This window comes from Mesorhizobium sp. BR1-1-4 (assembly GCF_020165375.1).
GTDB lineage: Bacteria > Pseudomonadota > Alphaproteobacteria > Rhizobiales > Rhizobiaceae > Mesorhizobium > Mesorhizobium australicum.
The window spans coordinates 1-228099 of the sequence record NZ_JAIUIB010000005.1 but is presented as its reverse complement, the minus strand read 5'-3'; the positions used below and the strand labels follow the sequence as shown (position 1 = coordinate 228099).

The following is a 228099-nucleotide window of genomic DNA, read 5'->3' as shown; positions in this document are numbered from 1 at the left end:
TCCATCAGCGCATCCTGCAGCGGCGTCACCGCATTGGTGGCGCCGGGACCCGATGTCACCAGCATGACGCCGGCCTTGCCGGTCGACCGCGCATATCCCTCTGCCGCATGGCCGGCGCCCTGCTCGTGCCGCACGAGGATGTGCTCGACCTCGTCCTGCTGGAAGATCTCGTCATAGATCGGGAGAACGGCGCCGCCGGGATAACCGAAGACATGCTTGACGCCATTGTCCTTCAGCGCCTGCACCACCATTTCGGCGCCGGTCATTTCCCTACCTGCCATCTCGCGCCGCTCGTTCTGTCCATTGCTCATCGGTCTGGTCCCGTACTGTCCGCCATTGGGCGTTGCTGGTCGTTTAGTCGTGTTTCAGGCAATAAAAAAGGCCCCCGAGGGAGCCTGTGTCTGCGCATGGGGGGTTTCGCCCGGCGGTTACACCGCCTTGCCCACGCGCCTTCCTACGAGAATGAGTGCCGTTTTCATGGTGGCGGACCATAAAGGCGAAGTCGCGGGGTCGTCAATGGGGTACCGCACGAATTCACTCAGCCGTGAGATCGGCTCCGCCGCGCGCTACCATAGTACAGTTGAGCCCATCCCATCGACGCACCACTATGCCGGGCTGACGACGTGCCTGGGAGGAGACGCGTTGCCGGCGAATGGGAGTCCCATCCCCAGGCAGGGAGGTCCTGGCCGGCCGCTTGCTGTTCCAGTGGAAGCCTGAACAGGCGTTCTTGGAAACCGACAACCGGAGGAGAAACCATGCTCGAGAGAACACCCACCACGAAGGCGCAGGCCCTGCTCGACAAGCTTGGCAAGGCGCTGGAGACCGGCGACATCGACGCGGCGGTCAACTGTTTCCAGGCGGATTGCTACTGGCGCGACCTCGTCACCTTCACCTGGAATCTCAGGACGATGGAGGGCCAGGAGCAGGTCCGCGACATGCTGAAAGCGACGCTGGCTGGAACCCGGCCGAGCGACTGGAGGGTGGCCGAAGGCGAGGAGGCGACCGAAGCGGACGGCGTCACCACCGCCTGGATCACCTTCGAGACCGAGGTGGCGCGCGGCTTCGGCCTGGTGCGGTTCAAGGGCGACCTGATCTGGACCTTGCTCACCACCATGGCCGAGCTCAAGGGCCATGAGGAGAAGGCCGGTTTCAATCGGCCGCTCGGCGCCAAGCACGGTCACGGCAAGGACAGGAAATCCTGGCGCGAGGAGCGTGATGACGAGATCGCCGAACTCGGCCGCGGCAAACAGCCTTATGTCGTGATCATCGGCGGTGGCCAGGGCGGCATTGCGCTCGGCGCGCGCCTGCGCCAGCTCGGCGTATCGGCCATCATCATTGAGAAGAACGAGCGTCCCGGCGATTCCTGGCGCAAGCGCTACAAGTCGCTCTGCCTGCACGATCCGGTCTGGTACGACCATCTGCCCTATATCGACTTCCCCAAGAACTGGCCGGTCTTCGCCCCGAAGGACAAGATCGGCGACTGGCTGGAGATGTACACGAAGGTGATGGAGCTGAACTACTGGTCCTCCACCTCGGCTAAATCCGCGAAATACGACGACAAGACCAAGGAATGGACCGTCGTGGTCGAACGCGACGGCGAAGAGATCGTCCTCAAGCCCAAGCAGTTGGTGCTGGCCACCGGCATGTCCGGCAAGGCGAACTGGCCGAAATACAAGGGCCAGGACATCTTCAAGGGCGAGCAGCAGCATTCCTCGACCCATCCCGGCCCCGACAAATATCGCGGCAAGAAGGTCGTGGTCATCGGCTCCAACAACTCCGCCCACGACATCTGCGCGGCTCTCTGGGAGGGTGGCGCGGACGTCACCATGGTGCAGCGCTCCTCCACCCATATTGTCAAGTCCGACACGTTGATGGATATCGGGCTCAGCGCACTCTATTCCGAGCAGGCGGTGGAGAACGGCATGACGACGCGCAAGGCCGACCTGATCTTCGCCTCCCTGCCCTATCGCATCCTGCACGAGTTCCAGATCCCGCTTTACCAGCAGATGAAGGAACGCGACGCGAAGTTCTACGCGGACCTTGAGAAGGCCGGCTTCCTGCTCGACTGGGGCGATGACGGCTCAGGCCTGTTCATGAAATATCTGCGCCGGGGTTCGGGCTACTACATCGATGTCGGCGCCTGCGACCTGGTCATCGACGGCTCGATCAAGCTCAAGAGCGGACCAGGTGCGGCGGTGCGGGAATTGACGCAAACCGGCGTCAAATTCGCCGATGGCACCGAATTGCCGGCCGATCTCGTGATCTACGCCACAGGCTACGGCTCGATGAACGGATGGGCGGCGGACCTCATCTCGCAGGAGGTGGCCGACAAGGTCGGCAAGGTCTGGGGCCTTGGCTCCAACACCGCCAAGGATCCCGGCCCCTGGGAAGGCGAGCAGCGCAACATGTGGAAGCCGACCCAGCAGGAGGCGCTGTGGTTCCATGGCGGCAACCTCCATCAGTCACGCCACTATTCGCAATATCTGGCGCTGCAGCTCAAAGCCCGGCAGGTTGGCTTGCCAACACCTGTCTATGGATTGCAGCAGGTCCATCACAAGGGATAGGTCGCTTCTCCCGCATCGACACGGTGAACCTGTCCCGCGTCGGCGACGTCGAACAAGGCGGCAGCGGCGAGTTCGCCGCTGGGGCTGGTCGGCGATGGCGTGAAAACGCCCTCGTCAGCCAAACGCTCGCGGCAGGGCCGGTATGCCGCCACCGCGCTTTCGCCGTCGAAGCAGAAGCACATGGCTGTCTCCTCCTGATCATTGGTCTCGTCAGGGCCGATTGGCGAAGTCGTGCACGACGCGCTGCAGCAACGGCACATAGTCGCGAAACGCCCGCGTCCGCATATTGGCGACCTTGCCGCCCTCGTCCCAGATGCGAACCCGCACCGCTTCCGCATGGAACGGGTTCTCGCGGAACGCAGCCACCTCGTCGGCACTCATCGGTCCGCCCTGCAGCGACAAGGTATGAACCGAAGCCGGCGACAGCCTGGAGAAATAGGTCGGGTCGGCGGCGCAGAGATAGCGCTTGGCGGCAACGTGCAGCCGGACGCACTCGACGATAACAGGCGGGAAGAACGGCGCCAGCACTTCGCCGCCGGCCTCGTCATGGTGCTTGTCCTCGACATCGTCGGGCGAATAGGTGCCGAACTCGCTGGTGTAATGGCCGATGTCGTGCAGCAGCGCGGCGGCGACCAGCACGTCTGGGGCTCCATCCTGTTCCGCCAGCCAAGCCCCTTGCAGCATATGCTCGGACATCGTCACCGGCTCGCCGAGATAGGATTCGGCGCCCCGGCGCTCAAAAATGTCGGCGATGAATTCGACGATGGTGTCCGCGTTCAGATCCTGGCCGATCATTCCGCGGCCTCCTTGAAGCCGTGTTCGATCGCCGCGAGCGTCGACAACAGGCCGTCCTTGTCGGCGTAGCATCCCTGCAGCCAGCGCTTGCCGGTGCCGGAAAACGCCTTGCGGGCATGCATGACGCGGGTGTTGTCGACGATGAAGGCCTGGCCGGGCTCGAGCTTGAAGGTGACTTCGAAGGATGGATCCTCGATCAGCTCGGCGAAGCGGCGGTAGGCGGCATAATAAGCACCCATCTCGGCGAACGGCACGTCGACGGTCGGCGCCAGCGAACGGTTGTTGAAGCGGATGCAGATCAGTTCGCCGTCGGGTCCAAGCTCGATCATCGGGCGCTTCGCCTGCAGCCGCACGCCGGACGACCCTGCATATTCGAACCGCGCCGCATGGGAGCTCAACAGCCGAAAACCCTCGGGATTTTCCGCTTGAAGGGCGGCCGCGACGGCAAAGCCGTCGACGACGCTGGATTCACCGCCCTCCACCGTGTTCTCGATGCAGGACAGGATCTGCAGCGTCGGCACCGGATCGCGATAGGGATTGTCGGTATGCGCCTGCAGGCCCAGATTGGTGTAGGCGAGATTGTTCGGGTTGACCTCGGCGCGCACTTCGAACCAGCGCCCGTAATTGGTCTCCCTGACATAGCCGAACAGGTCGGACACCTTGCACAGCGCCCCGGATTCGGCCGGCAGCCCGTCCATCACCGCAAAACCATAAGTCCTCACCGCCGAAAGCCATTCGCGCAGGACACCGCGGCCATGCAAGGCCGCCGGATAGCTGGCGCGCGGCACCGCGTTCTGCATCGTCGCCCTGGTCCAGCGCTGGATGACATCGCCTGTCCAACCAGGCTGGCGTGTCTCGTCGCGATCATAGGCGTTCGCACGCAGCCATTGGGCGGGAAAGCTGACCGTTTTTCCCTCCGGCTCGAAGCTGATCTCCAGCGCTCCGGCCTTGATGGCGGCAGCGCCAATTCTCGTCTTCGCCGGAATGTCGAGGATGGTGATCAGGCGTTGGCCATTGCCGGCGCTGCGCGTCTTGTCGTCAAGCGCGTTGTCACGCAGCCAGACGGCGTGGAAGCGGGTACGCTTGCCGTCTGTCCAACCAAGTTCGATTGTTCTGCCTTCATCGCCAACCAGCACGTGGGTGAGCATGGAAATCCGTCCTGTCGCCTTGTTGCCCACGGTTCGTACCGTGGTTTGGATTGCATGTTGACCTCCCGAAAGGCATAATTCCAATTATCATTTTTTGGCCAATGGCAGCGATTTGGTAATGGCTCGGCGAACCGCTCCTACCCTCCCTCCACTCGACTGGCTGCGCAGTTTCGAGGCTGCGGCACGGCTGTCGAACTTCACCGCGGCGGCAGCCGAACTCGGCCTGACCCAGGCGGCCGTCAGCCAGCACATCCGGCTGCTCGAGGAAAGGCTGAAGACGCGTCTGTTCTCGCGGCTGGCGCGTGGGGTCGCGCTGTCGCCGGAAGGTGCCGCCTACCTGCCCCACATCCAGTCGGCCTTCGCCACCATTGGCAGCAGCACCACGGAACTGTTCGAACCGCGCGCCGTCCAGACCGTCTCGCTCCGGGTGCCGATCTCGTTTGCGCTGCTGGCGCTGGTTCCGGCGCTGCCCGACCTCGCCGAGGCGCTGCCGCGCATCCAGCTTGATCTGGTGACGATCCATCGCCCGACCGACTACGATTTGCCAGGCTCGGCGCTCGACATCCGTTTCGGCAACGGATCCTTTCCCGGACGCGAGGCCGAGAGGCTGACCGCCGAGCGGCTTGTGCCGGTGGCAAGCCCGGCCTTGGCCAGTGCCGCCGACTGGACATCGCTGCCGCTGCTTCTGGTGGCCGGCGCGCGCGAGATGTGGGCGGAATGGTTCGCGGCGGCCGGATTGGCCGGCCATCCCCGGCGCTCGCATCGCTTCGACAGTTTCGTCGCCGCCATGCATGCGGCGAGCGCCGGTGCCGGCGTCCTCCTTGGGTCGCGGCCCCTAATCGACGCGGCGCTCGACGGCGGAGCGCTGGTCCGGCTTTCCGTTTTTGAGCTGCCCAGCACGTCAGGGCATTTCCTGACGAGGCCGTCGACCGCGCACCTGACCAGCGCGGAGCAGGATTTCCGCCATTGGCTGCTGAAGCGCCTCGCCGGGAAGGCATGAGTGACTGGCGTTACCGCGACGCTGTGCCGATGCGCTTCCAGTAGATCAGCGTGCCCGTCAGCCCGCCATGCGGCTTCAGCGCATAGTCCGGCACTTCGCCGGCCAAGGTGAAGCCGAGCTTCTCATAAAGTCCCGAAGCACCCTCTTCGCTCGCCGTATCCAGAACCAGCAGCGTGCGCCCCTTCTCCGCCGCGAGGCGTTCGGCGGCTCGCATCAGGCGCGTCCCGACACCCCTGCCCCGCTGCCCGACCGATGTCATCAGCTTGGCGATCTCGGCCCGATGCGGCTGATTGGGCGGACAGTCGAGCAGCAGGGTGACGGTGCCGACCAGAGCGCCGCCGTCCCATGCCCCAAGCACCATTCTTTGCCCTCGTGCCGCCGCGGCCAGCGACGTCTCCCAGAACGCGCTGGCAACATCCAACGCCAGCGGATGCATGAAGCTGACCGATCCGCCGGCGGCAGCCGTTTCGACCAGCAGATCGGTCAGCTGTGCGAGTGTTTCCCGGCTTGCGGTCAACGGCCCGATTTCTATGACGTTCATATCTGGTCCTCTGGAAACGATTGATGGGTCGACAGCGCCGCTTCAGTCGAGATGGCGCACACGCCGCTTGCGCGCGGCCTTGATGGCGCCGATGCGTTCGGTGTCTTCTTCCTTGAGATGCCGACCGCGCTCCAGGATCTCGAGCGTGTACTCCTCATAGGTCAGGCCCAGCCGTTCGGCCTTGTCCATCCGCATCAGCATGACTTCGCGGCTCGGCGCCTTCCATGCATTGGCGTGCGCGGCCTGCCAGGCCAGGAAGATGTATGGATCGCCCTTGCCCCATGGCGGCCCCTTGTAGTCGTCAAGAGGCGGCCCCCCATTGTGGGAGCGCTTTGGCCGTCGTGCCATGACGTCAGCTCCTGACCAGGGCGACGAGATAATCGGCGCCCGGCTCCAGCGCATGAAAGGTGCAATCCGACGGCGCTCCGAGCGCCAGGCAGTCGCCCGGTTCGAGCCTGTGCACCTGGTCACCCTCGGTGAATTCGAGTTTTCCCGAGATCAGCCAGATCTGCTGCTTGATGAAGGCGTAGGAAGCCGCCGGCAAGCTGACCTTCGCGCCCGCCGGCAGATGGACCTTGATCAGTTCGAGCGGCATGTCGCAGGCCGGCGACAAATGCCGCCTGACATAGCCTGTGTCGGGGTCGCGCCACACTGGCTGGCCGGCCGCGCGCAGCAGCCCGCCACCCTGCAATTCCGCCCGTGCGATGAGGGTCGAGAGCGTCATGCCGAAGGCAGCCGCTATGCGCACCAGAAGTGCCGCCGTCGGGCTGGTCATGCCACGCTCGATCGTGCTCAGCATTGCCTTGGAAACACCGGAGTGTTCGGCGAGCTCGGCCAGCGACCAGTCCCGCATGGTCCTTTCGGTGTGGATACGCCTGCCGATGGTCGAGGAAATGTCGTTCGCTATATTATCCATTCGTCCATTATAACGAAACCGACAAGTGCGTGAAGAGCCATTTCAAAGCAATTTTCACCAGGACCTTAATCCTCTCTACACCATCCGACCTCATCCGACCTTAACCCCGTTCCTGTAGGGTACGGCCTCAAGGGAAATGGGGATTGGCCTGTCCATGTATGTCGAACGCGAAGCTTCGGTCGGAGAACCGACATCGCAGGAGCGCCGCACAGCCGACCAGCACGACAAGCGCATCCTGGGCAATGTCGTGCAATGCGACGGTGCGCGCGCCACCATCAGCGCCTATGCCGATGACGCCGACGGCGCGATCACCGGCCTGTGGACGGTCGGCAAGATGATCTCGATCAATCTTGGCACGACGCGAACCGTCGGCCTGGTCTACGCGATCGGCAAGTCGGATCTGGCCTGGAACAGTGACGGCAAGAACGCCATCGAGGTCAGCATCGAGCTGATCGGCGAAGTCCGTGACGGCGCCGAACCCGGGGCCAGGCCGATCTTCGACCGCGGCATCACCATCTATCCGCATATCGGCGCCGTCGCGCACCGCATCCGCACCCGCGACCTGCAGGCGGTCTATGACCTGGCCGGCCGCCATTCCATCACCATCGGCTCGCTGGCGCAGGACGAGGCGATCGCCGCCAACATCGCCATCGATGACACGCTGGCGCGCCACTTCGCCATTGTCGGCACGACCGGCGTCGGCAAGTCGACAGCGGTGTCGCTGCTGCTGCGCAAGTCGATCGCGGCGCGACCGGACCTGCGCATCCTGATCCTCGATCCGCACAACGAGTTCGCGGCTTCGCTGCCAGAATATTGCGTCAGGGTCGATTCCAAGACGCTCGACCTGCCGTTCTGGATGTTCACGATGGAGGAATTCGCCGAAGTGCTGTTTCGCGGACGCGAGACGGTGCCGGAAGAGATCGATGCCCTTCGCGACCTCATTCCGCTCGCCAAGAACCTCTATCGCAACCCCGGTTCAGGCGCCTACCTGAGGCGCGGCAGCGATGCGCTGACCGCCGATACGCCGGTGCCCTACCGCATCGCCGACCTGCTCAAGCAGATCGACGAGCGCATGGGCATGCTCGAAAGCAAGACCGATCGTCCGACCCTCAAATCGCTGAAGACACGCATCGAATCGGCGGCGGCCGATCCGCGCTACCGCTTCATGTTCAATTCGCGCCTGATCGAGGACACCATCCACGAAACGATCGGCAACATCTTCCGCGTGCCGCATCATGGCCGTCCGGTGACCTGCTTCGAGATGGCCGGCATGCCGTCGGAAGTGGTCAATTCCGTCTGCTCGGTGCTGGCGCGTCTGGCCTTCGACCTTGCTCTGTGGAGCGAAGGCAAGCTGCAGCTGTTGTTCCTATGCGAGGAAGCGCACCGCTACATGCCCGCCGATGCGCGTCTCGGCTTCGCGCCGACCCGGCACGCGCTGTCGCGCATCGCCAAGGAAGGCCGCAAATATGGCTGCTATCTCGGCGTCGTCACCCAGCGCCCCGGCGAGCTGGACCCGACCATTCTCTCGCAGTGCTCGACCTTCTTCGCCATGCGGCTCGCCAACGAGCAGGACCAGGCGATCATCCGCTCGGCGATCGCCGACTCTTCGGCCTCCACGCTCGCGTTCCTGTCCTCCATGGGCCAGCGCGAAGCGATCGCCTTCGGCGAAGGCGTAGCGACGACCATGCGGCTGAAATTCGAAAGATTGCCCGCTCACCTGCTTCCGGGCACGGCCAAGCGCGAGGAAGACGTGACGTCCAAGGCCGGCGAGGTCGACCTTGTGGCGATCGTGGAGCGGCTGCGTAACGTGCCGAAACCGCAGAGCCAGGCGATGGCTTTCGCCGAGGTGGTCGATTCCGGCCGGCAGGCCGGCGACCCCGACTACCGCAAAGCGCCGGCGGCGCGCGTGCAGTCGGACGAAGATTTCGACACACGCTACGGCCTCAAACCCGCGACCTTCGGCCTGCGCCCGCAGAACGATTGAGCTGAGCGTCACGCCTCCACGAATAGTCCCGAGAATCCGCGCAAGCGGCCTATCCCGTCTTCATCGGAAAGCTTGGGTAAATCCCGTGAGGGAGGTGGTCAGGCTGAGCCGATTGGTGTTTTGATCCGCGAGCATCGGCCTTGGCCGGCAGCAGCCTTAAAGCGCAACGTCTCATAAGTGCTTCGGCCGGCGAAGGCCGGAAGCGCAGAAGCCGGCATCAAGCGGCCAGCATCACGAATTCAGGGATGGGATCTTAGGCGCAGACGCGGTTGCGGCCTTGCCTTTTGGCTTCGTAGAGCTGGCGGTCGGCGCGGCGGTAGAATTCCTCGGCCGTTTCCTTGCGATCCCAGACGGCAAGCCCGACGCTGGTGGTGATCTTGAGCCGGACATTGTTGCCGGAGAGGATCGACATGTTAGCGATCGCCTTGCGGATGCGCTCGGCGAATTTGGCCAGAAGGGCCGCCTCCATGTTGGGCGTGACCACAGCGAACTCCTCACCACCCAGGCGCGCCACCACATCGTGGAAACGTGTCATGTCCTTGAGGCATCTGGCGACAGCCTTGAGCACCTCGTCGCCGACATCGTGGCCGTGCGTGTCGTTGACCTGCTTGAAATGGTCGAGATCGAGGATCATCAGCCCGACCGGTTTTTCGATGCGCCGGAACTCCTCGAGATATTCCTTCAGCGCGTCGTCGAAATAGCGCCGGTTCTGCATGCCGGTCAGGCCGTCGGTCAGGGCGGCATGCTCGAGCGTTTCGGAGCGGGCGCTGAGCGACACCGTCATGGCGCGCAACTTGCCCTCTTCGGTCGCCTGCTTGCGGATCAGCGGATAGATGAAGAAGATGCCGAAAAACAGCGCGGTGGCGAGCAGTACGCCAGTCGCGAACAGGAGCTTGTTGAGGTAGATGACCTTGTCCAGGCCGGAGGCCGTATGGAGTTCCGTGGCGAAGGATTGCAGTTGCCCATAGGCGTGCAGGGTCACCAGGCCAGCAGCCAGGATCACGAAGATAAAGACGAAAAAAGCGGATTCCGCTTTGTGGAAACGCATCTGCTCCCCGATGGAAAAATACCCCATGACCTTATCGCAGGGACCGACTTACGGAGCGTTAATTCCGACAACTTCGGCGAGAACCCTTCCCTCAGGGGCAACTTTTTAAGTTGCATTAGCAACAAGTGTTTGGATCGTGGTTTCGAGATCGTCACCGGGGCGAAGTCTCTGCCATTCCGGCCCCAGCTGATGGCGAAACCAGGTGGCCTGCCGCTTGGCATATTGCCTTGTCGCGATCTTGGCGCGCTCGATCGCCTCGGGAAAGCTCGACTGCCCTGAGATCGCGGCCTGGAGCTCGCGGACCCCGATCGCCTTCATCGCCGGCAGGTCTGGATCCAGACGAAGGGCCGCAAGCTGCTTGACTTCCTCCAGCGCGCCCTTGTCCAGCATCTGGTCGAAACGCCTTTCGATGCGATCAACCAATGCTGCCCGATCCGGCTCGACAACCAGGAAATGCGCGCTCGGCCTGTCGATGAGCGGCAGGCCGCGCTCTGCCTGCCAGTCCAGGATCGACCGACCGGAGGCGTCGAGCACCTCGAGTGCCCGCACGATGCGCTGGCTGTCGGTTGGCTTCAACTGCATGGCGACGCTCGAATCCTCGCGCAGCAGCAAGGCATGCAGCTTGACCGCGCCTTGCTCCTTCAATTCGTAGCGCCAGCGGTCGCGTATCCGTTGTGGAATATCAGGCATTTCCGAAATCCCTTCCGCCAGCGCACGAAAGTACAGGCCAGTGCCACCGACGAAGATTGGCCGCCGCGAGAGCGTCCCGTCATCAATGAGTTTCATAACGTCGCGCAGCCAGGCGCCGGTCGAGTAGGCGGTGCCGGGATGGACATGCCCATAGAGAAAATGCGGCGCTCGTGCGAGTTCGGCCGCCTGCGGCCGGGCCGTCAGCACGTCGAGAACCGCATAGCCCTGCATGGAATCGGTGTTGACGATGACGCCGCCTGTGCGTTCGGCCAGTTCAAGCGCCAGCGCCGACTTGCCGCTGGCGGTCGGCCCGGCTATCAGGATCGCGTTCTTCACGCGGCCTTCGTCCGCATCCGTGCCGGAATTCTCGATGCCGCTCATTGCCACGCTTGTTTCCCGTCCCGCCGATCGCGCTCTGTCGCCATCGCTTGCGAATATGGCCTCACGGTCGGTGGGCGCAAGCGCTGTCGTATGGCTGGCCGAAGGCATTGCCTGTGACATTGCCCTGCCGCCAGCGGCGCAGGCTGATGAAACGACCGCGAGCCTTCGTACCGCACTGGCCGCTGAGCCCGTCGACGTGATCGTCCAGCAGGCTGAAACACGCCGCAAGAAAATCCTTCTCGCCGACATGGATTCGACCATGATTGACCAGGAGTGCATCGACGAGCTGGCCGACGAGATCGGCGTCAAGGATCATGTCGCGGCGATCACCGCACGATCGATGAACGGCGAGATCGCCTTCGAGCCGGCGCTGCGCGAGCGCGTGGCACTGCTCAAGGGGCTCGATGCCGCCGTCGTCGACCATATCGTCGCCAATCGGCTGACCTTGGCCTCGGGTGGCCGTGCGCTGGTCCAGACCATGCGCGCCAACGGCGCCTGGACGGCGCTCGTCTCGGGCGGTTTCGAGGTTTTCACCACGCGCATCGCTGCGATGCTTGGCTTTCAGGAAGACCGCGCCAACCGCCTTCTCGACCAGGACGGACGCTTCACCGGGCTGGTCGGCGAGCCGGTCCTCGGCCGCGCCGCCAAGGCCGAGGCGCTGCTCGAAATCTGTGCGCGTCTTGGCCTGACGCCGGCCGATGCCATCGCCGTCGGCGACGGCGCCAACGATCTCGACATGATCCGCCTGGCCGGAACCGGTGTCGCGCTGCATGCCAAGCCTTCCGTCGCGGCTCAGGCAAAAGTCCGGATCGACCATGCCGACCTCACCGCATTGCTCTATCTGCAGGGCTACCGGCAGGAAGAATTCGTCCAATGAAGCCAATCCGCACCGAACGCCTGATCCTGCGCAATTGGGAGGATCGCGACCGCGAATTGTTCCATCGCATCAATTCCGATGATCGCGTGATGGAGTTCTTCCCGTTTCGCCGCGACCGTGCCGCCGCCGACGCCAAGATGGATGAGTTCCGCGCCTGGGTCGATGAGGACGGCTACGGCTTCGCCGCGGCCGAGATTGCCGCGACCGGCGAATGCATCGGTTTCGTCGGCCTCCTCGCGACTGATGATGTACCATCGCTGCCGGCCGACACAATCGAGATCGGCTGGCGGTTGGCTCCCGAATTCTGGAGCAAGGGCTATGTCACCGAGGCCTCGGAGGCATGGCTGGCCTACGGCTTCGAGACATTGGCCGTCGACGAGATCGTTTCCTTCGCCGTGGCGGAAAACCACCGCTCGACCGCCGTTATGAAACGCCTCGGCATGACCGCCGACCCATCGAGCGATTTCGACCACCCCAGCATTCCGGACAGCCATCCCGCGCTCAAGCGGCATGTGCTCTACCGGCTGTCGCGCGAGGACTGGCAGGCAAGAAAAAGGGCGGCTCTCTAACCGCCCTTCCATCAAAATCAGATTTCTGCCGGCGTACTGGATCAATCCATCCGGATCGTAACGAAGCGCAACTCACCGGTCTTCGACGCCAGCATCAAGAGCGCGTTCTTGCGGCCCTGCTCCTTCAGCGCGCCGATCCGGTCCATGACGTCCTTGGGCGTGGCGACCGACTCCTGCGCGATCTCGGTGATCACCTCGCCAGGCTGGATACCGCGTTCCGCGGCGGCGGAGTCCTTGGCCACGTCGGTGATGACGACGCCGGAGACATCGCCGGCGATGCTGAACTTCTTGCGCGTCTCGTCGTTGAGTTCACCGACCGTCATGCCAAGCACCGAGGCGGTCGAGACGGCCGGAGCCTTGTCAGCGCCCTTGTCCTGGTCGGTATTGCCATTCTCGCCGCTGGCCAGCTTCTCGCCATCCTCGAGCCGGCCGAGCGTCACCTTCACCGTCTGCTCGACACCCTTGCGCACGATCAGCACGTCGACGGCCTTGCCCACCGGGCTTTCGGCGACGACGCGCGGCAGGTCGCGCATTTCATGGATGTCCTTGCCGTCGAACTTGATGATGACGTCGCCGGCCTGGATGGTGCCGTTGTCGACTGGTCCGCCCTTGATGACGCCGGCCACCAGCGCGCCCTTGGCGGTCGCCATGCCGAGGCTTTCCGCGATGTCGTCCGTCACCGGCTGGATGCGCACGCCGAGCCAGCCGCGCCGCGTCTCGCCATATTGGCGCAACTGCTCGACGACGCCAGAGGCGAGCTGCGAGGGAATGGAGAAGCCGATGCCGATCGAGCCGCCGGACGGCGAAATGATCGCCGTGTTCATGCCGATGACCTCGCCGGCGCTGTTGAACAGCGGTCCGCCGGAATTGCCGCGGTTGATCGCCGCGTCGGTCTGGATGAAGTCGTCATAGGGGCCTGAATTGATGTCGCGGTTGCGTGCCGAGACGATGCCGACCGTGACCGTGCCGCCGAGGCCGAACGGATTGCCGACCGCCATCACCCAGTCGCCGACGCGCATCTTGGTGGAATCGCCGAATTTCACCGCTGTCAGCTTGTGGCCTTTCGGATCGACCTTCAGCACCGCGACGTCGGTCTTGGTGTCAGTGCCGACCAGCGTCGCCTTCAAGGTCACGCCATCGGAGAAATTGACCTCGATGTCGTCGGCATCGGCGATCACGTGGTTGTTGGTGACGACGATGCCTTGTTCGGCGTCGATGACGAAACCCGAACCGAGCGACTGCACCTTCTGTGAGCCGCCATCCTTTTCGCCACCGCGGTTCTTGAAGAAATCGTCGAAGAAATCCTGGAACGGCGAGCCTTCGGGCAGTTGCGGCATCGGCACCGCGCCCGGCCCTTCCGTGCCCTTCACCGTCTGCGAGGTCGAGATGTTGACCACCGCGCCAAGTACGCCTTGCGCCAGGTCGGCGACCGAGGCCGGTCCGTCGGCGGCGAATGTCGGGGTCACGAAGGACGGAACGGCGACGGCGCCCAGGACCAGCGCTGCCGCGCCGGCGACCAACGTCCGTCGAGCGGCGTCCAAAAGGGTGTTGGATGTCATCGAGAAGCCTCCCGGCATTTCTAAAAGAGAAAAGCGCTTCGACGAAAACGCCGTGTCGCGCCATGATGGCAAGAAATACGGCACGTTTGCGGCTATGACTATCGGTGGAGTGTAAATCGAGCGTTATTCCGCAAACCGCCGCCTCTACACGCCCCGCACCAGCCAGACGACGCCAACACCAATGGCGATCGCCGCCAGCCCGCCGATCCGCAACGCATTCTCCGGCATCGACAGCACTTCGCCCGCGAGCTTCTTCGCAAGGCGGGGAAAGCCGCCATAGACCAGGCCCTCTATGACGAGGACCAGGCCTATCGCCGCGAAGAAATCCTGCACCGGCCGTTACTGGCCGGTGCTGGGTTGTGTCGTCGGCGCGGCAGGTGCCGCAGCCGGCGCCGTCGGTTTCGCCGGTCCTTCCTTGCCGTCGGGATCGCGGAAGTAGCGGAAGAACTCCGAACTCGGCGACAGCACCATGGTCGTCCCGGTGTTGTCCAGCGCGGTGCCATAGGCATTCATCGACCGGTAGAAGTCGAAGAAGGCGGGATCGCGCTTGTAGGCATCGGCGAAGGTGGCGCTGCGCTGCGCCTCGCCCTCACCGCGCAGGATCTCGGACTCCTTCTGCGCTTCGGCAACGATCTCGACCACTTCACGATCGGCGCGCGCCGTGATGCGCTGTGCCGCTTCGTTGCCGCGTGCCCGCAGCCGCGCAGCCTCCGCCAGGCGTTCCGCCTTCATGCGGTCGTAGGTCTGCTGTGAAACTTCGGCCGTCAGGTCGGTGCGGCGGATGCGAACATCCTCGATCTGCAAGCCGAGCGACGTGGCGTCGGGCCTGAGCTGATCGCGCACTTCGCGCATCATCACGGCACGCTCTTCGGAAAGCGCGGCCTCGAAATCGCGCAGACCGTAGACGCGGCGCAGGGCAGCGTCGAGACGCGTCCTGAGCCGCGCTTCGGCCAGTTCAATCTGACCGGACACGGCGGCCCGGAAGACGCGCGGATCCGAGATGCGATAGGCGATGAAGGCATCGACCTCATAGAATTTGCCGCCCGAGACCTGGACGCGGATGTTGTCGAGGTCGAAGCGCAGCACCCTGTTTTCGATCAGTTGCACCGTATCCGCGTCGAAGAACGAGAACGGCGCCTTGAAGTAGATGCCGGGCTCGCTCTTGACGTCGACGATCTCACCGAAGCGGAGCACCAGCGCCTGCTGGCGCGCATTGACCACGAAAACCGAGGAATAGATCAGGAACAGGACGACCGCCGCCACGGCGACGACGATGGGAAGACGGTTGGCCATCACTTGGTACCTCCCGTGTTCGCGGCGGGCGCGGCCGGTGCTGGCGGTTTCGGCTGCAATGCGGGCAGCGGCAGATAAGGCAAGACACCCTGTCCGTTGTTCTGCTCGACGATCACCTTGCTCGAGTCCTTCAGAACCCTCTCCATGGTTTCCAGATAAAGGCGTTTGCGCGTGACATCGGGGGCTTTGGCATATTCGTCGTAGACCGAGATGAAGCGCTGCGCCTCACCTTCGGCTTCCTGCACCACACGGTTTTTGTAGGCGGCCGCGTCTTCGCGGACCTGGGCCGCCTCGCCGCGTGCCTGGCCGAGCTTCTGGTTGGAATACTGATTGGCCTGCTCGACGAACTTGTCCTCGTCCTGCTCGGCGCGCTGCACCTCGTCGAACGCATCTGCCACCTCGCGTGGCGGTGCCGCATCCTCGATGGAGACGGCGTTGACGTTGAGACCGGCCTTGTAGCCGTCCAGCGTCGTCTGGATGATCTCGCGCACCGAGGCCGCGATGCCCTGGCGATCGTCGCGGAAAATGTCCTGCGCCGGCCGGCGGCCGACGGCTTCGCGCATGGCGCTCTCGGCAACTTGCCGCAGCATGCCGTCCGGGTCGGAGACGTCGAACAGGTAAGCGCGGGGATCGGAGACCTGGTAGGCCACCGAAAACTGCACATTGACGATATTCTGGTCGCCCGAGAGCATCAGCCCGTTGCCGCTGGTATTGCCGCCGCCAATGTCGACAAGCTGTTCTGAAATCTTCGCCGTCTCGACGGTCTCGAGAGGCCACCAGTGGAAATGCAGGCCTGGCTGGGAAAGCTCGGCCTTCGGCTTGCCGAAGCGCAGTTCGACCGCGACCTCGTCGGGCTGCACGGTATAGACCGCCTGGAAGGCCCACAGAACAACCAGCACCGCGGCGATCAGGCCGAACACCGCCGGACTGGCGCCACCGCCGCCGGGCAGCGCGCGCCGCAGCCGATCCTGGCCACGGCGAATGATGTCTTCGAGGTCGGGAGGCGACCCCTGCGGGCCGCTTGGCCCCTTCGGTCCCTGCCCCCAGGGTCCCTGATTGTTACCGCCGCCACCCCACGGGCCGCCGCCTCCGCCACCTTTGTCGTTCCAGGGCATGAATGTCCTTTCGCTTGGAATTCCCTCAAGCACCGCGGTTACGGCGCAAATCCAGTGTCGTTCTTCTATAGGGACGCCACGGCGCGCTTTCAACGCGATGCGACTTTCTTGGACAGTTAGAACAGCGACAATTGCTCCTCCTCAGCGGAATGCATCTCCGAATGAGCGATCATAGACGAATATTTATCCAAGAAAGAAGCCACCTCAGGATCCGCCCGCAACAAATTATCCGTCGTCTCGTATCGATGCTCTGGCTTTAGCCGAAGTAGAGTGGTAATCCTAAATGGATGATCGTCAGCATCGGATCGTGGGTATTCACGCTCTTTAAAATACCTCCAATGAGATCTATCAAACTCCCAATCGAACTTGGCATCTCCATTGATCCTTGCAAATACTTCTGTTAAGTAAACTTTATTTATATATTTGCGAAATTCTCCATATATTCGTTCGCCACCAATTACAAAAAACTGTTTTCTAAAATTGCAAATTGAATAAACATCTGCCAGCAGGAGAGCTGTCTCAATATCTTTAGCCCACTTTATACCGCGGGCATCCGGCAAGGATGTACGGGAAAGAACTATATTCTCGCGCTTAGGAAGTGGCCGGCCGATCGACTCGAACGTTCGCCTGCCCATGATTATTGCATGTCCTTCGGTTCTTTGCCTAAAGTACCGAAGGTCAGTGCTTAGGTGCCAAGGTAATTTGTTCTCGATCCCAATGACATGGTCGGGGTAACTCCTTGCAACGATTGACGTCGCGGAAGGCATTTGAACTCTTTTCGCTACCAATGACTGGTCCCCACACTCAATAGTCGTAGGCCAGGGAAAACGCCGTCAACTTCGATGAGATTGGACCTCTATGTCCTATCAATTCTGATCGCGCCAGTGACGAAGCGCCGCAACTGGATTCAGTGCGCCCGATCACGCCGTTCTCGGCAATGGCGACATAGATCGCGACATGCATCAGTTTGCATCCCCGCCATTGCTGTCCGACGGGACAAGCAGGAGGATGTCGATGTCGTGCTCGGGATAGAAATCGTTCGCCTTCATCTCGAAACGCGTCGGCCCGACCTTTTTGACGTTGTCGCCGCAGAACGAGACCAGGGCTTTCGGGTTGCCCTTGTCAATGGTCAGCTTGAACTTGCCGATGGTGCCCGCCGCCCAGTTGCCGCCGGTGGTCAGGATATAGGCGATGCGGCTTTCGTAGAATTTGGGATAGCCGTCCGGATTGTCCTTCGCCGCCTTGCGCACCGCATTCTCGAATGTGTCGTCCATGCAGTAGCGGCTCTTGTAGGCCGCGTATGAGTTCTGGAACTGGCCTTCATTGAAGAAACTGACCGAGGATGTGCCGCCCACGCTGGGCTTGTAGCGGTGCGAGACGTGAACGTCCTTGTTGGCCGGAAAGGCCGCGCGCCACCAATAGGTCGAGCGCAATTGCCAGAACGGCGAATAGACCGGTTTTTGGCCACTGTCGGCTGTGGAATCCCCGATGATGATGCCGCGGTCGACCCAGTCGTCAGCCACCCCTTGCGGCAGCTTCGCCAGCGCCGCCTTGGCCGCGTCGCCGAACGGGTTGAAGGGCACGTTTTGCGCCTTGAGGTCGGCGCCGATGTCGATGCCGAGCGCGAGCACCTTCTGCTCGAGTTGGGGCTTGGCCGCGACGCCGTCGATCGTCACCTCGAAGCCGAGGAAATTATCGCTCTGGTTTTCCGGGATCGCCGGCATCTCTTCGGGATCGCCCGAAATGTCGGGCATCGGGAAGGCGACTATCGCCTCGACATCCTTGTCGGTGTTGTTGTGGAAGACGTAGTCCACCGTCACCTTTTCGGGCGAGATGAAAAGATCCTCGCTTTGCATCGCCACGGCATCGCTGCGCGACAGGATCAGGCCGCCGGTGCCAAGCTCGGCAACCGAATCATTGGCCATTGCAGGCGCGACCGAAAGCGCCAACGCTAAAGCCAGAACAGATCGCAACATCGAAGCCCCCTCGGCTGGAATGCCTGGATGACCCTAGCCGTTTCGATGCGGCGTTTCAAAGCCCTTCCGCTTGCTGGACGTGCGTGGCCGGTCTGGACGCGCAGGCGGTCTGGACACGCAAGCGGTCTGGACACGCAGGCGGTCTGGACTAACAGGTTCCGATGGGGCAGGAGTTCGCGCCATGCGCAAGCTTCTCGTCATCGGCATCGGCGCCGGCAATCCCGACCACATGACCGTCCAGGCCATAGCGGGCCTGAACAGGGCGGACGTCCTGTTTATTCCCGACAAGGGCACCGACAAGACCGACCTTGCCAACCTGCGGCGCGGCATCTGCGACCGCTTCGTCACCAACCCGGCCTCACGCCGGGTCGAGTTCGACGTGCCGGTGCGTGCCGAACCGACCTCGTCCTATCGTTCGACCGTCGACGACTGGCATGAAGCCATCGCCGCCATCTACGAGGCACTGATCCGCGACGAGATCTCCGGTGATGGCTGCGGCGCCTTCCTGATCTGGGGCGATCCTTCGCTCTATGACAGCGCTCTGCGCATCCTCGAGCGCGTGCGCCTGAAGGGCAATGTTGCGTTCGACCTGGAAGTCATCCCCGGCATAACGGCCGTCCAAGCGCTGGCAGCCAGCCACAAAACGGCGCTGAACCGCATCGGCGATCCCGTGCTGATCACCACCGGCCGCCGCCTGACCGAGGAAGGCATGCCGGACAATGCCGGCAGCGCCGTCGTCATGCTCGACGGCAAATGCGCCTTCAACACGCTGGCCGACCAGGACCTTTTCATTCAATGGGGCGCCTATCTCGGCACGCCCGACGAGATCATCATCTCCGGCCGCCTTGGCGATGTCGGCGCCGAGATCGAAAGGCGCCGCGACGAAGCCCGCCGGAAGAAAGGCTGGATCATGGATACGTATTTGCTGCGAAAGCCGGAGTAGTGGAATAGTGAGTAGTAAATAGTGAGTAGTCAGTAGTCAGTGAGGACTAGGCTGTAACCCACTACTCCCTACTCCCTACTCCCTACTCCCTACTCCCCACTCCCTACTCACTACTCCCTACTCACTACTCCCCTATCCCGCCTCAATCTCCGACTGCAACGCGTCCATATGCGTTGCCGCGGCCGCACTCGCCGCGCGCTCGATGGCGCGAAAACGGCTGACCACGGCCAGGCCGACCGTCGTCAGTTGCGCGCCGCCGCCCTTGCGGCCGCCGGTCTGCGCCGCCACCAGCGGCTTGCCGAACACCCGGTTCATGTCCTCGACCAGGTCCCAGGCGTGCTTGTAGGACATCGCCATGCCGCGCGCGGCGGCCGAGATCGAACCGAAGGTGGCGATGTGCTCCAGAAGCTCGATCTTGCCAGGACCGATCCGTCCGTCCGGATCGAGATTTATCCGCAAGCTCAGCGACGGCATTTTTGCTCCTCCGCGACCGCTTCAGCTTCCGCGACCGTTATTCCAAAACAATATAGCGCCAATCACCGCCGCTGTCAGCCATCGACGTCGAACGGCAGACCGGCGCCGGTATTTCCCCGATCGAAGCTCACGGTCTTGACCACCGCGAAAACCTTGCCGCCGAGCCGCAGCTTCAGCGCCTGCCGCGACTGTTCCGTGATGCGGGCGAGCACCGTTGCCCCATTGCAGTCGATGCCGATTTCGACCGTCGGCCCCTCGCCGGGACTGATCGCGACGATCGTGCCGGGCAGGATGTTGAGGGCACTGAGGCCCGTCGGTTTCTCCGCGGCGATCATCACGTCGCGAGCGCGAATGCGGATACGCACGGGAGCCCCGGCCTTCATCCCAAGACGCGGCACGCGGATCTCGCCGGCGGCCGAGCCGAGCACGGTCATCCCAAAAGCCTCCTCGTGACGCAGCACCTTCGTGTCCAGCACGGCGCCGCCCTCGCCGCGCTCTTCCACCGGCAACAGGTCGAGCCTTTGCATGACAGCGTCGGTCGGGCCGCTAGCCGTGACCTTGCCCCGCGCCAGCATCACCACGTCGCTCGCCAGCCGCGCCACCTCGGCGACCGAATGGCTGACATAGACGATCGGGATCTTCGTTTCGTCGCGCAGCCGCTCGATATAGGGCAGGATCTCGGCCTTGCGCGCTTCGTCGAGCGAGGCCAGCGGCTCGTCCATGAGCAGCAGTCTGGGGCTGGCCAGCAGCGCCCTGCCGATCGCCACGCGCTGCTTCTCGCCGCCCGAGAGTTTTGCCGGTCGTCGCCCAAGCAGCGGGCCGATGCCCAGCAATTCTACAACGGCGTCCATGTCCGCATAGCGTTCCGCCGCCGGCGTGAACCAGCGGCCGTAGCACAGATTGCTCATCACGCTCATATGCGGAAACAGGCGCGCATCCTGGAACACCATGCCGATGCGGCGTTTGTGCCTTGGCACGAAAATGCCGGCACCCGCGTCGACCAGCACGCGGCCATCGACCTCGATGCGCCCCTTGTCCGGCCGGATCAGCCCGGCAATCATGTTGATCAGCGTCGTCTTGCCGGAACCGGACGGCCCGAACAGCGCCGTCAGCCGTCCGGCGCTCTCGAAGCGGGCATCGATGGCGAAATCGCCAAGCCGGTGGCCGATGTCGACAAGGACGCTCATTCGATGTCCATCCGCCGCCCGACCCGCCGCGCCAGCACTTCCGATGCGACCAATGCCGCCATCGAGATGACGATCGAAATCAGCGTCAGTCGCAGCGCCCCTTCGTCGCCGCCCGGCACCTGGGTAAAAGTGTAGATCGCCGACGGCAGCGTCTGCGTCTCGCCAGGAATGTTGGAGACGAAAGTGATCGTCGCGCCGAACTCGCCCATCGCCTTGGCGAAGGACAGGATGGCGCCGGCGATCAGCCCGGGCAGGATCAGCGGCAGCGTGATGGTGCCGAACACCCACAGCGGGTTGGCGCCGAGCGTTCCCGCCGCCGCCTCCATCTTGCGATCCACCGCCTCGATCGACAGCCGGATCGCCCGCACCATCAGGGGAAAGCCCATGACACCGCAGGCAAGGGCGGCACCCGTCCAGCGAAACGAGAAGACGATGCCGAAATGTTCGGCGAGGAAGGCCCCGGCCGGGCCGCGTTTGCCGAACGTCAAAAGCAAGAGATAACCGGTCACCACGGGCGGCAGGATCAGCGGCAGGTGCACCACCCCGTTGAGCAGCGTCTTGCCCCAGAATTGCCCCCGTGCAAGCAGCAGCGCGATCGCTATGCCCGGCGGCAGGCTGGCGAGCATCGCCACCGTCGCCACCTTGATGGACAGCCGGACCGCATTCCATTCGTCGGGAGTGAGGTCCAGCAGCCAGCTCATAGTGCGGTATCGGGCCTTTTCGAACTCAGTTGCTCGCCGACTCAGTTGCTGGGCGTGAGCACGGTAAAACCCTGTTCTCTAAAGAGCGCGCCAGCCTTGGCGGACTGCAGGCACTTCAGGAAGGCCAGCGTATCCTTGTCCTTCGAATCGGCGGTCTGGGCAACCGGATAGATGATCGGCGGATGTGAATCCTCGGGGAAGGTGCCGACCACCTTGACGCCCTTTTCGGCGTGCGCGTCGGTGGCATAGACGATGCCGAGGGCGGCCTCACCAGTTGAAACCAGCTTCAGCGCCGCACGGACATTCTCGGCCTGCGCCACCTTGCCCTCGACCGAGGACCAGACGCCGAGCGATTCAAGCGCCGCCTTGCCGTATTTGCCGGCCGGCACGGCCTTGAAGTCGCCCATGGCAAGCTTGCCGTCGCCGACCAGCTTGGCGAGGTCAAAGCCTTTCTCGATCTTGGTTTCGACCGTCGAATCCTTCGGCGCCACCAGCACGATCTCGTTGCCCAGCAGCTTCACTTCCGTGTCGGGCTTGGTCAGCTTCCTGTCGGAGAGATATTTCATCCAATCGAGATCGGCGGAGATGAAGACGTCGGCCGGCGCCCCACCCTCGATCTGCTTGGCCAATGCCGAACTCGCGGCATAGGAAAGGGTCGCGGCATCGCCGACATCGGCTTCGCAGGCCTTGTTCACCGCGTCGAGCGCATCCTTGAGACTGGCCGCCGCGAACACCACGACCTTGTCTTCCGCGTGCGCTGCCGGCATTGCCGCCATCAATGCCGCCGCAAAGCCGATCGCTCTCAACTCGAAACCTTTGCGTGTCATCGAAAACTCTCCCTGGGTTCAAATTCCGGTTGGCTCGAAGCCTGGAGACCGATATATCCGCATGGATATAACAAGGGAAGGCCCGGCCGGCTGAAACTCGATCCGGCGCTGCATGATTGTTCTGATAAGACCGCCGCCGCGAAAGGAACTGCAATGAAGATCAGCGCCCGCAACGTGCTCGAGGGAACGATCACCGAAATCGTCAAGGGAGCCACCACCTCGCATGTCCGCATCGACATCGGCGGCGGCATCATCGTCACCGCCTCGATCACCAATGAAGCTGTCGCCGACCTCAAGCTCGAAAAGGGCAAGCAGGCCTACGCCGTGGTCAAGGCCTCGGACGTGATGGTCGGCATCGACTGAAAAGCCGCGGCTCAGACCGCGATGGGCGCCTTGATCGACGCGTCGGCGACGTAGTTTTCCAGCCGGAAATCCTCGAAGCGGAAGGCGAAAAGGTCCTTCACCTCAGGATTGATCCACATCATCGGCAGGGTCCTCGGCGTGCGCCGCAACTGTTCGCGCGCCTGCTCGAAATGGTTCGAGTAGAGATGCGCGTCGCCAAGTGTGTGGACGAAATCGCCCGGCTTCAGCCCAGTCACCTGCGCCACCATCAGCGTCAGCAGCGCGTAGGACGCGATGTTGAACGGCACGCCGAGGAAGATGTCGGCGGAGCGCTGGTAGAGCTGGCAGGAAAGCCGGCCCTCGGACACGTAGAACTGGAAAAGGCAGTGGCAAGGCGGCAGCGCCATGGCTTCCACCTCGGCGGGATTCCAGGCCGAGACGATCAGCCGCCGCGATTGAGGATTGCGGCGGATCTCCTTGAGAAGATTGGCGATCTGGTCGATCGAGCCGCCATGGCCGTCTGGCCAGGATCGCCACTGCCTGCCGTAGACCGGGCCGAGATCGCCATTCTCGTCGGCCCATTCATCCCAGATTGAAACGCCGTGGTCGGTCAGGTACTTGATGTTGGTGTCGCCGGCCATGAACCAGAGGAGTTCATGGATGATCGACTTCAGATGCAGCTTCTTGGTGGTGGTGACCGGAAAGCCGCGCGCCAGATCGAAGCGCATCTGGTAGCCGAAGACGGAGCGCGTGCCGGTGCCGGTGCGGTCGCCGCGATCGGCGCCGTTGTCCAGCACATGCTGCAGGAGGTCGAGATACTGGCGCATCGGTTCCGGGCTCGATTCGGGAATTCGTCGATCATAGCGCATACAGGCGCCGACGCCACGCTTGTCTGAGATCGTCCCCATTCAGCAGGGAACGAAGCCTGCCAAGAATCCTCACCGGCGAACCGGAAGCGCGGAAATCGCCAACCGGCCGCCAGGATGAAGTAACCAAAGGTCTCAGAGAGAGCCGAGCTTGCCCAGGTCCTTGGCCACCAGATAGTAGAAGGTCACGCGATTCTTGGTGTTGTCGGCGTGCATCGCCTTGCAGGTCTTCTCGATCGCGGCGTCGGCTTTCGCCCCGTCGCTGACGCCGAGCTTCTTGGCCACCCAGCTCTCCTTGACCCGCGCCAATTCCTTCGGATCCGTGCAGGACACCAGCGAGGAATCGCGGTTCCTCAGCGCAATGCCCAGGTGCTTGACGATTTTTTCGACCGCATCGGCGCTTGCCGCGGCGTCATATTTCTTCACATCCGCAAGATAGTCGGCCATCAGAATTCCCCTCGTCGGCGCCACGGATCCGATCGATGAGGGCTGTGGCGCGCTTCGCAACTTGTGCGCTAGGTCGGTAACTCCTCACCGCCCGCAAAGCTTCGGTTGAGACCGCGCCCAAGTCAACCCTTCGCGTCGCGATTTGACACAGGGACAAAGCACCATTGCGGCCTTTCATTTCCGCGCAAGCCCCCCTATATTCGTTTTGTCGGCTTGACCGACTATGGCGATAAATGGGCGATGAAATAAGCCGTTCGGACCCGGGGGCGGTACCCGGCGCCTCCACCAAAAGCCGCTGTTGAGGACAGAGCGGTTTTTGCTGGGGGCGAAATAGGATCGACGAAGGTGTAAAGATCGTACTTTTGCCCGGCATTGTACCACCGTCATCGGGCTAAACTTATAGTTGCCAACGACAACTATGCGGAAGCACGTCTCGCTGCTTAATGCAGTGCGATAGCTTCAAATCAAGCCCTAGGGGTTCGCACTTCTAGGCGGGGTTCGGAGGTACCTGGCAACAGAAACCTCCACTTCTCCCTTTCATTTTTGCGTGACGCACGACAGCTCCTGCCGTCAGGACTTCGCACCGGCTGCGGGCTGCGAAGCCGCTGCGTCGCGTGCCCTTTCTCCATGGACAAAATGCAAAACGATTCCGATCGATTCTTAGTGCTGACCGGCGGCCCCGGCTCCGGCAAGACCACCTTGATCGAAGCCTTGCGGCAGGCGGGCTTTGCGACATCCGCCGAGGCCGGGCGCGGCATCATTCGCGACCAATCCACCATTGGTGGAACCGCCCTGCCCTGGAGCGATCGCGCATTGTTCGCCGAACTGATGCTGTCGTGGGAAATGCGCTCGTACCGTGCGGCCCGCGAGCTGGCCGGTCCGGTCTTCTTTGATCGCGGCGTGCCGGACACGATCGGCTATCTCAGGCTCTGCGGCCTGCCGGTGCCGGATCACCTCACCAGTGCCGCCACGGAATTCCGCTATGCGCGTCGCGTCTTCGTCGCCCCGCCCTGGCCGGAGATCTTCACCCAGGACGAAGAACGCAAGCAAACCCTCGACGAGGCCGAGCGCACTTGCCAGTCCGTGGCCGGCGTCTATGCCGAACTCGGCTACGAACTGGTGACCTTGCCGCCTGCGCCAGTCGAGGAGCGTGTACGCTTCCTCCTCGACGCTGCTGGATTGCCGCTGACATCGCGGACATGAAGAGGTCGGACGGGTCCGGCCTTTCCTGTGCGTTGTTGGACCAGGCGATACCCTGTAAACTGAAACGACACCCCCTGGAGATCGAAAACATGGCGCTCAAGCGGATGGACAATGTAGGAATCGTCGTCGAAGACCTCGGAGGGGCGATCGATTTCTTTCGCGAACTCGGCCTCGAGCTCGAAGGGCGGGCCACGGTCGAAGGAGAATGGGCCGGACGTGTCACCGGACTGGGCGACCAGCATGTCGAGATTGCCATGATGCGCACGCCGGACGGCCACAGCCGGCTGGAGCTCTCCCGCTTCCTCGCGCCGCCTGTCGTCGCGGATCACCGGACCGCCCCGGTCAACGCCCTGGGCTATCTCCGCGTCATGTTCACCGTGGACGACATCGACGACACGCTTGAAAGGCTCCGCACGCGTGGCGCGCAACTCGTAGGCGAAGTGGTCGAGTACAAGGACGTGTATCGGCTCTGCTACATCCGTGGGCCTGAAGGGCTTCTCATCGGCCTCGCCCAGGAACTCAGCTGAGCGTCAGCAGCCAGAGCGCGGTCGTCAACCCGGGGGCAAACGCCGGCTTCGACACAAAGAGGGCCGGGATCGACCCGGCCTCTCCTGGTTCATTGAGGATTTCTATTCCGCCGGCGCTTCGACCGCTTCGCGCGAACGGCCAAGAGTGACCTTCGCCAGTGCGAACGAGATCACCGCGCAGAGCGTGATGCCGGCGACCATGGGCAGCGGCGTGCCGTCGAAGAACGCACCGGCGACGCCCATGGCGAGCGCGCCGATGGCGAAGTGCAGCGTGCCCATCAGCGCCGACGCCGTGCCGGCGATCTCGCCATGCTCTTCCATGGCCAGCACCGATGTGGTCGGGATGACCAAGCCGAGGAAGCCGTAGCCGACGAACAGCAGGGCCGCCATCACGTCAAGCCGATCGACGCCCGTCACCATGATCGCGAACAGCACAACCATCGTCGTCGCGTAGCCGGTCACCGCTACCCACACCACGCGCTTCAGTCCGAACCGTCCGGAAAGCAGGCCCGTCAACTGCGACATGCCGATGAAGGCAACCGCGTTGATCGAGAAGAAGACGCTGTAGACCGAAGGCGACAGCCCGTAATGGTCGATCAGGATGAAGGACGAGCTCGACAGATAGACGAAGAAGCTCGCAATGCCGAAGCCGGCTATCGCCACCAGGCCGAGGAAATTACGGTCGCCCATCAGGAAGCGGTAGCCGGCAAGGGCGGTACCGAAGGAGGACCCGACGCGTTCTTCCGCCGGCCGCGTCTCCTTGAGGGAAGTCGCGAGCAGGATGGTGGCAAGCACCGCCGCGCCGGTCACGGTCCAGAACACGGCGCGCCAGCCGAAATTCTCGATGATCTGGCTGCCGGTCAGCGGCGCCAGGATCGGCGACACCGAAAACACCAGCATCAGCAGCGACATCAGCTTGGCGGCCTCGTTGCCGGTGTGCAGGTCGCGCACGATGGCGCGCGGAATGGCCATTCCGGCGCTGGCGCCAAGCCCCTGCAGGAAGCGGAAGGCGATCAGCCACTCGATGGTCGGCGCCATTGCCGAGCCGATGCCGCCGGCCATGAACAGCGCCAGGCCGCCATAGAGCGGCAGCTTGCGGCCTACCATGTCTGAGATCGGCCCGACGACGATCTGGCCGAAGCCCATCGACAGGAAGAAGATCAAAAGGCTCATCTGCACGGCGGCGGTGCCGGCATGCAGATCGGTGCCGATCGACGGCAAAGCGGGCAGATACATGTCGATGGCGAACGGGCCGATGGCGGACAACAGGCCGAGCACGACCGCGATGCGGAGGAATTTGGGGCTCATGATATTGGCTTCTTTCGAATCTGGTTGCCGCCGCCAGGCGACGTCTGACCCTAGGACGTTCCATCCCGTGGGTTTCCTACTCCTGGAGCAAATTTATTCGTCTCCGGAGCGAAATCCTCTTATATGGTGTCCACAAATTTAGACAGTCTTGTCTAAATCGTCAATCACCTCTATATAGATTTTCATGAGACCGGGCGTTTCTCCTGACACTTTCCCGCCACGCGGCCACGAGGCCAAGCGCCTGTCGATCGTCGACGCCGCTGCCGGCGTGTTCTGCCGCGAAGGCTTCTCCGGCGCCAATATAGACTTGATCGCGGTTGAGGCCGGCGTGTCGCGCCAGACGGTTTACAATCACCATGGCGACAAGGAAAAGCTGTTCATCGCGGTCGTGCGCGACCTGACCGAGCGCTGCAACGCCGGCATTTTCGCCACCATCGCCACCTTTCCCGATCAGCCTGGGGATCTCGAGGCCGACCTGATCGGTTTTGCCGTGCGCCTGAATCAGAACTGCATCTGCAACCGCGACGGAAAATTCCTGCGCAAGCTGATCCAGACCGAGGGCGAGCGCTATCCCGAGCTCTTTGCCGAATGGCGCGAACAGGGACCCGGCAGGACATGGCCGGCGATCGCCGCCCGCTTCGCCCGCCTCGCCTATGGCGGCTATCTCGCGATCGACGATCCCGACGTCGCGGCGCGCCAGTTCCTCGGCCTCGTCAATGCCGAATTGCAGACCACCTTCATGCTTGGCGGCACGCCAGGCGAGGACGAGGTGGTGCAATCGGCGACAAACGGTGTGCGCACCTTCCTGCGCGCTTTCGGCAAGCGCCCTTCCCCGACCAGCCTCAAAAGACACGCTGCGCTGGCTAACGCATAACATTTGGCGTTGCCGCCAAGCCGCCTTGCCGATCAAATCGTTTGCAATAGTCCTCGCTTCGGCGCGGCGGCGGTCTATATCAGGTTTACGCCGCGCCCAAGCTTGATTACAGCTATGCGGACGATTCAACGGAACCCGACCACCTCATGGCCGACGACCATATCCGCTACGACATTCTGGCCCAGGAGGCGTTGCGCGGCGTCATGCGCAAGGTCCTGGCAGAGGTCGCGCGCACCGGCCTCCCCGGCAACCATCATTTCTTCATCACCTTCCTGACCGGCGCGCCGGGCGTGCGCGTCTCGTCGCGGCTGCGCGAGCGCTATCCCGAGCAGATGACCATCGTCATCCAGTTCCAGTATTGGGACCTGAAGGTGACCGACACCGGTTTCGAGGTCGGTCTCTCCTTCTCCGACGTGCCGGAAAAACTGGAAATCCCGTTCTCGGCCGTGCGCGGCTTCTACGACCCCTCCGTCAATTTCGAGCTCGAATTCGACGTCAAGACCGATGCGCAGCCCGACGAGGAACCGGCAGCACCGGCGCCTGAGCCGCTGACCATCGTCTCAGAGAAGAAGCCGAAGGCCGAGAAGAAGGCCGCCGCCGAGGCGGAGAAGAAGGCAACTGCCGCGGATGCCGGCACCAAGGGCGCCGAAGTGGTCTCGCTCGACGCCTTCCGCAAGAAATAGGCTCGCGGTCCGTGGCCGACATCGTCAATCTCCGCCAGGCTCGCAAGCAGAGGGCGCGGGACGACAAGGCACAAACCGCTAGCCGGAATCGCGCCTTGCACGGTCGCACCAAGGCCGAAAAGGAACGCGACCGCCTGATCGCCGACAAGAGCGAAAGGTTTGTCGCGGGCCATCGTCGCGAAAAGCCCGCCCAGCCTGACGATCGATGAGCGCCGTCGAAAAACGCTCGGTGACCATTCGCGGCCATCGCACCAGCTATTCCCTCGAAAAGCCTTTCTATGACGATCTCGTCGCCATCGCGGCGACCAGGAAGCTGACGCTCGCCGCCCTTGTCGCCGAAATCGACGAGACCCGGCCCCGTGACACCAACCTGTCCTCGGCGCTAAGGCTGCATGTCCTGGAGTGGGCGAAGCGCTCGACGAGCGCCTGAACTTAGGCACCCTCGACCGGATCCGCCTTTTTCCCGCGCCCGAAGCCGAGCAAGGTGGAGCGCTCACGCTCCTCGGCCTGCTTGCGCGAGCGCACGCGCATCAGATCCTTCCAGCCGACATAGCCGACCAACCTTCCATCCTCACGCGCCACGACCGGCAGATGCGAGACATTGGCGGTCAGCAGCTTGTCCGACAAGCCTTCCAGATATTCGTCGGGATGGGCCAGCGTCACCTTGCTTCCGGCCAGCAGCTCGCCGAGCGTCGTCGTCCGATGCTTGCCGGCACGGCGCCAGCGCAGGATCGCCGGCGGATCGATGAGGCCAAGCACCTGCCTGTTTTCATCGACCACGGGAAAACTCGGATGCCGGGTTTCCGGCGCGGTCAGGAAGGCGGCCGCACCATGCAGCGTCATCGTTGCCGGCACGCTCTCGACCTGCGCCGTCATCACCTCGCGCACCCTGGTCAGCGCGAAGGGGTCGACGCGATATTCGCGAACCAGATGGTGCCCCCGCCTGGCGATCTTCTCGGTCAGGATCGAACGCTTCATCAGCAGCACGGTGACCGCGTGCGCCGCGGCACAAGCCGCGATCAGCGGCACCAGCACATGCGTGTTGCCGGTCAGCTCGACCGCGAAGAACGTGGCTGTCAGCGGCGCGCGCATCGTGCCGCCCATGGTGGCGGCCATCGCCAGCAGTGCCCAGAAGCCCGGGTCCGCCGCCGGCAGGATGCCGGCAAGCACCGCCCCCATCGCGCCACCCATGATCAACAGCGGCGCCAGCACGCCGCCCGAAGTTCCCGAGCCGAGCGCAACCGACCAGATGATGGCCTTGACCACCAGCAGCAGCAGCGCCGCGGTGGCGATCGTGCGGCCGTCCAGCATGTCGGCGATGTTGTCATAGCCGACGCCGAGCGCTCGTGGGTCGATCAAGCCGCCTATGCCGACCACCAGACCGCCGAGCATCGGCCACCACATCCAGTGGATCGGCAGCTTCTGGAAGCCGTCCTCGCAGGCATAGACCATCTGCGTCAGCAGCCCGGACAACAGGCCGGCGCAGATGCCGACCAGCACCCAGCCGCCAAGGCCGACGAAGGAAACCGCCATGTTGCCCGCGAACGGAAAGATCGGCCCTGGCATGTGCAGCATGGTGCGCTCCACCTCGGCCACGATGGCCGCAACCGCGACGGGGATGAAGCTGCGTGGCGTCCATTCGAACAGCAGCAATTCGACCGCCAGCATGATGGCAGCGATCGGCGTGCCGAACACGGTGGTCATGCCGGCCGCCGCTCCCGCCACCAGCAATGTCTTGCGCTCGTTGTCCGAGACCGGCAGCATCTGCGCGATCAACGAGCCGATGGCGCCGCCGGTCATGATGATCGGGCCCTCGGCGCCGAACGGCCCGCCGGAGCCGATCGAGATCGCCGACGACAGCGGTTTCAGGATCGCCACCTTGGCGTCGAGCTTGGAGCGCCCAAGCAGGATCGCCTCGATGGCCTCGGGAATGCCGTGGCCGCGGATCTTCTCGCTGCCGTAGCGCGCCATCAGGCCGATGATGAGCGCGCCGATGACCGGAACGATGACGGCGGCAAGCCCGAGCGGCGTATCATGCAGCTTCAGCTCGGCAAGCGAGAACTGGCCGAAATAGGCGATGTTGGTGGCGAGCCGGATCAGCTTCAGAAGCGCGATGCCGGCAAACAGCCCGGCGGTCGCCACCACCACCGCTATCGCGGCGACGAGCAGCACTCGGGCATCTGTGGTGAAGTCCCGAAGATGATCGGGATTGGAGTTATGGGTCTTCATGGTGGCTTTGCTTCCTGGCGGCGGCCGTGTCTGGGTTCTGCGGCACGGTCGAAGTGGCCAGCCGGTTGTCGGCCGGGTATGTATCGTAACACGATATATCTGTTCAAGCGGCTTTCGCTTGAAATTTCGTTTGAGCTTTCACCGGAAAACGAAGACATCTCCGACATGACGCAGCCCAAGACACCACGCCCCGCCATCAGGCAATCCGACTACCAGCGGTTGTCCGAGTTCCGCTACCTCATCCGCCGCTTCCTCGAATTCAGCCAGGTGCAGGCCGAGGACGCCGGCCTGACCCCGCGCCAGCACCAGGCGCTGCTGGCGATCAAGGGATATCCCGGCGGCGGGCCGGTGACGGTCGGCGACCTGGCGGAACGCCTGCGCATCCGTCACCACAGCGCCGTCGAACTGGTCAACCGTCTCGGCGAGGCAGGACTGGTCGCACGCGACCAGGACAAGGACGACCACCGCCGCGTGCTGCTGCGGCTGACCGAACGCGCCGACGATTGCCTGGCCGAACTGTCGGCCGCGCATCTCGACGAGCTCTCGCGCATCGAACCCATGCTGCGGCGCCTGCTCGACCGGAGCCAGGACTGACGTCCAGCATCCGTGCGGGCCGATAGCGAACTATTTTTTCCGGAATCCGAATCCTCTGGGCTGGCCGCGGCGTCTTGTACAGGCGACAGCCAAGGGAGCCAATGCGATGAAACGCCATTTGATACGCTACAAGACGAAGCCGGACCGGGCCGACGAGAACGAGCGCCTGGTCAAGGCAGTGTTCGAGGAACTGCGCGGCAAATCGCCGGAAGGCGTTCGCTACATGACCTGGCGCTCCGCCGATGGCACTTTCGTCCATCTCGTCGAGACCGAAACCGACGGGCATGCCGACCTCATCACAGGGCTTGCCGCCTTCCAGGCTTTTCAGAGTGGCATCAGGGATCGCTGCGTCGACCCTCCGCATCGTGACGTGATGACAGTGGTGGGCCATTATCGGATGCTGGACGAGTAGCCTGAATAGAACCATGTCAAGAACGGCCGGTGCATGAACAATCCAGGCGAGATCCCAGAGCCTTTCGACCGCTTGTTCGGCGAATTGCGCCCCAAACTGCATCGCTACTGCGCCCGGATGACCGGCTCGGTCGTCGATGGCGAGGACGTCGTGCAGGAGGCGCTGGCCAAGGCATTCGAGGCCTTGGCCGGCACCGTCCCGATCGCCAATCCCGAAGGCTGGCTGTTTCGCATCGCCCACAATGCGGCGCTCGACTTTTTGCGCCGCCGCGCCCGTGAGAAGACTTTCTCCGAGGAGGAGCCGGACATGATCGCCGACCCGGCAAATTCCATCGCCGACCGGCAGGCCGCGGCAGCCGGATTGCACAGTTTCATGCGCCTTCCCGTCGCGCAGCGAAGCAGCGTCATCATGATGGATGTGCTGGGCTATTCGCTGCGGGAAATCAGCAACATGCTCGACGTCAGTGTCCCCGCGATCAAGGCAGCGCTGCATCGTGGCCGTGGCCGGTTGCGTGAGCTCGCCGACGAACAGGACGATCGTCCTGTTCCCAGGCTGAGTGCATCGGAGCGCCTGTTGCTCGACGCCTATGTCGATCGCTTCAACGCCCGCGATTTCGATGCCGTGCGAGACATGCTGGCCGACGAAGTGCGGCTGGAACTGGTGGCCAGGGCAAGGCTCAACGGCCGCAAGGAGGTGGCCACCTATTTCGGCAATTATTCCCGGGTGCGGGACTGGCATTTCCAGTCCGGTTTTGTCGAGGACCGTCCGGCAATCCTCGTGCGCGATCCCAACGACCCTGCGGCAGCACCTGCATACTTCATCCTGCTGGGTTGGCAGGGCGGCAAGCTTGCCGCCATCCGCGATTTCCGCCACGCCAGATACGTGGCCGACGGCGCCGAAGCATTCGTTCTTGAGACGATTGCCTGGCGGGCGGGCAACCGGAAAGCCTAGCCCTGCTGCCTACTGCAGTGACTTGAGCAGATTGTCGACCGTGAACGGATTGGCTTTCGGCTTGGCTGGAGGCGGATTGTCGTTGGCGGGCACCTGCTCGGCCTTGGGTGCCTGTTGCGCCGCCTTGCGCTCGGCTTCGAGCCTGGCTTTTTCCTGGGAGGCAATGCGCATCGCCTCCTCCGCCTTCTGGCGCTCCTGCTCGGCCTGCGCCTTGGCCGCCTCGTCCGCTGCCTGCTGTTCCGCCGCCGCCTTGGCCTCGGCATCCGCCTTGGCTTTTGCTTCCGCGTCGGCCTTTGCCTTGGCATCCGCTTCGGCCTGGGCCTGAGCGTCGGCCTCCGCTTTCGCCTTGGCGTCGGCCCCGGCTTTCAGGCGCGCCGCTTCCTCTTGCTGGCGCAGCTCCTCGGCGGCCTTGTCGCGGGCATCCTGAAGGGCCGCGTAATAGCGCACTTCGCGTCGCAGCCGCTGTTTCTCCAGCAGCGCGGCCTGCATCGCCTCGACGCGCTGCTGTTCTTTTTCCAGCGCACGCTGGGTCAGGAATTGCGCCAGCGGCTCGCTGTCGAACTGCCGTTTCACGGCACCGAACGGCCCCTCGGCGGTGAAATTCACGGCCGGCTCGGAGCCGACCAGCGCTTCGTCGCCGGGCCGATAGGTGACCGCGCCCTTGGCGGAAACCGTGCCGGTGTTGAGATCCGCCGTGATGTCGGCCGACAAGGTCGCCGCCGGGTTTTCAAGACTGATCGGCGGCGCCCTGAGCGTGCCGCCGGCAATCGTGAAGGCGACCTCGGCATTCCCGGCGGCGAAGCTGCCGTCGGCGGCGATGTCAGGCGCGAAACCAGCCGTCTTGGCGGCGTCGATATCGCGTCCGATCGCATCCGCCTTGGCCAGGAAAGCCCCGAACGCGTCAGGATTGACGCCGGCGATCCGCAAGCCCTTCAGCGTCGCCGTGCCGGATCCCGATAGAGCGGCAATCATCGCGTCGACGGATTTGCCGCTGGTCGACAGCGTCGTCGAGAAATCGCCGATGCCGCCGATGCCCGCATCCGGCAAGACATCAGCCAGATCGGCACCCGCCAGTTTCATCTGACCGGTGAAAAGCCCGGTACCATCATTGTTCTTCAGCTCGAACAGGCCGGAGAGCGCCCCGCCGAGGAATTTGGCCTTGAGATCGGTGACCCGAATGCCTTCCGGGTCGAGCTTGAGCGAGAGTGCCGCGTCATAGGCGGTGGCGAGCGGGCCAACGGTCAGCGAAGCCGTGGTCAGGTCGAGTTCGGCCGTGAACGGCAGGCTGGACTTCTGGCTGAACGGCGCCGACGGCCACGCGCCGGATTTGTCATTCTTGTCGGCCCTGTCATTCTTGTCGGCCCTGTTATTCTTGTCGGCATTGTCGCTCTTGCCGGACCCGTTCTTGTCCACGAGAAAAGCGGAATCGCCAAACAGCGCCACCGCCATCGGATCGAGGTCGAGTTCGTCGAGCGCCAGCGCCCCAGCCAGATGCGGCACGCCGTCCTTGCCGTCGACCCCCTGCTTGACATCGAGGTTGATGTCGCCGGACACAGCCGCCTCGTTGATGGCGCCGCTGAGCCCGGAGAGCACCAGCAGGCCATTGCCGTAATCGGCCTGCGCGGCCAGCGATGTCGACATGCCGGCGCCCATGCCGGGCAGGCCGATGCCCGTCGTCATCAGCCACGGCTCGATGTCGGAGGCGTCGAGATTGATCTTGCCCTTGGCCGTCGAGCCTTGCGGCGTGTCGGCGACCATGCCCTCGAAGCCGGCCTTGAAGTCATTGCCGGCAAGGCTGAAGCTCGTCGCCAGGCCGCCGGAAAGCGTACCCTTGGCCTGGATGTCGGTGCTTGCTTCACCCAGCATGCCGAGCGGCAGCGCCGGCAGGCCGTAGAGCGCGAGCAAGGCGGTTGCGTCCGGGTTCCTGGCGTTGAAAGTCAGTGTCACTGGCGCGTCGGCAAGCCTGTCCACCGCGCCCTTTCCCGACAGCGACGCCGAAAAGGACGAGCCGCCGGCCTTACCTTGCCCGCTCACCGCCAGGCCCGTGGTGCCGTCGCCATTGTCGGCGGCACTGGCCACGAGGTCGACGCGCGCGTCCTGGAACAAGTCGGGGTAGGCCGCGGCGCGGTCTGCGAGCCCCTTCAGCACGGCATTGTCCGGATAGTGCCGTGCTGCGACATCGATCAGCGGTTTGAGGTCGACCGCGACCACCGAGGCGTCGAGCTTGCCGGTCGGGCTCGCCGGAAAATCCTTGATGCGGCCGGTGGCGCTGATCGAGGAACCGGCCAGCCCACCGACAGACAGTCGGTCGATTTCGAGCAGCCCGTCGCGCAGTCTGAGCGCGGTATCGACCGTGTCGGCCGTCAAGCCGCCGGCGCTGACAGGGCCGGCCTTGATCTGGAAATCGAGGTCGCTGTCGGCAAAACGGTTGGCACCCTTGTCACTGACGAAGATCGAGGCGAAGGCCGCCAGCCCATCGACATCGAGATCGCCGCCCTCGAGCCGCATCAGCACCGATGGCTTTGCGTCTTCGGGCTGGCTGGAATCGATGCGGCCGGAAAACTTCGCCTTGCCGAGGATCAGTTCGAGATCACTGAAGGATTGATGATTTTGCGAGAGATCGACCTTGGCCTTGAAACCGGCGGCAGGCAGACGGCGGATCGCCTCGTCGACATCCTTCGACAGCCAGGCGGCAAAACCCGAGGGTTGCGCCACGGCCAGCAGCAACGAGCCGGTGAAGCCGAAATGGCCCTGCACGTTGAGCATGACCTTGCCATCGGCTTCCAGCTTGGTGCGGCCGGGCAAGGTCGCGGCCAGCGATTTCACCGACCAGCCGTCACCGACCGGCTCGGCCGAAAGATGAACATCGCGCACCGTCGTGTCGCCGGCCACCACCGCCGGCAACTTGACCTCGACCGTGCCGGGAATGGTCGGCTTCGGCAGATCGAGCAGCGCCTGCTCCAGGCCGGCGATGCGCTGATCCAGTGTCAGGCCCGTACCCGCCTGGGCACCCACCGCCTCGTCGAACTGAACCTGCGCGCCATTCGCCTCGATGGCGAAACTCGGTTTCTGGCCGAGATCGACCGAGGCCTTGCCATCGGCGGTGTAGGGATTGTCGAGCGGACCGGTCTCGAAACGGAATTCGTCGACGCCAAGCTTCTGGTGATCGAGCGAGAACTTGCCGTTAAGCCGGAAGCCCGGATCGGACTTGCCGGTGCTGACTTTCACCGTCTCGCCGTCCGTGCCGCGCAACTCGGCTGAATTCTTGCCCGCGCTATCCTTGTCCGCGCCCGAAATCTTGAACTGGCCGGAATAGACGGCGGCACCGTTGACGATGCCGGCATTGCCGTCGGTCTCGATGACCAGCGGATAGGCGTCGGGATCCGCCTTCACCCGTAACCGCATCTGCCCGGAGGGTTCGGCCTTGCCGGTCGACGCCGCGACCGTGGTCCGCAACCCGTCCAGCCGCAACGTGCCATCCATGCGCCACGGACCGGCCAGCGACTTGGCCGAAATGGTCGAGTTGATCTCCGAAAAGATATGGCTGCGGCCGCCGGCGGCATGGCGCAGTTCAATCTGCCCCTCCGTCACAGTCAGTTTCTCGATCGAGACCTGGCCGGGGTCGAAGGGCGAGGACGGGCGCATGGCCCAATCGACGGCTCCGTCGGCGGCGATGTCGATGGTCGCCTTTGGCCGCACCAGCCGCATGTCGAAGATCAGCACCTCGCCGCGCAGGAAGGGTGCCAGTTCCGCGTCCATCGAAAACGTCTCGACGGTCATGGCCGGCTGGCCGTCGGGGCCACCGGCGACGGCGACGTTGGAAAAGGTCACCGAGGGAAACGGCAGCAGCCTTGCCGTGGCGTCGCCCTGCACGGTTACCTTGCGGCCGAGGATGGCGCTTGCCTCGCGCTCGAACTCGGCGCGGTAGCCGGTCCAGTCGATAAAATGCGGCACCACCAGCGCCGCAAGCAGCACCAGCACGAACAGGCCACCGAAGATCACGAACAGGCGTGCGAGCATCAGCTCCGAACAGGTTGATTGCAATTCCGCCGCACTCTACCCGCATCCGCGTGTCGATAAAGAGGCAATTCATCCCGTGTTGCGTCATGTCGGACGATCTGAAACAAATCCGGGGAAAGCGGAGATTCTCGGATGTCGGGCAAGAACTGGGATCGCGTGCCGATCGATGCGCAGAGTGTCGATGCCCCGCTATCGCAGTCGGCGATTTTCCTTGTCGGCACCGTCGCCGGCGATCAGCCGGCTCTGGCCAGGGTTTGTTCCGTGCTCGGCGAACTCGACGATCTGGTCAAGACTGTCGGATTCCGCGATCTCGGCGGGCGCCTGTCCTGCATCGCCGGCATCGGCCGCGATCTCTGGGACCGGCTCAGCCCCGGCCGGCGGCCGCTGGAACTGAAGCCGTTCGCGCCGATCAAGGGCGCGGTCCATTCGGCGCCAACGACACCGGGCGACCTGCTCTTTCACATCCGCGCCGAGCGGCCCGACATGTGCTTCGAATTCGAGCGTATCCTGCTCGACAGGCTTGGTCCCGGCGTCAGCGTCGCCGACGAAGTGATCGGCTTTCGCTATTTCGACGCCCGCGACCTGCTCGGCTTCGTCGACGGCACCGCCAACCCGGCCGGCCTCGATTTGCCCGCCTCGGCGCTGGTCGGTGACGAGGATGCCGATTTCGCCGGCGGCAGCTATGTCGTGGTCCAGAAATACCTGCACGACATGCAGGCCTGGGCGCGCATTCCCACGCCCGAGCAGGAGGCGATCATCGGCCGCACCAAGATCGACAACATCGAAATCGACGATGACGACGCGCTGCGCAAATCGCACAAGGCGCTGGCCACCGTGGTCGATGCCGACGGCAACGAACACGACATATTGCGCGACAACATGCCGTTCGGCAGGCCCGGGCAGAACGAATTCGGCACCTACTTCATCGGCTACAGCAGATATCTTTGGGTCACCGAGAAAATGCTGCAGCGCATGTATGTCGGCGACCCGCCCGGCGCCTACGACCGGCTGCTCGATGTCTCCACGCCGCACACCGGCACGACCTTCTTCGCCCCGACCCGCCCCATGCTGCAGACGCTTGCGCAGGACGCCCGGGAGCAGCTTTCCGCTGCAGGGTAGAGCGGCGGTTGACGGCCCCTTAGCGTGCGTCGCGTTTCGCCTGCGCCACATTGGCCGCCTTGCGCTGGCGGCCGAGTTCGGCCGGCCGAACAAGATTTGGAACCTTCTGGTTGGCCACGGCCCGCATGCCCTCGTGGGCGGTGCGCGAATTGTGCGTGGGACCCTCCGGAGCTTTCTGCTTCAAGGCCAGCGCCTTGCGCGCATTGTCGACCAGCGAAGTGCGGGCCGCCAGTTGGCGGCGCCGTTCGGCCTCGCCGTTCAGCCGCCGCATCGCCATGGCCAGCACCGCCTCGACCCGAATGGCGGCGCGGTCAAGACGCGCTGTTCGCGATGCCCTTAGCCCGCGTCAGGCAGGATCTTGCCCGGATTCATGATGTTTTGCGGATCGAGCGCCTGCTTGATCGTGCGCATGATGTCGACGCCATGGCCGAGTTCGTGGCGCAGGAACCCGATCTTGCCTTGCCCGATGCCGTGCTCGCCGGTGCAGGTACCCTCCATGGCGATCGCCCGCATGTTGAGCCGTGCCACGAATTTTTCCGACAGCGCGATTTCCTTGGGATCGTTGACATCCATCAGCACCAGCACGTGGAAATTGCCGTCTCCGGCATGGCCGACGATGGGCGCGATAAGTCCCATCTCGGCAATGTCGGCCTCGGTTTCCATGACGCATTCGGCAAAGCGCGAGATCGGTACGCAGACATCGGTCGACAGGCCCTTGGCGCCCGGGCGCAAGGTCAGCGACGCCCAGTAGGCGTCGTGCCTGGCCTTCCACAATTTGGTGCGTTCCTCGGCAACGCTGGTCCACAGGAACGGCCCGCCGCCATTGTCTTCCGCGATCGCCCCGAAGGTCTCGGCCTGTTCGGCAACGCCGGCGTCGCTGCCATGAAACTCGACGAACAGGCACGGGCCCTCGGGATAATCGAGCTTGGAATAGGTCTTCATCGCCCGCATCTGCAGCGCGTTGACCAGTTCGATGCGCGCCACCGGAATGCCCATCTGGATCGTCGCGATGACGGCGTTGCAGGCAGCTTCGACGCTCGGGAACGGGCAGACGCCGCCCGAGATCGCCTGCGGAATGCCTTGCAGCTTCAAGGTCAGCGCGGTGATGATGCCGAGCGTGCCCTCGGAGCCGACCAGCAGCCGGGTCAGGTCGTAGCCGGCCGAACTCTTCTTCGCCCGCTTGCCGGTCGTCACCGTCTCGCCGTCGGCCATGACGGCGGTCAGCGACAGCACGTTCTCGCGCATCGTGCCGTAGCGCACCGCATTGGTGCCGGACGCCCGCGTCGCAGCCATGCCGCCGAGCGAGGCATTGGCGCCCGGATCGATCGGAAAGAACAGGCCGGTGTCGCGCAGATGCCGGTTCAAATCCTCGCGCGTGACGCCGGGCTCCACCGTGCAGTCGAGATCCTGCGGATTGACCGAAAGAATGCGGTTCATCCGCGACGTATCGACCGAAATGCCTCCACCCGGCGCATTGGTGTGGCCTTCGAGCGACGAGCCGACGCCGAACGCGATCACCGGCACACGGTGTGCGGCACAGGCACGCACGATTTCCTGCACCTCGGCCGTCGTCTCCGGGAAAGCGACGCCGTCGGGCGCCTGCGTCGGAATATAGGTGGTCGTATGCGCGTGCTGCGAGCGGATGGCCTGTCCGGTCTGGAAGCGCTCGCCCAGCCGCTGCTTGAGGATGCCGAGCACCGCCGCGATGCCTTCCTCGTTGCGTTCGACCGGATTGAGGTCGCTCAGAGCCATGAATTCCTCCGCGAATGGACCAGCGCCCACGCTTGTTATGCGAGTATGGATGCCTAAAGCAATTTCAGGAAAAGTGTGAAGCGGTTTCCATCCGAAATTGCGTCAGAATGTAAAGACACTCACCGGCTACTCTGTCCAGCACCAGAACAAGGAAGTTTCGATGTCCATTCCCGCCCCCTTCGTCTCCAGGCCCATGGGCATCGAGAAGGACTGGATCGACTATAACGGCCATCTCAACATGGCCTATTACAACGTGCTGTTCGACCGCTGCTCGGACGAGGCCTTCGAGGCGATGGGCATGGGGCTGGACTATGTGAAAGAGCGGCGGCTCACCATCTACACCGCCGAAGTCCATGTCTGCTACGTCAGGGAACTGCATCTCGACCACAAGGTCACGGTCTCCTTCCAGCTCATCGACCATGACGAGAAGCGGCTGCGGGCCTATCAGGAAATCCGCCATGTCGACGGCTGGCTCGCCGCCACGTCCGAGACCCTGTCGCTGCATGTCGACATGTCGGGGCCGAAGGTGGCGCCCTTTCCGGCCGATGTACTGGCCAGGATCGAAGCCATGCGCGCCGCCCACTCCGTGCTCCCGATGCCCGAGCGCGCCGGCCGTTCGATCGGCATCAAGCGCAAATAGGGCGAAGCCCAGGCGACCGGGTCTGGCCTCAAAGCCACACCCGCGATCCAAAATCGCCGGGTTCCTCAAATCGGCTGGCACGCGTGCTTGAAGCCACCTCGCACCCGCATTAACCTTACCGAGGATTTAACGGGAACAAGCCATCTGAGCCGTTGAACGACTCAGCGGAGCGGTCGAAAACGTCCGCACAGGGTTGTTTTAGCGGGCGGCGCGGCGAAGCCGGTTCGAGGAACGTGCATGAAAACCGACATCAAGGTCGAGGTGGACAGGCTGGCGGCCGATCCGCGCATATCGGACTACGATTTCTGGCGTTCGCTCAAGAATGTCGACAACGAGATCTTTCACATCGCCAACAACAACGAACCGATCCCGTTCGACATGATCCGCTGGCGCAGCATCCTGAAGCGCGCCCGCCTGAAGCGCGGCCACGCTTAGCGCCGTTGCCTGATCGCCGCCAGCGGCGAGCGCGCGATCACCGGCGACGACTGGATGATCGCCGTGTTGGTCATCGCATAGGGGATGATGCGGTCGATCACCCGTTCGAGTTCGGCGACCGAGCCGACATGCGCCAGCGCGATGAAACAGTCCTCTCCGGTCACCCGGTCGCATTGTGCGATCTCCGGCAACTCACGGATGATCTCGGCCACGACTGACAATTGCCCAGGCACCGGCCGGATGCGCAGCCACGCCGACAGTTTCAGGCCAAGCGCCGCCGGGTTGATCCTGACGCAATAGGCCTCGATCACGCCGTTCTCCTGCAGCCGCTTGATGCGCTCCGCCACGCTCGGCGCAGACAGGCCGACGGAACGGGCCAGCTCCGCGGTGCTGATGCGCGCGTCCTCTTCCAGCAGGCGCAGGATCTTCATGTCGGCCGCGTCGATGTCGGCATTTTCGTTTCGAAGGCGTTTCATGGAAAACTCCTTGCCTCCGAGAAAGGAATGATTGGTCAAGCTGGTCATCATCCATATGAATAGGGAGGATTGGCTACGATACTGATCCCATGGATGACCAGAGGCAAGCCCCGCATACCAGCCCTGCCGCTGCCACCCCGGCCTTTGCCGGCCCCGCGCTCGCCGGGCTCGCGACAAGATTGCCGCCTCATATCTGGTTCGCTGTCAGCGCTGTCTTTCATTATCTCGGCCCGGCCTTCGCCGTGCTGCTTTTTGCGCAAGTCGGCGTGCTCGGCATGGCCTGGCTGCGCATAGCCACCGCGGCGCTGGTCTTCGCGCCATTGACCCGCCCATGGCGAACCTTCGCCAGCGCCGATCCTCCGACGCGGCTCCTGCTCGTTGCCTTCGGTGCTTGCCTGGCGGTGATGAACTGTTCGTTCTACCTGGCGCTCGACCGCCTGCCGATCTCGCTGGTGGCGGCGATCGAATTCGCCGGCACCATCGGCGTCGCGCTCGCCGGCCTCAGAAGCGCCCGCAATCTGGCCGCTCTTGCCGTCGCCGTCACCGGCACCTTGCTGCTGATCCACGTCAAATGGTCAACCGACCCGGTCGGGCTGGTCTGGGCTTTCCTCAACGGCGCGCTCTTTGTCGGCTACATCGTGCTTGGCCACCGTGTCGCCCGCGCGGGCGCCGGCGACGGCATCGCCGGCCTGGGTGCGGCCATGGCGGTCGCTTTCGTCGTCGTGCTGCCCGTTGGCTTCGCCGACGCCCTGCCCGCCTTTTTGTCGCCGCCGCTGCTCGTCGCCGCCATCGGCGTCGGCATCTGCTCGTCGGTCATTCCATACGTATGCGACCAGCTCGCCATGGCGCGGTTGCCGCGCGCGAGTTTCGCGCTGATGCTGTCGCTGCTGCCGGTCACCGCAACGCTGATCGGCGTCGTCGTGCTGCGCCAGGTACCCGGTCCGTCCGATTGCCTCGGCATCGCGCTGGTCGTGGCCGGCGTCGCGCTTCACAGGCCGGCCTCGGCTGGCTAGCCGGGAAGCCCCTTCCTCGCGGTCGGTTGCGGAAAGCCTCCATCGGTTCCCGCCTGCGACGAACTGCGACAGGCCAGCCGAGATTGAAACCAAATTCTACTTTGAGCCGTTGTCTCCCGCGAAAAATGGCTTGGAGCGACGCTATGGAACGGAAACGGACCAGGGAGCCGGCGGACGCATGGCACATGACCGACGACCTTCATGTCGAGCACGGCAAGGGCGACCCCTTCGCGGCGGCCATCCGCGCCACGCGCATGTCGATGATCATTACCGATCCGCGCCGGCAGGACAATCCGATCGTCTTTGCAAACGACGCCTTCCTGCGCCTGACGGGTTATGAGCGCGACGAGGTTCTCGGCAGGAACTGCCGCTTCCTGCAGGGGCCGGAGAGCGACAAGGAAGCGATCGCTCAGATACGCGCCGCGATCGCCGATGAAACCGACATCAGTGTCGATATCCTGAATTACCGCAAGGACGGGTCGACCTTCTGGAACGCGCTCTACATAAGCCCCGTCTCCAACGACAAAGGCGAAATGCAGTTCTTCTTCGCCTCGCAACTCGATGTTTCCGACCGGAAGCTCTGGGAAAATCGCATCACCGCGGACAAGGAGCGTTTCGAAAAGGCCGTCAAGGAACGCACGGCTGAGCTCGAAGCGGCGCTTGAGGCGCAGACCACGCTGCTGCATGAGGTCGATCATCGGGTGAAGAACAATCTGCAGATGATCTCCTCGCTTATCCTCATGCAGAGCCGCACCGTCTCCGACGCGAACCTCAAGCGCTCGCTTGGCACGATGTTGGAGCGCATAGAGGCGCTCAGCACCGTGCACCGCCGGCTCTACCAGTCCAAGGATGTCAGCAAGTTCGATGTTTCCGACTTCGCCAAGGATCTCATCTCCGACCTGCTCACGGCTTCGGGACGTTCGGAAATCAATCCGACACTCGATCTCGAGCCCGTCGTCGTCCCGGCCGAGAAGGCGACGCCGGTGGCGCTGATGGTCAACGAACTCGTCACCAACGCGCTCAAGCATGCCTTCAAGGAGAGGCCCGACGGCACGAGATCGGGCAGCATCGGCATCAAGATGAGCCAGCCGGACGGCCATTTGAACATCGAGGTCTCGGATGACGGCGTCGGCATGGCGGGCGCCAATGGCGACGCCTCCTTCGGCATGCGGCTGATCAAGTCGCTTGCCCGCCAATTGCGTGCCGACATCGAGTGGCGCGATGCCGGTCCCGGCACTCGCGTTGTCATCTCGATGCCCAATGGACCACAGCACAAAGGGAACCTGTCATGATTGAACCGCTCAAGGTCCTGATCGTCGAGGACGAGGCGCTGCTGGCCATGGAGTTGGAGAGCCTGGTCGAGGACGCCGGGCACAGCGTCGTCGGCTGGGCAACATCGCTCGCCGAAGCAAAGGACATGGTCGATACCACCCAGGCCGATATCGCCTTTGTCGACATCCATCTCACCGACGGCCCGACCGGCATCGACGTTGCCGAATATATTGGCGACAGAAAGAACTCGATGGTCATTTTCATGACCGCCAACCCGAAGCGCATCCCCGACCACTTCGCCGGTGCGATCGGCGTCATCGCCAAGCCCTACACGATGAACGGGCTGACCTCTGCCCTGCGCTATTTGCAGGAAGGCGTGCGGCGCCCGCCGCCGAAATCGGAGCGCCCGGCGGGCTTCACCCTGTCGCCGGCCTTCAAGACGATCTGGGCGCCGGCGGCCTGAAGGCGATGGTCATGCCAGCTTCTGCCTGAGGAAGGCGATCGTCCTGCCCCAGGCGAGGTCGGCCGCCTTCTTGTCGTAGCGCGCCGCCGAGGTGTCGTTGTTGAAGGCATGGTTGGCGCCTTCATAGACATAGACCGTGTATTCGACATGCGCGGCATCGAGTTCCTTCTTGAAGGCATCGATGCCGGCATTGGTGCGCTCGTCGAGGCCGGCATAGTGCAGCAGCAACGCGGCCTTGATCTTCGAGACGTCGGCGGCCTTCGGCTGCATGCCGTAATAGGCGACGCTCGCGGCAAGGTCGGGCGCATTGACGGCCAGCATGTTGGCCGTACCGCCGCCCCAGCAGAAGCCGATGGCGCCGACCTTGCCATTGCCGTCCCCGTCGGCCTTGAGGAAGGCGACCGTCGCCACGCCATTGGCCACGGTCTGCGCCGGGTCGAGTTTCCCGAACATGTCGCGCGCCTTGTCCTCGTCAGTGGGCGTGCCGCCGAGCGGCGACAGGAAATCCGGCGCGAGCGCCACGAACCCTTCCAGCGCCACGCGCCGGGCGACGTCGCGGATATGCGGGTTGAGCCCCCTGTTTTCATGGATGACGATGACCGTGCCGAGCTTACCGGCCTGGTTTGCGGGTTTGACCAGATAGCCCTTCATCTCGCCGCCGCTGCCGGGATAGGTGATATCCTCGCCCTTTACGCGGGCATCGTTGTCGGCGACGATCGCCGCTTGGGCCGAGTTCGCCGCCAGCATCGGCGCGATCGCGGCCGCCGCCGCGCCCGATCCGGCAAGCCTTGTCAGCTGCTCCATGAAGCGGCGGCGATCCAGCGTCAGATGCGTGTATTCGTCATAGGCATCGATCATTGCCTGGGTAATGACGGGTTTGGTGGTGACGTCGGCCATGGGCTTCCTCGATCTCGTCTCGACTGCGGTGTCCTTGTCGGTCGCAAGATAGGGGCGAGCCTCTCATCGTCCAGTCACCGATCCGTGACATCTCACTGCCTAGCGGCCGTCGGTCGGTCGGCCGAGGATCATCACGTTTTTGTCATCGGCGACAAATCTTGATGGCGCTGCCACAATAGTGGGGGAAACTGGCTGGCCGGCCGCCCTTGGCGGTCACGGTCCTATAGGCCCGATCTGAAAGGAACAATGCCGATGACCATGCCCTCGCCGATCCTGGCAACCGCCTTCGTGGCAGCAGTGGCGGCCGTTCTGGCGATGCGCGCGGCCGTTGTCGCGGCAAGCCGCAAGTCCATGGTCAGGGTCCGCAGCCGCAAGCGCCAGCCCGCGAACTTGAAAACCCAAAGTTGAGGTGAAGTCATGGACGTTCAGGACATCGTGAACACCGTCTCGCAGAAGGCCGGTCTCGACCAGGCCACGACCGAAAAGGTCGTCGGCACCATTTTCTCGGTGCTCGAGCACGAGGCCGAAGGCACCAGCGCCTCCTCCTTCTTCGCCAAGATTCCGGGCGCCGATGCGCTGGCGCAGAAATATGACGTCATGGCCGCCCCGGCCGGCGGCGGTGGCGGCTTCCTGTCGTCGCTGCAGGGCGCGCTTGGCGGCGTTCTCGGCGAAAAGGCCGGCGCGCTGGTCAACGGCCTCGCCGCGCTCAAGGCCTCCGGCCTCGACTTGGCGCAGATCCAGAAGGCTGGCGAGACGCTTGTCCAGCAGGCCGAGGCGGCCGCAGGCCCCGATCTGACCAACCAAGTGCTTGGCTCGGTGCCGAGCCTAAAGAGCCATCTGGGGCTCGGCTGATCGTCGGCTCGCCGGACCCGGTAACCCCGCCTGCCTACTTCGGCAGCGCGTAGGCCATCACATAATCGCCCGGCTTGGTGCCCACCGAGCCGTGGCCGCCGGCGACGATGACCACGAACTGGCGTCCGTCCGCGACGGTGTAGGTCATCGGCGTCGATTGCCCTCCGGCCGGCAGCCGCGCCTGCCAGAGCTGCTTGCCTGACGTCAGCTCGTAGGCGCGCAGATAGTCGTCGACCGCGGCACCCAGGAAGGCGACACCGCCGGCGGTGATCATCGGGCCGCCAATGCCGGGCACCCCGACCTTGAACGGCAACGGCAGCGGCGTCATGTCGTAGACGGTGCCGTTGCGGTGCTTGTAGGCAATCGCGCCGGTGCGAAGATCGACGCCCGCGACGTAGCCCCAGGGCGGCGCCTGGCAGGGAATGCCGAGTGGCGACAGGAACGGTCCCATCACCACCGCATAGGGCGCGCCGTCATTGCGGTTCAGCCCCTGCTCGCTGCCCTTGGTGTCGCCCGGCGGCGGCACGTCGGCGCGCGGCACCAGCCGCGACGTGAAGGCGAGATAGGTCGGCATCCCGAACATCACTTGCCGCACCGGATCGACCGCCACGCCACCCCAGTTGAACGTGCCGAAATTGCCGGGATAAACCAGCGATCCCTGCAGCGAAGGCGGCGTGTAGCGGCCTTCATAGCGCAATTTGTGAAGCGCGATGCGGCACGCCAGCTGGTCGAACATGGTGATGCCCCACATATCGTGCTCGGTCAGCGGCGGCGGGTTGAAGGAAAGGTCGGACGCGGGCTGCGTCGGCGATGTGTGGTCGCCCTCGATGGCGCCGCCGGGCGCCGCCACTTCCTTGACGGGGATGACCGGCTCGCCGGTGCGCCGGTCGAGCACATAGAGGTCGCCCTGCTTGGTCGGCCCGACCAGCGCGGGCACCACGGAGCCGTCCGCCTTGGTGATGTCGATCAGGCTCGGCTGCGCCGGCACGTCCATGTCCCAGAGGTCATGGTGCACGGTCTGGCGCACCCATTTCAGCTGCCCGGTGTTGAGGTCCAGGGCGGTGATCGAGGAGGAGAACTTCTCGACATTGGCGCTGCGGCCCATGCCGAGCTGGTCCGGCGTCTGGTTGCCGAGCGGCACGTAGAGCAGGCCGAGCTTCTCGTCGGCGCTCGGCGTCGACCACATGTTGGGCGAGTTGGCGGTGTAGGTCTGGCCGGCCGGCAGCGGCGTCGTCTGGTCCGGATTGCCGGAATCCCAGTTCCACAGCAATTTGCCGCTGCTCGCATCATAGGCGCGGATGACGCCGGACGGCTCCTGCGTCGAATAATTGTCATTGACCGCCCCGCCGACGATGATCTTGCCGCCGGCAATCAGCGGCGCCGAGGTCGAGTAGTAATAGCCCGACTTCGGATACGGCATGCCGGTCAACAGATTGAGCGTGCCGCCCTCGGCGAAGGCCGGGCAAACCTGCCCGTTGGCGGCGTCGAGCGCGATCAGCCGCGCATCCGAGGTCGGCAAGTAGACGCGCGCCGCGCAGGGCTGGCCGGCGGCGCCCGCTGCGTCGGCATAATAGGAGACGCCCCGGCAGGTCTGGTGCTGGCGGTCCTTGTCGAGCTTGATCTTGGGATCGTAGCGCCACTTCTCCTTGCCGGTCGCCGCATCGACGGCGATGGCGAAGTTGTGCGGCGTGCAGATATAGAGCGTGTCGCCCACTTTGAGCGGTGTCACCTGATAGGTGGTCTCGCCGACATCGTCGGGGCCCTTGACGTCGCCGGTGCGATAGGTCCAGGCCGGCTTCAGGTTGGCGACGTTTTCCGGCGTGATCTGGTCGAGCGGCGAATAGCGCTGGCCGAACTGCGTGCGCCCGTAATAGTGCCATTCGCCCGCAGGCACATCGCCGCCGAGATTGGCGTTGGGGATCACCTTGTCGGTGTCGAGCGCGCCGCCGATGTCCTTCGGGTCCGTGGTCATCGAATAGCCGGCCACCGCCAGCGATGCCAGCACGGCAAGGATCAAAGGGGCTCGCCCGTCCGGACCGGCAAGGCCGCGCCGCGCCCACGGCGTCAGCAGCCACAACGCCACCAGCACGATGATGCCGCCGCGCGGGCCGAGCTCCCACCAGTCGAAACCGGTTTCCCAGACCGCCCAGGCCAGCGTGCCGAGCACGATCGCCGCGTAGAGCCAGAGCGCCGTGGAACGGCGCCGGTAGAGCAGCCAGGCGGCGACCAGGAAGGCGAGACCGACGATGATGTAGTACCAACTGCCGCCCAGCGAAGCCAACCAGATGCCGCCGGCGCCAAGCGCCAGGCCTATGAGGAAGAGAATGAGGGAGGTGATGGTGACAGCCAAGATGATACTCCTTCGACTGTTGCGCGCGTGGGGCGGGCTAGGGCAACCCGGCATTGCGCGTTTCCCGTGCAACTTTCTCCCGACGGCGGCGCCTGTCAAGCGTAGGTCGCGGACCCGCGGGCAGCAACCTCGTTCCGCCTGGGATTGTTCCACAACGGCGGTTCCCATATCGGTGAAGCCGCCGTATCGGGCACTTTGCCGGAACAAAACGTAGACAGTTCTGGTCTTTCCCTCCCGAATCACTACATTCGGGGGAGATGTCCGGCTTTTCCGAAGACATGCCCTTTTTCGACGAACCCAATGCGCGGCCCACGGCCCCGTCGGGCATTGCTGCGCGCGCCATGGCTGCCCGCGGCGGCCAAAACAATGCGCCCGACTATCTCAGGGGCTTGAATCCCGAGCAGCGGCTGGCGGTGGAGACCACCGAAGGCCCTGTTCTGGTGCTGGCCGGCGCCGGCACCGGCAAGACCCGTGTGCTGACCACCCGCATCGCCCACATCCTTGCCACCGGCAGGGCCTTCCCCTCGCAGATCCTGGCCGTCACTTTCACCAACAAGGCCGCGCGCGAGATGAAGCAGCGCATCGGCATCCTGATCGGCGAAGGCAATGTCGAGGGCATGCCGTGGCTCGGCACCTTCCACTCGATCGGGGTGAAGCTGCTGCGCCGCCACGCCGAGCTTGCCGGGCTGAGGTCCGACTTCACCATCCTCGACACCGACGACGTCGTGCGCTTGATCAAGCAGCTGATCCAGGCCGAGGGCCTGGACGACAAGCGCTGGCCCGCGAAACAGTTCGCCCAGATGATCGACGGCTGGAAGAACAAGGGCCAGGGTCCGGCCGATATCGCCGAGGGCGATGCGCGCAGCTTCGCCAACGGCAAGGGCCGCGAGCTCTACAAGGCCTATCAGGAGCGGCTGCAGACGCTGAACGCCTGCGATTTCGGCGATTTGCTCTGCCACCCGATCCGCATCCTCCGCGCCAATCCCGATGTGCTGAAGGACTATCACCGGCGGTTCAAATACATCCTCGTCGACGAGTACCAGGACACCAACACTGCCCAATACATGTGGCTGCGGCTTCTGGCGCAGAGGCCGAGCGGACCACAACCAGCGCGAAGTGGTTCTCCGGGTGGGCGCGTTCCAAGTTTTTCCGGTGTTTCGGATAGAACGGAAGCGGCTAGCTATAGACCCGCAACTCCAGAGGACGAATCAACAGTTTCGGCCGAAGGCCGCAAGCCCGACCGGGCGTCCGAGCCGTTGCGAGGCCCGCGCGGAGGGCCCGCGCCGGCAGGCGCGGAACAGCCCGTGAGCGAAAACAAAGTCAATATCTGCTGCGTCGGCGATGACGACCAGTCGATCTATGGCTGGCGCGGTGCCGAGGTCGACAACATCCTGCGCTTCGACAAGGATTTTCCGGGCGCCACCATCATCCGGCTGGAGCGCAATTACCGCTCGACCGCGCACATACTGGGCGCCGCCTCCCATCTCATCGCCTACAATGAGGGCCGTTTCGGCAAGACGCTGTTCACCGACCGCAACGATCCCGAGGACGGCAAGGTCAACGTCCACGCCGCCTGGGATTCGGAGGAGGAAGCCCGCGCCATCGGCGAGACCATCGAGGCCTACCAGCGCCAGAAGCACAATTTGAACGATATGGCGATCCTGGTCCGCGCGTCCTTTCAGATGCGCGCCTTCGAGGACCGCTTCATCACGCTCGGCCTTAACTACCGCGTCATCGGCGGTCCGCGTTTTTACGAGCGCATGGAAATCCGCGACGCGCTGGCCTTCTTCCGCGTCGTCGCCAACAGCACCGACGACCTCGCCTTCGAGCGCATCGTCAATGTGCCCAAGCGCGGCTTGGGCGAAGCGACCATCCGCCAGATCCACGACACCGCGCGCGCCTTGCGCATCCCGATGCTGGAGGCGGCGGGTACACTGGCGGAAAGCGACGAGCTGAAGCCGAAACCGCGCGCCGCGCTGCGCGAGGTCGCGGCCAATTTCGAACGCTGGCAAAAGGCGCTGGAAACCACGCCGCACACCGAACTCGCCGAGACCATTCTCGAGGAGAGCGGCTACACCGACATGTGGAAGAACGACCGCTCGGCGGAAGCCCCCGGGCGGCTTGAGAACCTGAAGGAACTGATCCGTTCGATGGAGGAGTACGAATCGCTGCGCTCCTTCCTCGAACATGTCGCGCTGGTCATGGATGCCGAGCAGAATGCCGGGCTCGATGCCGTTTCCATCATGACGCTGCACTCGGCCAAGGGCCTCGAATTCGAGACCGTCTTCCTGCCCGGTTGGGAGGAAGGTCTCTTTCCCCATCAGCGCGCGCTCGACGAAGGCGGCCGCTCGGGGCTCGAGGAGGAGCGGCGGCTCGCCTATGTCGGGCTGACGCGGGCCAAGAAGAACCTGCATATCTGGTTCGTCTCCAACCGCCTCATCCACGGGCTCTGGCAATCGACCATCCCGTCGCGCTTCCTCGAGGAACTGCCGGAAGCCCATGTCGAGGTCGCCGAAGCCGGCAACTCCTATGGCGGCTACGGCAATCCCTATGGCGGCGGCTCGTTCGCGTCCGGCCGTGGCGGCGGCCAGGGGGCAGGAAGACAGAACCCCTATGGCGCCTCGCGCTTCGACAATATCGGCGGCAATTCGGGCGGGGAAAAATCCGGCGCCTTCTCCAACACCTATTCGACGCCGGGCTGGCAGCGCGCGCAGGCCAACCGCACCGAGGCGACCGACCGCAACTGGGGCACGCGCTCGGGCCATCAGGTCGAACGCATCGGCTATGGGGAAACAGACTCCGGCTACGGCGCCGGCCGCACCAGCGTCAAGGGCCGCACCATCGATGGCGAGCTGGTCGCCAAATCCGTCTCCGACACGCCGTCCGCCTTCAGCGTCGGCGACCGCGTCTTCCACCAGAAATTCGGCAACGGCAACATTTCAGCCATCGAGGGCAACAAGCTGACCATCGACTTCGACAAGGCCGGCCAGAAGCGCGTGCTGGACGGGTTTGTGGCGGCGGTGTGAGATGCAGCTTACAACGATCTCAATCTACCTTAGACCAGCTTTACCAGCTCGGCGTGATCTCTAAGCGGCGCACTAGCGAATTCATCGAGGGTTAAAAGTGTGAAATCGACAGGGCAGTCGATTGAAAGGGAAAGTTCGCTGAGGTGCCGACAAAGAGCTCGGTGCAAATCCGGAAGCCTCTCATCTGAAATTTCGGTCGTAAAAAGAATATCTACATCGCGAAACAATTCGCCACGGAAAAACGATCCGAAACCATAGGCAGAGTTGATATCAAGATTTGATACTATAGTATCGATTACCGTCTTTATCTTTTTTCGCATAATCCCAATATTTTGTGGCCCAAACTCCGCCGGCCAACTCGGTTGAATTGTAGAGCCCGATATGATTTGTCTCGCAATAATTTTTGGCTTGCGCCGAATAGCCATTCCACGAGCCTCCTACGCAGATATATTGAAGCGGTCCAAAATCTTGCAATGCTCGCATGACAAGCGCAAGACTAAATGCATAGTCGTCACCGCCAAGAAGCCGCATGTGGTCTCCTTGTTGCTTTCTTTCAAATAAAAAAAGTATATCTTTTTCTCTCCGCAAATTCTCTACATTATCGTGATTTAATAGAATTTTATGCAAAAAAGAGGTCCTTGAGAAGGGGATGCTCCAAGGATTTACAGAATCACTCATAGCCAAATCTTTCAGAAAAATCGGTGGGAAACTTGGGGTAAAATTCTGTTCGGCCGAACTGCTGCTGCTCATAGGCCAGAGCGTGTCTCTTGAAGGCAAGGAACACAATAACGTCCTCCTTAGATAGCAATGAAATATTGCTTCCGATAGAATTTACAATCTTTCTATTATTTGGTAAAATTGTATCCAGCTTACGAGCACTCCAAATATCTACAGCATCAGAGCCGGGATCCTCGTTCGCTATCAACGAATGCGGGCCAACGTCCGAGAAGATCCCGTGATTCTCCGCTAGAAGAAGACCGACATAATTTCTTAGTTCATCAAAATTCTCAAATTGAACATCGCACCCCGCTTGCTCGACTTCTTTCTCTCGCCCACTTTTCCACTCCCGCAGCAAATCTTCCGAATATGCGGCTGGAGCTTTGTCAATTGCGGTGTGGCAGTTAGGGCACAGCAGAACTAGATTTTCATACGTGTCGAGGCCACCGTCCGCCTGACCGCGAGGACCGTCCTCACTATGCGCAATAACGTGAGCCATTTCGCCTATATGAAATGTCTGCACGCCATCTATGACCTTGGTCAGATCAGCACGGCACTGCGGATTGGAACATCTTCCACCTGCTCGTCCCCAAAGAATTTTTGTATCTGATAATCCAATCGCCATGATGGATAGAGTGGCGCACTAAGGTACCTTATACCAGTCTATATATCAGCCAAAGGTCGATTATTTGCATAAATATGCCGAGCCTTAGCGGCTGCAAGAGATAACCGACGCTGGCGATCGGCCACTAAATGAGTCTATCAAAGTGCGGGCGACGCCATTCAATCCACCTTCTTCTCGCCCCGCTCCCCGGCCTTCACGATATCCTCTGTCGTAAACAGGATTTCCTTCAGTTCCACGCGCCAGTCCGTCTTCTGGCGCAGCAGGAATTCGAGGTCCATGCCGAAATGCTTGAACTCCTCGCTCTGCGCGTTCTTCATGATCGCCTTGGCCTGCGGGTTCTTCTCGACCGACATGCGCTGTTCGTACCAGCTGATCGCTTCCGCCTCCTCGATCAGCGAGGTGATCATGCGGGCAAAGGTCCGCACTTCCTGCGACAGTTCTTCCGGCGGTTCGTGGTACTGGTCGAAACCCATGTCGTCCTCCCTCAACGGCTCACGGATGGAGCCAGGCATTGGCCCGCATCCATGAATGCGCGTGACGCGCCCCGGGTTCCGGGATCACGGCCACAATTCGGGATGATGGATCCGCGAACTATCTCACGACACCGGCGCCGCGCCCCCCTCTTCCGTGCGCCGCGCGATGAACGCGTCGAGCACGCCTGACGTGGCGGCCGCCGCGGCCGGCGGCTCAAAATCGGCAAGGGTGCGCTTCCAGATGCCGGTGGCGCGTTCGGTGGCGGTCTTCGAGCCGCTTTGCGTCCAGTTGCCGAAATTCGACCAGTCGGCCACCAGCGGCTCGTAGAAGGCGGTGCGGTAGCGCGCCATGGTGTGGCCGGCCGAGAAGAAGTGGCCGCCCGGCTGCACTTCGGCGATCGCCTCGAAGCCTATTGCGTCGTCGTCGCCGGGGGTCGCCGCACAAAGTTCCGCGAGCGTCTGCAGCGCCTCGATGTCGGTGACCAGCTTTTCCAGGGAAACGCTCAAGCCCCCTTCCAGCCAGCCGGCCGCGTGGATGCAGACGGTGGCGCCCGACAGCACCGAGCCCCACAGCGCGAACTGCGTCTCGTGCGCGGCCTGCGCGTCCGAAATGTTGGCCGCGCTGCCGCCGCCCGAGCGCCAGGGCAGACCGGTGAAGCGCGCCAGCTGGCCTGCGCCCAGCGTGGCTTTGACGTGCTCCGGCGTGCCGAAGGCCGGTGCGCCCGATTTCATGTCGACATTGGAGGAGAAGGAACCGTAGACCACCGGCGCGCCCGGCCGCACGATCTGCGCCAGCGTCAGCCCGGCCAGCGCTTCGGCATGCTGCAAGGTCAGCGCGCCGGCCACGGTGATCGGCGCCATCGCACCCGCCAGGCAGAACGGCGTGATGATAAGGACCTGGCCCGCCTTGGCGAAATCGATGATGCCTTGCGCCATCGGAATGTCGAGCTGGCGCGGCGAGTTGGTGTTGATGACGGTGTAGCAATGCGCGCCCGAGCGGAATTCGTCCTCGGACAGCCCGCGCGCCAGCCTGATCATCTCGAAACTGTCATCGACCTGCGGCGTGCCGCGCGCGAACACGAACGGAAATTTGTCCGACAGGGTCAGCTGCGCCCGGTTGACGGCATAGTGGCGGAAACGATTGTCGATGTCCTGCGGTTCGATGCATGGCCCCAGCATGTGCAAGACGTCGAAATGCTGCACCAACTTGATCAACTCCTCGAAGGCGACCAGCGTCCCGGGCCGCCGGCCGCGCTCGAGATCGGTGACATTGGGCGCGCCGGAGCCGGCCAGGAACGTCATCGAGCCCAGTTCGAGCGACAGGTCCCGAGAGCGCGCGCCGGCATAAGCGTGGATCGATCGCGGCGCCGAGGCTAAGGCTGCCGCCACCATGTCGCGACCGATGCGCACCATGTCGGTGTCGGGGTCGACCAGGGCGCCGGCGCGGGCGAGCACCTCGCGCGCCTCGGGCAGCAGCACCTTGATGCCCAATTCTTCCAGCACGCGCAGCGCCGTGCCGTGGATCGACGCCACCTGGTCGTCGGAAAAGATCGGCTGCGGCAGGAATGGGTTCTTCAGCGACCGGTAATTGGGCTTACGGCTTGATTCGCTGCCTGCCTCGCCCATGCGTCCCCGCCGGCGTTCGCGCCTCGTATCCCGTGCAGCGTCATCGACCATCAGAAACTCCTCCTCATTGCCGCATCGCCCTGCCCTGGGGACCGTAGGGCGAAGCCGTGATGACCCGCGCCGTCCGTTCGACGCCGACAATGTGCACGCAAAGCGCCATCCCCTCCCCGGCGAAATCGTCGTCCACCAACGCCAGCGCGACGCTCTTGCCGATCGTGTAGCCAAATCCGCCCGAGGCGCCGACAACGCCACCCCCGATGACCACTGCGCGATAGTGCGGCTTCGAAGCTTCCCCTCCCGGTCAGTTCGAAGCCGGCATCATATCCGTACTAGACATAAGTGTCTAGTACGCCAAGCACGCTCCATGGGAGGTCACCAATTCCCGCTCTCCAGCGTTTTTTATCAGCACATGGAGATACCGGCTGACCCGTGTCGCCCACTGTCACGCAAGCATCATGTTGACGCCTTAGATCGCTTTCGGGGAGGCACGCGCGGCATCATCGATGCGGCACCTCTTTTTCATTTTTCCTTCGGCCGCTCCGGCGTGCTTCGTCACAAAGAGGATTGTCCATGAAACACCTGCACCGAACCGCCTCGCTCGGCGTCGCGCTGGCCTTGTTCACCGCCCTCACCCCGGCGCTTGCCGATGGCGTGGCCTACATCAACAAGGGCCTCGTCGGCGTCGGCCGCATCCCGGCCGACCAGCGCGACAAGTTCGGCGAGACCTTCGGCTCGGGCTCGGGCATGGCGATCGACATTTCGGGCTGGACGCATGATGCCGGCACCTACAAGGGATCGCTCTGGCTCTTGCCCGACCGTGGCTACAATGTCGCCGGCACCACCGACTACCGGCCGCGCCTCAACACCATCGCCATCGAGTTCACGCCTGTCGCGCCGGGCGCTGCTCCCGCCGCCGGCCAGGAGCAGACGGGCGTCAAGGCGACGCTTGCCGACACCATGCTTCTCACAGACGACAAGGGCGCCGATGCCACCGGCCTCGATCCGCTGTCGGACGTACGCGCCGCGGCCGGCGACATGCCCATGCTGCCCGTCGCCACCAATGGCAAGCTCGCGCTCGACAATGAAGCCATCGTGCGGCTGCCGGACGGCTCGATGTTCATCTCCGACGAGTACGGCCCCAACATCTACAGGTTCTCCGCGCAAGGCCGCCTGATGTCGGCGACCCAGCCGCCTGCGGCTCTCGTGCCGATGCGCAAGGGAGCGCCGAACTTCTCCTCCGACAATCCCGGCCCGGGCGCCGCCGACCCTGATCCGAAGGATCCCGAAACCGGGCGCCAGAACAACCAGGGCCTCGAAGGCATGGCGATGACGCCGGACGGCAAGTTCCTGATCGCCGTGCTGCAGTCGGCGCCCCGGCAGGATGGCGGCGATTCACCCTCGACACGGCAGAACACGCGGGCGCTGGTCTATGATGCCTCCGACCTCGCCCATCTGAAGCTCGCGCATGAATATGTCGTGCCGCTGCCGGTGTTCAAGGATGCCAAGGGCAAGACCAAAATCGCCGCGCAGAGCGAGATCGTGGCGCTTTCGGACACATCCTTCCTGATGCTGGCGCGCGACAGCGGCAACGGCCAGGGCCTGAAGAAGGGTGACGCTTCGCTCTACCGCGAGATCAACATCGTCGACGTCTCCGACGCGACCGACATCGCGGGCGGCGCCTTCGATGCGGCCGACAAGCCGGTCGCGCCCAAGGGCGTGCTTGATCCCTCGGTGACGCCGGCCAAGCTGACGCCGTTCATCGACATCAACGACGCCACCGCGCTTGGCCACTTCGGCCTGCACAATGGCGGCGCGAAGGACCACAACGAGCTTTCGGAGAAGTGGGAAGCGATGTCGTTGGCCAGCGTCCTCGATCCCAAGCTGCCCGACGACTATTTCCTGTTCGTCGGCAACGACAATGACTTCCTCGCCCAGGACGGCTTCCAGGTCGGCGCGCCTTACAAGGCCGACGACGGCGCCGACGTCGACACCATGTTCCTGGTCTATCAGGTCACGCTGCCAGGTCTCGGCAAGAAGTAACGATCACTGCTCAAGCGGGCGCGCCTGGCGCGTCCGCCTGTGCAGGTCGTGAAGGCCTACTTCAGGAATTCCGCGTCCTTCGGCACGCCGGCATCGATCGGCTCGGCCGTCCTGCTCGACACGGCGATGATCTTGCCGGCTGCCGACAGGTTGGGCCGCACGAAGACCTGAGCGGGAGGTCGATGATGTCCTGGTTCATAAGCGCACGCAGCCGGACGACGCGTTCTTGCCGATCGAATTCCGTTCCGGCGAGCCTGACCGATCGACGGTCACTGCGCCTCGGCGCAGGGTGCATCTCGGTCCGGCCTGCGGTATCGTCGCGGGCCAGAGTCACATTTGCCAGGTTGGCCGCCATGGACGAAAAAATGCCCGCACGCCGGCGTACCGGCGACCTGACCAGCGGCCCGATCCCGCGCACGCTGCTGCTCTTCGCCTTGCCGGTGCTCGGCTCCAACGTGCTGCAATCGCTGAACGGCTCGGTCAACGCCGTCTGGGTGGGCCGCTTCCTCGGCGAGTCGGCGCTGACCGCGACGTCCAACGCCAACCTCGTCCTGTTCCTGATCCTCGGCACGGTGTTCGGCATCGGCATGGCGGCCACAATCCTGGTGGCGCAGTCGGTCGGCGCCCGCGACCTGCCCGAGGCGCGCCGCATCGTCGGCACCAGCGCCACCTTCTTCTTCCTCGTTTCGGTGGTGTTCGCGGTCTGCGGCTGGATCTGGGTCGATGCCATCCTGGGCGCGCTCGGCACGCCGGCCGACGCCTTGCCGCTCGCACGCTCCTACCTGCGCATCATCTTCGTCGCCGTGCCGATGATGAACCTTCTGTCCTTCGTCATGACCGTGCTGCGCGGTGCGGGCGATTCACGCACCCCCTTCATCTTCATGGCGCTGGCGGTCGTGCTCGACATCGTGCTCAATCCCCTGCTCATCCGCGGCATCGGCCCGTTTCCTGAACTCGGCATCGCCGGTTCCGCCACCTCGACGCTGATCGGCCAGACCGTGAGCGTCGTCGCCATCCTCGTCGTGCTCTACGCGCGCAAGCATCCGTTGCGGCTGGCCGGCGCCAATCTCGTCCTGCTGCGCCCGGATCCGGCGCTGCTGCGCATCGTCGTCTTCAAGGGCGTGCCGATGGGCCTGCAGATGATCGTCATCTCGGCGGCCGCCCTGACGGTGATGGGCATCGTCAACTCCTATGGGTCGCAGGTCGCCGCCGCCTACGGCATCGCCGCGCAGCTCTGGACCTACATCCAGATGCCAGCGCTCGCCATTGGCGCCGCGGTCTCTTCCATGGCGGCGCAGAATGTCGGCGCCGGCCACTGGGACCGGATCGGCCGCATCGCCGCCTCCGGAGTCGGTTTCAACCTTGTCCTGACCGGCGCCCTCGTCGCGCTGCTATGGGTCTTCGACCGTTCGATCCTGAGCCTGTTCCTGAGCAGCGACAGCGCGGCGATCGATATCGCCGCCCATATCAACACGGTCGCGTCCTGGTCGTTCATCCTGTTCGGCATCACCATCGTGCTGTTCGCCACGGTGCGCGCCACGGGTGCCGTGATGCCGCCCCTGATCATCCTGGTCATCTCGGTGCTCGTCGTGCGCACCGGCTTTGCCTATTACATGCGCGGCGTGATCGGCGAGGAAGCGCTGTGGTGGAGTTTTCCGGCCGGTTCGATCACCTCTCTGATCCTGGCCGCGATCTATTACCGCTTCGGCGGCTGGCGCAGCTTGCACATGATCGAGAACAGGCCGGCTGCCGGCGAACCGCCCGACACCGGGCTTGGCGTGCCGCGCCAGCGCGCGAACATGGCGCCTGAAACGCCGAACGGCTGATGCCGGGCCGCCTTGCCGAGGTGCCTTGCCGGCGTGTTTTGCCGGGCTGGAGCGGCGGTCTCAGCGCCTCTGTCCGAGCCCGAAGGCGAGCGCCACCAGCGCGAACGCGATGATCATGGCCGCGAAGGCCAGGCTCGCGACGACAGCACTGGCATAAGTCGACACGACGCCGATGCCGATGACAGGCAAGGCGTTGCCGACAAAGCAGCAGACGAAGAAACTGGACACGACCTCGGCGCGGCGATCCCGCGGCGCGATCTCGTTCACCACTTGCAGGCCGCCGCGATAGCCGAGCGCTGCCGCCACGCCGCAGCAGGCCGTCGCCGCGATCATCATCGCCATCGAGGCCAGCATCTGCGCCGCCACCACAAGCATGGTGCTTGGGATCATCAAGGCCAGCGCGGCCAGCATCGCCTTGCTGCTCCCCATCCGCGCCAGCGCCACGATGCTGATTGCCGCGACCATCGCCAGTTCGAAAAACAGCGCACCGGCCACGGCGTGGTTGGCCTCATGCAGTTGCTGCGCCAGGATGCTCGGCGCCACCGCCGCATAGAAGCCGACCAGCGCCATCGCGCCAAACCCGGTCACCGCCGGCGCCACGAAGCGCGAGCGGATCTGCGCCGGCACGGAAAGCCGCGGCCGCATGGAGACCTTGCCAAGGCCGCTTGGCTTCGTCACCGTTTCGCGCGTGCGCCAGACCATGATCGTCACCACCGCGAGCGTCGCCAGGTAGACAATGAAGACCAGACGCAATGGCCACGGCTCGTATTGGGCCAGCAGCCCCGAAACAAGCGCCCCGAAACCGAGGCCGAGAAAGTTGGTGCTGGTGGCGATGACGCTGGCGCGCGACCTGCCGGCCTCTGGAAGAAGCTCGGCGATCCACGCGGTTCCCGTCCCAGCGCCCACGCCGATGCCAAGTCCGCTCAGGATCCGCGCAACCTCGAGCGACGCGACATTGCCGGCAAACAGGAACACAACCGCGCTGATGAAGGCGACGATCATGGCTGCAAGCGCCGCCGGCCGGCGCCCGACGACATCCGAAACGCTGCCGAACACCAGCAGGGCGCCGAGATTGCCGACGACATAGACCGCGTAGATCAGCGTCAAGGTGATCTGCGAAAAGCCGAATTGCTGCTTGTAGACGATATAGAGAGGCGTCAGCACCGTGCTGCCGGCAAACAGCACCGCGATCATCGCCGCGACGGTCGGAATCGCGAGGACGTCGCTGCCGGCTTCGTTGTGAGTTTGCGCCAGATCGCGAAAGGCCATGGCCAACCTCCTCACCAGGTTCAGGGGTCGCGACGTTAACGCGTCCTCACCGCCGACGTTCCGGTGGACGGCCAGGCTCCTGACACCACGGTGGGCATTGCCCGGCCAGGCAAGCCGATGATCGTAAAAACGTGGATCGGGGCCAGCGGCCCCGATCCATCACGGCACCCTTTACCGTTAGACGTAATCAGTCCTGTTTGCAGAAAAAGCCGGGCCTACTTGCAGGAGAAACCAGGTGCGATCTTGCACTTGCCGGGACGCGGCTTGTGCGGCGGGCGGTGGTGGGGAGGACGGTGATGGGGCCGATGATGCCAGTGCGGCGGCCGATGCGGCGGGCGCACGATGATAACCGGCGGATGCACGACTTGGGCCCGCGAGAGATAGCCGGAACTGGCCCAGCCGCTGACACCGCCGCCATGGATCCTGCACCAGCCCGGCTGACAGCCGGTCACGTCGACCCTGAGACCGGCCGGCAACGTCCCGACCTTGGCGTATCCCGCGCCAGGTCCGGTACGCACGTTGAGGCTCGTCGTGGTGTGGGCGCCGTAGGCGAAGGCCGCGGCGGACGTCCCGAAGACGGCGGCCAGAATGGTCGCTATCGCAAGCAGAAATCGAAATCTCATCAGTCCCTCCATCGAGCGCCGGCCGTTCGACTGCTTCGGCCGGGACTGCATCGCAAGGGGAGAGGCTGGGCAGGGAAAAGTCAACAAGTTACCAAGGCCAATCACCACGATCACCGATCCGGGTGGAAGTTTCCCCTGATATAGTTGAGGAATTTTGCGTACGCCGTTTATCGGCATGCCAACATCCGCTAACGATTTACTATCTTTCGGCAATTCGTCGCGGACCGAGGTGGTGATCATGGGCAAGGGCAGGGTCGAGGCATTCACCGACGGCGTGGTGGCGATCATCATCACCATCATGGTGCTGGACTTGAAGGTACCGGAAGGCGAGGATTTTTCGGCGCTGCTGCCGCAGTGGCCGGTCTTCCTGTGCTACGTGCTTTCGTTCATCAATGTCGGCATCTACTGGAACAATCTGCACAACATGTTCCATACCGTGCAGCGTGTCGACGGCCGCGTGCTGTGGGCGAACCTGCATCTGCTGTTCTGGTTGTCCCTGATGCCGGTGACGACCGCCTTCATGGGCGAGAACCATTTCGCCGCGGTTCCGGTCGCGGTCTATGGTTTTGACCTTGTAATGTGTGCGACCGCCTACAGCATCCTGGTCATTGCGCTGCATCGGCTGCATGGGCCGGACACCGCATTCGCCAAGGCAATCGGCCGCGATCGCAAGGGAAGGATTTCGCTCGCCGTCTACATAGCGGCCGTTGGGCTGACCTTCCTCGACCGGTGGATCGGCGTGGCGCTCTATGTCGCCGTCGCCCTGATCTGGCTGGTGCCGGACACGCGCTTTGCGCGGGTGATCGAAAAACAGCCATCTGCCTGACGCAATCCGGCAGGGCAAACCGCTTCACACGTTTCGTGGAATTGCCTAACCGCGCATCGCCTTCAGCTTTTCCGCCACGGAAGCGGCCAGATCGGCATAGCGCTCTTCCAGCCGCTCCGCCGCCTTGATGATCGAGAAATCATGGCCGAACTTTTCCAGCGCCATGCGCAGTTTCTCGACGAACTCGGCCTGTTGCTCGAGCGCCGAAAACAGAGTCTTCACCTGGGCTTCGCTGATATCGGGGTTGGCCAGCATCTGCGGCACCTCGCGCCCCATCCGGTCGCCGGTGGCGGTCTGTTCCTTCAGAATTGCAACCCAATCCGTCAATCGGAAATCTCCTTTTTGGCGTCGCAGCATGCGCAGCCACGACCGGACTGGTCAACCGACAAGTCCCGACGGAGGCTTGCGCAAGCCCGTTCTGGCGCTAAGTTCGGCGCCATCAAAAAGGAAGCATCGCCGATGATCGCCGACACTGAGATCCAGACCGCCCTGCCAGCACTTGGCCAGGGCAACACCGCCGTCATCACCGGCGCCGCCAGCGGCATCGGCCTTGCCGCGGCCAAACGGCTGGCGCTGATGGGCATGAAGGTCGTGCTGGCCGACATTGGCGGGCCGCGCCTCGACGATGCCGCGCGGGCCGTCTCCGCGATTGCCGGGGACGACGCCGTGCTTGCCGTCGCATCGGACGTTTCGAAGACCGGTGAGGTCGACCGTCTCGCCGACCGGGCATTCGGCGCCTTCGGCGAGGTCTCGCTGCTGATGAACAATGCCGGCGTCGGCGACAACCCCGGAAAGCCCTGGGAAAACCGCGATGGCTGGAAGCGGCTGCTCGACATCAATTTCTGGGGCGTCGTGCACGGCGTCGAAGCTTTCGCGCCACGCATGCTGGCGTCGGCCAAGCCGGGCCTGATCGTCAACACCGGCTCCAAACAAGGCATCACCACACCGCCCGGCAACCTCGCCTACAACGTTTCCAAGGCTGGCCTGAAGACCTTTACCGAGGGCCTGGCGCATGCGCTGCGCAATGAGCCCGGCGCCCGCCTGTCGGCGCATCTGCTCATCCCCGGCTTCACCTATACCGGCCTGACCGAGGGCGCGACCGAAAAGCCGGCTGGAGCGTGGACGGGCGAACAGGTGATCGATTTCATGCTGGAATCGCTGGTCGGGGGCGACTTCTATATCCTGTGTCCCGACAATGAGACGGCGCGACCCATGGACGAAAAGCGCATGGCCTGGGCGATCGGCGACATCATCGAAAACCGCCCTGCCCTGTCGCGCTGGCACCCCGACCACAAGGATGCATTCGCGGCGTTCACGAAGCGATGAGCATGTCCCGAACATGGCCGCTGTGCGGATCACATAACTCGAACACCGGCGGAACTCTCGAAAATTGACCGCGGGTTCAGCCGCCGGCGCTTCGTGCCACCTCTTTTTTCGGTTTGCGTTTTGCCGCCACGACTTTCTTTGCGGCCATGGTCGCGACTTTGTCGTCATGCCGCTTCGCCGCGACCTCGCATTTGGCGCGGATCTCCTGGACCTCGGCTTCAGTCAGGTGCTCGATGCCGATGAAGGTGTTTTTGGCCTCGCTGACCCGTATCAACTCGTCGAGCTTGGCCTGGATCGCGGCGCCGTCCCGATTCTGGGTGTTTTGGATGAGAAACACCATCAGGAAGGTGATGATCGTGGTTCCGGTGTTGATCACCAACTGCCAGGTGTCGGAAAAATTGAAGAACGGCCCGCTCACCGCCCAGACGATAACGATCAGGCAACACACCGCAAATGTCAGCGGCAGTCCGGTGAGATGGGCGATCTGGTTGGCGAATTTGGTGAAAAGCTTCTCGATCATGTGGTCCCTCAAAACAGCGCCGCGTCATGCGGTCCGCCGGAAGAAACAACCAGCAGCCATTTCGGGTTCCCGCCGATAAAAAATACGACCCACGCAATCGAATGCACGCAAAGCGCGCATCTGGAACAAAACACACCTTATCGGTTTAAGGTCATTGTAGCCGTGCAGGCAAAGAGCCTGTTCCTTCCGCTTCACAGCGGTTTACCTCCAGCCCCTTCCGCTGCGCCACCCCCGCATGGCGGAAGGGGTCTCATTCCGTCAGACGGCGTCGTTTTCCCAGCGATCGAGGAAAGCCTCGATCGGCATTGCCTGCATGTCGGGAACCGCCCTGGCGAGTTTCTCGACGGGCCAGTCCCACCAGGCGAGAGCTTCGATGCGTGCCGCTATTTCAGGGGCAAAGCGCTGCTTGAGCGGCTTCGCCGGCACGCCGGCAACGATCGTGTAGGACGGCACGTCCCGCGTCACCACCGCATTGGCGCCGACGACGGCGCCATTGCCGATGGCGATCCCAGGCAAGATGACCGCGCCATGGCCGATCCACACATCATGGCCGATGGTCACGGCCTTCGACCGCCGCCGCTCGCGGAACGCGGCATCGACGCCCAGCCAGCGGAAATACTCGTTCGGCCGATAGCTGACCTTGTGCTGGGTCAGCCGCTCGATCGGATGCTCCAGCGCATTGATGCGGCTGTTGGCGGCGATCGAGCAGAATTTGCCGATCGTCGTGTAGATCGCCTCGGCATGGCGTTCGAAATAGGAGAAATCGCCGACGATGACCTCGCGCAGCACGACGCGTTCGCCGATCGCGGCGTAGCGGCCAAGCTTGCAGCCCTTCATCTCAGCGGTTGGATGAATACGCGGCTCGGGATCTTTCGCAACGAGATCTTCAGAACGGTCCATGCCGGCGGCTTTACGTCAGACCGATTGGTCCCGCAAGCGAGGCCAATCGTCAGTCGGAACGGGCAGGGTAGAGTTCGACCCGCCTATTTCGGCTTGCCGTTGCTCCAAACCACGTTCTGGCCATAGAGCGGCACTGTCGTAACCGACATCTTGGCCGAGCCGTTCTGGACTTGGCGCGAATGCGACAGATAGATCAAGGTCTCGTTGGCCTTGTCGTAGATGCGGTTCACCACCTGCTTCTTCCAGATCAGGCTGATGCCTTGCTTGAAAACCTCCTCGCCGCCTTCGCTCGTATCAATATCCCCGATGGTGATCGGACCGGTCTGACGGCAGGAGATCGAGGAATCACTGGGATCCTCGAACCAGTTGCCCTTGTGCAAGCGGTCGATGACACTGCGATCGAAATAGGAAACGTGGCAGGTCACGCCCTCCACTTTCGGATCCTTGATCGCCTCGACGATGATGTCGTTGCCGATCCAGTCGACGCCGACCTTGCCAACTTCCTCGGCAATGGCGCTACCGGCGGCAAGCACGACACACGCGGCCAAGGCACCGCCGATCAGTTTTTGCCCAATCAAGCCTCGTCCGATAAATTCTGGCCCAGTCAATCCCGGCAAAGAATCCTCCTGCGGTTCGGGTTGCCGGGGTCTCAGGTGGGGCCAAGGCTGACACATTGCAAGCCGGAAGGTCGGATCAAACCGCAGGCATCCGCCATAGCCGGTTGCGTCAACGCGGCATCTTTGCGTGTACCCCGTCGAACCGCTAAGACTGTGGCCTACAACGGGTGCATGGTTCTGGCCGGCGCGCCGTGACATTACGGACGGACTTTTTTGATGATGCGTTCTATCCTGGTCGGCATTCTCATTCTGATGGCGGCCGGCATCGGCTGGCTGACTTTCGACTGGTATCGCGGTCACTATGGCGGCGAACCGTTCGGCGCGCCCTTTACCCTGGTCGACCAGAAAGGCGCACCGATCACCGAAGCCGCTTTCCGGGGCCAGCCCAGCGTCGTCTTTTTCGGCTTCACCCACTGCCCCGAAGTTTGCCCGACCACGCTGTTCGAACTCTCCGGCTGGCTGAAGACGCTCGGCGACGACGGCAAGAACCTGCATGCCTATTTCGTCTCGGTCGATCCGGAGCGCGATACGCCGCCGGTGATGAACGCCTATGTCAGCAATTTCTCCGACCGCATCACCGGCATTACCGGCGATCCGGACAACGTCCATGCCATGGCCAAGGCGTTCGGCATCTATTGGAAGAAGGTCGATACCGGCGACGGCGACTACACCATGGACCACACCGCCTCGGTCCTGCTGCTCAACGCCAAGGGCGACTTCGCGGGCACGATCGCCTATGGCGAGAATGCCAGCACCGCCGTGGAGAAGCTGAAGCGCCTCGCCGCGAAGGGCTGACAAGAATTCACATGACCCAGACGCGGCTCCATTTCACCACCGGAAAGATCGAGGCCGAGCGCATCTTCGCGGCGCTCGAAACGGCCTTCGAGGATGAGGGCCTGCCGATCGCCGTGCTGGAGGTCGATGAAGAGGCCGACATCCACGAGGTCTCGCTCTACGCCGATGGCGACGTCGAAGCGGTCGAGGCGCGGCTGAAGGATGTTCTCGCCGGCCTCGCTTTGTCGAGACCGGTCCAGCGCGAAGCGCTGCCCGACATCGACTGGGTGGCACGGTCCCTGGAAGGGTTGAAGCCGGTGCGCGCCGGCCGTTTCTTCGTCCACGGCGCGCATGACAGCAGGAAGCACCACAGCGGCGAACTCGCCATTGAGATCGAAGCGGGCCTTGCCTTCGGCACCGGCCACCACGGCACCACCGCGGGCTGCCTCGAAATGCTGGAGAAAGTCGTGCGGCGCGAGCACCCGCGCAACGCGCTCGACCTCGGTACCGGCAGTGCGGTGCTGGCGATCGCCGTCGCCAAGCTGGCACATATTCCGGTGCTGGCCACCGACATCGATCCGGTCGCGGTCAAGGTCGCCGCCGCCAATGCGCGTCTGAATCACGTCAAAGGCCTGATCGAGACGGTGACCGCGCCTGGCTTTCACCACCCGATCTTTGCCAGGCGCGCGCCCTTCGACCTCATCGTCGCCAACATATTGGCGCGGCCGCTGATGCGGCTGGCACCGCAAATGGCAGGGCATGTCACGCTTGGCGGCTCGATCGTGCTGTCAGGCATTCTCGACCGCCAGCGCGACGCTGTGATCTCGGCCTATGTCGGCCAGAATTTCCGCCACGTCAGTACTTTGCACCGCGAAGGCTGGGTGACGATCCATCTCAAGCACTGAGGCCGGCAAGGCGGTTGCCGGCCCTCAACGGTCCCGGTTGCTGGACTTCGATGCGTGTCGGCAAGAGAATGCCGCCGCCGCCCCTTTATCCATGGCTGGACCAGCCTCATTTGGTTGTCACCCGGCGGACGCTGTAGCAATTTGCACCAGCCGGAAAATCGATTCCGCTTTCCAGGCCCATAGGTTACGGTCGAGCGGATCCCAAGGAGGCCCACCATGTTCCAGAGCTTCGATTCCGCGGGCGATCCGGCGGTCGGCAAGCCGCGCGTGGCGCTGCTGCGCCAGTGGCTGGGCGCCAATGGCCTCGACGGTTTCATCGTTCCGCGCGCCGACGAGCACCAGGGCGAATACGTCGCCGACCGGTCGGCACGGCTGAAATGGGTGACCGGCTTCAGCGGCTCGGCCGGTGTCGCCATCGTGCTGCACGACCGCGCCTTCGTCTTTGTCGACGGGCGCTATACGCTGCAGGTGCGCAATGAGGTCGATCTCGACATCTTTTCGATCGAAAGCCTGGTCGACAATCCGCCCGCCGTCTGGCTCAAGGACAACATCGGCAAGGGCGTGCGCCTGGGCTTCGATCCCTGGCTGCACACGATCGGCGAGGTCAAGGCGCTGCAGGCCTCCGCCGACAAGACCGGCGCGGTGCTGGTGCCGCTCGACAGGAACCCGATCGACATCATCTGGAAGGATCAGCCCGCCGCACCCGTGACCCCGATCGAGCTTCATCCGATCGGCTTTGCCGGCGAACTCGCCAAGGACAAGCTGGCGCGGCTGGCGACAGCGATCGGCAAGGACGGCGCCACCCATGCGGTGCTGACCGACCCATCATCCATCGCCTGGGCCTTCAACATCCGTGGCGGTGACGTGCCGCACACGCCGCTGGCGCTCGGCTTCGCCATACTCGCCGCCGATGGGTCGCACCAGCTTTTCATGGATCGGCGCAAGTTCTCGCGCCAGGTGGCGGCCTACCTCACCCAGCTCGCCGATCCGCATGAGCCCGGCGAATTCGAAGCGGCGATCGCCGCACTTGCGAAAAGCGGCGCGAAAATCGCGCTCGATCCGGTGCTGGCCGCCGACCGGCTGCGCATGCTGGTCGAGGACAATGGCGGCACGGTGGTTGCCGCGCCCGACCCTGCCCGCATTCCGCGCGCCACCAAGAACCAGGCCGAGATCAACGGCTCGCGCGCCGCGCATCGCCGCGACGGCGCGGCGGTGGCCAAGCTGTTGTGCTGGCTGGAGCGCCAGAAACCCGGCTCACTCGACGAAATCGCGGTTGTCACCAGGCTCGAAGAAACCCGCCGGCAGACCGGCGAGGAAACGCAGATGCCGCTGCGCGACGTCTCTTTCGACACCATTTCGGGCGCCGGCCCGAACGGCGCCATCATGCATTACCGCGTCTCGCGCGCCACCAGCCGCAAGCTCCAGGCCGGTGAGCTGTTCCTGCTCGATTCCGGCGCGCAATACCAGGACGGCACGACAGACATCACCCGCACCGTGCCGATCGGCCAGCCAACCGAAGAGATGCGCGAGCGCTTCACGCTGGTGCTCAAAGGCATGATCGGCATTTCCACGCTGCGCTTCCCCGCCGGCACGCGCGGCTCGGAGATCGACGCCGTCGCCCGCATGGCGCTGTGGAGGCATGGCTGCGACTTCGCCCATGGCACCGGCCACGGTGTCGGCTCATACCTGGCCGTCCATGAGGGTCCGCAGCGCATCGCCCGCACCGGCACCGAAAAGCTGCTCGAAGGCATGATGCTGTCGAACGAGCCCGGCTACTACAAGGAAGGCGCCTACGGCATCCGCATCGAGAACCTCATCCTGGTGACGCCGGCCGAACAGATCGAGGGCGGCGACATCGCCATGCACGGTTTCGAGACGCTGACGCTGGCCCCGATCGACGTCAGGCTGGTGCGATCGGATCTGCTGACGCGAGACGAATTGCACTGGCTCGACGCCTACCACGCCCGCGTGCTGGCCGAGATCGGTCCGATGCTCGACGGCGAAGCGCTGGCCTGGCTGGAAAAGGCGACGGCGCCGCTGCCGCACGACGCGAAGATTTGATTTTCTGAAGCGCCGAAGGGCGTGTCGAGGTTCAGGCCAGGCCGGTTCGAAAACGATTACGGAGAACCGGATTGGAGCGCCGAAGCGCAGCTATCGGCCGTCTGCGGGCCGGAATCACCCGGATATCGATACGCCCTACCCGACGAACTGCCGCGCTACGATCAATACAGCCGCGCCCGCCAGAAACATCGCCATCAGCCCGCCTCGCAGCGCCACCAGCGCGGAGACGACCAGCGCTGCCCACTCCGCCGGACCCGCGCCGAGCGCGGCCGGCGCCACCAGCGTCGTCAGCACCGCCGCAGGCACGGCGTTGAGCCCGGCCTCGACGCGCGGATGAATGTGGTCGAAGCGCGAGATGACCAGATGCCCGCCGATACGGGTGAGATAGGTGGCGATGGCGCCGGCGATGATGATCCAGAAGGTTGTGCTCATGGCCTTGGCTCCACACCGCTGTGATGCGGCGGCAGGACGACGGCGAGCAACACACCGGCGATGGCGCCGATCGAAACGTGCCAGGGCGAACCCACTGTCTTGTAGGCGATGATCGAGGCGCAGGCACTGGCGACGACCACCGGCAGCCACAGCGGCCGCTTGCGGAAGCCCATCACCAGGCCAAGGAAATAGATCGGCAGCAGGAAATCGATGCCCAGGGCATGGGGATCGGGAATGAGCTTTCCAAACAGCGCGCCGAGCGCGCTTTCGATGGTCCAGAATACATAGACCGGCAGCCCAAGTCCCAGATACCAGGCAAAGCCGACGGTCTGGCCCGACTGGGCCCTGGCCTCGGCGACGGCGAATTGCGGATCGGTGAGGATGAAGAAACCGAGCGCCTGCTGCACCCCGGACCAGTGCGCGATGCGCCGGCCAATGCCGGCGGAATAGAGCACGTGGCGGAAATTGACGGCGAAGATCGACAGCACGATCAGCCACGGCGCGACATGCTGGCCGAACAGTTCTATGCTGACCATCTGGCTGGCGCCGCCGAAGATCAGCGCGCTCATCAGGAAGGCTTCGAAAACGGAAAAGCCGTTGTCGACGGCAATCGCGCCGAACAGCAACCCGAACGGCGCCGCCGCCACCACGACCGGCATGGAGAGCCGTACGCCTTGCCAGAAATCGCTTTTCGCGCCGTTCTCGGAAATTGCTTGCGCCGACATGTCTCTCCCCGGTCAGAGGGCTGATGTAGGAAGCACTGCCCGGCTTGTCACACGAATTCGCTTGAGCCAAACGATCAGCGGAAATGATCCCTGTTAGGATTTACGCGATATCCTATTGTCGCCCGGCAGGCATTTGGCAGAAATACACGAGGGGGATTCTAATGATCGCTTATGATTTCACCGGCAGGCACGCAGTCGTCACCGGGGCCGGTGGCGGCATGGGCGAGGCGATCACGCTGGCGCTGCTCGATGCCGGCGCGTCGGTCACCGCCATCGACGTCAAGCCACGCCCGACAGCGCTCGCCGCCTATGACGACCGGCTGACCTTCGCCCAGGGCGACCTCACCGACGCCGGCTTTGTTGAACGGACCATCGGCGCTGCGGGCCGCGAACGCGGCGGTATCGACTATCTCGCCAATGTCGCAGGCGTGCTCTGGTTCGGCCGCGACAAGTCGGCTCTCGAGATGGACCTCGACGTCTGGGACCAGGTCTTCAACATCAACCTGAAATCCTTCGTGCACACGGCGCGCGCGGTTGTTCCGCAAATGCGCGCAGGCGGGCGTGGCGGCGCCATGGTGCATTTCTCGACCATCCAGTGGTATCGCGGCGATCCGAAGCCACAGGATGCCTACCAGGCGTCGAAGGCCGGCGTCTGCGCGCTGTCGAAGTCGCTGGCCATGCAGTTGGCCGGCGAGCGCATCCGCTCCAACGCCATCTGCCCGGGCATGGCGCTGACGCCGCTGCAGGCGCGCTGGGACACCGAGGAGAAGCGCGCCGCCGTTGCCGACTACACACCGCTCGGCCGCATCGGCACGCCGCAGGACATGGCCAATGCGGCGCTCTTCCTGCTTTCCGACGCGGCAAGCTACATCACCGGAATAGAGCTGGCCGTTGATGGGGGTCTCCTGATGCGGATGTAGCCCGCCCTGTCCAACGGATCGGAAAACTAACCGGTCACCTTGCCCTGGATCGCCCTGCCCCAGTCGAGCAGCGGCTTGGCGCGCAATGTAAAATCGACAAGCTCGTCGACCAGCGCCGGCGCGTGAATTTCGGTCGGATCGATGACACGCTGGACGACGAAATGCCGGTTGCGCACGGCCTCCGCGAGATCGGCGTCCGCGATCTGCTCAAAACCGCGCGGCGCCCGCTTCATGCGGCCTTCGGTTTCGAGTTCAAGGCCGTTTTTCTTCAACGTTGAAAGCAGCTTGCGGAATTCGCCCGGCCGATCGGTGATCGCCTTGCGCATCGCCAGCAAGAGCGGCGGCTCAGGGTTCCACCAGGCCACGTCGGCAAAGCAGCGCTCGAGCCCGACATGCACGTAGAAGACGCCCAGGCCTGTCTTGCTGCCGTCTGGTGACAGAATGGCCGAAACATGCCTGTTGTAGGGACGTTTGTCCTTGGCAAAGCGGACGTCGCGATTGATGCGGAACAGCGATTTCTTGCGGTCGCCGCGCAGACCAAGCCCCGCCGTTGCGAAACGCTCCGTAAGAACCTCGACCAGATCGCCGATCGGCCCATGGAGATCGCTGTCGAAAAGCGCGCGGTTCTCCGCAAACCATTCGCGGCTCTGGTGGAAATCCAGCGCCTTGAAGAACGGAATGGCTTTCGGACCAAAACCTTTGAACGTTCCGCCCGTCACGACTTGCCGACCCGCTGCAGCCAGGTGTCCTCGTCTATCACCTCGACGCCGAGTTCGCTTGCAAGCTTGAGCTTTGAGCCCGCACCCGGTCCCGCCACCAAAAGATCGGTCTTGGCCGAAACCGAACCGGCCACCTTGGCGCCGAGACGTTCGGCCATCGCCTTGGCTTCGGAACGGGTCATCTTTTCCAGCGAACCGGTAAAGACAATCGTCTTGCCGGCGACTTCGCTGTCGGCCGAGACGGTGACGATATAGGGCTTCGGCTTGACCTGTTGCAGCAACTTCTCGAGCACCTCGTCATTGCGCTCGTTGCCGAAGAAATCGCGCAGCGCATCGATCACCGTATCGCCAATGCCGTTGATCGACGGGAAGACAGCATGCGGATCCTCCGCCGCGGCCGTCTCCTTGCCGACCCGGATCAGCTCCTCGATGGTCGAGAATGTTCGTGCAAGCACGGCGGCCGTCGTCTCGCCTATATGGCGGATGCCGAGCGCGAAGATGAAGCGGTCGAGCTCCGGCTCGCGGCGCGAATCGATAGCCGCGAACAATTTGTCGAGGCCTTCGTAATTGCGGTCCTCGACGCTGCGCACATTCTTGCGGGTCTTGCCGGATGCGGCCTCGCGTTGCCTGGCCTGCTCCTCGCGCCGCTCGGCCAGCGCCTTGGTCACGGCGGGGCGGCGCTCCCTGAGCGTGAAGATGTCGGCGGCTGTCTTGATCAAACCCGCATTGAAAAACGTGTCGATGTTCTCCGCGCCCAGGCCTTCGATATCCAGGGCGCCGCGCGACACGAAGTGGCGCAGCCCCTCCACGGCCTGCGCCGGGCAGATCAGTTCGCCCGTGCAGCGGCGGCGCGAATCCTCCTTGCCGGTCTTCTCGTTGATCTCGCGCGTCGCCGGCGAGCCGCAGATCGGGCAAGAGTGCGGGAATTCGTACGGCACGGCATCGGGCGGACGCTTGTCGATGACGACGCTGACGATCTGCGGGATGACGTCCCCTGCCCGCTGGATCACCACCGTGTCGCCGATGCGCACGTCGATGCCGTCGCGGATCGGCTGGCCGGTGCTGTCCAGGCCCTTGATATAATCTTCATTGTGCAGCGTGACGTTCTCCACCACCACGCCGCCGACCGTCACCGGCGCAAGCCGCGCGACCGGCGCCAGCGTGCCGGTTCGGCCGACCTGGATGTCGATCCTCTGCACGGTCGTCATCGCCTGTTCGGCCGGGAATTTGTGCGCGACGGCCCAGCGCGGCTCACCGGTGACGAAACCCCAGCGGCGCTGCAGCTCCAGCTGGTCGACCTTGTAGACGACCCCGTCTATGTCATAGCCGAGCGACGAGCGTTGCTCCTCGATCAGGTGATAATGCGCGACCAGTTCCTCGACCGATTTCGCCCGCACCATCAGCGGGCTGATCTTGAAGCCCCAATCGGCGAATTTCTGCACCGCTTCATACTGCGTTGGTGCCGGATCCGCCGTCGTGTAACCCCACGCGTAGGCAAAGAATTTGAGGTTGCGGCTGGCGGTGACGGATGGATCCTTCTGGCGCAGCGACCCGGCCGCCGTGTTGCGCGGATTGACGTAATCCTGGCCCCCCACAGCCGCCGAGCGCGCCTTGAGCGCCTCGAATTCGGCATAGGTCATATAGACCTCGCCGCGGATCTCGATGGTCTCGGGCCAGCCTGAACCCTTCAGCTTGGCGGGAATGTCGGCGATGGTCCTGAGGTTGGCGGTGATGTCCTCGCCGACAGCGCCGTCGCCGCGCGTCGCGCCTTGCACGAACACGCCCTTTTCGTAACGCAGCGAAGCCGACAGCCCGTCGATCTTCGGTTCGGCGGTGAAGGCAATGTCGAGGTCCTTGTCGCGGTCGAAGAAGCGCCGGCCGCGCTCGATGAAATCGGTGACGTCGGCGTCGGTATAGGCCTTGGCGAGGCTGAGCATTGGCACGGCATGGCGCACCTTGGTGAAGCCTTCCGCCGGGGCGGCACCCACCCTGAGCGAGGGCGAATCCTCACGCACCAGCCCGGGAAAGCGCTCCTCGATGGCAAGATTGCGCCGCCGCAGCGCGTCATACTCGGCGTCCGTGATCGTGGGCGCGTCCTCGGCATGGTAGCGCCGGTCATGACCGGCGATCTCCTCGGCAAGGCGCTGGAGTTCGGCTTCAGCCTCGCTTTCGCTGAGCGAATCGACAGGTTTTTCGGCCATGCTTTTGTCCCTGAACGGTGGCGCGCCACAATAGAGCATGATCTTGAAAGGTGGGAACCGGTTTTCGGAAAAGATCATTCCTGAACAGCAGGATGGAGCCATATCCTGACTCGCCCCATGACGCCTGATCGTCTCATGACGCCGGATCGTCTCATGCCGCGTTTGTATTCTCGCGCAGCAGCCGCTCGGCGGCGGCGCGCGCCTCGTCGGTGATCGTGGCGCCGGCCAGCATGCGGGCGATCTCCTCCTGCCGCGCAGTCCTGTCCATCTCGGCAATTCCGGTCGCGACACGGTCGGTGCTGCCCGATTTGGAGATCAGGAAATGTGTTGCCGCGCGCGCCGCCACTTGCGGCGCATGGGTGACGGAAAGCACCTGGACGCGCTTCGACAGCCGCGCCAGCCGCTGGCCGATGGCGTCGGCCACGGCGCCGCCCACCCCGGTGTCGATTTCGTCGAAAACCAATGTCGGCGCCGAGCCACGGTCGGCCAGCGCCACCTTTAACGCCAGGAGAAAGCGCGAAAGCTCGCCGCCGGAGGCAACCTTCATCATCGGCCCGGGCCGCGTGCCAGGATTGGTGCGCACCCAGAACTCGATCTGGTCGATGCCCTCTTCCATGCGCGCCCCGGCCTCGCTCTTCATCTCGACGATAAAGGCCGCGCGTTCGAGCTTCAGCGCCGGCAGTTCGGCCATCACCGCCTTGGTCAGACCGACCGCCGCGGCATGGCGAAGCGAGGACAGCTGTGCGGCGGCGATATCATAGGCTTCGCGCGCGGCGGCCGCCTGCTTTTCCAGCCCGTGCAGGCGTTCTTCGCCGGCATCGAGATCGGCGAGATCGGCAACCATCGTGTCGCGCAGCTGCGCCAGGTCGTCGACGGCGACGCTGTGCTTGCGTGACGCCGCGCGCAGCGAAAACAGTCGTTCCTCGGCTTTCTCCAGCCGCTGCGGATCATACTCCGTGGCACGAAGCGCGGCCTCGACGCCCGACTGCGCCGCGTCGAGAGACAGCATGGCTTCGTCCAGCGACTTCACCACGTCCTCGAGCAGGCCGGGCGCCTCCGTCGCCTTGCGCTGCAGCCGTCTCAGCAGGCTGGCCAGTTGCGGCAAGGGCGAGGACGGGCCCGACAGCACATCCTGCGCGTCGTGAATTTCGGAAGCGATCTTCTCGGCGCGCATCATGTGGGCACGCAGCTCGGCAAGTTCGGTTTCCTCGCCCGGCTGCGGATCGAGCTTGGTCAGTTCGGCAACCGCGGCGCGCAGATAGTCGGCTTCGCGCGCGGCGGCTTCCACCTTGGCGCGATGGCGCGTCAGTTCCTGCTGGGCGGCGCGCCAGTGCCGCCATGCCTCGCCGGTCGAGCGGACGGCGCCGAGATGGCCGCCGAAAGCATCGAGCACATCGCGATGCGCGCCGGGATCGACCAAGGCGCGCTCGTCATGCTGGCCGTGAATCTCGACCAGGGCGCGGCCGACATCGCGCATCAGCGTCACGGAGGACGGCTGGTCGTTGACGAACACACGGGTCCGGCCATCCGCCGTCTGCACACGCCGCAGGATGACGTCGCCATCGTCCTCGATGGCGTTTTCGGCGAGCAGCGCGCGCACCGGATGGTTGCGCGGAACATCGAACACGGCAATGACCTGGCCCTGGGACGCGCCGTGGCGCACCAGCGAGGCATCGCCGCGCGCGCCGAGCGCCAGCGACAGGGCATCGAGCAGGATGGACTTGCCGGCGCCGGTTTCGCCGGTCAGCACGGAAAGGCCCGGCTGGAAGTCGATGTCCAGCTTTTCGATCAGGACGATATCGCGGATCGACAGTCTGGAAAGCATGAGAAACCGGACCTATTGCATGCCGCCAAAAGTGGACCCGGTTTCGGGATAACGACAGGCACGAAAAACAAAAGGATAAAGCGGCACCCGACAGTTGGAGTCGCAGCGCCGCACTATCTTTTTGTTTGAGCTTCGGATCAATCCGAAAAAGCGCGCTGCGCACTTCGCTCGGAGGCTCCGCGGTCAGGCGCCGGTGATCAGCTTCCCGGCCTTGGATATCCACGACCCGGCATTTTCACGCGGCGCCAACCCGTTGCTCTGCAGCAGCTTGTAGGAATCCTTGTACCACGAACTGTCGGGATAGTTGGTACCGAGCACCGCGGCCGCCGTCTGGGCCTCCGAGGTCAAGCCCAACGCGTAATAGCTTTCGGTAAGGCGCGCGAGCGCTTCCTCGACATGGCGGGTGTTGGAATAGTTTTCGACCACGGTGCGGAAGCGTTTGACGGCGGCGATGTACTCGCGGCGCTCCAGATAATAGCGGCCGATCTGCATTTCCTTGCCCGCGAGCTGGTCGTTGGCGAAGCGGATCTTTTCCTTGGCATCGTCGACATATTCCGACGTCGGCCAGCGCGTCACCAGGTCCTGCATCGTCTGCAGGGTCTGGCGTGCTTCCTTCTGGTCCTGCGTCACATCCTTGATCTGGCGATAGTAGCTCAGACCAATGATATACTGGGCATAGGCCGCGTCATCCGTGGACGGATAGAGCGCCAGGTACCGCTTCGCCGACTGGATCGCATCGTCGTAGCTGCCCTTTCGATAGTCGGCGAACGCGCCCATCACCATCGATTTGCGGGCCCATTCCGAATAGGGGTGCTGGCGGTCGACCGCGTCGAATTTCTTGCTTGCCTCGTCCAGGCGGCCGGCGTTCAGATTGGCCAGGCCCTGATTGTAGAGAACGTCGGCCGGTTCGGTCTGGTCGACATAGGTCGACAGGTCGATGTCTTTTTCCGACGACATGCAAGCCGCCAGAAAGAGCGATGGAACAACCACCGAAAGCGCCAGGAAAACAGACCGCTGCGGCGCTTTCGATTGACCAACTCGCTTGAAGAACATGATTGGATTGCGCCCTTTCGGCGTTATTTTAATGCTCGTTGCATGCAGTTGTCCCAAAACTGGTCCCCACCTTTGAGCGACATGCACTAATCGACGGCAGCAGCCATAAACCATAACCGCCTTGCCCGGCAACGCTATGTCCAGCCAATCGCGCATTTTTGTGGCGGCGGACCGTGGCGTGAAAATCTACGCAATTTCGCCGATGGATGATGCATTCATGCAACACCCATACCGCCATGGAATCCGAAAAAGATTAAGAAAATCAGATCATCCAGGGCGCATAGAGAGGCGCATTGACGGCGTTCATCTCGGCGGCGCGACCACGCTCGCGGCGTGTCGTCTCGACGATCTCGAAGGCGGTGCGGTCCGACAGCAGGCGCCGCAGTGCGGCGGCGTTCAGCCGATGGCCGCCGCGATAGGAGCGGAAACAACCGATGAAGCGCGCGCCGGCCAGCGCCAGGTCGCCCATGGCGTCGAGCGTCTTGTGGCGCACGAACTCATTGGGATAGCGCAGGCCGCCCATATTGATGACGCGGTTGTCGTCACCGATCACTAGGGAATTTTCCAGCGAGGATCCCAGAGCATAGCCGGCGGCCCACAGCCGCTCGACGTCCTTCATGAAGCCGAAGGTGCGGGCCCGCGCGATGTCGCGGCGGAAAATATCGGCGTTGATGTCCGATGCGAAGAGCTGACGGCCGATCGCCGGGCTTTCGAAATCGATCTCGACCTCGAAACGGGTGCCGTCATAGGGCCTGAACTCCGCCCAGGAGGCGCCGTTCTCGATGCGGACCGGCTTGACCACCCTGATATAGCGCCGCTTGACGGCCAGCGTCTCGATGCCGGCCTGGTCTATGGCTTCGACGAACGCCATGGCGCTGCCGTCGAGGATTGGAACCTCGTGGCCGTCGATCTCGATGATGACATTGTCGATGCCGAGCCCGAACAGGGCGGCCATGATGTGCTCGACCGTGGCGATGTGCTCGCCCGACGGATCGCCAAGCATGGTGCAAAGGTCGGTGGCGCCGATCTCGGAAAACAGGGCGCGGAACTCACGGCCCTGCCCGTCTCCATTGAGGAGCGCGAACACGATGCCGGTATCGGCATCCGCGGGCAGGAAACTGATGGAAACTTCTTTGCCGCTGTGAACGCCGGTGCCTGTAAGCGACGCGCGCGTCTTCACTGTCGTCTGGTGGTCGTGCAAGACAATCCCCATGAGCCCGTAATGCCTAGGTCCGCTTCTCCAGCCCGAGGGCGCGGCTCTTGTTAAATCGGCAGGCAGGGCGACTTCCCCCGAAATCCCGGCAAACCGACTATGGTAGGCAGCGAAGATAATGTCCCGGCAAGGAGACTCCAAATCACGGTTTCTTACTCTTTGTAACCGCGAACTGGAACATCTACGATGTCATAACCCGTTGATTATGCGGTATTTTAAACGTTAACAGGCAAGCAATTTCTTGCCTGCCTGTTAACAATTGTTACAGTCCGTTAACCGCTCAGTTGGCCTGGCGGCGCAGGAACGCCGGAATCTCCAGCTGATCGTCGTCCTGAGTCGCCCTGGTCTGCGGCGTCAGGCGGCCCTGATCGTCCAACTGGCCGCGCCGCGGCGCGTAAAGCTGGGCGTCCTGGCTGGCGAGGCGGCGCACTTCCGGTGCCGCCTGGCGCAGCTTGGGCTCGCGCGGCTGCGCCGGCTGCAGCCGTGCGGGCTCCTCCTCGCGGCGGGTCAGGCCATTGGTCAGGCGCTTCAGGAGGCCCATCGGGCCGCTGTTCTCGTGGTCGGCCGGGCGGCTCTTGGCGTCGACCTCGGCCTTGACGACCGGCGGAAAGTCCTCGACGCGCGGCATGCGCTGCGGCGCCATCGCCACCGGCTGCTGGACTTCACGCAGCATTTCGCGTGGCTGCGGAGCCGGCTGCATCATCTGCTGGACGACCGGCTGCACCATAGGCTGCGGTTGTGCGGGCGGCGCCTGGAAGATCTTGCTCTGCGGGCGGAAATCGTCCGCATGGGCGACAGGAGCCGGACGAGCCTGCGCCATGGCCGCGGCATTGGCTTCGGCCAACTGGATGGCCTCGGCAACCGGATCGGCGGCGCGTGGTTCATACACCGTCTGCTGGACCGGCGCCGGGCGGCTTTCCACAGGGGCGACGGCCGGCCGGGCAGCCTGCTTCGGCGGTGCGGTCCGGATCGAGATCGGCGCGGCGGCGATTTCGGCCGCCGACTTGTCGATGCCGGTGGCTACCACCGAGACGCGGATGACGCCTTCGAGTTCCTCGTCGAACGTGGCGCCCAGGATGATGTTGGCGTCCTGGTCGACTTCCTCGCGGATGCGGGTCGCCGCTTCGTCGACTTCGAACAGGGTCAGGTCGCGGCCGCCGGTGATCGAGATCAGCAAGCCCTTGGCGCCCTTCATCGAGGTCTCGTCGAGCAGCGGGTTGGCGATCGCGGCTTCCGCCGCCGCCATCGCGCGGCCCTCGCCCGAAGCCTCGCCGGTGCCCATCATCGCCTTGCCCATCTCGCGCATCACCGAACGCACGTCGGCGAAGTCGAGGTTGATCAGGCCTTCCTTGACCATCAGGTCGGTGATGCAGGCCACACCGGAGTAGAGCACCTGGTCCGCCATCGCGAAGGCGTCGGCGAAGGTGGTCTTGTCATTGGCCAGCCGGAACAGGTTCTGGTTGGGGATGACGATCAAGGTGTCGACGCATTTCTGCAGCTCCTCGATGCCGAAGTCGGCCGTCTTCATGCGGCGCTGGCCTTCGAAGTGGAACGGCTTGGTGACGACGCCGACAGTGAGAATGCCCTTCTCGCGCGCTGCGCGGGCAACAACCGGAGCAGCACCCGTACCGGTGCCGCCGCCCATGCCGGCGGTGACAAAGCACATATGGGTGTTGGTGAGATGGTCGAGAATCTCGTCGATGCACTCTTCCGCCGCCGCGCGGCCGACTTCCGGCTGGGATCCGGCACCGAGCCCCTCGGTGACATGCGCGCCAAGCTGGATCAGCCGAGAGGCCTTCGACATGGTCAGCGCCTGCGCGTCGGTGTTGGCCACGACGAACTCGACACCGCGCAGTCCGGCGGTGATCATGTTGTTCACGGCATTGCCGCCGCCGCCGCCTACACCGAACACGGTGATGCGCGGCTTAAGCTCGGTGATGTCCGGCTTCTGCAGATTGATAGTCATTGTCTCCGTCCTTTGCCTTTCACGCCGCTTCGCCGCCGCGGCCGCCTATGGGGCTGTCCCCGTCAATTAGAAACTGTCTCTCAACCACTGACTCATGCGATGCAGTTTTCCACCCGTTCCGGTCATTCTGAGACCGGAAATGCCTTTCGCCGGATGGCTCTCGAAGCTCGCCATCTGCGGATAGATCAGAAGCCCGACCGCGGCCGAGAAAGCCGGGCCTTTCGCCGCTTCGGGCAGGCCCGCCACGCCGAGCGGGCGACCTATGCGTACATTGCGCCCCAGGATGCGGCGCGCCGCTTCCGGCAGGCCGGCCAACTGGCTGGCGCCGCCGGTGAGCACGACGCGCTTGCCGACCGCATTGCCGTAACCGGACTTGTTCAACCGGTCACGCAGGAGTTCGAGCGTCTCGTCGATGCGGGCGCGCACGATGCGCGTCATCACCGAACGCGGGATCTGCAGCGGCACGTCGCCATCGTCGCCGATCGGCTGGATCGAGACCAGGTCGCGGTCGTCGGCGCTGCCCGGCAGCGCCGAGCCGTGCATCACCTTCAGCCGTTCGGCGGCGTCGAGCGAGGTCGAAAGTCCCTTGGCCATGTCGAGCGTCACATGGTTACCGCCGATGGCGATGGCGTCGCCATGGACGAACTTGCCTTCCGAAAACACCGAGATCGTCGTCGTGCCGCCGCCCATGTCGATGCAGGCGGCTCCGAGTTCCAGCTCGTCGTCGACCAGTGCCGCCAGCCCGCTGGCATAGGGCGTCGCCACCATGCGCTCGACCGACAAATGCGAGCGGTTGATGGAGAGCTCCAGATTGCGCATCGGCGCCGCATCGCCCGTCAGCACATGCATGTCGACGCCAAGCGTGTCGCCCACCATGCCGCGCGGATCGCGCACGCCACGCTCGGCATCCAGCGAGAAGCCGACGGGCAGCGAATGGACCACCTCGCGCTCGGCCTTCAGCGCCTGCTTGGCACCGGCGCCGAGCACGCGCTTGATGTCGGCTTCGTCGGCCTCGTGGCCGCCAAGATTGATGGTCGCCGAGAAGCTTTCGCTCTTCAGCCGGCCGGCGGTCATGTTGACGATCAGCGAATCGACCGTCAGCCCGGCCATGCGTTCGGCGGCGTCGACGGAGAGGCGAATGGCATGCTCGGCCCGGTCGAGATCGACGATGACGCCGGACTTCACGCCTTGCGATTTCTGGTGGCCGATGCCGATGACCTGGATGCGATGCGAGCGGCCGCGCAGGAGCTTGCCGTCATCGTTCGGCTTCAGCTTGGCCACCATGCAGCAGACCTTGTTCGAACCGACATCCAGCACCGTCAGGGTGCCCGACCGGCGCGACGAGGCATCGCCAGAACCGCCAAGCCAGCTCATATCTTCGTCTCCGGCTTGCGCTTGAGGGTTTTCGGCTTCTCGTTGAGCGCGGCTTCGCGCTGCGTCGCCGCCTGCGGCGTCAGCTCCACGACCAGCCGGTCTGTCAGGCGCATGTCGACGGCGGCGATGTCGCGCGACAACAGCCCCTTGTCATGATCCATCTTGACGAGTTCGGCGAGCGCCTGGTCCTCGTCATCCTCGGGCAATTTGATGGTGATGCCGTTGTCCAGCTTCAGGTCCCAGCGCCGTTCGCCAACGCGGACATAGCCTTTGATGCGGCCGGCGAGGTCGGGATAGTGTTCGATCCTGGCCAGGAAATCGGGCGCCTTGGCGGGCGCGCCGGCGCCGATCAACAGCGGCAGGAGCACCTGCTTGCCGCCCGAGAACGGCGCGATGACGGCGCCATCCTTCTCGATGACGGAGAGGTCGTTGCCCTGCTGCCAGAGCGCGAAAGCCGCACGCTCCTCGACGCGCACTTCCAGCGTGTGCGGATAGACCTTGCGCACCGCGGCAACCTGGATCCAGGGCAAGGTGGCGATACGCTCCCGCGCGGCCTCGGCGTCGAAGCCGATCAGCGACGTCCAGCCATCGAGTTCCAGCCTGTCGAGAATGTCGATCTCCGAAGTCTGGCGGTTGCCGACCACCTTGACCTGGTCGACCGCGAAGCCGGTACGGGCGGTGATGCTTTGAATGATGCCGTCGGCGTGACCGCCGAGGTAGGCGCCATAGGCGCCACTCGAGGCCAGCAGCACCGACGACATGATCGCGGCGGAGAAGCGCGGTGCCTGGAATTCGCCATCGCCCAGGCGCGTCAGGATGCGTACCGGGCGGCGAAGCACGCGCGGCAGAACGAAATGGTCCAACGACAATGGCAGGCCGAACAGCGACGGCCCGGCCGCGCCCCTCACCTTACCCTGTCCCCATTTCAACGCAGACACGAAGCGTCCTCCACCATCCAACTCAACAATTCACCAAACGAATGCCCGGCATGGGCGGCAATTTCAGGCACCAGAGACGTCGGCGTCATGCCCGGCTGAGTGTTGACCTCGAGCCATACAACCTCGCCATTTTCGGAGTGACGATCGTCATAACGGAAGTCCGACCGGGAAACGCCCCGACAGCCGACAGCTTGGTGAGCCTTGAGCGCCAGTGTCTGTATTTTTTGGTAAATATTCGGTGAAACTTTTGCGGGGCATTCGTGTTTTGATCCGCCCGCGACATATTTTGAATCATAGTCGTAGAAGGAATGGCCCGTCGGGATGATCTCGCAGACGCCAAGCGCCACATCGCCCATGACGGCGCAGGTCAGCTCGCGCCCATGGATGTAGCGCTCGACCATGACGGTATCGCCATATTTCCATTCGGACGACCCGATCACCTGCGGCGGGTGCGACTGCCCCTCCGACACGATGACGACGCCAAAGCTCGACCCCTCGCTGACCGGCTTGACCACATAGGGCGGCTTCATCGGATGCTTGTTCTGGATGGAGAACCGATTGGAGACCTTCGATTCGGCAACGGGGACGCCGACCGATTTGACGATCTTCTTCGCCTGCTCCTTGTTCATGGCAAGCGCCGAGGCGAGCACGCCGGAATGGCTGTAGGGAATGCCGAGATATTCGAGGATGCCCTGGATGGTACCGTCCTCACCAAAAGGCCCATGCAGCGCATTGAAGGCGACGTCAGGCTTGAGCTCGGCAAGCACCGAGCCGACATCGCGCCCGACATCGACGCGGGTGACCTGGTAACCCTCCTGCTCCAGCGCATCGGCACAGGCCTTTCCAGAAGACAGAGACACGGGCCGCTCGGACGAGAAACCTCCCAGCAATACGGCCACATGCTTGCTTTTCATTCCCCGTCATCCCCTCTCACCGCGGACCAAAAACACAAGATTTCCGCAACATTGAGTCTGAGTCTCCCGGCAGGTTGCCCCCCCAGACGGAAAACGCTGAAAACGCGTCGAACGACTCAAATCAGGAAACGCTTCAGGGCAGAGAATCAGAGAGTTGATTCACTGGCAAGCACTTATGATTCCGAGAGATTCACTTTCTGAGAAAACAGATGCGAAAACCGTGTCGCTGAGTCTTTGCGGCAACGATTTCACGGCATTTCGATCCCCTTGAAGTTCACGCATCACGTGAACTTCAAGAGGCGCTAGAGAAGCTGGCCGAGGAACTCCTGGACGGCATATCCGGAACGGAAATTGCCGATGCGCTTGATCTCCCACTGCAACCGGATGCCGGAATGCTCGAGCACCCGCGCGCGCACCGTCTCGCCGAGATATTCGAGGTCGTAGCCGGTCGCCGTTCCGGTGTTGATCATAAAGTTGCAGTGCATCGGCGACATCTGCGCACCGCCGATCATCAGCCCGCGGCAACCCGCCTTGTCGATCTCCTTCCAGGCCGACGTGCCTTCCGGATTCTTGAAGGTCGAGCCGCCCGTCTTCTCGCGGATCGGCTGCACGGTCTCGCGATGGTTCTGCACCGCATCCATCGCCGCCTTGATCACCGCCCTGTCCTCGGCAAAGCCTTCGAAAACGGCCGAAGTGAAGATCAGCCCGGCGGGCGCCGCCGAATGGCGGTAGGCATAGCCCATCTCGGCATTGCTCAGCGTTTGGGCGTTGCCCGCGCGGTCGAGCGCCCGCACCTCGACGACGCGCTCGCGCGTCTCGACGCCGTTGGCGCCGGCATTCATCCTGAGCGCGCCGCCGATAGCGCCTGGAATGCCGTGATAGAAATGGAAGCCGCCAATGCCGGCCTCGAGCGCCACCGCCGCCATGCGCTTGTCTGGCGTGGCGGCACCTGCCTTGATCCTGATCGGGGAAACGACTTCCGCCTCGCCAAAGCCCTTGGCCGAAAGCCTGATGACGAAACCCGGAATGCCGCCGTCGCGGACCAGAAGGTTCGAACCGACGCCAACGATGGTCAGGGGTATCTCTTCGGGAACGGCTCTGAGGAAGGCCGACAGATCCTCCTCGTCCGCAGGCTGGAACAGCGCCTCGGCAAGGCCGCCAGCCCGGAACCAGGTGATCTTGTCCATCTCGGCATTCGGCGTGACGCGGCCGCGCAGACCGGCCAGCCGGTCGCCAAGTCTGTCGATCAGGGCCTGGCCGTTCATCATGGGGCGGCAAGCTCCTTCGGCAGCGCATAGGCCCACTGAGTGATATTGCCGGCGCCGAGAAAGACGACAAAGTCGCCGGGCTTGGCGATGTCGCGGATGACGGGCGCGATGTCGGCCGGTCCCTCGATGTAGCGGGCGTCGCGATGGCCGCCGGCGCGGATACGCGACACCAGCGCGTCCGATGTCACGCCGTCCATCGGCTCTTCGCCGGCGGCGTAGACCGGGGCGACCATCACCGTGTCGGCATCGTTGAAGCAGGCGGAGAACTCGTTGAACAGATCATGCAACCGGGTGAAGCGGTGCGGCTGGGCAATGGCGATGACACGCCCGTTGGTGGCGCTGCGCGCCGCCTTCAGCACCGCCGAGATTTCGACCGGGTGGTGGCCGTAATCGTCGAACACGTCGACACCGTTCCAGGAACCGGTGTGGGTGAAGCGGCGCTTGACGCCGGCGAAAGACGACAGGCCTTTCTTGATCGCCTCGGCCGACAGGCCGAGTTCATGCGCGACCGCGATCGCGGCGGTCGCGTTGGAAACATTGTGGCGGCCGGGCATCGGCAGGCGCAGGCCCGAAATTGCCGTCTGGCCGCGCCCCTTGCGGTCGCGGATGATCACGTCGAACTCCGAGGTCGCCCCCGCCATGCGATGGTTGGTGAAGCGCACATCGGCCTGTGCGTTCTCGCCATAGGTGATGACACGCCGATCCTCGATGCGCCCGACCAGCGCCTGCACTTCCGGGTGATCGGTGCACATCACCCCAAAGCCATAGAAAGGCACGTTCTCGACGAACTGGCGGAACGCTTCGCGCACATTGTCGAAATTGCCATAATGATCGAGATGCTCGGGATCGATGTTGGTGACGACGGCGATGTCGGCCGGCAGCTTGAGGAAGGTGCCGTCGCTCTCGTCGGCTTCGACCACCATCCACTCGCCATCGCCCATGCGCGCATTGGTGCCGTAGGCGTTGATGATGCCGCCATTGATGACGGTCGGGTCGAGCCCGCCGGCCTCCAGCAGCGTCGCCACCATCGAGGTCGTCGTGGTCTTGCCATGCGTGCCGCCGATCGCCACCGCCTGGCGGAAACGCATCAGCTCGGCCAGCATCTCCGCGCGGCGCACGATCGGCAACAGCTTTTCACGCGCCGCCTTCAGCTCCGGATTCGACTTCTTGATCGCCGTCGAGACGACGATGACCTCGGCGTCACCGAGATTCTCCGCCTTGTGGCCGACGAAGCATTCGATGCCCTTGTCGCGCAGCCGCTGCACATTGGCGCTGTCGGCCTGGTCGGACCCCTGCACCTTGTAGCCGAGATTGTGCAGCACCTCGGCGATGCCGCTCATGCCGATGCCGCCAATGCCGATGAAATGCACGAGGCCGATGGTCTGCGGCATCTTCATGGGTGCGTCCCCTTCCTGAAATCCGATACTGTTTTGCGGGACGCAATAGCCTCTGTGAGGTCGGCGAGCAACCGCGCCGCGTCGGGCCTGCCAACCGACTTGGCCGCGGCAGCCATCGTCGCCAGCCGCTCCGGTTGGTCTATCAGGGCGCCGAGCAGTGCCGCGATGCGCTCGGGCGAAAGCGAGGATTGCACATGCACCTCGCCACCGCCGGCGGCCGCAAGGGCGGCTGCATTGGCCGCCTGGTCGTGGTCGAGCGCGAAGGGATAGGGCACCAGCAGCGCGGGCCGGCCGATGACGGCGATTTCCGACACGGTCGAGGCGCCGGAACGAGAGATTACAAGATGCGCCGCCGCTATGCGCGCCGCCATGTCGGTGAAGAACGGCGAGACCTCGACGGCGACGCCGAGCGCGGCATAGGCCGCCTTCACCCGCGCCACGTCGTCCGCGCGAGCTTGTTGGGTCACGACAAGGCGCTTGCGCTGTGCGTCGGAAAGCAGCGCGATGGCCCCTGGCATGGCATCGGAAAAGAATTGTGCGCCCTGGCTGCCGCCGAACACCAGCAGGCGGAAGGGCTCATCCCCGGTCGAAGCCGCGTAAGGCGTCCTGGCCGCTTCGAGCACAGCCGGCCGGACCGGATTGCCGGTCGTCACCGTCTTGGCGCCGGCCGCGCTTTCATCCTGCGGCAGGAAGCCGCCGGCGATCGCGTCGACACGGCCGGCCAGCGCCCGGTTGGCGCGGCCCATCACCGCGTTCTGCTCGTGGATCAGCGTCGGCACCTTGCGCCGCGTCGCCGCGTAGAGCGGCGGCAAGGTCGGATAGCCGCCAAATCCAACCACGGCCTCCGGCTTGATCCTGCCGATGATGGCGGAGGCCTGACGCACGCCGCTCCAGATTTTCCAGAAGGCGCCGAGCAGGGCGAAGGGATTTTTCGAGCCTAACGTCGCCGACTGGATCGGATGGACGGCCGCCGCCGGAAAATGGGCGGCAAACCGTTCGGCCCGGGTGTCGGTCGCCAGATGCACCGCCCAGCCGCGATCGAGGAGTTCATGCGCCAGCGCTTCGGCTGGAAAAAGATGTCCGCCGGTTCCGCCCGCCGCGAGAAGGATAACGCCTCTGGCCATGTCACTCCGCCGGCATGGCGCGCTGCGGCAGGGTAAAGCCCATCTGCTTGCGCTTTTCCGGCCGCTTGCGCGTCAGCGCCAGCACCATCCCCATCGAGATGGCGATGGCGATCTGCGAGGAGCCGCCGTAGGAGATGAAGGGCAGCGTCATGCCCTTTGCCGGCACCAGTTGCAGGTTGACGCACATGTTGATGACGGCCTGCAGGCCGAACACGGTGACCAGACCGCCGACCGCATAACGGGTGAAGTCGTCATGCTCCTTGAGCGCCGTGTTGAGACCGCGCAGCACGATGAAGGCGAATATCGACATGATGAAGAAGCACATGATCAGCCCGAACTCCTCGCCCGCGACCGAGAAGACGAAGTCGGCATGGCTGTCGGGGATGACCCGCTTGACCGTGCCCTCGCCCGGCCCGACGCCGAACCAGCCGCCATTGATCAGCGCATCGCGGCCCATGTCGACCTGGAACGTGTCGCCTTCGCCGGTGAGGAATTTGTCGATGCGCAGCGCGACGTGCGGAAACACCGTATAGGCGGCGAAGACGCCGCCGACGCCGGCAGCGCCCAGCACGATGATCCAAAGCCATGGCAGCCCCGCCATGAAGAACATGATGCCCCAGGTGCCGGTGGTCAGCATGGTCTGACCGAGGTCAGGCTGCGCCACCAGCAGCGACACGACCAGCACCAGGAGCAGCATGGCGAACAGATTGCCCGGAATGTCGGGCTGGCGCTTGTGCTCGGCGAACAGCCACGCGCACATGATGACGAAGGCCGGCTTGAGGAATTCCGAAGGTTGGATCGACAGGCCGGCAAGCGACACCCAGCGGCGCGCGCCCTTCACCTCGACGCCGACATAGAGCACCGCCACCATCAGCACCAGCATCAGGCACAGCATGATCAGCGACATGCGCCGGATCTGCCTGGAATCCAGGAACGAGACCGCCAGCATCACGCCGAGCGCAGGCACGGTGAAGATGATCTGCCGGGTGGCGAAATGGAAACTGTCGAGGCCGATGCGTTCGGCCACCGCCGGACTTGCCGCGAAGGACAACACGATGCCGAGCCCCATCAGCGACAGAAACGCCGCCAGGAACCAGCGATCGATGGTCCACCACCAGGTTGCGACCGGACTTTTGTCGAGACGGCTCTGCATTATCGTGCCCCTCCGATGGGTTTGACGCCATCCATAGCGCTCGCAGCTTGCCTGAAGGCTTCGCCGCGGACCTCGAAATTCTTGAACTGGTCGAAACTGGCGCAGGCCGGCGACAACAGCACCACCGCCTCGCCACTGTCGTCCTTGGCCGCGTCATGCGCGGCATGCTCCACCGCTGCCGCCAGCGTGCCCGAGATCTCGTAGGGCACGGCCTCGCCGAGCGTCGCCGAAAAGGCGGGCGCCGCCTCGCCGATCAGATAAGCCTTGGCGATGCGCGGGAAGAAACCGCGTAGCGGCTCGATGCCGCCTTCCTTGGGCAGGCCGCCGGCGATCCAGTAGATGCGATTGAAGCTGGACAGCGCGGGTGCGGCGGCATCGGCATTGGTCGCCTTGGAATCGTTGACGAACAGCACATGGTCCTTGCGGCCAACCTGCTCCATGCGGTGCGCCAGACCCGGGAAGCTTTCCAATCCAGACTGGATCTCGCCAAGGTTGAGCCCGACCTTGAGGCAAGCGGCGACGGCGGCCAACGCGTTTTGCGCATTGTGCTGACCACGCAGCGAGCCAATGCCTTCGAGGAAGGCTACCCGGCTGTAGCGGCCGTGCACGGCTTCCATCAGATTGGTGCCGTCGGCGAAATAGCCGTCGGTCAGCGGCAGGCGCTTGGAAATGCGGACGACCTGCCGCCCTGCCCGCTCCAGCCGATCGGCGATCTGCGCGCACCAGGAATCGTCGATGCCGATGATCGCCGTCTCGCTGCCCGCCACCAGCCGCTCCTTGATCGAAGCGTAGTGCTGCATGGTGCCGTGGCGGTCGAGATGGTCGGGCGTCAGATTGAGCAGGATGCCGGCCGTCGGATTGATCGAGGGCGCAAGGTCGATCTGGTAGGACGAGCATTCGACTACATAATGCCGGCCAGGCTTCGGCGGATCGAGCGTCATCACCGCACGGCCGATATTGCCACCCATCTGCGTGTCGCGCCCGGAGGCTTGAAGGATATGCGCCGTCAGCGCCGTCGTCGTCGACTTGCCGTTGGTGCCGGTGATGGCGATGAAGGGAGCATCCGGCGCACGCTGCGTCCGTTCCCTGCAGAACAGCTCGATATCGCCGATGACCTCGACGCCGGCCCCGCGCGCCAACTCCACGGTCCAGTGCGGCTTGGGATGGGTCAGCGGCACGCCGGGTGACAGCACGAAGGCGGAAAAACCGGCCCAGTCAGCGCCACGCAGATCGCCGGTGGCGATGCCGGTGGCGGCCGCCTTGGCGACGCTGCCGGGATTGTCGTCCCAGGCCAGCACCTCGGCGCCGCCCTCGATCAGCGCGCGCGCCGTGGCGATCCCCGAGCCGCCGAGCCCGAAGAGCGATACACGCTTGCCAGCGAAGGATGCGGCGGGGATCAAGTGGCGGCCTATCTGAGCTTGAGGGTGGAAAGACCGACCAGCGCCAGGATGACGGCGATGATCCAGAAGCGGATCACCACCTGGCTTTCGGTCCAGCCGAGCTTTTCGAAATGATGGTGGATCGGCGCCATCAGGAACACGCGCTTGCCGGTCATCTTGAAGTAGCCGACCTGGATGATGACCGAGAGAATCTCGACCACGAACAGGCCGCCGACGATGACGAGCACGATCTCGTGCTTGGTGGCGACCGCGACCGTGCCGATCAGGCCGCCCATGGCCAGCGATCCGGTGTCGCCCATGAAGATCGCCGCGGGCGGCGCGTTGAACCACAGGAAGCCGAGGCCAGCGCCGATGACCGCGCCAAGCACGACCGCCAGTTCACCAGTGCCGGGCACGAAATGGATCTGCAGATATTCGGCGAAAACCGCGTTGCCCGAGAGATAGGCGATGACGCCGAAGGACGCCGCCGCGATCATGATCGGCACGATCGCCAGGCCGTCGAGGCCATCGGTCAGGTTCACCGCATTGCCGGCGCCGACGATGACGAAGCAGGAGAATGGAATGAAGAACCAGCCGAGGTTGATGATGAATTCCTTGGCGAAGGGGAATGTCAGCGACGACGAGAAGGGCGCCTGGCCATTGTGCATGATCGCCCAGGCGGCGATGCCGGCGATAACGAATTCCAGCGCAAGCCGCGCCTTGCCGGAGAAGCCGAGATGCGACTGCTTCGTCACCTTCAGATAGTCGTCGTAAAAGCCGATCGAGCCGAAGCCGAGTGTCACCAAAAGCACCACCCAGACATAGATGCTGGAGAGGTTCGCCCATAAAAGCGACGAGCCGATGATGCCGGACAGGATCATCAGTCCGCCCATGGTCGGCGTACCTGCCTTTTTGAAATGGGTCTGCGGCCCGTCGGCGCGGATCGGTTGGCCCTTGCCTTGCCTGAGCCGCAGCGAATTGATGATGGTCGGCCCGAAGATGAAGACGATCAGGGCGGAGGTGATCAGCGCCCCGCCGGTGCGGAACGTGATGTAGCGGAAGACATTGAAGACAGAGACCTTGTCCGCGAAATCGACCAGCAGTGTGAACATGCGCTTTCGTCCCCCGACTAGGTCTGGTTGCTTGTTGTCGTTTCAGCCGGGAATTTGCCCAGCAGCGCATCGACCAGTTTTGCAAAACCGATGCCCTTCGACGATTTGATCATCACCACGTCGCCCGGCTTAAGCGCGGCGAGCAGCACCGGCTTCAACTCCTCGACGCCGGCGCGGTATTCCGTCCTGATATCGTCCGGCAGCGCTTCCGCCAGCGACCGCATTTCCGGGCCGCCGAGAAAGACCGTCCGCGTGCCGGTGCCGACGATGAGATCGGCAAGAGCGGCGTGCAGCTTGGCCGAGTGATCGCCGAGCTCGAGCATGTCGCCAAGCACGGCGATGCGCCTGCCCTCGCCCGTTACCGGCGTCGCGTTGAGCAGCGCCATCGCGGCCGCCATCGAGGCAGGATTGGCGTTGTAGCTCTCGTCGATCAGCGTGATCGAGCCACCGGCCTGGCTCGAAATCGGGCCCCCGGCCCGGCCCGAAATCGGGCCACCGGGATGCCGCAGCACGTGGCGCTTGCCGCGCCCGCGCTCGGCCGAGAGATCGGCCAGCGCCAATGCAACCTTGTCGAGATCGGCGCCAACCAGATGGGCGGCGCCAAGCACCGCCAGCACGTTCTGCACCATGTGCCGGCCGGGCGCGCCGATACGGGCGATGATATCGTGGCCGCTGATCCTGGCGGCGATGTCGGAATGGTCGGCATGCAACTCGCACTTGACCAGCTTGAAGGTCGAGCGCGCATTCTCGCCGAAGCCATGGATATGCTCGACGCTGGCAGCCTGTGCCATCTTGTACAGCAGCTTGAAACGCGCATCGTCGCGGTTGAGGACGGCAGCACCATCGGGCTCCAGGCCCTCGAAAATCTCGGCCTTGGCCTTGGCGATCTCGTCCAGGTTGCGGAAGAAGCCAAGATGCGCGGCCGCGATCATGGTGACGATGGCAACATGCGGCCGCACCATCTTCACCAGCGGCCGGATCTCGTCGGGATGGTTCATGCCGATCTCGAACACGGCATAGTCGCAATCGGCGGGCATGCGCGCCAAGGTCAGCGGCACGCCCCAATGGTTGTTGAAGGACTGCGCCGAGGCATGCACCTTGCCGACAGCCGAAAGCACGTGGCGCAGCGCCTCCTTGGTCGTGGTCTTGCCCGCTGAGCCGGTCACCGCGATGATCTTGGCTTGCGAGCGGGCGCGCGCCGCGACACCGAGCTTTTCCAGCGCAACCAGGACGTCGTCGACGACGATTATCGGCGCGGTCAACCGGCCAAGTGAGGGCAGCTTGCCTTCGGCCACCACCAGCACGCCGGCGCCGGCCTTGATGGCCGCGGTGACGAAGTCATGGCCGTCCATCGCCTCGCCCTTGATGGCAAAGAAAGCATCGCCCGGCTGCAGGCTGCGGCTGTCGATCGAAATGCCCGATATGCCTTCGGGCATGGGGCCGAGCGGCCGCCCGTCCGTGGCGGCAACCAGCGCTTCCGACGTCCACAGCAAGCTCATGCGGCATGCTCCCGGAGCGCGGCGCGCACTTCCTCGTGGTCGGAGAAATGCAGCGTTTCCGAGCCGATCGTCTGGCCTTCCTCATGACCCTTGCCGGCCACGATCAGCGTATCGCCGGCATGCAGCATGCCGACAGCCTCGTGGATAGCCTTGCGCCGGTCGCCGATCTCCATGGCGCCGGGCGCGGCCCCAAGAATGGCGGCGCGGATGGTTTCGGGCACTTCCGAGCGCGGATTGTCGTCGGTGACGATGACGACATCTGCAAGCCGTGTCGCGATCTCGCCCATGATCGGTCGTTTGCCACGGTCGCGGTCGCCACCACAGCCGAAGACGACCATGACACGGCCGGTGGTGAACGGACGCACCGAGGCCAGCACGTTCTCCAGCGCATCGGGCTTGTGCGCGTAATCGACATAGACCGGCGCGCCGCTCGCCGTGGTGCCGACGAGATCGAGCCGGCCCGGCGCCCCTTTCAATTTCTCCAATGCCGCCAAGGCTTTGGCGACAGGCGTTCCAGTGGAAATGGCCAGCCCCGCCGAAACCAGCGCATTCGCGATCTGGAAATCGCCGGCGAGCGGCAGGTCGATCTCGTGGATCACACCGTCGGCCTCGACCTCGGCACGCTGGCGATGACGCTCATGCTCGACCCGCTTCAGCCTGAGGAAATCGCCATGGCGGCCAACCGTCAGCACGTCGAGCCCGGCGGCCCGCGCCGCCTTTATCGTCGGTTCCGACCACGGATCGTCGGCGAAGACGATGGCGGGTGCGCCCTTCGGCAGCAGCGTGTCGAACAGGCGCAATTTGGCGCGATGATAATCCTCGATCGTCGGATGGTAATCCATGTGGTCGCGGCCGAGATTGGTGAAGCCCCCGGCCGAGAGCTTCACCCCATCGAGGCGGCGCTGGTCGAGCCCGTGGCTGGAGGCCTCCATCGAGGCGTGGGTAACGCCGGCATCGGCCAATTCCCTGAGCAACCGGTGCAGGGCGACCGGATCGGGTGTCGTCAGCGAACCATATTCGTTGCGGCCGGGCGCGACCACGCCAGTGGTGCCGATCGAGGCGGCGGCGTATCCCGCCTGCTCCCATATCTGCCTGGTGAAGGCGGCAACCGACGTCTTGCCGCTGGTGCCGGTAACCGCGACCATGGTTTGCGGCTGTTTGCCGAAGTAGCGGGCGGCACTCAAGGCCAGTGCCAGGCGCGGATCATCGACCCCCAGTACCGGAACCGGCAAATCGGCAAGGGCGCTCCCGTTGCCCAAGACGATCGCGGCAGCGCCACGCCGGGCCGCGTCGGCGGCATAGCTCGCGCCATCGGCCTTGGTTCCGGCAAGCGCGAAAAAGACGACGCCCGGTTTTACCTGGCGGGAATCGGACGAGATGCCGGTAACCTCCAGATCGGCCGAAGCTGTTCCTTCGACAGGCAGGATACCGGCTAGATCTTTGAGCTTCATCGAGTCCCGTTCACCGCAACAAAATAGCGCGCAGTTGCCGGCGCGCCCTAAGAATCACTGATAGGAAACCAGCGTTGCACCATTTTCATGGCTGAAATCTGGCTTCACGCCAAGCATGGCCGCTGAACGCCTGATGATATTGCCGGCCATAACCCCAGCATTGTTGGCGGCGACGTCGGTCATCCCAGGCTTTTCCGGATGCGGGGCGTCGGCGATCGTGAACACCAGATATTGCGGATCGTCCATCGGGAAGGCGGCGACGAAGGTGTTGAAATTCAACTCCTTCGAGTAACGGCCGTTGATGACCTTCTCGGCCGTTCCGGTCTTGCCGCCGACGCGGTAGCCGGGAACGCGGGCGTTTCTGGCCGAGCCCTTTTCGGCGTTGAGCGTGTAGAGGTAGCGCATGCCCTCGACGGTTTTGTCGGCGACCACTTTCTTGGCTGCCGCCATCGCGTCCTGCTGGCTGCGGACCAGGAATGTCGGCTCCATCAGATATCCGCCATTGACCAGCGCTGCGCAGCCGACAGCCGCCTGCAGCGGCGTCGTCGACACGCCATGGCCGAAGGCGATGGTGAACGAGTTGACCTGCTTCCAGACTTTCGGCTCGGTCGGGCGGGCGACTTCGGGCAGTTCGGTCTGCATCTTCTCAAGAATGCCGAGGCGGTGCAGGAATTCGCGGTGCGCCTCGATGCCGACCAGCTCTGCCTCCCTGGCCGATCCGATGTTGGACGAATAGAGGAACACCTCCGGCAACGACAGCACACGGTTCTTGCCGTGGAAATCGTGAATGGCCTGGTGGCCGACGCGGATTGGATGCGAAGCGTCGAAGCGGCTCGACATCGTCGCCTTGCCGGAATCGAGCGCCATGGCAGAGGTGAAGCTTTTGAACGTCGAGCCCATTTCATAGAGCCCCGCCGACATCCGGTTGAGCCGGTCCTTGTCCTGCGCATTGTAGGGATTGTTCGGATCGAAATCCGGCACCGAGGCCATGGCCACCACTTCGCCGGTCTTGACGTTGAGCACGACCGCGCCTGCGCCCATGGCGCGATAGCGTTCCAGGCCGGCGGCGATCTCGTCGCGCACCACATGCTGGACGCGCAGGTCGATCGAAAGCTTCACCGGCCTGAGATCCTTCGCCACCGCCAGGCCCGACGCCTGCAGGTCGCTCAGGCCCTGCTCATCGATATATTTCTCCATGCCGGAAATGCCCTGGTTGTCGATGTTGGTCAGGCCGACAACGTAGGACGAGGTTTCGCCGCTTGGATAGAAACGGCGCTTTTCGGTGCGGAAGCCAAAACCGGGAATGCCGAGCTGCATGATGTCGGCCTGCTGCTTGGGCGTCAGCTGCCGCTGCAGCCAGACGAAGCCGGCGCCGCTCTTCAGCTTGTGATAGGTCTGCTCGTAGTCGATTTCGGGCAGCACCGTCGACAGCTTCTCGATCGCCTCGTCGGCATCGACGATGCGGCGCGGTTCGGCGAACAGCGACGCCGTCTTGATGTCGGTGGCCAGCACTTCGCCGTTGCGGTCGACAATGTCGGGCCGCGAGGCGGTCACCCGGCTCTGCGGCCCGCCCGACAGGTCGGGTGTCTGGAAACCGAGATAGACCAGCCGCCCCGATATCGTCGAGAAGATGCCGAAGAACACCGCCATCGTCATCACGATGCGCGCCTTGCCCTTGCCGCCTGTCGCCTTGCGGGCGCCTTCGACCACGATCGATCTGTCCTCGCCCGTCCTGGCGCGCCTTACCGACGCGAAGCGCTTCAGCAGTTTGCCGATCATTGGGCGATGTCTCCGGTCACGACGGGATCCTTGTCGCCTGAAGGCGCCTTATCGGAATTGTCGGCCATCGCGCCCTGGCGCCCGTTCAGGATGTCCTGGATATCGAGGGCCTTGGCCGGCAGGTCGCCCAGGCCCACGATCTGGCGGGCACTGACCGGCTCCAGCGCGAGCTGCGACTTATAGAGTTCGGCCAGCTTCTGCAGGCGCGACGGCTGGGTGAGCAGGCTCCAGTCGGCCTTGAGCAGGTCGATCGTGTCCTCCTCGTAACGGATCTCGGCATGGATCTTCTGCACGGCCGCCAACTGGTCCTCGGCCTCGCGCTTGGCCTTGTAGGTCAGGGCGGCCGCCGAAACCATGACGGCGATCAGGACAATGTCGCTGGTACGAAACACGTGCTTACCTCTCCCCCGGCCGGTCGATGCCGGGAAGCTTTGGAAGGCCGAAAATCGAAAAATCGTCGCCGCGCGCCGGAGCCTCGGTGCGGATCGCGGCACGCAGCCTGGCCGAGCGGGCGCGCGGGTTGGCCGCAACCTCGGCATCGCCTGCGGTCACCCCGCCACCAGCCTTGCGGAATGTCGCGGTGCGCGCTTGCGCCTCCGGCATGTGGCGCGAGCCGGTCATGGCGTCGGCGCGGTCGGCGATGAAGCGCTTGACGATGCGGTCTTCCAGCGAATGGAACGTCACCACGGCGAGCCGTCCACCGGGCTTCAGCGCGCGTTCGGCCGCGAACAGCGCCCTGGCCAGTTCGCCGAGCTCGTCATTGACGAAGATGCGCAGCGCCTGGAAGACGCGGGTCGCCGGATGGATCTTGTCCTTCGGCGCGCGTCCAATATGCGTTTCGATCGCATCGGCGAGTTCGAGCGTGCGCTCGAATGGGCGTTTTTCCCGGCGCGCCTCGATCATGCGCGCGATGCGGCCGGCGTGACGCTCTTCGCCGAGGAAGCCGAAGATACGGGCAAGGTCGCCCGGCTTGAAACTGTTGACGACATCGGCAGCGCTGATCCCCGCCTGCGCCATGCGCATGTCGAGCGGTCCGTCGTTGCGGAAGGAAAAGCCGCGCTCGGCCTGGTCGAGCTGCATGGAGGAAACGCCGATGTCGAGCACGACGCCATCGACGCTTTCGACGTGTTCGTCGAGCGTCGAGAACGGCGCCTGCACCAGCTTCAGCCGGCCGCCGGATTGCGCCTCGATGTCGCGGCCGGCCGCGATGGCATCCGGATCGCGGTCGATGGCAATCACGGACGCGCCCGCCGTCAGGATGGCCTTGGTGTAGCCGCCGGCGCCGAACGTGCCGTCGATGACGATGTCGCCCTCCGCCGGCGCCAGCGCTTCCAACACTTCGCCAAGGAGGACCGGAATGTGGCGGACCGATCCGCCAACGGCGTTGATATCATCGCCGTGGCCCACCGTCATTCCGGTCGCTCCCCAGCCTTGGCCTCGTGAGCCTTCGTCCCCTGCCGAAGCTGCAAAAGCCTGGCACGCGCCTGCGCGCCGTAGGTCGCAAGCCGTCCCGGCTCCCAGACCTGAAAGAAATTGCCGCGCCCGACAAAGGCCACCTCCGCGGAAATGCCGGTATGTTCGCGGATGAAATCGGTCATGGTGATGCGGCCGTCCTGGTCGAGTTTCAGGAACGCTCCGTCGCCATGGCAGAAGAACGACATGTCGTCCGCAGCCTGCAGGAACGGGTCTTCCCGCGCGATGCGTTGTTCGTAGCGATCGAGCAGATCGAGCCCGCCGACATCCATCGCCGGCAGATCCAGGCACCGCAGCGCATAGAGTTCCGAATAGCCGCGCTTCTGCACCACGGCACGGAAATGCGCCGGAACGGACACCCGCCCCTTCGCATCGATCCTGCTCACCGTGTTCGACAGAAACCGGTCCATCACACGTTGCAGCCGCTTGCGCAACCGCACCCCTCTTCATCGTGTCGCACGCGCCACCGCAGCGCTGCGCCCGCCCCGCACCAAGCTCGTCCACACGGGCAAAAAACGGCAAACGCGCAGCCGCCGCGGCTGCCCGATTGGCGTACGCTTTACCCTGACGCGGAACGAAGGCTTTGATGTCGAAATGGGATACCATGGGGCACTATGGGCGTCAACGGGAATAGGGCTTCACAAACATGCGCATCACGGCGACGAGAAGGCTTTGACGGCACGTCTCGTCTTTATGGTCTATTAAGCCTAACGAACCGTTTAGAGCCTCGCTGGTCCAACTGGAGACGCCTTGCCGCGAGCCGCGGCCGGGCATAGCGTCTCCCCCATCTCACCGATCGCCAAGGGATTTTGAAACTCGATGTCTGAAACTGCCAAATCGCGCGCTGCGGCCCTTCCCCATTTGCGTCGCAGCGGGTTTGCCATGGGCGATTCAATTCCCCTGCCACTGACCATGGCCGCCATCTTCCATGCACCGGGCGATGCCACCGGCTTCAACCAGTACGGCCGTTTCAGCAACCCGACCTGGGATGCCGTCGAACACATGTTGTCCCATTTGGAAGACGCGCCCTGCGTCGGCTTTCCCTCGGGAATGGCAGCGATCTCGGCGGCATTCTTTGCCGTGCTCAAGGCCGGCGACCATGTCCTGCTGCCTTCGGACGGTTATCACACCACCAGGGCGCTGGCTGATCGCTTCCTGCAACCGCTCGGTGTCTCCTACGATGTCCGGCCGACATCGACTTTCCTTGACGGCGGTTTTGCGGGCTATCGCCTGGCCTTCGTCGAAACGCCGGCCAATCCGGGGCTGGACATCTGCGATATCGCCGCTGTCGCCGAAGCCGTCCACAAGGCCGGCGCGCTGCTGGTGGTCGACAACACGACGATGACGCCCTTCGGCCAGCGCCCTCTCGATCACGGCGCCGATATCGTTGTCGCCGCCGACACCAAGGCACCCAATGGCCATTCCGACGTGCTGTTCGGACATGTTGCCAGCCGCAATGCGGATATCATCGCCGCCGTGACCGGCTGGCGCGAGGTCTCGGGCAGCATCCCCGGGCCGTTCGAAGCCTGGCTGGTGCATCGCGGCCTGGAAACATTGGATGTGCGCTTCGACCGCATGTGTTCGTCGGCGGAAGTGATCGCGCGGCGCCTGCAAGGCCATCGGGCGATCAACGGCCTGCGCTATCCCGGCCTCGAAGGCGATCCCTCGCACAATCTTGCCCGCGCCCAGATGGAGCGCTTCGGCTTCCTCATCTCCTTCGAACTCGCTTCCGAGCAGAAAGCCGAGGATTTCATCAACAATTGCGACCTGATGCAGGCCGCGACCTCCTTCGGCGGCGTCCACACCTCGGCCGAGCGGCGCTTGAAGCGAGGCGACGCGGTTCCGGCCGGCTTCGTTCGCCTGTCGGTCGGTTGTGAGCCGGTGGAAGAACTCTGGAAGGCGATCGAGGCCTCGCTGGACAGGATCAGCGACTGACAAATCGACCACGAGCGGGTCAGCGTTTGATGGGATCGCCGAACCGCCCTAACTCTTTGTTTTACGCAATTACGCAATTCCGCAAGGGAAAGCGCTAGCGCTTCTCCTGGATTGCTTAGGAGCCGAGGTCATTGGCTTCGATGTTGCGCCGACCATGCAGCACGCGAAGAACTTCGATCGCATCACCGCCGACCCGGTACAAGGTGAGATATTCGCCGACAATCAGATGGCGATACCCGGCGCAATGTCGTCGCGTGGCGCACCTGAGAAGGGATAAGTCGACAATTGCCGCCATCTTGCCGCTAAACGATCAAGCAACCGGTCCGCTGCTGCCTCGTTGTTGCCCGCAATATGAAGCCAGATCGCAATCAAATCCTCTTCCGCACGAGCGCTGCGGTCGATTGGCAGCAACTTCATGCCGCGTCGTCAGATCGCAGACGCCTGCGGGCCTCCGCCTTGATTTCGTCCATCGAGGCAAACCGACCAGGCCCGCTGTCGATCCCCTCCTGCACCAGCTTGCGCAGTTCCTCAACCGTGTAGCCCATCAGGTCGCGGCGGTCCTTCCATTGCCTCAACGCATCGCGGATCACCTCGCTCGCCGAGGCGTATTCTCCAGCCGCGACCACATCGTCGACCGCCTGAGCCAATTCCGGCGAAAGCGTGATGCTGCGTTTGTCGACCTGACCCATGATAGGCTCCTGATGATGAGCCGTGACGGTACGATTTAATCGCACCAATTTCAAGAAAGTCGGCGGATATCTCTGTCTTGTGGCGGGGCAAATCAGCGCCGTGCCCTTGAATCAGAAGGTTGCGCCCATGGGCGCAACCTTCTGGTACCAAAGGTTAATCCCAGATATCGTGGAGAGAAACTGCCAGCTGGCCTGTAAGCCGGGTTTTGTATGGCCCTCGCCCCTTGCGAGGCGAGAACGTGGCGGCCATTCATCTTGGGCGCATGTTGCCATGCGCCTCACGCAACCTACCCGGACGGTGGGCCGGAAACAGCCCTCGAGGGTTTCCCCTCGCACCGCCCCTATTCGGTCTTGCTCCCGGTGGGGTTTACCGTGCCGCTCCTGTTGCCAGTCGCGCGGTGGGCTCTTACCCCACCCTTTCACCCTTACCCCGACTAAATCGTGGCGGTTTGCTTTCTGTGGCACTTTCCCTGGGGTCGCCCCCGCCGGCCATTAACCGGCACCGTGTTTCCATGGAGCCCGGACTTTCCTCACCCGCGGCCTTTCGGCGTTTGCGGGTGCGGCCGCCCGGCCAGCTGGCAGGGCGTATAAAGGGGTTCACACCGCAAAACGCAACCGAAAAAGCCGTCGTGCCCGGTTCTTGTCAAGCCGGTGCGCCGACAGCCGCCAACTGGACCTTGACCTTGCTGCAATAGGCCGCCGAAACCGGGTTCATGCGGGTGGCGCCATGGCCGGCATTGTATTTCAGGATGGTGCCGCAGGTCGTGCCGCCGCCGAGGTCGCGCGCCATGGCGAGGTACTTCATGCCGTATTTGATGTTGGTGTCGGGATCGAACAGGCCCTTGGCCGACCCGCTGTAACCCATCATGCGCGCGGTTGCCGGCTTGATCTGCATCAGTCCGATCTCGCCGGCGCCGCCGACCATATTCGGCCGGTAGTTGCTTTCGATCTTGATCACGGCCTGGGCCAGCGACACCGGAACCCCGTAGGTCGCCGCGTAGCGGCCGACAATCGCGGAATACTGGCCACCGCTCGTCACCGCCGCGGTCGCCGCAGCGACGTTGCCGAGACCGATCGATGCTGTCGTCGTCATGTCCACGGTTTTGCGGCCGCGCTTTGTCTGCCTCTTGGCGGAGGATTTCCCTGCCCCGGTCTTACTTGCCTTGGTCCCACTTGCCTTGGCCCAGCTTGCCTTTTCCACTTTCGCGGAAACCTGCTTCGTCGTCTTGTTGCTTTTGGCCGAAATGGCCTTGCCTTTGGCGGATGCCGCGACGAGGCCCTGGTCGGCCCGTGGACTTAACGGCGCGGCGTCGGCCGCACTGAAGGCAAAACTCATTACCCCGGCAGCAAGAGCTGCCGTTAAAACGGTCAATTTCTGCATGTGATCCTGTTCTGTTGGGGCCACGCGAAGATCTTCGCGTGGCATCGCTTGATCAATATCGGAACACCCGGGGGGATGGACGTCCGACAAACTGTACGAAACGCCCTTTGAAGTCCGATTTGGCGCCAATGAAGGCGAGGCAAGTCACTTTCAGTGACAGTTTGTAACTTTATGACCAGCGAGGATTACTTGGACCCGCTCTTGACCTGAGGTCAATTCCTCGCGGAAGCAAGCAGTTTCTGCAGCGTGCGCATCGTCGAGCCGTCGGCGGCGCCGTCGATCCGGCGCGGTCGAAAATGCCGTTGAAAGGCCTCAACGACAATTCGTGTCCGGTCGTCGAAAATGCCCGATATCTCGACGCCATAGCCATAAAGCGACAGCATCGACTGCAGCGTCTCCACATCGGCACCGCGGTCACCGGACTTCAGCGCGGCTCCGCGCCTGACGGGAGCGGCCGGCACGAGATGACCGACACCGGCCTTAAACAGCGCGGCCCATGGGAACTTCTCGCCGGGATCGATCTTGCGCCCCGGCGCCACGTCGGAGTGCGCCAACACCCGCTGGGGAGTGATCGCGTGCCGCGTGACAATCCCTCTGCACAGCTCGATGACCGCCGTGATCTGACGTTGCGGAAAGCTGGGATAGCCCAGTGAATGGCCGGGATTGACGATTTCGATGCCGATCGAGCAGGAATTGATGTCGGTGCGTCCGAACCAGGAACTCTGGCCGGCGTGCCACGCGCGATCGCTTTCCCGCACCATCTGCACGACGTGACCATTCTCATGGACGAGATAATGCGACGAGACTTCACTCGCCGGATCGCACAGCCAGGCTTCGGCCGCGGCCCCGGTGGCCATGCCCGTGTAGTGCAGCACAATCATGTCGGGCTTCTGCGCGTCGCGCCTTGGCCCGAAATTCGGCGATACCCTGACCTCGGCGCTTGGCTCGTCGGGCAGGAAGCCGCTCATGCGTGCCGCAGGCCCCGCTCGATCATCTCGTAGGCGGCGTTGATCGCCGCGACCCTGGTCGTCGCGATCTTGATGAATTCCTGCGGCAGCCCGCGCGCGATCAGCCGATCCGGGTGGTTGTCCGACACCAGCTTGCGATAGCGTTTCCTGACCTCCTCGAACGGCTTGCCCCGCTCGATGCCGAGGACGACATAGGGGTCGCCGGCACCAAGATTGACGTGCCGCGCCATGATCGATTCGTAATGCGTCTCGTCAATGCGGAAGATCTCGGCGATACGGTGCAGGAAGATGCCTTCGCGCTCATGCACCAACCCATCGGCCTTGGCGATGTGGAACAGGCCATCGAGTATGTCTTCCAGCATCACGCAATTGGAGTGCCCGGAGCCGCAGAGCTGCGCCATGCGCTCGGCATAGGTCTCGAAACCGGCGACGTCCCGCTGGGCCAGATCGAACAGCCGCGCGACGTTGCGCGTCTCCTTCGGCGGCACTTCGAAAATTTCCTGGAAGGCGCGCACCTCATCCTGGGTGACGATACCGTCGGCCTTGGCCATCTTGGCCGACAGTGCGATCATCGCCACCGAGAAGGCGACGCGGCGGCGCAGGTCGGCATCGCCGGAGAAAACCGTGCGCACAGCTTCGACCACGTCGGCGACGCCTGACGTGGTCGAAGACGAAACCCGCGTGATGAAGTCGCCGAGGCGGTCCCAAATCGACATGGCCAGCTTCATAGAGCCAACCGGTCCCCGCTATCAAGCCAATAACGGCCACTCTCTGTCGGGTCCGTGACCTCCGACGGTCGACGGTCCCGAGCCCAGTCTCCACGAGAAAAGGCCGGCATGAAGCCGGCCTTCCTCCCAAGACACCTACTGCTTACAAACTACTGCGCGGGCGCAGGAGCGGGCGTTGCCGGAGCCGGCTCGGCAGGCTTGGTCGAATTATCGGCCGGGGCCGCAGGCTTCATCGGCTGCTCGGCAGCCGGCGGATTGGTGCTCTGCGTGGTGGTGTTGTCAGTGCCTGTGCCACTGTCGCTGCAGGCGGCAACGCCCAGCAGGGCCAGGGCGGACACCGAAGCAAGAATGAGCTTTTTCATTACGTCTCTCCTTCAACACACGTTCACGTTGCGGTGAACGGTCGAAGGAGAAATGCCCCGGACGGCCATGGGTTTCATAACGTTGCGTTTCCGCCTGTAACATCAATGGCATGCAGGCGACATTGCTGCCGGCGCTTGGGCGCTTTAACAACGATAACGAAAACGAATACCGGAGACAGCCGCATGACCGCGAAATGGGATTTCTGGATCGATCGCGGCGGCACCTTCACCGATATTATCGGCCGTGACCCGCAAGGCGGGCTGCATCCGCGCAAATTGCTGTCGGAGAATCCTGAGGCCTATGCCGATGCGGCCATTCAGGGCATCCGCGACCTGCTCGACCTTGAACCGGCCGCCGCGATCCCGTCCAGCCTGATCGGCGACATCAAGATGGGCACGACCGTGGCCACCAACGCCCTCCTGGAGCGCAAGGGCGACCGCGTGTTGTTGCTCATCACCAAGGGGTTTCGCGATGCGTTAGGGATTGCGTACCAGGCGCGACCGGACATCTTCGCCAAGGAGATCATCCTTCCCGAACAGCTCTATGAGCGCGTCATCGAGGTCGACGAGCGTGTGCTCGCCGACGGCCGCGTCGAACGGCTGCTCGACATATCAGCCTGCCGGCCGGCCATAGAACAAGCGAAAGCCGATGGCATCGATGCGGTGGCGATCGTCTTCATGCACGCCTGGAAATATCCCGATCACGAGAAGGCCGTGGCCAAGGTCTGCCGCAAGCTTGGTTTCGGACAGGTCTCGGTCAGCCACGAGGTCTCGCCGCTGATCAAGCTGGTCGGCCGCGGCGACACCGCGGTGGTCGACGCCTATCTGTCGCCGATCCTGTCGCGCTATGTGCAAAGGGTGGCGGGAGAACTGGGGGTGGCGGGAGAACCGGGTGCGGCGGGAAAAAACAACGAATCCCCTCGCCTGATGTTCATGATGTCTTCTGGCGGGCTCACCGCCGCCGACATGTTTCAGGGCAAGGACGCATTGCTGTCGGGCCCGGCCGGCGGCGTGGTCGGCATGGTCGAGACGGCGAAGCTCGCCGGTTTCGACAAGGTCATCGGCTTCGACATGGGCGGCACGTCCACCGACGTCGCCCACTATGACGGCGAGTATGAACGGGCCTTCGACACCGAAGTCGCCGGTGTGCGCGTCCGCGCGCCGATGATGCGCATCCACACGGTCGCCGCCGGTGGCGGCTCGATCCTGCACTACGAGCCCGGCCGTTTCCGCGTCGGACCAGACTCCGCGGGCGCCAATCCCGGCCCCGCCGCCTACCGGCGCGGCGGCCCGTTGGCGGTGACCGATGCCAATGTGATGCTCGGCAAGCTGCAGCCCGACTTCTTCCCGTCGATCTTCGGTTCCGGCCAGGACGCGCCGCTCGACGCGCAAACCGTGCGTGCGAAATTCGCGGCACTTGCCGCTGAGATCGGCGATGGCCGGCCGCCCGAATCGGTCGCCGAGGGCTTCGTCACCATCGCGGTCGAGAACATGGCCAATGCGATCAAGAAGATTTCCGTGCAGCGCGGCTACGACGTCACCGAATACCTCCTGAACTGCTTCGGCGGCGCCGGCGGACAGCACGCGTGCCTGGTCGCGGACGCGCTTGGCATGGAGGCCGTGCTGATCCATCCCTTCTCCGGCCTGCTTTCGGCCTATGGCATCGGCTTGGCCTCCGTGTTCGCCTCGCGCCAGCAGGCGCTGCTCAAGCCGCTCGCCGAAGAGTCCAGAACGGAGATTGGCGGCCTCATCGCCATCTTGAAAAAGGCCGTGATCGCGGAACTGGCGGCGCAAGGCATCGCCGAGGACGTGATTGCCACCAGGCCGGTGCTGCACATTCGCTATGACGGCACCGACACGACGCTGCCGGTAAATTTTGAGAACGATTCGATTTTCCAGGCAAAGCGCGATTTCGAAATCGCCCACAAAGCGCAATTCGGTTTCGTCTATGACGACAAGCCGATGGTGGTCGAGACCGTCGGCGTCGAGGGCACCGAAACCGGCCAGACCAGCGCCGAGGCCCATGCGCCTGCCGGACCGGCAAGGGTCCATCCAGCCGCTTCCGAGACCCGGCGTATCTACACGGAAGGCCAGTGGCATGAAGCTGGCGTCTACCGTCGCGAGATCCTCGGACCGTCCAATATGGTCGCCGGCCCCGCCTTGATCATCGAGCCGAACCAGACCATCGTCGTCGAGCCAGGCTGGCGGGCCGAAATCACCAACCTCAATCACGTCGTCATCCGTCGCACGGAAAAGAAAGCGCGCGCCGCTGCCCTGGGCACGCAAGCCGATCCGGTGATGCTCGAAGTCTTCAACAATCTCTTCATGTCGATCGCCGAGCAGATGGGCGTGACGCTGCAGAACACCGCCTATTCCGTCAACATCAAGGAAAGGCTGGATTTTTCCTGCGCCGTCTTCGACCACACCGGGGCGCTGGTCGCCAATGCGCCGCACATGCCGGTGCATCTCGGCTCCATGGACCGTTCGGTCGAAACCATCATCCGGCTGAACTCCGGCGACATCCACCCCGGCGACGTCTTTGCCTTGAATGCCCCCTATAATGGCGGCACGCATCTGCCCGACATCACCGTGGTGACGCCGGTGTTCGACGACATCAGGAAAAACATCCTCTTCTGGGCGGCCTCGCGCGGCCACCATGCCGACATTGGCGGCACCGCCCCGGGCTCGATGACGCCGCTCGCCACCACGGTCGACGAGGAAGGCGTTCTGTTCGACAATTTCCGCATCGTCGACGGCGGAAAATTCCGCGAGACGGAGTTGCATACGCTGCTCACCGATCATCGCTACCCCGCCCGCAACCCGCACCAGAACATCGCCGATCTCAAGGCACAGATTGCCGCCAACGAGAAGGGTGTCGCCGAACTGCGCAAGATGGTCTCCCATTTCGGGCTTGATGTCGTCGAGGCCTATATGGGCCATGTCCAGGACAATGCCGCCGAGAGCGTGCGCCGGGTGCTGGAGCGGCTGCCGGACACGTCGGAATATGAGTATCCGACCGATACCGGCCAGGTCATCAAGGTGAAGATCACGGTCGATCGCCAAAAGCGCGAGGCGACCGTCGACTTCACCGGCACGTCGCCTGTCATGAAGAACAATTTCAACGCCCCTGAGCCGGTGGCGCGCGCGGCCGTGCTCTACGCCTTCCGCGTCATGGTCGAGGACATGATCCCGATGAATGCCGGCTGCCTCAGGCCGATCAACATCGTCATTCCCGACGGCTGCATGCTGAAGCCCGCCTATCCTGCCGCCGTCGTCGCCGGCAATGTCGAGACCTCGCAGCACGTAACCAATGCGCTGTTCGGCGCCATGGGCGCGATGGCCAATGCGCAGGGCACGATGAACAACCTGACTTTCGGCAACAAGAAGTACCAATATTACGAGACCATCTGTTCCGGCTCGCCGGCCGGCCATATGAACTCCGGCCGCGGCTTTGCCGGCACCTCCGGCGTGCACACCCATATGACCAATTCGCGCCTAACCGATCCGGAGGTGCTTGAACTGCGCTTTCCCGTGGTGCTGGAGGATTTTCACATCCGCGAAGGCTCGGGCGGCAAGGGCAAATGGAACGCCGGCGACGGCACCAAACGCACCATCCGCTTCCTCGAGAAAATGGAATGCGCGATTCTGTCCTCGCACCGCAACCGCCCGCCACGGGGGCTGGATGGCGGCGGCGACGGCGAAGTCGGCTCGACCAAGGTCCGCCGCAACGACGGCACGGTCGACGTGCTGAAGGCCTGCGACCAGACCGTTCTCGACGCTGGCGAGGCCGTCATCGTGACGACGCCGACGCCGGGCGGGTTTGGCAAGCTGTAAGAGAGACGTCAACAGGCTGTCACCGGCCTGTCATGACCCTGCGATACCCGCTTGCGGCAAAGCAAATGGGGAATCACTTTGCCATGACGGACGTCTCCTCGGACCTGGTTTTTCGCCGCGGCAAGGAAGTTGGAAAAGCCGTCTACCAGAACCGCGCGCTTTCGAAAGCTGGCATTTCCGAGCGGCTGTTCGCCTTCCTGTTTTCCGGCCTTGTCTATCCGCAGATCTGGGAAGATCCTGACGTCGACATGGACGCGATGCAACTTGGCCAGGGTCATCGCGTCGTCACCATCGCTTCCGGCGGCTGCAACATCCTGGCCTACCTTACCCGTTCGCCGGCACGGATCGACGCTGTCGACCTCAACGCCGCTCACATCGCGCTGAACCGCATGAAGCTTGAGGCAGTCCGCCATCTGCCTTCGCAGAGCGACCTGTTCCGCTTCTTCGGCGCCGCCGACACCAGCCACAATTCGGAAGCCTACGACCGTTTCATCGCGCCGCATCTCGACCCGGTCAGCCGCCACTATTGGGAACACCGCAACTGGCGCGGCCGCCGGCGCATTGGTGTCTTCGACCGCAATTTCTACCAGACCGGCCTGCTCGGCCTGTTCATCGCCATGGGCCACCGCACGGCGAAATTGTTCGGCGTCAACCCGGCCCGCATGATGGAAGCCAGGAATATCGGCGAACAGCGCCGCTTCTTCAACGAGGAGCTGGCGCCGGTCTTCGACAGGAAGCTTCTGAAATGGGCGACCTCGCGAAAAGCCTCGCTGTTCGGTCTCGGCATCCCGCCGGCGCAGTATGACTCGCTGATCACCTCCGGCGACGGCACCATGGCCAGCGTGCTTAAGGCCCGCTTGGAAAAGCTTGCCTGCGACTTCCCCTTGGAAAACAATTACTTCGCCTGGCAGGCCTTTGCTCGCCGCTACCCGGAACCAGGCGAGGCCGCCCTGCCCGCCTATCTGGAAAAGCCCAATTACGAGACCATCCGCGGCAATGTCGACCGCGTCGCCATCCATCACGCGAACCTGATCGAATTCCTCGCCGGCAAGGATGCCGGCGCCGTCGACCGCTTCATCCTGCTCGACGCGCAGGACTGGATGACCGATGACCAGCTCAATGCACTGTGGTCGGAAATCACCCGCTCCGCCTCCACTGGGGCCCGCGTCATCTTCCGCACCGCCGCCGAGCCCAGTCTGTTGCCTGGCCGTGTCTCGACCTCTTTGCTCGACCAGTGGACCTATGAGAGCGATGCCTCGCGCGAATTCTCGGCCCGCGACCGCTCGGCCATCTATGGCGGTTTTCACCTCTATGTGAAGCGCGCGGCATGAGCACGACGGAGCTGCCGGCCAGCCACGCCGAACTGATGGACGGCGTCTACCGCTGGCAGCGCCACATCTACGACCTGACCCGCAAATACTACCTGCTCGGCCGCGACAAGCTGATATCGGGACTGGACGTGCCATCGGGCGGCACCGTACTGGAACTCGGCTGCGGCACCGGCCGCAACATCATCCTCGCCGCCCGCGCCTATCCAGACGCGCGCTTCTTCGGCCTCGATATTTCGGCCGAAATGCTGGAGACGGCAGGCGCCGCGGTTGCCCGCGAAGGCCTCTCTGATCGCGTCATGCTGGCAAGGGGCGATGCCACGGATTTCAACGCGAAGGCGCTGTTTGGCCAAGGCAGCTTCGACCGCGTCTTCGTATCCTATTCGCTGTCGATGATCCCGGGCTGGGAGAAGACGGTATCGGCGGCACTTGCCGCGCTGGCCCCGATGGGCTCGCTGCACGTCGTCGATTTCGGCCAGCAGGAAGGTCTGCCAGGCTGGTTCCGCACCTTGCTGCGCGGCTGGCTGAAAAAATTCCACGTCACGCCGCGTGAATCCCTGCGCGACGTTCTGGAATCGGAAGCCGAGCGAACCGGCGCAACCTTCCGTTTCCGCACGCTTTATCACGGTTATTCCTGGCTGGCTGTGATCAAGCTCGGCACCTGACATCGCAGACAAAACAGCCGTAGAACCCGGCGCGCTTTCGCCATCGGCGGCCCAACGCTCCAATTCCAAGGTCAATCCGGTGAACGCGATCAGCAGGGTTCGCCCTTCGCGATTGCAGAATGACCCAAAGGGTGGTACACTATCTCCATGCTGGAGATAGAAAGTGATCGTCGGGTTTCGGGACGGATGGCTGCGAGCCTTTTTCGTGGAAGACATCCATTCCCGCAACATTCCGTCCGATCTTGAAGGCCGGTTGTTCCGCAAGCTCCAGATGATCGATGACGCGACGACCGATCAGGATTTGCGCGTACCGCCGAGCAATCACTTCGAAAAGTTGCGTGGTAGTCTCGATGGCTTCCACTCAATCCGCGTCAACAACCAATGGCGGCTGATCTTTCGGTGGAATGGCGGCCGTGGTGAAGCGTCGGATATCCATCTCGACGATCATAGCTACAGATGAGACGACACATGTTGATGACCACACGCAAGCCGGCAACGGTGGGTGAAATCCTCACGGAAGAATTTATGCAACCACTTGGCCTGACACAGGCTGCTTTGGCGGAAGCGATGGGGGTTCAGCGCAAGCATGTCAACGAATTGTGCAACGACCGCCGCAACGTGACGGCCGCGACCGCGCTCATTCTGGCGCGGGTCTTTGGCAACAGCCCGGATTTCTGGCTCAACGTGCAGCGCCGCAGCGATCTTTGGCAGGTCATGAATTCACCCGAGGAGCGGGCGCGGATTGATCGCGCCAAGCCTTTGGCGACCGCGGCCTAGAAGAAACTCTACAGCAACCGACTGCCGCTTAATGCAGCGCCTTCACGAGCGCTCCCACCATTGCTTGCGGGCGGTAGTTGAACTTGGCCGGCGTTAGCCCGAGCCGCACCACCACCAATTGCTCAGACGGAATGATGGCGACGGTCTGTCCGTCATGGCCCTCCATCCAGTAAGTGTCCTTCGGCAGCCCGGCCGCGACGCCGGCGCCGGGGTTTTCCTCGTCGCCCGGCGCTTCGATCCATAACTGGCCCTTGCCGTAGACCTTCGAGGCGGATGCCGGCTCGCGCATCCATTCCACGAAGCCGGCCGGCAGGATTTGGTTGCCGTTCCATACACCGCCCTGCAGCAGGAACTGGCCGAAGCGGGCCCAGTCATGCGCTGTGGCGTAGAGATAGGACGAGCCGACGAAAGTGCCCTGCTCGTCGGTCTCGAGCACCGCGCTACGCATGCCGAGCGGCTCGAACAGCGCCATGCGCGGCCACGTCAATGCCTTGGCCTTGTCGCCGATCGCGTCCTGCCAGAGGCGCGACAGCATCACCGCCGTGCCACTCGAATAGGAAAACGTCTTGCCGACCTCACCGGTGAGGGTTTTGGTTGCGGCAAAGCCCGCCATGTCAGGTTCGAGATAGAGCATGCGCGTGACGTCGGCGACGTCGCCATAATCCTCGTTGAACTCCAGCCCGCTCGACATCGCCATCATGTCGGCAAGGCTGATCGCGGCGCGGCCGTCGGCCTTCCACGGCGTGAACAGGCCCTTGTTGTCGACCGTCATCTTCCCATCTTTGACCAGCGTGCCGACGATAGCGGCATTCACTGTCTTGGTCATCGACCAGCCGAGCAGCGGCGTCTTGGCCGAAAAACCGTCGCCGTAGCGTTCGGCGACGACGCGGCCGTTCTTGATCACCACGATCGCGCGCATGCCGGTGCCGGCCAGCGCGTCATCCCCGACGATCTTCGAGACCTCGAGATTTTGCGAGGCATCGACCCGCTCGCCCTCGGGCCACAGCGCGTCCTGATTGGCCGGCGATGGCGAGGCATGGATTGCCGTGCGCCGCGCCTTGCCGACATCGCCGTCGGGGACCGAGGCGCAGCCCAACCCGTCGCGGGCAACCGCCTCGCTCTTGCCGAGGAAGCCGAGCAGGCCGGCCGAAACCGTCCCCCGGTTCTTGTCGACCGAGACCCGCATCAAGCGCAGCAGCGGGTGGCCCGGCGCCTGCACGTCGACGGCCAGCACCTCGTTGGCATCGCGCCCGGCGATGAAGACGTTGGAGCAGACGATCTTGGCCGAATAGCCCGAGCCGACGCGGATCAGTTCCGGCGGCGCGATATAGAGCCAGGCAAACAGCGCGGCGATAGCCAGCACGATCAGACCAAGCAGCCATTTGACGATCTTGACGACGAACCGCATCCCTTGCCTCCCAGGCATTCGCCTGACGCTTATGTCATCGAATTGCCGCCATTGCTTCCGCAAAATCGGGCCTCTTGTCGACCGCCATAAACCAGATATCAACCATGATCGGCGATCACAGGGGTGCATGTCGGCCAAAAGCGCTCAGCGGTTTTGGGACAACGACATGCACGAAAAACGAATATGCCAGGCGATGCGTGGGGCGATCGCCTGGAGGGGGCCAGACCAGCTTCGGCCATCAGTGCACAGACCCATCAGCGACCGGCTGATTCCGGCTTGGAAGTTGCGATGCGCCGTCTTGCGGCCCTTTTCATGCTGACACTGCTCGGCGCCTGCTCGACCGTGGACGATCTCTCGCCGCTGTCGCCATCCGCGTCGAGCAGCCCGACGGTGGCCGTGCGCGCGCCGCGCTTTGCCGATTCAAAGCCGCATGAGTGGGACAGCGGTGCGCCGTGGAACTATGCCGTCCATGGTACCGACGTGTCCAAATACCAGACCTCGGTCGATTGGCCGGCGGCCAAGGCCAGCGGCATCTCCTTCGCCTTCATCAAGGCAACGGAAGGCGGTGACCGTTTCGATGAGTATTTCAGCGAGCACTGGGCGCGCACGAAAGCCAATGGGATTCCACGCGCGGCCTATCATTTCTTCTATTTCTGCACTCCGGCAGCCACCCAGGCGCGCTGGTTCATCCAGAATGTCCCCGTCGACCGCTCCGCCATGCCGCCGGTTCTCGACATGGAATGGAACCCGAACTCGCCGACCTGCCGGCTGCGCCCCGACGCCGCCACGGTGCGCGCGGAGATGACCACCTTCCTCGAAATCGTGGAGCGGCATTACGGCAAGAAGCCGATCATCTACACCTCGGTCGACTTCTTCGACGACAATGAACTGTCGACCTTCCGCGGCTATCCCTACTGGCTGCGCTCCGTCGCCGGACACCCGCGCGAGAAATATGGTGGCCACCCTTTCACCTTCTGGCAGTACACCGGAACCGGCATCGTTCCCGGCATGACCGGCAAGTCCGACATCAACGTCTTCAACGGCTCGGAATCCGCCTGGAACAAGTGGCTGCGGCAGAACACCCGTTGACGCCGTGGCAACGGCAGCAAGCCGCGGGAATGGGGGTTGCGGCAGATCACCCGTTGACGCCGTGGCAACGGCAGCGAAGCCGCGGGAATGGGGGTTGCGGCAGATCACCCGTTGACGCCGTGGCAACGGCAGCGAAGCCGCGGGAAAGGTGGTTGCGGCAGAAGACCCGTTGACACCGTGACAACGGCAGCGAGGCCGCGGGAATGGGGGTTGCGGCAGATCACCCGTTGACACCGTGACAACGGCAGCAAGCCGCGGGAATAGTGATTGCGACAGATCAGCCGTTGACACCGTGGCAACGGCAGCGAGGCCGCGGGAATAGTGATTGCGGCAGAAGACCCGTTGACACCGGGCCTGCCGCCTGCTTTCGACACAGCCAGCGCTAAAGGGTGCAACCGCTGGTAATTCAGGGCGTTGCGCTTTCAGGCACGACAATGCCCTCTCGTTTCGAAAGGAAGCTGATGCGACTGCGTTCCCAAGCCCTCGCGGCGCTGTTCTTGTGCGCCACGGCCTTGCCGGCGATGGCGCAGGAATGCGGCGGCGATTTCGAAACCTGGAAGCAGGGTGTGGCGGCGGAAGCCAAGGCTGCCGGTGTCGGCGCGGTCGGTCTTGATGCGCTGGAGGACGCCAGGATCGACGAGAGGGCTCTGGCGCGCGACCGTGCGCAGGGCGTCTTCACGCAGACCTTCGTCCAGTTTTCCAACCGCATGATCTCGGCTTACCGGCTGAAGCAAGGTGCGGCGAACATGAAGAAATACGCCGACATCTTCGCCCGCGCCGACCAGCAGTTCGGCGTCCAGGCCCCCGTCATCACCGCCTTCTGGGCGCTTGAAACGGATTTCGGCGCCGTGCAGGGCGATTTCCATACGCTGAGCGCATTGGTGACGCTGTCGCATGACTGCCGCCGCCCGCAGCTTTTCCGCCAGCAACTGGTGCCGCTCCTGGAACTGATCGATCGCGGCGTGCTGCCGACCGACGTCACCGGCGCCTGGGCCGGCGAGATCGGCCAGACGCAGATCCTGCCATCCGACTATCTCGCGCGGGGCATCGATGGCGACGGCGACGGCAAAATCGATCTGCGCGGCTCCGTGCCCGACGTGATCATGACCACGGGCAACAAGGTGCTGTCGCGCGGCTGGAAACGGGACGAACCCTGGATCCAGGAAGTGCGCGTGCCCGAAGAGATGCCGTGGGACCAGACCGGGCGCACCAACAAGCTGCCGCTGACGCAGTGGGCGCAGTGGGGCGTCACCAATCCCGACGGCTCGCCGCTGGCCGACAAGGGGCTGAAGGCCGGCCTGGCGCTGCCCATGGGCCGCAAGGGCCCGGCGTTCCTCACCTACGAGAATTTCGACGTCTATCTCGAATGGAACCAGTCCTTCACCTACGCGCTGACCGCGGCCAATCTCGCCGCGCGGCTGGCGGGCGCGCCGCCGCTCGACCCGCGCAATCCCGAGCCTGGCCTCAACAATGAGCAGATGAAAGAACTGCAGACCAAGCTCGAGGCCAGGGGCTACGACGTCGGCACCGTCGACGGCATTTTGGGCACCAACACCCGTGAAGCCGTCCGCAAGGAGCAGATGCGCCTCGGCATGCCGGTCGATGGCTGGCCGACCCCGGAGCTTTTGGGAAAATTGTGAAGAGAGCGAGTAGTGGGTAGTGGGTAGTGGGTAGTGGGTAGTGAGATGTAGAGATTCCCTGCTGACTACTGACTACTCATGACTACTGACTACTCACCCCTTTTTTCCTAATCCGCCATCGTCTCCAAACTTGCAAACCCCACCGGCGCGTCGCCCTCGTCGAAGGGCGTCGTGACCTCGACGAAGGTATCGGGATAGAAGCCGTTGAAGCGGGTCCTCAGCGACAGCGAATAGGCGCCGATATGGCCGATCTCGATCCAGTCGCCGGTGTCGACGGTCTCTGGCAGCCAGAACGGCCGTGACAGGATATCGACGGAATCGCAGGTCGCGCCGCAGACCTTGAACGGCACGATGTTCTTCTCATCGCCATTGCGCGTACGGATCGCCGGATCGGGGATAAACCGCGCCGGCAGCGTGATCTTGCCGGTCCAGGAATCCGACAGCGAGGCCCAGATGCCGTCATTGATGTAGAGCCGCTTGCCCTTGCGCAACAGCACGCGCACGATCAGCGACAGGCAGCGCGCCACGATCACCCGGCCCGGCTCCGCCACCAGCGGCATCTGGTCAAACTGATATTCCTTCAGGTCGCCGGAGAGCCGCGACATGATCTGGCCGAGCGACGGCATCTCGATCTGCTTGCGGTTGGGATCATGTCCGTATTCGGCCGGAAAGCCGCCGCCGACGTCGAGCCCGGCAATGTCAAAGGTCAGCCGGTTGCGCACCCAGTCGGCCGAGGCCAGCGCCCGCTCATAGGTGTCGGGATCCTCGATCTGGCTGCCGACATGGAAACACAGGCCGACCTTGTAGCCGGTGCGGTTCAGCCGCTCGGCGAGTTCGACCGCATAGGCAGGCCCGGCGCCGAATTTCTTGGACAGCTCGTAGGCGGCATGGCCCTTTGTCTGCACACGAACGAAGACGCTGACCGCGCCCGGGTCGATATCGAGCGCCCGCACCACGCGGGTCAGCTTGGTGATCTCGTCCTCATGGTCGAGCGAGATGACGCGGATGCCGTATTTCTCCAAAGCCAGCTTGATGTCCGACTGCGCCTTGACCGGATGCATGTAGAGCATCTCCGCATCGGGCGAGACGGCGCGCACGGCGGCGAACTCGCCTGGTGAAGCGACGTCGAAGGCGGTGACGCCGGCCTCGACCAGCGTCTTCAGCACGATCTGCTCGCCATTGGTCTTGACCGCGTAGGCGGTCTTGCCGGGGAACATGCCCATGAACTGCTTCGCATCCGCCTTCAAGACCTGCGGGCGGAAGCAGTAGACCGGGTCGTCCGGGCGAAGCGCCAGTGCAGCCTCGCTTGCATTCTCGAATCGCTGCATGGACGAATCCTCGACTTCAGCTCGCACAATTAATCCAAGCTAGCGGCTAGCGCATGACCCCGAAAGTTAATTTCGACTTCGGAAGGGATCATGCGCCAGGGATGAGCCTTGCAAGCGTCCTTTGCGCATCTCTGGAGGCGCGCGGTGCTGCAACGAAAACAATTCTGTGTCTCGTGCTCCTGCGGCACAGCACTGGCTTTTGCCGAAAGGCTTGGCTGCCGGTCGGGTTTCGGGTGGCCCTTGCCGCCGAACCAGATATGGCTTCCGCCTGTCGGCTGGCATTCCGGCTGTCTGGGGGAGGATTTATATGGCAGTGACCGCTGCATCTGCGCCACGCGGACCGATGACGCTCAGGGACTGGGGGCAGTTGCTGTTGCTCGGCGCCATCTGGGGCGGCTCGTTCTTCTTCGCCCGCATCGCGGTGGCGGAACTCCAACCGCTGGTGCTGGTGCTGTTTCGCGTCGCCATCGCGGCGATAGCCCTGCAGCTCTATCTCGGCTTGCGCGGACCGTCCTTCCGCCTCGCTCTGCCGCATGCCGGCCTGTTCTTCCTGCTGGCCTTCACCAACAATGTCATCCCCTTCTCGCTGATCTTTGCCGGTCAAACCCAATTGGGGGCCGGCGTCGCCTCCGTCCTCAACGCCACGACGCCGTTCTGGACGCTGATCCTGGCCAACGCGTTGACATCAGATGAAAAGCTGTCCTGGAACAAGCTCGCCGGCATCGGGCTCGGTGTCGCCGGCACGGCCGTGATGATCGGTCCCGGCCTGCTGGCGGGGCTCGGCGGCCCTGTCTGGGCCAAATTCGCGCTGATCGGCGCCTCGCTTTCCTATGGCATCGCGCTGATGGTCGCCCGCCGTTTCAAGGGCGTGCCCTCGCCGGTCGTCGCCACCGGGCAGTTGACGGCTTCGACCATCATCATGATCCCGATCGTGCTCTTCGCCCATGGCCCGGCCGGCCTGTTCTCCGCCTCGCCGCCGGTGTGGGCGGCAGTGCTGGCGCTGGCGCTTCTGTCGACAGCCTTCGCCTACATCCTCTACTTCAACCTTGTCGCCTCGGCCGGAGCCACCAACGCCTCGCTGGTCACGCTGATCGTGCCGGCCAGTGCCATGCTGCTCGGCTTTCTTTTCCTTGGCGAGCGGCTGGAATTGTTCGAGATCGGCGGTGTGGTGCTGATCGGACTTGGTCTTCTGACAATCGACGGGCGAGTGTTCGGACGGCGTTAGAGCTCGGCATGTGCAATCGCGAAAGTCGGAGGCGAGTTTCGCGGGGGTAGCGCTGCCACGACACAGCATCGACACGCCACCGCCATAATTTATTCACAGGCATGAAGCGGGTTTTTGCCAAGGAGTTTCAACGGCTAACGGCGAAACCGAAGTCGCAAAATCCACAATCACGTCGCAATGCAGCACATTTTCCGCTTGCCTGTGGCACAAATGAACCTAGACTCCAGGGCATAGCTCTTTAAGAGGAGGCTATGTCATGGGACTTACGAGGCCAATCAACGCATTGATGATTTGTGCTGCGTTTGCTTTCATCGGCGCCCTCATTATCGGCGTCCTTCCCTGAACCCGCCAAGACGGGGAAGACCAGCACCAAATAGTCCAACCGATTCGAAAGGCCGGGTTTTTACCCGGCCTTTTGCTTACCTGACTGACCCTCAGGCAGCAGCGGAGCCCGCCACCTCATGCGAGCGGATGCCGATCATATGGCAGACCGCGAAGACGAGGTCGGCCCGGTTCATTGTGTAGAAGTGGAAATCGCCCACGCCGCGCTCGACCAGGTCCAGAACCTGTTCGGCGGCCACGGCGGATGCCACCAGCGCATGCGTTTGAGGGTCGTTCTGCAGGCCGTCGAAACGCTCGGCCAGCCATGCCGGCACCAGCGCGCCGCAGCGCGCCGAGAAATTGGCGACCTGGGTGAAATTGTGCACCGGCAGGATGCCGGGAACGATCGGGATGTAGATGCCGGCGCGGCGCGCGCGCTCGACGTAACGTTCGTAGAGATCGTTGTCGAAGAAGAACTGGGTGATCGCCCGCGTCGCGCCGTTGTCGACCTTGCGCTTCAGCATGTCGATGTCGGTGGCGAAGTCAGGGCTTTCCGGATGCTTTTCCGGATAGGCCGAAACCGAGATGTCGAAATCGCCGGCGTCCTTCAGCGCCCCGACCAGCTCGGCGCCGTTGGCGTAGCCGTCCGGATGCGGTCGGTAGGCGGCGCCGACGCCTTCCGCCGGATCGCCGCGCAAGGCGACGAAGCGTTTCACCCCCATGTCGGTGAATTCCTGGATCACGGCGTCGACCTGATGGCGAGCGGCGTCGACGCAAGTCATGTGCGCGGCCGGCGTCAGGCTGGTCTCCTTCAGGATACGGCCGATGGTGCGAGCCGTGCGCTCACGCGTCGAACCGCCGGCGCCATAGGTCACCGAGACGAATTTCGGCTGCAGCGGCTCGAGCCTTGTGACCGTATCCCACAGTCTTGCCTCCATCTCGTCGTTCTTCGGCGGGAAGAACTCGAACGAAACCCTGACCTTGTCGCCGATATCGGGCCGGCGGGAAAAACGAAACTGGTTCATCAGGCGATTTCCCCTATCGAGCTCACTCTGGTCTGCTGGCTGGCATTGGCAGGATCGGCGATCAACAGGCGCCGGTCGCGGCCAAGCCAAAGCTTGACGGTGAGCCTGGCCTCGTTGCCGCCGCGCGGTTCGAACTCCTGGGCATCCTCGAGATCGAGGCCGGCTTCGGAGAACCATTCTCCGATCTGCCGGTCGGAAAAGCCCAGCCGCATATGCGCATGCTCGTCGCGCAGGAATTCCAGTGTGTGCGGCGCGAAATCGACGATGACGAGACGGCCGGCCGGGCGAAGCAGCCGCGCCGCCTCATGGATGGCGCGGGCTGGATCGTCGAGATAGTGCAGCACCTGGTGGATGGTGACGAGATCGAAGGCATCGCGCTCGACAGGCGGCGAAAAGATATCGCCCTGCCGGACCTGCGCATTAGAAACGCCGGCCTTGTCGAGATTGGCGCGCGCCACGGTCAGCATCTCTCGCGACATGTCGATGCCGATCCCCCGCCGGTAGAGCGGCGAGAAGATTTCGAGCAGCCGCCCGGTGCCGGTGCCAAGGTCGAGCATGGACTGGAACGGCCGCTTGCCGACCAGCTTCAGCATCGCGGCCTCCACCGCACGGTCGGGCACATGCAGCGAGCGGATATGATCCCAGCTTGCGGCGTTCTGCGAAAAGTACGCGGTGGCGCGGTCCTGGCGCTTGCGCTTGACCGAGGTCAGTCGCTCCAGATCGCGCTCGACCTGCGGATCGGCGCCGCGAATGCCGGCAACCAGCCTCATCACGAAGTCTCGCGCCGAATCGGCGTCCGACAGGCGGAAGAACGCCCACGACCCTTCCTGGTAGCGGCCGATCAGCCCCGCCTCGAGCAGCAGCTTCAGGTGGCGCGAGACACGCGGCTGCGACTGGCCGAGAATTTCGGTAAGGTCGGAAACGGTGAGGTCGCCACGCGACAACAATGCCAATATGCGCAGGCGGCTGGATTCGGCCGCCGCCTTCAGCGTATCCACCATGGTGTCGAGCGAGACATGCATCAGCGTATTCTCTTTGAAAAGATATAAACATATGTTTATGTCGAATTCGGCGACCTTGCAAGCGCTATGTCGCTTCCGGACCAGAAAATGCCGCATGCGTGATTTCCCGGTCCGGATCAGCCCGAAACGTCTAGCGGTTTTGAGACAATGGCATGCACCAGCACAGAGACAGGCAATGACCGAACCGCGTGAGATGTTCGAGGCTCGCGAAGGCGAGCAGAGACTGGACCAGGATCCGGCCTTGATGCCGCCGGACGCCGGCATCGTCTTCATCGGCCGTATTGCCTCGCCGTGGACCACCCGGGATAGCTGCCCGAAGAACATGCGCGCGGCGCGCGAGGCGGGACAGCCCGCGGCGCTGACCATCGATGCGCCCTATCGTGCGGGCCTTCGCGGGCTGGAGCGGGCCAGCCACGTCGTCATCCTGTCCTGGCTGCACCACGCGCCGCGGAATCTGATTGTGCAAAAACCCCGCCATGCGGCTGAAGCGAAAGGCGTGTTCGGCCTGCGCTCCCCTGCCCGGCCGAACCCGGTCGGCCTGCACATGGCCAAACTCGTCGGATTGGACATCGGCACCGGGCGCATCGGCCTCGACGCCATCGACGTGCTCGACGGCACGCCGGTCATCGACATCAAACCATATTTCGCCTCGACCGATGCCTTTGCCGATGCGACCGTTGAGGGGCGCGGGGAGCAATGACCGCGCCCACCGGCCGCCGCCGCGCCATAGCCAAGGCTTTGACAGCACTTCTGCCGCTGGCGCCCTATGCCGACATGGAGAAGATCCGCACCGACGCCGGCTCGGTCCACATGAAAACCTTGCCGCCGACGATCGCGGTATGGCTGGCGACGATCGCCCACATCCGCCACATGCACACCGATTACGAAAAGCTGCTAGCCGAGGGGTATGACCGCGACTCCGCCCGTTTCTTCGTCATCGAGCAAACCAACACCATGCTCACGCGCTGGCGCGCCACGCGCCTGCTCGACGCCGACGACGAGGAGGAATGACGCCACTGCCGGGGAGATGGCGCTCTGCGTCTTGTTCAAAAAGATTCCCCCTCGCCTCTGGAAAATCACGGAACAGGCCGTATATGCCCGAAAGCGGAGAAGCCTCCGCTTCCATCCAGAAATTGCGCCCCGCAGGGGCAAGGATTCCACATCATGACATCAAAGGTTTGGTTCATCACCGGATCGTCGAAAGGCTTTGGCCGCGTCTGGGCCGAGGCCGCACTGGCGCGTGGCGACCGCGTTGCAGCGACCGCCCGCGACACCGGCACGCTCGCCGATCTCGTCGATAGATACGGCGACAACATCGCCGCCATAAAGCTCGACGTCACCGACAAGAAAGCCGTCGATGCCGCTGTCGCCGAGGCGCACAAGCGCTTTGGCCGGCTCGACGTCGTCATCAACAATGCCGGCTACGGCCATTTCGGCGCAATCGAGGAAGTCAGCGAACAGGAAGCCCGCGACCAGATCGAGACCAATGTGTTCGGCGCGCTATGGGTCACCCAGGCCGCCCTGCCGATCATGCGGGCGCAGCGCTCAGGCCACATCATCCAGATCTCGTCGATCGGCGGCGTCAACGCCTTTGCCTCGCTCGGCCTCTACCATGCCTCGAAATGGGCGCTGGAAGCCTTCAGCCAGTCGCTCAGCATCGAGGTCGCGGAATTCGGCATTAATGTCACGCTGGTCGAGCCGGGCGGCTTCTCCACCGACTGGTCGGGAGCATCGGCCAAGGTCTCCAAGCCGATCGAGGCCTATGCGCCCGCCCGCGCCAAGATGGCCGAGCGCCGCGCCAACTCGGTTGCTGGCGATCCCGAGGCGACCGGGCCGGCGATGCTGGCCATCGTCGATGCGGCAGAGCCGCCGCTGAGGGTGTTCTTCGGCGATGGCGGCCTGCCGATGATACGCCAGGAATACGCCAACCGCCTCGCCACCTGGGACAAATGGGACCACGTCTCCGTCATGGCGCAAGGCGTCAACAAGAACCGCAAGGGCTGACACCCAAAATAATAGTTACGCCGCTACTGAGCGGCGTAGCTATGCCTTGTAAATCCATTGCTCCGGCACACGCACCGAAATCTCTTCGCCGACCCTGACCACGCCGGGTTTTTCAACCCAGGCGACAAGGCCACGCAGCCGCTTCGCCGTCTGCGGGAAGAGCAGCGCGGCCGCATCGCGATCCGATGCATGGACATGCGTGGCGATGGATTGCCCGGCGACCCGGCACGGCTTGTTCTGCGCGTCGATTTTGATCGTCACGCCCCCTTGGAAGAACATCAGTGAGCCGGCCGGCAGCATCGACAGACGTGGCACGCCCCCGATCAGCATATTGGCGCCGATCCATTCCGGCTTGATCTCCTTCAGGCCCATGCGCTCGGCGACGATCGAAAGCTCGTCCGCGGCGACCAGCGACAATTGCCGCTCGTTGCGCATCTCCGTGCCGCGCGGATACCAAGGCTCGCGCCCACCGGAACGCCGCGTCGTTCCGGAATGGAAGTCATGTGCGATTCCGTCGAAGCCAAGATGCAATTCCTCGACGGCTTTCGTCTCGAAATGATCGGACGGAGCGGCATAGAGCGCTACTGCCTTTGCCGTCAGCTTACGGCCCGGGACGATGTCGATCGTGGGCTCGGCAGTTGGAAAAAGTTCTAGGTTTGTTTCCTGCATGCTGCTGGTCTAGAGGCCTCGGACAATGCGGTCCAGTCGAAAGCGCTGATGATCCGATCACTGCGTTTGATGCCGATCACGACGTTATTACCGGAAATGCCGTCATGTTGCAGCGAGCGCATCCCATTGCCGCCGCGCCGCCTATATATATTCGGCGCCAGTCGGGAGGAGGAGGTTCGGCATGCAGGTTGGACACGCCATCGCAGCGCTCTGGCTGTTCTGGGTGGTATCCTGGATCGTCGCTGCATCCTGGGCCGATCCAGCCCAAAAGCGCGCCACCATCGGGGCGGAGGCCCGCTATCGCGTCTTCTGGCTGGCCGGCACCGTCCTGCTGTTCGTTCCGGCGCACAGCTATCAAGGCAGGCTGAGATTGTGGACGCCGACCCTTGCCGAAGCCTGGGTCTGCGTTTCCCTGATCGCGGTCGGCATCGGCTTCGCGTGGTGGGCGCGCATCCATCTCGGGCGGTTGTGGTCCGCCACGGTCACAGCCAAGGCGGATCATCGCGTGGTCGACACCGGCCCCTATCGCCTGGTGCGGCATCCGATCTATACCGGGCTGCTGCTGGCTGTGCTTGCCACCATGGCGGCAAAGGGCACGGTCTGGGGCATTGCAGGTACAGCCCTGCTCATCACCGGCGTCGTCATCAAGGCGAGACTGGAGGAGCATTTCCTGCGCGACGAACTCGGACCCGCCTATGACGATTACGCCAAGCGGGTGCCGATGCTGGTTCCCTTCACGCCGGCCTAGCGCGGCATCACCTCAGAGCATTCTCAGCAGCGCGCCACCGATCGAATATCCCGCACCGAAGGCGCAGATCAGGCCGTGATCGCCCGGTTTCATGTCGGCATGGTTCTCCGACAGCGCGATGATGGCTCCGGCGCCGGCGGTGTTGCCCAGTCGTTCCAGCACCATCGGTGCACGGTCATGGCCGACATCGTGGCCGAACGCCAGTTTCAGGATCATCGCATTCATGCGCGCATTGGCCTGGTGCAGCCAGAAGCGCCGCACCGCCTGCGGCGTCAGCCCGTGTTCGGCGAGGAATTCGACGATGAATTTGTGCCCGGCGACGGTCACTTCCTTGAACACCTTGTTGCCGACCTGCTTGATGAGGTTGCCTTCCAGGTCGATCCTGTAGGGATCGTCCTGAGCGGTGCGGGTATGATAGCCGAGATTGGTGCGGATGTTGTTCGACATCTGCGTCCATATGCGCGTGTCCAGCACCTCGAAGCGGCCCGGCCGCCTCTCACCCTGGGCAAGCCCCTCCACCACCATCGACACCGAAGCGTCCCCGAAGATGAAATGCGTCTGTCGGTCGCGGAAATTGAGATGGCCGGTGATGATTTCCGGCGTCGTCACCAGGATGCGCTTGTGCGCGCCCGAGCGCACCAGATTGACCGCCATGTGCAGCGCAGCCGCGGCCGATGAACAGCCAAGCCCCATGTCGAAACCCGCGCCCCTCGTGCCCAGCGCCTCCTGCATTTCGATGGCGATCGCCGGATATGGCCTCTGCTGATGAGAGGACGAGCAGATCACCAGATCGATGTCCGAGGCCTCGACCCCGGCGTGGTCGATCGCCTTCCCAGCCGAAGCGATGCCGAATTCCGCCTGCAGCGAGAGCGCGTCGTCCGGACGCGCCGGAATGCGCGGCGCCATGCGGGTCGGGTCGAGAATGCCTTCACGCTCGACCACGTGGCGGGACTTCACACCTGAAGCATGAACGATGAAGTCGGCATCCGATTTCTGCAGCAGCGTCTCGCCGGTATCCTGGCGCCGCGCGTTCTCCGTGTCGACCCAGGCATTGAAGCTGGCGACCAGTTCCTCATTCGTGATGACAGGCTTGGGAATTTCAGCGCCGATGCCGCTGATGATGACGCGATGCATGTTTAAGTCCGTCCATCCGCGGGCGTTGCGGCTTGATGTGGGCGCCGAAACGTTCCGGCGCAACATTTTTCTCACTCGGCCGGTTTACGCCGGCTTAAACCAAGGTTTAGGCCGGCTTAAACCAAGGTTTTTCGCCAGCCTATCCCGCCCCCTTGGCGACGATGAAAATGCGGGGGAAACGCAGCAGCACCTTGCCATTGGCGGTCTTCGGATAGGCCTTGGCGATCTTGGCCGTGTAGCTGTCGAGGAACAGCTTGCGCTCATCCGCGTCCAGCGGATCGAGGAAAGGCTTCAGCCCTGTCGACTTCACCCACTCGACGATCGCCTCGGCATCGGCCAGCGGATGGTTGTAGATGGTGTGCCAGATGTCGAGCCGAGCCGAGAGCGGCGACAGCAGGTCGTAGTAGAACGACACCGGCGGCAGCGGCGCACGGGCCGCATCCCTGATCTTTGCCGCGAAAGGCGCTTCGGCGGCGGTCTCCCGCATCAGGCGATGCGAATCCTCGGCCATATTGTCGGGCATCTGGACGGCTAGCGCGCCGCCGGGGGCCAGAAAACCCATCAGGCGCTGGAACACCGCTGGATGCTCCGGCAGCCACTGGAAGACGGCGTTGGCGAAGATCACGTTGACCGGCTCGACCGAATGCCATGTCGACGCATCGGCGAGGTCGAAGCTGACATTGGGCAGCCGCGCCCTCGCCTTTTCGATCATGTCGGGAGACGTGTCGAAGCCGCTCACTTGCGCATCGGGCCAGCGCTCGACCAGAAGTTCGGTCGAATTGCCCGGCCCGCAGCCGATATCGACAACCCGGCGCGGGAAGTCGACCGGAACCTGTGCCGCCAAGTCGCGCGCGGGCCGCGTGCGCTCGTCCTCGAATTTCAGATACTGGGCGGCGGACCAATCCCTACCTTCGTTTGTCGTCATATCCGTTTCCTATGATTTGATCCGACAATGCCGGTATCATTCGAAGCTAAGGGCAACTGGTCCCCTATTGCGTTATCAGCCTCTTGATTGCTTTTGTCACCGAACGGTAAGCTTCATCTTTCAACGTCTTCCGACAGTTTGGGGCCTTAATGAAATTTGGTTTCGAAGAGGCACAAACAAAATACAGCAGTGGTTCGCAACGAGCCAGAATTTGGACGGAGCAGTGGGTTTCCCGATGGATTTATTGCCCTAATTGCGCGAACTCGCGTCTGAGTCAGTTTCCTGCCAATCTGCCAGTTGCCGACTTCCTCTGCGGTAATTGCAACGATCAATTCGAGTTAAAAAGCCAAAGGAAGGCCTTCGGCGCAAAGGTAGCAGACGGAGCTTATTTTACCAAGATTGAGAGGCTGGCGTCCTCAACTAACCCGAATTTGATATTGCTCAACTATAGCCTGGGAACGATGGCGGTATTGAACGTTTGCATGGTGCCAAAACACTTCTTCATCCCAGAAATCATCGAGAAGAGAAATCCACTGGCCTCTACAGCCAGAAGAGCCGGTTGGATCGGCTCCAACATATTGCTTGGTCGCGTACCGCAATCGGGGCGAATTTGTATTGTTCGAGATGGGGTTCCGGTTCCAAAGGAAACCGTCATCGCACAATGGCAAAAAACCCTTTTTCTTCGCGAAGAAGACGCGGATGCTCGTGGTTGGCTAATCGAAGTAATGAAATGCCTCGACTTAATTGGCACGGTAGAATTTGATATCGAACAAGTTTATGCGTTCGAAGGACGACTGGGTGCCCTATACCCACACAACATGAATGTGAGGCCAAAAATTCGTCAGCAATTGCAACGCCTCAGAGATAGCGGATACCTCGATTTTATATCCCGCGGTCGCTATCGCATTAGGAGTAGTCGGCCGTGACGTCACAATGGGAGGGCTTGTCTAAATGGCGTGGTATCTAAATCACTACGAATGCTACAGATGCAGCGAGCACTGGACCGACGAATGGTCGTGCATGTGTGATGACGAATGTCCGAATTGCGGCGCGCGTCATGCAACGCCAATCGATAGTGAAGACCTTACCTTGCAAGTCTTGGCGGAAGCGGGCGAATTCGTAGTAGTAAGATCGCCCGACACTGCGGAACACAGTCCAGACTATGAAGAGGCCGGACGTTTCGCCAGCGAGGCACTGGCGAAACGATTTGCCCAGTTGGGAGCGAATTAGGCTAAGCCGGCAAGCCTTACCGCGTCAGCCTCTTGTAGGTCATGCGGTGCGGGTTGACGGCTTCGGGCCCGAGCCGGCGGATCTTGTCCTGCTCGTAATCCTCGAAATTGCCCTCGAACCATTCGACGTGGCTGTCGCCCTCGAAGGCGAGGATGTGCGTCGCCAGGCGGTCGAGGAACATGCGATCGTGCGAGATGATGACCGCGCAGCCGCCGAAATTTTCCAGCGCGTCTTCGAGTGCCGCCAGCGTTTCCGTATCGAGATCGTTGGTCGGTTCGTCGAGCAGCAGAACATTGCCGCCGGTCTTCAGCATCTTGGCCAGGTGCACGCGGTTGCGCTGACCGCCGGAGAGGTTGCCGACCTTCTGCTGCTGGTCGCCGCCGCGGAAGTTGAAGGACGCGCAATAAGCGCGGGTGTTGGCCTCGAACTTGCCGAGCTTGACCACTTCGGCGCCGCCCGAGATTTCTTCCCACACGGTCTTTGACGGATCGAGCGCGTCGCGGCTCTGGTCGACATAGCCGAGCTTGACCGTCTCGCCGACGCGGACAGAACCCGCATCCGGCTTTTCCTGGCCGGTGATCATGCGGAACAATGTCGTCTTGCCGGCGCCGTTCGGGCCGATGACGCCGACAATGCCACCCGGCGGCAGCTTGAATTCGAGGCCTTCGATCAACAGCGTGTCGCCGAAGCCTTTCGACAGGCCCTCGACCTCGATGACCACGTTGCCGAGCCGCTCGCCATGCGGGATGACGATCTGCGTATCCGTCGGCCGCCGCTTGTCGGCTGCATCGAGCAGATCCTGGAACGCCTGGATACGCGCCTTGGACTTGGTCTGGCGGGCCTTCGGGCTCGACTGGATCCACTCGCGCTCGCGGCCGATGGCGCGCTGGCGGGCGTCGTCCTCGCGGCCTTCCTGCTTGAGGCGCTTGGCCTTGGCTTCGAGGTACTTGGTGTAGTTGCCCTCATAAGGAATGCCGCGTCCGCGATCGAGTTCGAGAATCCAGCCGGTGACATTGTCGAGGAAGTAGCGGTCGTGGGTGATGATCATCACGGCGCCCGGATAGGCGCGCAGATGCTTTTCCAGCCATGCCGTCGTCTCGGCATCGAGGTGGTTGGTCGGCTCGTCGAGCAGCAGAAGATCAGGCTGGCGCAGCAGCAGCTGGCAGAGCGCGACGCGGCGGCGCTCGCCACCCGACAGCTTGGTGACGTTGGCATCCTTTGGCGGGCAGCCCAGCGCTTCCATTGCCATCTCGACCTGCTGTTCGAGATCCCACAGGTTCAGCCGGTCCATCTCGTCCTGGAGCTTGGCCGATTCGTCGGCCGTCTCGTCGGAATAGTTCATCATCAATTCGTTGTAACGCTCGATGATGGCGGTCTTGGCCGCGACACCTTCCATGATGTTTTCGAACACGGTCTTGTCCGGATCGAGCGCCGGCTCCTGCGCCAGGTAGCCGACAGTGGCGCCTTCGGCGAGCCACGCCTCACCGCTCCAGTCCTTGTCGATGCCGGCCATGATCTTGAGGATCGTCGACTTGCCGGCGCCGTTTGGGCCCAGGATGCCGATCTTGGCGTCCGGGTAGAAGGACAGATGAACGTTCTCGAGCACCTTCTTGGTGCCATAGGCCTTGTTGAGGCCGGCCATGTGATAGATGAACTGGCGTGCCACGCGCGCTTTCCCTGAAAAATGACTGGATTTGTCGAATTGAATGGAGGTTGGCCGCTATGTAGGCGATGCGGCGCCGAACGGCAATCGCTTTTGCCATATCAGGCCAACCACACGGACAAGTGTGCACCGACAGCCAGGTTTTCAACCGGTCGATGGCGCGCGGAAATCTCCGGTTAACCCTTCCACGTCAAAACAGGACCGGAGTGGAATCGCTGGCTGGCCGCGATTTCGAAAAGAGAGCGGATCGACGGCATTGCTGAACAGTTTCCTGCTCCTTGCCGAAGCGATTGTCTACTTCAGCGTCATGGTGACGCTTTTCCGCTTCCGCAAGCGCATCGGCCTGGGCGTCTTCATCTGCGCACTCGGCGTCATGCATTTCCTGGAAACCTATCTCGCCAGCGTCTTCTACGTCGCGCTGCCGTTTGGCATGGTGTCGCCGGGCTCGGCGGTGCTGTTTTCGGGCAAGCTGGTGATGCTCCTTCTGCTCTACATGAAGGAGGATGCCGCCACCGTGCGCCAGCCGATCTATGGCCTGCTGCTCGGCAATGCGCTGATGATCGGTCTGGTTCTGCTCCTGCGCCTGCACGCCATCGCTCCGCTTCCCGATGGCCGGCTCCCCGATATCGGCTTCATCGACGAGATGGGCTGGCTGATGGTTTGGGGCACGACGCTGCTGTTCGTCGATGCCATCCTGATCATCCTTCTCTATGAGAAACTTGGACGCGTCCTGCGCAAGGCGCGGTTCGCACGCATCCTGATTTGCGTCGCCTGCGTGCTGACTTTCGATCAGGCGGGGTTCTTCACCGCGCTGCATTTCGTTGCCGGCGCGCCGATCGCGGTCTTCTTCGGCGGCTGGTTCGCCAAGATGGCGGCAGCACTGACCTTCAGCGCCATGCTGGTCGCCTATCTCAAATGGTTCGAGGTCCGGGATGTCCAGATGCCGCGTGGGCTGACCGACATCTTCGAGACCTTGACCTATCGCGAACGCTACGAAGCGCTGGTCGAACATGTCGGCCGCGATGGCCTGACCGGACTGCTGCACAGGGGACGCTTCGATGCCGATGGCGAGGCGGCCGTCCAGTCCAGCCTGCGCACGGCGAGGCCGCTCAGCCTGCTCATCGTCGACGTCGACCACTTCAAGTCGATCAACGATCGTTTCGGCCATGCCGAAGGCGACAAGGTGCTGAAGGCGGTCGCAACCGTACTTTGCGAGGCGGCAGGCGCCGAGGACCAGGTGTTCCGGATCGGCGGCGAGGAATTCGCGATCCTGAGTTCGCGCCCACACTCCGTCGCAAGGCTCTTTGGCGAAAGCGTCCGCACCGCGCTCAAAGCATCGGCCGCCACCAGCCGGTTCGAATTGACCGTCAGCGCCGGCGTTTCCACCGTCAGCGAAACGACGCAGTGCCTGGCCGACCTGTTCGCGCTCGCCGACCAGCGCCTTTACAAGGCGAAATCGACCGGACGCGACCGCGTCGTCGGCGAACCCGGCGGGCATGAAGCCGACGCCGATATCGCCTGGACCAGGTCCGCGCAGATCTAGCCAAAGTCAGTCCAGACCCAACCTTGTCGCTACGATTTCCCCTGCCGTGCCGGCGCGCTGCTCGTCATGCCACTCATGCAACCCCCGCTGAATGAACACCGCCATGCCAACATAACAGCAGGCACGGCAAGCGAAAGCCCGGCTGGCTGCCTAAAATCCGTGCCCTTGCGTTACTGGAACCCGATCGCGTCGACCGTGCCGGTCGGGCAACCGGCCTTGTTGGTCGGCACGGAGGCCAGCAGCAGATCCTTGAGCGAGCTGTTCGGACCGATCGGGCCGGCAAGGCCAAGCGTCAGTTCGCCGATCAGCCGCCGGCCGCTCGACGGATCGATAAGGCAGGACACACGCACCCGGTCCCCTGCTCCCGCGCCGAAGGACTGGTCGAAGGCGCTGCGGATCTGGTCCGCGGTCAGCTTGCCGCCGATATTTTTGGCGAAGAGGTCGCGCACGGGCGAGCTGTTGACCTCACGCATCAAATGAAGGGCGTCGGAAAAATACTCCTGCTGGCTTTTGCCATAGCAGGTGCCGTGCTTGATCCATTCATGCCGTTCCAGCTTCGAGGCGGTGCCCGGCATCACCTTGTCGAGCTCGGCGCGGGTCTCGGCATCGAGGTTGACCGGTGGCAGGTCCTGCCAGTGAGCCGGATTGTCATTGGCCTTGTCGCTGGCCGAAGCCTGGCAATAGAAATTGCCGTTCGGCTGCGGCCACAGGCCGTGCAGCGTGAAATTGGTGGCATCGAATTCGCCAGGGTTCTGCGCCTTGCATTCGGTCTTGTTCGACTTGGTCTCGCAGAAGGCCGGCTGCCAGCTCAGCGCGAAGACATATTCGGGTTTCCCCGAGACCGCCGGCTTGCCTTGCCCGCCCGGTGCCGCCGGCGCGGTCACCGCACTGCTGCCCGACAGATGGCCGCAGCTGACCTTCACCCAACGGCGCTCGGGATCGGCGCCCGGCACCAGGATGAGGTAGTGGCTCGGAGCGTCCTTGTTGCCGGCCAGCAATTGATAGGTCTTGCCCGCATCGGTCGAGACATTGCCGGGGTTCTTGGCGTTCTTGATCGCCTGCGTCGCGGGACAGGCAGCGTCGGCCACGAAGGTGCCGCTCATCTTGACGTCGGCATGCGCCGCGCCTGCCAGCGACCCCGCCAGCAAGGCCAATCCGAAAACAACAGCAATGCGCATGGAGAATCCCCTGCTGGAAAGTGGGCGACAGACTGAAGCTGTCTCCATGTCAGAATTGCGATATTTTGCGGGCCCGTGGCAAGAAAGATCGTCGCGGAAAAGCCGGCAGGCCCGATTGACGCAAATCTGGCGCCGGCGCACACGTTGGACATTGCAAGGGCGGAACCAGGGGGAGGCCAGCCGGCATGCCATTCAGCCAGCAGCGCGTGGTCCGCTCGCCGACCGGCGCCGACCTCAATCTGTTCGTCCGGCAGGCCGACAGCTCTCCGCGTGCGGTGGTCCAGATCAATCATGGCCTGGCCGAGCATGCCGGGCGCTACGACCGCTTCGCCGGTTTCCTGGCCGCTCGGGGTTTCCATGTCTATGTCCATGATCACCGTGGCCATGGGACGACCAGGGCGCCCGACGCGCCGCTCGGCAGATTCGCCGACAAGGACGGCCCGGCCAAGGTGATCGCCGATGTCGACGCCATCCGCGATCTTATCGCCCGCGAGCAGCCTGACCTGCCGGTGATCCTTTTCGGCCACTCGATGGGCGCGTCCGTGGCGTTGAACTACTTGTTACGGCACTCGAATCGGATCCATGCCGCCGCCATCTGGAACGGCAATTTCTCGCAAGGCCTGCTCGGCCAGGTGGCGCTCGGCATCCTGGCCTGGGAACGGATGCGGCTGGGCTCCGATGTCCCGTCGCGCCTGCTGCCGAAACTCACCTTCCAGGCCTGGGGCAAGGCGGTCCTCGACCATCGCACCTTGTTCGACTGGCTTTCGCGCGACGAGGCGGAGGTCGCGAAATACATCGCCGATCCGCTCTGCGGCTGGGATGCCTCCATATCGATGTGGCGCGATGTGGTTGCCATGGCGCTGAACGGCGGCAAGGATGCGGCCTTTGCCGGCATCCGGCGCGACCTTCCCGTCGCCATCGTTGGCGGCGAGAAAGACCCTGCCTCGGACTATGGCAAGGGCATCACCCATCTCGCGAACCGCATGCGCAAGATGGGCTTTTCTAATCTGGTTTCGAAGGTTTACCCCGGCACCCGCCACGAGGGCCTGAACGAGGTGAACCGGGATACCGTCATGGACGATTTCGCCAACTGGGCGGACGCTGTCCTGAAAGCCTGACGGTTTGGCCCATCGCAAGAACCGTGACAGCCGCCGCCGGGCTTGATAGAGGCTCTGCTTTCGCAGCGATCAGGATGATTGCAGCAACCACGGTGATTTATGGCCGAACCCCCGCTGAAAGGCGTCCGCGTCGTCGAACTCGCCCGCATTCTTGCCGGGCCCTGGGCCGGGCAGTTGCTTGCCGATCTCGGCGCCGATGTCATCAAGGTCGAGAGCCCGGACGGCGGCGACGACACCCGCAAATGGGGTCCGCCCTTCGTCATGAGCCACGACGGCGAGAACCTGTCGGCCGCCTATTACCATTCCTGCAATCGCGGCAAGCGCTCCATCGCCATCGACTTCTCGACGCCCAAAGGCGCCGAGACGGTGCGCCGGCTGGTCGCGACGGCGGATGTGCTGATCGAGAACTTCAAGCTCGGCGGCCTGAAGAAATACGGGCTCGACCATGGCAGCCTGAAGGAAATCAACCCTCGCCTCGTCTACTGCTCGATCACCGGTTTCGGTCAGGATGGGCCTTATGCGCCTCGCGCGGGCTACGATTTCATTATCCAGGCCATGGCCGGCATGATGTCGATTACCGGCGAGCCCGGCCGCGAGCCGCAGAAAGCCGGCGTCGCCATCTCGGATATCTTCACCGGCCTCTATTCGGTCATCGCCATCCAGGCAGCACTTCGCCATGCCGAACAGACCGGCGAAGGCCAGCACATCGACATGGCGCTGTTCGACACCCAGATCTCGGCGCTCGGCAACCAGAACCTCAATTATCTCGTTTCCGGCAAGTCGCCGGTGCAGATGGGCAATGCCCATATGAACATTGCCCCCTACGAAGTGCTTCCGGTCAGGGACGGCCACATCATCCTGGCTGTCGGCAATGACGGCCAGTTCGCCAAATTCTGCGCCGCGGTCGGGCTGGGCGATTTGCCGGCCAATCCCGATTTCACCACCAATCCGGCCCGCGTCGCCAATCGCGTGGAACTTCGCGCACGCATCATCGAGGCGCTGAAGATTTTTGATCGCGATCCGCTGCTGGCGAAGCTCGAAGCCGCCAGCGTGCCGGCAAGCCCGATCAACACGATCGGCCAGATGTTCGACGACCCGCAGACCATTGCCCGCGGCATGCGGCTCGACCTCGACGACGGCCATGGCAACCGCCTGCCATCGGTGCGCGCGCCGATGGTGATGTCGGGCACACCGCTTACTTATGAACGCCCCTCGCCGCGCCTTGGCGAGCACACTGACGAAATCCTTGCCGAACTGGAGAAGTCTGGGAAATGAAGACCGGTGGACAACTGATCGTCGACGCCCTCGAAGCCAATGGCACCGACCGTATGTTCTGCGTGCCGGGCGAATCCTACCTTGCGGTGCTTGACGCGCTGCATGATTCCTCGATCCGCACCATCGTCTGCCGCCAGGAAGGCGGTGCTGCCATGATGGCCGACTGCCAGGGCCGGCTGACCGGCAAGCCCGGCATCTGCTTCGTCACCCGCGGACCCGGCGCCACCAACGCTTCGGCCGGCATCCACATCGCCATGCAGGATTCGGTTCCCCTCATCCTGTTCATCGGCCAGGTCGCCAGCCACGCCAAGGAGCGCGAGGCGTTCCAGGAAGTGGACTATGTCAGGTTCTTCGGCGACATCGCCAAATGGGTGGTCGAGATCGACGACGCCTCGCGCATCCCCGAATTCGTCACGCGCGCCTTTGCCGTGGCGACGTCGGGCCGCCCCGGCCCGGTCGTCATATCGCTGCCTGAGGATATGCTGACCAGCGTCGTCGACGCGCCGGAAGCACTTCCGCACACGCCGGTCGAAACCTATCCCGGCGAGGCCGAACTCGACGCACTGGAAATGCTGCTTGCCGGCGCGAAGCGTCCCTTCGTCATTCTTGGCGGCACGCGCTGGAACGCGGACGCGGTGGCGCGGATGCATGAGATCGCCGAGGCCTGGTCGCTTCCTGTCGGCTGTTCCTTCCGCCGCCAGATGCTGTTCGACCATCTTCATCCAAACTATGCCGGCGATGTCGGCATCGGCATCAATCCGAAGCTGGCGACGGCTATCAAGCAGGCCGACGTCGTTCTCTTGATCGGCGGGCGCATGGGCGAGATGCCCTCTTCCGACTACACGCTGCTGAAGAGCCCCTACCCCGACCAGGCCCTGGTGCATGTCCATGCCGATGCCGGCGAACTCGGCCGCGTCTACCGTCCGACCCTGGCGATCAATGCTTCGCCAGCGGCCTTCGTCGAGGCTTTCACCAAGCGCATGCCGGCCGGAACGCCATCATGGGCGGCCGAAACAGCCAAGCTGCATGCCGCCTATCTCGACTGGTCGACTCCGCCTGAAAACGGGCCCGGCCCGGTCCAGATGGGACCGATCATCAACTACCTGGAAAACGTGCTGCCGGACGATGCCATTCTCACCAATGGCGCCGGAAATTACGCAACCTGGGTACACCGCTTCCATCGCTTCCGCCGCTTCGCCACGCAAGGAGCGCCGACGTCGGGCTCGATGGGCTACGGCACGCCGGCGGCGGTCGCCGCCAAGGCGCTGTATCCGGAGCGCACCGTGGTCGCCTTCGCCGGCGACGGCTGCTTCCTGATGAACGGCCAGGAATTCGCCACCGCCGTGCAGTACGACCTGCCGATCGTCGTCATTCTCGTCAACAACGGTATTTACGGCACCATCCGCATGCACCAGGAACGCGAATATCCCGGCCGCGTCGTCGGCACCGATCTGAAGAACCCTGATTTTGCAGCACTTGCCCGCGCCTATGGCGGCCATGGCGAGACGGTGGAGAAGACAGCTGATTTCGCGCCTGCCTTCGAGCGCGCGCGAACCAGCGGCAAGCCGGCGATCGTCGAGATCAGGCTCGATCCCGAAGCGATCACCCCGACCCGGACGATGACGCAGATACGCGACAGGGCTTAAGGCCGGCAGAACAGAGGGCGGCGCTGTCCCGCCAGGCTTCAAGCGTTAGCCGCGCTTCGGGCTCTACATCGCTTTTTCGATCTGGCCGCGAATCTCGCCGTCCTTGTTGGCCGCCGTGTGCACATTGACGTAATACTTGCCGGCCTCCAGGTCAGCGGCCTGCGCATCGGTCAGCGTCGCCGACCCCTTGATCGGGCTCTTGAGCTTGCCTTTGAACGGGATCACCGGAGGCGCATTCTCGCCCGCCGCCGCCGGGCCGTGAATGTGCGCCGCTGTCGCCGGGCCGCTGAGGCCGGAATACTTCACGTTCCAGCTGAGCTTCTTCTTGGTGGTGTCGAAGGTGAGAGTGGCCGTCCCCTTGCCCTTCGTGGTGACGGCTGGGCTCTGCTGGCCGCCATCGAGGGTCGCCTTGTATTTTACCATCTCGGCCATGGCCGGTGATGCGAACAGGAAAGCGGTGGAAATGGCGAGCGCCGATAGCGCCGGCAGGAAGGAGTGAGCGCGCATGAAGGACCTCCGATTGACAAAGCGTGCGTCGCGGCTCCCCGACGCGCGCATGCTTCAATGCAACGGCTGGACGGCGCAATGTATCCCCGCACACGGTTTTGTGATTGGAGCGCATGGAAAAGGGGCGGTCGCCCGCCCCTTTGATCGTCAGACCCGGTCTCAGGCGCTGTTGATCGCGCCTGCGAGGCCTACTTGACCGCCTTATCGGTGATGGCGGTGGTATAGGCGCCTTTCGGCTCCTTGGTGATGATCTTCTGGTCGAGCAGCGCCTTGGCGGTGCGTTCGTAGGTCGCCGGGTCGAGCTTGCCGTCGGCATTATCGATCAGCTTGGCGACTTCGCTCATCATCCGCTTCTGGTGGTTCTCGTCCTGGCCGCCGCCGTCCATGACGATGCTTGCAGCTTCGTCATTGTTGTCGACCGCGTATTTCCAGCCCTTCATCGAGGCGCGCACGAAACGTACCATCTTGTCCTCGAAGGCCGGATCCTTGAGCTTGTCTTCCGAGGCATAGAGGCCGTCCTCGAGCAGGTCGTTGCCCATGGCCGAGTAGTTGAACACGGTCAGCTGTTCGGGCTTGTAGCCGGCGTCGATCAGCTGCCAGTACTCATTGTAGGTCATGACCGAGATGCAATCGGCCTGCTTCTGGATCAGCGGCTGCACGTCAAAGCTCTGCTTCAGCACGGTGACGCCATCGGGGCCGCCCTCCGTCTTGAGGCCAAGCTTGTTCATCCACGCGTAGAACGGATATTCGTTGCCGAAGAACCAGACACCGAGCGTGTGGCCCTTGAAGTCGGCTTCGGTCTTGATCGGGCCGTCCTTCGGGCAGACCAGCTCCATGCCGGCCTTCTTGAACGGCTGGGCGATGTTGACCAGCGGCACGCCCTTCTCGCGCGCGGCGAGCGCGCCGCCCATCCAGTCGACGATGACGTCGGCACCGCCGCCGGCGATCACTTGCTCGGGGGCGATGTCGGGGCCGCCTGGCTTGATGTCGACGTCGAGGCCTTCGGCTTCATAGAAACCCTTGGCCTTGGCGACATAGTAGCCGGCAAATTGCGCCTGCGTGACCCATTTCAGCTGCAAGGTCACCTTGTCGGCGGCCATCGCCTGGAAGGCGGCCAGCGACATCGCGCCGGCCAGAACTGGAATAATAAGTCTTTTCATTTTTTTACCCTCTGAAGTTAGTGCCCAAACCCACCGCCCCTATCCACCACGGACAGAGGGATGCCAAAACGTGACGGCCCTTTCGACAAGGGCGACCACGCCATAAAAGACCGAACCCGCAACTGCTGCAACTGCGATTTCGGCCCAGACCATGTCGATGTTCATCCGCCCGACCTCGGTCGAAATGCGGAAGCCCATGCCGACAACGGGTGTGCCGAAGAACTCGGCGACGATGGCGCCAATCAGCGCCAGCGTCGAATTGATCTTCAGCGCGTTGAAGATGAAGGGAGCGGCGGCCGGCAGCCTGAGCTTGACGAGCGTCGGCCAGTAGCCCGACGCATAGGTGCGCATCAGGTCGCGCTCCATATGGCCGGACGCGGCGAGCCCGGCGACCGTATTCACCAGCATCGGGAAGAAGGTCATGATGATGACCACCGCCGCCTTGGACTGCCAGTCAAAGCCGAACCACATGACCATGATCGGCGCCACGCCGATGATCGGCAGCGCCGAGACCATATTGCCGATCGGCAGAAGTCCACGCCGCAGAAACGGTACGCGGTCGGCGAGAACAGCGGTGATGAAGCCAGCGCCGCTGCCCACCACATAACCGAAGAGCACCGCCTTGAAGATGGTTTGCCGGACATCGGCGCCGAGCACCGGCAGCGAGCTGACGATGCGCGCGCCGATGGCGCTCGGCGGCGGCAGCAGGATGAAAGGAATGCCGGCGCCGCGTGTGACGGCTTCCCAGATGATCAGGATCCAGGCGCCGAAGATAGCGGGGATGACCAGACGCAGTGCGGTCCGGACCCATCCTGCCTTCGGCCGCAATCCCGAAAGCACCGCCACACAACGCCAGCCAAGCAGCCAGGCAGCCGCGAGCAGAAGAAAATACGGCGCCAGCGCCGTCCCTTCGAAACCTGCGATGCCCGATATCAGCAGCCAGGCGACGAGATGGGCCCCTATGAAGAGCACCACGGCCTCCGCCAGGGGCGGAATCCTGACCATTGAGATCAGCGCCGCCAGCACGGCCACGCCAAGCATCAAGCCCTTCATTCCGAGATAGGGGTAGCCGATACTGGCCGTCGGATCGGCAAGCGCTGCCGCTTCCGGCTTCGACATGGCGCCGAGCGCAATCGCGATCAGGCACAGCACGATCGCCAGCACGGCCTGCCAGGAAGGTTTCAGCCAGTTCATGCCGGCCTCCCGCCCATGGCGCGGTCAACGACGCGGCCGGCGATGCCAACCACCATCACCAGCAGTGCCGCCACGATGGAGCCCGCGACCAGCGCCGACCAGATGTCGATCGACTGGCTGTAATAGGCGCCGGCCAACAGCTTGGCGCCGATACCGGCGACCGCGCCGGTCGGCAGTTCGCCGACGATTGCGCCCACCAGGCTTGCCGCCACCGCGACCTTCATCGAGGTGAACAGGAATGGCACCGAGGCTGGCACACGCAGTTTCCAGAAGGTCTGCGCGCGGCTGGCATTGTAGGTGTGCATCAGGTCGAGATGCATGATCTCGGGCGAGCGCAGGCCCTTCACCATGCCGACCGTCACCGGGAAGAACGACAGATAGGTCGAAATCATCGCCTTCGGGATCAGTCCGGTAATGCCGATCGCCGCCAGCACCACGATGATCATCGGCGCCACCGCCAGGATCGGGATGGTCTGCGAGGCGATGATCCACGGCATCAGGCTGCGGTCGAGCGTCGCCACATGGACGATGCCGACGGCGATGACGATGCCGAGTGCTGTGCCGAAGGCGAAGCCGAGCAGCGTCGAGGACAGCGTAACCCAGGCGTTGTAGACGAGGCTGCGGTTCGAGGTGATGGGCCGCAGAAAAGTGTTCTCGAAGAAATTCACCGCCACCTGATGCGGCGCCGGCAGCGTCGGCTTGGGCTGCGACAGCGTCTTGCCGATGAGTTCGCCGAACGTGGAGGTTTCGTTGGCACGCCGGTCGAGATCGCGCTGGAACGGCGCGTTGAGGATAACGGCGAAGACGTACCAGAGCACGACCACGCCCAGAAGGATGGAGGTTACGGGGATGATCTTGGAGCGGAAGCTATCCATGGGCGAAGTCTCCTCCTCTCCCCCACGGGGAGAGGGTAGCCGGAGCGAAGCGAAGGCCGACCACCTTCGCCTTCGTCATCCTAGGGCGGAGCAACGCGAAGCGTCGCGCAGACCCTAGGATCCATTCCGTGACGTTGGCCGAGGGGTATAAGCGGTCAAGAATGTTCGCCTTCGAACGCACGGCGTAAGGTGCATCGGTCTGCACCGCTGCGGAACGTTGAGGCAACGGCATGGATCCTAGGGTCTGCGCCGCGTCGCTTCGCTCCTTGCTCCGCCCTAGGATGACGAAGGCGCGGTACGCCGCTCGCTTGTCACCCGCTTCAATCATCATAACTATGTCCTGCCCTCAACCCATCGCGCACCCGCGCGGCGATCGCCAGAAACTCCGGCGTCTCGCGGATGTCGAGCGGCCGCTCTTTCGGCAGCGTCGATTCGATGATGTCGCTGACGCGGCCCGGGCGCGGCGACATGACGACGATGCGCGTCGACAGGTAGACGGCTTCCGGAATGGAGTGGGTGACGAAGCAGATGGTCTTGTTCGTCCGTCCCCACAGTTGCAGCAATTGCTCGTTGAGGTGGTCGCGCACGATCTCATCCAGCGCGCCGAACGGCTCGTCCATCAGCAACAGGTCGGCATCGAAGGCCAGCGCACGCGCGATCGAGGCGCGCTGCTGCATGCCGCCGGAAAGCTGCCAGGGGTATTTCTTCTCGAAGCCACTGAGGTTGACGAGGTCGAGCGTGCGCTTGATCCGCTCCGCTTGCTCGGTCTTGGACAGGCCCATGATTTCCAGCGGCAGCCCGACATTGCGCTCGATGGTGCGCCAGGGAAACAGGGCGGCAGCCTGGAAGACATAGCCGTAGGCACGCCTCTCGCGCGCCTGTTCCGGCGTCATGCCATTGACCGAGATCGTCCCCGAAGTGGGCTTTTCCAGATCGGCGATGACGCGCAGCAAAGTAGTCTTGCCACAACCTGAAGGCCCGATGAAGGAGACGAACTCACCCTTGCCGATGGTCAGGTCGACATTGGACAGCGCCTGTACCGGCCCGTCATTGGTCTGGAAGGTGAGGCCCAGTTTGCTTGCCGAAACGACGGCTGGCGAAGGTCCCGTCATCGGTTGCTGCCTGCCTTCCGCCGCACGAAACCGATTGCTTTTATCGTGATGTTGTTTTCCACTCGACCCGTCCCATTGGCCCCAGTCCTGCTGAGTTTGTCCCGCTCGGTCGACGCCCGGAGTTTCCCCGATGTCGCCTAAACCGACTTGTCATCTTATCCGCCCTGAAAGCACTTATGAAGGCAAGCAGGGCCTGACCTACTTCGCCGGCATAGCCACCGAGTCGGTCGGCTCCTCCGGCATCTGCATGCACGTGCTCACCATGCCGCCCGGTGCCCGCGCCAAGGCGCATCTGCACGAGAACCATGAAACGGCGATCTACGTGCTCTCCGGCGAGGTCCATACCTGGTATGGCGACCGGCTGGAGCATCACATCGTCGTCAAGGCCGGCGACCTTTTCTACATTCCCGCAGGCGTGCCGCATTTGCCGGCCAATCTGAGCAATGCGCCGTCCTCGGCCGTCATCGCCCGCACCGATCCCAACGAACAGGAAAGCGTCGTCCTGCTGCCGGAACTGGACGCGCTCGTCGCCTGAGGGCGGTATTGGCGGGTTGGCCGGCCGAGGCTCAATAGCTCCAGGTCCGCGCTGCCCCTCATCGCCCTGCCGGGCACTTCTCACCGTAGAGTGACGGGGAGAAGGACGCCATCGCGAAGGATTCCGCCAATCGCCTGCGTCGCCAGAAAGAGCACCGAGATCGCACTCGGCCCCCTTCTCCCCGTCACTATACGGGGAGAAGATGCCGGCAGGCAGATGAGGGGCGGCGCCGACCTCGGCAATCATCTGCACCGAGACACTTCCCCGTATACGCTGCCGTCCTCGTCGGCGATTACCAATTTCTTGGCATTCTTGGCGCTGTGCTTGATCGTGAAGGTGGCCGGCGACTTTCCCTCCTCGCCTTCGGCTTCGCACTCAGCCTTGACCGTCAGCGAACCATCGGCCTCACCGTGTTTGCCGGTGAAGGCGCAGGCGCTGGTCGCGGTGATAAAATCGGTGTCGGTCAGCAGCAGCATGTCTTCGGCATAGACCTTCTGGCCGTTCTTGTTGATGCAGCCGGACTTATTGCCATAAGGCTTGGACAGGTCGATGCCGGCCGCAGAGGCGGAGCCGGCTGCCAGAACAACAACGGCGGTGAGATAGAGCCCCGCGCACCTCACCTCAAACACCCGTCGCCGGAATGCCTGTCCGCTCGACCTTGCGCGGCGCGGTGATCTCCTTCCAGGTCGACAGCGCCCGGTTGACGGCCGCGTTCGGTTCGCGGCCGACGAACTCACCATGGCCAGGCTTCGCCTTGACCTCGGCCTCCTCGACCGACAGCTCGCCGCGCGAGAACACGAAGCGCGGCAGGCCGGTCACTTCGACCCCTTCGAAGACGTTGTAGTCGATGACGGATTGCTGCTTCTTGGCGGAAATCTTCTTCTTGCGCTGGGGGTCCCAGACGATGATGTCGGCATCCGCGCCTTCGACGATCGCGCCCTTCTTCGGATACATGTTGAGGATCTTGGCGATGTTGGTCGAGGTCACGGCGACAAACTCGTTCATCGTCAGCCGGCCGGTATTGACGCCCCTGGTCCACAGCACCGGCAACCGGTCCTCGAGGCCACCCGTGCCGTTGGGGATCTTGGTGAAATCGCCGACGCCGAAGCGCTTCTGGTCGGTGGTGAAGGCGCAATGGTCGGTCGCCACCACTTGCAGCGAACCGGCCTGCAGGCCGGCCCATAGCGAATCCTGGTGCAGTTTGTTGCGGAAGGGTGGGCTCATCACGCGGCGCGCCGCATGGTCCCAGTCCTTGTCGAAGTACTCGCTCTCGTCCAGCGTCAGGTGCTGGATCAGCGGCTCGCCGAACACCCGCATGCCTTTCTGGCGTGCCCGGCGGATCGCCTCGTGGCTCTGTTCGCACGAGACATGCACGACATAGAGCGGCACGCCCGCCATGTCGGCGATCATGATGGCGCGGTTGGTCGCCTCGCCCTCCACTTCCGGCGGGCGCGAATAGGCATGTCCCTCGGGGCCGTTATTGCCGGCGGCAAGCAACTTCTGCGACAGGGCCGCGACCACGTCGCCATTCTCGGCATGCACCAGCGGCAGCGCGCCGAGGTCGGCGCAGCGCTGGAACGACGCGTACATCTCGTCGTCGTCGACCATCAGCGCGCCCTTGTACGCCATGAAGTGCTTGAACGAGGTGATGCCCTTGTCGACCACGGTGGCCATCTCGTCGAACACCTGCTTGCCCCACCAGGTGATCGCCATGTGGAACGAATAATCGCAGGACGCCCTCGAGGTCTTGTTGTCCCACATCTGCAGGGCTTCGAGCAGCGATTGCTGCGGCGCCGGCAGGCAGAAATCGACCACCATCGTGGTGCCGCCGGCCAAGGCCGCACGCGTGCCTGATTCGAAATCATCGGCCGAATAGGTGCCCATGAACGGCATTTCGAGATGGGTGTGCGGGTCGATGCCGCCCGGCATCACATAGCAGCCGGTGGCGTCGTACTCATGGTCGCCATGCAGGTCCGAGCCGATGGCGACGATCCTGCCGTGCTGCATCAGCACGTCGGCCTTCCACGTTCGGTCGGCGGTGACGACGGTGCCGTTCTTGATGACTTTGGTCATTTTGCTGTTCCCTTGTTCTTCTCTTCCCGCTTCTTGGTGAGCGGCGTTTGAAGGTAAATCTCTAAGTTCACTCCACTATAACGGCCGTCTCCACCACCGCATGGAACAGAACGTCGGTGCCGGCCGCTGCCCATTCCTTGGTGATCTCTTCCGCCTCATTGTGGCTCAGCCCATCCACGCAAGGGCACATCACCATGGCGGTCGGCGCGACGCGGTTGATCCAGCAGGCGTCGTGGCCGGCACCCGAGACGATGTTGCGATGCGTATAGCCAAGCCGCTCGGCCGCGTCGCGGATCGCCTTGACGCAGCCCTTGTCGAAGGTGACCGGATCGAAAGCGCCAACCTGCTCGATCTTGTACTGGATGTCGAGGGCGTCGCAGATCGTGTCGATGCCTTCGCGGATGCGGCCATCCATGGCGTCGAGCACTTCCTTTTCCGGCGAGCGTATGTCGATGGTGAAGACGGTGCGCCCGGCGATGATGTTGCGCGAGTTGGGATAGACCTCCATGTGGCCGACCGCGCCGACAGCGTCGGGCTGGTAGTCCATGGCGATCTCGTGGACCAATTCGATCACCCGCGCCATGCCGAGCCCGGCATTGCGGCGCTTGGGCATCGGCGTCGAGCCGGTATGCGCCTCCTTGCCGGTCAGCGTCACCTGCAGCCATTTCAGGCCCTGGCCATGGGTGACGACACCGATGTCGATGTCCTCGTCCTCGAGGATCGGCCCCTGCTCGATATGCAGTTCGAAGAAGGCGTGGATCTTGCGATCACCGACCTTCTCGGCGCCCTTCCAGCCGATGCGCTCCAGTTCCTCGCCGAATTTCTTGCCGTTCTTGTCCGTGTGCTCGTAGACATCGGCCTGGTCGAGCACGCCGGCGAACACGCCGGACGCCATCATCGCCGGCGCGAAGCGCGCGCCCTCCTCGTTGGTCCAGTTGGTGACGACGATCGGATGTTTCGTCTTGATATCGAGGTCGTTGAGCGAGCGCACGATCTCCAGGCCGCCGAGAACGCCGAGAACGCCGTCATATTTGCCGCCGGTCGGTTGCGTATCGAGATGGCTGCCGACATAGACCGGCGGCAGGCTGGGGTCGGTGCCTTCGCGGCGGGCAAACATGGTGCCCATCTCGTCGACGCCCATTTCGAGCCCTGCGGCATCGCACCAGCGCTTGAACAGGTGCCGTCCCTCGCCATCCTCATCCGTCACGGTCTGGCGATTGTTGCCGCCGGCGATGCCGGGGCCGATCTTCGCCATCTCCATCAGCGAATCCCACAAACGGTCTGAATTGATTCGCAAATTCTCACCGGGTGCGGCCATTCAAAACCTCATCAATTGCGGGGCGTCCCCCTCCCCCTCGAGGGGGAGGGATATCGGCGCCCAGTTCTTCAATCGATCATCCTAAGCACTTCACGCACATGATCGATCAGTTCGTTGATCTGACCCTTGGTGATGATCAGCGGCGGCGACAGTGCAATAATGTCGCCGGTGGTGCGGATCAGCGCGCCGCGCTCGAACGCCTTGACGAAGGCCGAGAAGGCCCGCTTTGTCGGACTGCCGGCGATCGGCGCCAGTTCGATCGCGCCGATCAGGCCGATGTTCCTGATGTCGATGACATGCGGTTCGCCCTTCAGCGAATGCAGTGCATCTTCCCAGTAAGGCGCCAGTTCCTCGCCGCGCGTCAGCAGGCCCTCTTCCTTGTAGGTGTCCAGCGTGCCGAGTGCAGCCGCACAGGCGATCGGGTTGCCCGAATAGGTGTAGCCGTGGAAGAACTCGATCATGTGCTCGGGGCCGGTCATGAAGGCGTCGTGGATTTCCTTCTTCACGAACACCGCGCCCATCGGGATGACGCCGTTGGAGACGCCCTTGGCGGTGGTCATGATGTCGGGCGTGACGCCGAAATAGTCGGCCGCGAACGGCGCGCCGAGACGGCCGAAGCCGGTGATGACCTCGTCGAAGATCAACAGGATGCCGTGCTTGGTGCAGATTTCGCGCAGCTTCTCGAGATAGCCCTTCGGCGGCAGAATGACGCCCGTGGAACCCGCGACCGGCTCGACGATGACGGCGGCGATGGTCGAGGCGTCATGCAGGGCGACGATACGCTCGAGTTCGTTGGCGAGCTCCGCGCCATACTCCGGCACGCCTTTGGAGAAGGCGTTCTTCTCCGGCAGATGCGTGTGCGGCATGTGGTCGACGCCGCCCAGCAACGTGCCGAACATCTTGCGGTTGGTGACGATGCCGCCGACCGAGATGCCGCCGAAATTGACGCCGTGATAACCGCGCTCGCGGCCGATGAGGCGGGTGCGCGACCCCTCGCCCTTCACGCGATGATAGGCGATCGCCATCTTCAGCGCCGTTTCCACCGATTCCGAACCGGAATTGGTGAAGAAGACATGGTCCATGCCCTTGGGCGCGAGGTCGACCAGGCGGTTCGCCAGTTCGAACACGATCGGATGGCCCATCTGGAAGGCGGGCGCATAATCCAGCTCGGCGGCCTGGTGCTGGATCGCCTCGGTGATCTTGGGACGGCAATGGCCGGCGTTGACGCACCACAGGCCGGCGGTGCCGTCCAATACCTTGCGGCCATCGCTGGTCGTGTAATGCATGTCCTTGGCGGACACGAACATGCGCGGCGCCTGCTTGAACTGCCGGTTTGCCGTGAACGGCATCCAGAATGCGCTGAGATCGTTCGGCGTGACTTTCAGCCGGTTGGACATGACCAAGACTTCCCCTTGTAACCTGTTTCGCTGCGTCCAACGCTTGGTCTTTGCCGCGCTTTCATGCTACGCAAATTTTGACCGATTGGACAAACGTTAGCACCGCCATGTCGGCGGTCAATGGATTACTAGCGGAAATGCGGCTCCTGAAGTGCGTTCCACAGCTTAGGGAAAAACTGGTCCAGAGAATTGGTCCAGATGACCTTGAATGCGAGATTTGGCAATACGAGGGTCCGCAACGGTGACCGCGAGCACGCAAGCCCCTCGCCGCACCCGCATCCAGCAGGAAAAGCGCGAACTGATCCTGGAGGCCGCGCTCGAAGTGTTTTCCACCAACGGCTTCCGCGGTTCGACCATCGACCAGATCGCCGAAGCCGCCGGCATGTCGAAGCCGAACCTGCTCTACTATTTCCGCCGCAAGGAAGACATTCACGAGACATTGATGGAACGGCTGCTCGAAACCTGGCTGGCGCCGCTGCGGGAACTCGACGACATCGGCGATCCGATGACTGAACTCAGGAGTTACATCAGGCGCAAGCTGGAAATGGCGCGCGACTTTCCGCGCGAGAGCCGGCTGTTCGCCAACGAGATCCTGCAAGGCGCGCCGCGCATCATGCCGCTGCTGGCGGGCGAGTTGAAGACGCTGGTCGACGAGAAAGCCGCCGTCATCAAGGGCTGGATGCGCGCCGGCAAGATCGCCCGGACCGATCCCTGGCACCTGATCTTCTCGATCTGGGCGACGACGCAGCATTACGCCGATTTCGATGTCCAGGTCCGCGCCGTGCTGGGGCCGAACCGTGGCGGCGACGGCCGCTTCGAGGACGCTGCCCGCTTCCTGGAGCAATTGTTCCTCGATGGGCTGAGGCCGAAAGGGTAACAGGCGAAATCATGTCTAGATTGGCCGAAGCGCACATTGGCTTCGTCATTCTAGGGCGAAGCAAGGAGCGAAGCGACGCGGCGCAGACCCTAGAATCCATGCCGCGACACATGAGCGCCGCTACGGTCCAGAATTCTGCTCCGCTGCACTATACTGTCAAGGTAACGGCATGGATCCTCGGGTCTGCGCGTCCGCTTCGCCCGTGGATGACGAAGTTGAGAGCGCGCCGGCAGATAACTTCACGCGCTGCGCCGTTCGGCCGGCATCGCCTCCAGCAATCTTTGAAGTTTGGAGATCGAGTTCTGCTCGGCGAGCGGCGTGTAGACGATCAGCCGCATATCGGAGCCGTCGTCGATCGACAGGCTCATATGCTCGAAGGCCATCAGGCCCACTGTGGGATGCCGGACATGCTTCACGCCAGTCAGCCTGCGCGCCACGTCGCGCCGGGGCCACCAGTCACTGAACTCGGGACTTGAACTCATCATCAGCGCGATCAGCCGTTCGAAATCCGGATCGCCGACATATTTGGCGCTTTCGGCACGAAACGAAGCAAGCACCACGCGGGCAAGTTCTTCCCAGTCGACCAGCAGGCGGCGATGGTGCGGGTTGGTGAACACCATGTGGACGATGTTTCTGCTATCGCCCTCGAGCAAGCCATAGTCGCCGAACACCGCCACGGCCGCGTCGTTCCAGGCAAGTACGTCCCAACGGCGGCCGACGACATAGGCGGGCTGCTGCACCAGGCTTTGCAGCATGTGCAACAGCGTAGCGTCGACCTTTTCAGGTGCCGCCACATGACGCTCCGGCTGCTGGCGGCCGGCCAGGATGAACAGATGCCGCTTCTCGACGGCGTCGAGGCGCAAAGCCTCACAGAGCGCCGCCAGCACTTCCACCGAGGGCCGCACGTCCCTGCCCTGCTCGAGCCAGGTGTACCAAGTGGTGCCGACACCGGCGATCATCGCCACTTCCTCCCGCCGCAGACCCGGCGTGCGCCGTCGCGGACCTGTCGCGATGCCGGTGGCCGATGGCGCCAGCCTTTCCCGGCGCGACCGCAGGAAGGCGCCGAGTTCGCGCCGGCGGCTCTCGTCGGCTGATCGGGTGGAGGCAACGGGAGCGTTCATACCGGCTATTATAGCAGTATTGATACCAGGATAAAGTTTGAACTGTTTGACATGGGCGAAGCGCTCCATCTTGCGTTCAGAGCAACAACAGGAGGCTCTGAACATGGAATTGAAAGACAAGACCATCCTCATCACCGGCTCGACCGACGGCGTCGGCCGCGTGGTGGCGCAAAGGCTGGGTGCCGCCGGCGCACGGGTGCTGGTGCATGGCCGCGATGCCACACGCGGCGACGCCACTATCGCCGCCATCGAAGCCGCCGGCGGCAAGGCCGAGTTTTTCGCGGCCGATCTCGCTTCGCTGGCGCAGGTACGACGCCTCGCCGAAGCCGTGCGCGCCAGCACGAGCCGCCTCGACATCCTCATCAACAACGCCGGCGTCGGCACCGCTGGCGACAAACGACAGACAAGCGCCGATGGCTACGAGTTGCGCTTTGCCGTCAATTATCTCGCCGGCTTCCTGCTGACCTCGGAGCTTCTGCCGCTGCTGAAGGCGAGCGCCCCGGCACGCATCGTCAATGTCGCGTCCGCCGGCCAGCAGGCGATCGATTTCGGCGACGTCATGCTGACCCGCGGCTACAGCGGCGTGCGCGCCTATTGCCAGAGCAAGCTGGCGCAGATCCTGTTCACCGTCGATCTGGCCGGGCAGTTGGAAGGCAGCGGCGTCACCGTCAACGCGCTGCATCCGGCGAGCTACATGAACACCACCATGGTCCGCCAGGCAGGCGTCACGCCATGGAGTTCGGTCGAGACCGGCGCCGAGGCTATCTTGAATCTCGCCACCTCGCCCGCGCTGGAAGGGCGCAGCGGCCTCTATTTCGACGGCCTGCGCGAATCCCGCGCCGACGCCCAGGCTTACGATGCCAAGGCAAGACAACAATTGCGAAGCCTGAGCCTCGACCTCGTCGGGCTGGCTTTCCCTAAAACGAAGGAACAGCATTCATGACCAACAGAACCGAACACACGGTGATCATCGGCGGCTCATCCGGCATCGGCCTGGCGACGGCGCGCAAACTGCTCGGCCCGGGCATGAAGGTCACGATCACCGGGCGCAACCAGGACAAGCTCATCAGCGCCTGGAAAAGCCTTGGCGGAGCGGCCGACAAGGCGGCCTTCGACGCTTCGAAACCGGATGAAGTCCGCCAATTTTTCGAGCGCCTCGGCTCGTTCGACCACCTCGTTCTGGCGGCGAGCGGCGGCAAGGGCCTCGGTCCGTTCGAAACCCACGACCTCACCGATATCGCCGGGGGCGTTGACGAGAAGGTACGGCCTCAACTCTCCTGCCTGCAGGCCGCCTTGCCGACGCTGAACAAATCGGGGTCGGTCACCTTCATCTCGGCGGTATCGGCCCAGCTCGCCACGCCGGGCGTCGCCGGCATCGGCGCCATCAATGGCATGCTCCTGACCGTGGCGCCGATCCTGGCGGTCGAGCTGAAGCCGCTGCGCGTCAACGTCGTGGCGCCCGGCGTCATCGACACGCCATGGTGGGACTTTTTGCCCGCAGAGCAGCGGCAGGCGGTCTTTGCCGACTATGCGGGGAAAACGCCGGTCGGCCGCATCGGCCGCGCCGAGGACGTCGCCTCGGCGATAGCCTTCCTCGTCTCCAACGGCTTCATGACCGGCCAGGTGCTGACCTGCGATGGCGGCCTGCGGTTCGCGGCGTAAACGTTGGAGAGTTAAAGCGACTGCGCGATCAGCGTCAAAAACCCTCCGCTCAGCGCGACATTGCCGACGAAGCCATTGATGCGCGCTGCGCGGTCTGGACCCTGATGATCCCAGAAATTGTGGAACATCGGCGTCGCCACGATCAGGAACAGCACCAGCACCACGCAGGCAATCGCGGTCCAGAGGCCGACCATCACCAGCACTCCCGCGATGATCTGCGCGACAATGCCCGCCCACAACGCCAGCCGGGCCTGGGGCACGCCACGCGCGGCCACCAACCTGGTCAGGAAATCCGCGTTCTGGATGTTGCGCAAGCCGGCGAAGACAAAGGCACCGCCGAGCAGCAGGCGACCGAGAAACAGCAAGGTCGAAGGCAAATCGACAGGCATTGAACTCCCCCTTTGAAACAGTAGGGGCGCCGCCTTTCCCCGGCGGCGCCCCCAACAGATGTCCGGACTGTCAGGCCGCCTTGGCGGCCGGCATCGGATGGATGGCGTGGAACGGAATGCAAAGTCGGTTCCATGTGTTGATCATGCCGATCGCGACGGAGAGCTTGACCAGTTCCTCTTCCGAGAAATGCTCCAGCGTGCGCGCATAGAGTTCGTCCGGCACGCCATCGTTGGCGATCAGCGTCACCGCCTCGGTCCAGGCCAGTCCTGCGCGTTCGCGCTCGGAGAACAGCGGCGATTCCTTCCAGGCGGCGACGAGATAGAGCCGCTGCTCGGTCTCGCCGTCGCGCCTGGCTTCGCGGCTGTGCATCTCCACGCAGAAGGAACAGCCATTGATCTGCGAGGCCCTGAGCTTGATCAGGTGCAGCAGGCTCACCTCCAGTCCACATTCGTCGACCGCCTTGTTGAGTGCCGACACAGCCTTCATGATCTCGGGCGCCTTGGCGAAGAACTGCAGCCTCTGTTTCATCGTCTTTCCTTTCACATCCTTGGGGAGGTTAATTTAGGCTTGGTTGGTTGAACTGGGTTTCTGCCGCCGTTGGTGGCGCTCGACAAAGGCGCAGCTCGCGGCAAACGATCTGGGGTCGCCTTCCGCAGCGTAATCCGCCACGATATCGGACAACTTCACCTCGGCGAGCGATGCCCGGTAGGCGCGCTCCGCCTTGAGCATCGCGGCATTGATGCCGCAAGGTTTCACATAGGCGGAGGCATCGATCTTGACCGGACCGTTGCGGCGGATCTCGCCGCAGCGAAAAGCCGGCTCGCGCCCTTCGATGGCCAGCACGATGTCGAGCAGCGTGATGCGTTCGGCAGCCCGCGCCAGCCGGTAGCCGCCGGCGGGACCCGGCACCGATTCCAGAATGCCGGACGCCGTCAGCATGTTGAGATGCTTCAGCAAATAGCTCGGAGACAGGCCGAAGGATTCCGCCAGCGCCGCGCCCGGCATGGTGCTGTTGCCGTCGACGCTCGCCAGTGTCGCCGCGCAGTGGATGGCCGCCTCAACACCCTCGCCCAGCTTCATAATGCTAGTCTCCAATTCATAGATAATGCATATCCTGGATAATGTTTATCTGCAATAGGAAAATGAAAAGGCGACGCCCGGAGACGCCGCTTTTGAAAGGTTGCCCTACTCCGCCGCCACCTTGGCCATCGGGTTGTTCGGGTGCGTGGTCCAGTTGGCATAGACCGGCGACACAGGTCTGCCGGTGCGCTGGTCCAACGCGCCGGCCGCAAGCGGCTCCATGGTGATGCAATTGTCCACAGGGCAGACATTGACGCACAGATTGCAGCCCACGCATTCGGCCTCGATCACCTCGAAATGCCTGACGCCGTTGACCATGCTGGTGATCGCCTGGTGCGAAGTATCCTCGCAGGCGATGTGGCAGCGGCCGCATTTGATGCAGGCATCCTGGTCGATACGCGCCTTGGCGACATAGTTGAGGTTGAGATACTGCCAGTCGGTGACGTTGGGCGTGGCGCGGCCGATGATGTCGTCGAGTGAGCGGTGGCCCTTCTCGTCCATCCAGTTTTCGAGGCCGGCGATCATCTCCTGCACGATCTTGAAGCCGTAGGTCATCGCCGCCGTGCAGACCTGCACGTTGCCGGCGCCCAGCGCCATGAATTCGGCGGCGTCCCGCCACGTGGTGATGCCGCCAATGCCGGAGATCGGCAGGCCGCGGGTTTCGGGGTCGCGGGCGATCTCGGCCACCATGTTCATGGCGATCGGCTTCACCGCCGGACCGCAATAGCCACCATGCGAACCCTTGCCATCGATGGTCGGCATCGGCGCGAAACTGTCGAGGTCGACGCCGGTGATCGAATTGATGGTGTTGATCAGCGACACCGCGTCGGTGCCGCCGGCATGCGCTGCCCGCGCCGGCTTGCGGATATCGGCGATGTTGGGCGTCAGCTTGGTGATGACGGGCATGCGCGTATATTGCTTGCACCAGCGCACCACCATTTCGATATATTCCGGCACCTGGCCGACGGCCGCGCCCATGCCGCGTTCCGACATGCCGTGCGGACAACCGAAATTGAGCTCGATGCCGTCGGCGCCGGTCTCCTCGACCAGCGGCAGGATCGATTTCCAGCTCTCCTCGACGCAGGGCACCATGATGGAGGCGATCAGCGCACGGTCGGGCCAATCCATCTTGACCTGCTTCATCTCGCGCAGATTGGTGTGCAAATCGCGGTCGGTGATCAGTTCGATGTTGTTGAGGCCGAGCAGGCGCCGGTCGGCGCCCCAGATCGCGCCGTAGCGCGGGCCGTTGACGTTGACCACCGGCGGCCCCTCTTCGCCCAGCGTCTTCCAGACGACACCGCCCCAACCCGCCTTGAAAGCGCGGATGACGTTGTAGGCCTTGTCGGTCGGCGGCGCCGAGGCCAGCCAGAACGGATTGGGCGATTTGATGCCGACGAAATTGTTTCTGATGTCAGCCATGACAGGTCCCTTTCAACGGAGACGAAGGAGCATTTCCACGGGTGCAAGAATGCCGCCTTCAAGCGCGGCGGTGAGATTAGCGATCTTGGTGCGGGCATCCTCGCCCATGATCAGGGCGACGCCGGGCGGCGGCTTTTTGCCCTCGGCCTGCGCGGCAGCCATGCGGGCACGCATGGTGGCGAAGAATTCGATGGCGAAAGCGCCGCGCGGGCGCTCGGCGATTACTGAAAAGCCGCAGGCGGTGGCGGCGGCTCGATAATCAGCAGGCGTGGCGACGAACGACATGGTCGCGTCGGAGGCCCATGGCAGCGGATAGGTCAGTGCTCCATCCTTGAGCCGCATCACGTCATAGACGGCAAAGACGCCGCCGGGCTTCAGCACGCGGGCGGCCTCGCTCATCAGCTTGGCCTTGTCGGGAAGGTTCATGCCGACATGCAGGATCATTGCCGCATCGAAGCTGGCCTTGGCGAACGGCATGTCCAGCGCGCTGCCTTCCACGAAGCGCGTCTTGCCGGCCATCCCCACCCGTTTCGACAGGCTGGTCGCGATATCGACATAGCTTTGGGTCAGGTCGATGCCGGTGGCATCGGCGCCGGCATTGTTCGCGGCAAAACGGGCCGGGCCGCCGATGCCTGAACCAATGTCGAGAAGCCGGGCTCCAGGCTTCAGCCCCATCTGATCGATGAGTTCCCTGGTGGCGGCCACGCCGCCAATGTGGAATTCGTCGACCACTGCGAGATCGTCGGCGCTCAGATGGGCAATTTCCACGCCGGTATCGGCAAGCGCGGCAAGAATCCGCTCCTCCAGGCCTGAAATCTCATAGTGACGGGCAATGCCCGGTTCCACCGTGGCCATGATCCTTATCCCTGGGTCAGGCTCCTGTGGATGCTTTCCGCCGCGTCGCGCCCTTGCGCCACGGCCGAAACGGTCAGGTCGTCGCCACCAAAAATGCAGTCGCCGCCGGCCCAGACCTTGGCCAGCGATGTGCGCCCTTCCGCGTCGACCTTGATACGGCCGGCTTCGAGATCGATCGACGCCCCGCTGCCGTTGAGTGCAGCCGGCACGAAACTCTGGCCGATGGCCTTGAATACCTGGTCGGCAACCAGCGTCAGCGTCTCGCCGGTGCCGGCAAGCCGGTCGCCGTCGAGTGCCGTGTATTCGAGTTCGATGGCACTGACCTTGCCGCCTTCGGCAATCACCCGCTTTGGCTGCAGCCAGTGACGGATGGTGACGCCATTGGCGGCGGCCAGGTCCTGTTCGAATTCGGAGGCGTTCATATGCTCCTGGCCGCGCCGGTAGCAGATCGTCACCTCCTCGGCGCCAAGCAGCTTCGACTGCACGGCGGCGTCGATCGCCGTCATGCCGCCGCCGATGACGACGACGCGGCGGCCGACCGGCAACCCTGAGAGGTCGCTGGCCTGGCGCAGTTCGGCAATGAATTCGACCGCATTGGTGACGCCGGCGGCATCCTCGCCATCGGCGCGCAGCGCGTTGACACCGCCAAGCCCCATGCCGAGGAACACCGCATCGTAATTGCGGATCAGGTCGGAGAGCTGGTAGTCGCGGCCGAGCGCCTTGCCGTTCTGAATGTCGATGCCGCCGATCGCGGTGACATAGTCGACCTCGGCCTGGGCAAAGTTGTCGACGCTCTTGTAGGCGGCGATGCCATATTCGTTGAGGCCGCCCGCCTTCGGGCGCGCCTCCAGGATGGTCACGTCATGGCCATGGCGGGCGAGCCGGTGCGCCGCGGCAAGACCGGCCGGGCCGGCGCCGACGACGGCTACGGTCTTTCCTGTCGGCTCGGCACGCGGATAAAACTGCCTGCTCTCGCTCATCGCGACATCGGTGGCGTAGCGCTGCAGACGGCCGATCTGGACCGGCTTGCCTTCCGCAACCTCGCGCACGCAAACCTCCTCGCACAGCGTCTCGGTGGGGCAGACGCGGGCGCACATGCCGCCCAAAATGTTCTGGTCGAAGATGGTCTTGGCCGAGCCGATCGGGTTGCCGGTCGAGATCTGGCGGATGAACAGCGGAATGTCGATCGAGGTCGGGCATGCGTTCATGCACGGCGCGTCGTAGCAGAAATAGCAGCGATCGGATTCGACCAGCGCCTCGTGATGATCGAGCGGGGGATGCAGGTCGGAAAAATTATCCGCGTATTGGTCGGGCAGAAGTCGGCCGCCGACAATACCCTCTTTGAACTGGCCTTCTGGCATTCTCAGTTCCCCATGTTTTCGTTTTGGGGAAGGCTAGCACGTTTTATTTTTTTATCAATTGGTCAATTTTTGGCGCAAATCGTTGAAAAGACTGGAAGAAAATATGATAACTGTATTCATGTTATGATGACGGTGACACTGGGATAAGGCCGCCACCCCTGCCGTTGCCGTGGATAGACCTGATCTCGTCGGCGACCAATTGCTGCAACGTCCAAAGATTGCGGTCGCGAATGCCGAATTCCTCGAGGTGGCTGACCGTGTTGTAAAGATATTCCGCCCCGGAGCCGACATGGCCGCAGGCGCGCGCCAGCACCCGCGCCACCCGGTCCAGCGGCTGCCCGAGCGAAGTGCCCCTGCCCGTCACCCCGACCCAGAAACCCAGCGCCCGAAGATGCCCTTGCGCCGTACGCACCGAGACCCACCTGACCGAAGCGACGCTCTCATGATCGTCGATCTCGCGCCGCAACAGCCTTTCGATCTGAGCAGTCTTCTCCCCTTCCGGCAAACGGTAGATCACACCATCGCACCGCCCGCCGCGTTCGAGGGCCATCATCAGCCCAGGCTGCGCGACGCTGCCGCGCCAGCGAACCATGTCGATGCAGAACGAGCGGTGCCAGCCATGGGCGGTGGCACGCTGGCGTTCGACGGACTCGAAAGCCGGCTTCCAGATCAGCGAGCCATAGGCGAACACCCATAGCGGCCCCGCATCTGCTTCATCGGCGAGCCGCGCGGAAAGGACCCGGAAATCCTCGTCGCTCAGTTGCGTCCAGCCGCCGCTGGGCCCGGGATCGGCCTCGTCGCGATGGCACAGTGCGACAAGCTCGGCTGTAAGTGACATCTGCCGCATGGAACGACGACCTCCTCCTCGAGGCCAAGCAAAGGCGAAAATCGCAAGACACGCAAGATTGCCAAGAGGGTGCGCCTTGCCGTTCCCGATTTCCAGCCCAGATGTCGGATTTCCGTCGTCAAGATCGTCCTAGGATGGATCGAACGACGATCGGCGCACAAAGGTGAGGAGACCGACCATGCCACAATCCCCGATGCCCTTCTTCTGGTACGAACTGATGACATCAGACCTCGACGCCGCCGAGGCTTTCTACCCCGCCGTGGTGGGCTGGAAGGCCGAGCCCTTCGATAAGGCTCCAGGCATGCCGCGCTATGTCGTCATGAATGCCGGCGAGCGTGGCTTCGGCGGCCTGATGACGATGCCTCAGGATGCCGCCAAGATGGGCATGCCGCCCGCCTGGCTGGGCTACATCCACGCCAGGGATGTCGACGCGGCAACAGCGTCGCTGGAAAAGGCGGGGGGGCGCCGTTCACCGCCAGCCCGACGACATTCCAGGCGTCGGCCGCTTTGCCGTCGTGGCCGATCCGCAAGGCGCGACCTTCATGCTCCTGCAGCCGAACGGCCCCGACCAGCCCGTCGTGCCGGCCAGCACGCCGGGCCATATCGGCTGGCATGAGCTTTATACGAGCGACTGGAAGGCCGCGTTTGACTTCTATTCCAGCCAGTTCGGCTGGGCCAATGCCGGCGAATTCAACATGGGGCCGATGGGCACTTACCAGACCTTTACCGCCGGCCCCGAATCCGGCGGTGGCATCATGAACAAGCCCGAGCAGATTCCGGTGCCGGTCTGGCAGTTCTATTTTAACGTCACCGGCATCGACGCGGCCGCAAAACGCGTCACCGACAATGGCGGCAAGATCCTGATGGGACCGATGGAGGTCCCCGGAGGCAGCTGGGTCGTGCAATGCCAGGATCCGCAAGGCGCGCACTTCGCTTTGATGGCGCCGGTGCGATAAGCGCCCGCGTCAACCGCTGATATCACGCTTGCTGGCGTCGGCTTATTCCGGTGCCAGCACCGCGACCTTGAGGGTCTCTTTCTTGGCACCGCTGAACTGGACGGTGGCTTGGCCGGCCGCGAGCTTGAAGCGCACGCTTTTGCGGATGCCGGGACACGTCTTGACGCCGCTATAGCCGGACGATTTCACGGCTTTGCCGTCCTGGATAACATCGACCCAGGCCTCGCCCGACAGGCTGATCTGGATGGTCCCCTCCGGCGGCACCGCCACACTGGCGACAGCGCCGAATGTGCCTTCCGCAGGTGCGCGTTCGGGCGGCACCGCAAAGCCGGCCTTCTCGGCCGGCACCAGCGCCAGATCCGCGGCCGCCCCTACTGCCAGTGTCGCTCCGGACGGCGTTGAGGGTGCCGTTGCAAACAGCGCCTGTTCGCGCGTCACCGGCCATCTGAAGGCCTCGCAGCCGGCGTCCTCGGCCATGGCTAAACTGGTACTCACAAGGATTGCGAACAGGCTGATGGCGACTTTTTTCATGGCAAGGGGACCCACATGTGAAGAGCATCCAAATCGACGCCTACAACCAATACAACCAAACAGGCAAAAATGCAACCTTTACGAGAACAATATGAAAGGCGGGGAACATTTCCAATCACCAATTGTTGATGGCTGGCCATGGGATGTGAATGGTCCACTGCCGGGCAATAACCTATGGCCGGTCCGAGAAGCCAAACGGAGTTTTGGATGAAGCTTTTCGATGGCCTTGCCAGATACCAGCCGCAGGCGCTTGGCGTTCTGCGCATCATGACCGCGCTGCAGTTCATCGAGCACGGCACGCAGAAACTGTTCAATTTCCCCGCCAGCGACCACGCAGCCACCGCGTTGAGCGGACTGCCGTTAGCAGCCGGCATCCTCGAATTCGCCGGTGGCATTCTGCTGGCGCTGGGCCTTTTCACCCGCCCGGTCGCATTCCTTCTGGCCGGCGAAATGGCGATCGCCTATTTCATGGCGCACATGCCGCGCGACTTCTTCCCCGTCAACAACAGCGGCGATTCGGCGATCTCGTTCTGCTTCATCTTCCTCTATCTGGTCTTTGCCGGCGCCGGCGCCTTCGCGCTCGACAACCGCCGCGGCGCATGATCCCATGCGGGGGGTCACCCCCGCATCCGTTCGAAATTCGCATCGAACAGCGGCGCCGCCTGAATGCGCGCCGCATGCCGTTTGCCCAGCAATTCGATTTCGAAGCCGTCGCTCTCCTCTGCGATCTCCTTCGGCACATAGCCGACAGCGACCGACTTCTTCGAATGATGGGCATAGCCGCCCGACGTCACCCAGCCGCGCACCGCGCCACCGAACCAGATCGGTTCGTCGCCGATGACATCGGCATCGTCGGCATCGACGATGAAGGCGCGCAGCCGCAACTTGCCGCCCTGTTTGCGCTCGGCCAGAGCCGCCGCCTTGCCGATGAAATCCGCGTCCTTGCCGTAGGCGACGAAACGATCGATGCCGGCTTCCAGCGGCCCGTAGATCGGCCGGTATTCGCGCCCCCATGAGCCGTAGTTCTTCTCCAGCCGCAGCGCGTTGAGCGCGCGCGAGCCGAACAGGCCGATGCCGAATTCCGCCCCCGCCGCCATCAGCGCCTGATAGGCGGCACGCTGATATTCCGGCACCACCCAGATCTCGTAGCCGAGATCGCCGGTGTAGCTGACGCGGCCGACCAGGCATGGCGCCATGCCTACATCCATCTTGCCGACGGCCATGAAGGGAAATGCCGCGTTCGAGATGTCGGAGCGCGTGGCTTTCGCCAGCACGTCCCTGGCCTTGGGGCCGGCAATCGACAGGCCGGTAAGCTTTTGTCCCAGCGCTTCGATATGGACCGAGCCATCGTCGGGCAGATGCTGCTCGAACCAGCGCATGTGATATTGCTCGGCAATGCCGGAGCCGGCCAGGAACCAGCCCGCTTCTTCCCGACCTTGGGGGCTGAGATTGGCCAGCGTGAAATCGCCGATCAGCCTGCCGTCGTCCTTCAGCATCGGGGCGAGCGTCATCCGGCCGGGCTTCGGCAGCTTGCAGGCGAGCATCCGGTCGAGCCAGGCCGCGGCCCCCTCGCCCGTCACCTTGTATTTGGCGAAGCTCGATATCTCCGACAAGCCGACGCCAGCGCGAACCGTCGCGACTTCGGCGGCGACATGGCTGAAGTCGCTCGAGCGCCGCCATGAGAACTCGTCCTTGACGCCTTCCGGCGCGTACCAGAGCGGCACTTCCAGCCCGTAGGCGACGCCCCACTGCGCACCCTTGGCCGACAACAGGTCATAGACGGGCGTCGTCTTTAGCGGCCGCCCGGCCGGCAGTTCCTCGTTGGGGAAGCGGATCGAAAAACGCCGGGAATAGTTTTCGCGCACCTTGGCGTTGGTGTAGGCCATCGTCGCCCAGTCGCCGTAGCGCGCAACATCCATCGCCCAGATATCGGCGCCGGGATCGCCCTCGATCATCCAGTTGGATAGCGCCAGACCAACGCCACCGCCCTGGCTGAAGCCGGCCATGACGCCGCAGGCGACCCAGAAGCCCGGCAGGCCGCGCACCGGCCCGACCAGCGGGTTGCCGTCGGGCGCGAAAGTGAAGGGCCCATTGATGATCTGCTTGATGCCGGTGTTCTGGAAAGCCGGGAAATGCCGGAAACCGACCTCGAGCGACGGCGCGATGCGGTCGATCTCCGGCGCCAGCAATTCATGGCCGAAATTCCACGGCGTCTGGTATTCTGACCATGGTTTGTTGGCTTTCTCATAGGTGCCCATCAGCATGCCGCCGCGTTCCTGGCGCAGATAGAGTTCGCCGTCGAAATCGACCGCATGGATGATTTCGGTGCCGGTTTTCTGGTTCCAGGCAGCAACCTCCGGCATGTCCTCGGTGATCAGGTACATGTGCTCCATCGCCAGTACTGGCAGTTCGAGCCCAACCATGCGGCCGACCTCGCGCGCCCACAGGCCGCCGGCATTGACGACATGCTCGGCCACCACCTCGCCCTTGTTGGTGATGACGCGCCACAGCCCGTCGGGACGGCGCACGATATCCTCGACCTTGGTGAAGCGCTCCACCTCGGCGCCGAGTTTTCGTGCCGCCTTGGCATAGGCGTGGGTGACACCGGAGGGATCGAGGTGGCCGTCCTCCTTGTTGCGGACGGCGCCGACGAACTGCTTGGGATCGAGCAGCGGCATCAGTTCGGCCGCCTCTTTCGGGGAGATTTCCTCCAGCTCGATGCCGAGATAACGGCCCTTAGCGACCACCCCGCGCAGCCAGTCGAGCCGCGCCTCGGTGGCCGCCAGAAGCACGCCGCCGGTCAGGTGGACGCCGGTTGCCTGGCCCGACAGCTCCTCGATCTCCTTGTAGAGGTTGATGGTGTATTTCTGCAGCTTGGCGACGTTGGGATCGCCATTGATCGTGTGCATGCCGCCGGCCGCGTGCCAGGTCGAGCCCGAGGTCAGCTCGTCGCGCTCCAGCAGCACGACGTCGGTCCAGCCATGACGGGCGAGATGGAACAGCACCGAACATCCGACGACGCCACCGCCGATGACCACGACCTTTGCATGCGATTTCATGGTTTCTTCTCTGATATCAGTTAGTTGGATGGGTGGGATGATTCAAAACGGGACGTTCGTGGCGCATTACGGCTCGCCCTGTCCGATCGCTTCCTTGCGCTTGGCCACGTAGGCCTCGAGCGCTTCGCGTACGGCGATGTCCATCACCGGCTCGACATAATCCTCCAGCGCCTTCTTCCACAGCCGCGTCGCGCGCGCGGTTGCGTCGAGGCCGCCGGCCTCCTGCCAGGCTTCGTAATTCTGCCAGTTGGAGAGCATCGGCTGGTAGAAGGCGGTGGCGTAGCGCTCCAGCGTGTGCGGCTCGCCGAAGAAATGGCCGCCGGTCGGCACCGCGCCCAGCGCCTCGACGGCAAGTTCGGCCTCATCGACCACGATCGGGCGCAAAAACTCCATCATGTGCTGGATCATCTCGACGTCGATGATGAATTTCTCGAACGAAGCCGTCAGCCCGCCCTCCTGCCAGCCGGCGGCGTGGTAGACGAGATTGCCATGGCCAAGCACCGCGCCCCACAACGCCATCAGCGTCTCATAGGCGCCTTGCGCGTCGGCGGCGTTGGAAGCCGAACCGGGCGTCGTCCGGTATGGCAGGCCATAGCGGCGCGCCAATTGACCCGAAACGATGTTGGCCTTGGTGTTTTCAGGCGTGCCGAAGGCCGGCGCGCCCGACTTCATGTCGACATTGGAGGTGAAGGCGCCGTACATCACGGGCGCGCCTGGCCGCACCAGCTGCGTCAGCACGACGCCGAACAGCGCCTCGGCATTCTGCTGCGCCAGCGCCCCGGCCAGCGTCACCGGGCTCATCGCTCCCATCAACGTGAACGGTGTCACCGCCACCGACTGGCCGTACTCGGCCATGGTCATCAGCCCCTCGGCCATCATCTCGTCGAAGCGACGCGGCGAGTTGACCGAGATGATGGTGGCAATGCCGGGATCATCAGCCATCTGGGCCAGCGTCATCCCACGCGCGATCGCCATCATCTCGATGCCGTCCAGCGCCCTGCCCCGGCCGATCGCCGAGACATGAAAACTCTTGTCGGTCAGCGTCAGATTGGTGAAGTACGTATCGAGATGGCGTGAGTTGGCCGGCAGTTCGACGGGGGCGCAGACCTGGTTGCCAAGCATGTGGACGCAGTTGAAATGCTGCGCCAGCCTGGTCAGATCAGCATAGTCGCGCAGATTGCCGGCACGGCGGCCCCGCTCCATGTCATGCACATTGGGAGGACCCGCAACCAGCGTGAAATTGATGGTGTTGCCGCCGAGATGGATTGTGTTGGCCGGATTGCGTGGGGTCAGCGTATAGCCGGACCGCGTTGTCTTCAGCGCCTCGTCGATCATGCCGCGATCGACGCGCACATTGGCCGAGGCGTGATCGACCTTGGCGCCGGCCTTCTCGAACAGCGACAGCGCACGCGGGCTCATCACCTCGATGCCGAAATTCTCCAATATGTGCATCGACGCCTGATGGATCGCCTCGATCTGGTCTGGTGACAGCAAGGCCATCGGCGGATAGGGATTGATCACCCGCCTGGGCCGCAGCTGTGCGATGGGCGCTGGCCCCCGGTTGCTGGTACGCTCGGCGCCGCGCTTGCGTCTTGGTTCGGTCATGCCGGCATCAAAGCTTCGGTAAACCGCGCAAGCTGTCAGAAATGCGCCGTTTACGGGCGTGATTTTAGCCAAGGCGGCATATGCTCAGCACGACTTTATAAAAGGCGACAATTGGCGTCGGAATACAGCTATGGCATTTTCTCACCTGACCGTGCCGACGAGGCGTTAACAGCGGCAGCAAGATTCCCTTTATGATTTCGGCCTATTGCTCATCCAATGCGTAGGTCGAGTTTTAGTAAAATTGTAGCGGTTGGCGTGCTGCTGGCACTTTCGGCCTGCGCGACGGCACCCAGTCACATCAACAATGTCTGCGCCGTCTTCGACCAGAACGATGGCTGGTTCGACAATTGGCAGTCGGGTGCCGAGCGCGCTTCACAGAAATACGGCGTGCCGGTGCCGGTGCTGATGGCAACGGTGCGCAAGGAATCCGGCTTCAAGAGCAACGCCCGGCCGCCGCGCACCAAACTGCTCGGCTTCATTCCGTGGAAACATGTCTCCTCGGCCACCGGCTTCTCGCAGGCGCTGGACGGCACCTGGTCGCAATATCAGCGCGAAACCGGCAACTGGGCGGCGCGGCGCACGAGATTCGCCGACGCCGTCGACTTCGTCGGCTGGTATCATTCCAAGACAGCCGACACATACGGCGTCGCGCGCAACGACACCTACAACCTCTACCTCGCCTATTACCTAGGCTGGACCGCCTATGGCCGCGGCAATCGTGGCGATGCCGGCGTCCAGGGCTACGCACGGGCCACCGACAAGATGGCCCGCGACTATGCTGTTCAGCTGCAGCAATGCGGGAGCTGATGTCCTGTCCGCGCTAGTGCGGCTTTGTCGTGTCCTTCGGTTTTGAATCACCAGTTTCCGACACCTCGTCGCGGACTTCGTGGCGACGGGCCCGCGAAACGGCGTCCGCCTCCTCGGCGGCCCCCCCGATCGCGTCGGCCTCAGCACCTGCCACCTTGCCATGTGGCCGCTTTGGCGGCTCGCCGGCAAAGCCCGGACCTTCGCCATGCGGCGCGTCGTCAGGCACGCCTTCATGGGCGGCATGTTCCCTGTCGAACTTGATCACCGGCTCCATGGTCTTGAGCACGTCGTCGGAGAGCCAGCACAGGCTCATATGGCCATCGCCGAGGTTCTTGACCGGCGGCACCTTGGTCTCGCACAGATTGTCAGGCACCAGCTTCTTGTAGCCGCAGCGTGTCTGGAACGGACAGCCGGACGGCGGGTTCATCGCCGAGGGGATGTCACCTTCCAGCACGATGTGCTTCTTGACCACGCTGGTGTCGGCAATCGGGATCGCCGAGAGCAGCGCCTCGGTATAGGGATGGTAGGGCGGCGCGAAGATCTGGTCTGTCGTGCCTTGCTCGACGATATAGCCGAGATACATGACGACGACGCGGTCGGCGATGTAGCGCACGACCGAGAGATCGTGGCTGATGAACAGCATCGTCGTCTTGTTCTTGCGCTGGATGTCCATCAGCAGTTCCGTCACCGCCGCCTGCACCGAGACATCGAGCGCCGAAACCGGCTCGTCGGCCACCACCACCTTGGCGTCGCCGGCGAAGGCTCGCGCCACGCCGATACGCTGCTTCTGGCCGCCGGAAAGCTGGCGCGGCTTGCGGGTTTCGAACGCCCGCGGCAGTTTCACCAGGTCGAGCAGTTCCAGCATGCGCTTGCGCCGGTCGGCAACGGTCTTGCCGACGTTGAATTTTTCCAGCGTCCGGATGATCTGCGACCCGACCGAATGGCTGGGGTTGAGCGTGTCGAACGGGTTCTGGAACACCATCTGGATCGACGACACGGTGTCGACGCTGCGCTTCTCGATGCCGGTCGACTGGATTTCCTTGTTGCCGAGCGTGACGCTGCCGGAGCTGGCGGTTTCCAGCCCGAGCAGTACCTTGGCAAGCGTCGACTTACCGCAGCCGGATTCGCCGACGATGGCCACGGTCTCGGATTCGCGTGCCATGAACGAGATCGTCTCGTTGGCCTTGACGACGCGGCCTTCGCTCGAGCCGAACACCTCGCTGCCGCCGACCTTGTAGTATTTCCGCAGGTCCTCGATCTTGAGTACCGGCGCACCGGGCACGACGCGCTCATTCACCTTCTTGGCGCCGGGCGGCAATGCCTCCCAATCGATCTCGTTGAAGCGCACGCAGCGCGAGAAATGGCCCTCGTGTCCGGCGACTTCGATCATCGGGATTTCGGCGGCGTTGCAGACGCCCTCGACGAAATGGTGGCAGCGCGGGCCGAAATTGCAGCCTTTGGGCCGTTCGTGCGGCAGTGGCAATTGCCCCGGGATCGAGATCAGCGGCCGCGAGTTCTTGTCGGCGCCAGGCAGCGGGATCGAACGGAACAGCCCCTGCGTATAGGGGTGGCGCATCCGGTCGAAGACGTCCTTGATCTTGCCGGTCTCGACTGCCTCGCCCGAATACATCACCGTGATGCGGTCGCAGGTTTCCAGGATGAGGCCGAGATTGTGCGACACGAAGATCATCGAGGTGCCGAACTTCTCGCCCAACCCCTTGACCAGATCGACAATGCCCGCTTCCACGGTTACGTCGAGCGCCGTCGTCGGCTCGTCGAGCAGAAGCAGCGCCGGCTTCGACAGCAGCGCCATGGCGATAACGATGCGCTGCTGCTGGCCGCCGGAAAGCTGGTGCGGATAGGAGCGCATCATGCGCTCGGGATCGGGAAGCTTGACCGAGCGCACCATTTCGAGCGCCCTGGAGTAGGCCTCTTTCGTCGACACCTTGTCGTGGATCAACGGCACTTCCATCAGCTGCTGGCCGATCTTCATCGCCGGATTGAGGCTGGCCATCGGCTCCTGGTAGATCATGGCGATCTTATTGCCGCGGATGGCGCGCAGCTCCTCGTCGGAGAGCTCGCCCATGTCCTTGCCCTGGAACTTGATCTTGCCGCCGACGATCTTTCCGATGTTGGAGAGGTCGCGCATGATGCCGAGCGACACGGTCGACTTGCCGCAACCGGATTCGCCGACGATGCCCATCGCCTCGCCCGGCATGACCGTGCAGGAAAAGTCCATGACGGCCGGTATCTCGCCCTTGCGGGTAAAGAAGGAGATCGAAAGGTTCTCGATCTCGATGATCGGCTGTGCCGGATTTCGAACTGCCTCGTTCATGGGTCGCTCCAATCCTTATTCTTGGCCAAGTGGGATCTGAGACCCCGCCGTCAATCCTTCATCGATTGCTCACGCAGTGAGTCGGCGAGCAGGTTGAGACCCAGCACGAACGACATCAACGCGATCGTCGGCGGCAGCGCCGGGTGAATAAAGGACCGCAGCAATCGGCTGGCATCCTTGATCGCCGTACCCCAGTCCGGGCTCTCGGGCGCAAGGCCCAGGCCGAAGTAACCCAGCGTGCCGAGCAGTATGGTGGTGTAGCCGATGCGCAGGCAGGCATCGACAATCAGCGGCCCGCGCGCATTGGGCAGGATCTCCCACAGCATGATGTACCAAGGCGATTCACCGCGCGTCTGCGCCGCCGCCACATAGTCGCGCGTCTTGATGTCCATCACCAGACCGCGCACGATGCGGAACACGCCAGGGCTGGAGGCGAACACCACCGCGACGAAGATATTGAGCTGGTTGGGATCGATGTGGACGATGTGCAGCGGATCCCTGTCGAAGACAAGGCCGAGATAGATCCAGCCGCCGATGATCAGTGTCAGGCCGAGCAGGATATAAATCCGGTCGGGCCGGTTCTTGTAGCGTGTCCAGAACAGCACGCTGAAGAAAATGATCGGAAACAGGAAGAAGACGCCGGCCAGCGCATAGGGGATCGGCGTGTCCATGATGCCGGGCGTCACCAGCAGGTAGAACAGGAGGATCACCGGGAAGGCCAGCACGAGGTTGGCCAGGAACGACAGGATGGAATCGATCTTGCCGCCGTAGTAGCCGGCCGGCAGGCCAAGCGTGATGCCGACCATCAGCGCGAAACCGGTCGCGGCGGGTGCGATGATCAACACGATCTGGCTGCCATAGACCATGCGCGAGAACACGTCGCGGGCGAGCTTGTCGCCGCCGAAGAGGTAGACGAGCCCCGATTGCGGTTCGATGGCGCCCGGCAGCGTGTCCTTCATGATCGGGATCTGGCCGAGCGGATCGAAAGGCGAGATGGTCGAGGCGAAAATCGCCGTGAACAGCCAGAACAGGCAGATGAACACGCCCGCTATGCCGACGCCGCTGTCGAACAACTGGCCGTAGAGCGCCAGCTTCTTCTTGTAGAGAAAGCTCGCACCCATGACGATGGCGAGCGCGGCCCAGACCGGCCAGAAGCGCCAGAGCACTTCGAGGATGATGGTGGAGGCGCCGATATATTGAGCTTGCATGCGCCTTCTCCCTACTGAACGCGGATGCGCGGATTGAGGAATGCATAGCCGACGTCGGAAATGAGCTGGGTGATCAGCACGATGAACACGGAGACCAGCGAACAGCCGAGCAGAAGATCGATGTCGTTGTTGCCGGCGGCCTCGACCAGCGTGTAGCCGAAGCCCTGGTAGCGGAACATCACCTCGACGATGACGACGCCGGTGAGCAGCCAGGGGAACTGCAGCATGATGACGGTGAACGGTGCGATCAAGGCGTTGCGCAGCGCGTGCTTGACCACGACGCTCTTGAAGGAAAGCCCCTTCAGGCGTGCCGTGCGGATATATTGCTGCGTCATCACCTCGACCATCGAGGCGCGTGTCATGCGTGCGATATAGCCGATGCCGTAGATCGCCAGCGTGATCACCGGCAGGGTGAAATTGTAAAAGGTGATGCCCTGGCTCGCGGACGCGGCCGACCCGTTCAGCCAGCCAAGCCACGAAGCGAAGATGACGGTGAAGATGACACCCGACACATATTCAGGCGTCGCCGTCGAGGCGATCGAGGCGATCGACAGCACGCGATCGGTGCGCGACCCCTCCCGCATGCCGGCAAGGATGCCAACCAGCAGCGACACCGGCACCATTACGCCCAGCACGCAGAGCATCAGAATGCCGGTAGCGCCCAGCGCAGGGAACAGCTTGGCCGCGACCGTGGTCTTGAACTTGGTCGAGCAGCCGAAATCACCCTCGATCACGCCGGAGAATGTCGGCACGGCCGGGTCATTGCAGAAGGAGAAGCGCTGCGTGGTCTTTCCGGTCACCGGATCCGTGATCGGCTGCTTGGGCACGACGCCGAGCCACTGGCCATAGCGAACGAAGAAATTCTGGCGATAGCCGTGATTGACCAGCCAGCTTTCGAGTTGCTCCGCCGATGTGTGCATTTCGGTCTGGCTGATCGCCAGCTTTTTTAGATTGGGTTCGAGATTGACGAGGAAGAAGACGACCAGCGTCAGGCACAGCATCGTGAGCAGTATCGTGCCGATGCGTCTGATGATGAATGAGAACATTGTGCCCCCCTGCCGGCCGGGTTGGGGTCAGATATGGTCAACCCTGTGACGAAAACCCTGTAGCGTCCCGCCGCCGCTGCATCCAATGCAACGGCGACGATCCTGCGAATATGAGGGGCAGGCGCCCCTCATATCCATCAAGCAGCGGTCACGCCTGATCGAGCCAGACCTTGCCGAAATCGTGCTCGTAGGTGGGGTGCATCGAGTGGTTCTTCACCTCGGGCTTGATGTTGATGTAGAGCTTGCGCCAGTAAGGCTGGATGATGATGCCGGAATCCTGCAGCATCTGCTCGATGTCCTTCATCACCACCTTGCGCTTCTCCGCATCGGCGATGCCGAGCGCCTCGTTGACCTTCTTGTCGAAGTCCGGATTGGCATAGGCCGTCTCGTTCCAGGCTTCGCCCGAGCGGTAGGCGATGGCGATGACCTGGATGCCAAGCGGACGCATGTTCCAGTTGGTTTCCGAGAATGGATACTTCGTCCAGTCGTTCCAGAAGGTCGAGCTCGGCAGCACGGTGCGCTTCACCTTGATGCCGGCCTCGCGCAGCTGGGCCGCGATCGCGTCCGTGGTGTTCTTGTGGTAGTCCTCGTCGTTGCTGATCAGCTCGTGTTCGAAATCGATCACGCCGGCTTCCGTCAGCATCTGCTTGGCCTTGGCGACGTCGCGCTTGATCTTCGGCAGTTCGACATATTCCGGATGGATCGGCGCGACATGGTGGTTTTCGGCCGGCGTGCCGGCATTGCCGTAGCCGAGCTGCAGGACCACCGAATTGTCGACGGCCAGGCACATCGCCTGACGCACCTTCTGGTCGCCATAAGGCTTGGCGTTGACGTTGAAGCGCGACACCACGGTAGCCGCGGTCACCACTTCCGAAGGCGGCGCACCGACGTCCGCGATGATCTTGACGTAGTCGGCGGTCGTTTCGTGGTTGGTCTGCACTTCGCCCGATTCGAAGGCCGAAACGGTCGCGGCCGGATCGGTGCCGTAGTCGATGAACTCGACGCCGTCGAGGAAGGCTTCGCCCTGCCACCACTTGCCGGTCGTGCGGCGCTTGTAGACCACCTTCTGGCCGACATCATAGGAGACGAGCTCGAACGGACCAGTGCCGATCGGGCAGTTCTTGAAGTTGGCGCCCTTCTCGTCGAAGCTCTTGTGGACGACGAGGCCGGGATAGTCGCACAGGTTCGGGATGATGGCGATGTCGGGCTTCGACAGCTTCAGTTTGACGGTCATGTCGTCGACCTTAACGATCGACCCTTCGCGCAACTTCTTGGTCTTTTCGTCGACGAGGCTGCCGAGACGTCCAGGCATCGAGTTGCCTTCGGCTGATTTGTCGGCCCAGCGGGTGAAATTGTAGATCACGTCATCGGCGGTGAACTTGTCGCCATTGTTCCATTCGACGCCAGGCCGCACATGCAGCGTGTACTCGGTGGCGTCGTCGTTGATGTCCCAGCTTGCCAGCAGATATGGAGCGAATGTGTACTCCTTGGTGTATTTCACCAGCGGCTCGAGCGCCTGGCGCTCGGCGTTGGAAATCTCGGACCAGTCGGCGGTACGCGGATCCTTGGGATCCTTGACCGACATCGCCACTTTCAGCACGCCGCCCTTCTTGCCCTGGACGTCCTCGGCCTTGGCCGGAGTCGGAGCGGCAAGGCCGAGCAGGCCGTAGGCCATAGCGGTCGAGGCACCGAAGACGCTGGCGAGCGCGAGGAATTCGCGGCGATCGACTTTGCCCGACTTGGCTTCTTCGGCCATCGCCAGGATGTGATCCGGAACGCTGTCGCCGTTGCTCTTATAGATTGTCATGACTAACTCCCATTGTTGGCTTTCCGCCGATTAACATTCCGCATCCGGGCCATGATGTCAAAGACGGCATGGATTGGGAACATGTTAGCGAATGTGCAACTTTGGAAGGGGGGCAGTTCGCGTGATAGCGACAGTCTTGGCGCAAAATTGCTAGTGCGCCCAGATTTCGCCAAAATCTCTTCGGGCAATTAAATTGAGACATTCGCACTGGTTACGACAGCGCCAGTTGCGGCCAGGATGAAGGCCAGGCCCTCAATATTCCTTCTCGTAGAAGATGCCGCCCTTGGCTTCGCCGGCGTCCGTCGCCTCGCCGCGCAATTTGACGCCGCGCCCGACATTGAGATCGATGGTCGCCTTGCCGGAACCCGGCTTGTCGCCTTTCTGGATGGTCACATAGGTGCGGTCGTTCAGGTACTTGCCGGCCGAGACCGCCGTGCCGCCCTTATCATCGGTGGTCACGTCGAGGTCGTCGACGCCGATGGCGCTGCGCAGGTTTTCCAGAAGCGACGTCGAACCGCCGACGCCGGCCAATTGTCCGGCGGCCTCGGCCAGCTGCGCGATCTGCAGCGGCGACAGGTTCGACATCGACCGCCCGAAGATCAGCTGCGCCAGCACCTCGTCCTCCGGCAGCGCAGGCACCGAACTGAAGGTGAATTTGGGATTGGTCGCCTCGCCCGACACCACGATGGTGACGGTCGCGCCGGTCGTGGTCGTCGTCGCCGTCAGATTGAGGTAAGGCACCAGCGAACCCGAGAACCCGACCGTGCCTTCGGTGAAGGTCAGCCGCTTGCCAAGGATCGACAGCCGGCCGCGCTGCAAGGTGAAGGCGCCGACGGCTTGCGGCGACGAGGCCGGGCCGGTTAGCTTGAGCGAGCCACCGAATTCGGCGTCGACACCCCTGCCCTGGATGAAGATCTGGTTCGGCGCGTTGACCGTGACGTCGAGTGCAAGGCCGCTGCCACCGCTCTTACCGCTGGTCGTCGCCGGGCGCAGCGCCTTGTCCTGCGCCCTGACCGGACCCGGCGCATTCTTGTGCTTGACGTCGAGCGCCGAGAGCGAGCCCGGCAATTTGTCCGGGACCGTGATGACGGTCTTGGCCAGGTTGACGGTGCCGGCAATCGCCGGTGCCGAAGTCAGCGGCCCCTTGATCGTCAGGTCGCCGCCAAGGTTGGCGGTCACCACGCGACCGTCCGTATAACGACCGTCCGTGAGCTTGATCGACAGGTCGGCCGGGAATCCTTGCGCCGGATTGATGCCGACCGTGCCACTGGCCGACAGGCTGCCGCGCGTCGACAGGGTTCCGGTCAACCGATTGACCCTGGCAACGCCATTGCCGATCGAGACATCGAGGGCGATGTCGTTGACTGCGAGACCCGAATTGGCATCGACCAGGCGTGCGCCGGACGCCCTCACCGTACCACCGATGACAGGCGATTTCGCCGGACCACGCACCTGGACATTGACGTTGGCGTTGCCGGTCAGCGACAAGCCCTGCGCGGCAAGTTTCTCGCTGAGAAGGCCGAATGGCACCGCACCGTTGAAGTCGAGCGCCAGCGCCGGGGTGCCCACCGTCGTCACCGTGCCGCCGCCCTTGAGTCCAAGGCCCTCCCCGTCGCTGATATTGGCGTTGAAGGCCAGCTTGTTGCCGGCAAAGGTGCCGGACGAAGAAACGCTCACCGCGCCGACGCCCGCGCCACGGGTCTGCGATGTCTGCACGCCGGCCGCGTCTATGTTGAAGGCAACCGCGGGGCTCGCCGGTGCGCCCGTCACCTTCACCGTGCCGGAAATGGAACCCGCGGCATCGAGCCCGGGCGAAAAACTGTTGGCGAGCGACATCGGCACGCGTGCCAGCACCGCATTGATGTCGAGCGCCTGCCCGACCTTGCCGGTCACCGTCGCGGTGCCGCCGCCAAGGTTGAGCACCAGCCTGTCCAACGTCGTCGTGCCATTGGCGATGCTGACGGTCGAGGCCTGGGCGATGGCCGCCTTGATGCCCTGGACGGTCGCCTGGCCTGAAGCAAGCTCGATGGTGGTCGTCCCGTTGGCTACCTTCACCCGGCCTGCCGCCTGCGCCGGAATGCCCTTGACCGTCGCTCCACCGGAAAAGCCGGTCCAGTCGCCATCGCGCTTCAAATCGACATTGATGCCGCTGATCACCGTACCGCCCGAGGTGACGGTGTCGGCGCGGATCTTGCCTGAAATCACGGGAGCGGCGAGATAATTGGCGATCAGCGCATCGACCGAGACGGCCTTCGCCTGTAGGTCGCCGCGTATGATCGAGTCGGTCGTCGCCTTGATGGCGACCTGCGGCGCCGCGCCATTCCTGGAGAAGGCGATCGTGCCGCGAACGTCGCCTTCGGCCTTTTCCAGTGCCAGTGCGGCAAGCGGCCCGATGTCGGGGAGGTCGAGCGAAATGATGCCTTCAGGCACGAACTTGTCGTCCAGCGCCAGATCGCCCGAGATTCGGTTCTTGCCCAGCGACAGCAGCAGGCCGTTGATGGCGCTCTTGCCGTTCGCCGTTGCCAGCACGGCACTCCCCTGCAGCGCCTGCCCGGCGACATTGCCGGTGAGTTGGACATTGGCCGCCGGATTGGCGGCATCGGCCTTGCCGGTAGCCGTGAGCTTCAATCCGGTGATCTCGCGCGATGCCACCGACAGTCTGTCGCTGTTGACGGTAAGCGACAGGTCGGGCGCCATGGCCGGCCCTTGCGCGCTCAGCGCGAAGGCGATGGCGCCCGTGGCATCCTTCGACAATGGCGAGATGTCGCTCAGCGTCCCCCTGATATCGGCGGTCACTTTGTTGTCGGCAAGGCTTGCCTGTCCGTCGGCGCTCAGCGCGCCGGAAGCCAGCTTCAATCCACCGATGTGGAGATTGCCGTTGGGTTCGCGCTTCAGCGTGGCGCTTATGTGGGCGCGGTCGCCAAGCATGCCGCGTGCCGCCGCCGGCAAGGCCGACGATGGCGCATCCGCCTTCAGGTTGAGATCGATGGCACCGTCACGCAGCGACACTTGGCCGGCCACCTGGCTGCTCAGCGCATCGCTTTTCAGCGAGCCGCTGTCGATAGCCACAGTGTCGGCGCTCAGCCGGGCGCTGAGCGCGGCCGTGACCTTGCCGGCGATAAGCGGCGCGATCGTTGGATTGTCGAGCCCAACCTTGTCCACCGATACCGTTCCGGAAACCGGCCCGGCGCGATTCCGGAGATCGAATGCGTCCGAGTGCAGTGCCAGGGTCAGTCCGTCCACCTTCGCCGGGCTGGTAACGACCGAGGGCAGGATCACGGAAAGGTCCAGTCGGGCATGCGTGCTTTCGCCCGCGATTTTAGCCGATACTGATCGGACCTCGATCTTGACGGGGCTCTCGGCGCTGCCGACCGTCAGCGGCAGGCTGGGGCCGGACGAGGTCAGATCGATGGCAAAGTCGCTCGCCCCATTCGGATTGATGGTGCCTGTGGCCTGCCCGGAGACCTTGTCGCCGGACAGGGTGGCATGGTCGAGGGAGACGCCGCCGGCGATCGTGTAGCTGCCGGCCGCATCGACGGCGAGCGGTCCGAGCCCTGCCTGGCGGGTCTGGCTGGTCTCGGCACCGGCCAGTTTCGCGTTGAACCGGATATCGGGAGTTGCCGGCGCTCCGCTCACTTCAGCGATACCGTCAAGCGTTCCCGTGGCATCCAGGCCAGGCGAAAACGCATTGGCAAGCGCCGCCGGCAAGGCGGAGACCTGCGCCGCCAGATCGAGCGTCTCGCCAGCGCTGCCCGACAGCGCCACCTTGCCGCCGCCAATATCGAGCACCAGCTTCTCGATCTTGGCCGTACCGTCGGCGATGGTCAGAGCCGACGGTTCGGCAATCACCGTCTTGATGCCACGAACGGTGGCGTCGCCCGAGGCGATTTCGACGCTGGTGGTGCCCTCGGCGATCTTCACCCGGCCGGCAGCGGTCGCAGGAATGCCCGCTATGGTCGCGCCACCAGTGAAATCGGTCCAGTCGCCGTCGCGCTTGAGGTCGACGCCGATGCTGCTGATTTCCGTGCTTCCCGAAGTGACCGCATCGGCCTTGATGGTGCCCGAGATCGCCGGCGCCTTGAGATAATTGGCGACGAGCGCATTGATGGCGATCGCTTTGGCCGTCACCTCGCCACGCGCGACCGAGGTGCTCTTGGCATCGATGGCAATGGACGGTGCATCGCCGTCCTTGGCGAACAGGATGGTGCCGTTGATGTCGCCGGTCACCGCCTGGCCGGCGAGCGCGGCCAACTGGTCGATGGCAGGTGCGGCGAGCGTCAGCGTGCCCAGGGGCATGAACTTGTCGTCGAGCGCCAGATCGCCCGAGACCTTGTTGTCGCCCAGCGACACCAGGAAGCCGTTGATCGAACGCTTGCCCTCGCTGGTCACCAGGGCCGCCTTGATGTCGAGCGGCTGGTCGTTGACGGCGCCGGTCAGCGAGACGTTTGCGGAAGGGCTCGTTATGTCGGCCTTGCCGCTCGCGCTCAGCTTGATGGCCTTCACCGTGCGGCCCGAAGCGGTCAGGCTGTCGCTGTTGGCGGTTACGGTGAAATCCGGCGCGGTCATCGCGCCGCTTGCCGACAGCGCGAAATCGACCCCGCCGGCAACCGGCACGCCGACCGTCGGCGACAACACCGAGACATCGCCCAATTTGCCCTTGATGTCGGCCTGGATGTCAGTGCCTTGCATGCTGGCCGTACCGCTGGCGCTGAGCGATCCTGAAGTGAGTTCGATGGAATTCGCGGCGAAAGATCCCTGCGGATCGCGCGATGCCGTGGCCGAGAACTTCACCCGCCCGCCGAGTACCGAGGCGATCTGCTGGGGAAACGCGGTCGCCACGGCATCGGCATTCATTTTGAGCTGCATCGACATGTCGGCGAGTGCCACTGTCGCCGTCAGCGAGGCATTGACCGCATCGGAGCGCAGCGTACCCTGATCGATGGCAATAACGGCGTCCTTGCTGATCGAACCGGCCAGATCGACATTGACCTTGCCGGTGATCAGCGGCGCCAACGTCGCGACGTCGGTGTTCAGGCCGCCCGCCTCCAGCTTGACGGCAACCGGGCCGGCGCGGTTCTGGATATCGAAACCATCGGAATGGATTTGCGCCGCCAGATCGTCCAGCCGCGTGCCGCCGGCGACGATCGAAACGAAGGAGGCGCCGATGTCGACGATCGGCGCCTTGCCGTCGCCGAAGGCGCGCGCGGTGGCGTTCTTGATCGCCAGCGTGATCGGCTGCGCCTTGCTGCCGACGCTGATCACCACGGGCGGGCCCTTGGCGGCGAGTTCGACCGACAGGTCGCTGGCGCCGGCAGGATCGGCAATGCCGGACGCGGTGCCGTGCACAGCATCGCTCTCGATGCTGGCCCGGTCGATGCTGATGCCGCCGACCGACGTGGCGGTGCCCGCGACATCGAAGTTGGTCTTGCCGGCAAACAACGGCTTCAGGTTTTCCGGCAGGAAGCGGGCAAAATCGCCGTCGCCCTTTGCCTCGACATGATTGCCCTTGTCGGTGAGCTGGTGACGGCCGGTGAGCTGGGTGACGATCCGATGGTCGACGAGGAAGGTGCCGACACCGCTCCAGTTGGCAAGCGGCCCACTGCCCGAAACCACGATATCTACTGGTGGCGCATCCGGCAGCTTGAGCAGGTTGGCAATGATGCCGCCGGCCGGCTCCGACGCCTTGAGGTCGAGGTCCAGCTTGTTATCGGCGGGTGCGAAATGGATCTTGGCGTCGACATTGCCCTGTTTGCCGTCGTGACGGGTGACATTGAGCACCGTCTGGACCGCCAGTGGCGCGGCATCGGCCTTGAGCATTCCCTTGGCCGCGAGCTCGGCGATGCCGCTGCCGGCCAGTTGCTGGCCAAGCGCGATTTCCGGCAGCTCGATCTGCTTGATGTCGATGGAGACCGGCAGCGTCGTCGTGCCGCTCTGCGCGGGCGGCTGCGTACCGGCCACCGGCAGGCGTGCCAGTTCGACGCGATCGGCGGCGATGCGATCGGCGCTGAAGCTTTTGGACAGAAGTGCCGTCGGCGACCAGTCGACGGCCACCTTGCGCGCCACCAGCCAGGCGCCCTCACGGTCCTCAAGCACGACATGGTCGACGCTGAGATTACCCGACCAGATGCCGTTGATGCCGCTGACGGTGACCTTGCGGTCGTCGCTTGAAGCCAGCCGCGAAATGATGCCGGCGAGGTTGTCGCGCCCGCGCTCGGTCTTGGTCAGCACGACCAGCGCGCCGATCGCACCCGCGACCACGATCAGCAGCGTGTAAAGGACAATGCGAAGGATGCGCCAGACCGTTTTCATCGTCAGAACGCCTGTCCGATGCCGGCATAGATGCCGAAATGCGGATCACCTGGGTCGCGGTTGAGCGGCACGGCCGCATCGATGCGCAGCGGCCCGAACGGCGTGAGGTAGCGCAGGCCGACACCGGCGCCGACCTTGACGTCGGAGAAGTTGGGAACCGACTTGGTCGACACGGTGCCTGCATCGACGAACGGCACGATGCCGATCGTGTCGGTGACGGCGATGCGCATCTCGACCGAAGTCTCGAAGAAGGACAGACCGCCGATCGGCTGGCCGGTGAAGTCCTTCGGGCCGATGCCCTGATAGGCATAGCCGCGCACCGAACCGCCGCCGCCGGAATAAAACCGCCGGTCGGCCGGGACGTTCTGCAGCCCGGTACCGACGATCGAGCCTACGGCGACACGTTCGGCCAGCACGAATTTCGAGGCCGTGTCCAGCGATTGATAGGCCGACCCTTCGCCCTTCAGCTTGAGGAAGGCCGCACCGCTCAAAATGTCGTAGCTCGGCTCGGCATAGGCCAGCAAACGGAAGCCGGTGGTCGGGTTGAGCCGGTTGTCTCTGTTGTCATAGACATACTGCAGCGGAATGCTGGCGATCAGGTATTTGTGCTTGCCGAAGGCGTCGTGAATGCGCGAATAATCGAGCGCGACCTCGGCCGACACGGTCTGCTTCTTATCGAGTTCATAGGACAGGCCGGTGCTGCCCTTGACCGAGAAATGGTCGTAGGCGTCGGGATGTTCCAGCACCGTCTTGATGCTGGCGAAAAACTTCGACGCCGGCCCGATGACGCCGGGTTTCTCGAACATGATGCCGGCGTTGTAGTTCAGTTCGGACAGATTGTTGCTGCCGATGCCGCTGATGGCACCGTCGATGCGCAGCTTTTCGGCACGGCCAAACAGGTTGCGATGGCCCCAGTAGCCCTCCAGGCCAAGCCCCTCGGTGTTCGAGAATGTGCCGCCCAGCCCGAAATAACGCGGCTTGCGCTCGCTGACCTGAACGCCGATCGGGATGTTGCCGTCGGCATCGAGCTTGTCGGCTTCCTTGAAGGTGACACTGTTGAACACCTCGAGCGCCAGCAGCCTGTCGCGCGCGTCGCTGATTTCCTGCGGCGAGTACTGCTTGCCGCGCTTCAGCCCAGTCATGTATTCGGTGAAGTCGCGGTCGACCTTCTCGGTGCCTTCCACCGTGGTCGCGCCATAGCCGGCTACCGGCCCGGCCGCGACCGTCAGCGTCACGTCGAGCGTCGATGTGGCGTGGTCGGCGACGATCTGCCGGCCGGTCACCTTGGCCAGCGGCCTGCCCTGCTCCTTCAGCGTCCGCACGATCAGCGCCTCGGCCTTGAGCACAGCGCCCGATCCGGCGTCGCCGCCTGCTATCAGCCCATAATCGGCGCTCATCAGCCCCGCCGCGTCGCCTTCCAGCCTGATGTTGCCGAGCGTGAATTTGGGGCCGGCCGAGATGGTGATCGCCACCGGAATGGGCTGTGGCCCCTTGAATTCGGCGTCCGGCGGCAATTCGTCGAGCGGCTTGCCGTCGATGGTGACGGTGACGACGCCTTCATAACGGGCATCGGCATAAAGGGCGGCGACCAGCTGTTCACGGTCGCTGCGTGCCTTGGCCATCAGCCCGAGCGAGCCCGAAACCGGCCGGTCCTCGTCGCCTTTCAACGCCGAGGCGTTTTCGAGCTTCTTGACCAGGTCCTTGTCGGCATCGGGCGCGGAGATGGTCACCGCATAGCGCAGGGGATCGACAATGTCGGCGTCCTCGTCGCTGGACGATCCCCACAGCTTGATGCCGAAAAGCTCGAACGCGGCCGCGGGCCTCGATTCGCAAAGCAGCGCCATCGAGCACATCATGGCCAAAAGCAGGGCGCGCGGAAGCACGCGCCCTGGCGCGATCCCTCCTGACATCTGCTCTTCATACGCCGGCATTAAGACAACCTAGTTCGTAAAACTAAAATTGGAATGAAGTTCTGAAGCGCTCGTAAAGGGGCCACAATCCAATTGTCTGAAATAGGACGGGCTTGGAATTCACACCTTCTGCGTTTCCGCAAGAAAGCGTGATCCCCTTTCCCATGGAGGTTACTGTCCGCATACCGGTCCTTGGCCGGAAAATAAACCGTTGGCAGGCGGCACCTGCCGCGTTCGCGCGTTGACAAGCCCGACTGAAGCTTGATCATGCCCGGACGTCTGCAATTGTCTGGAGGGTGTAATGGCAATGCGCGCGGCTCGTGGTCTGTCGATTCTCGTCCTTTTTTTCCTTGCCTGGGGTAGCGTCGCGCAAGCGGCCGAGGCCCGGCGGATCGCGACGACGGACAATTCCGATTATTTCGGCTTCGATCTCCGGTCCGACCAGAACGTCACGCTCGACCAGTGCAAGACGACATGCCTCGGCGATCCGGCCTGCCGCGCCTTCACCTACAACACCAAGGCAAAATGGTGCTTTCTCAAATCCGACTATAACCAGTTGAAATCCTTCACCGGCGCGGTCGCCGGCAAGGTCGTCAACATGGACGGCGATCCCGACATCGGCGCGCCGCCGGAACTCGCCTTCTTTCCCAACTGGATGGCCGACCAGGCCCAGCAATACCGCAACAAGGTGCTCGGCCCGGCCTTCGACAAGCCGACAGAGGGCATGGCGGCGCTGACCAATGCCGCCGAACAGGCCGTGTTGACCGGCGACCATCGCTCCGCCATGCAGAAATACGAGGCCGCGGTCTCGGTCATGCCTGACGATGGCCAGCTCTGGCTCAAGCTGGCGCGCGAAACGCTGGCCGTGCAGCCTGCCGCCAACACCTCCGAAGCCTCGACTTTGCCGGCAAACGGCACGTCGGCCGCCTTCAACGCCTATAAGCTGCTGCGCACCACCAAGACGCGCGCCGAAGTGCTGGCGCTGCTCGGCAACGGTCTCGACAAGCGCGATCTCTACCGGCCGGCGCTGCAGGCCTATGAGGCCAGCCTTGCGCTGGAAAGCTCGCCCGCGGTCCAGGCCGACTATGCCGATCTGAAAGCCCGCAAAGGATTCCGCGTTGTCGATCACAGCATCGATGCCGACACCAGCGCGCCGCGCATCTGCGCGCAATTCTCCGAGGAACTGGTCAAGACCGGCGTCGACTACGCGCAGTTCGTCACCGTCGACAACGCGCCGCCCAAGGGCGTCGAGGCCAAGGACAAGCAGATCTGCGTCGAGGGCCTGGAGCATGGCCAGCATTACGACGTCACCTTCCGCGCCGGCCTGCCGGCGGCTATCGGCGAAGTGACCGCCGCCCCCGTGGTGCTGTCGATCTACGTGCAGGACCGCGCGCCGTCCGCCCGCTTCACCGGCGACAGCTTCGTGCTGCCGGCCGGCGCGCGCCGCGGCATCCCGGTCGTCACCGTCAACATGAACGCCGCCGAAATGAAGCTCTACCGCATCGGCGACCGTTCGCTGGCGCAGCTTCTGTCGGGCTACCAGTTCCTGCACCAGCTCGACGGCTATGACATCTCCAACATTTCCGAGCAGATGGGCGCACCGGTCTGGCAGGGCCAGCTCGACATCGGCAACGACCTCAACAAGGAAGTCACCACCTCCTTCCCGGTCGACGAAGCGCTGCCGCAGCGCAAGCCCGGCGTCTATGTGCTGACCGCGCAGCCCGTCAACGACAAGAGTGACGACTACGGTTCGCTGGCCACGCAGTGGTTCGTCGTCTCCGACATCGGCCTGTCGACCTATACCGGCCAGGACGGGCTCAATGTCTTTGCCCGTTCGCTGGGCAGCGCCAAGCCGATTGCCGGCGCCGAACTGACGCTGGTTGCCAGGAACAACGAGGTTCTCGGCACCGCGACGTCGGATGCCGACGGCCACGCCGTCTTCAACCCCGGCCTGACGCGCGGTGACGGCGGCATGGTGCCGGCCGTGCTGATGGCCAAGCAGGGCGATAATGACTTCGTCTTCCTCGACATGGCCAAGGCCGGCTTCGACCTGTCCGACCGTGGCGTCACCGGACGCGCGGCACCAGGCGCGCTCGATGTCTATGCCTGGACCGAGCGCGGCATCTACCGCGCCGGCGAGGACGTCCATGTCGCCGCCCTTGCCCGCGATGGTGCGAGCAAGGCGGTCGAAAACCTGCCGCTGACCTTCATCTTCTCGCGCCCCGATGGCGTCGAGGACCGCCGCATCGTCAGTGACGGCGCCTCGGCCGGCGGCCATGCCGTCGACCTGCCGCTCGAACCCAACGCCATGCGCGGCACATGGTCGGTGTCGATCCACACCGATCCCAAGCAGCCGGCGGTGGCCAGCCAGATGTTCCTGGTCGAGGACTTCGTGCCGGATCGCATCGAATTCGACATGAAAGCCGACAAGCAAGAGATTGCGCGGGGCGAAACCGCCAACATCGACATTGACGGCCGCTTCCTCTATGGCGCGCCGGCGGCGGGCCTTGCGCTGGAAGGGGAGTTGACGCTGTCGACCTCTCGTGACTGGGACCGCTTTCCCAACTTTTCCTTCGGCCTCGCCGACGAGCAGTCGGCGGAGCCGACGGTCACGCCGCTCACCGACCTGCCGGTGGTCGGCGATGACGGCAAGGCGACCTTCCCTGTTACCGTCGACCAGTTGCCCTCGACCACCAAGTTGGTCGACGGCAAGGTGACGGTGCGCATGCGCGAAACCGGCGGCCGCGCCATCGAGCGCTCGCTCAACATCGGCATCCGCCCGCAAGGCCATATGATCGGCATCCGACCGGACTTCGCCGATGGCGAAGTGCCGCAGGGCGGCACCGCCAAGTTCAGCCTGATCGCCGTCGATCCCAACGGCAAGCGCGAGGCGCTGAAAGGCGCGCAGTGGACACTGGTCAAGGTCGAACGCAATTACCAGTGGTACCGCTCCAACAACTCCTGGAACTACGAGCCGGTCTCCTTCACCAAGTCGATCGCCAACGGCCAGGTCGACCTCGGCGCCGACGGCGACGCCACCGTCTCCGTGCCGGTCGATTGGGGCCAGTACCGGCTCGAGGTCGAGACATCCGATCCCGAGGGGCCGGCGACCAGCTACGAGTTCGACGCCGGCTGGTATGTCGCCTCGACGACCACCGAAACGCCTGATGGCCTTGAGATCGCCCTCGACAAGGACAATTATGCCGCGGGCGAAGTGGCGAAGCTGAAAATCTCGCCGCATTTTGCCGGCGAACTTCTGATCAACATCGGTTCCGACAAGCTGTTGAAGACCATCACGGCGACCGTACCGGCAGGCGGCGGCACCGTCGATATCCCCGTCGGTGACGATTGGGGTGCCGGCGCCTATGTCACGGCAACCCTGTTCCGGCCGGGCGATGCGCAGGAAACGCGCATGCCGGCCCGCGCCATCGGCGTGAAATGGCTGACGGTCGATCCGGCCGCCAAGAAGCTTGCCATCACGCTGACGCCGCCCGACAAGACCGTGCCGCGCCAGCAGCTGTCGATCCCGGTTTCAGTGGCCGGCGTGCAGCCGGGCACGAACGCCTATGTCATGGTTGCCGCCGTCGATGTCGGCATCCTCAACCTGACCAACTACAAGGCGCCGGATCCGGAGAACTGGTTCTTCGGCCAGCGCATGCTGGGCATGGAGATCCGCGACATCTACGGCCGCCTGATCGATGGCTCGCTGGGCACCACCGGCAAGCTCCGGACCGGCGGCGACGGCGCCAATATGCAGGCGCAGGGCAGCCCGCCCACCGAAAAGCTGGTTGCCTTCTTCTCCGGCATTGTCCAGCTCGATGCCGACGGCAAGGCGCGGATCGACTTCGATATCCCGCAGTTCAACGGCACCGTGCGCGTCATGGCCGTCGCCTGGACCAAGGAAGCGGTCGGCCATGCCCAGGCGGACGTGATCGTGCGCGATCCCATAGTGATTACCGCCGGCCTGCCGCGCTTCCTGGCGCCTGGCGACAACGCCGTCATGCGCCTCGACGTGGCCGACACCGACGGCCCGGCCGGCGACTACGCGCTGTCGATCGATACGACGGGCGACCTGTCGACCGGCGACAAGTCCCTGCCTCAGAAGCTGACGCTCGCCCAGGGCAAGCGCCAGACGCTGACCGTGCCGCTGATCGCCAGCACGGCGGGCAATGCCTCGCTCACCATCAAGCTGGCGCACGCCGACGGCACCAAGGTCGAGCAGACGCTCTATGTGCCGGTGCGCCCGGCGCAATTGCCGGTCACCACGCGCCTTGTGGTCGACCTCAAGGGCAATGGCGGCGCGCTGCGCGTCGACAAGGAACTCTTGGCGGCCAGCCTGCTCGACGGCGCTTCGGTCAGTGTCGGCGTTTCGCAGGCGGCAGCCTTCGACGTGCCCTCGCTGCTGATGACGCTTGGTCGCTACCCCTATGGCTGCGCCGAGCAGACCACCAGCCGCGCCATGCCGCTTCTCTACGTCAACGAGATGGCATCCGGCGTCGGCATGGAAAGCGACCCTGACCTGCACGGCCGCGTCCAGGACGCAATCTACAAGGTCCTGAGCTACCAGTCCTCGAGCGGCAGCTTCGGCCTGTGGGGCCCGGGCTCCGGCGACCCGTGGCTCGACGCCTATGTCAGCGAATTCCTGACCAGGGCGCGGGAGCAGAAATACGACGTGCCGGCTCTGGCGATGAACCAGGCCCTCAACAACCTGCAGAACTCGCTCGGCTACGACCAGAGCGTACAGGACCGCGGCAGCGAGATCGCCTACGCCCTCTATGTGCTCGCCCGCAACAAGAAGGCCTCGATCGGCGATCTGCGCTATTACGCCGACACCCAGCTCGAAGCCTTCTCGAGCCCGATGGCCGTTGCCCAATTGGCGGCGAGCCTGGCGCTCTACGGCGACACGCAGCGTTCAGAGGCGACGTTCAAGACCGCGCTGCAGCTCGCCAAGTCGAGCACGGAGTACGACTGGTACCGCTCCGACTACGGTTCGGCGTTGCGCGACGGCGCGGCGATGCTGTCGCTGGCGGCGGAATCGAAGCCGGTATCGACCATCGTGCCCGAGCTGATCAAACTGGTGACCAGGGAACGCGCCGAAGCCCGCTGGACCAGCACCCAGGACGATTCCTGGATGCTGCTGGCGGCGCGCGCGCTGAAGGAGGGCAACGACTCTATCGCGCTCACCGTCAATGGCGCGCCGCATTCCGGCGGCTATTCCAACCAGGTCAACGGCTCCGAGCTTATCGACAGCCCGCTCGAAATCGCCAACACCGGCAAGACCCCGCTGCAGGCCGTCGTCACCACCGTGGCGTCGCCGATCCAGCCCTTGCCGGCCGGCGGTGACGGCTTCACCATCAGCCGCACCTACTACAAGCTCGACGGCACTGAAGCCAATGTGACCGAGGCAACCCAGAACGAACGCTATGTCGTCGTGCTCAAGGTCACCGAGCAGAACAGCTGGCCGTCGCGCCTGCTGGTCACCGACCTGTTGCCGGCCGGCTTCGAGATCGACAATCCAGGCCTGGTCTCCAGCGCCCAGTTGACGAACTTCTCCTGGCTGGCACAGACCGACGCCGCGCATCTGGAATTCCGCGACGATCGCTTCGTCGCGGCATTCAACCCGGCCGATGGCGACCACGACCACAATCTGACGCTTGCCTATGTCGTGCGCGCCGTGACGCCGGGCACCTATGCCCATCCGGCGGCAACGGTGGAGGACATGTACCGTCCGCAATATTCGGCCCGTACAGCTACCGGCATGATGGAGATCAAGGCACCGTAAGGTGCCTTGGCGGAAATGAACGTGAGGTTCGCGCCGCCCCTCATTGCCCTGCCGGGCATTTCTCCCCGTATAGAGACGGGGAGAAAGAAGCCTGCACCAAAGCTTTCGCCAGCTTTAAACGTCGCAGGAAAGGCGCCAATGCATGCCACAGCTCCCTTCTCCCCGTCACTAAACGGGGAGAAGGTGGCGGCAGCCGGATGAGGGGCGGCGCCATGCTTTCCAAGAAACTCCTCCGTCGCGCTGCCATCGCAGTTGCCTCCCTTGCCGCCTTCTTCACGATTGCCGCCGCCGCCCTCTGGCAACTCGACCGCGCCTTCCCGCCCCCGCTTCCTGAAAGGCTCACCGTCTCCACGGAAGTCCAGGACCGCGACGGCCAGCTGTTGCGCGCCTTTGCCACACCGGACGGCTACTGGCGGCTGGAAACCCGGCTCGACCAGGTCGACAAGCAGTTCGTCGACATGCTGGTCACCTATGAGGACAAGCGCTTCTGGGACCATGAGGGGGTCGACGTGCTGGCGCTGGCGCGCGCCGCCGGCCAGTTCGCGACCAGCGGCCACATCGTCTCCGGCGGCTCGACCCTGTCGATGCAGCTCGCCCGCCTGATCGAGCCGCGCGAGAGCCGCAGCCTCGGCTCCAAGCTCAAGCAGATGCTGCGGGCCATCCAGATCGAGCGGCGGTTGTCGAAGCGCGAGATCCTCGAACGCTATCTCACAGTGGCGCCGTATGGCGGCAATCTGGAGGGCGTGCGTGCCGCTTCGCTCGCCTATTTCGGCAAGGAGCCAAAGCGGCTCACCGTTTCCGAAGCCGCGCTTCTGGTGGCCCTCCCGCAATTGCCGGAAAAGCGCCGTCCTGACCGCAACCTGCAGATCGCCCACGCAGCTCGCGACCGTGTGCTCACCCGCATGGTCTCATCAGGCCTGATCGGCGAACGCGAGGCCGCACGCGCGGCGCTTGACGATGTGTTGAGCCTGCGCCGCCGCTTGCCGGCGCTCGCCGCGCATGCCTCTTACGCCATGCTGCCCAAGGCCGTCCCCGGCCAGCCGCTCAAGCTGACGATCCGCAAAAGCGTCCAGCAGGGACTGGAAGAGGTGGCCCGCGACGCCGCCACCAGGCTCGGGCCGCGTCTGTCGGTCGCCATGGTGCTGGCCGATGCCCGCACCGGCGACATTCTGGGCGAAGTCGGCTCGGCCAATTTCTTCGATTCCAGCCGTTCCGGCTGGATCGACATGACCAAGGTCGTGCGCTCGCCCGGCTCGACGCTGAAGCCGTTCATCTATGGCCTCGCCTTCGAACAGGGACTGGTGGCGCAGGAGACGCTGATCGAGGACAGCCCGGTCGATTTCAGCGGCTACAGACCCAAGAATTTCGACATGGGCTATCAGGGCGATGTCTCGATCCGCCAGGCGCTGCAATTGTCGCTCAACGTCCCGGCGATCCGGGTGCTCGACGCGGTCGGTCCGGCGCGGCTGACGGCGCGCTTCCGCCAGGCGGGCGTCAACCCAATCCTGCCGGTCAATGAGGCGCCGGGGCTGGCCATCGGGCTTGGTGGCGTCGGCGTCACGCTGCGCGACCTCGTCCAGCTCTATACGGGGCTCGCCAATGGCGGCAAGACGCACTCGCTGCGCGACGGCACCGAACCGGCCAATGCCGTGAGTTCGACCGCCACCATCCTCAGCGACCAGGCCAATTGGCAGATCATCGACATCCTCTCCGGAGTAAAACCGCCGGAAGGTGCCTTGCAGCGCGGCATCGCCTACAAGACCGGAACCTCCTACGGCTACCGCGACGCCTGGTCGGTGGGCTTCGATGGCCGCTATGTGCTGGGCGTCTGGGTCGGCAGGCCCGATGCCGGCGCGGTGCCGGGCCTCTCCGGCTATGTCTCGGCCGCCCCGATCCTGTTCGAAGGCTTTGTCCGCTCGGGCCTCGCCACCGTACCGCTGCCAGGCAAACCGCCCGGTGCCTTCACACCCAAGCGCGAGGACCTGCCTGTGACGCTCGCCCGCTTCGGCGCCGGCGCGGATGGCCTGGTGCAGGCGACGCCGACCGAACCGGCGCCGAGCATCATCTTCCCGCCGGACGGCGCCCGCGTCGATCTCTCCACCAACTCGGCCGACGCCTCGCCGCTGGTGCTGAAATTGCAAGGCGGCCGCGCCCCGTTCCGCTGGCTGGCCAATGGCAAGCCCCTCATCGGCCTCGACCGCCGCCGCACCGCGACCTGGCTGCCCGACGGCGCGGGCTATTCGACGCTCACCGTCATCGACGCCGCAGGACGGGCTGCCAGTGTGAAGGTCTTCGTCCAGTGAAAGCGATCCTTGAATAGAATGCGCCAGGCGATTCAGCGCATTGGCTTTTGTGCGCTGATGATTGCCGGCTCGGCCCTGCCGGCGCCTGCCGATCCCCTCCCCGCGGGTTTCGTTCGCCTCGCCGATGTCGCCCCATCGATCCGCCAGGACATTCGCTACGCCAACGCCGACAATTTTCTGCACCGCAAGGTGAATGGCTATGACGCGCCGGTCTGCATTTTGACCCGGGAGGCCGCCGAGGCACTTTCCAGAGTCCAGCGGGCGATCGCCACCAGAGGCCTGACGCTGGTCGTCTTCGACTGCTATCGCCCTGCCCGCGCCGTTGCCGACATGGGTGAATGGACGGCCGCGGGTGGACCGCCGGACCCGCAATGGTATCCGAAGGTCAAGCGTGGCGATCTCATCGCCAAGGGCTATGTCGGCGAACTGTCCAGCCATTCGCGCGGCTCCACCGTCGATGTTGCCATCGCGCCTGTCGACAGTACCCCCGTGCCAAAACCGGCCTGCGGCGCGATCGATGCCGACACCCTCGATTTCGGCACCGGCTTCGATTGTTTCGACCCGATGAGCGAGACCGCGCGTCGCCCGCCCGGCGCCGAAGCGGCGGCAAACCGAAAGCTGCTCGTCGATGCCATGCGTGCTGGCGGGTTCAAGAACTACGCGCGCGAATGGTGGCATTTTGCGCTGGCCCGCGAGCCATTTCAAAAGCAGCGCTTCGATTTCCCGGTGACCGTCGAGTAACCTGCCTAACCAGCCTTGCCCAACCAGCCTTGCCCGGCAACCGCGCATCCCTAGATAGGCCGGATGGTGGCCGACTCCGGCGCGGAGCGACCGCGAGGAAAATATTTCTCATAACAGCGACAGATCGCCGAAGATTTCCTTCAGGAGGACAAAAAAGGCAACATTCAATGCATCTTATTTCTATCAATTTGCTAGATTTGGCGCGGGTTAACGGAGGCAGAAATGACCAAACCTCATTTCAGGAAACTGCTCGGCGCACTGGTCGCCACATCTATCCAGTTCGGCACGCTCGGTTTCGCGTTTGCCGACACCACCATTCTCAATGTGTCCTACGATCCGACGCGCGAGCTCTACAAGGCCTATGACGAGGCCTTCGCCGCGCATTGGAAGGCGGAGACCGGCGAGACGGTGACCATCCAGCAGTCGCATGGCGGATCGGGTGCCCAGGCCCGCGCGGTGATCGATGGCCTCGACGCCGATGTGGTGACGCTGGCGCTCGAAGGCGACATCAACGCCATCGTCTCGAAGTCAAAGAAGATCAATCCAGACTGGCGCACCAAATTCGAAAACAATTCGGCGCCCTACACCTCGACGATCATCTTCCTCGTCCGCAAGGGCAATCCCAAGGGCATCCACGACTGGAACGACCTCGTCAAGGACGGTGTCCAGGTGATCACGCCCAACCCCAAAACCTCGGGCGGCGCACGCTGGAACTATCTCGCGGCCTGGGCCTATGCCAACGCCAATGATGGCGGCGATGAAGCCAAGACCAAGGACTTCGTCGGCAAGCTCTACGCCAATGCTCCCGTGCTCGACACCGGCGCGCGCGGCTCGACCGTGACCTTCGCGCAAAAAGGCCTGGGTGACGTGCTGATCGCCTGGGAAAACGACGCCTATCTGGCGCTCGACGAGTTCGGCGCCGACAATTTCGACATCGTTTATCCGCCGACCTCCATCCTGGCCGAGCCACCGGTGGCCGTGGTCGACGCCAATGTCGACGCCAAGGGCACACGCAAGGTGGCCGAGGCCTATCTGAGCTACCTCTATTCCAAGGAAGGCCAGACCATCATCGCCAAGAACCATTATAGGCCGTCCAAGCCCGAACTGGTTCCGCCCGAGGATCTCGCCAAGCTGCCGCCGATCAAGCTGATCACCATCGACGATCCGCTTTTCGGCGGCTGGAAGAAAGCGCAGCCTTATCATTTCGGCGACGGTGGTATATTCGACCAGATCTACAAGCCGGCCCAGTGAGCTAAACCTAGATCGGGACGACATGACCACAGCACCCGCGCGGGCGGGGTGGCGGTTCAGACAGCCGAGCGTCATTCCGGGTTTCGGATTGACGCTCGGCTTCTCGCTTGCCTACCTCACCCTCATCATCCTCATCCCCCTATCCGGGCTGATCTGGCGTTCGGCCGCTCTCGGCTGGGTCGATTTCTGGGCCATCGCCACCGATCGCCGCACGATCAACGCCCTTCGAATCAGCTTCGGCACGGCGTTCATCGCGGCTGTCGTCAATGTCGTCTTCGGCACGCTCGTCGCCTGGGTGCTGGTGCGCTACCGTTTTCCGGGCCGCCGCATCGTCGACGCCATGGTCGACCTGCCCTTCGCCCTGCCGACGGCTGTGGCCGGCATCGCGCTGACCACGCTCTACGCGCCGAATGGCTGGATCGGCAAATTGCTGATGCCGCTCGGCATCAAGGTCGCCTACACGCCGCTCGGCATCGTCATTGCGCTGATCTTCATCGGCCTGCCCTTCGTCGTGCGAACCGTGCAGCCGATCATGGAAGAGATCGACAAGGAAGTGGAGGAAGCCGCAGCCACGCTTGGCGCCAGCCGCTTCCAGATCATCACCCGCGTGCTCTTTCCCGGCCTGGCGCCGGCCATCATCACGGGCTTCTCGCTGGCCTTCGCGCGCGGCGTCGGCGAATACGGCTCGGTCATCTTCATCGCCGGCAACCTGCCCTACAAATCCGAGATCGCGCCGCTTCTGATCGTCATCCGGCTCGAGGAATACAATTACCCGGCGGCGACCGCGATCGCCGCGATCATGCTGGCGCTGTCGTTCCTCATGCTGTTGATCGTCAATCTGGTGCAGACATGGAGCCGCAAGCGCTATGGCTGATCCCGAGATCAAATCCTACGAACCGTATCATGAGAGCCGCTCGGCGGCGGTGACCGAGAGCCGGCCGGCACGGTCCGTGCTGATGGCCATCGTCTTCGTCTTTCTCGCCGTCTTCCTGCTGCTGCCGCTGATCATCGTTTTCAAGGAAGCTTTCGCCAAAGGCGTTGGCACCTACCTGCAATCGCTAAGCGATGCCGACACGCGTTCGGCGATCCGCCTGACCTTGCTGGTGGCCGCGATCTCGGTCCCGCTCAACATCGTCTTCGGCATCTCGGCCGCCTGGGCGATCGCCAAGTTCGAGTTCAAGGGCAAGGCCTTTCTGACCACGCTGATCGACCTGCCCTTCTCGGTCTCGCCGGTCATTTCGGGTCTGGTCTACGTGCTTCTCTTCGGTGCTCAAGGGTTGCTCGGCGAGTGGCTGAAGGCACATGGCATCCAGATCCTGTTCGCCGTGCCGGGCATTGTGCTGGCCACCGTCTTTGTCACCTTCCCTTTCGTCGCCCGCGAACTGATTCCGCTCATGCAGGAACAGGGCAATGGCGACGAGGAGGCGGCGCTGTCGCTTGGCGCCAATGGCTGGCAGGCCTTCTGGTACGTGACCTTGCCTAACGTCAAATGGGGCCTGCTCTACGGCGTCCTTTTGTGCAATGCGCGCGCCATGGGCGAGTTCGGCGCGGTTTCGGTGGTGTCGGGCCACATACGCGGCCTGACCAACACCATGCCGCTGCATGTCGAAATCCTCTACAACGAGTACAACGCCGTCGGCGCCTTTGCCGTCGCTTCCTTGCTTGCCGGGCTGGCGCTCGTAACGCTGGTCTTGAAAACACTGCTCGAGATGCGCTACGGCGCCGAACTCGCCGCGACGCGCGGACATTAGAAGGTTCATTGCATGGAAGTTCGCGTTGCCAACGTGCGCAAGGAGTTCGAGCGGTTTCCGGCGCTCCACGATGTCTCGCTCGACATCAAGTCGGGCGAACTGATCGCGCTGCTCGGACCGTCCGGCTCCGGCAAGACGACGCTGCTCAGGCTGATCGCCGGGCTGGAACGCCCGACGCGTGGGAAAATCTTCTTTGGTGACGAGGACGCTTCGCAGAAATCGATCCAGGAGCGCAACGTCGGCTTCGTCTTCCAGCACTACGCGCTGTTCCGCCACATGACGGTGGCCGACAATATCGGCTTCGGCCTCAAGGTGCGGCACGGGCCGACGCGGCCGCCGACCGCCGAAATCCGCCGCCGCGCCTCCGAGCTTCTCGATCTTGTCCAGCTTTCAGGGCTGGAGAAGCGCTATCCGGCGCAGCTTTCGGGCGGCCAGCGCCAGCGTGTGGCGCTCGCCCGCGCCATGGCCATCGAACCCAAGGTGCTGCTGCTCGACGAGCCGTTCGGCGCGCTCGATGCGCAGGTGCGCCGGGAACTGCGTCGCTGGCTGCGCGAAATCCATGACCGCACCGGCCACACCACCGTCTTCGTGACCCACGACCAGGAAGAGGCTTTGGAGCTTGCCGACCGCGTCGTGGTGATGAGCCAGGGCCGCATCGAACAGGTCGGCACCGCCGACGACATCTACGACACGCCGAACTCGCCTTTCGTCTACGGCTTCATCGGAGAATCCAGCTCCCTTCCCGTCAAGGTCGAGAATGGCGAGATCTGGCTGGCCGACCGTCCGATCGGATTGTCGGCGCCGCATGCGCCCGAGGGCGACGCGATGCTCTACTTCCGGCCGCATGACGTCGAACTGCTGGACGGCTGCAGCGGCTGCATCGCCGGCACCGTGGCCGCCAGCCGCCGCGTCGCCGGCACAAGGCGCGTCGAGCTCGAGATCGGCGGCGAACGCCAGCGGGTCGAGATCGAACTGCCGGTCGATCATCCAGCGGCACAGAAGAGCCGCGTGGCGTTCCGGCCGGGGCGCTGGAAGCTGTTTCCGGCTGCGTAGCGATAGGACCGCCGTCAATCCCTGTCCCGGTCGAGGGCGGCCGCCTACCCTTTCACCAGGCCTTTCAACGACAGCACCAATGTCATGGGATTTTTCGGGGAAGCCGCAAAGCCATGGCGCTCATAAAAGGCTTTCGCTTCGTCCGATATCGCATGAACAAAAATTCCGCGTATCCCGAGGATCGTCGCGGCTTGACCGGCGCGCAGGACGGCATCTTGCAGAAGCGCTGCACCCAGTCCCTTCCCTTGCCAGCCTGTGTCCACCGCGAGACGCCCGAGCACGACCATTGGAATGGGATCCGGCATGTTGCGCCGAACAATGCCGGGCGCTTCCGCCAGGTCAAGCCCGCCCGAAGACAGGCAGTAGTAGCCGACAACGCGTATGCCTTCCGCGACCACATAAGTACGAGATGCGCCACTGACCTGGTTGGCCCGTGCGCGGCGGCGAAGCCATTGGTCGAGACTTTCCGTTCCGCTTTGGAAAAGTTCGAGATCGTGGTTCTCGGCCAGCGGCGTGGGCGCCGACAGCATCAGTCCTGCCATGGCTTGGGCACGTTCATAAGACGCGCAAAACCTTCCCCGCTTGGCGGTTCATCGAGGATGTCGAGATAGTGCCGGTAACTCTGGGCATCCACCTTGATCAGTGTTTGGTCGAGGAGCGTATCCTCGGCCGCGCGGTAGGCGGCATCGATCATGAAATCGGAACGGGTTTTCCCGCGTAGCTTTGCGGCGCGGTCAATCAGTATGCGCATATCCTCGCGAATGCGCAGATTGACAGGCTTAGCGTGAGTTTCGGCTGCGGCTTTCGCCATGGAGGGCTCCTTTCCTTCACCATAACATGCCGCATACACAATGTGTATCTATTTGTCCTTTCCATTGGGAAAAGGTTGACGTGAACCGAGCTCCAATATGATGCCGCTCAAAAGAAAAACCTAGGATCAGCCTGTCTGGGAAACGGTTTTCTAGCAACGAGTGCCAAGCCCTGAATCTATGCCTCGCCGCCCCTTTGTACCCTCGCTATGCTCGAACGATAAAACATTACATCCGGAGCCATTTCATGAAGCGATTTTTCCTCGGCGTTGCCGTCGCAGCCGGCCTCATCCTCGCATCCTCCCAGGCCTGGTCGGCCGACAAGCTGCTCAACGCCTCCTATGACGTCGGCCGCGAACTCTTCGTGCAGGTCAACAAGGCCTTTATCGCCAAGCATCCGGGCGTCAGCATCGACCAGTCCCATGCCGGCACCTCGGCGCAGGCGCGCGCCATCGCGGAGGGCCTCGGCGCCGATGTCGTCACCTTCAACCAGGTCACCGATGTCGACTTCCTGGTCAAGAAGGGCCTCGTCTCGGCCGACTGGCAGAAGGATTTTCCAGACAACGCCTCGCCCTTCTATTCGCTGCCTTCGTTTCTCGTCCGCGCGGGCAATCCAAAGCACATCAAGGACTGGAGCGACCTCGTGCGCGACGACGTGCAGGTGATCTTCCCCAATCCGAAGACGTCGGGCAATGCGCGCTACACCTATCTGGCGGCCACCGCCTACGCCAAGGAAGCCTTCAAGGGCGACGACGCCAAGGTGAAGGAGTTCATTACCAAGCTGTTCAACAACGTGCCGATCTTCGACACCGGCGGGCGCGCCGCGACCACCACCTTCGTGCAGCGCGAGATCGGCGACGTGCTGATCACCTTCGAATCCGAGACGCGCGGCATCCGCAAGGAATATGGCGACGACAAGTTCGAGCAGGTCACCCCTTCGGTCAGCCTGCTGGCGGAATTCCCGGTGGCGATCGTCGACAAGGTCGCCGACGAACACGGCACGCGCGACCTAGCCAAGAGCTATCTCGACTTCCTCTATACGCCCGAGGGCCAGGGCATCGCCGCCGAGAATGGCCTGCGCGCACGCGACGCGGCTGTCGCGGCCAAATACAAGGCCGATTTTCCGGACGTGCGCCTGCTGACGGTGGAAGACGTCTTCGGCGGTTGGGACAAGGTCCAAAAAGAGCATTTCGCCGCCGGCGGCCTGCTCGACCAAGCTTATGGCAGCCGGTAAAGTTTCAGCGGTCCGATAGAAAGATCAGGAGAGCCGGCCCCGGGGCTGGCTTTTCTTGTTTAGGCAGCCGATAGGGCAAATCCGGCGCCCATCGTGCAAAACGTTACAAACAATCAACGCGTTCGTGCCAAACATGCCTTTCCAATGGCTTGTTTTCGCGAAACGGCAACGTGTGAAAGCAATGCCGTCATCATTTGCACACAAACGGCCGCCAGATGCGGGGTGGTTGGGGCTTCAACGGGTTGACTCGGGCATGCTGACGAAAAAAGGCAAATACGGCCTCAAGGCCCTCGTGCATCTTTCCAATCTTCCGGTTGGCCAATTGGCCTTCGTCAACGACATCGCCGTCGCCAACAACATCCCGAAGAAATTCCTCGATGCCATACTGGGCGAATTGCGCAACGCCGGCTTCGTCCAGAGCCGCAAGGGCAAGGAAGGCGGCTATCGCCTCGCCCGCCCCGCTTCCGAGATCAAGATCGGCCATGTCGTGCGTGTGCTGGACGGTCCGCTGGCGCCTATACCTTGCGCCAGCCGCACGCAGTACCAGCGCTGCGAGGATTGCGACGAAGCGACCTGCCAGGTCCGGCACATGATGCTGGAAGTGCGCCAGGCGATCGCCGAGGTGCTGGACAACCGCAGCCTCGCCGCCATGCGCGATGCCGACAATGACGATTTTCCGGTCGAGTTGACATCCCAGATCTAGAGCGGCGCGAATGAGGCTGTCGAGGTTCACGAAATCCCGAAAAGTCCCCCGCAAGCCATCGGCAGCCAGCTTCCGCACCGAGATCATCGCCGACGTCTTTGTCCCCGAATATGCCGAGGACGTGCGCTTCTTCAGCCGCAGGCAACTTAACGCCGGCAAGCTCCGCCGCTTCTCCGCCAGGGATCTTCGCGAAAGCCTGGCCGCCCTCTTCTATCTCGCGGTCGCGGCGGTGCTGCCGGTGCGCTGGTGGTCGCCGATCTGCGATTGGGCGTCGCGGTTTCGCCTGAAGCGTCATATGCGCAAGGATTTCCCCGGATATGCCGCCGCAACGCGCGCGGTGCTCGGCAGCGACATCGATGCGCGCAAGCTGTTCGAGGCATTGCTCGCGGCGCGCCATCGCCGCCGCATGCAACTTGCCGCGCAGCTGGTCGCCCGTCGCTGGAGGCCGGCGATCCGGCTGGAAGGGCTCGAGGACTTGCAGGCCGCTTTGCAACGCGGCCATGGCGCGATCCTCTGGTGCGATCAGTTCACCGCCCAGACAATGATCGGCAAGCGCGCCATGCATGAGGCCGGCATCGAAGCGCATCAGGTCAGCGTCAACACGCATGGCGTTTCCGAGACGGCATTCGGCCAGCGCTTTCTCAATCCGTCAATGGTTCGTGTCGAGAACCGGTTCCTGAAAAGCCGGATCGTCTTCGACCGTGACGACGCCTATCAGGTCACCATCCGCATTCAGAAGATGCTGAGGCAGAACGGCGTCGTGATGATGACCAACACAATCCACGCCGGCTCGACCTTCACCGAAACCGCGCTTGGCGAAAGCGGCTGGACGCACCTTGCCTCGGCACCGGCGAATTTCGCCGCGCGCGGCAAGACGGCCCTGTTTGCGATGTCGACCTTCGAGGTCATTCCCTTCCGGGAATATCGCGCCGTCTTGAGCCCCGAGCTGGTGCCGGCGGCACCGGCGCTCCAGGCAGCGGACACAATCAGGGACGGCGCCAAGAACATGGCCTTGCAGGCACGCTACATCCTGCTCAAACGCGACCGCCTGCTGCAGGCGCTGAAAGAGTGCCCCGAGCAGATGATGTCCTGGTCGCGCCATGAGCGGTTGACGGAAGCCCAGGACGGCATCGGCATCAGCGCTGAAGAAGGCTCATGACGGGCGTATCAAGCGCATTGCCTGGGCGACGAGTTCGTCGACCGGCCGTGTCGCATCGAGCGTCAATGCCCGCTCGTCTTGCCCCGGCGGCTCAAGGATGGCGAACTGGCTGTCAACCAGGCTTGCCGGCATGAAATGGCCCTTGCGGTTGCCAACGCGCCGCCGCGCGGTGGCGGGATCGATCTCCAGATAGAGGAAGACGATATCAGGGCAAAAACCGCGCAGGCGCTCGCGATAACCGCGCTTCAGCGCCGAGCAGGCGGCGACCACACCTTGCCGCTTGCCGATCGATGCCTGGATCTGCTCGCCGATCGCGTCGAGCCAGCCTTCGCGCAGTTGATCGGTGAGCGGCTCGCCGCGTGCCATGCGGGCGACGTTTTCGGGCGGATGCAGCCTGTCGCCCTCGATGAAGACGGCACCGAGCGCGGTGGCCAGCGCGATGCCGACGGCTGACTTGCCGCAGCCGGCGACACCCATCACCACGATGGCCGGAGGCGCCAAACCGGAAGCGCCCGTCGGCGCCTGCGCTGCGTTTTCGTCCACCGTCAGCGGCTCGCCGGTGCGCGGCCATAAAGCAGGAGCATGGCGACGATGACGACGCCATAGATGATCTGCCGTCCCGCCTCCGGCATCTGCATGACCGAGAGGATGGATTGCAACAGCGTGATCAGGATCACGCCGGCGACGGTGCCGAGATAGGAGCCGCGCCCGCCCAGGATCGAGGTACCGCCCAGCACCACGGCTGCGATCGACGGTAGCAGATAGGCATCGCCCATCGACTGCGCCGCCTTGGAGGCGTAGCCGGCCAGCAGCACGCCGCCGAAGGCGGAGAGCCCTCCGGAGACAGCGAAGGCGATCATCACCACGCGTCTCGTGTCGATGCCGGAGAGATAGGCGGCACGCTCGCGGTTGCCGATGCCATAGACCGCGCGGCCGAAGCCGGTGCGCGTCAGCACGAACACCATCGCGATCCCTATAAGCGCCCAGATGATGACGGCGTTGGGGACGCCCGGAATGGTGAAGCCGGTGGCCAGGTAGCGCATGGCGCCGGTCGCCGAATCCTGTGGCGAGAAGCCGCCGGTATAGACCACCATCAGCCCTTGCGCGACGGCATTGGTGGCGAGCGTGATGATCATTGAGGGAATGCGCAAATAGGCGACGCCGATGCCGTTGACGATGCCGATCAGCACGCCGCAGAAGATGCCGAACGGGATCGCCAGCACCACCCCGGCCGGACCGTAGGCGGCCGCCGCGCAGGCCATCATCGCGCCCGCCGCCACCGACCACGGCACCGACAGGTCGATCTGGCCGAGCAGGATGACCAGCATCATGCCGGTGGCGATGACGCCGAGGAACGAGGCCACCTTGAGCTGCTGCAGGAGATATTCAGGCGACAGGAAGCTGCGCGAATAAAGACTGCCGACCAACAGCAGCACCACGATGCAGGCAAAGGCGGTCAGCACCGCCGGGTCGGCGCGGCGGATGAATTTCGGCATGCGGCCGGCAATGCCGCCCAAGGTCGTCTCGCTCACAGGAACCACTCCAGCCGGTTGCGGACCCGAAAAAGGGCGAAGGCGCCGAGGCTGACGGCGACCAGCAGGATAACGCCCTGGAACAGCGGCTGCCAGAGCGGATCGAAGTCGAACACGAACAACAGGTCGCCAATGGTGCGGAAGGCAAGGGCGCCGAAGATGGCGCCGATAGCGCTGCCCTTGCCGCCGAACAGCGACACACCACCCAGCACGACCGCCGCGATCGAGAACAACGTGTAGGAGTTGCCGCTCGCGTAGGCAGCCTCGCCCGTATAGGTGAAGAAGGTGAGGAACAGCCCGCCGATCGCCGCCAGCAGCCCGGCCAGCGTATAGGCGGCGAACTTGCCGCGCCGGATCGGCACGCCGGACATATAGGCCGCCGTTTCCGAAGAGCCCGCCGCGTATGCCGCGCGGCCGAGGATCGAGCGGCTGAACGGCACCCAGATCACCAGCACGATGGCGAGCAGCACCACCAGGCTCGCCGGCACAAAGCCGAACACGCGGCCGGTCAGCGCGTCGGCCAGGTCCTCATTGACCGAACCGCCCGGGAAAGGTCGCAACAACAGTCCGATGCCGTAGTAGACAGCCCCGGTGGCGATGGTGGCGACGATCGGCTGCAGCCGCCCATAGATGACGATGGCGCCGTTGACGGCGCCGCACAGAAGGCCCGCCACAAGCACGGCGATGACGCCGAGCGTGGTCTGCAACGGCGTGCCTACCACCAGCCAGGAGGCCAGGCAGTTGGTGAGCAGGAAGATCATGCCCACGGACAGGTCGATGCCGGAGGTGATGACGACCAGCGTCTGCGCCATGGCGACGAAGGCAAGCAGCACGCCCTTGTTCGCCGCCGTCTGCACGACATTGGCGGTGAAGCCCGCCGGGTGGTTCGAGGTGTAGATGACGAACATGACGATGAAGATGCCGAGAGCCAGCAACGTTCCGCGCTGCTCGGCCAGCCAGTAGCGCCAGTCTTTCACACGCTTGCTCCCAGGCCCACCGGGCTCTCCTCGCCATGGATGTTGAGCGCGCTCGCGATCAGCGCCCGCTCGGTGATCTCGCCGCCGACCAGCTCGCGCTTGACGGCGCCGTCATAGAGCACCAGGACCCGGTCGCAGCAGCCGATCAGCTCGTCATAGTCGGTCGAATAGAACAGGATCGCCGCGCCCGCATCCGCCAGCTTGCGCATCAGCTGATAGATCTCCTGTTTGGTGCCGACATCGATGCCGCGTGTCGGGTCGTTGAGCAGGATGATGCGCGGCTGGCGCATCAGCCATTTGGCGATCACCACCTTCTGCTGGTTGCCGCCCGACAGCGCGCCGACCGGAATGTCGAGGCCCGCCGTCTTGATCGCCAGCAGGCCGACCATGTCGTCGATCAGCCGCTGTTCGGTGGCGCGATCGATGATGCCGCCTTTCGACAGCCGGTCAAGCGCGGCGAAAGACAGGTTTTCGCGCACCGTCATCGGCAGCATCAGTCCTTCGGTCTTGCGGTCCTCCGGGATGAGCGCCATGCCGACGCTATCCTCGCGGGCCGCTGCCGGGCTGGTGATCGTCACTGGCTTGCCGTCGATCAGCACCTCGCCGGAGAGGCCGCGCAGCACACCGAAGAAGGCGAGCAGCAATTCGCGCTGGCCCTGGCCGTCCAGCCCGCCGAGGCCGACCACCTCGCCTGCCCCGGCTGTCAGCGAGATATCGTGCAGCCGGTCGGCCCAGGACAATCTGCGCGCCTCGAGCCGGGGGGCGGCGCCAGTGGGTGCCGCCGCCGGCTTGGGCGGAAAGATATGGCTGTATTCACGGCCTATCATCAGCTCGACCACCTCGTTGTCGCTCTTCGAGCCGGCCTCGTAGCTGGCGACATTGCGGCCATTGCGGAACACGGTGCAATGATCGGCCAGTTCGGCGATCTCATTCATGCGGTGCGAGATGTAGAGCAGCGCCAGCCCTTCCGAGCGCAGTCGTTTCAAGACGCCGAAGATCTTCGCGACATCCGCCGCCGTCAGCGCCGAGGTCGCTTCGTCGAGGATGAGGATGCGCGGTTTCCTGGCCAGCGCCTTGGCGATCTCCACCATCTGCCGTCGTGACAGCGGCAGGTCCTTGACCAGCGCCAGCGGATGGATGTCACCGGCACCCGCGCGCGCCAGCGCGTCCTCGGCGATGCGCCGCTGCGCCTTGCGGTCGATCATGCCGAAGCGTTTGGGCGGATCGGAAATGACGATGTTGTCGGCGACGCTGAGTTCGGGGATCAGCGACAGTTCCTGGAAGATGCAGACGATGCCGGCCTTGTTCGCCGCACCCGGCGACGCGAAGGTCACCTCGCGCCCGTCCAGCATCATGTGGCCCTCGTCGGGCGCCACGACACCGGCCATGACCTTGATCAGCGTCGACTTGCCGGCCCCGTTTTCACCGAGAATGGCGTGGATGCTGCCGGCCTCGACCGTCAGTTCGGCCTTTTCCAGCGCCCGCACGCCGCCATAGCGCTTGGACATGCCTTCCATGCGAAAGAGTGGAGCCGCACCGTCCATCAACCCTCCCAGGGCGATTGTGGGATTGCAGTCTGGGGCCGCGGGATCAGCCGCGGCGCCAGACGATAGAAAGCGACTACTGGTTTTCCTTGGTCTGCCCCATGATTTCCTGGGCGCTGAAATTGATGCCGCAGGTCGGGAAGGAATTGCCGACGAAGAAATTGTCGGACTCCTTCGGGAAGTAATCCGTGCCTTCCTTCATGTCCGGATCCGTGGCGACGGCCAGAGGCAGCTTCACCTCCTGCGGCACCACTTCGCCTTCGAGTGCCGCGATCGCCGTCTTGATGGCGACGGCGACCTGGGCCGGGCCCGAGCCGGCGGAGGTGCACTTCAGGCCATCGGCCGAATGCGCCGCGCAGAACTTGCGGAAGCCGTTTTCGGTCTCGCCGCCGAACGGCACGAACGGATGCTTGGCGTCCATCATCGCCTGCACGATGCCGGTGTCGCCGCCCTGGCCGGTGATGCCGTCGAACGGACCGTTGGTGGCGATCGCATCGGCGGTCACTTTCTGCGCCACGCCGTCATCCCATTTGCCGGCGACTTCGGTCACATCCCACTTCTTGCCGGAGGCGTCGAACACCTCATGGATGCCGTTGTGGCGATCGGTGTCGACGGAGGTGCCGGCGACGCCGCGCACTTCCAGGATCTTGCCGCCATTCGGGATCTTGGCGACCAGCCACTTGGCCCACAATTCGCCAAGTCCCTTCTGGTCGACATTGACGTTGATAGCGTCCTTGGTGTCGAGAATATTGTCGAAGGCGACCAGCACGATGCCGGCTTCCTTGGCGCGTTTGATGACCGGGCCGAAGGCGGTCGGGTTCTGCGCGTCGGTGACGATGGCGTCATAGCCGGAATCGATGAAGTTGTTGATCGCCGAAATCTGCGCCGGCACGTCCTCGCCCGTCGAGACGACCTTGAATTCCTTGATCTTTGCCTTCACGTCGGGCTGCGACGCATAGGCCTTGGCCGTCTGCACCATCTGGATGCGCCAGGTGTTGGCGATATAGCCATTGGCGAAGGCGATGCGGAACGGACCTTCCTTCTTCGGAAATTTGAAGAACTTGGTGTTCGCGTCCCAGGGCGCGAAACAGTCGGCCTGGGCGGCGGGACCGGAGACGATCTCCGGGCCGGCAGCCATGGCCGCCGAATTGAGCATGACGAATGCGCTGGCAGCAACGATGCCGCCGACAAGTGACTTGATCATCGATAATCCTCCCGATTGCAGTTCCGATTTGTCGGTTCAGTTTTTATGCGATTTCGCGCTCCCGGCTGGCACCTCCCGCCTTACCCAGTCACGCCTGCCAGATGCCGAAGACCTCGGCGATCCCTCCCCTTGCCGTCTCCTTCGGTTGGGAAAAGGCTATCATATTATACATAATAAACAAGCATGAGCTGTTGCTTATGTATAATAAACAGGCCCAACAGTTGAGTGGCGAAGCTCTCCAATGGAAAATGGTAGCGCTACCATGACGTTGTGTAAAGCGTCATTCGCGGGTGTTCTCGAAAGCGTGTTCAGCGGGCTGTGCTCTCGCGGCGCTTGAGCTCGAAGCCAAGGTCGACGACCCGCTGCCGCGGCCTGTCACCCGATATCGCCGCAAGCGCCATGGCCACCGCGCGCCTGCCGATTTCGTAGCGATGGGTGCGGATGCTGGTGACCGAAGGAAACGCCACCTGCATCATGTCGAGATCGTTGAAGCCGACAATGCCGATGGTCTTCGGCACCTCGATCGAGGCACGATGGCATTCGAACAGCACGCCGAGCGCGATGTCGTCATTGTTGCAGAACACGCCGTCGAGCGTCGGCATCTTGGCAAGCGCATCGCGGAAGAGTTCGCGGCCAAGCGGCACGCTGGACAGCACCGGCGTTGTGGTGATCAGGCGCGGGTCCGAGAGCCCGGCCTTCTCCATCGCCACCCGGTAACCAGCCAGGCGCCGCTGCGAGCGCGGGTCCATGCGTGCACCGATGAAGCCGATCCGGCGATACCCCGCCTCTATCAGGTGCTCGGTCGCCGTCCGGCCGCCATCGAGATGCGAGAAGCCGACCATCATGTCCACCGGATCGGGTCCGGTCTCCATCACCTGAACCACCGGGCAACCGGCATTCTCCAGGAGTTTTCGCGAAGCGGGCGTCTGGTCGATGCCGGCAATGATGAGCGCGGCCGGGCGTTGCGAACCGAACAGCTGCAGCAACCGCTCTTCCTCCAGTCCGGAATAATGCGTGTTGCCGAGCTGGATGCGGAACGGGCTGTCCGACAGGCAGTCATAGATGCCGCGCACCACCTCGGCGAAGACGTTGTTGGTCAGCGAAGGCACCAGTACGCCGAACACTTCGGCGCGCGCCGAGGCCAATGCACGCGCATTGGGGTCCGGCACATAGCCGAGTTCGTCGACGGCGGCCTGGATCTGACGGCGCAGTTCCTCGGAAACACGTGCCGGGTCGCGCAGTGCGCGTGAAACGGTGATCGCGCCGACGCCGGCCTTGCGTGCCACATCCGACAGGGTTGGGCGGCCACCGCCCCGGCGCGAACGCGGCTTGATCACGGTCTTGGCCCATGCGCATGGCCATCGAAGCGCGCCCGCAATGCGATCTTTCCAGCTGTCGCCATCTCACCGGCCTGTTGCCGCACCCATCCGCCCTGGCGTCGCGCAGTGACTGCCTGTTGTCAAGCCGAGCCACGGAATGGCCGCGCTTGGCCTTCCTCAGGCGGCGACGGCAGCCCTGTGCCTTGCCTTCCACATGAACAGTCCGATCGCCAGTATGTTCAAGAGGTTCCAGGCGATGCCGTTCAGGAACGCGGCGGCATAGGAGCCGGTCAGGTCGTAGATCCAACCCGACATCCAACCGCCGATCGCCATGCCGAAAATCGTCGCCATCATCACGATGCCGATGCGCTGGCCGGCCTCCTTGGCGGGCAGGTATTCGCGCACGATGATCGCATAGCAAGGCACGATACCGCCTTGGGACAGGCCGAAGACCAGCGACACGACATAGAGCGAGGCGAGCCCGTCGAACGGGATATAGAACAGCAGCGACAGGCATTGCAGCACGGAGCCGATAAGCAAGGTTTTGACACCGCCGATGCGGTCGGCGACAAAACCCGAGGCGAGCCGGCTGACGACGCCCGCGGCCATCATGATCGACAGCATGTCGGCGCCATGCGCCATGCCGTAGCCCAGATCCATGCAATAGGCGACGATGTGCACTTGCGGCATCGACATCGCCACGCAGCAGCCCAGTCCCGCGACGACCAGCAGCATCTGCATTGCGGCCGGAGACATTGGCATCGGCTGCACGGACCGGCTTCCGGCCGGGCCGGCGGCTGCCGCTTCCGGAGCGCCGCGGCGCAGCAAAAGCACCAGCGGCACCATGGTGACCAGGCAGAAGACGCCGATGGCGGCATAGGTGAAGCGCCAGCCTTCCGCCTTGATCAGCGTCGGCATGATGGTCGGCCAGATCGCTCCGGCGAGGTAGTTGCCGGCCGCGGCCGCGGTGACGGCGACGCCGCGGCGGCGATTGAACCAGTGCGATATATCGGCGATCAACGGCCCGAAGATCACCGATGTGCCGAGACCGATCAGCACGCCTTGGGCAAGGGTGAATTGCAGGATCGAGGTCGACAAAGCCGCGAGCAGAAGGCCGGCGGAGAGCGCGATCGAGGAAAACAGCGCCGGAATCCAGTAACCCATGCGGTCGATGGCGCGGCCGACCAGCACATTGCCGGCGGCAAAGCCGACCATGGTCGCGGTGTAAGGCATGGATGCCGCGGCGCGGTCGACGCCGAACTCGGCCTGTACCGCAGGCAGCACCACGACGACGGCCCACATGCCGACCGCACCGATCGTCGCCAGCAGCATCGAGATGGCTAGACGCATCCAGGCGTAGGAACTGTCGATACCGGGGCTGGGCCGGCTCAAGTCGGTTCGTGACAAAGGCGTTTCCTGTCGGCGGCCTCAACCGCTGCTGTTTTGGCCACTATCGACGCATTCTCGGCGCACAGCAGCGCCACGGCGGGCAAATCCGTGGCTCCAGGGAGGTACGAGCGCGGGAACCGGCGCCAGCATCTGGAGTTTCCGATCGATAACCCGCAAAGGAGTCCAGCCATGACCGCCACCAAGCAGAAATGGTCAGCCGAGGTGACCGAGCACAGCGATGCGATGGATCTCGAGGACCACGTGTTCGAATCCGACGACGCCAAGAAGATCGCCGCCTCGCTCAAGCGTTCGGCCGAACACAGCCACCGCCGCAAGGCCGAGCCCTTCCAGTCCGCCATGTCGATGCTGAATTTCTACATCAACAGGGCCGGAAAAAACCTGCCCGCGGCTCGCAAGAAGATCCTCGAGGACGCCAAGGACGAATTGCGTGCGGCATTCGGGCGGCCAAAAGAGGATTAGGCTTTCGCCGCCAATGGCTCCTCAAGCTTGTTCCTCACCCCATCAAAAACGAGGTGAGGAACCGTTTATTACCGCTATCCAGCCGGTAGGCGCCCTATTGTCTGATCTCGGGTTCGACAAGCTTGGCCAGGTTCCGCAGCGACTCCTGCCAGCCGAGATAGCAGGCTTCGGCGGGAATGGCGTCTGGAATGCCGGCTTGTGTGATGTTCACTTCGGTGCCCACGGACACTTTCTTCAGCGTCACGGTCACCTGGATCTCGCCGGGCAGGTTGGGATCGTCGAACCTGTCGGTGTAGCGCAGGAGTTCGCCCGCGACGAGCTCGACATACTCACCGCCAAACGAATGGCTGTCGCCAGTGGTGAAGTTGCGGAACGACATCTCGAAGGTACCGCCGACCTTGCCCTCGAAGTGATGAACCGTGCAGGTGAAGCCGTTCGGCGGAAGCCATTTGGCAAGCGCATCGGCCTCGAGGAACGCGCGGTAGACCTTCTCCGGGCTGGTGGTCAGGACGCGGTGCAGACGTACGGTGCTGGGCATGTCGATACTCCTTCGTGGTCTCTGTTCGATGCCCCAAGGACGGGCACCACACTGCCGATCCGACACAGGCTTTTGAATTTTTTGCGGTGCGGCCCCGAATTGCTTCGAGTTCCAAGGCGCGAACACCCGCGCCCAACGGCCGTGTCGCGGAAATCTATCGCGAACGGATGACGTTGTCGGTATTGGCCAGCAGCTTGCGCACGGCATTGCGCGCCGCATCCGGCCGCTGCAGGCGGATGTTCTTTTCGATTGCCTCGTGCATCTTCTGGGCGAGCTGCAAATCGTCGAGCTCCCGGGTCGTGTAGGCAAACAGGTGATCGAAGGCGGATTCGATCAGCACGCCGAGCGGCACCAGCAGATCATTGCCCGAGGCACGCAATATGGCGAGGTGGAAGCGGGTGTCGGCACGGGTCCGTTCCTGCAAGCTTTTCGCCTCGCCCATCTCCCGGCAGGCCTGGCTGATCTCGGCCATCTGCTCGTCGGTGCGCCGCATGGCGGCGAATGCGGTCGCTTCCGGCTCGATGATGTGGCGGAATTCCTGCACCGTCTTCAGGAAAACCTCGCGGTCGGGCGACGTCGCGTACCAGGCGAGCACATCGCGGTCGAGCAGGTTCCAGCGTTCCCTGGGTTCGACCCAGCTGCCGATCTTGGGGCGCGATGCGAGCAGGCTCTTGGCCATCAGCATCTTGATCGCCTCGCGCACCGCCGAGCGGCTGACGCTGAACGTCTCCGACCATTTGGCCTCATTGGGCAGGATGGTGCCGGGCGGATAATCGCCGCGCACGATCCTGAGCCCAATCTCGCTGGCCAGTGATGTGTGCACGCTGGAGCCCGGAATACGTGCCGCGTCGGCTCGCCGAACACCGGCCGGACGATCGGCGGCTGCAGCCTTTTTCGGCGATTTTTCCTTGTTCGGCTTCGCGTCCCGCATGCAGTCCAGAAAGGCCGGTTTAGGGAGGCTGTCAAGCGCGGTGCGGGCGTGGGGCCACAAAGCCGGCCTCTATGCACAACCCAGCCGCGATTCCACCACGCTCAGGCGGTCTTGACGTATTTGCGCCAGCTGTGCTCCGGGCGGAAGCCGAGCATGTCGCGCGCCTTGCGGTTCGACAGCAGCGTCTCGTATTCACCGAGTTCGCCCTTGACCGGCACGTCGGGATAGAACCGCTTCAGGAGTTCGGCGGTCGGCAGATCGGACGAGGTGTCGTCATTGGCGGCATTGAACACCTGGTAGCCCAGCCCATCCTTCTCGACGGCACGCAGCGTGATCTGGCCAAGGTCCCGGGCATCGATGTAGCTCCAGGCGATACGCCTGCGAAAACCAGGATCGGCGAACCATTTCGGAAACAGCGAATACTCATGCGGCTCGATGACGTTGCCGATGCGCAAGGCATAGATATCCGTGCCATTGCGCTGCGCGAAAGCGCGCGCGGTCTTCTCGTTGACGATCTTTGACAGCGCATAGCTGTCCATCGGGTCGACGTCATAGTCCTCGTCGAGCGGGAAATACGCGGGATCGCGCGGCTCGTTGGCGAACACCAGGCCGTAGGTCGTCTCGCTGGAAGCGATGATCACCTTGCGGATGCCGAGCTTCACCGCCGCCTCGATGATGTTGTAGGTGCCCATTGCATTGATGCGGAACACCTCGTTGTCGGGCGTGATCATGATGCGTGGAATGGCAGCGAAATGCACCACGGCGTCCACTGGCTGCGGGCGTAGCGAGGGGTCGAATTCGTGCAGCCCCATATAGCTCGACAGCGCGTTGAACACCTGGCCGCTGTCGGTGATGTCGGTGATCAGCGTGCGCACCTTGGGGTTGTCGAGCGGCCTGGTGTCGATGTTGAGCACCTGGCAACCCTGCTCCACCAGATATTGCACGACGTGGCGCCCAGCCTTGCCGCTGCCGCCGGTGAACATGATCCGCTTTGTCATTTCTGGTCTCCACGAAAGTCCTGGGATTTACGTGTATTGTCAGACAATATTGCTTTCTGCAACCGTCTATGGCTAAAACAGCGGCGACATTATCGATAATCACGCAACAGGACAGACAGCATGAACACGACCGCTACGGGTGAGAAGATCGGCTTTGTCGGCCTTGGATTGATGGGGCACGGCATCGCCAAGAACATCGTCGACAAGGGATATTCCCTGACCTTCCTCGGCCGCAAGAACCGCAAACCGGCGGAGGATCTTCTCGGCCGAGGCGCTCGTGAGGCATCGACTTCCCGCGATGTGGCGGCGGCATCCGATATCGTCTTCATCTGCGTCACCGGCTCGCGCGAGGTGGAGGCTATCATTCGCGGTCCCGATGGCCTCAAGCAGGGTTTGAAGAAGGGGGCGGTCGTCGTCGACTGCTCGACATCGGATCCGGTCTCGACCGTGGCACTTGCCGCGGAACTCAAGGCGCTCGGCGTCGACTATGTCGACGCGCCGCTCAGCCGCACGCCGAAGGAAGCCTGGGAAGGCACGCTCGACGCCATGGTCGGCGCGCCCGATGCCGTCTTTGCCAGGGTCAAGCCGGTGATCGACACCTGGGCCGGCCGCATCGTGCATGTCGGCGATACCGGAGACGGCCACCGCATGAAGCTGCTCAACAATTTCATCTCGCTGGGCTACGCCGCCCTTTATTCCGAGGCCTTGGCACTGGCGGAGAAGGTCGGCATCTCGCCGCCGCGTTTCGACAGCGTCATCCGCAATGGCCGCATGGATTGCGGCTTCTATCAGACCTTCATGCGCTGGACGCTGGAAGGCGACCGCGACGCCCACAAATTCACCATCGCCAATGCCTTCAAGGACCTGACCTATCTGGAATCGATGGCGGGGGCGGCGGGCATCGCCAATCCGCTCGGCAACGCCACCAAGAACGCCTTCGCCGGCGCTCACGCAACCGGCCCGGCCGAGCAGTTCGTGCCGATGCTGGCCACGCACATCGCCAAGGTCAATGGCATCGACCTGATGCCGACGAAGGATGGAAGGAAGCAGACGATCTGAGACCCGGACGGTCGGCTGGCCTTAGCGCCGGCCCCTTCCGATCCCCTCATCGGTGTCGGCAAGCAGCTTGTGCACGGCGTTGCGCGCCGCGGCTGGCCGCTGCAGGCGGATGCTTTTCTCGATCGCCTCGTGCAGTTTCTGTGCCCGCCGTTGATCGCCGACCTGGCGTGTGGTGAAGATGAAGAGATGGTCGAGCGCCGATTCGATCAACACGCCGAGCGGCACCAGAAGGTCGTTGCCCGAGGCCCGCAGGATGGCGAGGTGGAAGCGCGTGTCGGCACGGATGCGCTCGGGCAGGTTGGCCGCCTCGCCCATCTCCCGGCAGGCCAGGCTGATCTCGGCCATCTGCTCGTCGCTGCGCCGTATTGCGGCAAAGGCGGATGCTTCCGGTTCGATGATGTGGCGGAACTCCTGCACGGTGCGAAGGAACGCTTCGCGATCCGGCGCGGTCGCGTACCAGGCCAGCACGTCGCGGTCGAGCAGGTTCCAGCGCTCCTTCGGCTCGACCCAACTCCCGATCTTTGGCCGCGACGCCAGAAGGCTCTTGGCCATCAGCATCTTGATCGCCTCGCGCACCGCCGAACGGCTGACATTGAAGGTTTCGGCCCATTTGGCCTCATTGGGCAGGATGCTGCCAGGCGGATAGTCGCCGCGCACGATCCTGAGGCCAATCTCGCTGGCGAGCGAGGCATGGACGCTGGACCCGGGAAAGTGCGCCGCATCCACCCTGCGCATGGCTGCCGGGTCGTGGCTGGCTTGCGCCTTGGCCCGGCCGGCTTTTTTCTTTGCCTTCTCGTCCGGCATCCACGTTCCAATAGGTCGGCCGCCAGTCACCCGGATTGATCCAAACCCGCGCGGCGCACCGATCCCGTTGCCGAAAATCCAAACCACTGACGCGTCAAAGCCGGGCTCCGATAGCCCCAACCAAGGCGTCCTGTTGAAGAATTGGAGGAAACGGGGCGCTCGTTGGCGAGCGCCCCGAAATCGCGGCCTATTTCTGGATGCAGGTGTCGACCGTGTCCTTGGTGCATTCGTCGAGACCGGTGAAGACCGGATCGTCAACCTTCTTGCCTTCGACCAGGTCGATCATCACCGATGGTGCCTTGTACCCCATTTCGAAGGGCCGCTGGCCGACCAGAGCGGTGACAAGGCCGTCCCTGGCGATGGCCACCTCGTCGCCGATCGTGTCGGCGGCGCCGATGACGAAGTCGTTCTTGGCCAGCCGGTCCTTGAGCGGTCCGACCAGGTCGCGGTAGGGCTGCGGCGCGCCGAACAGCGGCCAGCCGCCCATGATGCCGAACGCGTCGAGCTTGGGATTGGCGGCGAGGATGTCGGTCATCGCCTGAACGCCCTTGGCTCCGTCGTCATTGGTGAATACCGGGCAGCCGGCGACTTCCGTCCAGCCGCCTTCGCCGGCAAGTGCCGTGAGGCCTTCCTTGCCCGTCAGCGCGTCGCGCATGCCTTGCGCGCGACGCAAGATGTTGTCGGCCGCCGGATTGCCCTCGATGGTGCAGATCGTGCCACCATTCGGCTTGGCCTTCTTGATGTACTCGCCGATCTTCTTGCCCATCAGGTAGTTGTCGGTGCCGAGATAGGTCTTGCGCAGTGCCGCGTCTTCCTTGGCGAGGTCGGCGTCGACGGTCATGATCGGGATCGACGGATTGGCGCTCTTGATCGTCTGTGCGATCAGTGGCGCGTTGGACGGCGAGATCGCCATCGCCACCGTGTCGGCCTTGCTCAGCATATCCTGCACGATCTGCGCCTCGCCGGCTTCGTCGGAAGTCGATGCCGGGCCGGTGTAGAAGCATTCATATTCCGAGCTGGCGTTTTCCTTGTTCCATTTCTCGCAGCCCTGGTGGATGGCCTCGAAGAACGGATTGTCGAGACCTTTCACCACGATGACGAGCTGCTTCTTGGCCAAAGCCGGCCCGGCGCCCAACGCCATGGCGGCGACGGCGGCGAGCAATACTGTTTTCCTCATGTCAGTCCTCCCTTTGCAACCAGACGGACACGGCGTGCCCGCCACACAAACCAGCCAGGATGCGAGATGACTGAGACGCGTGCGCCCATTCAATCCGGCCAGGCCGATAAGCATTTTCAGATGCGACCCTCCCAGCGACGACGCTGCACGATCGCCAAAACCTTCTTGCCGTTGGCGCCGCCGATGGCGTCGTCAAAGCCGGCATGTCTTCCTCCGACGCTCAACTAATAACGGCTTGCCGCCAACGTCAATGCTATTTGTCCTACAAAACTGATTTTTCAAATTCCGCACGGCACTATTCGTCTGACAATTGCCCGTTCGACAATTGACGCCCGCGATGCCATTCGCGTAAATGACCGCATCGCTGCCCCCGGGAGGAGCTGGGGAAAGCCAATGGAAGCTGTCGCCTGTCCGCGTGCGGATGGGCCAGGCATGGGAGGCAAAGACGGGTGGCGGTTCTCGAACTCACCAACATCTCGAAGCATTTCGGCGCCATCCAGGCGGTCAACGACGTGTCGCTGTCGATCGAGCCCGGAGAGGTCGTCGGCCTGATGGGCGACAACGGCGCCGGCAAGTCGACGCTGGTCAAGATGATCGCCGGCAATTTCCGCCCGAGCCATGGCACGATGCGCATGGACGACAAGGAACTCATCCTGCACAAGCCGGTCGAGGCGCGCCAGCACGGCATCGAGATCGTTCACCAGGACCTGGCGCTCTGCAACAATCTGACGGCGGCGGCCAATGTCTATCTCGGCCGCGAACTGCGCCGTGGCGTCGGCCCGTTCCGCATCCTCGACTATGCGGCGATGTACAAGCGCGCCGGCCATATCTTCGCCGAGCTGAAATCCGAGACGCGCCCGCGCGATCTCGTCAAGCAGATGTCGGGCGGACAGCGCCAGGCCGTGGCGATCGCCCGCACCATGCTGTCGCAGGCCAAGATCGTGCTGATGGACGAGCCGACGGCGGCGATCTCGGTGCGGCAGGTCGCCGAAGTGCTCAACCTCATCCGCAACCTGCGTAACCAGGGCATCGCCGTGGTGCTGATCAGCCACCGCATGCCCGACGTCTTCGACGTCGCGGACCGCGTCATCGTGATGCGGCGCGGCAGGAAGGTCGCCGACAAGGCGATCGCGTCGAGCTCGCCCGAGGAAGTCACCGGGCTGATCACCGGCGCCATCGAGCAGGCGGCGTGAGAGGGATAAAACCGGGTTTCATTGCGCTGGCGCGTTTCGCTGCCGGCAGGAAAGGTCGATAATGGCAGTCACCCTTGACCAGACGATCGCGCAGAAGCAGCACACTTTCCTGTCGCGCCTGTTCTCCAGCCAGACTTTCTGGGTGGTGGTCGCCGTCATCCTGGCCTGCATTTTCCTGTCCTTCGCCACCGATGCCTTCGCCACCTCGAAGAACCTCTACAACATCACCCGCAACATCACCTTCGTCGCCATCGTGGCGCTCGGCATGACCTTCGTCATCATCACCGGTGGCATCGACCTGTCGGTCGGCTCTGTGCTGTGCCTGTGCTCGATGGTGCTGGCCGTCACCATGCATGCCGGCTATTCGATCGAGATCGGCATTCTGGCCTCGATCGCCACCGCGCTCGTCATCGGCGCCTTCAACGGCATTTTTATCGCCTATCTGGGCTTTCCGCCCTTCGTGGTGACGCTCGGCATGCTGTCGATCGCCCGCAGCCTCGCCATGGTCGCCTCCAACAACACCGTCGTCTTCCAGTTCGGCCCGGACCACGACAAGCTTCTGGCACTCGGCGGCGGCGCCTGGGTGTTCGGCATCGCCAATCCGGTGCTCTACACGATCCTTTTGGCCCTGATCACCGGTTTTGTCCTGCGCTGGACGAAGTTCGGCCGGCATATCTTTGCCATTGGCGGCAACGAGCACGCCGCGACGCTGACCGGCGTGCCGGTGCGCCAGATCAAGGTCGCCGTCTACATGATCTCGGCGCTGTCGGCCGGCATTGCCGGCATTATCGAAACCGGCTGGCTCGGCGCTGTCACCACCAATCTCGGCAACGGCATGGAACTGCAAGTGATCGCCGCCACCGTCATCGGTGGCGCCAATTTGGCCGGCGGCGTCGGCACCGCCTTTGGCGCCATCGTCGGTGCCGCCCTCATCGAGGTGATCCGCAACAGCCTTGGCCTGCTCGGCATCAACGCCTTCTGGCAGGGCACCTTCATCGGCGGCGCCATCCTGCTGGCGGTTCTGTTCGACCGCATCCGCAATTTCAGGCGCAGCGATTGAGGGGCTCTTCGCCGTCGAAGCGCTATTCGTTCTGATCCTATCGCTCAGTCTGAAAATCGGCCGAAGCCAACCTCCATTGGTAGCGGCCAACAGCCGATGCCTTGACGGATGCCGAAAACCGGCCGCACAATCCTCCCTGCAAGCGAAGGGAGGCCAGTCGCTTGCGGGAGGATATGCCATGACGGAAGCGATCAGGCTCTACTGGGGCCGGTTCGGACATGTTTCTGTCCTGAATGTCGCGAGCGACTTCGTCACCCATGCCCATGTCGAGGCGCATCTGATCATCTGGCTCGAAGGCACCGCCGGCGAAATGACCATCGGCCGCGAGACGGTCCGCCTCGGCCCTCGCACAGCCGCCGGCATCAATTCCTTCCAGCCCCACAGCCACGTCCTGTCGCAAAACGGGACGCCCGGTCTGTTTCTCGCCTTCTACATCGATCCCGACTGGGCCCGCCGCCGGCGCGACCTGCCATCCAGCGCGCCGCTGTTTTCGCGGGCGGCGATCGCGCTCGAGCCTTGGCTGCACCAGGCGGCCGCCAGCCTGCTCGACCATCTCACCGACAATGAGAGCGTCGACGATGTCGCCAACTACGAGATCGAGCGATTCATCGACTCTGTGCTCGATGCCGCCGACGCCTCGGCGCCGCAGGAAGCGCGCGGCCGCATAAACACCGTGCAGGATTTCCGCGTTCGCAAGGCGATCCAGCTGATGAAGGCCAATGTCTGCGAACGCATCTCCTTCGACGACGTTGCCCGCGCCGTTGGTCTTTCGCGGCCGCATTTCTTCGCCTTGTTCAAGGAACAGACCAACCTCACGCCCAACGTCTATTGGAACACGCTGCGTATGGAGGAAGCGGTGCGGCAGTTGCAATGGTCGCGGGAGCCGCTGATCTCGGTCGCCTGCAATCTCGGCTTCACCACGCAAGGCAATTTCTCGCGCTTCTTCCGTGACCATGTCGGCGTGCCGCCGACGCTCTACCGCGAGGCCGCGCGGGCAATGGCCTGAGCCGGCAGCCATCTGTTTTTCAGACTGGTTGATAGATGCTCAAGACGCATTGATAAGCGCTGTGCGCGCTAGCGCCCTACCCTTGCCGCAACGAAATTCGCAAGGGAACATCATATGCCCAAAGTCACCATTTCCAGCGTGATCGACGCACCGGTCGAAAAGGTTTGGGCGCGCATACGCGACTTCAACGGGTTGCCGGGTTGGCATCCACGCATGGTCGAGAGCCATATCGAAGACGGCAAGGATGCCAGCACGATCGGCTGCGTGCGCAACTTCCAGCTGGCCAGCGGTGCCCGCCTGCGCGAAAAACTGCTCGACTTCTCCGATGACAATTTCCTCGTCAGCTATTCCATCCTGGAAACGCCGCAGCCCCTCACCAACCACAGGGCGACGCTGCAGCTCAGGCGCGTCACCGACGGCGACCGCACCTATGCCGAATGGACCGCCAGCTTCGACGCAGCACCCGAAGAAGCCGACAAGCTGGCCGAGGGCATGGGCGCCAATGTCTTCCAGGGCGGCTTCAACGCCCTGAAGAGCCATTTCGCCGGCCAGAGTTGAGGAGCGGGCCATGGCGCTGGCATTGCAGAGTTTTGCAACGGTGAAAGACGCCAGCGCGGCGCTGAAAGCCGCCGGCACGCGCTATCTCGGCGGCGGCACGCTTGTCGTACGCGCCGCCAATGAAGGCGATGTCTCGGTCTCCAGCCTTGTCAGGTCGACCGACCCGGCCCTGTCGGCAATCGCGGTCTCCGGCGGCACGGTCCGCATCGGCGCTTCGGTGACCATGGCGGCGATCGCCCGCCATCGCGAGCTCGGCCAGCTTGCCAAGGCCGCGCGCGCTGTCGGCGGCCCGGCCATCCGCAACATGGCCACCGTCGGCGGCAACCTGTTTGCGCCAAGCCCCTATGGCGATTTCGCCGTCGCCTTGCTGGCGCTCGACGCCCTGGTCAGCACCGGCGACAGCGAAATGCCTATCGAGACCTTCCTGACGGGGCGAGACGATAATCGTTCCATCGTCACGTCAGTCAGTTTCGCGCTTCCGAAGGCCGACAGCTTCCGCTTCCTCAAAGTGTCGCGGATCAAACCCAAGGGCGTCTCGGTGCTGAGCATTGCCGCCCTGCTGGAGCAGGCTGCCGACGGCACCGTCTCTTCTGCGCGCATCGCACTTGGTTGCATGGCCGACCGGCCGGTGCGCGCCGAGGCGGCGGAGAAGGCGCTAATCGGCAAAAGGCTTGACCATGACGGCATCGCGCCAGCACTGGCCGCCGCCAGCGAAGGCACCGCGCCGATCACCGACTCGATCGCAAGCGCATGGTATCGCGCCGAAGTTCTGCCGGTCCATCTCGGTCGGCTGCTGCTCGGCTAATCACAATCGGGGGGGCGCGCTTTCCCTACGGGGCAGGCGCGCAAGGAGGAAGAATGGCAAAGATTCCCGTCCAGTTCACGCTCAATGGATCTGAGAAGGCCGAATTCGTCGAAAGCGGCACCACGCTGCTCAACGCCTTGCGCGACAAGATCGGCGACACCTCGCCTAAGGGCGGCTGCCATCAGGGCACTTGCGGGGCCTGCTCGGTGATTATCGACGGCGAACTCCGGCTGTCCTGCCTGACGCTGGCCGAGACCTGCAATGGCGCCATCATCACCACCACATCGGGTCTCGCCGACGGCGGTGTGCTGCATCCGCTGCAGCATGCCTTCCTCGACGCCTTCGCCACGCAATGCGGCTTCTGCACGCCGGGCATGATCATGGCGGCCAAGGTGCTGCTCGACCACTCGCCCAATCCCAGCCGCGACGATGTCGTCGAAGCGCTGTCGGGCAACATCTGCCGCTGCACCGGCTACGAGCCGATCATCCAGGCGGTGCTCACCGCCGCCCGCGCCAATTCGCAGAACGCGGCCTAGAGCCGGATGATTTCAGGTCGAACAGACCTGAAATCCGAATCCGGCTCTAAATCAAAGAGATAGAGCATGATGTCGCCCGAAAACCGCTTCACACTTTTCGGCATCATGCTCTGAGGGACCAAAGAAATGGAATTGCGCAAGAGCTACTTCGCCGATGTCCGCAAGGACGATCTGCATGAGATCGGCCAGGCGCGGCCACGCTCGGATTCGCCAGGCCACGTCACCGGAAAGACCGCCTATTTCGCCGACCGCAACTTTCCCGGCATGCTGCATTTGAAGATGGTGCGCAGCCCTCATCACCATGCCAGCATCCGCTCGATCGACACGTCGGAGGCCGAAAAACATCCGGGCGTGGTCAAGGTGCTGACGGCCAGGGACGTGCCGCACAATGTCTACACGATCCTGATCCTGATCCAGGTCGGACCGGAAGACGAGACGGTCCTGGCCGACGGCAAGGTGCGCTGGAAGGGCGAGGCCGTGGTGGCGGTGTTGGCCGAAACCGAGCGTGCCGCCCAGGAGGCCGCCGCCAAGGTCAAGGTCGATTATGAAGTGCTGCCCGCCGTGTTCGACATGGAGGAAGCGCTGAAGCCCGGCGCGCCCATCGTCAACGAATATCACGGCCAGAACCATTACCTCTATGACAGCGGCGCGTGCCGCAAGGTGCGCTTCGGCGATGTCGAGGCGGGCTTTGCCGAGGCCGATCACGTGCTGGAGCAAAGCTATCAGTCCTCGCCCATCGAGCACGCGCCGACCGAGACCACCGGTTGCGTGGTGGCGCCCGAGGGCAATGACCGCTTCACCTGCTACACCAACACACAGGCGATGTTCTTCACCCTCGACAACACCTCGATCATCCTGCAGATGCCGGGCAGCAAGCTGCATTTTGTCGGCGGCACGGTCGGCGGCGGTTTCGGCGGCAAGGTCGATGTCATCGTCGAGCCGATTGCCATCCTCGGCGCAAAACTAACCGGGCGACCAGTCTGTTTTATCTACAGCCGCGAGGAGGAGATGCAGATCTCCTCGCCCCGCGCGGCCGAAAAAGTCGTCATCAAGGACGGCGTCATGAACGATGGCCGCATCGTCGCACGGAAGGTCACCGGCTACACCGATGCCGGTGCCTACTCCCGCCACTCGCCCTATGGCGCGCAGAAGGGCGCCGGGCACTATCCCGGTCCCTACACCATCCCCAACGTCTGGATCGACACCTACTGCGTCTATACCAATCGCACGCCGTCGTCGGCCATGCGCGGCTTCGGCGTCACCATCGGCGATTTCGCGCTGGAGGTGCAGATGGACAAGCTGGCGCGGCTGATCGGCATGGATCCACTCGAATTCCGCTTCGTCAACGCCTATCGCGACGGCGACATGAAGGCGCATCGCCAGCCGACCGAGGGCGCGGCACTCATCGAATGCATGCAGGAAGCCTCGCGCGCCGCCCACTGGCCGGTGGCGGAGAAATACATGGCGATGTCCTCCTACAAGAACGGAGCTTGAGATGGCGATCAGGCGTGGGCGCGGCGTCGCCGCGATCAACTATCCCACCGGCATGAACCTTGGCGGCGACCCGACCCAGGCGCTGGTGCATTCGACCCCGACCGGCAATTTCATGGTCACGCTGTCCTCGGTCGATCTCGGCCAGGGCATGAAGCAGATCATGGCGCAGATCTGCGCCGAGACGATCGGCGTGCCGACCGATCGCGTCGTCGTCGACACCGCCGACACCGACACCGGCCCGCACTGCATGGGCACCTTCGCCTCGCGCGGCACACACCGCGCCGGCAACGCGGTCATCCAGGCCGCCAGGGAAGCCCGCCAGGTGATGCTTGAAGTGGCGGCCGAGGAACTGGAAGTGAATGCCTCGGACCTCGAAACCGACGGCCAGGGCAACATACTGGTCAAGGGCGCGCCGCAGAGATCGATCTCGATCTTCGATGTCGCCCTGTCGGCGCATTTCAAGCGCGGCCGCTCGATCTCAGGCCGTGGCATGTTTTTGATCCCGCGCTCCTATCCGGAGAAGGAGACCGGCGCGATGAAGCCGTCGACCTGTTACGCGCATGCCTGCACGGTGGCCGAGGTCGAAGTCGACGACGAAACCGGCGAGGTCACGGTGCTGACGGTCAAGAACGTCTTCGAGATCGGCCGCGCGTTGAACCCTAAAATGGTCGAGCAGCAGCTGGTCGGCGGCTCCTGGATGGGCATCAGCCATGCGCTTTACGAGACGACGGAACCCTATTATCCCAACCGCGACCATGGCGGCACCGACTTCAACCAGTATCTGATGCCTGGCCCCGGCGACCTCGCCGAAACCGAAATCATCGTGCTGGAGCGGCCCTCGGCAGATGGCCCCTATGGCGCCAAGGGACCGGGCGAAATGTGCGCCAACCCGCAAATCCCGGCGGTCGCCAACGCCGTCTTCGACGCGGTCGGCGTGCGTATCGACACGCTGCCGATCACGCCGGAACGCATTTTGCGCGCGCTCAAGGCGCAAGCCGCGAACTGAGGACCGACATGCCCGAGGTAAACGCCGAAACGGTCGCGACCTCGCCGGAGGCGGTGGCCGAGCGCCTCGCCGCCTCGCGCTATCTGGCCGACGACAGCCTCGCCACCGCGATCTTTCTGGCCATCCGGCTGGGCAAGCCGTTGCTGCTCGAAGGCGCGCCGGGCGTCGGCAAGACGGAAGCCGCCAAGGCGATCGCCGAGCTGCTCGGCCGCGATCTGGTGCGCCTGCAATGCTATGAAGGCATCGACGCGGCGCATGCGCTCTATGAGTGGAACTACCAGCGCCAACTGCTCGCCATCCGCCATGCCGGCGAGCACGAGATCGACATCTATGATGACCGTTTCCTGATTGCCCGGCCGCTGCTGCAGGTGTTGAAGGCGCCGCGGCAGCGTATTTTGCTGGTCGACGAGATCGATCGCTCGGATCATGAATTCGAGGCGCTGCTGCTGGAATTCCTGTCCGACTTCCAGATCAGCATCCCCGAGCGCGGCACCATCCGTGCCGCCGCTCAGCCGATCGTCATTCTGACTTCGAACCGCACCCGTGAACTCGCCGAGGCGCTGCGCCGCCGCTGCGTCTATCACTGGATCGGCTACCCCGACGCCGAACGCGAGGCCGCCATCATCATGCTGCGTGCTGGCGATGTCGCGGAGGCTACCGCGCGCGCGGTGGCGGCCGCCGTGCAGACCATCCGCGCCCGCCCGCTCGCCAAGCCGCCCGGCATCGCCGAAGCCGTCGAATGGGCCAATGCCGCGACGATCCTGGAAAAGGGCGGCAGCCCGTGGCCGGAAGCCTTCCGCCGCGCCATCGGCGTGTTGATCAAGGACGAGGAAGACCTCTCCTACATCGCCCCCGAGCTTGGGCGCATCGTCCAGGAGGCACTGGCGTGAGCCGGGACGTCAACGATCCCTTCTCCCCGTTCACGGGGAGAAGGTGCCCCGAAGGGGCGGATGAGGGGCGGCGCCACGATGGCCAGAAGTCGGCGCTGCCCCTCACCTGCCTGCCGGCATCCTCTCCCCGTAAACGGGGCGAGGAGAGCGTACCTCCCGCCGCCACGCCCTTCCTTGGCTTCGGCCAACTGCTGCGCCGCTACGGCTTTATAATCGCCCCGGAGCAAATCTCTGGCTTCATGCAGGCCGTGACGCTGCTCGGGCCCCGTTCGATGGCCGATATCCGTGAGGCAGCGCTGGCCACCCTGGCGCCGCCACCTGACCGCCGCGACGAATTCGAGGCGCATTTCCAAAGCCATTTTTACGGCAACACATCAGCCGTGGTGGAAGGCGACAGCGACGAGGAAACCCGCGTCAAGGATGATGGCGGCGCCGACGACGAGCGGATCGAAGCCGAGCAGCGACAGGAAGGCGGCGAGCTATCCTCGGCGATCGAACAGTTGAGCAGCCGCGACTTCCAGCGCGACGACGACAGGCTGACCGTCTTTCGCCGCCAACTGTCGAGCGCCCTGCCCGCGCGCCGCTCCTTCCGCACCGTGCGCACCCATTCGCGCGGCAAGCTCGACCTGCGCCGCTCGCTCAGGGAAATCGTCAGCGCCGATGGCGATGTCCCCTCGCCGCTGCTGCGTCGCCGCCAGACCGTGCCGCGCAAACTGCTGATCCTGATCGACGTGTCCGGCTCGATGAAGCTGCACACGTCGGATTATTTGAAGCTCGCGCATGCCGCCGTGCAAGGCGCTGACCGGGCAGAAATCTTCACCTTCGGCACGCGCCTAAACCGCATTACGTCAGCGCTGCGGATCCGCGACAGGAACCAGGCGTTGGCGCGCGCGGCAGCCCAGGTCGACGACTGGGACGGCGGCACCCGCATGGGGCCAACGCTGCTTGCCTTCCTCTCCGTGCCGCGTTTTTCCGCCTTCGCACGTGGTGCGGCAGTGATCATCCTGTCCGACGCGCTGGAGCGCGGCGGCCATGCCGAACTGGAGACGGCGATGCGCCGGCTGAGCGCCCGCGCGTTCCGGCTGTCGTTGGCGACACCTTTGGCCGGCGACCCGCGCTTCCAGCCGGCAACGGCGGCACTTCGCGCCATCCTGCCTGACCTGGACGATCTGGTCGACGGCTCGTCGCTCGCCGGCCTCACCGATTTCATCCTGTCGCTCGCCCGCCCTGCCCCACCGGCGGCGACAATCTGGAAAAGGGTATCGTGATGCAGAAAGCCATCGACGCGCATTTCCACATCTGGCGCCAGCAGGACCAGCCCTGGCTGGTCGGGCCGATGGTGCCGCGCATCTTCGGCCCCTACGAGCCGATCCGCCGCGACTACCGGATCGAGGAGTTTCTCGCCGACCAGCAAGGGTGCGGCGTCGAGAAAGCGGTCTACGTCCAGACCAACTGGGCGAAGGAGGACTTCGAAAAGGAAGTCGCCTTCCTGCAGAAAACGGCAGATGAAACCGGCTGGCCGCACGCCATCGTCGGCTACACCGACATGACGGTGGACGATATCAGACCCCAGATCGACCGCTTGAAAAAATATCCGCTGCTGCGCGGCGTGCGCATGCAGTTGCATTGGCACGAGACCCCGGCCTTCCGCTTCGCCACTGGCCCCGATCAGGTGATCGATCCCAGGGTACGAGCCAATGTGGCGCGGCTGAAGGATTATGACCTGTCCTTCGACCTGCAGCTCTTTCCCGCCCAGATGAAAGACGGGTTGACGCTGGTCGGAGAAAATCCAGAGACCAATTTCATCCTCACCCACGCCGGCATGCTGACCGGCATGGATCAGGAAACCACCGAAGACTGGAAGGCTGGGCTGCGCACGCTGTCGGCGGCGCCGAACGTCTACGCCAAGCTGTCTGGCCTCGGCACTTTCGTCCACCGCAACGACCCGGCGCTGATCGCCTATATCGTCGACAACGCGATCGAGATATTGGGCGCGGATCACCTGATGTTCGGTTCCAACTTCCCCATCGAGAAGTTGTGGACGAGCCACGCCGAACTGATCAAGGCCCACCGCGCGGCTGTAGCGAAGCACGGTCCGGCGGCCGAGGCTGATATCTTCTGGAATACGGCGGAGCGGATCTACCGGCCGGCTTGACCGCCAGGGAGTTCGCCGCGCCCTTGGCGCGGCGATGCCCTGGCAAGTCCTTACTGCGTCGGCAGCATGCCTTCGACGTCGCTTGCCGCATCGGTGAGCGCTTCCTTGGGCGTCGCCGACTGGTCGACGATCCGCGACAGATTGTCGACGATGGTCTGTGTCACCTTCACACCGTTGGTCCCCGGAAAGGCATACCACGGAACCATCAGCGGCATCTGGCTGAGCCCGGCCTGGAACAGCGGGTTCTTCTTGTAGAAATCACCGAGATATTCCGGCGATTTCGCCGCGAGTTCATTGTTGGGGACATAGCCGGTGCCGGGCACGACGACCGACGCGCCATAAGGGCCGGCGGCGAATTTCGCGAATTTCCAGGCGGCGTCCTGCTTGGCGGCATCCTTGGTCAGGATGACCACGGCATTGCCGCCGGTCGGCAGATGGCCGTTGGCCGGATCGATCAGCGGGATCTTGGCCGTCCGCAGCGTGAACTTGTCGCCGACGTTCTTGATGGTGTTGACCAGCGCGCCGGTGGTCTGGAACTCGAAGCCAACCTTGCCGGCCGCGAACGCCTGCTCGCCAGCCGGCTTGGTGAAGACCGGCATGCCGCCCTCCTTCACCATCCGCTGCAGGATCTCGACTGCCTTCTCGCCTTCCGGCCCGTTGAAGGCGACCTTGCTTTCGTCCTCGTTCAGCATCTTGCCACCGGCGCCGAACAGCAGCGCCGAAAACATCCAGTCGTCGCCCTGCCAGCGGAAGTCGATGCCGTCGACGCCATTGCCGAGCGCCTTGATCTTGCCGCCGAGCGCGATGACCTCGTCCCAGGTCTTGGGCGGATTGTCCGGATCACCGCCGGCGGCCTTCACCAGGTCGGCGTTGTAATACATGATCGGGTTCGAGGTGGCGAAGGCGAGGCCGACCTGCTTGCCGTTGACCTGCGCCAGCTTCAGGATCGTGTCGGAGAAGCCGAGCTCAGCCATGTTGCCTTCCTTCTTGACCAGCGGGCCAAGATCGACGGCGACGTCGCGTTCGTTGAGCATGCGCAGACGGTTGAGACCGATGAAGGTGATGTCGGGCATTTCGTCGGTGCCGGCCTGGCGAAGGATGGTCTGGATGCCTTCCTCATAGGTGGCGGACGGGCTGGCGAACTGGATCTTGATGTCGGGATTTTCTTCCATGAACTTCTTCGAGATCGTGTCCATCACGTTCTTGAAGAAGCCGGGCATCGGATAATGGACCGTCAGCGTCGTGTCGGCATAGGCCGGAAGGGCTGTCGTCAGCGAGATCGCCGCCGCTGCAAGTATCCTGGAAAGTTGCTTCATGTGCTCGTGCTCCTGGTTCGACCCGGTCAGCCTTTGAGACCGGTCATGGTGATGCCTTCGACGAAGCGCTTCTGTGCGAACAGGAAGGCGACGACGAGTGGAAGGGTGATGATCAGCGTGGCGGCCATCAGCGCGCCGTAATCGTCGCCCGCCTCGGCGGCGCGGAAATACATCAGGCCGAGCGGCGGCGTGGCATAGGCCTGCTTGCTGACGACGATCAGCGGCCAGTAGAGATCGTTCCAGTGGGCGACCACCGAAAAGATCGCAAACGCGGTGACGGCCGGCCAGGCGTTGGGGACGATGACGCGCGCGACGATCCCGAGCTCGGACATGCCGTCGAGCCTTGCCGCGTGGATGAGGTCGTCGGGCATGGCGCGGAAGAACTGCAGGAACATGAAGATCGCGAACACCGAGATGGTGAACGGCGCCACCAGCGAGGTGTAGCTGTTGAGCAGCGACATCCTGTCGAAGGCGACATAGAGCGGCAGCGCCGTGGCATGGATCGGTACCAGCAGGCCGAGCATGACCAGCACCATCATCAGCCGCGCGGCACGGAATTTCAGCTTGGCCATGGCGTAGGCGCAGGGAATCGCGACCAGCACTTGGAAGAAGAAGATCAGGCCGCACACGACGACGCCGTTCCACAGCAGTGTTGCCATCGGCACCTTGCTCAGCGCCTTGGCGAAATTCTCGGCAAAATAGAAATGCTGCGGGATGAGCGACAGCGACGAGGTAAAGATGTCGCTCTGCGTCTTGCCCGCGGTCGAGATCATGAAGATGTAAGGCGCGAGGATCATCAACGCGCCCAGCGAAAGCAGCGCGAAACGGATGATGCGGCCGGCAGGCAGGCTGGTCATGTGTAATGCACCCGCCGGTCGAGTACGCGGTATTGGAGAAGCATCAGCACGACCAGGATCGCAAGGAAGACGACGGTCATTGCCGAGGCATAGCCGACGCGCAGGTAGACGAAGCCTTCCTGGTAGATGGTGAACAGCAGCACTTCGGAGGCCTTGTTGGGCCCGCCATCGGTCAGCATCTTCACGGTTTCGAAGACCTTCACCGCATTGGTGATGCTGATCGTGACGACGAACAGCGTCGTCGGCCCGAGCATCGGCCAGGTGACCAGGAAAAACCGGTCGAGCGCCGATTTCGCGCCATCGACGTGAGCAGCGGCGTAGAGCTCGCGCGGGATCGCCGTCAGGCCAGCCAGGAACAGCACCATGTTGAAGCCGACCGACTGCCAGACGCCGATGATCGACAGGCTGTAGAGCACGGTGCTGGAGGCGCCGAGCCAGTTCGGGCCAGGAATGCCGACCAGCGCAAGCAGCGCGTTGAGTGGCCCGATGGTCGGGTGGAAGAGATATTGCCAGACTGTCGCCATGGCGACGATCAGCGATGCGACCGGCAGGAAATAGACGGTGCGGAAGAAACCGCGCGCCCGAGGTTCGCCTTCGATCAGCAAGGCGACGCCAAGGCCAAGCACGATCGAGACCGGTGCGACGATCGCCGTATAGACCGATGTGTTCCACAGCGATTTGCGGAAGGTGCGGTCGGTCAGGAGATGCGCGTAATTCTCGAAGCCGACCAGGCGGAATTTGCCATAACCGAGTTCGAAATCGGTGAAGCCGAGGAAGATGACGGCGACCACCGGCAGCAGCACGAACAGCAGCAAGAGCACGATCGCCGGGGCCGCCAGCAGCCAGGCGGTGCGGTCCTCGCTGCGCCTGTGGAGGGCCGCGGCGCTCAGGATATTGCCAGCCAGCGCGACGCTAGACATAGGCCGGCTCCTGGCGTGCGGGCGCGGCGCTCGCCGTGCGCAGCCGCTTTCCCTCCGGCCCGAAGACCATGGCATGCTCGGGTGGAAGGAGGATACCCACCGGCATTCCCGCAATCAGGTCCCTCGCCTCGTGCGGCGCCAGCTTGGCGATGACGATGTCGCCGGTCGCATCGAGCCGGCAATGGGCAATGACTTCCGAACCGAGGAATTCGAGGCGCTCGATCCGCCCGGCAAGGCCGCTCCGCCCACTGGGAGACAGTTTGACGAATTCGGGCCGGATGCCGAGGCTGACCGGGCCGTTTGCCACCTTCTCCATCAGGGCCAACCGGATGCCTTCGAAGCTGACACGGCCATTTTCGGCAAGTGCCGGTATGATGTTGATCCTGGGCTGGCCGACGAAACGGGCGACCTCGATATGGGCCGGATCGTTGTAGATCGCCTCGGGCGCGGCGAGTTGCAGCAGATTGCCGCCGATCATCACCGCCACCCGGTCGGCCATCGAAAGTGCCTCGGCCTGGTCATGCGTCACATAGAGCGTCGGCACGCCGGCGCGGCGGTGCAGTTCGACGATCTCGCCACGGGCGTGCACCCGCAGATTGGCGTCGAGGTTGGAAAGCGGCTCGTCCATCAGGAAGATCGAGGGGCGCCGCACCATGGCGCGCGCCAGGGCGACACGCTGCCGCTGCCCGCCCGACATCTGACCAGGCTTGCGGTCGAGCAGATGATCGATCTTGAGTACCGTCGCCATCTCGCGGACATCCCGCGAAATGCCAGCGCGGATTTCTTTCTGGCCCGGCAATGCGGAGCCGACCAGCGGCAGGCGCTGCGTCCGGCTCAGCCGCTTCATGGCCAAGGGAACCGCGATGTTCTGGCCGGCCGTCAGATGCGGGTAGAGCGCGTAGGACTGGAACACCATGGCGATGTTGCGATCGGCCGCGGCGACCGCCGACATGTCCTTGCCAGCAACGAATATCTCGCCGCTGTCGGCATGATCAAGCCCGGCAAGAATGCGCAGCAAGGTGCTCTTGCCGCAGCCCGAGGGGCCGACCAGGGCGATGAACTCGCCCGCTTTGACATCGAGGCTGACGCCGTTCAGGACGGCATTGCCGCCAAAGGACTTGTTCAAGCCGCGGAGCGAGAGCGCGCTCATGACGCGACTTTCCTGCGGACCTTGTGCGCCTCGTGCGGGTAGACTTCCTCGACCACGTCATCGAGGACGTGGACGGTCATGCCGGGAACAGCGACGATCTCGCTGGTGACTGTATCGTCGAATTCATGCACGACGGCGCCGAGCAGCCGCTCGCCCGGCATGTCGCGCTCCATGTCGCCGACGACAAAGGCGGCCGACGGACCCCAGACCAGCGCGGTGTTTTCGTATTTGCCTTGCCATGCCCAGTGCAGGTGACCGCTGGCGAAAAGCGCCACGTCATGGGCACCGATCAGATCGTAGAGACGTTGCCGCTGTGCCGGGCGGACGCTCCAGTAACCGGTGTCACCTTCGCCGGGCGCGTCGATGAAAAGCGGCTTGTGGGCGAAAAGCGCGACGCGCCGGCCGCCACGGCTTTCCAGCGCCGCACGCAGCCATTCGAACTGGGCCTCTTCCTCGGCATCATCAAAGCCCATCAGCAGGCTGTCGAGACCGATAAATCGCCAGTTTCCGGCGTCCTCCGTCCAATAATCGGGACCAACCAGCCGGCGCCAGCGCTCGAGGCGTTCCGCATTGACCGGCTGCAAGGAGCCCGGCAGATGGCCGACATCGTGATTGCCCGGCACCAGCAGCATCGGGACCGAGATTTCCCGCATCAGCTCCATGCAGAAGCCGATGTCGTCGTCCTTGTCGGCGCCGTCGACGCTGAGATCGCCGGTGTGGATGACGAGGTCAGCGCCGCTTTGCGCGATCCAGGCGGCCAGCGGCTCCCAATTGCCGTTGAAATGCGGCTTGGTCGGGCTGAAATGGGTATCGGTGATCTGGACGATTTTCATGCCGGCTCCACTGCGAGAGCCGGCTGCCGGAAACCCACCGGCGCGACTTCGCGTGGGTCTCCTTAGTGCCGTTACATGTCACTTCCTTAACAGGCAGGGGACAAATGTTCCCCGCCATCCCGATAGGCTGGCTGACGGCTAGCTTTTCACCTCGAATTGCGGATCGACCGGGATCTGCATGGCCGTGACCAGATGATTGGTCTGCCCGGCGAGCCCGATGATCGACACCAATTCGCCGTGCTGCGCGTCTGTCATGCCCTTGGCGCGCGCCGTCGCCGTGTGCGAATGCACGCAGTAGGAGCAGCCATTGGCGGTCGAAACCGCGATGTAGATCATCTCCTTGGTCAGCGGATCGATAGCGCTCTCGGCGACCATGACAGCCTTCAACTGCTCCCAGATCCGCTTCAGTGCCGGCGGATCATTGGCCAGCCCGCGCCAGAAATTATTGACGAAATCCGATTTGCGCGTGGCGCGGATATCGTCGAACACGGCCTTCACGGCCGGGATTTTTTCCATCTCGGCATCGCTCAGGAGTTTTGTCGTGGCCATGGCGTTTCCTTTCGTTGGCTCGGTGGATCAGGTCGCTGAATCAGGTCTCGAGCAAAGGCGGCTAACCGGCTTTTCTGATTCAGTTTTCGATGCCGATTTGAGCAGAACATTGATGGTTAGCCGAGCCCCCTCGGCGTCGTCATCCCAGGGCGAAGCAGGCGCGAAGCGCCGTCGCGGAGACCCTGGGATCCATGCCGTGACGCCAGCCGTGGAGTGCAGCGAAGCAGAATTCTGCACCGCTGCTACGCTTCGAAGTCCCGGCATGGATCCTCGGGTCTGCGCCGCGTCGCTACGCTCCTTGCTCCGCCCGTGGATGACGAATGGATGGGCATCCCGGCCAATTGTCGACATACGCACCCGGCCAGCACCCCTAGTGCACCGCCGCGTACATGATCTTCTCCTCCGTGGCCTCCGCCGGAGAAAACTCCTCGACGATGCGGCCTTGCCGGCAGACCAGGATCCGATCCGACAGGTTCATGATCTCCGGCAAATAGGACGAGATCACCACCACGGCCAAGCCCTCGTCGGCCAGCCGGTTGATGATCTGGTGGATCTCCGCGATGGCGCCGACATCGACGCCGCGCGTCGGTTCGTCGAAAATGACGATGCGCGGCTGCTGCACCAGCCCCTTGCCGATCACCACCTTCTGCTGGTTGCCACCGGAGAGTTCGACCACGCGCGCATTGTCGTTGATCGCCTTGATGTTGAGCGTCTTCGTCCACTCGGCCGATAGCGCGTGCATCTCCTGCTGGTTGATCACCCAGGCCTTTTCACGGCCGGCCGCCAGCAGGCCGCCAAACAGGTTCTCGGCGATGCTCATCGTCTCGAAGATGCCTTCGCTCTTGCGGTCCTCGGTGACATAGACGATGCCGTCCGCCACCGCTTCGCTCGGCACGCGATAGCGCACCGGCCTGTCGTCGAGTTCGATTGTACCGCCGCGCAAAAAATCGCGCTTATAGATGCCCGACACGACCTTGAAGGTCTCGGTGCGGCCGGAGCCGATCAGCCCGAACACGCCGGTGATCTGGCCCTCGAAGATCGACAAGGAGTTGTTGCGCACGACATTGCTCATCGAAATGTCCTGCACCGACAGCACTTTCCGGCCCGCCTTGCGCAGCTTGGCTTCGTCGCGCTGGCGGTAGATCTGCCCCGACAAAGTGCGCCCGACCATGGCGGCGACAATTCTGTCGCGGTCGAAGGCCGGCGTGTCGTCGGTGATCACCAGCTCACCGTCGCGCAGAATGGTGATGCGGTCGGCAATCATCAATGCCTCTTCCAGCGCGTGGCTGATGAAGACGATCGAGACACCGTTCGCCTTCAGCCGCCGGATCAGCGCGAAGAAATGGCGTTTCTCCTCCGGCGTCAGGGTCGCCGTCGGCTCGTCGAAGATGATGATCTCGGCCTTGTGGTGCACGGCGCGCGCGATCTCGACCATCTGCCGCTTGGCCGCGCCCAGCGTCGCCACCATGGCGTTCGGATCGACCGGAAAATTCAGCGACTGCAGGAATTGCTGTGCTGAAATATACGTGCCGCGCAGCCGGTTGAGGAATTTTTCAGTACCGAGATAGAGGTTCTGCGCCACCGTCATCGACGGCACCAGGCTGGTCTCCTGGAACACCATGGCAATGCCGGCCTCTAGCGCGGCATGCGGCGAAGCGTAGGCGATCTCCCGGCCCTTGTGGAACATCCTGCCGGACGTGGCGTCGACGACACCGGCGATGATCTTGGTTAGTGTCGATTTACCCGCGCCGTTCTCGCCGAGCAGTGCGTGGATTTCGCCTTTGCGCAGTTCGAAGCTGACGTTCTTGACTGCCGGAACGCCCCGATAATTCTTGGTGACGTTTTCGAGGCGAATAATTGGTTCCATCAGAAACCTCCCGAGGCGAGGTCGACGGCCAGCACGCAATCGCCACCCCTGGAAGCAATGAACAGTTGGCCGCCCTTTTCCACCACGCTGCAAATGCCGTGGCGCGTGCCGTTGGCGCGGCTGTGCAGGCTGAATTGCGGCTGCATGTTTTGATCGAGCTTGACCACCAGCCCGTAGGAACGGCTCGGCGACCACGGCTTGTGGATGCCCATGGTTCTGATGCCGCCGCATTGCAGCGGTTCGAGGAAGCTGCGGCTGGATGCCATCGCCGGCGCGATCCAGTAAGCCGGCGGCACCTGGTCGATCATGTCCTGGCGGTAGTGCGTTTCCTGCAGCACGAATTCAATCAGCCGGTTGCGTGGCGCGAACAAGGTCAGCCACGCCCCGCCATCGCCGGCCGGCGACAGCCGAGCGGGATAGCCGGGAAGATGCGTCATCACGGTCGAGCGATTGCCGGTCGCGCCATCGAAGCGCACGAGTTGGTGACGCCAGCTCTCGCTCACCAGCACATCCCTGCCAAGGGGCTGGAGCCCGTAGGGAAAGGCGATCCCGCCGGCTATCTTGCGGAACTCGCCACCTGCCGCGTCTCGTTTCCAAAGCGAACCGGACGCGCCCTTCTTCATCAGATCGGCGGCCCATTGCGACGGCGTATGCTCGGCCGACCCGTTGGCCAGCCACAGCGCGCCGTCCTCGGCATAGGCAAGTGCTGTTATGCAGCTGATACCAGCCGGCGGCGAAACCTCCTTGCCTGATATCAAGAGCTTGCCGCTTTCGAGCCCCACCGTCAGTTGGCCCGATGGCGACAGAGCCAGCGCCGTGATTGGGGAAGGAAAGGTCTCGACAACCTTCGGTTCAGTGTCGGCGGCGAGCGAATAGATGGCGTTGCCGCTGGAGGCCAGCAGCCGCCCATCGGCAACCAGCAAATTGTCCGGCTCGGTCAGTTCAGCAAACGCAGGCGCCTCATCCAGCCGCGTGTTGGGACGGAAGGCGCCGTCGAGCGGCGGGATGGTCACCGCCTTGCCACGAAACATATCCAGGATCGGGTCGAGGATCATGGCTGCGCTCCCCAATACGAGGCGGAGCTGGTCCAGTTCGGGTCGGCGCCGGAAACCTTGTAGCGGCCGATGCGATTGTTGAGAATGCCGCCGACGAACAGATATCCCTTGTGCTCGCGCATCGAGGTGACCATCGGGTGCGCGCCGCCCGTCAAGTCGCCCATCGCCTCGACGATGCCGCCCTTCTCGTTGAATTTCACCACGCCGCCGGTGTTGATGTTGGGGAACAGCCATTCGTCCTGCGGCAGCCGGCGCGTCATGCGCTTGCGCATGTCGGGGTGGCGCAACGACAGGTCGAAGCTCGGCGTGCGCATGCCCAGCCACGCCATCCAGTAATTGCCGTCCGACGCGCGGTTGATGTTGTCGGGATAGCCCGGCATGTCGCGGATGACGCATTCGGCGGTGCCCGCCTTCGGCCCTTCCAGCCAATAGCGATGCACCCGGCAGGCCCAGCTTTCGGCGAAGAACAGCGACTTGCCATCATGCGCCATGCAGACACCATTGGTGTAACGGTAGCCGTCGAGCAGCGTCCTGGTCGACCCATCCCTGGGATCGTAGACTAGGAGGCGGCCGGTGGCGCGGTTCTCGATCGAGTCCAGCGCCCAGTCATGCGCGTCATAGCGCTTGGTCGAGTCCGTAAAATAGATGCGGCCGTCCGGCGCGATATCGCAATCATTGGGATCGCGCAGCCGCGCATCGTCGACGATCGAGGTCCAGGAGCGCGACGTCTCGGCCGACAGCCTTTTGACCGCGCGATCCGGAGAGACGGAATAGAGCCCCATCGCGCCGACGCAGCTGATCAGATTGCCCCCTTTGTCAAAGGCCAAGCCCAGCGGAAAACCGCCAATATGGGCGAACACCTCCGACCTGACATAATCCGGCGCGAAGAAGCGGACGATCTCGCCATGGCGCGTGCCGCAATAGAGATTGTCGTCGCGGTCGAGGATGACGTCTTCCGGCCCTTCCAGTTCGCCGAGCCCGATATGGTCGGCCGCCGACAGCCGGTTGTCGAGCGCGTAAGGCGTACCCGAGCCCGGCACCGCGGACTGGGTTTCGCCCATCCTGAGATAAACCGGCGCGACATAGACCTCGTTCAGCACCTTGTGGCGGTTCTTGAGCCAGCGAATGTCGATGGTCACCGCCACCGCCAGCATGATGCCGAGCACCATCTGGTTGGTGCCGGTGCCATAGCCCAGCCGGATCAGCCCGTTGGTCATGGTCAGCACGATGATGGCGCCCATCAGCCCCTTGATGACCGAGCCGCGCCCGCCGCCGAGACTGACGCCGCCGACCACCGCCGCCGTCAGCGCCATGATCTCGAGATTGAGGCCGGTGCCCGGCCCTGCCCCGCTCAGCCGGCAGGCGATGAGAAAGCCGCCGATCGAGGCGCAGAAGCCGGAAAAGACATAGGTCATGAACACGGTACGGCGCACCCGGATGCCGGCATTGTGCGCCGAACGCCGGGAGCCGCCGACCGCCAGCACGTGCCAGCCCGGCCGCGAGCGCGTCAGCGCGATATGGGTGACGATGGCGAGGATGATCGCCAGCCACACCGAGACGGACAGGCCCCAGAAAGTGCTGTCGCCGATGAAATCGAGCAAGTCTGAAGTAGCGGTCGAAAGCTGCACATCGGCGGCATAGGTGGTGACCAGGATATCAAACAGCGCCCGCCCGAAGATGAAGGTCACCAGCGTGGTGAGAAACGCCCGCAGCCTGAGGTAGCCGACGAGGTAGCCGTTGATCGCGCCGAACACCAACCCGGTGGCGAGCGAGGCGGCCAGCGCCAGCCAGATCGACTGTTCGAGGATGAAGAAGACATAGACGGCGGAAAAGCAGGATAGCGCGAAGATCGAACCGACCGAGAGATCGATGCCGCCGCCCAGCATCACCACCGTCATGCCGGTGACGACCATCGAAAACTCGCCGAGTTGGCGGGTCGATTCCTGCAGGGAAGAGAGCTTGAAGAAGCCTGGAATGATCGAGCCGAAAGTCGCCAAAGTCACCACCAGCGCCAGGAAGGGAATGGCGTTGTCGGTCCAGCGCTTGGTCAGGATCTCGCCGACAAGATGGTCGGGCACGAGATTGTAGCGCCAGGACTGGAGGCGTTCGCGAAAGCTCATCGGGTCACTGCTGCCAGGTCTGGGGCCACAAGAGAAAGAGGTGGTCGGACAATCCGGCCACCTCGTCGATATCGGTTGCAGACGATCCGCTTACTTCGCCGCGGCTTCGGCCTGCAGCGCCTTCAGGTCCCAGCAGCTGTCGGGCTTGAGGTCGGCCTTGGTCGTCGCCTTCTCCAGCGTGTAGATGTATGTGTGGGAGGTGCCGGCCGGCTGGCCGCTCTGCAGCAGGAATTTGATGATGGCGTTCATGTCGCCCGATTGGCGGGCAAGATCGGTCATCACCACGGCGCCGTAGGTGCCGTCGTTCAGCTTGTCGCAATCGGCCGCCTTTTCGCCGCCGCCGGTGGTGACCAAAAACACCTTGCCGTCGAGCTTGGCGTCGCGGATCGCGGCCGACGCGCCGGTGGCATCGCCATCCCAGAAGTCGATGATCGAGCAGATGTCCGGGTTCTGCTGCAGCATGGTCGTGGTCACGTTGCGCGAGGTCGTCGCATCCCAGTTGGAATCGGGCTTGGCCACGACCTTGAAGTCGGGATGCTTGTCCAGCACCTTCATGATGCCGGCATATTGGTAAAGGCTGGAGGAGTTGGCCTGGTCGCCCTGCACCAGCCCGATCTTCTTGGACGAGTTCTCGCCGCAGCCCTTGATCGCGGCTTCCGCCTCGAGCTGGCCGAGCCGGTCCCAGTCGCTGCCGACGAAAGCATCGGCGGGAAAATTCGCCGGATTGTCGACCAGGATCACATAGGTGCCGGCGGCCTGCGCCTTCTTCATAAGCTTGGAATAGGAGTTGAGGTCCGGCGCATGGATGATCAGCACATCAGGTCTGGTGTCGGACGAGATCGCGTCGGTGATCGCCTGCGCGCCGGCATCGACGACCCAGTTGGGATCGCGCGTTTCGAACGTGCCGCCCCAGGCTTCGACTTCCTTCTTCAGATAATGCGCCCAGCCCTGCGCCAGGTCGAAGCCCATCGCCAGCGGCACCAGCATGACGCGCTTGCCTTTCAGCGCTTGTGCATAGGCAGCGGGGCCTGGATCGTCGGCGGCGAAGGTCGGCGCCACGAAGGTGGTGACGGCCAGCGCCGTGGCCGCCGCCATGAGGGTTCTGATCAGTTTCATGTCTCATCCTCTGGTTCGGTTTTCATTGCCGGCCGATCGTCGCGATCGCACCGGGTACCCCAGAGCAAGATGGGCTAGCCCATCTGCTCTAAATGTCACCTTGTTGCGCGGTCTGTTCGTCGCGCGGATTGATGATGCCGTCGACGATGATGGCGCCGAGCAGGATCGCCGCCTTGATCAGGTTCTGGTAGAGCAGCGGAATGTCGATGATGGTCATGGCGTTGAGCAGGATGCCGATCAGCGCGGCGCCGACCAGCACATTGCGCACCCCGCCCCGCC

General features: G+C 63.6%; 208 protein-coding genes, 2 other RNA genes and 3 pseudogenes (1 of these 213 only partly in view). 82 read left to right on the top strand and 131 right to left on the bottom strand.

Going from position 1 to position 228099, the window contains the following annotated elements; all coding sequences use genetic code 11:
• Positions 1–311 carry the 5' end (the start) of an acetolactate synthase 3 large subunit gene (locus tag LB571_RS12855; RefSeq protein WP_224594887.1) on the bottom strand. It extends 1486 nt beyond the left edge of the window, so only the first 311 of its 1797 coding nucleotides appear in the window; the start codon lies at positions 309–311; the stop codon falls past the left edge of the window.
• A 444-nt stretch (positions 312–755) separates the two neighbouring features.
• Here LB571_RS12855 and LB571_RS12850 point away from each other — a divergent pair, with 444 nt between their 5' ends.
• Positions 756–2564, top strand: a complete 1809-nt coding sequence (locus LB571_RS12850; protein ID WP_140873408.1) for an NAD(P)/FAD-dependent oxidoreductase — start codon at positions 756–758, stop codon at positions 2562–2564.
• Here the strand turns inward: LB571_RS12850 and LB571_RS12845 are convergent.
• From LB571_RS12845 to LB571_RS12835, 3 genes are read right to left on the bottom strand one after another with little or no spacing between them, the layout of a single operon-like run.
• Complete coding sequence (locus tag LB571_RS12845) at positions 2552–2746, bottom strand: hypothetical protein (RefSeq protein WP_140724120.1); 195 nt, start codon at positions 2744–2746, stop codon at positions 2552–2554. The two genes, LB571_RS12850 and LB571_RS12845, sit on opposite strands and share 13 nt — an antisense overlap.
• A gap of 28 nt (positions 2747–2774) precedes the next feature.
• Positions 2775–3359 (bottom strand): HD domain-containing protein, encoded by a 585-nt coding sequence (locus LB571_RS12840; protein WP_224594884.1) that lies wholly within the window; start codon positions 3357–3359, stop codon positions 2775–2777.
• Positions 3356–4507, bottom strand: coding sequence for a gamma-butyrobetaine dioxygenase (locus LB571_RS12835; RefSeq protein WP_224594881.1), 1152 nt, complete (start codon positions 4505–4507; stop codon positions 3356–3358). The genes LB571_RS12840 and LB571_RS12835 overlap by 4 nt, the downstream gene beginning before the upstream one ends.
• Before the next feature lie 118 nt (positions 4508–4625).
• On the opposite strand from LB571_RS12835, the gene LB571_RS12830 reads away from it, so the two are divergent.
• On the top strand, positions 4626–5507 hold the full coding sequence (locus LB571_RS12830; RefSeq protein ID WP_140660962.1) for a LysR substrate-binding domain-containing protein: 882 nt from the start codon (positions 4626–4628) through the stop codon (positions 5505–5507).
• A gap of 10 nt (positions 5508–5517) precedes the next feature.
• Here the strand turns inward: LB571_RS12830 and LB571_RS12825 are convergent, their stop codons facing one another.
• The 3 genes from LB571_RS12825 to LB571_RS12815 are packed head-to-tail and all read right to left on the bottom strand — an operon-like array spanning position 5518 to position 6964.
• Positions 5518–6048, bottom strand: coding sequence for a GNAT family N-acetyltransferase (locus LB571_RS12825; protein WP_140822181.1), 531 nt, complete (start codon positions 6046–6048; stop codon positions 5518–5520).
• Between the two features lie 42 nt (positions 6049–6090).
• Positions 6091–6396, bottom strand: a complete 306-nt coding sequence (locus tag LB571_RS12820) for a hypothetical protein (protein ID WP_224594874.1) — start codon at positions 6394–6396, stop codon at positions 6091–6093.
• A gap of 4 nt (positions 6397–6400) precedes the next feature.
• Positions 6401–6964, bottom strand: coding sequence for a helix-turn-helix domain-containing protein (locus LB571_RS12815; protein ID WP_140822183.1), 564 nt, complete (start codon positions 6962–6964; stop codon positions 6401–6403).
• Between the two features lie 154 nt (positions 6965–7118).
• On the opposite strand from LB571_RS12815, the gene LB571_RS12810 reads away from it, so the two are divergent.
• The gene (locus tag LB571_RS12810; RefSeq protein ID WP_224594871.1) at positions 7119–8948 is read left to right on the top strand and encodes an ATP-binding protein; all 1830 of its coding nucleotides are present in this window, start codon (positions 7119–7121) and stop codon (positions 8946–8948) included.
• Positions 8949–9201: 253 nt separating this feature from the next.
• Here the strand turns inward: LB571_RS12810 and LB571_RS12805 are convergent, their stop codons facing one another.
• Together LB571_RS12805 and miaA are read right to left on the bottom strand one after the other, a co-directional pair.
• Positions 9202–9996: a GGDEF domain-containing protein gene (locus LB571_RS12805; protein WP_041163809.1), complete on the bottom strand. Its 795-nt coding sequence runs from the start codon at positions 9994–9996 to the stop codon at positions 9202–9204.
• A gap of 105 nt (positions 9997–10101) precedes the next feature.
• On the bottom strand, positions 10102–11067 hold the full coding sequence (miaA, locus tag LB571_RS12800; RefSeq protein ID WP_140788793.1) for a tRNA (adenosine(37)-N6)-dimethylallyltransferase MiaA: 966 nt from the start codon (positions 11065–11067) through the stop codon (positions 10102–10104).
• Between miaA and serB the strand changes: the two genes are divergently transcribed.
• Together serB and LB571_RS12790 are read left to right on the top strand one after the other, a co-directional pair.
• A complete protein-coding gene (serB, locus tag LB571_RS12795) occupies positions 11057–11944 on the top strand; it encodes a phosphoserine phosphatase SerB (RefSeq protein WP_224594868.1) in 888 nt (295 codons plus the stop codon). The genes miaA and serB overlap by 11 nt on opposite strands.
• Positions 11941–12513, top strand: coding sequence for a GNAT family N-acetyltransferase (locus LB571_RS12790; RefSeq protein ID WP_224594867.1), 573 nt, complete (start codon positions 11941–11943; stop codon positions 12511–12513). The genes serB and LB571_RS12790 overlap by 4 nt, the downstream gene beginning before the upstream one ends.
• Before the next feature lie 41 nt (positions 12514–12554).
• Here the strand turns inward: LB571_RS12790 and LB571_RS12785 are convergent, their stop codons facing one another.
• From LB571_RS12785 to LB571_RS12760, 6 genes are all read right to left on the bottom strand, one after another.
• Positions 12555–14072, bottom strand: a complete 1518-nt coding sequence (locus LB571_RS12785; RefSeq protein ID WP_140788782.1) for a DegQ family serine endoprotease — start codon at positions 14070–14072, stop codon at positions 12555–12557.
• A gap of 144 nt (positions 14073–14216) precedes the next feature.
• Positions 14217–14405, bottom strand: a complete 189-nt coding sequence (locus tag LB571_RS12780) for a DUF2065 domain-containing protein (RefSeq protein ID WP_015317277.1) — start codon at positions 14403–14405, stop codon at positions 14217–14219.
• A gap of 6 nt (positions 14406–14411) precedes the next feature.
• The gene (gene hflC / locus LB571_RS12775; RefSeq protein WP_140615721.1) at positions 14412–15365 is read right to left on the bottom strand and encodes a protease modulator HflC; all 954 of its coding nucleotides are present in this window, start codon (positions 15363–15365) and stop codon (positions 14412–14414) included.
• A complete protein-coding gene (gene hflK / locus LB571_RS12770) occupies positions 15365–16480 on the bottom strand; it encodes an FtsH protease activity modulator HflK (RefSeq protein WP_015317275.1) in 1116 nt (371 codons plus the stop codon). The genes hflC and hflK overlap by 1 nt, the downstream gene beginning before the upstream one ends.
• A 116-nt stretch (positions 16481–16596) precedes the next feature.
• Positions 16597–17247, bottom strand: coding sequence for a dihydrofolate reductase (locus tag LB571_RS12765; RefSeq protein ID WP_140714662.1), 651 nt, complete (start codon positions 17245–17247; stop codon positions 16597–16599).
• A gap of 195 nt (positions 17248–17442) precedes the next feature.
• Positions 17443–18456: a DUF4424 domain-containing protein gene (locus LB571_RS12760; RefSeq protein WP_224583564.1), complete on the bottom strand. Its 1014-nt coding sequence runs from the start codon at positions 18454–18456 to the stop codon at positions 17443–17445.
• Positions 18457–18637: 181 nt separating this feature from the next.
• On the opposite strand from LB571_RS12760, the gene cobF reads away from it, so the two are divergent.
• A complete protein-coding gene (cobF, locus tag LB571_RS12755; protein ID WP_224594864.1) occupies positions 18638–19399 on the top strand; it encodes a precorrin-6A synthase (deacetylating) in 762 nt (253 codons plus the stop codon).
• Between the two features lie 132 nt (positions 19400–19531).
• Here cobF and LB571_RS12750 read toward each other — a convergent pair whose 3' ends face one another.
• From LB571_RS12750 to modA, 4 genes are all read right to left on the bottom strand, one after another.
• Complete coding sequence (locus tag LB571_RS12750) at positions 19532–19873, bottom strand: winged helix-turn-helix domain-containing protein (protein ID WP_140615713.1); 342 nt, start codon at positions 19871–19873, stop codon at positions 19532–19534.
• Between the two features lie 74 nt (positions 19874–19947).
• Positions 19948–21060, bottom strand: coding sequence for a molybdenum ABC transporter ATP-binding protein (gene modC, locus LB571_RS12745; RefSeq protein WP_224594862.1), 1113 nt, complete (start codon positions 21058–21060; stop codon positions 19948–19950).
• On the bottom strand, positions 21057–21761 hold the full coding sequence (gene modB / locus LB571_RS12740) for a molybdate ABC transporter permease subunit (protein WP_023782669.1): 705 nt from the start codon (positions 21759–21761) through the stop codon (positions 21057–21059). The genes modC and modB overlap by 4 nt, the downstream gene beginning before the upstream one ends.
• 41 nt (positions 21762–21802) lie before the next feature.
• Positions 21803–22588, bottom strand: coding sequence for a molybdate ABC transporter substrate-binding protein (gene modA, locus LB571_RS12735; protein ID WP_224594859.1), 786 nt, complete (start codon positions 22586–22588; stop codon positions 21803–21805).
• Between the two features lie 153 nt (positions 22589–22741).
• On the opposite strand from modA, the gene LB571_RS12730 reads away from it, so the two are divergent.
• Complete coding sequence (locus LB571_RS12730) at positions 22742–22951, top strand: molybdopterin-binding protein (RefSeq protein ID WP_140714650.1); 210 nt, start codon at positions 22742–22744, stop codon at positions 22949–22951.
• 11 nt (positions 22952–22962) lie between these two features.
• On the opposite strand, the gene LB571_RS12725 is transcribed toward LB571_RS12730, so the two are convergent.
• Positions 22963–23757: a thymidylate synthase gene (locus LB571_RS12725; RefSeq protein ID WP_224595209.1), complete on the bottom strand. Its 795-nt coding sequence runs from the start codon at positions 23755–23757 to the stop codon at positions 22963–22965.
• Between the two features lie 174 nt (positions 23758–23931).
• Entirely contained in the window at positions 23932–24243 is a 312-nt protein-coding gene (locus tag LB571_RS12720) for a DUF2853 family protein (protein WP_015317265.1), read from the bottom strand.
• A gap of 168 nt (positions 24244–24411) precedes the next feature.
• Here LB571_RS12720 and ssrA point away from each other — a divergent pair.
• The 3 genes from ssrA to LB571_RS12705 all read left to right on the top strand — a co-directional run bounded on the left by ssrA (position 24412) and on the right by LB571_RS12705 (position 25973).
• Positions 24412–24772: a transfer-messenger RNA gene (gene ssrA / locus LB571_RS12715) on the top strand.
• 107 nt (positions 24773–24879) lie between these two features.
• Positions 24880–25446, top strand: a complete 567-nt coding sequence (locus LB571_RS12710; protein WP_224594857.1) for an AAA family ATPase — start codon at positions 24880–24882, stop codon at positions 25444–25446.
• Positions 25447–25535: 89 nt separating this feature from the next.
• Entirely contained in the window at positions 25536–25973 is a 438-nt protein-coding gene (locus LB571_RS12705; RefSeq protein ID WP_140615705.1) for a VOC family protein, read from the top strand.
• Positions 25974–26075: 102 nt separating this feature from the next.
• Here LB571_RS12705 and LB571_RS12700 read toward each other — a convergent pair whose 3' ends face one another.
• Entirely contained in the window at positions 26076–27281 is a 1206-nt protein-coding gene (locus LB571_RS12700; RefSeq protein WP_140789261.1) for a multidrug effflux MFS transporter, read from the bottom strand.
• Between the two features lie 184 nt (positions 27282–27465).
• On the opposite strand from LB571_RS12700, the gene LB571_RS12695 reads away from it, so the two are divergent.
• The 4 genes from LB571_RS12695 to LB571_RS12680 all read left to right on the top strand — a co-directional run bounded on the left by LB571_RS12695 (position 27466) and on the right by LB571_RS12680 (position 29268).
• Positions 27466–28155 (top strand): TetR/AcrR family transcriptional regulator, encoded by a 690-nt coding sequence (locus tag LB571_RS12695; RefSeq protein WP_140615703.1) that lies wholly within the window; start codon positions 27466–27468, stop codon positions 28153–28155.
• Between the two features lie 146 nt (positions 28156–28301).
• Positions 28302–28838, top strand: coding sequence for an SspB family protein (locus tag LB571_RS12690; protein ID WP_023782673.1), 537 nt, complete (start codon positions 28302–28304; stop codon positions 28836–28838).
• A gap of 11 nt (positions 28839–28849) precedes the next feature.
• Positions 28850–29047: a DUF4169 family protein gene (locus LB571_RS12685; RefSeq protein ID WP_224594854.1), complete on the top strand. Its 198-nt coding sequence runs from the start codon at positions 28850–28852 to the stop codon at positions 29045–29047.
• On the top strand, positions 29044–29268 hold the full coding sequence (locus LB571_RS12680) for a ribbon-helix-helix domain-containing protein (protein WP_224594851.1): 225 nt from the start codon (positions 29044–29046) through the stop codon (positions 29266–29268). Before LB571_RS12685 ends, LB571_RS12680 begins: the two co-directional genes overlap by 4 nt.
• A gap of 2 nt (positions 29269–29270) precedes the next feature.
• Here the strand turns inward: LB571_RS12680 and LB571_RS12675 are convergent, their stop codons facing one another.
• Positions 29271–31067, bottom strand: coding sequence for a chloride channel protein (locus LB571_RS12675; protein ID WP_224594848.1), 1797 nt, complete (start codon positions 31065–31067; stop codon positions 29271–29273).
• Between the two features lie 165 nt (positions 31068–31232).
• On the opposite strand from LB571_RS12675, the gene LB571_RS12670 reads away from it, so the two are divergent.
• The 3 genes from LB571_RS12670 to LB571_RS12660 all read left to right on the top strand — a co-directional run bounded on the left by LB571_RS12670 (position 31233) and on the right by LB571_RS12660 (position 33024).
• Positions 31233–31661, top strand: coding sequence for a MarR family winged helix-turn-helix transcriptional regulator (locus LB571_RS12670; protein WP_181166287.1), 429 nt, complete (start codon positions 31233–31235; stop codon positions 31659–31661).
• Between the two features lie 106 nt (positions 31662–31767).
• Positions 31768–32073 (top strand): hypothetical protein, encoded by a 306-nt coding sequence (locus LB571_RS12665; protein ID WP_140714638.1) that lies wholly within the window; start codon positions 31768–31770, stop codon positions 32071–32073.
• Positions 32074–32106: 33 nt separating this feature from the next.
• Positions 32107–33024, top strand: coding sequence for a sigma-70 family RNA polymerase sigma factor (locus LB571_RS12660; protein WP_224594847.1), 918 nt, complete (start codon positions 32107–32109; stop codon positions 33022–33024).
• Between the two features lie 9 nt (positions 33025–33033).
• Here the strand turns inward: LB571_RS12660 and LB571_RS12655 are convergent, their stop codons facing one another.
• Positions 33034–37044 carry an AsmA-like C-terminal region-containing protein gene (locus LB571_RS12655; RefSeq protein ID WP_224594846.1) on the bottom strand — a complete coding sequence of 1337 codons (4011 nt, stop codon included), beginning with the start codon at positions 37042–37044 and terminating at the stop codon, positions 33034–33036.
• Between the two features lie 132 nt (positions 37045–37176).
• Between LB571_RS12655 and LB571_RS12650 the strand changes: the two genes are divergently transcribed.
• Positions 37177–38163, top strand: coding sequence for a Dyp-type peroxidase (locus tag LB571_RS12650; protein ID WP_224594845.1), 987 nt, complete (start codon positions 37177–37179; stop codon positions 38161–38163).
• Positions 38164–38182: 19 nt separating this feature from the next.
• Here the strand turns inward: LB571_RS12650 and LB571_RS12645 are convergent.
• Positions 38183–38452 (bottom strand): annotated as a pseudogene (locus LB571_RS12645) (hypothetical protein); the annotation flags it as partial.
• A 47-nt stretch (positions 38453–38499) separates the two neighbouring features.
• Complete coding sequence (locus LB571_RS12640; protein ID WP_140822220.1) at positions 38500–39915, bottom strand: FAD-binding oxidoreductase; 1416 nt, start codon at positions 39913–39915, stop codon at positions 38500–38502.
• 160 nt (positions 39916–40075) lie between these two features.
• Between LB571_RS12640 and LB571_RS12635 the strand changes: the two genes are divergently transcribed.
• Positions 40076–40555: a thioesterase family protein gene (locus LB571_RS12635; protein WP_224594844.1), complete on the top strand. Its 480-nt coding sequence runs from the start codon at positions 40076–40078 to the stop codon at positions 40553–40555.
• A 237-nt stretch (positions 40556–40792) separates the two neighbouring features.
• A complete protein-coding gene (locus LB571_RS12630; protein ID WP_015317249.1) occupies positions 40793–40990 on the top strand; it encodes a hypothetical protein in 198 nt (65 codons plus the stop codon).
• On the opposite strand, the gene LB571_RS12625 is transcribed toward LB571_RS12630, so the two are convergent.
• Complete coding sequence (locus LB571_RS12625) at positions 40987–41466, bottom strand: Lrp/AsnC family transcriptional regulator (RefSeq protein WP_140615683.1); 480 nt, start codon at positions 41464–41466, stop codon at positions 40987–40989. The genes LB571_RS12630 and LB571_RS12625 overlap by 4 nt on opposite strands.
• Positions 41467–41555: 89 nt before the next feature.
• On the opposite strand from LB571_RS12625, the gene LB571_RS12620 reads away from it, so the two are divergent.
• The 3 genes from LB571_RS12620 (at position 41556) to LB571_RS12610 (ending at position 44214) form a co-directional block, all read left to right on the top strand.
• Positions 41556–42479, top strand: a complete 924-nt coding sequence (locus LB571_RS12620) for an EamA family transporter (RefSeq protein ID WP_224594843.1) — start codon at positions 41556–41558, stop codon at positions 42477–42479.
• 185 nt (positions 42480–42664) lie between these two features.
• Positions 42665–43771, top strand: coding sequence for a sensor histidine kinase (locus tag LB571_RS12615; RefSeq protein ID WP_167331122.1), 1107 nt, complete (start codon positions 42665–42667; stop codon positions 43769–43771).
• Positions 43768–44214 carry a response regulator gene (locus tag LB571_RS12610; protein ID WP_015317245.1) on the top strand — a complete coding sequence of 149 codons (447 nt, stop codon included), beginning with the start codon at positions 43768–43770 and terminating at the stop codon, positions 44212–44214. The genes LB571_RS12615 and LB571_RS12610 overlap by 4 nt, the downstream gene beginning before the upstream one ends.
• A 9-nt stretch (positions 44215–44223) precedes the next feature.
• On the opposite strand, the gene LB571_RS12605 is transcribed toward LB571_RS12610, so the two are convergent.
• Positions 44224–45111: a dienelactone hydrolase family protein gene (locus tag LB571_RS12605; protein ID WP_224594842.1), complete on the bottom strand. Its 888-nt coding sequence runs from the start codon at positions 45109–45111 to the stop codon at positions 44224–44226.
• Between the two features lie 246 nt (positions 45112–45357).
• Here LB571_RS12605 and LB571_RS12600 point away from each other — a divergent pair, with 246 nt between their 5' ends.
• On the top strand, positions 45358–45519 hold the full coding sequence (locus LB571_RS12600) for a hypothetical protein (protein ID WP_181171126.1): 162 nt from the start codon (positions 45358–45360) through the stop codon (positions 45517–45519).
• A gap of 9 nt (positions 45520–45528) precedes the next feature.
• Positions 45529–45963 carry a hypothetical protein gene (locus LB571_RS12595; protein ID WP_015317242.1) on the top strand — a complete coding sequence of 145 codons (435 nt, stop codon included), beginning with the start codon at positions 45529–45531 and terminating at the stop codon, positions 45961–45963.
• A gap of 34 nt (positions 45964–45997) precedes the next feature.
• Here LB571_RS12595 and LB571_RS12590 read toward each other — a convergent pair whose 3' ends face one another.
• Complete coding sequence (locus tag LB571_RS12590; RefSeq protein WP_318011718.1) at positions 45998–48313, bottom strand: glucose/quinate/shikimate family membrane-bound PQQ-dependent dehydrogenase; 2316 nt, start codon at positions 48311–48313, stop codon at positions 45998–46000.
• A gap of 257 nt (positions 48314–48570) precedes the next feature.
• Here LB571_RS12590 and LB571_RS12585 point away from each other — a divergent pair, with 257 nt between their 5' ends.
• Positions 48571–51339: an ATP-dependent helicase gene (locus tag LB571_RS12585; protein ID WP_224594840.1), complete on the top strand. Its 2769-nt coding sequence runs from the start codon at positions 48571–48573 to the stop codon at positions 51337–51339.
• 270 nt (positions 51340–51609) lie between these two features.
• Here LB571_RS12585 and LB571_RS12580 read toward each other — a convergent pair whose 3' ends face one another.
• From LB571_RS12580 to LB571_RS12560, 5 genes are all read right to left on the bottom strand, one after another.
• Positions 51610–52017 (bottom strand): hypothetical protein, encoded by a 408-nt coding sequence (locus tag LB571_RS12580; RefSeq protein ID WP_224594836.1) that lies wholly within the window; start codon positions 52015–52017, stop codon positions 51610–51612.
• Positions 52010–52681 carry an HNH endonuclease signature motif containing protein gene (locus LB571_RS12575; RefSeq protein WP_224594833.1) on the bottom strand — a complete coding sequence of 224 codons (672 nt, stop codon included), beginning with the start codon at positions 52679–52681 and terminating at the stop codon, positions 52010–52012. The genes LB571_RS12580 and LB571_RS12575 overlap by 8 nt, the downstream gene beginning before the upstream one ends.
• A 158-nt stretch (positions 52682–52839) precedes the next feature.
• The gene (locus tag LB571_RS12570; protein ID WP_224595208.1) at positions 52840–53154 is read right to left on the bottom strand and encodes a hypothetical protein; all 315 of its coding nucleotides are present in this window, start codon (positions 53152–53154) and stop codon (positions 52840–52842) included.
• A 123-nt stretch (positions 53155–53277) separates the two neighbouring features.
• Positions 53278–54831 (bottom strand): trimethylamine methyltransferase family protein, encoded by a 1554-nt coding sequence (locus LB571_RS12565; RefSeq protein ID WP_224594830.1) that lies wholly within the window; start codon positions 54829–54831, stop codon positions 53278–53280.
• Positions 54832–54844: 13 nt separating this feature from the next.
• Positions 54845–55045, bottom strand: a complete 201-nt coding sequence (locus LB571_RS12560; RefSeq protein WP_224594827.1) for a glycine cleavage T C-terminal barrel domain-containing protein — start codon at positions 55043–55045, stop codon at positions 54845–54847.
• A gap of 305 nt (positions 55046–55350) precedes the next feature.
• Here LB571_RS12560 and LB571_RS12555 point away from each other — a divergent pair, with 305 nt between their 5' ends.
• Together LB571_RS12555 and LB571_RS12550 are read left to right on the top strand one after the other, a co-directional pair.
• A complete protein-coding gene (locus LB571_RS12555; protein ID WP_224594825.1) occupies positions 55351–56820 on the top strand; it encodes an esterase-like activity of phytase family protein in 1470 nt (489 codons plus the stop codon).
• A 353-nt stretch (positions 56821–57173) separates the two neighbouring features.
• Entirely contained in the window at positions 57174–58646 is a 1473-nt protein-coding gene (locus LB571_RS12550; RefSeq protein WP_411961399.1) for an MATE family efflux transporter, read from the top strand.
• 60 nt (positions 58647–58706) lie between these two features.
• Here the strand turns inward: LB571_RS12550 and LB571_RS12545 are convergent, their stop codons facing one another.
• Both LB571_RS12545 and LB571_RS12540 read right to left on the bottom strand, forming a co-directional pair.
• Positions 58707–59915: an MFS transporter gene (locus LB571_RS12545; RefSeq protein ID WP_224594822.1), complete on the bottom strand. Its 1209-nt coding sequence runs from the start codon at positions 59913–59915 to the stop codon at positions 58707–58709.
• 215 nt (positions 59916–60130) lie between these two features.
• Complete coding sequence (locus LB571_RS12540; protein WP_140873360.1) at positions 60131–60538, bottom strand: SH3 domain-containing protein; 408 nt, start codon at positions 60536–60538, stop codon at positions 60131–60133.
• A 238-nt stretch (positions 60539–60776) separates the two neighbouring features.
• On the opposite strand from LB571_RS12540, the gene LB571_RS12535 reads away from it, so the two are divergent.
• A complete protein-coding gene (locus LB571_RS12535) occupies positions 60777–61364 on the top strand; it encodes a TMEM175 family protein (protein WP_224594820.1) in 588 nt (195 codons plus the stop codon).
• A 45-nt stretch (positions 61365–61409) separates the two neighbouring features.
• Here LB571_RS12535 and LB571_RS12530 read toward each other — a convergent pair whose 3' ends face one another.
• On the bottom strand, positions 61410–61691 hold the full coding sequence (locus LB571_RS12530; protein ID WP_140660926.1) for a hypothetical protein: 282 nt from the start codon (positions 61689–61691) through the stop codon (positions 61410–61412).
• Positions 61692–61823: 132 nt separating this feature from the next.
• Between LB571_RS12530 and LB571_RS12525 the strand changes: the two genes are divergently transcribed.
• Positions 61824–62690, top strand: a complete 867-nt coding sequence (locus tag LB571_RS12525) for an SDR family NAD(P)-dependent oxidoreductase (protein WP_224594818.1) — start codon at positions 61824–61826, stop codon at positions 62688–62690.
• 76 nt (positions 62691–62766) lie between these two features.
• On the opposite strand, the gene LB571_RS12520 is transcribed toward LB571_RS12525, so the two are convergent.
• The 3 genes from LB571_RS12520 to LB571_RS12510 form a co-directional block, all read right to left on the bottom strand.
• Complete coding sequence (locus LB571_RS12520; protein ID WP_181166289.1) at positions 62767–63210, bottom strand: low affinity iron permease family protein; 444 nt, start codon at positions 63208–63210, stop codon at positions 62767–62769.
• 258 nt (positions 63211–63468) lie between these two features.
• The gene (locus LB571_RS12515; RefSeq protein WP_140615655.1) at positions 63469–64110 is read right to left on the bottom strand and encodes a DapH/DapD/GlmU-related protein; all 642 of its coding nucleotides are present in this window, start codon (positions 64108–64110) and stop codon (positions 63469–63471) included.
• An 83-nt stretch (positions 64111–64193) separates the two neighbouring features.
• Positions 64194–64688 (bottom strand): CreA family protein, encoded by a 495-nt coding sequence (locus LB571_RS12510; protein ID WP_263484657.1) that lies wholly within the window; start codon positions 64686–64688, stop codon positions 64194–64196.
• A gap of 255 nt (positions 64689–64943) precedes the next feature.
• On the opposite strand from LB571_RS12510, the gene LB571_RS12505 reads away from it, so the two are divergent.
• From LB571_RS12505 to LB571_RS12495, 3 genes are all read left to right on the top strand, one after another.
• Positions 64944–65522: an SCO family protein gene (locus tag LB571_RS12505; protein WP_224594804.1), complete on the top strand. Its 579-nt coding sequence runs from the start codon at positions 64944–64946 to the stop codon at positions 65520–65522.
• 11 nt (positions 65523–65533) lie between these two features.
• On the top strand, positions 65534–66406 hold the full coding sequence (locus tag LB571_RS12500; protein ID WP_224594802.1) for a 50S ribosomal protein L11 methyltransferase: 873 nt from the start codon (positions 65534–65536) through the stop codon (positions 66404–66406).
• A gap of 216 nt (positions 66407–66622) precedes the next feature.
• Positions 66623–68467, top strand: a complete 1845-nt coding sequence (locus LB571_RS12495; protein WP_224594800.1) for an aminopeptidase P family protein — start codon at positions 66623–66625, stop codon at positions 68465–68467.
• 135 nt (positions 68468–68602) lie between these two features.
• On the opposite strand, the gene LB571_RS12490 is transcribed toward LB571_RS12495, so the two are convergent.
• Together LB571_RS12490 and LB571_RS12485 are read right to left on the bottom strand one after the other, a co-directional pair.
• On the bottom strand, positions 68603–68899 hold the full coding sequence (locus tag LB571_RS12490) for an AzlD family protein (protein WP_023769676.1): 297 nt from the start codon (positions 68897–68899) through the stop codon (positions 68603–68605).
• On the bottom strand, positions 68896–69624 hold the full coding sequence (locus tag LB571_RS12485; RefSeq protein WP_224594798.1) for an AzlC family ABC transporter permease: 729 nt from the start codon (positions 69622–69624) through the stop codon (positions 68896–68898). The genes LB571_RS12490 and LB571_RS12485 overlap by 4 nt, the downstream gene beginning before the upstream one ends.
• Positions 69625–69785: 161 nt before the next feature.
• Between LB571_RS12485 and LB571_RS12480 the strand changes: the two genes are divergently transcribed.
• Complete coding sequence (locus LB571_RS12480) at positions 69786–70544, top strand: SDR family NAD(P)-dependent oxidoreductase (RefSeq protein WP_140615645.1); 759 nt, start codon at positions 69786–69788, stop codon at positions 70542–70544.
• 26 nt (positions 70545–70570) lie between these two features.
• On the opposite strand, the gene LB571_RS12475 is transcribed toward LB571_RS12480, so the two are convergent.
• The 21 genes from LB571_RS12475 to mraZ form a co-directional block, all read right to left on the bottom strand.
• Positions 70571–71263 carry a DUF2461 domain-containing protein gene (locus LB571_RS12475; RefSeq protein ID WP_224594790.1) on the bottom strand — a complete coding sequence of 231 codons (693 nt, stop codon included), beginning with the start codon at positions 71261–71263 and terminating at the stop codon, positions 70571–70573.
• Positions 71260–73464, bottom strand: coding sequence for an NAD-dependent DNA ligase LigA (ligA, locus tag LB571_RS12470; RefSeq protein WP_224594788.1), 2205 nt, complete (start codon positions 73462–73464; stop codon positions 71260–71262). Before ligA ends, LB571_RS12475 begins: the two co-directional genes overlap by 4 nt.
• A 151-nt stretch (positions 73465–73615) precedes the next feature.
• On the bottom strand, positions 73616–75289 hold the full coding sequence (gene recN, locus LB571_RS12465) for a DNA repair protein RecN (protein WP_140615641.1): 1674 nt from the start codon (positions 75287–75289) through the stop codon (positions 73616–73618).
• 183 nt (positions 75290–75472) lie between these two features.
• Positions 75473–76342 carry an outer membrane protein assembly factor BamD gene (locus LB571_RS12460; RefSeq protein ID WP_015317218.1) on the bottom strand — a complete coding sequence of 290 codons (870 nt, stop codon included), beginning with the start codon at positions 76340–76342 and terminating at the stop codon, positions 75473–75475.
• A gap of 262 nt (positions 76343–76604) precedes the next feature.
• Positions 76605–77555 carry a UDP-3-O-acyl-N-acetylglucosamine deacetylase gene (gene lpxC / locus LB571_RS12455; protein WP_140714587.1) on the bottom strand — a complete coding sequence of 317 codons (951 nt, stop codon included), beginning with the start codon at positions 77553–77555 and terminating at the stop codon, positions 76605–76607.
• Positions 77556–77835: 280 nt separating this feature from the next.
• On the bottom strand, positions 77836–79521 hold the full coding sequence (ftsZ, locus tag LB571_RS12450) for a cell division protein FtsZ (RefSeq protein ID WP_015317216.1): 1686 nt from the start codon (positions 79519–79521) through the stop codon (positions 77836–77838).
• Positions 79522–79587: 66 nt separating this feature from the next.
• On the bottom strand, positions 79588–80895 hold the full coding sequence (gene ftsA / locus LB571_RS12445) for a cell division protein FtsA (protein WP_015317215.1): 1308 nt from the start codon (positions 80893–80895) through the stop codon (positions 79588–79590).
• Positions 80892–81833 (bottom strand): cell division protein FtsQ/DivIB, encoded by a 942-nt coding sequence (locus tag LB571_RS12440; protein ID WP_224594786.1) that lies wholly within the window; start codon positions 81831–81833, stop codon positions 80892–80894. Before LB571_RS12440 ends, ftsA begins: the two co-directional genes overlap by 4 nt.
• On the bottom strand, positions 81821–82747 hold the full coding sequence (locus LB571_RS12435) for a D-alanine--D-alanine ligase (RefSeq protein ID WP_015317213.1): 927 nt from the start codon (positions 82745–82747) through the stop codon (positions 81821–81823). Before LB571_RS12435 ends, LB571_RS12440 begins: the two co-directional genes overlap by 13 nt.
• Positions 82748–83049: 302 nt before the next feature.
• Positions 83050–84015, bottom strand: a complete 966-nt coding sequence (gene murB, locus LB571_RS12430; RefSeq protein WP_140873338.1) for a UDP-N-acetylmuramate dehydrogenase — start codon at positions 84013–84015, stop codon at positions 83050–83052.
• The gene (murC, locus tag LB571_RS12425) at positions 84012–85412 is read right to left on the bottom strand and encodes a UDP-N-acetylmuramate--L-alanine ligase (protein WP_015317211.1); all 1401 of its coding nucleotides are present in this window, start codon (positions 85410–85412) and stop codon (positions 84012–84014) included. Before murC ends, murB begins: the two co-directional genes overlap by 4 nt.
• Complete coding sequence (gene murG, locus LB571_RS12420) at positions 85409–86536, bottom strand: undecaprenyldiphospho-muramoylpentapeptide beta-N-acetylglucosaminyltransferase (RefSeq protein WP_140789197.1); 1128 nt, start codon at positions 86534–86536, stop codon at positions 85409–85411. Before murG ends, murC begins: the two co-directional genes overlap by 4 nt.
• A gap of 1 nt (position 86537) precedes the next feature.
• Positions 86538–87689, bottom strand: a complete 1152-nt coding sequence (ftsW, locus tag LB571_RS12415) for a putative lipid II flippase FtsW (protein WP_015317209.1) — start codon at positions 87687–87689, stop codon at positions 86538–86540.
• Positions 87689–89089, bottom strand: coding sequence for a UDP-N-acetylmuramoyl-L-alanine--D-glutamate ligase (gene murD, locus LB571_RS12410; RefSeq protein ID WP_140660917.1), 1401 nt, complete (start codon positions 89087–89089; stop codon positions 87689–87691). Before murD ends, ftsW begins: the two co-directional genes overlap by 1 nt.
• 8 nt (positions 89090–89097) lie before the next feature.
• Positions 89098–90180 (bottom strand): phospho-N-acetylmuramoyl-pentapeptide-transferase, encoded by a 1083-nt coding sequence (mraY, locus tag LB571_RS12405; RefSeq protein ID WP_015317207.1) that lies wholly within the window; start codon positions 90178–90180, stop codon positions 89098–89100.
• A gap of 17 nt (positions 90181–90197) precedes the next feature.
• Positions 90198–91679, bottom strand: a complete 1482-nt coding sequence (locus LB571_RS12400; protein WP_224594783.1) for a UDP-N-acetylmuramoylalanyl-D-glutamyl-2,6-diaminopimelate--D-alanyl-D-alanine ligase — start codon at positions 91677–91679, stop codon at positions 90198–90200.
• Positions 91676–93130, bottom strand: coding sequence for a UDP-N-acetylmuramoyl-L-alanyl-D-glutamate--2,6-diaminopimelate ligase (locus LB571_RS12395; RefSeq protein ID WP_140615623.1), 1455 nt, complete (start codon positions 93128–93130; stop codon positions 91676–91678). The genes LB571_RS12400 and LB571_RS12395 overlap by 4 nt, the downstream gene beginning before the upstream one ends.
• Positions 93131–93184: 54 nt before the next feature.
• Positions 93185–94909, bottom strand: coding sequence for a peptidoglycan D,D-transpeptidase FtsI family protein (locus LB571_RS12390; protein WP_224594781.1), 1725 nt, complete (start codon positions 94907–94909; stop codon positions 93185–93187).
• On the bottom strand, positions 94906–95301 hold the full coding sequence (locus LB571_RS12385; protein WP_015317203.1) for a hypothetical protein: 396 nt from the start codon (positions 95299–95301) through the stop codon (positions 94906–94908). The genes LB571_RS12390 and LB571_RS12385 overlap by 4 nt, the downstream gene beginning before the upstream one ends.
• Positions 95302–95305: 4 nt before the next feature.
• Positions 95306–96322 (bottom strand): 16S rRNA (cytosine(1402)-N(4))-methyltransferase RsmH, encoded by a 1017-nt coding sequence (gene rsmH / locus LB571_RS12380; protein WP_224594776.1) that lies wholly within the window; start codon positions 96320–96322, stop codon positions 95306–95308.
• On the bottom strand, positions 96319–96792 hold the full coding sequence (gene mraZ / locus LB571_RS12375) for a division/cell wall cluster transcriptional repressor MraZ (protein ID WP_224594774.1): 474 nt from the start codon (positions 96790–96792) through the stop codon (positions 96319–96321). The genes rsmH and mraZ overlap by 4 nt, the downstream gene beginning before the upstream one ends.
• A gap of 409 nt (positions 96793–97201) precedes the next feature.
• Between mraZ and LB571_RS12370 the strand changes: the two genes are divergently transcribed.
• Entirely contained in the window at positions 97202–98317 is a 1116-nt protein-coding gene (locus LB571_RS12370; protein WP_015317200.1) for a cystathionine gamma-lyase, read from the top strand.
• A 115-nt stretch (positions 98318–98432) separates the two neighbouring features.
• On the opposite strand, the gene LB571_RS28780 is transcribed toward LB571_RS12370, so the two are convergent.
• The 8 genes from LB571_RS28780 to LB571_RS12335 all read right to left on the bottom strand — a co-directional run bounded on the left by LB571_RS28780 (position 98433) and on the right by LB571_RS12335 (position 102445).
• Entirely contained in the window at positions 98433–98612 is a 180-nt protein-coding gene (locus tag LB571_RS28780) for a type II toxin-antitoxin system RelE/ParE family toxin (RefSeq protein ID WP_263484659.1), read from the bottom strand.
• Complete coding sequence (locus tag LB571_RS28775; RefSeq protein ID WP_263484660.1) at positions 98540–98734, bottom strand: type II toxin-antitoxin system RelE/ParE family toxin; 195 nt, start codon at positions 98732–98734, stop codon at positions 98540–98542. Before LB571_RS28775 ends, LB571_RS28780 begins: the two co-directional genes overlap by 73 nt.
• Positions 98731–99006, bottom strand: a complete 276-nt coding sequence (locus LB571_RS12360) for a type II toxin-antitoxin system ParD family antitoxin (protein WP_140615618.1) — start codon at positions 99004–99006, stop codon at positions 98731–98733. Before LB571_RS12360 ends, LB571_RS28775 begins: the two co-directional genes overlap by 4 nt.
• 179 nt (positions 99007–99185) lie before the next feature.
• An RNA gene (gene rnpB, locus LB571_RS12355) (RNase P RNA component class A) lies at positions 99186–99585 on the bottom strand.
• 64 nt (positions 99586–99649) lie between these two features.
• Positions 99650–100387 carry a lytic transglycosylase domain-containing protein gene (locus tag LB571_RS12350; RefSeq protein WP_140615616.1) on the bottom strand — a complete coding sequence of 246 codons (738 nt, stop codon included), beginning with the start codon at positions 100385–100387 and terminating at the stop codon, positions 99650–99652.
• A 212-nt stretch (positions 100388–100599) separates the two neighbouring features.
• The gene (locus LB571_RS12345) at positions 100600–101355 is read right to left on the bottom strand and encodes an N-acetylmuramoyl-L-alanine amidase (RefSeq protein WP_224594772.1); all 756 of its coding nucleotides are present in this window, start codon (positions 101353–101355) and stop codon (positions 100600–100602) included.
• Entirely contained in the window at positions 101352–102071 is a 720-nt protein-coding gene (locus tag LB571_RS12340) for a J domain-containing protein (RefSeq protein ID WP_041163805.1), read from the bottom strand. The genes LB571_RS12345 and LB571_RS12340 overlap by 4 nt, the downstream gene beginning before the upstream one ends.
• Before the next feature lie 161 nt (positions 102072–102232).
• Entirely contained in the window at positions 102233–102445 is a 213-nt protein-coding gene (locus LB571_RS12335; RefSeq protein WP_015317194.1) for a hypothetical protein, read from the bottom strand.
• 183 nt (positions 102446–102628) lie between these two features.
• On the opposite strand from LB571_RS12335, the gene LB571_RS12330 reads away from it, so the two are divergent.
• The 5 genes from LB571_RS12330 (at position 102629) to LB571_RS12310 (ending at position 109049) form a co-directional block, all read left to right on the top strand.
• Positions 102629–106279, top strand: a complete 3651-nt coding sequence (locus LB571_RS12330; RefSeq protein WP_224594769.1) for a hydantoinase B/oxoprolinase family protein — start codon at positions 102629–102631, stop codon at positions 106277–106279.
• Between the two features lie 32 nt (positions 106280–106311).
• Entirely contained in the window at positions 106312–107610 is a 1299-nt protein-coding gene (locus LB571_RS12325; RefSeq protein ID WP_224594766.1) for a DUF3419 family protein, read from the top strand.
• On the top strand, positions 107607–108272 hold the full coding sequence (locus tag LB571_RS12320; protein ID WP_140714561.1) for a class I SAM-dependent methyltransferase: 666 nt from the start codon (positions 107607–107609) through the stop codon (positions 108270–108272). The genes LB571_RS12325 and LB571_RS12320 overlap by 4 nt, the downstream gene beginning before the upstream one ends.
• A 163-nt stretch (positions 108273–108435) precedes the next feature.
• Positions 108436–108732 carry a type II toxin-antitoxin system RelE/ParE family toxin gene (locus LB571_RS12315; protein WP_140615608.1) on the top strand — a complete coding sequence of 99 codons (297 nt, stop codon included), beginning with the start codon at positions 108436–108438 and terminating at the stop codon, positions 108730–108732.
• Positions 108733–108740: 8 nt separating this feature from the next.
• Positions 108741–109049 carry a HigA family addiction module antitoxin gene (locus LB571_RS12310; protein WP_015317189.1) on the top strand — a complete coding sequence of 103 codons (309 nt, stop codon included), beginning with the start codon at positions 108741–108743 and terminating at the stop codon, positions 109047–109049.
• A gap of 28 nt (positions 109050–109077) precedes the next feature.
• Here LB571_RS12310 and LB571_RS12305 read toward each other — a convergent pair whose 3' ends face one another.
• On the bottom strand, positions 109078–110457 hold the full coding sequence (locus LB571_RS12305) for a serine hydrolase domain-containing protein (RefSeq protein WP_140615606.1): 1380 nt from the start codon (positions 110455–110457) through the stop codon (positions 109078–109080).
• A gap of 288 nt (positions 110458–110745) precedes the next feature.
• Between LB571_RS12305 and LB571_RS12300 the strand changes: the two genes are divergently transcribed.
• Together LB571_RS12300 and LB571_RS12295 are read left to right on the top strand one after the other, a co-directional pair.
• Complete coding sequence (locus LB571_RS12300; RefSeq protein ID WP_140714557.1) at positions 110746–111546, top strand: GH25 family lysozyme; 801 nt, start codon at positions 110746–110748, stop codon at positions 111544–111546.
• A gap of 461 nt (positions 111547–112007) precedes the next feature.
• Positions 112008–113186 (top strand): lytic murein transglycosylase, encoded by a 1179-nt coding sequence (locus LB571_RS12295; protein WP_224594763.1) that lies wholly within the window; start codon positions 112008–112010, stop codon positions 113184–113186.
• A 107-nt stretch (positions 113187–113293) separates the two neighbouring features.
• On the opposite strand, the gene LB571_RS12290 is transcribed toward LB571_RS12295, so the two are convergent.
• A complete protein-coding gene (locus tag LB571_RS12290; RefSeq protein WP_140615602.1) occupies positions 113294–114514 on the bottom strand; it encodes an alanine racemase in 1221 nt (406 codons plus the stop codon).
• A gap of 307 nt (positions 114515–114821) precedes the next feature.
• Here LB571_RS12290 and LB571_RS12285 point away from each other — a divergent pair, with 307 nt between their 5' ends.
• Entirely contained in the window at positions 114822–115739 is a 918-nt protein-coding gene (locus tag LB571_RS12285; RefSeq protein ID WP_140665269.1) for a DMT family transporter, read from the top strand.
• 434 nt (positions 115740–116173) lie between these two features.
• On the opposite strand, the gene metF is transcribed toward LB571_RS12285, so the two are convergent.
• Positions 116174–117085: a methylenetetrahydrofolate reductase [NAD(P)H] gene (metF, locus tag LB571_RS12280; protein ID WP_023769638.1), complete on the bottom strand. Its 912-nt coding sequence runs from the start codon at positions 117083–117085 to the stop codon at positions 116174–116176.
• A complete protein-coding gene (locus LB571_RS12275; RefSeq protein WP_015317182.1) occupies positions 117085–118107 on the bottom strand; it encodes an ArsR/SmtB family transcription factor in 1023 nt (340 codons plus the stop codon). Before LB571_RS12275 ends, metF begins: the two co-directional genes overlap by 1 nt.
• Positions 118108–118300: 193 nt before the next feature.
• Here LB571_RS12275 and tsaA point away from each other — a divergent pair, with 193 nt between their 5' ends.
• The 3 genes from tsaA (at position 118301) to LB571_RS12260 (ending at position 120111) form a co-directional block, all read left to right on the top strand.
• Positions 118301–118807 (top strand): tRNA (N6-threonylcarbamoyladenosine(37)-N6)-methyltransferase TrmO, encoded by a 507-nt coding sequence (gene tsaA / locus LB571_RS12270; protein ID WP_224594758.1) that lies wholly within the window; start codon positions 118301–118303, stop codon positions 118805–118807.
• Positions 118804–119118 carry a DUF2293 domain-containing protein gene (locus LB571_RS12265; protein WP_140714547.1) on the top strand — a complete coding sequence of 105 codons (315 nt, stop codon included), beginning with the start codon at positions 118804–118806 and terminating at the stop codon, positions 119116–119118. Before tsaA ends, LB571_RS12265 begins: the two co-directional genes overlap by 4 nt.
• Positions 119119–119271: 153 nt before the next feature.
• The gene (locus tag LB571_RS12260; RefSeq protein ID WP_224594755.1) at positions 119272–120111 is read left to right on the top strand and encodes an SDR family oxidoreductase; all 840 of its coding nucleotides are present in this window, start codon (positions 119272–119274) and stop codon (positions 120109–120111) included.
• A 39-nt stretch (positions 120112–120150) separates the two neighbouring features.
• Here LB571_RS12260 and LB571_RS12255 read toward each other — a convergent pair whose 3' ends face one another.
• The gene (locus tag LB571_RS12255) at positions 120151–120780 is read right to left on the bottom strand and encodes an MOSC domain-containing protein (RefSeq protein ID WP_224594751.1); all 630 of its coding nucleotides are present in this window, start codon (positions 120778–120780) and stop codon (positions 120151–120153) included.
• A gap of 181 nt (positions 120781–120961) precedes the next feature.
• On the opposite strand from LB571_RS12255, the gene LB571_RS12250 reads away from it, so the two are divergent.
• Entirely contained in the window at positions 120962–121528 is a 567-nt protein-coding gene (locus tag LB571_RS12250) for a methyltransferase family protein (protein ID WP_224594749.1), read from the top strand.
• Positions 121529–121540: 12 nt separating this feature from the next.
• Here LB571_RS12250 and LB571_RS12245 read toward each other — a convergent pair whose 3' ends face one another.
• Positions 121541–122662, bottom strand: coding sequence for a beta-ketoacyl-ACP synthase III (locus tag LB571_RS12245; RefSeq protein WP_140822279.1), 1122 nt, complete (start codon positions 122660–122662; stop codon positions 121541–121543).
• A gap of 139 nt (positions 122663–122801) precedes the next feature.
• Complete coding sequence (tam, locus tag LB571_RS12240) at positions 122802–123587, bottom strand: trans-aconitate 2-methyltransferase (protein ID WP_224594748.1); 786 nt, start codon at positions 123585–123587, stop codon at positions 122802–122804.
• Positions 123588–123736: 149 nt separating this feature from the next.
• Here tam and LB571_RS12235 point away from each other — a divergent pair, with 149 nt between their 5' ends.
• Entirely contained in the window at positions 123737–124513 is a 777-nt protein-coding gene (locus LB571_RS12235; protein WP_015317174.1) for a DpnI domain-containing protein, read from the top strand.
• A gap of 320 nt (positions 124514–124833) precedes the next feature.
• Here LB571_RS12235 and ettA read toward each other — a convergent pair whose 3' ends face one another.
• A complete protein-coding gene (gene ettA, locus LB571_RS12230; protein ID WP_015317172.1) occupies positions 124834–126483 on the bottom strand; it encodes an energy-dependent translational throttle protein EttA in 1650 nt (549 codons plus the stop codon).
• Between the two features lie 253 nt (positions 126484–126736).
• Here ettA and LB571_RS12225 point away from each other — a divergent pair, with 253 nt between their 5' ends.
• Positions 126737–128023, top strand: a complete 1287-nt coding sequence (locus LB571_RS12225) for a sensor domain-containing diguanylate cyclase (protein ID WP_015317171.1) — start codon at positions 126737–126739, stop codon at positions 128021–128023.
• 170 nt (positions 128024–128193) lie between these two features.
• Here LB571_RS12225 and LB571_RS12220 read toward each other — a convergent pair whose 3' ends face one another.
• Entirely contained in the window at positions 128194–129201 is a 1008-nt protein-coding gene (locus LB571_RS12220) for a ribonuclease T2 family protein (protein ID WP_224594746.1), read from the bottom strand.
• Between the two features lie 185 nt (positions 129202–129386).
• On the opposite strand from LB571_RS12220, the gene LB571_RS12215 reads away from it, so the two are divergent.
• From LB571_RS12215 to LB571_RS12205, 3 genes are all read left to right on the top strand, one after another.
• Entirely contained in the window at positions 129387–130319 is a 933-nt protein-coding gene (locus tag LB571_RS12215; RefSeq protein ID WP_224594744.1) for an alpha/beta fold hydrolase, read from the top strand.
• Between the two features lie 99 nt (positions 130320–130418).
• Entirely contained in the window at positions 130419–131594 is a 1176-nt protein-coding gene (locus tag LB571_RS12210) for a CaiB/BaiF CoA transferase family protein (RefSeq protein ID WP_140615574.1), read from the top strand.
• Entirely contained in the window at positions 131591–133240 is a 1650-nt protein-coding gene (locus tag LB571_RS12205; RefSeq protein ID WP_224594742.1) for a thiamine pyrophosphate-binding protein, read from the top strand. Before LB571_RS12210 ends, LB571_RS12205 begins: the two co-directional genes overlap by 4 nt.
• Before the next feature lie 63 nt (positions 133241–133303).
• Here LB571_RS12205 and LB571_RS12200 read toward each other — a convergent pair whose 3' ends face one another.
• The 5 genes from LB571_RS12200 to LB571_RS12180 all read right to left on the bottom strand — a co-directional run bounded on the left by LB571_RS12200 (position 133304) and on the right by LB571_RS12180 (position 138088).
• Positions 133304–133747, bottom strand: coding sequence for a CHRD domain-containing protein (locus tag LB571_RS12200; RefSeq protein WP_015317166.1), 444 nt, complete (start codon positions 133745–133747; stop codon positions 133304–133306).
• A 188-nt stretch (positions 133748–133935) separates the two neighbouring features.
• On the bottom strand, positions 133936–134907 hold the full coding sequence (locus LB571_RS12195; RefSeq protein ID WP_015317165.1) for an ABC transporter substrate-binding protein: 972 nt from the start codon (positions 134905–134907) through the stop codon (positions 133936–133938).
• Positions 134908–134946: 39 nt separating this feature from the next.
• Entirely contained in the window at positions 134947–136101 is a 1155-nt protein-coding gene (locus tag LB571_RS12190; protein WP_224594740.1) for an ABC transporter permease, read from the bottom strand.
• Positions 136098–136976: an ABC transporter permease gene (locus LB571_RS12185; RefSeq protein WP_140615568.1), complete on the bottom strand. Its 879-nt coding sequence runs from the start codon at positions 136974–136976 to the stop codon at positions 136098–136100. The genes LB571_RS12190 and LB571_RS12185 overlap by 4 nt, the downstream gene beginning before the upstream one ends.
• A 320-nt stretch (positions 136977–137296) precedes the next feature.
• A complete protein-coding gene (locus LB571_RS12180; protein WP_015317161.1) occupies positions 137297–138088 on the bottom strand; it encodes an ABC transporter ATP-binding protein in 792 nt (263 codons plus the stop codon).
• Positions 138089–138218: 130 nt separating this feature from the next.
• Between LB571_RS12180 and LB571_RS12175 the strand changes: the two genes are divergently transcribed.
• Positions 138219–138623, top strand: coding sequence for a cupin domain-containing protein (locus LB571_RS12175; RefSeq protein ID WP_015317160.1), 405 nt, complete (start codon positions 138219–138221; stop codon positions 138621–138623).
• 242 nt (positions 138624–138865) lie between these two features.
• On the opposite strand, the gene LB571_RS12170 is transcribed toward LB571_RS12175, so the two are convergent.
• The 4 genes from LB571_RS12170 to LB571_RS12155 form a co-directional block, all read right to left on the bottom strand.
• A complete protein-coding gene (locus tag LB571_RS12170) occupies positions 138866–139252 on the bottom strand; it encodes a hypothetical protein (protein WP_015317159.1) in 387 nt (128 codons plus the stop codon).
• Positions 139245–140696 (bottom strand): dihydropyrimidinase, encoded by a 1452-nt coding sequence (gene hydA, locus LB571_RS12165; protein WP_224594735.1) that lies wholly within the window; start codon positions 140694–140696, stop codon positions 139245–139247. Before hydA ends, LB571_RS12170 begins: the two co-directional genes overlap by 8 nt.
• A gap of 67 nt (positions 140697–140763) precedes the next feature.
• Complete coding sequence (locus LB571_RS12160; RefSeq protein WP_224583450.1) at positions 140764–142014, bottom strand: Zn-dependent hydrolase; 1251 nt, start codon at positions 142012–142014, stop codon at positions 140764–140766.
• A 68-nt stretch (positions 142015–142082) separates the two neighbouring features.
• Positions 142083–143411, bottom strand: a complete 1329-nt coding sequence (locus LB571_RS12155) for an aspartate aminotransferase family protein (protein ID WP_140822299.1) — start codon at positions 143409–143411, stop codon at positions 142083–142085.
• A 241-nt stretch (positions 143412–143652) separates the two neighbouring features.
• Between LB571_RS12155 and LB571_RS12150 the strand changes: the two genes are divergently transcribed.
• Positions 143653–144288 (top strand): TetR family transcriptional regulator C-terminal domain-containing protein, encoded by a 636-nt coding sequence (locus LB571_RS12150; protein WP_224594733.1) that lies wholly within the window; start codon positions 143653–143655, stop codon positions 144286–144288.
• Between the two features lie 239 nt (positions 144289–144527).
• Here the strand turns inward: LB571_RS12150 and LB571_RS12145 are convergent, their stop codons facing one another.
• Positions 144528–145409 (bottom strand): helix-turn-helix transcriptional regulator, encoded by an 882-nt coding sequence (locus LB571_RS12145; protein ID WP_224594731.1) that lies wholly within the window; start codon positions 145407–145409, stop codon positions 144528–144530.
• A 103-nt stretch (positions 145410–145512) separates the two neighbouring features.
• Here LB571_RS12145 and LB571_RS12140 point away from each other — a divergent pair, with 103 nt between their 5' ends.
• Positions 145513–146352: an SDR family NAD(P)-dependent oxidoreductase gene (locus LB571_RS12140; RefSeq protein WP_140665307.1), complete on the top strand. Its 840-nt coding sequence runs from the start codon at positions 145513–145515 to the stop codon at positions 146350–146352.
• Positions 146349–147071: an SDR family oxidoreductase gene (locus LB571_RS12135; protein ID WP_224594729.1), complete on the top strand. Its 723-nt coding sequence runs from the start codon at positions 146349–146351 to the stop codon at positions 147069–147071. The genes LB571_RS12140 and LB571_RS12135 overlap by 4 nt, the downstream gene beginning before the upstream one ends.
• A gap of 11 nt (positions 147072–147082) precedes the next feature.
• On the opposite strand, the gene LB571_RS12130 is transcribed toward LB571_RS12135, so the two are convergent.
• The 7 genes from LB571_RS12130 to LB571_RS12100 all read right to left on the bottom strand — a co-directional run bounded on the left by LB571_RS12130 (position 147083) and on the right by LB571_RS12100 (position 153023).
• Positions 147083–147460 carry a DoxX family protein gene (locus LB571_RS12130; RefSeq protein WP_224594726.1) on the bottom strand — a complete coding sequence of 126 codons (378 nt, stop codon included), beginning with the start codon at positions 147458–147460 and terminating at the stop codon, positions 147083–147085.
• 70 nt (positions 147461–147530) lie between these two features.
• Positions 147531–147989: a carboxymuconolactone decarboxylase family protein gene (locus tag LB571_RS12125; RefSeq protein ID WP_140615548.1), complete on the bottom strand. Its 459-nt coding sequence runs from the start codon at positions 147987–147989 to the stop codon at positions 147531–147533.
• A 33-nt stretch (positions 147990–148022) separates the two neighbouring features.
• Positions 148023–148541, bottom strand: coding sequence for an RrF2 family transcriptional regulator (locus LB571_RS12120; RefSeq protein WP_224594724.1), 519 nt, complete (start codon positions 148539–148541; stop codon positions 148023–148025).
• A 105-nt stretch (positions 148542–148646) separates the two neighbouring features.
• On the bottom strand, positions 148647–149960 hold the full coding sequence (gene preA / locus LB571_RS12115; protein ID WP_224594721.1) for an NAD-dependent dihydropyrimidine dehydrogenase subunit PreA: 1314 nt from the start codon (positions 149958–149960) through the stop codon (positions 148647–148649).
• A 12-nt stretch (positions 149961–149972) separates the two neighbouring features.
• Positions 149973–150815 (bottom strand): class I SAM-dependent methyltransferase, encoded by an 843-nt coding sequence (locus tag LB571_RS12110; protein WP_224594718.1) that lies wholly within the window; start codon positions 150813–150815, stop codon positions 149973–149975.
• 5 nt (positions 150816–150820) lie between these two features.
• Entirely contained in the window at positions 150821–152176 is a 1356-nt protein-coding gene (locus LB571_RS12105; RefSeq protein ID WP_015317145.1) for an NAD(P)-dependent oxidoreductase, read from the bottom strand.
• 121 nt (positions 152177–152297) lie between these two features.
• Positions 152298–153023, bottom strand: coding sequence for a gamma-glutamylcyclotransferase (locus LB571_RS12100; protein WP_140665318.1), 726 nt, complete (start codon positions 153021–153023; stop codon positions 152298–152300).
• A gap of 178 nt (positions 153024–153201) precedes the next feature.
• On the opposite strand from LB571_RS12100, the pseudogene LB571_RS12095 reads away from it, so the two are divergent.
• Positions 153202–153979 (top strand): annotated as a pseudogene (locus LB571_RS12095) (VOC family protein).
• A gap of 42 nt (positions 153980–154021) precedes the next feature.
• On the opposite strand, the gene LB571_RS12090 reads toward LB571_RS12095, so the two are convergent.
• Positions 154022–154510 carry a hypothetical protein gene (locus LB571_RS12090; RefSeq protein ID WP_140615536.1) on the bottom strand — a complete coding sequence of 163 codons (489 nt, stop codon included), beginning with the start codon at positions 154508–154510 and terminating at the stop codon, positions 154022–154024.
• Between the two features lie 207 nt (positions 154511–154717).
• On the opposite strand from LB571_RS12090, the gene LB571_RS12085 reads away from it, so the two are divergent.
• Positions 154718–155113: a DoxX family protein gene (locus LB571_RS12085; RefSeq protein WP_140665323.1), complete on the top strand. Its 396-nt coding sequence runs from the start codon at positions 154718–154720 to the stop codon at positions 155111–155113.
• 14 nt (positions 155114–155127) lie between these two features.
• Here the strand turns inward: LB571_RS12085 and LB571_RS12080 are convergent, their stop codons facing one another.
• Positions 155128–157569, bottom strand: a complete 2442-nt coding sequence (locus LB571_RS12080) for an FAD-dependent oxidoreductase (protein WP_224594715.1) — start codon at positions 157567–157569, stop codon at positions 155128–155130.
• 66 nt (positions 157570–157635) lie between these two features.
• Positions 157636–159174 carry a trimethylamine methyltransferase family protein gene (locus tag LB571_RS12075; RefSeq protein ID WP_224594712.1) on the bottom strand — a complete coding sequence of 513 codons (1539 nt, stop codon included), beginning with the start codon at positions 159172–159174 and terminating at the stop codon, positions 157636–157638.
• A gap of 216 nt (positions 159175–159390) precedes the next feature.
• Here LB571_RS12075 and LB571_RS12070 point away from each other — a divergent pair, with 216 nt between their 5' ends.
• Complete coding sequence (locus LB571_RS12070) at positions 159391–159981, top strand: transglycosylase SLT domain-containing protein (protein WP_015317138.1); 591 nt, start codon at positions 159391–159393, stop codon at positions 159979–159981.
• A 13-nt stretch (positions 159982–159994) separates the two neighbouring features.
• Here the strand turns inward: LB571_RS12070 and LB571_RS12065 are convergent, their stop codons facing one another.
• The 6 genes from LB571_RS12065 to LB571_RS12040 form a co-directional block, all read right to left on the bottom strand.
• Positions 159995–162316 (bottom strand): ABC transporter ATP-binding protein, encoded by a 2322-nt coding sequence (locus LB571_RS12065; protein WP_224594710.1) that lies wholly within the window; start codon positions 162314–162316, stop codon positions 159995–159997.
• A gap of 50 nt (positions 162317–162366) precedes the next feature.
• The gene (locus tag LB571_RS12060; RefSeq protein ID WP_015317136.1) at positions 162367–163524 is read right to left on the bottom strand and encodes an ABC transporter permease; all 1158 of its coding nucleotides are present in this window, start codon (positions 163522–163524) and stop codon (positions 162367–162369) included.
• A gap of 11 nt (positions 163525–163535) precedes the next feature.
• Positions 163536–164570, bottom strand: a complete 1035-nt coding sequence (locus LB571_RS12055) for an ABC transporter permease (protein WP_140822327.1) — start codon at positions 164568–164570, stop codon at positions 163536–163538.
• A gap of 148 nt (positions 164571–164718) precedes the next feature.
• Positions 164719–166377 carry an ABC transporter substrate-binding protein gene (locus LB571_RS12050; RefSeq protein ID WP_015317134.1) on the bottom strand — a complete coding sequence of 553 codons (1659 nt, stop codon included), beginning with the start codon at positions 166375–166377 and terminating at the stop codon, positions 164719–164721.
• A 252-nt stretch (positions 166378–166629) separates the two neighbouring features.
• Positions 166630–172686, bottom strand: coding sequence for a translocation/assembly module TamB domain-containing protein (locus LB571_RS12045; protein WP_224594707.1), 6057 nt, complete (start codon positions 172684–172686; stop codon positions 166630–166632).
• Between the two features lie 2 nt (positions 172687–172688).
• A complete protein-coding gene (locus LB571_RS12040; protein WP_224594694.1) occupies positions 172689–174617 on the bottom strand; it encodes an autotransporter assembly complex protein TamA in 1929 nt (642 codons plus the stop codon).
• 280 nt (positions 174618–174897) lie between these two features.
• Between LB571_RS12040 and LB571_RS12035 the strand changes: the two genes are divergently transcribed.
• From LB571_RS12035 to LB571_RS12005, 7 genes are all read left to right on the top strand, one after another.
• Positions 174898–180378, top strand: a complete 5481-nt coding sequence (locus LB571_RS12035) for an alpha-2-macroglobulin family protein (protein WP_224594691.1) — start codon at positions 174898–174900, stop codon at positions 180376–180378.
• A 212-nt stretch (positions 180379–180590) separates the two neighbouring features.
• Positions 180591–182681 (top strand): penicillin-binding protein 1C, encoded by a 2091-nt coding sequence (pbpC, locus tag LB571_RS12030; RefSeq protein WP_224594688.1) that lies wholly within the window; start codon positions 180591–180593, stop codon positions 182679–182681.
• Between the two features lie 18 nt (positions 182682–182699).
• Complete coding sequence (locus LB571_RS12025) at positions 182700–183422, top strand: M15 family metallopeptidase (RefSeq protein WP_224594687.1); 723 nt, start codon at positions 182700–182702, stop codon at positions 183420–183422.
• Between the two features lie 222 nt (positions 183423–183644).
• Positions 183645–184673, top strand: coding sequence for a sulfate ABC transporter substrate-binding protein (locus LB571_RS12020; protein ID WP_015317128.1), 1029 nt, complete (start codon positions 183645–183647; stop codon positions 184671–184673).
• A 22-nt stretch (positions 184674–184695) separates the two neighbouring features.
• On the top strand, positions 184696–185547 hold the full coding sequence (gene cysT, locus LB571_RS12015) for a sulfate ABC transporter permease subunit CysT (RefSeq protein WP_140615520.1): 852 nt from the start codon (positions 184696–184698) through the stop codon (positions 185545–185547).
• Positions 185540–186424, top strand: coding sequence for a sulfate ABC transporter permease subunit CysW (cysW, locus tag LB571_RS12010; protein ID WP_224594686.1), 885 nt, complete (start codon positions 185540–185542; stop codon positions 186422–186424). The genes cysT and cysW overlap by 8 nt, the downstream gene beginning before the upstream one ends.
• A gap of 12 nt (positions 186425–186436) precedes the next feature.
• Positions 186437–187477 carry a sulfate/molybdate ABC transporter ATP-binding protein gene (locus LB571_RS12005; protein ID WP_224583424.1) on the top strand — a complete coding sequence of 347 codons (1041 nt, stop codon included), beginning with the start codon at positions 186437–186439 and terminating at the stop codon, positions 187475–187477.
• 44 nt (positions 187478–187521) lie between these two features.
• Here LB571_RS12005 and LB571_RS12000 read toward each other — a convergent pair whose 3' ends face one another.
• Positions 187522–188007 (bottom strand): GNAT family N-acetyltransferase, encoded by a 486-nt coding sequence (locus LB571_RS12000; RefSeq protein WP_140665417.1) that lies wholly within the window; start codon positions 188005–188007, stop codon positions 187522–187524.
• On the bottom strand, positions 188007–188288 hold the full coding sequence (locus tag LB571_RS11995; RefSeq protein ID WP_140615516.1) for a DUF1778 domain-containing protein: 282 nt from the start codon (positions 188286–188288) through the stop codon (positions 188007–188009). Before LB571_RS11995 ends, LB571_RS12000 begins: the two co-directional genes overlap by 1 nt.
• Positions 188289–188533: 245 nt before the next feature.
• Here LB571_RS11995 and LB571_RS11990 point away from each other — a divergent pair, with 245 nt between their 5' ends.
• The 3 genes from LB571_RS11990 (at position 188534) to LB571_RS11980 (ending at position 191382) form a co-directional block, all read left to right on the top strand.
• Positions 188534–189520 carry a sulfate ABC transporter substrate-binding protein gene (locus LB571_RS11990; protein WP_140790314.1) on the top strand — a complete coding sequence of 329 codons (987 nt, stop codon included), beginning with the start codon at positions 188534–188536 and terminating at the stop codon, positions 189518–189520.
• 253 nt (positions 189521–189773) lie between these two features.
• Positions 189774–190223, top strand: coding sequence for an RrF2 family transcriptional regulator (locus LB571_RS11985; protein WP_023769580.1), 450 nt, complete (start codon positions 189774–189776; stop codon positions 190221–190223).
• Positions 190224–190233: 10 nt separating this feature from the next.
• On the top strand, positions 190234–191382 hold the full coding sequence (locus tag LB571_RS11980) for a hypothetical protein (RefSeq protein ID WP_224594685.1): 1149 nt from the start codon (positions 190234–190236) through the stop codon (positions 191380–191382).
• On the opposite strand, the gene LB571_RS11975 is transcribed toward LB571_RS11980, so the two are convergent.
• From LB571_RS11975 to LB571_RS11945, 7 genes are all read right to left on the bottom strand, one after another.
• Positions 191377–191925 carry a gluconokinase gene (locus LB571_RS11975; RefSeq protein WP_224594684.1) on the bottom strand — a complete coding sequence of 183 codons (549 nt, stop codon included), beginning with the start codon at positions 191923–191925 and terminating at the stop codon, positions 191377–191379. The two genes, LB571_RS11980 and LB571_RS11975, sit on opposite strands and share 6 nt — an antisense overlap.
• Positions 191926–191927: 2 nt before the next feature.
• A complete protein-coding gene (locus LB571_RS11970) occupies positions 191928–192914 on the bottom strand; it encodes an ABC transporter permease (protein ID WP_015317118.1) in 987 nt (328 codons plus the stop codon).
• On the bottom strand, positions 192911–193891 hold the full coding sequence (locus tag LB571_RS11965) for an ABC transporter permease (protein WP_015317117.1): 981 nt from the start codon (positions 193889–193891) through the stop codon (positions 192911–192913). The genes LB571_RS11970 and LB571_RS11965 overlap by 4 nt, the downstream gene beginning before the upstream one ends.
• On the bottom strand, positions 193888–195435 hold the full coding sequence (locus LB571_RS11960) for a sugar ABC transporter ATP-binding protein (RefSeq protein WP_140873252.1): 1548 nt from the start codon (positions 195433–195435) through the stop codon (positions 193888–193890). Before LB571_RS11960 ends, LB571_RS11965 begins: the two co-directional genes overlap by 4 nt.
• 76 nt (positions 195436–195511) lie before the next feature.
• Positions 195512–196639: a sugar ABC transporter substrate-binding protein gene (locus tag LB571_RS11955; RefSeq protein WP_015317115.1), complete on the bottom strand. Its 1128-nt coding sequence runs from the start codon at positions 196637–196639 to the stop codon at positions 195512–195514.
• 308 nt (positions 196640–196947) lie between these two features.
• Positions 196948–197976 carry a LacI family DNA-binding transcriptional regulator gene (locus LB571_RS11950; protein ID WP_140873250.1) on the bottom strand — a complete coding sequence of 343 codons (1029 nt, stop codon included), beginning with the start codon at positions 197974–197976 and terminating at the stop codon, positions 196948–196950.
• A gap of 159 nt (positions 197977–198135) precedes the next feature.
• On the bottom strand, positions 198136–199365 hold the full coding sequence (locus LB571_RS11945) for an MFS transporter (protein WP_140714483.1): 1230 nt from the start codon (positions 199363–199365) through the stop codon (positions 198136–198138).
• Between the two features lie 171 nt (positions 199366–199536).
• On the opposite strand from LB571_RS11945, the gene LB571_RS11940 reads away from it, so the two are divergent.
• A complete protein-coding gene (locus LB571_RS11940; RefSeq protein WP_015317112.1) occupies positions 199537–199827 on the top strand; it encodes a DUF3175 domain-containing protein in 291 nt (96 codons plus the stop codon).
• A gap of 94 nt (positions 199828–199921) precedes the next feature.
• On the opposite strand, the gene LB571_RS11935 is transcribed toward LB571_RS11940, so the two are convergent.
• The 3 genes from LB571_RS11935 to LB571_RS11925 all read right to left on the bottom strand — a co-directional run bounded on the left by LB571_RS11935 (position 199922) and on the right by LB571_RS11925 (position 202294).
• Complete coding sequence (locus tag LB571_RS11935) at positions 199922–200365, bottom strand: SRPBCC family protein (RefSeq protein ID WP_140873248.1); 444 nt, start codon at positions 200363–200365, stop codon at positions 199922–199924.
• Between the two features lie 154 nt (positions 200366–200519).
• A complete protein-coding gene (locus LB571_RS11930) occupies positions 200520–201296 on the bottom strand; it encodes a FadR/GntR family transcriptional regulator (RefSeq protein ID WP_140615504.1) in 777 nt (258 codons plus the stop codon).
• Between the two features lie 101 nt (positions 201297–201397).
• Positions 201398–202294 carry an NAD-dependent epimerase/dehydratase family protein gene (locus LB571_RS11925; RefSeq protein ID WP_224594683.1) on the bottom strand — a complete coding sequence of 299 codons (897 nt, stop codon included), beginning with the start codon at positions 202292–202294 and terminating at the stop codon, positions 201398–201400.
• Positions 202295–202414: 120 nt separating this feature from the next.
• On the opposite strand from LB571_RS11925, the gene LB571_RS11920 reads away from it, so the two are divergent.
• A complete protein-coding gene (locus LB571_RS11920) occupies positions 202415–203353 on the top strand; it encodes an NAD(P)-dependent oxidoreductase (protein WP_224594680.1) in 939 nt (312 codons plus the stop codon).
• Between the two features lie 21 nt (positions 203354–203374).
• Here the strand turns inward: LB571_RS11920 and LB571_RS11915 are convergent, their stop codons facing one another.
• Together LB571_RS11915 and LB571_RS11910 are read right to left on the bottom strand one after the other, a co-directional pair.
• Positions 203375–204157, bottom strand: coding sequence for a FadR/GntR family transcriptional regulator (locus tag LB571_RS11915; protein ID WP_140615498.1), 783 nt, complete (start codon positions 204155–204157; stop codon positions 203375–203377).
• A 187-nt stretch (positions 204158–204344) separates the two neighbouring features.
• Positions 204345–205334: a sugar-binding protein gene (locus tag LB571_RS11910; RefSeq protein WP_140615496.1), complete on the bottom strand. Its 990-nt coding sequence runs from the start codon at positions 205332–205334 to the stop codon at positions 204345–204347.
• A 449-nt stretch (positions 205335–205783) separates the two neighbouring features.
• Here LB571_RS11910 and LB571_RS11905 point away from each other — a divergent pair, with 449 nt between their 5' ends.
• From LB571_RS11905 to LB571_RS11855, 11 genes are all read left to right on the top strand, one after another.
• Entirely contained in the window at positions 205784–206527 is a 744-nt protein-coding gene (locus LB571_RS11905) for an ATP-binding cassette domain-containing protein (RefSeq protein ID WP_140615494.1), read from the top strand.
• 61 nt (positions 206528–206588) lie between these two features.
• Positions 206589–207587 carry an ABC transporter permease gene (locus LB571_RS11900; protein WP_015317104.1) on the top strand — a complete coding sequence of 333 codons (999 nt, stop codon included), beginning with the start codon at positions 206589–206591 and terminating at the stop codon, positions 207585–207587.
• A 178-nt stretch (positions 207588–207765) separates the two neighbouring features.
• On the top strand, positions 207766–208593 hold the full coding sequence (locus LB571_RS11895) for a helix-turn-helix domain-containing protein (protein ID WP_015317103.1): 828 nt from the start codon (positions 207766–207768) through the stop codon (positions 208591–208593).
• Between the two features lie 114 nt (positions 208594–208707).
• Positions 208708–209151 (top strand): SRPBCC family protein, encoded by a 444-nt coding sequence (locus LB571_RS11890; protein ID WP_224594677.1) that lies wholly within the window; start codon positions 208708–208710, stop codon positions 209149–209151.
• Positions 209152–209161: 10 nt separating this feature from the next.
• Entirely contained in the window at positions 209162–209956 is a 795-nt protein-coding gene (locus LB571_RS11885) for an FAD binding domain-containing protein (RefSeq protein WP_140714473.1), read from the top strand.
• Between the two features lie 53 nt (positions 209957–210009).
• Entirely contained in the window at positions 210010–210492 is a 483-nt protein-coding gene (locus LB571_RS11880; RefSeq protein ID WP_140714471.1) for a (2Fe-2S)-binding protein, read from the top strand.
• Positions 210493–210618: 126 nt separating this feature from the next.
• The gene (locus LB571_RS28770; protein WP_263484666.1) at positions 210619–211986 is read left to right on the top strand and encodes a xanthine dehydrogenase family protein molybdopterin-binding subunit; all 1368 of its coding nucleotides are present in this window, start codon (positions 210619–210621) and stop codon (positions 211984–211986) included.
• A gap of 1 nt (position 211987) precedes the next feature.
• A complete protein-coding gene (locus tag LB571_RS28765) occupies positions 211988–212992 on the top strand; it encodes a xanthine dehydrogenase family protein molybdopterin-binding subunit (protein WP_015317098.1) in 1005 nt (334 codons plus the stop codon).
• An 8-nt stretch (positions 212993–213000) separates the two neighbouring features.
• Complete coding sequence (locus LB571_RS11865) at positions 213001–213882, top strand: AAA family ATPase (RefSeq protein ID WP_224594672.1); 882 nt, start codon at positions 213001–213003, stop codon at positions 213880–213882.
• Positions 213879–215150, top strand: coding sequence for a vWA domain-containing protein (locus tag LB571_RS11860; protein WP_224594670.1), 1272 nt, complete (start codon positions 213879–213881; stop codon positions 215148–215150). Before LB571_RS11865 ends, LB571_RS11860 begins: the two co-directional genes overlap by 4 nt.
• Positions 215150–216037 (top strand): amidohydrolase family protein, encoded by an 888-nt coding sequence (locus LB571_RS11855; RefSeq protein ID WP_224595204.1) that lies wholly within the window; start codon positions 215150–215152, stop codon positions 216035–216037. Before LB571_RS11860 ends, LB571_RS11855 begins: the two co-directional genes overlap by 1 nt.
• 50 nt (positions 216038–216087) lie before the next feature.
• Here LB571_RS11855 and LB571_RS11850 read toward each other — a convergent pair whose 3' ends face one another.
• The 11 genes and pseudogenes from LB571_RS11850 to LB571_RS11800 form a co-directional block, all read right to left on the bottom strand.
• Positions 216088–217353: an ABC transporter substrate-binding protein gene (locus LB571_RS11850; RefSeq protein ID WP_224594667.1), complete on the bottom strand. Its 1266-nt coding sequence runs from the start codon at positions 217351–217353 to the stop codon at positions 216088–216090.
• A gap of 26 nt (positions 217354–217379) precedes the next feature.
• On the bottom strand, positions 217380–218210 hold the full coding sequence (locus tag LB571_RS11845; protein ID WP_140790348.1) for a carbohydrate ABC transporter permease: 831 nt from the start codon (positions 218208–218210) through the stop codon (positions 217380–217382).
• Positions 218207–219130 carry a carbohydrate ABC transporter permease gene (locus LB571_RS11840; protein ID WP_140714459.1) on the bottom strand — a complete coding sequence of 308 codons (924 nt, stop codon included), beginning with the start codon at positions 219128–219130 and terminating at the stop codon, positions 218207–218209. Before LB571_RS11840 ends, LB571_RS11845 begins: the two co-directional genes overlap by 4 nt.
• Complete coding sequence (locus LB571_RS11835; RefSeq protein WP_224523449.1) at positions 219123–220280, bottom strand: ABC transporter ATP-binding protein; 1158 nt, start codon at positions 220278–220280, stop codon at positions 219123–219125. Before LB571_RS11835 ends, LB571_RS11840 begins: the two co-directional genes overlap by 8 nt.
• Positions 220277–221113 (bottom strand): metallophosphoesterase family protein, encoded by an 837-nt coding sequence (locus tag LB571_RS11830; protein ID WP_224594665.1) that lies wholly within the window; start codon positions 221111–221113, stop codon positions 220277–220279. The genes LB571_RS11835 and LB571_RS11830 overlap by 4 nt, the downstream gene beginning before the upstream one ends.
• A gap of 138 nt (positions 221114–221251) precedes the next feature.
• Complete coding sequence (locus LB571_RS11825) at positions 221252–221662, bottom strand: carboxymuconolactone decarboxylase family protein (protein ID WP_015317089.1); 411 nt, start codon at positions 221660–221662, stop codon at positions 221252–221254.
• 370 nt (positions 221663–222032) lie between these two features.
• Positions 222033–223529, bottom strand: coding sequence for a sugar ABC transporter ATP-binding protein (locus LB571_RS11820; protein WP_224594662.1), 1497 nt, complete (start codon positions 223527–223529; stop codon positions 222033–222035).
• Entirely contained in the window at positions 223529–224584 is a 1056-nt protein-coding gene (locus LB571_RS11815; RefSeq protein WP_224594659.1) for a hypothetical protein, read from the bottom strand. Before LB571_RS11815 ends, LB571_RS11820 begins: the two co-directional genes overlap by 1 nt.
• The gene (locus tag LB571_RS11810) at positions 224581–226704 is read right to left on the bottom strand and encodes an ABC transporter permease (protein WP_224594656.1); all 2124 of its coding nucleotides are present in this window, start codon (positions 226702–226704) and stop codon (positions 224581–224583) included. The genes LB571_RS11815 and LB571_RS11810 overlap by 4 nt, the downstream gene beginning before the upstream one ends.
• A gap of 90 nt (positions 226705–226794) precedes the next feature.
• The gene (locus LB571_RS11805) at positions 226795–227820 is read right to left on the bottom strand and encodes a sugar ABC transporter substrate-binding protein (RefSeq protein WP_140725948.1); all 1026 of its coding nucleotides are present in this window, start codon (positions 227818–227820) and stop codon (positions 226795–226797) included.
• Positions 227821–227908: 88 nt separating this feature from the next.
• Positions 227909–228099: pseudogene (locus tag LB571_RS11800) on the bottom strand (ABC transporter permease); the annotation flags it as partial.

Excerpts from the sequence above, each read along its gene's own strand:
- LB571_RS12850 (WP_140873408.1), top strand. The coding sequence starts at position 756 with ATGCTCGAGAGAACACCCACCACGAAGGCGCAGGCCCTGCTCGACAAG.
- LB571_RS12845 (WP_140724120.1), bottom strand. The coding sequence starts at position 2,746 with ATGTGCTTCTGCTTCGACGGCGAAAGCGCGGTGGCGGCATACCGGCCC.
- LB571_RS12840 (WP_224594884.1), bottom strand. The coding sequence starts at position 3,359 with ATGATCGGCCAGGATCTGAACGCGGACACCATCGTCGAATTCATCGCC.
- LB571_RS12835 (WP_224594881.1), bottom strand. The coding sequence starts at position 4,507 with ATGCTCACCCACGTGCTGGTTGGCGATGAAGGCAGAACAATCGAACTT.
- LB571_RS12830 (WP_140660962.1), top strand. The coding sequence starts at position 4,626 with ATGGCTCGGCGAACCGCTCCTACCCTCCCTCCACTCGACTGGCTGCGC.
- LB571_RS12825 (WP_140822181.1), bottom strand. The coding sequence starts at position 6,048 with ATGAACGTCATAGAAATCGGGCCGTTGACCGCAAGCCGGGAAACACTC.
- LB571_RS12820 (WP_224594874.1), bottom strand. The coding sequence starts at position 6,396 with ATGGCACGACGGCCAAAGCGCTCCCACAATGGGGGGCCGCCTCTTGAC.
- LB571_RS12815 (WP_140822183.1), bottom strand. The coding sequence starts at position 6,964 with ATGGATAATATAGCGAACGACATTTCCTCGACCATCGGCAGGCGTATC.
- LB571_RS12810 (WP_224594871.1), top strand. The coding sequence starts at position 7,119 with ATGTATGTCGAACGCGAAGCTTCGGTCGGAGAACCGACATCGCAGGAG.
- LB571_RS12805 (WP_041163809.1), bottom strand. The coding sequence starts at position 9,996 with ATGCGTTTCCACAAAGCGGAATCCGCTTTTTTCGTCTTTATCTTCGTG.
- serB (WP_224594868.1), top strand. The coding sequence starts at position 11,057 with ATGCCGCTCATTGCCACGCTTGTTTCCCGTCCCGCCGATCGCGCTCTG.
- miaA (WP_140788793.1), bottom strand. The coding sequence starts at position 11,067 with ATGAGCGGCATCGAGAATTCCGGCACGGATGCGGACGAAGGCCGCGTG.
- LB571_RS12790 (WP_224594867.1), top strand. The coding sequence starts at position 11,941 with ATGAAGCCAATCCGCACCGAACGCCTGATCCTGCGCAATTGGGAGGAT.
- LB571_RS12785 (WP_140788782.1), bottom strand. The coding sequence starts at position 14,072 with ATGACATCCAACACCCTTTTGGACGCCGCTCGACGGACGTTGGTCGCC.
- hflC (WP_140615721.1), bottom strand. The coding sequence starts at position 15,365 with ATGGCCAACCGTCTTCCCATCGTCGTCGCCGTGGCGGCGGTCGTCCTG.
- hflK (WP_015317275.1), bottom strand. The coding sequence starts at position 16,480 with ATGCCCTGGAACGACAAAGGTGGCGGAGGCGGCGGCCCGTGGGGTGGC.
- LB571_RS12765 (WP_140714662.1), bottom strand. The coding sequence starts at position 17,247 with ATGCCTTCCGCGACGTCAATCGTTGCAAGGAGTTACCCCGACCATGTC.
- LB571_RS12760 (WP_224583564.1), bottom strand. The coding sequence starts at position 18,456 with ATGTTGCGATCTGTTCTGGCTTTAGCGTTGGCGCTTTCGGTCGCGCCT.
- cobF (WP_224594864.1), top strand. The coding sequence starts at position 18,638 with ATGCGCAAGCTTCTCGTCATCGGCATCGGCGCCGGCAATCCCGACCAC.
- LB571_RS12750 (WP_140615713.1), bottom strand. The coding sequence starts at position 19,873 with ATGCCGTCGCTGAGCTTGCGGATAAATCTCGATCCGGACGGACGGATC.
- modC (WP_224594862.1), bottom strand. The coding sequence starts at position 21,060 with ATGAGCGTCCTTGTCGACATCGGCCACCGGCTTGGCGATTTCGCCATC.
- modB (WP_023782669.1), bottom strand. The coding sequence starts at position 21,761 with ATGAGCTGGCTGCTGGACCTCACTCCCGACGAATGGAATGCGGTCCGG.
- modA (WP_224594859.1), bottom strand. The coding sequence starts at position 22,588 with ATGACACGCAAAGGTTTCGAGTTGAGAGCGATCGGCTTTGCGGCGGCA.
- LB571_RS12730 (WP_140714650.1), top strand. The coding sequence starts at position 22,742 with ATGAAGATCAGCGCCCGCAACGTGCTCGAGGGAACGATCACCGAAATC.
- LB571_RS12725 (WP_224595209.1), bottom strand. The coding sequence starts at position 23,757 with ATGCGCCAGTATCTCGACCTCCTGCAGCATGTGCTGGACAACGGCGCC.
- LB571_RS12720 (WP_015317265.1), bottom strand. The coding sequence starts at position 24,243 with ATGGCCGACTATCTTGCGGATGTGAAGAAATATGACGCCGCGGCAAGC.
- LB571_RS12710 (WP_224594857.1), top strand. The coding sequence starts at position 24,880 with ATGCAAAACGATTCCGATCGATTCTTAGTGCTGACCGGCGGCCCCGGC.
- LB571_RS12705 (WP_140615705.1), top strand. The coding sequence starts at position 25,536 with ATGGCGCTCAAGCGGATGGACAATGTAGGAATCGTCGTCGAAGACCTC.
- LB571_RS12700 (WP_140789261.1), bottom strand. The coding sequence starts at position 27,281 with ATGAGCCCCAAATTCCTCCGCATCGCGGTCGTGCTCGGCCTGTTGTCC.
- LB571_RS12695 (WP_140615703.1), top strand. The coding sequence starts at position 27,466 with ATGAGACCGGGCGTTTCTCCTGACACTTTCCCGCCACGCGGCCACGAG.
- LB571_RS12690 (WP_023782673.1), top strand. The coding sequence starts at position 28,302 with ATGGCCGACGACCATATCCGCTACGACATTCTGGCCCAGGAGGCGTTG.
- LB571_RS12680 (WP_224594851.1), top strand. The coding sequence starts at position 29,044 with ATGAGCGCCGTCGAAAAACGCTCGGTGACCATTCGCGGCCATCGCACC.
- LB571_RS12675 (WP_224594848.1), bottom strand. The coding sequence starts at position 31,067 with ATGAAGACCCATAACTCCAATCCCGATCATCTTCGGGACTTCACCACA.
- LB571_RS12670 (WP_181166287.1), top strand. The coding sequence starts at position 31,233 with ATGACGCAGCCCAAGACACCACGCCCCGCCATCAGGCAATCCGACTAC.
- LB571_RS12665 (WP_140714638.1), top strand. The coding sequence starts at position 31,768 with ATGAAACGCCATTTGATACGCTACAAGACGAAGCCGGACCGGGCCGAC.
- LB571_RS12660 (WP_224594847.1), top strand. The coding sequence starts at position 32,107 with ATGAACAATCCAGGCGAGATCCCAGAGCCTTTCGACCGCTTGTTCGGC.
- LB571_RS12655 (WP_224594846.1), bottom strand. The coding sequence starts at position 37,044 with ATGCTCGCACGCCTGTTCGTGATCTTCGGTGGCCTGTTCGTGCTGGTG.
- LB571_RS12650 (WP_224594845.1), top strand. The coding sequence starts at position 37,177 with ATGTCGGGCAAGAACTGGGATCGCGTGCCGATCGATGCGCAGAGTGTC.
- LB571_RS12640 (WP_140822220.1), bottom strand. The coding sequence starts at position 39,915 with ATGGCTCTGAGCGACCTCAATCCGGTCGAACGCAACGAGGAAGGCATC.
- LB571_RS12635 (WP_224594844.1), top strand. The coding sequence starts at position 40,076 with ATGTCCATTCCCGCCCCCTTCGTCTCCAGGCCCATGGGCATCGAGAAG.
- LB571_RS12630 (WP_015317249.1), top strand. The coding sequence starts at position 40,793 with ATGAAAACCGACATCAAGGTCGAGGTGGACAGGCTGGCGGCCGATCCG.
- LB571_RS12625 (WP_140615683.1), bottom strand. The coding sequence starts at position 41,466 with ATGAAACGCCTTCGAAACGAAAATGCCGACATCGACGCGGCCGACATG.
- LB571_RS12620 (WP_224594843.1), top strand. The coding sequence starts at position 41,556 with ATGGATGACCAGAGGCAAGCCCCGCATACCAGCCCTGCCGCTGCCACC.
- LB571_RS12615 (WP_167331122.1), top strand. The coding sequence starts at position 42,665 with ATGACCGACGACCTTCATGTCGAGCACGGCAAGGGCGACCCCTTCGCG.
- LB571_RS12610 (WP_015317245.1), top strand. The coding sequence starts at position 43,768 with ATGATTGAACCGCTCAAGGTCCTGATCGTCGAGGACGAGGCGCTGCTG.
- LB571_RS12605 (WP_224594842.1), bottom strand. The coding sequence starts at position 45,111 with ATGGCCGACGTCACCACCAAACCCGTCATTACCCAGGCAATGATCGAT.
- LB571_RS12600 (WP_181171126.1), top strand. The coding sequence starts at position 45,358 with ATGCCGATGACCATGCCCTCGCCGATCCTGGCAACCGCCTTCGTGGCA.
- LB571_RS12595 (WP_015317242.1), top strand. The coding sequence starts at position 45,529 with ATGGACGTTCAGGACATCGTGAACACCGTCTCGCAGAAGGCCGGTCTC.
- LB571_RS12585 (WP_224594840.1), top strand. The coding sequence starts at position 48,571 with ATGTCCGGCTTTTCCGAAGACATGCCCTTTTTCGACGAACCCAATGCG.
- LB571_RS12580 (WP_224594836.1), bottom strand. The coding sequence starts at position 52,017 with ATGAGTGATTCTGTAAATCCTTGGAGCATCCCCTTCTCAAGGACCTCT.
- LB571_RS12575 (WP_224594833.1), bottom strand. The coding sequence starts at position 52,681 with ATGGCGATTGGATTATCAGATACAAAAATTCTTTGGGGACGAGCAGGT.
- LB571_RS12570 (WP_224595208.1), bottom strand. The coding sequence starts at position 53,154 with ATGGGTTTCGACCAGTACCACGAACCGCCGGAAGAACTGTCGCAGGAA.
- LB571_RS12565 (WP_224594830.1), bottom strand. The coding sequence starts at position 54,831 with ATGGTCGATGACGCTGCACGGGATACGAGGCGCGAACGCCGGCGGGGA.
- LB571_RS12555 (WP_224594825.1), top strand. The coding sequence starts at position 55,351 with ATGAAACACCTGCACCGAACCGCCTCGCTCGGCGTCGCGCTGGCCTTG.
- LB571_RS12550 (WP_411961399.1), top strand. The coding sequence starts at position 57,174 with ATGGACGAAAAAATGCCCGCACGCCGGCGTACCGGCGACCTGACCAGC.
- LB571_RS12545 (WP_224594822.1), bottom strand. The coding sequence starts at position 59,915 with ATGGCCTTTCGCGATCTGGCGCAAACTCACAACGAAGCCGGCAGCGAC.
- LB571_RS12540 (WP_140873360.1), bottom strand. The coding sequence starts at position 60,538 with ATGAGATTTCGATTTCTGCTTGCGATAGCGACCATTCTGGCCGCCGTC.
- LB571_RS12535 (WP_224594820.1), top strand. The coding sequence starts at position 60,777 with ATGGGCAAGGGCAGGGTCGAGGCATTCACCGACGGCGTGGTGGCGATC.
- LB571_RS12525 (WP_224594818.1), top strand. The coding sequence starts at position 61,824 with ATGATCGCCGACACTGAGATCCAGACCGCCCTGCCAGCACTTGGCCAG.
- LB571_RS12520 (WP_181166289.1), bottom strand. The coding sequence starts at position 63,210 with ATGATCGAGAAGCTTTTCACCAAATTCGCCAACCAGATCGCCCATCTC.
- LB571_RS12515 (WP_140615655.1), bottom strand. The coding sequence starts at position 64,110 with ATGGACCGTTCTGAAGATCTCGTTGCGAAAGATCCCGAGCCGCGTATT.
- LB571_RS12505 (WP_224594804.1), top strand. The coding sequence starts at position 64,944 with ATGATGCGTTCTATCCTGGTCGGCATTCTCATTCTGATGGCGGCCGGC.
- LB571_RS12500 (WP_224594802.1), top strand. The coding sequence starts at position 65,534 with ATGACCCAGACGCGGCTCCATTTCACCACCGGAAAGATCGAGGCCGAG.
- LB571_RS12495 (WP_224594800.1), top strand. The coding sequence starts at position 66,623 with ATGTTCCAGAGCTTCGATTCCGCGGGCGATCCGGCGGTCGGCAAGCCG.
- LB571_RS12490 (WP_023769676.1), bottom strand. The coding sequence starts at position 68,899 with ATGAGCACAACCTTCTGGATCATCATCGCCGGCGCCATCGCCACCTAT.
- LB571_RS12485 (WP_224594798.1), bottom strand. The coding sequence starts at position 69,624 with ATGTCGGCGCAAGCAATTTCCGAGAACGGCGCGAAAAGCGATTTCTGG.
- LB571_RS12480 (WP_140615645.1), top strand. The coding sequence starts at position 69,786 with ATGATCGCTTATGATTTCACCGGCAGGCACGCAGTCGTCACCGGGGCC.
- ligA (WP_224594788.1), bottom strand. The coding sequence starts at position 73,464 with ATGGCCGAAAAACCTGTCGATTCGCTCAGCGAAAGCGAGGCTGAAGCC.
- recN (WP_140615641.1), bottom strand. The coding sequence starts at position 75,289 with ATGCTTTCCAGACTGTCGATCCGCGATATCGTCCTGATCGAAAAGCTG.
- LB571_RS12460 (WP_015317218.1), bottom strand. The coding sequence starts at position 76,342 with ATGTTCTTCAAGCGAGTTGGTCAATCGAAAGCGCCGCAGCGGTCTGTT.
- lpxC (WP_140714587.1), bottom strand. The coding sequence starts at position 77,555 with ATGGGGATTGTCTTGCACGACCACCAGACGACAGTGAAGACGCGCGCG.
- ftsZ (WP_015317216.1), bottom strand. The coding sequence starts at position 79,521 with ATGACTATCAATCTGCAGAAGCCGGACATCACCGAGCTTAAGCCGCGC.
- ftsA (WP_015317215.1), bottom strand. The coding sequence starts at position 80,895 with ATGAGCTGGCTTGGCGGTTCTGGCGATGCCTCGTCGCGCCGGTCGGGC.
- LB571_RS12435 (WP_015317213.1), bottom strand. The coding sequence starts at position 82,747 with ATGAAAAGCAAGCATGTGGCCGTATTGCTGGGAGGTTTCTCGTCCGAG.
- murB (WP_140873338.1), bottom strand. The coding sequence starts at position 84,015 with ATGATGAACGGCCAGGCCCTGATCGACAGACTTGGCGACCGGCTGGCC.
- murC (WP_015317211.1), bottom strand. The coding sequence starts at position 85,412 with ATGAAGATGCCGCAGACCATCGGCCTCGTGCATTTCATCGGCATTGGC.
- murG (WP_140789197.1), bottom strand. The coding sequence starts at position 86,536 with ATGGCCAGAGGCGTTATCCTTCTCGCGGCGGGCGGAACCGGCGGACAT.
- ftsW (WP_015317209.1), bottom strand. The coding sequence starts at position 87,689 with ATGCAGAGCCGTCTCGACAAAAGTCCGGTCGCAACCTGGTGGTGGACC.
- mraY (WP_015317207.1), bottom strand. The coding sequence starts at position 90,180 with ATGTTCACACTGCTGGTCGATTTCGCGGACAAGGTCTCTGTCTTCAAT.
- LB571_RS12400 (WP_224594783.1), bottom strand. The coding sequence starts at position 91,679 with ATGAGCTTGCTGTGGACGTCGGAAGCGCTGGTTGCCGCCACGGACGGG.
- LB571_RS12395 (WP_140615623.1), bottom strand. The coding sequence starts at position 93,130 with ATGAAGCTCAAAGATCTAGCCGGTATCCTGCCTGTCGAAGGAACAGCT.
- LB571_RS12390 (WP_224594781.1), bottom strand. The coding sequence starts at position 94,909 with ATGATCGGCAAACTGCTGAAGCGCTTCGCGTCGGTAAGGCGCGCCAGG.
- rsmH (WP_224594776.1), bottom strand. The coding sequence starts at position 96,322 with ATGACGGTGGGCCACGGCGATGATATCAACGCCGTTGGCGGATCGGTC.
- mraZ (WP_224594774.1), bottom strand. The coding sequence starts at position 96,792 with ATGGACCGGTTTCTGTCGAACACGGTGAGCAGGATCGATGCGAAGGGG.
- LB571_RS12370 (WP_015317200.1), top strand. The coding sequence starts at position 97,202 with ATGTCTGAAACTGCCAAATCGCGCGCTGCGGCCCTTCCCCATTTGCGT.
- LB571_RS28780 (WP_263484659.1), bottom strand. The coding sequence starts at position 98,612 with ATGGCGGCAATTGTCGACTTATCCCTTCTCAGGTGCGCCACGCGACGA.
- LB571_RS28775 (WP_263484660.1), bottom strand. The coding sequence starts at position 98,734 with ATGAAGTTGCTGCCAATCGACCGCAGCGCTCGTGCGGAAGAGGATTTG.
- LB571_RS12360 (WP_140615618.1), bottom strand. The coding sequence starts at position 99,006 with ATGGGTCAGGTCGACAAACGCAGCATCACGCTTTCGCCGGAATTGGCT.
- LB571_RS12350 (WP_140615616.1), bottom strand. The coding sequence starts at position 100,387 with ATGCAGAAATTGACCGTTTTAACGGCAGCTCTTGCTGCCGGGGTAATG.
- LB571_RS12345 (WP_224594772.1), bottom strand. The coding sequence starts at position 101,355 with ATGAGCGGCTTCCTGCCCGACGAGCCAAGCGCCGAGGTCAGGGTATCG.
- LB571_RS12340 (WP_041163805.1), bottom strand. The coding sequence starts at position 102,071 with ATGTCGATTTGGGACCGCCTCGGCGACTTCATCACGCGGGTTTCGTCT.
- LB571_RS12335 (WP_015317194.1), bottom strand. The coding sequence starts at position 102,445 with ATGAAAAAGCTCATTCTTGCTTCGGTGTCCGCCCTGGCCCTGCTGGGC.
- LB571_RS12330 (WP_224594769.1), top strand. The coding sequence starts at position 102,629 with ATGACCGCGAAATGGGATTTCTGGATCGATCGCGGCGGCACCTTCACC.
- LB571_RS12325 (WP_224594766.1), top strand. The coding sequence starts at position 106,312 with ATGACCCTGCGATACCCGCTTGCGGCAAAGCAAATGGGGAATCACTTT.
- LB571_RS12320 (WP_140714561.1), top strand. The coding sequence starts at position 107,607 with ATGAGCACGACGGAGCTGCCGGCCAGCCACGCCGAACTGATGGACGGC.
- LB571_RS12310 (WP_015317189.1), top strand. The coding sequence starts at position 108,741 with ATGTTGATGACCACACGCAAGCCGGCAACGGTGGGTGAAATCCTCACG.
- LB571_RS12305 (WP_140615606.1), bottom strand. The coding sequence starts at position 110,457 with ATGCGGTTCGTCGTCAAGATCGTCAAATGGCTGCTTGGTCTGATCGTG.
- LB571_RS12300 (WP_140714557.1), top strand. The coding sequence starts at position 110,746 with ATGCGCCGTCTTGCGGCCCTTTTCATGCTGACACTGCTCGGCGCCTGC.
- LB571_RS12295 (WP_224594763.1), top strand. The coding sequence starts at position 112,008 with ATGCGACTGCGTTCCCAAGCCCTCGCGGCGCTGTTCTTGTGCGCCACG.
- LB571_RS12290 (WP_140615602.1), bottom strand. The coding sequence starts at position 114,514 with ATGCAGCGATTCGAGAATGCAAGCGAGGCTGCACTGGCGCTTCGCCCG.
- LB571_RS12285 (WP_140665269.1), top strand. The coding sequence starts at position 114,822 with ATGGCAGTGACCGCTGCATCTGCGCCACGCGGACCGATGACGCTCAGG.
- metF (WP_023769638.1), bottom strand. The coding sequence starts at position 117,085 with ATGAACCAGTTTCGTTTTTCCCGCCGGCCCGATATCGGCGACAAGGTC.
- LB571_RS12275 (WP_015317182.1), bottom strand. The coding sequence starts at position 118,107 with ATGCATGTCTCGCTCGACACCATGGTGGATACGCTGAAGGCGGCGGCC.
- tsaA (WP_224594758.1), top strand. The coding sequence starts at position 118,301 with ATGTTCGAGGCTCGCGAAGGCGAGCAGAGACTGGACCAGGATCCGGCC.
- LB571_RS12265 (WP_140714547.1), top strand. The coding sequence starts at position 118,804 with ATGACCGCGCCCACCGGCCGCCGCCGCGCCATAGCCAAGGCTTTGACA.
- LB571_RS12260 (WP_224594755.1), top strand. The coding sequence starts at position 119,272 with ATGACATCAAAGGTTTGGTTCATCACCGGATCGTCGAAAGGCTTTGGC.
- LB571_RS12255 (WP_224594751.1), bottom strand. The coding sequence starts at position 120,780 with ATGCAGGAAACAAACCTAGAACTTTTTCCAACTGCCGAGCCCACGATC.
- LB571_RS12250 (WP_224594749.1), top strand. The coding sequence starts at position 120,962 with ATGCAGGTTGGACACGCCATCGCAGCGCTCTGGCTGTTCTGGGTGGTA.
- LB571_RS12245 (WP_140822279.1), bottom strand. The coding sequence starts at position 122,662 with ATGCATCGCGTCATCATCAGCGGCATCGGCGCTGAAATTCCCAAGCCT.
- tam (WP_224594748.1), bottom strand. The coding sequence starts at position 123,587 with ATGACGACAAACGAAGGTAGGGATTGGTCCGCCGCCCAGTATCTGAAA.
- LB571_RS12235 (WP_015317174.1), top strand. The coding sequence starts at position 123,737 with ATGAAATTTGGTTTCGAAGAGGCACAAACAAAATACAGCAGTGGTTCG.
- LB571_RS12220 (WP_224594746.1), bottom strand. The coding sequence starts at position 129,201 with ATGCGCATTGCTGTTGTTTTCGGATTGGCCTTGCTGGCGGGGTCGCTG.
- LB571_RS12215 (WP_224594744.1), top strand. The coding sequence starts at position 129,387 with ATGCCATTCAGCCAGCAGCGCGTGGTCCGCTCGCCGACCGGCGCCGAC.
- LB571_RS12210 (WP_140615574.1), top strand. The coding sequence starts at position 130,419 with ATGGCCGAACCCCCGCTGAAAGGCGTCCGCGTCGTCGAACTCGCCCGC.
- LB571_RS12205 (WP_224594742.1), top strand. The coding sequence starts at position 131,591 with ATGAAGACCGGTGGACAACTGATCGTCGACGCCCTCGAAGCCAATGGC.
- LB571_RS12200 (WP_015317166.1), bottom strand. The coding sequence starts at position 133,747 with ATGCGCGCTCACTCCTTCCTGCCGGCGCTATCGGCGCTCGCCATTTCC.
- LB571_RS12195 (WP_015317165.1), bottom strand. The coding sequence starts at position 134,907 with ATGAAAAGACTTATTATTCCAGTTCTGGCCGGCGCGATGTCGCTGGCC.
- LB571_RS12190 (WP_224594740.1), bottom strand. The coding sequence starts at position 136,101 with ATGAACTGGCTGAAACCTTCCTGGCAGGCCGTGCTGGCGATCGTGCTG.
- LB571_RS12185 (WP_140615568.1), bottom strand. The coding sequence starts at position 136,976 with ATGGATAGCTTCCGCTCCAAGATCATCCCCGTAACCTCCATCCTTCTG.
- LB571_RS12180 (WP_015317161.1), bottom strand. The coding sequence starts at position 138,088 with ATGACGGGACCTTCGCCAGCCGTCGTTTCGGCAAGCAAACTGGGCCTC.
- LB571_RS12175 (WP_015317160.1), top strand. The coding sequence starts at position 138,219 with ATGTCGCCTAAACCGACTTGTCATCTTATCCGCCCTGAAAGCACTTAT.
- hydA (WP_224594735.1), bottom strand. The coding sequence starts at position 140,696 with ATGACCAAAGTCATCAAGAACGGCACCGTCGTCACCGCCGACCGAACG.
- LB571_RS12160 (WP_224583450.1), bottom strand. The coding sequence starts at position 142,014 with ATGGCCGCACCCGGTGAGAATTTGCGAATCAATTCAGACCGTTTGTGG.
- LB571_RS12155 (WP_140822299.1), bottom strand. The coding sequence starts at position 143,411 with ATGTCCAACCGGCTGAAAGTCACGCCGAACGATCTCAGCGCATTCTGG.
- LB571_RS12145 (WP_224594731.1), bottom strand. The coding sequence starts at position 145,409 with ATGAACGCTCCCGTTGCCTCCACCCGATCAGCCGACGAGAGCCGCCGG.
- LB571_RS12140 (WP_140665307.1), top strand. The coding sequence starts at position 145,513 with ATGGAATTGAAAGACAAGACCATCCTCATCACCGGCTCGACCGACGGC.
- LB571_RS12135 (WP_224594729.1), top strand. The coding sequence starts at position 146,349 with ATGACCAACAGAACCGAACACACGGTGATCATCGGCGGCTCATCCGGC.
- LB571_RS12130 (WP_224594726.1), bottom strand. The coding sequence starts at position 147,460 with ATGCCTGTCGATTTGCCTTCGACCTTGCTGTTTCTCGGTCGCCTGCTG.
- LB571_RS12125 (WP_140615548.1), bottom strand. The coding sequence starts at position 147,989 with ATGAAACAGAGGCTGCAGTTCTTCGCCAAGGCGCCCGAGATCATGAAG.
- LB571_RS12120 (WP_224594724.1), bottom strand. The coding sequence starts at position 148,541 with ATGAAGCTGGGCGAGGGTGTTGAGGCGGCCATCCACTGCGCGGCGACA.
- preA (WP_224594721.1), bottom strand. The coding sequence starts at position 149,960 with ATGGCTGACATCAGAAACAATTTCGTCGGCATCAAATCGCCCAATCCG.
- LB571_RS12110 (WP_224594718.1), bottom strand. The coding sequence starts at position 150,815 with ATGGCCACGGTGGAACCGGGCATTGCCCGTCACTATGAGATTTCAGGC.
- LB571_RS12105 (WP_015317145.1), bottom strand. The coding sequence starts at position 152,176 with ATGCCAGAAGGCCAGTTCAAAGAGGGTATTGTCGGCGGCCGACTTCTG.
- LB571_RS12100 (WP_140665318.1), bottom strand. The coding sequence starts at position 153,023 with ATGCGGCAGATGTCACTTACAGCCGAGCTTGTCGCACTGTGCCATCGC.
- LB571_RS12090 (WP_140615536.1), bottom strand. The coding sequence starts at position 154,510 with ATGAAAAAAGTCGCCATCAGCCTGTTCGCAATCCTTGTGAGTACCAGT.
- LB571_RS12085 (WP_140665323.1), top strand. The coding sequence starts at position 154,718 with ATGAAGCTTTTCGATGGCCTTGCCAGATACCAGCCGCAGGCGCTTGGC.
- LB571_RS12080 (WP_224594715.1), bottom strand. The coding sequence starts at position 157,569 with ATGAAATCGCATGCAAAGGTCGTGGTCATCGGCGGTGGCGTCGTCGGA.
- LB571_RS12075 (WP_224594712.1), bottom strand. The coding sequence starts at position 159,174 with ATGACCGAACCAAGACGCAAGCGCGGCGCCGAGCGTACCAGCAACCGG.
- LB571_RS12070 (WP_015317138.1), top strand. The coding sequence starts at position 159,391 with ATGCGTAGGTCGAGTTTTAGTAAAATTGTAGCGGTTGGCGTGCTGCTG.
- LB571_RS12065 (WP_224594710.1), bottom strand. The coding sequence starts at position 162,316 with ATGAACGAGGCAGTTCGAAATCCGGCACAGCCGATCATCGAGATCGAG.
- LB571_RS12060 (WP_015317136.1), bottom strand. The coding sequence starts at position 163,524 with ATGCAAGCTCAATATATCGGCGCCTCCACCATCATCCTCGAAGTGCTC.
- LB571_RS12055 (WP_140822327.1), bottom strand. The coding sequence starts at position 164,570 with ATGTTCTCATTCATCATCAGACGCATCGGCACGATACTGCTCACGATG.
- LB571_RS12050 (WP_015317134.1), bottom strand. The coding sequence starts at position 166,377 with ATGACAATCTATAAGAGCAACGGCGACAGCGTTCCGGATCACATCCTG.
- LB571_RS12045 (WP_224594707.1), bottom strand. The coding sequence starts at position 172,686 with ATGAAAACGGTCTGGCGCATCCTTCGCATTGTCCTTTACACGCTGCTG.
- LB571_RS12040 (WP_224594694.1), bottom strand. The coding sequence starts at position 174,617 with ATGCCGGCGTATGAAGAGCAGATGTCAGGAGGGATCGCGCCAGGGCGC.
- LB571_RS12035 (WP_224594691.1), top strand. The coding sequence starts at position 174,898 with ATGGCAATGCGCGCGGCTCGTGGTCTGTCGATTCTCGTCCTTTTTTTC.
- pbpC (WP_224594688.1), top strand. The coding sequence starts at position 180,591 with ATGCTTTCCAAGAAACTCCTCCGTCGCGCTGCCATCGCAGTTGCCTCC.
- LB571_RS12025 (WP_224594687.1), top strand. The coding sequence starts at position 182,700 with ATGCGCCAGGCGATTCAGCGCATTGGCTTTTGTGCGCTGATGATTGCC.
- LB571_RS12020 (WP_015317128.1), top strand. The coding sequence starts at position 183,645 with ATGACCAAACCTCATTTCAGGAAACTGCTCGGCGCACTGGTCGCCACA.
- cysT (WP_140615520.1), top strand. The coding sequence starts at position 184,696 with ATGACCACAGCACCCGCGCGGGCGGGGTGGCGGTTCAGACAGCCGAGC.
- cysW (WP_224594686.1), top strand. The coding sequence starts at position 185,540 with ATGGCTGATCCCGAGATCAAATCCTACGAACCGTATCATGAGAGCCGC.
- LB571_RS12005 (WP_224583424.1), top strand. The coding sequence starts at position 186,437 with ATGGAAGTTCGCGTTGCCAACGTGCGCAAGGAGTTCGAGCGGTTTCCG.
- LB571_RS12000 (WP_140665417.1), bottom strand. The coding sequence starts at position 188,007 with ATGCTGTCGGCGCCCACGCCGCTGGCCGAGAACCACGATCTCGAACTT.
- LB571_RS11995 (WP_140615516.1), bottom strand. The coding sequence starts at position 188,288 with ATGGCGAAAGCCGCAGCCGAAACTCACGCTAAGCCTGTCAATCTGCGC.
- LB571_RS11990 (WP_140790314.1), top strand. The coding sequence starts at position 188,534 with ATGAAGCGATTTTTCCTCGGCGTTGCCGTCGCAGCCGGCCTCATCCTC.
- LB571_RS11985 (WP_023769580.1), top strand. The coding sequence starts at position 189,774 with ATGCTGACGAAAAAAGGCAAATACGGCCTCAAGGCCCTCGTGCATCTT.
- LB571_RS11980 (WP_224594685.1), top strand. The coding sequence starts at position 190,234 with ATGAGGCTGTCGAGGTTCACGAAATCCCGAAAAGTCCCCCGCAAGCCA.
- LB571_RS11960 (WP_140873252.1), bottom strand. The coding sequence starts at position 195,435 with ATGGACGGTGCGGCTCCACTCTTTCGCATGGAAGGCATGTCCAAGCGC.
- LB571_RS11955 (WP_015317115.1), bottom strand. The coding sequence starts at position 196,639 with ATGATCAAGTCACTTGTCGGCGGCATCGTTGCTGCCAGCGCATTCGTC.
- LB571_RS11940 (WP_015317112.1), top strand. The coding sequence starts at position 199,537 with ATGACCGCCACCAAGCAGAAATGGTCAGCCGAGGTGACCGAGCACAGC.
- LB571_RS11935 (WP_140873248.1), bottom strand. The coding sequence starts at position 200,365 with ATGCCCAGCACCGTACGTCTGCACCGCGTCCTGACCACCAGCCCGGAG.
- LB571_RS11930 (WP_140615504.1), bottom strand. The coding sequence starts at position 201,296 with ATGCGGGACGCGAAGCCGAACAAGGAAAAATCGCCGAAAAAGGCTGCA.
- LB571_RS11925 (WP_224594683.1), bottom strand. The coding sequence starts at position 202,294 with ATGACAAAGCGGATCATGTTCACCGGCGGCAGCGGCAAGGCTGGGCGC.
- LB571_RS11920 (WP_224594680.1), top strand. The coding sequence starts at position 202,415 with ATGAACACGACCGCTACGGGTGAGAAGATCGGCTTTGTCGGCCTTGGA.
- LB571_RS11915 (WP_140615498.1), bottom strand. The coding sequence starts at position 204,157 with ATGCCGGACGAGAAGGCAAAGAAAAAAGCCGGCCGGGCCAAGGCGCAA.
- LB571_RS11910 (WP_140615496.1), bottom strand. The coding sequence starts at position 205,334 with ATGAGGAAAACAGTATTGCTCGCCGCCGTCGCCGCCATGGCGTTGGGC.
- LB571_RS11900 (WP_015317104.1), top strand. The coding sequence starts at position 206,589 with ATGGCAGTCACCCTTGACCAGACGATCGCGCAGAAGCAGCACACTTTC.
- LB571_RS11895 (WP_015317103.1), top strand. The coding sequence starts at position 207,766 with ATGACGGAAGCGATCAGGCTCTACTGGGGCCGGTTCGGACATGTTTCT.
- LB571_RS11890 (WP_224594677.1), top strand. The coding sequence starts at position 208,708 with ATGCCCAAAGTCACCATTTCCAGCGTGATCGACGCACCGGTCGAAAAG.
- LB571_RS11885 (WP_140714473.1), top strand. The coding sequence starts at position 209,162 with ATGGCGCTGGCATTGCAGAGTTTTGCAACGGTGAAAGACGCCAGCGCG.
- LB571_RS11880 (WP_140714471.1), top strand. The coding sequence starts at position 210,010 with ATGGCAAAGATTCCCGTCCAGTTCACGCTCAATGGATCTGAGAAGGCC.
- LB571_RS28770 (WP_263484666.1), top strand. The coding sequence starts at position 210,619 with ATGGAATTGCGCAAGAGCTACTTCGCCGATGTCCGCAAGGACGATCTG.
- LB571_RS28765 (WP_015317098.1), top strand. The coding sequence starts at position 211,988 with ATGGCGATCAGGCGTGGGCGCGGCGTCGCCGCGATCAACTATCCCACC.
- LB571_RS11865 (WP_224594672.1), top strand. The coding sequence starts at position 213,001 with ATGCCCGAGGTAAACGCCGAAACGGTCGCGACCTCGCCGGAGGCGGTG.
- LB571_RS11855 (WP_224595204.1), top strand. The coding sequence starts at position 215,150 with ATGCAGAAAGCCATCGACGCGCATTTCCACATCTGGCGCCAGCAGGAC.
- LB571_RS11850 (WP_224594667.1), bottom strand. The coding sequence starts at position 217,353 with ATGAAGCAACTTTCCAGGATACTTGCAGCGGCGGCGATCTCGCTGACG.
- LB571_RS11845 (WP_140790348.1), bottom strand. The coding sequence starts at position 218,210 with ATGACCAGCCTGCCTGCCGGCCGCATCATCCGTTTCGCGCTGCTTTCG.
- LB571_RS11840 (WP_140714459.1), bottom strand. The coding sequence starts at position 219,130 with ATGTCTAGCGTCGCGCTGGCTGGCAATATCCTGAGCGCCGCGGCCCTC.
- LB571_RS11835 (WP_224523449.1), bottom strand. The coding sequence starts at position 220,280 with ATGAGCGCGCTCTCGCTCCGCGGCTTGAACAAGTCCTTTGGCGGCAAT.
- LB571_RS11830 (WP_224594665.1), bottom strand. The coding sequence starts at position 221,113 with ATGAAAATCGTCCAGATCACCGATACCCATTTCAGCCCGACCAAGCCG.
- LB571_RS11825 (WP_015317089.1), bottom strand. The coding sequence starts at position 221,662 with ATGGCCACGACAAAACTCCTGAGCGATGCCGAGATGGAAAAAATCCCG.
- LB571_RS11820 (WP_224594662.1), bottom strand. The coding sequence starts at position 223,529 with ATGGAACCAATTATTCGCCTCGAAAACGTCACCAAGAATTATCGGGGC.
- LB571_RS11815 (WP_224594659.1), bottom strand. The coding sequence starts at position 224,584 with ATGATCCTCGACCCGATCCTGGATATGTTTCGTGGCAAGGCGGTGACC.
- LB571_RS11810 (WP_224594656.1), bottom strand. The coding sequence starts at position 226,704 with ATGAGCTTTCGCGAACGCCTCCAGTCCTGGCGCTACAATCTCGTGCCC.
- LB571_RS11805 (WP_140725948.1), bottom strand. The coding sequence starts at position 227,820 with ATGAAACTGATCAGAACCCTCATGGCGGCGGCCACGGCGCTGGCCGTC.